The sequence below is a fragment of the Microbacterium sp. AK031 genome (genome assembly GCF_024807145.1).
Taxonomy (GTDB): domain Bacteria; phylum Actinomycetota; class Actinomycetes; order Actinomycetales; family Microbacteriaceae; genus Microbacterium.
Map to the genome: position 1 here is coordinate 1 of NZ_JANUCA010000007.1, position 215,835 is coordinate 215,835.

General features: G+C 66.6%; 217 protein-coding genes, 1 tRNA gene, 3 pseudogenes and 1 riboswitch. Of the genes and pseudogenes, 89 read left to right on the forward strand and 132 right to left on the reverse strand.

Features of this window, described 5'->3' with window-relative positions:
* Positions 1 to 191 precede the first annotated feature (191 nt).
* Entirely contained in the window at positions 192 to 746 is a 555-nt protein-coding gene (locus HDC95_RS12880; RefSeq protein ID WP_259063967.1) for a MarR family winged helix-turn-helix transcriptional regulator, read from the reverse strand.
* A gap of 87 nt (positions 747 to 833) precedes the next feature.
* On the opposite strand from HDC95_RS12880, the gene HDC95_RS12885 reads away from it, so the two are divergent.
* Complete coding sequence (locus HDC95_RS12885; RefSeq protein ID WP_259063968.1) at positions 834 to 1,553, forward strand: MarR family winged helix-turn-helix transcriptional regulator; 720 nt, start codon at positions 834 to 836, stop codon at positions 1,551 to 1,553.
* A 56-nt stretch (positions 1,554 to 1,609) separates the two neighbouring features.
* On the opposite strand, the gene HDC95_RS12890 is transcribed toward HDC95_RS12885, so the two are convergent.
* Positions 1,610 to 2,041 (reverse strand): PRC-barrel domain-containing protein, encoded by a 432-nt coding sequence (locus tag HDC95_RS12890; protein WP_259063969.1) that lies wholly within the window; start codon positions 2,039 to 2,041, stop codon positions 1,610 to 1,612.
* A 148-nt stretch (positions 2,042 to 2,189) separates the two neighbouring features.
* On the reverse strand, positions 2,190 to 2,843 hold the full coding sequence (locus tag HDC95_RS12895) for a TetR family transcriptional regulator C-terminal domain-containing protein (RefSeq protein WP_259063970.1): 654 nt from the start codon (positions 2,841 to 2,843) through the stop codon (positions 2,190 to 2,192).
* A 91-nt stretch (positions 2,844 to 2,934) separates the two neighbouring features.
* Between HDC95_RS12895 and HDC95_RS12900 the strand changes: the two genes are divergently transcribed.
* A complete protein-coding gene (locus tag HDC95_RS12900; RefSeq protein ID WP_259063973.1) occupies positions 2,935 to 3,837 on the forward strand; it encodes an alpha/beta fold hydrolase in 903 nt (300 codons plus the stop codon).
* Here HDC95_RS12900 and HDC95_RS12905 read toward each other — a convergent pair.
* From HDC95_RS12905 to HDC95_RS12920, 4 genes are all read right to left on the reverse strand, one after another.
* Positions 3,816 to 4,481: a hypothetical protein gene (locus HDC95_RS12905; protein ID WP_259063974.1), complete on the reverse strand. Its 666-nt coding sequence runs from the start codon at positions 4,479 to 4,481 to the stop codon at positions 3,816 to 3,818. The two genes, HDC95_RS12900 and HDC95_RS12905, sit on opposite strands and share 22 nt — an antisense overlap.
* 60 nt (positions 4,482 to 4,541) lie before the next feature.
* The gene (dcd, locus tag HDC95_RS12910; RefSeq protein ID WP_259063975.1) at positions 4,542 to 5,147 is read right to left on the reverse strand and encodes a dCTP deaminase; all 606 of its coding nucleotides are present in this window, start codon (positions 5,145 to 5,147) and stop codon (positions 4,542 to 4,544) included.
* An 89-nt stretch (positions 5,148 to 5,236) separates the two neighbouring features.
* Positions 5,237 to 6,274, reverse strand: coding sequence for a zinc-dependent alcohol dehydrogenase family protein (locus tag HDC95_RS12915; protein WP_396652709.1), 1,038 nt, complete (start codon positions 6,272 to 6,274; stop codon positions 5,237 to 5,239).
* Positions 6,275 to 6,327: 53 nt separating this feature from the next.
* Entirely contained in the window at positions 6,328 to 7,005 is a 678-nt protein-coding gene (locus tag HDC95_RS12920; RefSeq protein ID WP_259063977.1) for a GAP family protein, read from the reverse strand.
* Between the two features lie 124 nt (positions 7,006 to 7,129).
* On the opposite strand from HDC95_RS12920, the gene HDC95_RS12925 reads away from it, so the two are divergent.
* A tRNA-Gly gene (locus HDC95_RS12925) sits at positions 7,130 to 7,200 on the forward strand.
* Between the two features lie 151 nt (positions 7,201 to 7,351).
* On the opposite strand, the gene HDC95_RS12930 is transcribed toward HDC95_RS12925, so the two are convergent.
* On the reverse strand, positions 7,352 to 7,663 hold the full coding sequence (locus HDC95_RS12930; RefSeq protein ID WP_259063978.1) for a hypothetical protein: 312 nt from the start codon (positions 7,661 to 7,663) through the stop codon (positions 7,352 to 7,354).
* Between the two features lie 151 nt (positions 7,664 to 7,814).
* Between HDC95_RS12930 and HDC95_RS12935 the strand changes: the two genes are divergently transcribed.
* Entirely contained in the window at positions 7,815 to 9,242 is a 1,428-nt protein-coding gene (locus tag HDC95_RS12935) for an MFS transporter (RefSeq protein WP_259063979.1), read from the forward strand.
* 59 nt (positions 9,243 to 9,301) lie between these two features.
* Here HDC95_RS12935 and HDC95_RS12940 read toward each other — a convergent pair whose 3' ends face one another.
* A complete protein-coding gene (locus HDC95_RS12940; protein WP_259063980.1) occupies positions 9,302 to 10,081 on the reverse strand; it encodes an alpha/beta fold hydrolase in 780 nt (259 codons plus the stop codon).
* A 126-nt stretch (positions 10,082 to 10,207) separates the two neighbouring features.
* On the opposite strand from HDC95_RS12940, the gene HDC95_RS12945 reads away from it, so the two are divergent.
* The gene (locus HDC95_RS12945) at positions 10,208 to 11,086 is read left to right on the forward strand and encodes an SMP-30/gluconolactonase/LRE family protein (protein ID WP_259063981.1); all 879 of its coding nucleotides are present in this window, start codon (positions 10,208 to 10,210) and stop codon (positions 11,084 to 11,086) included.
* Between the two features lie 63 nt (positions 11,087 to 11,149).
* Here HDC95_RS12945 and HDC95_RS12950 read toward each other — a convergent pair whose 3' ends face one another.
* Positions 11,150 to 12,754, reverse strand: a complete 1,605-nt coding sequence (locus tag HDC95_RS12950; protein WP_259063982.1) for a molybdopterin-dependent oxidoreductase — start codon at positions 12,752 to 12,754, stop codon at positions 11,150 to 11,152.
* Between the two features lie 174 nt (positions 12,755 to 12,928).
* Here HDC95_RS12950 and HDC95_RS12955 point away from each other — a divergent pair, with 174 nt between their 5' ends.
* From HDC95_RS12955 to HDC95_RS12980, 6 genes are all read left to right on the forward strand, one after another.
* Positions 12,929 to 14,122: a MalY/PatB family protein gene (locus HDC95_RS12955; protein WP_259063984.1), complete on the forward strand. Its 1,194-nt coding sequence runs from the start codon at positions 12,929 to 12,931 to the stop codon at positions 14,120 to 14,122.
* A 43-nt stretch (positions 14,123 to 14,165) separates the two neighbouring features.
* On the forward strand, positions 14,166 to 15,257 hold the full coding sequence (locus tag HDC95_RS12960) for a sorbosone dehydrogenase family protein (protein WP_259063985.1): 1,092 nt from the start codon (positions 14,166 to 14,168) through the stop codon (positions 15,255 to 15,257).
* Positions 15,258 to 15,367: 110 nt separating this feature from the next.
* A complete protein-coding gene (locus HDC95_RS12965) occupies positions 15,368 to 16,294 on the forward strand; it encodes an ABC transporter ATP-binding protein (protein ID WP_259063986.1) in 927 nt (308 codons plus the stop codon).
* Entirely contained in the window at positions 16,291 to 17,103 is an 813-nt protein-coding gene (locus HDC95_RS12970; protein WP_259063987.1) for an ABC transporter permease, read from the forward strand. Before HDC95_RS12965 ends, HDC95_RS12970 begins: the two co-directional genes overlap by 4 nt.
* A 70-nt stretch (positions 17,104 to 17,173) precedes the next feature.
* Positions 17,174 to 18,466: a sensor histidine kinase gene (locus HDC95_RS12975; protein WP_259063988.1), complete on the forward strand. Its 1,293-nt coding sequence runs from the start codon at positions 17,174 to 17,176 to the stop codon at positions 18,464 to 18,466.
* A complete protein-coding gene (locus HDC95_RS12980) occupies positions 18,463 to 19,116 on the forward strand; it encodes a response regulator transcription factor (RefSeq protein ID WP_259063989.1) in 654 nt (217 codons plus the stop codon). Before HDC95_RS12975 ends, HDC95_RS12980 begins: the two co-directional genes overlap by 4 nt.
* Before the next feature lie 165 nt (positions 19,117 to 19,281).
* Here the strand turns inward: HDC95_RS12980 and HDC95_RS12985 are convergent, their stop codons facing one another.
* From HDC95_RS12985 to HDC95_RS13010, 6 genes are all read right to left on the reverse strand, one after another.
* The gene (locus HDC95_RS12985; RefSeq protein ID WP_259063990.1) at positions 19,282 to 20,448 is read right to left on the reverse strand and encodes a thiolase family protein; all 1,167 of its coding nucleotides are present in this window, start codon (positions 20,446 to 20,448) and stop codon (positions 19,282 to 19,284) included.
* Positions 20,449 to 20,513: 65 nt separating this feature from the next.
* Entirely contained in the window at positions 20,514 to 20,879 is a 366-nt protein-coding gene (locus tag HDC95_RS12990) for a DUF72 domain-containing protein (RefSeq protein WP_259063991.1), read from the reverse strand.
* 89 nt (positions 20,880 to 20,968) lie between these two features.
* Positions 20,969 to 21,520, reverse strand: coding sequence for a Dps family protein (locus HDC95_RS12995; protein WP_396652710.1), 552 nt, complete (start codon positions 21,518 to 21,520; stop codon positions 20,969 to 20,971).
* Between the two features lie 81 nt (positions 21,521 to 21,601).
* Entirely contained in the window at positions 21,602 to 24,166 is a 2,565-nt protein-coding gene (locus tag HDC95_RS13000) for a glycosyl hydrolase 2 galactose-binding domain-containing protein (protein WP_259063993.1), read from the reverse strand.
* The gene (locus HDC95_RS13005) at positions 24,163 to 25,002 is read right to left on the reverse strand and encodes a tryptophan-rich sensory protein (protein ID WP_259063994.1); all 840 of its coding nucleotides are present in this window, start codon (positions 25,000 to 25,002) and stop codon (positions 24,163 to 24,165) included. The genes HDC95_RS13000 and HDC95_RS13005 overlap by 4 nt, the downstream gene beginning before the upstream one ends.
* Before the next feature lie 31 nt (positions 25,003 to 25,033).
* Positions 25,034 to 26,317, reverse strand: coding sequence for a serine hydrolase (locus HDC95_RS13010; protein WP_259063996.1), 1,284 nt, complete (start codon positions 26,315 to 26,317; stop codon positions 25,034 to 25,036).
* 99 nt (positions 26,318 to 26,416) lie between these two features.
* Here HDC95_RS13010 and HDC95_RS13015 point away from each other — a divergent pair, with 99 nt between their 5' ends.
* Both HDC95_RS13015 and HDC95_RS13020 read left to right on the forward strand, forming a co-directional pair.
* Positions 26,417 to 26,731 carry a DUF2470 domain-containing protein gene (locus HDC95_RS13015; protein WP_259063997.1) on the forward strand — a complete coding sequence of 105 codons (315 nt, stop codon included), beginning with the start codon at positions 26,417 to 26,419 and terminating at the stop codon, positions 26,729 to 26,731.
* Between the two features lie 46 nt (positions 26,732 to 26,777).
* Entirely contained in the window at positions 26,778 to 27,425 is a 648-nt protein-coding gene (locus HDC95_RS13020; RefSeq protein WP_259063998.1) for a heme oxygenase (biliverdin-producing), read from the forward strand.
* On the opposite strand, the gene HDC95_RS13025 is transcribed toward HDC95_RS13020, so the two are convergent.
* A complete protein-coding gene (locus tag HDC95_RS13025; RefSeq protein WP_396652706.1) occupies positions 27,422 to 28,813 on the reverse strand; it encodes an ATP-dependent RecD-like DNA helicase in 1,392 nt (463 codons plus the stop codon). The two genes, HDC95_RS13020 and HDC95_RS13025, sit on opposite strands and share 4 nt — an antisense overlap.
* Before the next feature lie 72 nt (positions 28,814 to 28,885).
* Between HDC95_RS13025 and HDC95_RS13030 the strand changes: the two genes are divergently transcribed.
* Positions 28,886 to 29,944 (forward strand): hypothetical protein, encoded by a 1,059-nt coding sequence (locus HDC95_RS13030; RefSeq protein ID WP_259064000.1) that lies wholly within the window; start codon positions 28,886 to 28,888, stop codon positions 29,942 to 29,944.
* A gap of 4 nt (positions 29,945 to 29,948) precedes the next feature.
* Here HDC95_RS13030 and HDC95_RS13035 read toward each other — a convergent pair whose 3' ends face one another.
* The 18 genes and pseudogenes from HDC95_RS13035 to HDC95_RS13120 form a co-directional block, all read right to left on the reverse strand.
* Complete coding sequence (locus HDC95_RS13035) at positions 29,949 to 31,952, reverse strand: bifunctional copper resistance protein CopD/cytochrome c oxidase assembly protein (RefSeq protein WP_259064001.1); 2,004 nt, start codon at positions 31,950 to 31,952, stop codon at positions 29,949 to 29,951.
* Between the two features lie 164 nt (positions 31,953 to 32,116).
* A complete protein-coding gene (locus HDC95_RS13040; protein ID WP_033105720.1) occupies positions 32,117 to 32,404 on the reverse strand; it encodes an HU family DNA-binding protein in 288 nt (95 codons plus the stop codon).
* 271 nt (positions 32,405 to 32,675) lie between these two features.
* A complete protein-coding gene (rpsN, locus tag HDC95_RS13045) occupies positions 32,676 to 32,981 on the reverse strand; it encodes a 30S ribosomal protein S14 (protein ID WP_259064002.1) in 306 nt (101 codons plus the stop codon).
* Between the two features lie 2 nt (positions 32,982 to 32,983).
* A complete protein-coding gene (rpmG, locus tag HDC95_RS13050; protein ID WP_036280872.1) occupies positions 32,984 to 33,154 on the reverse strand; it encodes a 50S ribosomal protein L33 in 171 nt (56 codons plus the stop codon).
* Complete coding sequence (rpmB, locus tag HDC95_RS13055; protein WP_206475596.1) at positions 33,154 to 33,390, reverse strand: 50S ribosomal protein L28; 237 nt, start codon at positions 33,388 to 33,390, stop codon at positions 33,154 to 33,156. The genes rpmG and rpmB overlap by 1 nt, the downstream gene beginning before the upstream one ends.
* A gap of 166 nt (positions 33,391 to 33,556) precedes the next feature.
* Positions 33,557 to 34,428 (reverse strand): annotated as a pseudogene (locus HDC95_RS13060) (pyridoxal-dependent decarboxylase).
* Between the two features lie 10 nt (positions 34,429 to 34,438).
* On the reverse strand, positions 34,439 to 35,089 hold the full coding sequence (locus HDC95_RS13065; protein WP_259064005.1) for a DNA-3-methyladenine glycosylase: 651 nt from the start codon (positions 35,087 to 35,089) through the stop codon (positions 34,439 to 34,441).
* Positions 35,090 to 35,092: 3 nt separating this feature from the next.
* Positions 35,093 to 36,763 carry a hypothetical protein gene (locus tag HDC95_RS13070; RefSeq protein WP_259064006.1) on the reverse strand — a complete coding sequence of 557 codons (1,671 nt, stop codon included), beginning with the start codon at positions 36,761 to 36,763 and terminating at the stop codon, positions 35,093 to 35,095.
* A complete protein-coding gene (locus HDC95_RS13075) occupies positions 36,753 to 37,550 on the reverse strand; it encodes a TIGR03943 family putative permease subunit (RefSeq protein WP_259064007.1) in 798 nt (265 codons plus the stop codon). Before HDC95_RS13075 ends, HDC95_RS13070 begins: the two co-directional genes overlap by 11 nt.
* Complete coding sequence (locus HDC95_RS13080) at positions 37,543 to 38,586, reverse strand: permease (RefSeq protein ID WP_396652707.1); 1,044 nt, start codon at positions 38,584 to 38,586, stop codon at positions 37,543 to 37,545. The genes HDC95_RS13075 and HDC95_RS13080 overlap by 8 nt, the downstream gene beginning before the upstream one ends.
* Positions 38,583 to 39,002, reverse strand: a complete 420-nt coding sequence (locus HDC95_RS13085; RefSeq protein ID WP_259064008.1) for a Fur family transcriptional regulator — start codon at positions 39,000 to 39,002, stop codon at positions 38,583 to 38,585. The genes HDC95_RS13080 and HDC95_RS13085 overlap by 4 nt, the downstream gene beginning before the upstream one ends.
* Positions 39,003 to 39,011: 9 nt before the next feature.
* Positions 39,012 to 39,893, reverse strand: coding sequence for a metal ABC transporter permease (locus HDC95_RS13090; RefSeq protein ID WP_396652711.1), 882 nt, complete (start codon positions 39,891 to 39,893; stop codon positions 39,012 to 39,014).
* Positions 39,893 to 40,687: a metal ABC transporter ATP-binding protein gene (locus HDC95_RS13095; protein WP_259064010.1), complete on the reverse strand. Its 795-nt coding sequence runs from the start codon at positions 40,685 to 40,687 to the stop codon at positions 39,893 to 39,895. Before HDC95_RS13095 ends, HDC95_RS13090 begins: the two co-directional genes overlap by 1 nt.
* Positions 40,688 to 40,746: 59 nt before the next feature.
* Positions 40,747 to 41,799: a metal ABC transporter solute-binding protein, Zn/Mn family gene (locus tag HDC95_RS13100; RefSeq protein ID WP_259064011.1), complete on the reverse strand. Its 1,053-nt coding sequence runs from the start codon at positions 41,797 to 41,799 to the stop codon at positions 40,747 to 40,749.
* A gap of 200 nt (positions 41,800 to 41,999) precedes the next feature.
* On the reverse strand, positions 42,000 to 43,703 hold the full coding sequence (locus tag HDC95_RS13105; protein ID WP_259064012.1) for a glycoside hydrolase family 13 protein: 1,704 nt from the start codon (positions 43,701 to 43,703) through the stop codon (positions 42,000 to 42,002).
* Between the two features lie 67 nt (positions 43,704 to 43,770).
* Complete coding sequence (locus tag HDC95_RS13110; RefSeq protein WP_259064013.1) at positions 43,771 to 44,652, reverse strand: carbohydrate ABC transporter permease; 882 nt, start codon at positions 44,650 to 44,652, stop codon at positions 43,771 to 43,773.
* Positions 44,652 to 45,545, reverse strand: coding sequence for a carbohydrate ABC transporter permease (locus HDC95_RS13115; protein WP_259064198.1), 894 nt, complete (start codon positions 45,543 to 45,545; stop codon positions 44,652 to 44,654). The genes HDC95_RS13110 and HDC95_RS13115 overlap by 1 nt, the downstream gene beginning before the upstream one ends.
* Before the next feature lie 59 nt (positions 45,546 to 45,604).
* Complete coding sequence (locus HDC95_RS13120; protein ID WP_396652708.1) at positions 45,605 to 46,930, reverse strand: ABC transporter substrate-binding protein; 1,326 nt, start codon at positions 46,928 to 46,930, stop codon at positions 45,605 to 45,607.
* A 102-nt stretch (positions 46,931 to 47,032) separates the two neighbouring features.
* Between HDC95_RS13120 and HDC95_RS13125 the strand changes: the two genes are divergently transcribed.
* Complete coding sequence (locus tag HDC95_RS13125) at positions 47,033 to 48,253, forward strand: ROK family protein (protein ID WP_259064014.1); 1,221 nt, start codon at positions 47,033 to 47,035, stop codon at positions 48,251 to 48,253.
* 13 nt (positions 48,254 to 48,266) lie between these two features.
* Here HDC95_RS13125 and HDC95_RS13130 read toward each other — a convergent pair whose 3' ends face one another.
* The 5 genes from HDC95_RS13130 to HDC95_RS13150 form a co-directional block, all read right to left on the reverse strand.
* A complete protein-coding gene (locus HDC95_RS13130; protein WP_259064016.1) occupies positions 48,267 to 48,458 on the reverse strand; it encodes a hypothetical protein in 192 nt (63 codons plus the stop codon).
* Between the two features lie 41 nt (positions 48,459 to 48,499).
* A complete protein-coding gene (locus tag HDC95_RS13135; RefSeq protein ID WP_259064017.1) occupies positions 48,500 to 49,846 on the reverse strand; it encodes a dihydrolipoamide acetyltransferase family protein in 1,347 nt (448 codons plus the stop codon).
* Positions 49,847 to 49,972: 126 nt separating this feature from the next.
* A complete protein-coding gene (locus HDC95_RS13140) occupies positions 49,973 to 50,953 on the reverse strand; it encodes an alpha-ketoacid dehydrogenase subunit beta (RefSeq protein WP_259064018.1) in 981 nt (326 codons plus the stop codon).
* Positions 50,950 to 52,110, reverse strand: a complete 1,161-nt coding sequence (locus HDC95_RS13145; protein WP_259064019.1) for a thiamine pyrophosphate-dependent dehydrogenase E1 component subunit alpha — start codon at positions 52,108 to 52,110, stop codon at positions 50,950 to 50,952. Before HDC95_RS13145 ends, HDC95_RS13140 begins: the two co-directional genes overlap by 4 nt.
* Before the next feature lie 85 nt (positions 52,111 to 52,195).
* Positions 52,196 to 53,263 carry a histidinol-phosphate transaminase gene (locus tag HDC95_RS13150; RefSeq protein WP_259064020.1) on the reverse strand — a complete coding sequence of 356 codons (1,068 nt, stop codon included), beginning with the start codon at positions 53,261 to 53,263 and terminating at the stop codon, positions 52,196 to 52,198.
* A gap of 109 nt (positions 53,264 to 53,372) precedes the next feature.
* Between HDC95_RS13150 and HDC95_RS13155 the strand changes: the two genes are divergently transcribed.
* Positions 53,373 to 53,774, forward strand: coding sequence for a phage holin family protein (locus HDC95_RS13155; protein WP_259064021.1), 402 nt, complete (start codon positions 53,373 to 53,375; stop codon positions 53,772 to 53,774).
* Between the two features lie 56 nt (positions 53,775 to 53,830).
* On the opposite strand, the gene HDC95_RS13160 is transcribed toward HDC95_RS13155, so the two are convergent.
* Genes HDC95_RS13160 through HDC95_RS13170 form a run of 3 tightly spaced genes read right to left on the reverse strand, consistent with a single transcriptional unit; the run spans position 53,831 to position 55,547 of the window.
* Entirely contained in the window at positions 53,831 to 55,117 is a 1,287-nt protein-coding gene (locus tag HDC95_RS13160; RefSeq protein ID WP_259064022.1) for a hypothetical protein, read from the reverse strand.
* A complete protein-coding gene (locus tag HDC95_RS13165) occupies positions 55,114 to 55,377 on the reverse strand; it encodes a hypothetical protein (protein WP_259064023.1) in 264 nt (87 codons plus the stop codon). The genes HDC95_RS13160 and HDC95_RS13165 overlap by 4 nt, the downstream gene beginning before the upstream one ends.
* Positions 55,371 to 55,547, reverse strand: a complete 177-nt coding sequence (locus HDC95_RS13170; protein WP_259064208.1) for a hypothetical protein — start codon at positions 55,545 to 55,547, stop codon at positions 55,371 to 55,373. The genes HDC95_RS13165 and HDC95_RS13170 overlap by 7 nt, the downstream gene beginning before the upstream one ends.
* A 56-nt stretch (positions 55,548 to 55,603) precedes the next feature.
* Here HDC95_RS13170 and HDC95_RS13175 point away from each other — a divergent pair, with 56 nt between their 5' ends.
* Together HDC95_RS13175 and purB are read left to right on the forward strand one after the other, a co-directional pair.
* Positions 55,604 to 56,068: a low molecular weight phosphotyrosine protein phosphatase gene (locus HDC95_RS13175; RefSeq protein WP_396652712.1), complete on the forward strand. Its 465-nt coding sequence runs from the start codon at positions 55,604 to 55,606 to the stop codon at positions 56,066 to 56,068.
* Positions 56,069 to 56,093: 25 nt separating this feature from the next.
* Positions 56,094 to 57,476 carry an adenylosuccinate lyase gene (gene purB / locus HDC95_RS13180; protein WP_259064200.1) on the forward strand — a complete coding sequence of 461 codons (1,383 nt, stop codon included), beginning with the start codon at positions 56,094 to 56,096 and terminating at the stop codon, positions 57,474 to 57,476.
* 21 nt (positions 57,477 to 57,497) lie between these two features.
* Here purB and HDC95_RS13185 read toward each other — a convergent pair whose 3' ends face one another.
* Both HDC95_RS13185 and HDC95_RS13190 read right to left on the reverse strand, forming a co-directional pair.
* Entirely contained in the window at positions 57,498 to 57,872 is a 375-nt protein-coding gene (locus tag HDC95_RS13185) for a hypothetical protein (RefSeq protein ID WP_259064025.1), read from the reverse strand.
* Positions 57,869 to 58,528 carry an acyl-CoA synthetase gene (locus tag HDC95_RS13190; protein WP_259064026.1) on the reverse strand — a complete coding sequence of 220 codons (660 nt, stop codon included), beginning with the start codon at positions 58,526 to 58,528 and terminating at the stop codon, positions 57,869 to 57,871. The genes HDC95_RS13185 and HDC95_RS13190 overlap by 4 nt, the downstream gene beginning before the upstream one ends.
* 261 nt (positions 58,529 to 58,789) lie before the next feature.
* Here HDC95_RS13190 and HDC95_RS13195 point away from each other — a divergent pair, with 261 nt between their 5' ends.
* Genes HDC95_RS13195 through HDC95_RS13215 form a run of 5 tightly spaced genes read left to right on the forward strand, consistent with a single transcriptional unit; the run spans position 58,790 to position 64,781 of the window.
* Positions 58,790 to 59,905: a LacI family DNA-binding transcriptional regulator gene (locus HDC95_RS13195; RefSeq protein ID WP_259064027.1), complete on the forward strand. Its 1,116-nt coding sequence runs from the start codon at positions 58,790 to 58,792 to the stop codon at positions 59,903 to 59,905.
* Positions 59,892 to 61,517, forward strand: a complete 1,626-nt coding sequence (locus HDC95_RS13200) for an FAD-dependent oxidoreductase (protein WP_259064028.1) — start codon at positions 59,892 to 59,894, stop codon at positions 61,515 to 61,517. The genes HDC95_RS13195 and HDC95_RS13200 overlap by 14 nt, the downstream gene beginning before the upstream one ends.
* Positions 61,518 to 61,564: 47 nt before the next feature.
* Entirely contained in the window at positions 61,565 to 62,872 is a 1,308-nt protein-coding gene (locus HDC95_RS13205; protein WP_259064029.1) for a sugar ABC transporter substrate-binding protein, read from the forward strand.
* Positions 62,873 to 62,878: 6 nt separating this feature from the next.
* Positions 62,879 to 63,853, forward strand: a complete 975-nt coding sequence (locus HDC95_RS13210; protein ID WP_259064030.1) for a carbohydrate ABC transporter permease — start codon at positions 62,879 to 62,881, stop codon at positions 63,851 to 63,853.
* Positions 63,843 to 64,781, forward strand: coding sequence for a carbohydrate ABC transporter permease (locus HDC95_RS13215; RefSeq protein ID WP_259064031.1), 939 nt, complete (start codon positions 63,843 to 63,845; stop codon positions 64,779 to 64,781). Before HDC95_RS13210 ends, HDC95_RS13215 begins: the two co-directional genes overlap by 11 nt.
* Positions 64,782 to 64,895: 114 nt before the next feature.
* Here the strand turns inward: HDC95_RS13215 and HDC95_RS13220 are convergent, their stop codons facing one another.
* From HDC95_RS13220 to HDC95_RS13235, 4 genes are all read right to left on the reverse strand, one after another.
* Complete coding sequence (locus HDC95_RS13220; protein WP_259064032.1) at positions 64,896 to 65,528, reverse strand: DUF6226 family protein; 633 nt, start codon at positions 65,526 to 65,528, stop codon at positions 64,896 to 64,898.
* 4 nt (positions 65,529 to 65,532) lie between these two features.
* Positions 65,533 to 66,375 carry a sulfurtransferase gene (locus HDC95_RS13225; protein ID WP_259064033.1) on the reverse strand — a complete coding sequence of 281 codons (843 nt, stop codon included), beginning with the start codon at positions 66,373 to 66,375 and terminating at the stop codon, positions 65,533 to 65,535.
* 55 nt (positions 66,376 to 66,430) lie between these two features.
* Complete coding sequence (locus HDC95_RS13230; RefSeq protein WP_259064034.1) at positions 66,431 to 68,263, reverse strand: DUF1349 domain-containing protein; 1,833 nt, start codon at positions 68,261 to 68,263, stop codon at positions 66,431 to 66,433.
* A gap of 182 nt (positions 68,264 to 68,445) precedes the next feature.
* The gene (locus tag HDC95_RS13235; RefSeq protein WP_259064035.1) at positions 68,446 to 68,910 is read right to left on the reverse strand and encodes a hypothetical protein; all 465 of its coding nucleotides are present in this window, start codon (positions 68,908 to 68,910) and stop codon (positions 68,446 to 68,448) included.
* Between HDC95_RS13235 and HDC95_RS13240 the strand changes: the two genes are divergently transcribed.
* Complete coding sequence (locus HDC95_RS13240) at positions 68,909 to 69,226, forward strand: nuclear transport factor 2 family protein (RefSeq protein ID WP_259064036.1); 318 nt, start codon at positions 68,909 to 68,911, stop codon at positions 69,224 to 69,226. The genes HDC95_RS13235 and HDC95_RS13240 overlap by 2 nt on opposite strands.
* A 126-nt stretch (positions 69,227 to 69,352) precedes the next feature.
* On the opposite strand, the gene HDC95_RS13245 is transcribed toward HDC95_RS13240, so the two are convergent.
* Positions 69,353 to 70,756 (reverse strand): cell division initiation protein, encoded by a 1,404-nt coding sequence (locus tag HDC95_RS13245; RefSeq protein WP_259064037.1) that lies wholly within the window; start codon positions 70,754 to 70,756, stop codon positions 69,353 to 69,355.
* 243 nt (positions 70,757 to 70,999) lie between these two features.
* On the opposite strand from HDC95_RS13245, the gene HDC95_RS13250 reads away from it, so the two are divergent.
* From HDC95_RS13250 to HDC95_RS13260, 3 genes are all read left to right on the forward strand, one after another.
* Positions 71,000 to 71,971, forward strand: a complete 972-nt coding sequence (locus tag HDC95_RS13250) for an acetylxylan esterase (protein WP_259064038.1) — start codon at positions 71,000 to 71,002, stop codon at positions 71,969 to 71,971.
* 159 nt (positions 71,972 to 72,130) lie between these two features.
* The gene (locus tag HDC95_RS13255; protein WP_259064039.1) at positions 72,131 to 72,493 is read left to right on the forward strand and encodes a helix-turn-helix domain-containing protein; all 363 of its coding nucleotides are present in this window, start codon (positions 72,131 to 72,133) and stop codon (positions 72,491 to 72,493) included.
* A gap of 76 nt (positions 72,494 to 72,569) precedes the next feature.
* Positions 72,570 to 73,031 (forward strand): hypothetical protein, encoded by a 462-nt coding sequence (locus HDC95_RS13260; RefSeq protein WP_259064040.1) that lies wholly within the window; start codon positions 72,570 to 72,572, stop codon positions 73,029 to 73,031.
* Here the strand turns inward: HDC95_RS13260 and HDC95_RS13265 are convergent.
* Positions 73,028 to 73,630 (reverse strand): ClpP family protease, encoded by a 603-nt coding sequence (locus HDC95_RS13265; RefSeq protein WP_259064041.1) that lies wholly within the window; start codon positions 73,628 to 73,630, stop codon positions 73,028 to 73,030. The genes HDC95_RS13260 and HDC95_RS13265 overlap by 4 nt on opposite strands.
* Positions 73,627 to 74,271, reverse strand: coding sequence for a ClpP family protease (locus HDC95_RS13270; protein ID WP_259064042.1), 645 nt, complete (start codon positions 74,269 to 74,271; stop codon positions 73,627 to 73,629). The genes HDC95_RS13265 and HDC95_RS13270 overlap by 4 nt, the downstream gene beginning before the upstream one ends.
* A gap of 117 nt (positions 74,272 to 74,388) precedes the next feature.
* Between HDC95_RS13270 and HDC95_RS13275 the strand changes: the two genes are divergently transcribed.
* The 4 genes from HDC95_RS13275 (at position 74,389) to HDC95_RS13290 (ending at position 77,567) form a co-directional block, all read left to right on the forward strand.
* Positions 74,389 to 74,856, forward strand: coding sequence for an acyl-CoA thioesterase (locus tag HDC95_RS13275; protein ID WP_259064044.1), 468 nt, complete (start codon positions 74,389 to 74,391; stop codon positions 74,854 to 74,856).
* Between the two features lie 175 nt (positions 74,857 to 75,031).
* Positions 75,032 to 75,961 carry a metal ABC transporter substrate-binding protein gene (locus HDC95_RS13280; protein WP_259064046.1) on the forward strand — a complete coding sequence of 310 codons (930 nt, stop codon included), beginning with the start codon at positions 75,032 to 75,034 and terminating at the stop codon, positions 75,959 to 75,961.
* A complete protein-coding gene (locus HDC95_RS13285) occupies positions 75,958 to 76,698 on the forward strand; it encodes a metal ABC transporter ATP-binding protein (protein WP_259064047.1) in 741 nt (246 codons plus the stop codon). Before HDC95_RS13280 ends, HDC95_RS13285 begins: the two co-directional genes overlap by 4 nt.
* The gene (locus HDC95_RS13290) at positions 76,695 to 77,567 is read left to right on the forward strand and encodes a metal ABC transporter permease (RefSeq protein ID WP_259064049.1); all 873 of its coding nucleotides are present in this window, start codon (positions 76,695 to 76,697) and stop codon (positions 77,565 to 77,567) included. Before HDC95_RS13285 ends, HDC95_RS13290 begins: the two co-directional genes overlap by 4 nt.
* Here HDC95_RS13290 and HDC95_RS13295 read toward each other — a convergent pair.
* The gene (locus HDC95_RS13295; protein WP_259064051.1) at positions 77,491 to 78,705 is read right to left on the reverse strand and encodes a PLP-dependent aspartate aminotransferase family protein; all 1,215 of its coding nucleotides are present in this window, start codon (positions 78,703 to 78,705) and stop codon (positions 77,491 to 77,493) included. The two genes, HDC95_RS13290 and HDC95_RS13295, sit on opposite strands and share 77 nt — an antisense overlap.
* A 112-nt stretch (positions 78,706 to 78,817) precedes the next feature.
* On the opposite strand from HDC95_RS13295, the gene HDC95_RS13300 reads away from it, so the two are divergent.
* A complete protein-coding gene (locus HDC95_RS13300; RefSeq protein ID WP_259064052.1) occupies positions 78,818 to 79,282 on the forward strand; it encodes an Lrp/AsnC family transcriptional regulator in 465 nt (154 codons plus the stop codon).
* A gap of 4 nt (positions 79,283 to 79,286) precedes the next feature.
* Here HDC95_RS13300 and HDC95_RS13305 read toward each other — a convergent pair whose 3' ends face one another.
* From HDC95_RS13305 to idi, 12 genes are all read right to left on the reverse strand, one after another.
* On the reverse strand, positions 79,287 to 80,759 hold the full coding sequence (locus HDC95_RS13305) for an MATE family efflux transporter (RefSeq protein WP_259064053.1): 1,473 nt from the start codon (positions 80,757 to 80,759) through the stop codon (positions 79,287 to 79,289).
* 195 nt (positions 80,760 to 80,954) lie between these two features.
* Positions 80,955 to 81,341, reverse strand: a complete 387-nt coding sequence (locus HDC95_RS13310; protein ID WP_259064054.1) for a hypothetical protein — start codon at positions 81,339 to 81,341, stop codon at positions 80,955 to 80,957.
* Between the two features lie 139 nt (positions 81,342 to 81,480).
* Entirely contained in the window at positions 81,481 to 82,740 is a 1,260-nt protein-coding gene (locus tag HDC95_RS13315) for a ferrochelatase (protein WP_259064055.1), read from the reverse strand.
* Positions 82,737 to 83,237 (reverse strand): pyrimidine dimer DNA glycosylase/endonuclease V, encoded by a 501-nt coding sequence (locus tag HDC95_RS13320; RefSeq protein ID WP_259064056.1) that lies wholly within the window; start codon positions 83,235 to 83,237, stop codon positions 82,737 to 82,739. The genes HDC95_RS13315 and HDC95_RS13320 overlap by 4 nt, the downstream gene beginning before the upstream one ends.
* Positions 83,234 to 84,706 (reverse strand): SDR family oxidoreductase, encoded by a 1,473-nt coding sequence (locus tag HDC95_RS13325; RefSeq protein ID WP_259064057.1) that lies wholly within the window; start codon positions 84,704 to 84,706, stop codon positions 83,234 to 83,236. Before HDC95_RS13325 ends, HDC95_RS13320 begins: the two co-directional genes overlap by 4 nt.
* On the reverse strand, positions 84,703 to 85,593 hold the full coding sequence (locus HDC95_RS13330; RefSeq protein WP_259064058.1) for a prenyltransferase: 891 nt from the start codon (positions 85,591 to 85,593) through the stop codon (positions 84,703 to 84,705). The genes HDC95_RS13325 and HDC95_RS13330 overlap by 4 nt, the downstream gene beginning before the upstream one ends.
* The gene (locus HDC95_RS13335; RefSeq protein ID WP_259064059.1) at positions 85,586 to 85,966 is read right to left on the reverse strand and encodes a lycopene cyclase domain-containing protein; all 381 of its coding nucleotides are present in this window, start codon (positions 85,964 to 85,966) and stop codon (positions 85,586 to 85,588) included. Before HDC95_RS13335 ends, HDC95_RS13330 begins: the two co-directional genes overlap by 8 nt.
* On the reverse strand, positions 85,963 to 86,295 hold the full coding sequence (locus HDC95_RS13340; protein WP_259064060.1) for a lycopene cyclase domain-containing protein: 333 nt from the start codon (positions 86,293 to 86,295) through the stop codon (positions 85,963 to 85,965). Before HDC95_RS13340 ends, HDC95_RS13335 begins: the two co-directional genes overlap by 4 nt.
* Positions 86,292 to 87,851 carry a phytoene desaturase family protein gene (gene crtI, locus HDC95_RS13345; RefSeq protein ID WP_259064062.1) on the reverse strand — a complete coding sequence of 520 codons (1,560 nt, stop codon included), beginning with the start codon at positions 87,849 to 87,851 and terminating at the stop codon, positions 86,292 to 86,294. Before crtI ends, HDC95_RS13340 begins: the two co-directional genes overlap by 4 nt.
* On the reverse strand, positions 87,848 to 88,729 hold the full coding sequence (locus HDC95_RS13350) for a phytoene/squalene synthase family protein (RefSeq protein ID WP_259064063.1): 882 nt from the start codon (positions 88,727 to 88,729) through the stop codon (positions 87,848 to 87,850). Before HDC95_RS13350 ends, crtI begins: the two co-directional genes overlap by 4 nt.
* On the reverse strand, positions 88,726 to 89,787 hold the full coding sequence (locus HDC95_RS13355; protein WP_259064064.1) for a polyprenyl synthetase family protein: 1,062 nt from the start codon (positions 89,785 to 89,787) through the stop codon (positions 88,726 to 88,728). The genes HDC95_RS13350 and HDC95_RS13355 overlap by 4 nt, the downstream gene beginning before the upstream one ends.
* On the reverse strand, positions 89,780 to 90,334 hold the full coding sequence (gene idi / locus HDC95_RS13360) for an isopentenyl-diphosphate Delta-isomerase (protein ID WP_259064201.1): 555 nt from the start codon (positions 90,332 to 90,334) through the stop codon (positions 89,780 to 89,782). The genes HDC95_RS13355 and idi overlap by 8 nt, the downstream gene beginning before the upstream one ends.
* Before the next feature lie 71 nt (positions 90,335 to 90,405).
* On the opposite strand from idi, the gene HDC95_RS13365 reads away from it, so the two are divergent.
* The 8 genes from HDC95_RS13365 to HDC95_RS13400 all read left to right on the forward strand — a co-directional run bounded on the left by HDC95_RS13365 (position 90,406) and on the right by HDC95_RS13400 (position 98,187).
* Entirely contained in the window at positions 90,406 to 90,954 is a 549-nt protein-coding gene (locus HDC95_RS13365) for a MarR family winged helix-turn-helix transcriptional regulator (protein WP_259064065.1), read from the forward strand.
* Positions 90,955 to 90,998: 44 nt separating this feature from the next.
* A complete protein-coding gene (locus tag HDC95_RS13370) occupies positions 90,999 to 91,805 on the forward strand; it encodes an alpha/beta fold hydrolase (protein ID WP_259064066.1) in 807 nt (268 codons plus the stop codon).
* A 52-nt stretch (positions 91,806 to 91,857) separates the two neighbouring features.
* On the forward strand, positions 91,858 to 92,907 hold the full coding sequence (locus tag HDC95_RS13375; RefSeq protein ID WP_259064067.1) for an NAD(P)-dependent alcohol dehydrogenase: 1,050 nt from the start codon (positions 91,858 to 91,860) through the stop codon (positions 92,905 to 92,907).
* Between the two features lie 238 nt (positions 92,908 to 93,145).
* A complete protein-coding gene (locus tag HDC95_RS13380) occupies positions 93,146 to 94,177 on the forward strand; it encodes a LacI family DNA-binding transcriptional regulator (protein WP_259064068.1) in 1,032 nt (343 codons plus the stop codon).
* Positions 94,174 to 95,442: an extracellular solute-binding protein gene (locus HDC95_RS13385; protein ID WP_259064069.1), complete on the forward strand. Its 1,269-nt coding sequence runs from the start codon at positions 94,174 to 94,176 to the stop codon at positions 95,440 to 95,442. The genes HDC95_RS13380 and HDC95_RS13385 overlap by 4 nt, the downstream gene beginning before the upstream one ends.
* A 4-nt stretch (positions 95,443 to 95,446) precedes the next feature.
* Entirely contained in the window at positions 95,447 to 96,343 is an 897-nt protein-coding gene (locus HDC95_RS13390) for a carbohydrate ABC transporter permease (protein WP_259064070.1), read from the forward strand.
* Positions 96,340 to 97,182 carry a carbohydrate ABC transporter permease gene (locus HDC95_RS13395; RefSeq protein WP_259064071.1) on the forward strand — a complete coding sequence of 281 codons (843 nt, stop codon included), beginning with the start codon at positions 96,340 to 96,342 and terminating at the stop codon, positions 97,180 to 97,182. Before HDC95_RS13390 ends, HDC95_RS13395 begins: the two co-directional genes overlap by 4 nt.
* Positions 97,183 to 97,212: 30 nt before the next feature.
* Positions 97,213 to 98,187, forward strand: a complete 975-nt coding sequence (locus HDC95_RS13400) for a glycoside hydrolase family 130 protein (RefSeq protein WP_259064073.1) — start codon at positions 97,213 to 97,215, stop codon at positions 98,185 to 98,187.
* Positions 98,188 to 98,196: 9 nt separating this feature from the next.
* On the opposite strand, the gene msrA is transcribed toward HDC95_RS13400, so the two are convergent.
* Positions 98,197 to 98,742, reverse strand: a complete 546-nt coding sequence (gene msrA / locus HDC95_RS13405) for a peptide-methionine (S)-S-oxide reductase MsrA (RefSeq protein WP_259064075.1) — start codon at positions 98,740 to 98,742, stop codon at positions 98,197 to 98,199.
* A gap of 147 nt (positions 98,743 to 98,889) precedes the next feature.
* Here msrA and HDC95_RS13410 point away from each other — a divergent pair, with 147 nt between their 5' ends.
* Positions 98,890 to 99,807, forward strand: coding sequence for a DUF808 domain-containing protein (locus tag HDC95_RS13410; protein WP_259064077.1), 918 nt, complete (start codon positions 98,890 to 98,892; stop codon positions 99,805 to 99,807).
* Positions 99,808 to 99,810: 3 nt separating this feature from the next.
* Here the strand turns inward: HDC95_RS13410 and HDC95_RS13415 are convergent, their stop codons facing one another.
* Positions 99,811 to 100,413, reverse strand: coding sequence for a protein-L-isoaspartate O-methyltransferase (locus HDC95_RS13415; RefSeq protein ID WP_259064079.1), 603 nt, complete (start codon positions 100,411 to 100,413; stop codon positions 99,811 to 99,813).
* 149 nt (positions 100,414 to 100,562) lie between these two features.
* On the opposite strand from HDC95_RS13415, the gene HDC95_RS13420 reads away from it, so the two are divergent.
* The 5 genes from HDC95_RS13420 to HDC95_RS13440 all read left to right on the forward strand — a co-directional run bounded on the left by HDC95_RS13420 (position 100,563) and on the right by HDC95_RS13440 (position 104,706).
* The gene (locus HDC95_RS13420) at positions 100,563 to 100,991 is read left to right on the forward strand and encodes a hypothetical protein (RefSeq protein ID WP_259064080.1); all 429 of its coding nucleotides are present in this window, start codon (positions 100,563 to 100,565) and stop codon (positions 100,989 to 100,991) included.
* Positions 100,991 to 102,142 carry an HNH endonuclease signature motif containing protein gene (locus HDC95_RS13425; protein ID WP_259064081.1) on the forward strand — a complete coding sequence of 384 codons (1,152 nt, stop codon included), beginning with the start codon at positions 100,991 to 100,993 and terminating at the stop codon, positions 102,140 to 102,142. Before HDC95_RS13420 ends, HDC95_RS13425 begins: the two co-directional genes overlap by 1 nt.
* Positions 102,130 to 102,861: a haloacid dehalogenase type II gene (locus HDC95_RS13430; protein ID WP_259064082.1), complete on the forward strand. Its 732-nt coding sequence runs from the start codon at positions 102,130 to 102,132 to the stop codon at positions 102,859 to 102,861. Before HDC95_RS13425 ends, HDC95_RS13430 begins: the two co-directional genes overlap by 13 nt.
* Positions 102,862 to 102,878: 17 nt before the next feature.
* Positions 102,879 to 103,007: riboswitch (FMN riboswitch) on the forward strand.
* A gap of 71 nt (positions 103,008 to 103,078) precedes the next feature.
* Positions 103,079 to 103,795, forward strand: a complete 717-nt coding sequence (gene pnuC, locus HDC95_RS13435; RefSeq protein ID WP_259064083.1) for a nicotinamide riboside transporter PnuC — start codon at positions 103,079 to 103,081, stop codon at positions 103,793 to 103,795.
* Positions 103,795 to 104,706 carry a J domain-containing protein gene (locus HDC95_RS13440; RefSeq protein WP_259064202.1) on the forward strand — a complete coding sequence of 304 codons (912 nt, stop codon included), beginning with the start codon at positions 103,795 to 103,797 and terminating at the stop codon, positions 104,704 to 104,706. Before pnuC ends, HDC95_RS13440 begins: the two co-directional genes overlap by 1 nt.
* Before the next feature lie 36 nt (positions 104,707 to 104,742).
* Here the strand turns inward: HDC95_RS13440 and pucL are convergent, their stop codons facing one another.
* The 9 genes and pseudogenes from pucL to HDC95_RS13485 all read right to left on the reverse strand — a co-directional run bounded on the left by pucL (position 104,743) and on the right by HDC95_RS13485 (position 113,192).
* On the reverse strand, positions 104,743 to 105,693 hold the full coding sequence (gene pucL / locus HDC95_RS13445) for a factor-independent urate hydroxylase (protein WP_259064084.1): 951 nt from the start codon (positions 105,691 to 105,693) through the stop codon (positions 104,743 to 104,745).
* A gap of 4 nt (positions 105,694 to 105,697) precedes the next feature.
* A complete protein-coding gene (gene uraH, locus HDC95_RS13450) occupies positions 105,698 to 106,042 on the reverse strand; it encodes a hydroxyisourate hydrolase (RefSeq protein WP_259064085.1) in 345 nt (114 codons plus the stop codon).
* Entirely contained in the window at positions 106,039 to 106,536 is a 498-nt protein-coding gene (uraD, locus tag HDC95_RS13455) for a 2-oxo-4-hydroxy-4-carboxy-5-ureidoimidazoline decarboxylase (RefSeq protein ID WP_259064086.1), read from the reverse strand. The genes uraH and uraD overlap by 4 nt, the downstream gene beginning before the upstream one ends.
* 30 nt (positions 106,537 to 106,566) lie before the next feature.
* The gene (bcp, locus tag HDC95_RS13460) at positions 106,567 to 107,043 is read right to left on the reverse strand and encodes a thioredoxin-dependent thiol peroxidase (RefSeq protein ID WP_259064088.1); all 477 of its coding nucleotides are present in this window, start codon (positions 107,041 to 107,043) and stop codon (positions 106,567 to 106,569) included.
* Positions 107,040 to 108,428, reverse strand: a complete 1,389-nt coding sequence (gene allB / locus HDC95_RS13465; protein WP_259064203.1) for an allantoinase AllB — start codon at positions 108,426 to 108,428, stop codon at positions 107,040 to 107,042. The genes bcp and allB overlap by 4 nt, the downstream gene beginning before the upstream one ends.
* 78 nt (positions 108,429 to 108,506) lie before the next feature.
* Positions 108,507 to 109,631 (reverse strand): annotated as a pseudogene (locus HDC95_RS13470) (glycerate kinase); the annotation flags it as partial.
* A 1-nt stretch (position 109,632) separates the two neighbouring features.
* The gene (gene gcl, locus HDC95_RS13475) at positions 109,633 to 111,429 is read right to left on the reverse strand and encodes a glyoxylate carboligase (protein WP_259064090.1); all 1,797 of its coding nucleotides are present in this window, start codon (positions 111,427 to 111,429) and stop codon (positions 109,633 to 109,635) included.
* A 29-nt stretch (positions 111,430 to 111,458) separates the two neighbouring features.
* Complete coding sequence (locus HDC95_RS13480) at positions 111,459 to 112,337, reverse strand: 2-hydroxy-3-oxopropionate reductase (RefSeq protein ID WP_259064093.1); 879 nt, start codon at positions 112,335 to 112,337, stop codon at positions 111,459 to 111,461.
* Positions 112,338 to 112,388: 51 nt separating this feature from the next.
* Positions 112,389 to 113,192: a hydroxypyruvate isomerase family protein gene (locus tag HDC95_RS13485; protein WP_259064094.1), complete on the reverse strand. Its 804-nt coding sequence runs from the start codon at positions 113,190 to 113,192 to the stop codon at positions 112,389 to 112,391.
* A gap of 301 nt (positions 113,193 to 113,493) precedes the next feature.
* On the opposite strand from HDC95_RS13485, the gene HDC95_RS13490 reads away from it, so the two are divergent.
* The gene (locus HDC95_RS13490; RefSeq protein ID WP_259064096.1) at positions 113,494 to 114,462 is read left to right on the forward strand and encodes an endonuclease domain-containing protein; all 969 of its coding nucleotides are present in this window, start codon (positions 113,494 to 113,496) and stop codon (positions 114,460 to 114,462) included.
* Between the two features lie 74 nt (positions 114,463 to 114,536).
* Here the strand turns inward: HDC95_RS13490 and HDC95_RS13495 are convergent, their stop codons facing one another.
* The 3 genes from HDC95_RS13495 to aceB are packed head-to-tail and all read right to left on the reverse strand — an operon-like array spanning position 114,537 to position 118,285.
* Complete coding sequence (locus HDC95_RS13495) at positions 114,537 to 115,376, reverse strand: bifunctional allantoicase/(S)-ureidoglycine aminohydrolase (protein WP_259064098.1); 840 nt, start codon at positions 115,374 to 115,376, stop codon at positions 114,537 to 114,539.
* 24 nt (positions 115,377 to 115,400) lie between these two features.
* A complete protein-coding gene (locus tag HDC95_RS13500) occupies positions 115,401 to 116,669 on the reverse strand; it encodes an HpcH/HpaI aldolase/citrate lyase family protein (protein ID WP_259064099.1) in 1,269 nt (422 codons plus the stop codon).
* A complete protein-coding gene (aceB, locus tag HDC95_RS13505) occupies positions 116,666 to 118,285 on the reverse strand; it encodes a malate synthase A (RefSeq protein WP_259064100.1) in 1,620 nt (539 codons plus the stop codon). The genes HDC95_RS13500 and aceB overlap by 4 nt, the downstream gene beginning before the upstream one ends.
* A 163-nt stretch (positions 118,286 to 118,448) precedes the next feature.
* Between aceB and HDC95_RS13510 the strand changes: the two genes are divergently transcribed.
* Positions 118,449 to 119,204, forward strand: a complete 756-nt coding sequence (locus tag HDC95_RS13510; RefSeq protein ID WP_259064101.1) for an IclR family transcriptional regulator — start codon at positions 118,449 to 118,451, stop codon at positions 119,202 to 119,204.
* A gap of 40 nt (positions 119,205 to 119,244) precedes the next feature.
* Here HDC95_RS13510 and HDC95_RS16925 read toward each other — a convergent pair whose 3' ends face one another.
* Both HDC95_RS16925 and HDC95_RS16930 read right to left on the reverse strand, forming a co-directional pair.
* Positions 119,245 to 119,475, reverse strand: coding sequence for a substrate-binding domain-containing protein (locus HDC95_RS16925; protein ID WP_396652713.1), 231 nt, complete (start codon positions 119,473 to 119,475; stop codon positions 119,245 to 119,247).
* A complete protein-coding gene (locus HDC95_RS16930) occupies positions 119,423 to 119,734 on the reverse strand; it encodes a hypothetical protein (protein ID WP_396652714.1) in 312 nt (103 codons plus the stop codon). The genes HDC95_RS16925 and HDC95_RS16930 overlap by 53 nt, the downstream gene beginning before the upstream one ends.
* Between HDC95_RS16930 and HDC95_RS13525 the strand changes: the two genes are divergently transcribed.
* The 6 genes from HDC95_RS13525 to HDC95_RS13550 all read left to right on the forward strand — a co-directional run bounded on the left by HDC95_RS13525 (position 119,733) and on the right by HDC95_RS13550 (position 126,934).
* Positions 119,733 to 119,864, forward strand: a complete 132-nt coding sequence (locus HDC95_RS13525; RefSeq protein ID WP_259064209.1) for a hypothetical protein — start codon at positions 119,733 to 119,735, stop codon at positions 119,862 to 119,864. The two genes, HDC95_RS16930 and HDC95_RS13525, sit on opposite strands and share 2 nt — an antisense overlap.
* 81 nt (positions 119,865 to 119,945) lie before the next feature.
* Positions 119,946 to 121,172 (forward strand): D-mannonate dehydratase ManD, encoded by a 1,227-nt coding sequence (gene manD, locus HDC95_RS13530; protein WP_259064102.1) that lies wholly within the window; start codon positions 119,946 to 119,948, stop codon positions 121,170 to 121,172.
* 223 nt (positions 121,173 to 121,395) lie between these two features.
* Positions 121,396 to 122,865 carry a xanthine dehydrogenase small subunit gene (locus tag HDC95_RS13535; RefSeq protein WP_259064103.1) on the forward strand — a complete coding sequence of 490 codons (1,470 nt, stop codon included), beginning with the start codon at positions 121,396 to 121,398 and terminating at the stop codon, positions 122,863 to 122,865.
* Positions 122,862 to 125,243 (forward strand): xanthine dehydrogenase molybdopterin binding subunit, encoded by a 2,382-nt coding sequence (gene xdhB, locus HDC95_RS13540; protein WP_259064104.1) that lies wholly within the window; start codon positions 122,862 to 122,864, stop codon positions 125,241 to 125,243. Before HDC95_RS13535 ends, xdhB begins: the two co-directional genes overlap by 4 nt.
* A 12-nt stretch (positions 125,244 to 125,255) precedes the next feature.
* Complete coding sequence (gene xdhC / locus HDC95_RS13545) at positions 125,256 to 126,173, forward strand: xanthine dehydrogenase accessory protein XdhC (RefSeq protein WP_259064105.1); 918 nt, start codon at positions 125,256 to 125,258, stop codon at positions 126,171 to 126,173.
* Positions 126,170 to 126,934: an SDR family oxidoreductase gene (locus HDC95_RS13550; protein WP_259064106.1), complete on the forward strand. Its 765-nt coding sequence runs from the start codon at positions 126,170 to 126,172 to the stop codon at positions 126,932 to 126,934. The genes xdhC and HDC95_RS13550 overlap by 4 nt, the downstream gene beginning before the upstream one ends.
* A gap of 626 nt (positions 126,935 to 127,560) precedes the next feature.
* Here the strand turns inward: HDC95_RS13550 and HDC95_RS13555 are convergent.
* Both HDC95_RS13555 and HDC95_RS13560 read right to left on the reverse strand, forming a co-directional pair.
* The gene (locus HDC95_RS13555) at positions 127,561 to 129,072 is read right to left on the reverse strand and encodes an NCS2 family permease (RefSeq protein ID WP_396652715.1); all 1,512 of its coding nucleotides are present in this window, start codon (positions 129,070 to 129,072) and stop codon (positions 127,561 to 127,563) included.
* A gap of 35 nt (positions 129,073 to 129,107) precedes the next feature.
* On the reverse strand, positions 129,108 to 129,638 hold the full coding sequence (locus tag HDC95_RS13560) for a nucleoside deaminase (protein WP_259064108.1): 531 nt from the start codon (positions 129,636 to 129,638) through the stop codon (positions 129,108 to 129,110).
* 233 nt (positions 129,639 to 129,871) lie between these two features.
* Here HDC95_RS13560 and HDC95_RS13565 point away from each other — a divergent pair, with 233 nt between their 5' ends.
* From HDC95_RS13565 to moaA, 5 genes are read left to right on the forward strand one after another with little or no spacing between them, the layout of a single operon-like run.
* Positions 129,872 to 130,276 carry a molybdopterin-binding protein gene (locus tag HDC95_RS13565; protein WP_259064110.1) on the forward strand — a complete coding sequence of 135 codons (405 nt, stop codon included), beginning with the start codon at positions 129,872 to 129,874 and terminating at the stop codon, positions 130,274 to 130,276.
* A complete protein-coding gene (modA, locus tag HDC95_RS13570; protein WP_259064111.1) occupies positions 130,273 to 131,070 on the forward strand; it encodes a molybdate ABC transporter substrate-binding protein in 798 nt (265 codons plus the stop codon). The genes HDC95_RS13565 and modA overlap by 4 nt, the downstream gene beginning before the upstream one ends.
* 2 nt (positions 131,071 to 131,072) lie before the next feature.
* A complete protein-coding gene (locus HDC95_RS13575) occupies positions 131,073 to 131,906 on the forward strand; it encodes an ABC transporter permease (protein ID WP_259064205.1) in 834 nt (277 codons plus the stop codon).
* Complete coding sequence (locus tag HDC95_RS13580; protein ID WP_259064112.1) at positions 131,903 to 133,039, forward strand: sulfate/molybdate ABC transporter ATP-binding protein; 1,137 nt, start codon at positions 131,903 to 131,905, stop codon at positions 133,037 to 133,039. Before HDC95_RS13575 ends, HDC95_RS13580 begins: the two co-directional genes overlap by 4 nt.
* 35 nt (positions 133,040 to 133,074) lie before the next feature.
* Positions 133,075 to 134,169 carry a GTP 3',8-cyclase MoaA gene (gene moaA / locus HDC95_RS13585; protein ID WP_259064114.1) on the forward strand — a complete coding sequence of 365 codons (1,095 nt, stop codon included), beginning with the start codon at positions 133,075 to 133,077 and terminating at the stop codon, positions 134,167 to 134,169.
* A gap of 28 nt (positions 134,170 to 134,197) precedes the next feature.
* Here the strand turns inward: moaA and HDC95_RS13590 are convergent, their stop codons facing one another.
* Both HDC95_RS13590 and HDC95_RS13595 read right to left on the reverse strand, forming a co-directional pair.
* A complete protein-coding gene (locus HDC95_RS13590; RefSeq protein WP_259064115.1) occupies positions 134,198 to 134,611 on the reverse strand; it encodes a molybdenum cofactor biosynthesis protein MoaE in 414 nt (137 codons plus the stop codon).
* The gene (locus HDC95_RS13595) at positions 134,608 to 135,801 is read right to left on the reverse strand and encodes a ThiF family adenylyltransferase (protein ID WP_259064116.1); all 1,194 of its coding nucleotides are present in this window, start codon (positions 135,799 to 135,801) and stop codon (positions 134,608 to 134,610) included. The genes HDC95_RS13590 and HDC95_RS13595 overlap by 4 nt, the downstream gene beginning before the upstream one ends.
* Before the next feature lie 91 nt (positions 135,802 to 135,892).
* On the opposite strand from HDC95_RS13595, the gene HDC95_RS13600 reads away from it, so the two are divergent.
* The 5 genes from HDC95_RS13600 (at position 135,893) to HDC95_RS13620 (ending at position 139,162) form a co-directional block, all read left to right on the forward strand.
* Positions 135,893 to 136,141, forward strand: a complete 249-nt coding sequence (locus HDC95_RS13600) for a MoaD/ThiS family protein (RefSeq protein WP_259064117.1) — start codon at positions 135,893 to 135,895, stop codon at positions 136,139 to 136,141.
* A gap of 7 nt (positions 136,142 to 136,148) precedes the next feature.
* Positions 136,149 to 137,432, forward strand: a complete 1,284-nt coding sequence (gene glp / locus HDC95_RS13605; protein ID WP_259064118.1) for a gephyrin-like molybdotransferase Glp — start codon at positions 136,149 to 136,151, stop codon at positions 137,430 to 137,432.
* Positions 137,425 to 137,895, forward strand: coding sequence for a cyclic pyranopterin monophosphate synthase MoaC (moaC, locus tag HDC95_RS13610; RefSeq protein ID WP_259064119.1), 471 nt, complete (start codon positions 137,425 to 137,427; stop codon positions 137,893 to 137,895). Before glp ends, moaC begins: the two co-directional genes overlap by 8 nt.
* A complete protein-coding gene (locus HDC95_RS13615; protein WP_259064120.1) occupies positions 137,892 to 138,371 on the forward strand; it encodes a molybdenum cofactor biosynthesis protein B in 480 nt (159 codons plus the stop codon). The genes moaC and HDC95_RS13615 overlap by 4 nt, the downstream gene beginning before the upstream one ends.
* A 155-nt stretch (positions 138,372 to 138,526) precedes the next feature.
* Positions 138,527 to 139,162, forward strand: coding sequence for a hypothetical protein (locus HDC95_RS13620; RefSeq protein ID WP_259064121.1), 636 nt, complete (start codon positions 138,527 to 138,529; stop codon positions 139,160 to 139,162).
* On the opposite strand, the gene HDC95_RS13625 is transcribed toward HDC95_RS13620, so the two are convergent.
* Positions 139,159 to 139,659 (reverse strand): helix-turn-helix domain-containing protein, encoded by a 501-nt coding sequence (locus HDC95_RS13625; protein WP_259064122.1) that lies wholly within the window; start codon positions 139,657 to 139,659, stop codon positions 139,159 to 139,161. The genes HDC95_RS13620 and HDC95_RS13625 overlap by 4 nt on opposite strands.
* A 91-nt stretch (positions 139,660 to 139,750) precedes the next feature.
* On the opposite strand from HDC95_RS13625, the gene HDC95_RS13630 reads away from it, so the two are divergent.
* Complete coding sequence (locus HDC95_RS13630; protein WP_259064123.1) at positions 139,751 to 140,347, forward strand: dihydrofolate reductase family protein; 597 nt, start codon at positions 139,751 to 139,753, stop codon at positions 140,345 to 140,347.
* A gap of 3 nt (positions 140,348 to 140,350) precedes the next feature.
* The gene (locus HDC95_RS13635; RefSeq protein WP_259064124.1) at positions 140,351 to 140,920 is read left to right on the forward strand and encodes a dihydrofolate reductase family protein; all 570 of its coding nucleotides are present in this window, start codon (positions 140,351 to 140,353) and stop codon (positions 140,918 to 140,920) included.
* Here HDC95_RS13635 and HDC95_RS13640 read toward each other — a convergent pair whose 3' ends face one another.
* Positions 140,921 to 142,297 carry a reverse transcriptase family protein gene (locus HDC95_RS13640; protein WP_259064125.1) on the reverse strand — a complete coding sequence of 459 codons (1,377 nt, stop codon included), beginning with the start codon at positions 142,295 to 142,297 and terminating at the stop codon, positions 140,921 to 140,923.
* Positions 142,298 to 142,588: 291 nt separating this feature from the next.
* Here HDC95_RS13640 and HDC95_RS13645 point away from each other — a divergent pair, with 291 nt between their 5' ends.
* A complete protein-coding gene (locus tag HDC95_RS13645) occupies positions 142,589 to 142,816 on the forward strand; it encodes an RNA-binding S4 domain-containing protein (protein WP_259064126.1) in 228 nt (75 codons plus the stop codon).
* A gap of 17 nt (positions 142,817 to 142,833) precedes the next feature.
* Here HDC95_RS13645 and HDC95_RS13650 read toward each other — a convergent pair whose 3' ends face one another.
* The 3 genes from HDC95_RS13650 to HDC95_RS13660 form a co-directional block, all read right to left on the reverse strand.
* Positions 142,834 to 143,187, reverse strand: a complete 354-nt coding sequence (locus tag HDC95_RS13650; protein WP_259064127.1) for a bifunctional 2-polyprenyl-6-hydroxyphenol methylase/3-demethylubiquinol 3-O-methyltransferase UbiG — start codon at positions 143,185 to 143,187, stop codon at positions 142,834 to 142,836.
* 33 nt (positions 143,188 to 143,220) lie between these two features.
* Positions 143,221 to 143,556 carry a hypothetical protein gene (locus tag HDC95_RS13655; protein ID WP_259064128.1) on the reverse strand — a complete coding sequence of 112 codons (336 nt, stop codon included), beginning with the start codon at positions 143,554 to 143,556 and terminating at the stop codon, positions 143,221 to 143,223.
* A gap of 62 nt (positions 143,557 to 143,618) precedes the next feature.
* Positions 143,619 to 144,524: an RNA polymerase sigma-70 factor gene (locus tag HDC95_RS13660; RefSeq protein WP_259064129.1), complete on the reverse strand. Its 906-nt coding sequence runs from the start codon at positions 144,522 to 144,524 to the stop codon at positions 143,619 to 143,621.
* A 174-nt stretch (positions 144,525 to 144,698) separates the two neighbouring features.
* Here HDC95_RS13660 and HDC95_RS13665 point away from each other — a divergent pair, with 174 nt between their 5' ends.
* Both HDC95_RS13665 and HDC95_RS13670 read left to right on the forward strand, forming a co-directional pair.
* Positions 144,699 to 145,493: an SDR family oxidoreductase gene (locus HDC95_RS13665; RefSeq protein ID WP_259064130.1), complete on the forward strand. Its 795-nt coding sequence runs from the start codon at positions 144,699 to 144,701 to the stop codon at positions 145,491 to 145,493.
* Between the two features lie 45 nt (positions 145,494 to 145,538).
* Positions 145,539 to 146,294 carry an SDR family oxidoreductase gene (locus HDC95_RS13670; protein ID WP_259064131.1) on the forward strand — a complete coding sequence of 252 codons (756 nt, stop codon included), beginning with the start codon at positions 145,539 to 145,541 and terminating at the stop codon, positions 146,292 to 146,294.
* A gap of 83 nt (positions 146,295 to 146,377) precedes the next feature.
* Here HDC95_RS13670 and HDC95_RS13675 read toward each other — a convergent pair whose 3' ends face one another.
* From HDC95_RS13675 to HDC95_RS13685, 3 genes are read right to left on the reverse strand one after another with little or no spacing between them, the layout of a single operon-like run.
* Positions 146,378 to 147,187 carry a hypothetical protein gene (locus tag HDC95_RS13675; RefSeq protein WP_259064132.1) on the reverse strand — a complete coding sequence of 270 codons (810 nt, stop codon included), beginning with the start codon at positions 147,185 to 147,187 and terminating at the stop codon, positions 146,378 to 146,380.
* A gap of 39 nt (positions 147,188 to 147,226) precedes the next feature.
* Positions 147,227 to 148,798, reverse strand: coding sequence for a D-alanyl-D-alanine carboxypeptidase/D-alanyl-D-alanine-endopeptidase (dacB, locus tag HDC95_RS13680; protein WP_259064133.1), 1,572 nt, complete (start codon positions 148,796 to 148,798; stop codon positions 147,227 to 147,229).
* A complete protein-coding gene (locus HDC95_RS13685; RefSeq protein WP_259064134.1) occupies positions 148,795 to 149,946 on the reverse strand; it encodes a serine hydrolase in 1,152 nt (383 codons plus the stop codon). The genes dacB and HDC95_RS13685 overlap by 4 nt, the downstream gene beginning before the upstream one ends.
* Before the next feature lie 214 nt (positions 149,947 to 150,160).
* On the opposite strand from HDC95_RS13685, the gene HDC95_RS13690 reads away from it, so the two are divergent.
* Positions 150,161 to 151,912, forward strand: coding sequence for a histidine kinase (locus HDC95_RS13690; protein WP_259064135.1), 1,752 nt, complete (start codon positions 150,161 to 150,163; stop codon positions 151,910 to 151,912).
* Complete coding sequence (locus HDC95_RS13695; RefSeq protein WP_259064136.1) at positions 151,903 to 152,553, forward strand: response regulator transcription factor; 651 nt, start codon at positions 151,903 to 151,905, stop codon at positions 152,551 to 152,553. The genes HDC95_RS13690 and HDC95_RS13695 overlap by 10 nt, the downstream gene beginning before the upstream one ends.
* Here HDC95_RS13695 and HDC95_RS13700 read toward each other — a convergent pair.
* From HDC95_RS13700 to HDC95_RS13710, 3 genes are all read right to left on the reverse strand, one after another.
* The gene (locus tag HDC95_RS13700; RefSeq protein WP_259064137.1) at positions 152,528 to 153,976 is read right to left on the reverse strand and encodes a hypothetical protein; all 1,449 of its coding nucleotides are present in this window, start codon (positions 153,974 to 153,976) and stop codon (positions 152,528 to 152,530) included. The genes HDC95_RS13695 and HDC95_RS13700 overlap by 26 nt on opposite strands.
* A 470-nt stretch (positions 153,977 to 154,446) precedes the next feature.
* Entirely contained in the window at positions 154,447 to 155,199 is a 753-nt protein-coding gene (locus HDC95_RS13705) for a cation diffusion facilitator family transporter (protein WP_259064138.1), read from the reverse strand.
* Positions 155,196 to 155,534 (reverse strand): helix-turn-helix transcriptional regulator, encoded by a 339-nt coding sequence (locus tag HDC95_RS13710; RefSeq protein WP_259064140.1) that lies wholly within the window; start codon positions 155,532 to 155,534, stop codon positions 155,196 to 155,198. The genes HDC95_RS13705 and HDC95_RS13710 overlap by 4 nt, the downstream gene beginning before the upstream one ends.
* 71 nt (positions 155,535 to 155,605) lie before the next feature.
* Here HDC95_RS13710 and HDC95_RS13715 point away from each other — a divergent pair, with 71 nt between their 5' ends.
* Entirely contained in the window at positions 155,606 to 156,469 is an 864-nt protein-coding gene (locus HDC95_RS13715; protein WP_259064142.1) for a sugar nucleotide-binding protein, read from the forward strand.
* On the opposite strand, the gene HDC95_RS13720 is transcribed toward HDC95_RS13715, so the two are convergent.
* The gene (locus tag HDC95_RS13720) at positions 156,462 to 156,836 is read right to left on the reverse strand and encodes a MarR family winged helix-turn-helix transcriptional regulator (RefSeq protein WP_259064144.1); all 375 of its coding nucleotides are present in this window, start codon (positions 156,834 to 156,836) and stop codon (positions 156,462 to 156,464) included. The two genes, HDC95_RS13715 and HDC95_RS13720, sit on opposite strands and share 8 nt — an antisense overlap.
* Before the next feature lie 77 nt (positions 156,837 to 156,913).
* Between HDC95_RS13720 and HDC95_RS13725 the strand changes: the two genes are divergently transcribed.
* Entirely contained in the window at positions 156,914 to 157,444 is a 531-nt protein-coding gene (locus HDC95_RS13725) for an NADP oxidoreductase (protein ID WP_310503259.1), read from the forward strand.
* A 476-nt stretch (positions 157,445 to 157,920) separates the two neighbouring features.
* Here HDC95_RS13725 and HDC95_RS13730 read toward each other — a convergent pair whose 3' ends face one another.
* The 5 genes from HDC95_RS13730 to HDC95_RS13750 form a co-directional block, all read right to left on the reverse strand.
* On the reverse strand, positions 157,921 to 159,942 hold the full coding sequence (locus HDC95_RS13730; RefSeq protein ID WP_259064145.1) for an alginate lyase family protein: 2,022 nt from the start codon (positions 159,940 to 159,942) through the stop codon (positions 157,921 to 157,923).
* 44 nt (positions 159,943 to 159,986) lie between these two features.
* Positions 159,987 to 162,236 (reverse strand): FAD-dependent oxidoreductase, encoded by a 2,250-nt coding sequence (locus HDC95_RS13735; protein WP_259064146.1) that lies wholly within the window; start codon positions 162,234 to 162,236, stop codon positions 159,987 to 159,989.
* Positions 162,237 to 162,308: 72 nt separating this feature from the next.
* On the reverse strand, positions 162,309 to 163,595 hold the full coding sequence (locus tag HDC95_RS13740) for an extracellular solute-binding protein (protein WP_259064147.1): 1,287 nt from the start codon (positions 163,593 to 163,595) through the stop codon (positions 162,309 to 162,311).
* Between the two features lie 57 nt (positions 163,596 to 163,652).
* Positions 163,653 to 164,549, reverse strand: coding sequence for a carbohydrate ABC transporter permease (locus HDC95_RS13745; RefSeq protein ID WP_259064148.1), 897 nt, complete (start codon positions 164,547 to 164,549; stop codon positions 163,653 to 163,655).
* Complete coding sequence (locus HDC95_RS13750) at positions 164,546 to 165,481, reverse strand: carbohydrate ABC transporter permease (protein ID WP_259064149.1); 936 nt, start codon at positions 165,479 to 165,481, stop codon at positions 164,546 to 164,548. Before HDC95_RS13750 ends, HDC95_RS13745 begins: the two co-directional genes overlap by 4 nt.
* Positions 165,482 to 165,648: 167 nt before the next feature.
* Between HDC95_RS13750 and HDC95_RS13755 the strand changes: the two genes are divergently transcribed.
* Positions 165,649 to 166,422 (forward strand): IclR family transcriptional regulator, encoded by a 774-nt coding sequence (locus tag HDC95_RS13755; RefSeq protein WP_259064150.1) that lies wholly within the window; start codon positions 165,649 to 165,651, stop codon positions 166,420 to 166,422.
* 38 nt (positions 166,423 to 166,460) lie between these two features.
* On the opposite strand, the gene dnaB is transcribed toward HDC95_RS13755, so the two are convergent.
* Positions 166,461 to 169,091: a replicative DNA helicase gene (gene dnaB, locus HDC95_RS13760; RefSeq protein WP_310503260.1), complete on the reverse strand. Its 2,631-nt coding sequence runs from the start codon at positions 169,089 to 169,091 to the stop codon at positions 166,461 to 166,463.
* Positions 169,092 to 169,559: 468 nt separating this feature from the next.
* On the opposite strand from dnaB, the gene HDC95_RS13765 reads away from it, so the two are divergent.
* Together HDC95_RS13765 and HDC95_RS13770 are read left to right on the forward strand one after the other, a co-directional pair.
* Positions 169,560 to 170,558 carry a hypothetical protein gene (locus HDC95_RS13765; protein ID WP_259064152.1) on the forward strand — a complete coding sequence of 333 codons (999 nt, stop codon included), beginning with the start codon at positions 169,560 to 169,562 and terminating at the stop codon, positions 170,556 to 170,558.
* Positions 170,559 to 170,660: 102 nt separating this feature from the next.
* A complete protein-coding gene (locus HDC95_RS13770) occupies positions 170,661 to 172,082 on the forward strand; it encodes a chaplin family protein (RefSeq protein WP_259064153.1) in 1,422 nt (473 codons plus the stop codon).
* Between the two features lie 169 nt (positions 172,083 to 172,251).
* Here HDC95_RS13770 and rplI read toward each other — a convergent pair whose 3' ends face one another.
* The 4 genes from rplI to rpsF all read right to left on the reverse strand — a co-directional run bounded on the left by rplI (position 172,252) and on the right by rpsF (position 173,912).
* A complete protein-coding gene (gene rplI / locus HDC95_RS13775; RefSeq protein ID WP_259064155.1) occupies positions 172,252 to 172,704 on the reverse strand; it encodes a 50S ribosomal protein L9 in 453 nt (150 codons plus the stop codon).
* A gap of 11 nt (positions 172,705 to 172,715) precedes the next feature.
* Positions 172,716 to 172,970, reverse strand: a complete 255-nt coding sequence (rpsR, locus tag HDC95_RS13780) for a 30S ribosomal protein S18 (protein ID WP_017829850.1) — start codon at positions 172,968 to 172,970, stop codon at positions 172,716 to 172,718.
* A 61-nt stretch (positions 172,971 to 173,031) separates the two neighbouring features.
* Positions 173,032 to 173,538: a single-stranded DNA-binding protein gene (locus HDC95_RS13785; protein WP_259064159.1), complete on the reverse strand. Its 507-nt coding sequence runs from the start codon at positions 173,536 to 173,538 to the stop codon at positions 173,032 to 173,034.
* 5 nt (positions 173,539 to 173,543) lie between these two features.
* Entirely contained in the window at positions 173,544 to 173,912 is a 369-nt protein-coding gene (rpsF, locus tag HDC95_RS13790) for a 30S ribosomal protein S6 (protein WP_259064160.1), read from the reverse strand.
* A 197-nt stretch (positions 173,913 to 174,109) separates the two neighbouring features.
* Here rpsF and HDC95_RS13795 point away from each other — a divergent pair, with 197 nt between their 5' ends.
* Positions 174,110 to 175,072 carry a hypothetical protein gene (locus tag HDC95_RS13795; RefSeq protein ID WP_259064161.1) on the forward strand — a complete coding sequence of 321 codons (963 nt, stop codon included), beginning with the start codon at positions 174,110 to 174,112 and terminating at the stop codon, positions 175,070 to 175,072.
* A gap of 131 nt (positions 175,073 to 175,203) precedes the next feature.
* Here the strand turns inward: HDC95_RS13795 and HDC95_RS13800 are convergent, their stop codons facing one another.
* The 5 genes from HDC95_RS13800 to HDC95_RS13820 all read right to left on the reverse strand — a co-directional run bounded on the left by HDC95_RS13800 (position 175,204) and on the right by HDC95_RS13820 (position 181,136).
* Positions 175,204 to 176,601, reverse strand: a complete 1,398-nt coding sequence (locus tag HDC95_RS13800) for a DUF6716 putative glycosyltransferase (RefSeq protein WP_259064162.1) — start codon at positions 176,599 to 176,601, stop codon at positions 175,204 to 175,206.
* Complete coding sequence (locus tag HDC95_RS13805) at positions 176,598 to 177,476, reverse strand: N-acetylneuraminate synthase family protein (protein WP_259064163.1); 879 nt, start codon at positions 177,474 to 177,476, stop codon at positions 176,598 to 176,600. The genes HDC95_RS13800 and HDC95_RS13805 overlap by 4 nt, the downstream gene beginning before the upstream one ends.
* Before the next feature lie 71 nt (positions 177,477 to 177,547).
* A complete protein-coding gene (locus tag HDC95_RS13810) occupies positions 177,548 to 178,741 on the reverse strand; it encodes an acylneuraminate cytidylyltransferase (RefSeq protein WP_259064164.1) in 1,194 nt (397 codons plus the stop codon).
* A complete protein-coding gene (locus tag HDC95_RS13815; protein ID WP_259064165.1) occupies positions 178,738 to 180,159 on the reverse strand; it encodes an alpha-2,8-polysialyltransferase family protein in 1,422 nt (473 codons plus the stop codon). Before HDC95_RS13815 ends, HDC95_RS13810 begins: the two co-directional genes overlap by 4 nt.
* Positions 180,156 to 181,136, reverse strand: a complete 981-nt coding sequence (locus HDC95_RS13820) for a glycosyltransferase family 2 protein (protein ID WP_259064166.1) — start codon at positions 181,134 to 181,136, stop codon at positions 180,156 to 180,158. The genes HDC95_RS13815 and HDC95_RS13820 overlap by 4 nt, the downstream gene beginning before the upstream one ends.
* Positions 181,137 to 181,495: 359 nt before the next feature.
* On the opposite strand from HDC95_RS13820, the gene HDC95_RS13825 reads away from it, so the two are divergent.
* Positions 181,496 to 182,632 (forward strand): DUF3137 domain-containing protein, encoded by a 1,137-nt coding sequence (locus tag HDC95_RS13825; protein ID WP_259064206.1) that lies wholly within the window; start codon positions 181,496 to 181,498, stop codon positions 182,630 to 182,632.
* 7 nt (positions 182,633 to 182,639) lie between these two features.
* On the opposite strand, the gene HDC95_RS13830 is transcribed toward HDC95_RS13825, so the two are convergent.
* Positions 182,640 to 183,365 carry an SDR family oxidoreductase gene (locus HDC95_RS13830; protein ID WP_259064167.1) on the reverse strand — a complete coding sequence of 242 codons (726 nt, stop codon included), beginning with the start codon at positions 183,363 to 183,365 and terminating at the stop codon, positions 182,640 to 182,642.
* Between the two features lie 132 nt (positions 183,366 to 183,497).
* Here HDC95_RS13830 and HDC95_RS13835 point away from each other — a divergent pair, with 132 nt between their 5' ends.
* The 4 genes from HDC95_RS13835 to HDC95_RS13850 all read left to right on the forward strand — a co-directional run bounded on the left by HDC95_RS13835 (position 183,498) and on the right by HDC95_RS13850 (position 186,501).
* Positions 183,498 to 183,899 carry a MerR family transcriptional regulator gene (locus tag HDC95_RS13835; protein ID WP_259064168.1) on the forward strand — a complete coding sequence of 134 codons (402 nt, stop codon included), beginning with the start codon at positions 183,498 to 183,500 and terminating at the stop codon, positions 183,897 to 183,899.
* A 117-nt stretch (positions 183,900 to 184,016) separates the two neighbouring features.
* The gene (locus HDC95_RS13840; protein ID WP_259064169.1) at positions 184,017 to 184,367 is read left to right on the forward strand and encodes a PadR family transcriptional regulator; all 351 of its coding nucleotides are present in this window, start codon (positions 184,017 to 184,019) and stop codon (positions 184,365 to 184,367) included.
* The gene (locus HDC95_RS13845; protein ID WP_259064170.1) at positions 184,367 to 185,410 is read left to right on the forward strand and encodes a hypothetical protein; all 1,044 of its coding nucleotides are present in this window, start codon (positions 184,367 to 184,369) and stop codon (positions 185,408 to 185,410) included. The genes HDC95_RS13840 and HDC95_RS13845 overlap by 1 nt, the downstream gene beginning before the upstream one ends.
* 236 nt (positions 185,411 to 185,646) lie before the next feature.
* Positions 185,647 to 186,501, forward strand: coding sequence for a formylglycine-generating enzyme family protein (locus tag HDC95_RS13850; RefSeq protein WP_259064171.1), 855 nt, complete (start codon positions 185,647 to 185,649; stop codon positions 186,499 to 186,501).
* A gap of 23 nt (positions 186,502 to 186,524) precedes the next feature.
* Here the strand turns inward: HDC95_RS13850 and HDC95_RS13855 are convergent, their stop codons facing one another.
* The 12 genes from HDC95_RS13855 to HDC95_RS13910 form a co-directional block, all read right to left on the reverse strand.
* A complete protein-coding gene (locus HDC95_RS13855; protein ID WP_259064172.1) occupies positions 186,525 to 188,819 on the reverse strand; it encodes a family 43 glycosylhydrolase in 2,295 nt (764 codons plus the stop codon).
* Positions 188,820 to 188,823: 4 nt separating this feature from the next.
* Positions 188,824 to 190,647 carry a glycoside hydrolase family 2 protein gene (locus tag HDC95_RS13860; protein ID WP_259064173.1) on the reverse strand — a complete coding sequence of 608 codons (1,824 nt, stop codon included), beginning with the start codon at positions 190,645 to 190,647 and terminating at the stop codon, positions 188,824 to 188,826.
* A 25-nt stretch (positions 190,648 to 190,672) separates the two neighbouring features.
* Positions 190,673 to 192,115: a sulfatase-like hydrolase/transferase gene (locus tag HDC95_RS13865; RefSeq protein ID WP_259064174.1), complete on the reverse strand. Its 1,443-nt coding sequence runs from the start codon at positions 192,113 to 192,115 to the stop codon at positions 190,673 to 190,675.
* Positions 192,105 to 193,784 (reverse strand): alpha-L-arabinofuranosidase C-terminal domain-containing protein, encoded by a 1,680-nt coding sequence (locus HDC95_RS13870; RefSeq protein ID WP_259064176.1) that lies wholly within the window; start codon positions 193,782 to 193,784, stop codon positions 192,105 to 192,107. Before HDC95_RS13870 ends, HDC95_RS13865 begins: the two co-directional genes overlap by 11 nt.
* Positions 193,781 to 194,683 carry a carbohydrate ABC transporter permease gene (locus tag HDC95_RS13875; protein WP_259064177.1) on the reverse strand — a complete coding sequence of 301 codons (903 nt, stop codon included), beginning with the start codon at positions 194,681 to 194,683 and terminating at the stop codon, positions 193,781 to 193,783. Before HDC95_RS13875 ends, HDC95_RS13870 begins: the two co-directional genes overlap by 4 nt.
* A complete protein-coding gene (locus HDC95_RS13880) occupies positions 194,680 to 195,642 on the reverse strand; it encodes a carbohydrate ABC transporter permease (RefSeq protein WP_259064178.1) in 963 nt (320 codons plus the stop codon). Before HDC95_RS13880 ends, HDC95_RS13875 begins: the two co-directional genes overlap by 4 nt.
* Before the next feature lie 4 nt (positions 195,643 to 195,646).
* Positions 195,647 to 197,152: an ABC transporter substrate-binding protein gene (locus tag HDC95_RS13885; RefSeq protein WP_259064179.1), complete on the reverse strand. Its 1,506-nt coding sequence runs from the start codon at positions 197,150 to 197,152 to the stop codon at positions 195,647 to 195,649.
* 22 nt (positions 197,153 to 197,174) lie between these two features.
* Entirely contained in the window at positions 197,175 to 198,659 is a 1,485-nt protein-coding gene (locus tag HDC95_RS13890) for a sulfatase-like hydrolase/transferase (protein ID WP_259064180.1), read from the reverse strand.
* Positions 198,656 to 199,747, reverse strand: coding sequence for an ROK family protein (locus tag HDC95_RS13895; RefSeq protein ID WP_259064181.1), 1,092 nt, complete (start codon positions 199,745 to 199,747; stop codon positions 198,656 to 198,658). The genes HDC95_RS13890 and HDC95_RS13895 overlap by 4 nt, the downstream gene beginning before the upstream one ends.
* 265 nt (positions 199,748 to 200,012) lie before the next feature.
* The gene (locus HDC95_RS13900; RefSeq protein WP_259064182.1) at positions 200,013 to 201,440 is read right to left on the reverse strand and encodes a CCA tRNA nucleotidyltransferase; all 1,428 of its coding nucleotides are present in this window, start codon (positions 201,438 to 201,440) and stop codon (positions 200,013 to 200,015) included.
* A gap of 39 nt (positions 201,441 to 201,479) precedes the next feature.
* A complete protein-coding gene (locus tag HDC95_RS13905; protein ID WP_259064183.1) occupies positions 201,480 to 202,118 on the reverse strand; it encodes a TetR/AcrR family transcriptional regulator in 639 nt (212 codons plus the stop codon).
* A 66-nt stretch (positions 202,119 to 202,184) separates the two neighbouring features.
* Complete coding sequence (locus HDC95_RS13910) at positions 202,185 to 202,367, reverse strand: hypothetical protein (RefSeq protein ID WP_259064184.1); 183 nt, start codon at positions 202,365 to 202,367, stop codon at positions 202,185 to 202,187.
* Between HDC95_RS13910 and HDC95_RS13915 the strand changes: the two genes are divergently transcribed.
* Positions 202,293 to 202,880 (forward strand): hypothetical protein, encoded by a 588-nt coding sequence (locus HDC95_RS13915; RefSeq protein ID WP_259064207.1) that lies wholly within the window; start codon positions 202,293 to 202,295, stop codon positions 202,878 to 202,880. The two genes, HDC95_RS13910 and HDC95_RS13915, sit on opposite strands and share 75 nt — an antisense overlap.
* On the opposite strand, the pseudogene HDC95_RS13920 reads toward HDC95_RS13915, so the two are convergent.
* Positions 202,784 to 203,299: pseudogene (locus HDC95_RS13920) on the reverse strand (GPP34 family phosphoprotein); the annotation flags it as partial. The gene HDC95_RS13915 and the pseudogene HDC95_RS13920 sit on opposite strands and share 97 nt — an antisense overlap.
* Between HDC95_RS13920 and HDC95_RS13925 the strand changes: the two are divergent.
* Together HDC95_RS13925 and HDC95_RS13930 are read left to right on the forward strand one after the other, a co-directional pair.
* Positions 203,253 to 203,543: a hypothetical protein gene (locus HDC95_RS13925; RefSeq protein WP_259064210.1), complete on the forward strand. Its 291-nt coding sequence runs from the start codon at positions 203,253 to 203,255 to the stop codon at positions 203,541 to 203,543. The pseudogene HDC95_RS13920 and the gene HDC95_RS13925 sit on opposite strands and share 47 nt — an antisense overlap.
* A gap of 49 nt (positions 203,544 to 203,592) precedes the next feature.
* Positions 203,593 to 204,066: an ASCH domain-containing protein gene (locus HDC95_RS13930; protein ID WP_259064186.1), complete on the forward strand. Its 474-nt coding sequence runs from the start codon at positions 203,593 to 203,595 to the stop codon at positions 204,064 to 204,066.
* Here HDC95_RS13930 and HDC95_RS13935 read toward each other — a convergent pair.
* Both HDC95_RS13935 and HDC95_RS13940 read right to left on the reverse strand, forming a co-directional pair.
* Positions 204,063 to 205,115, reverse strand: a complete 1,053-nt coding sequence (locus tag HDC95_RS13935; RefSeq protein ID WP_259064187.1) for an LLM class flavin-dependent oxidoreductase — start codon at positions 205,113 to 205,115, stop codon at positions 204,063 to 204,065. The genes HDC95_RS13930 and HDC95_RS13935 overlap by 4 nt on opposite strands.
* A gap of 48 nt (positions 205,116 to 205,163) precedes the next feature.
* Positions 205,164 to 206,696, reverse strand: coding sequence for a methyltransferase (locus HDC95_RS13940; RefSeq protein WP_259064188.1), 1,533 nt, complete (start codon positions 206,694 to 206,696; stop codon positions 205,164 to 205,166).
* 98 nt (positions 206,697 to 206,794) lie between these two features.
* Between HDC95_RS13940 and HDC95_RS13945 the strand changes: the two genes are divergently transcribed.
* The 3 genes from HDC95_RS13945 to trxA all read left to right on the forward strand — a co-directional run bounded on the left by HDC95_RS13945 (position 206,795) and on the right by trxA (position 210,351).
* Positions 206,795 to 208,918 (forward strand): DUF6049 family protein, encoded by a 2,124-nt coding sequence (locus HDC95_RS13945; protein ID WP_259064189.1) that lies wholly within the window; start codon positions 206,795 to 206,797, stop codon positions 208,916 to 208,918.
* A 69-nt stretch (positions 208,919 to 208,987) separates the two neighbouring features.
* Positions 208,988 to 209,911 (forward strand): thioredoxin-disulfide reductase, encoded by a 924-nt coding sequence (gene trxB, locus HDC95_RS13950; RefSeq protein ID WP_259064190.1) that lies wholly within the window; start codon positions 208,988 to 208,990, stop codon positions 209,909 to 209,911.
* Positions 209,912 to 210,027: 116 nt separating this feature from the next.
* The gene (gene trxA, locus HDC95_RS13955) at positions 210,028 to 210,351 is read left to right on the forward strand and encodes a thioredoxin (RefSeq protein ID WP_033105602.1); all 324 of its coding nucleotides are present in this window, start codon (positions 210,028 to 210,030) and stop codon (positions 210,349 to 210,351) included.
* A 58-nt stretch (positions 210,352 to 210,409) separates the two neighbouring features.
* Here trxA and HDC95_RS13960 read toward each other — a convergent pair whose 3' ends face one another.
* The 4 genes from HDC95_RS13960 to HDC95_RS13975 all read right to left on the reverse strand — a co-directional run bounded on the left by HDC95_RS13960 (position 210,410) and on the right by HDC95_RS13975 (position 214,166).
* Positions 210,410 to 210,745 carry a tryptophan synthase subunit alpha gene (locus HDC95_RS13960; RefSeq protein WP_188435300.1) on the reverse strand — a complete coding sequence of 112 codons (336 nt, stop codon included), beginning with the start codon at positions 210,743 to 210,745 and terminating at the stop codon, positions 210,410 to 210,412.
* 9 nt (positions 210,746 to 210,754) lie between these two features.
* Positions 210,755 to 212,197, reverse strand: coding sequence for a sugar porter family MFS transporter (locus HDC95_RS13965; RefSeq protein WP_259064192.1), 1,443 nt, complete (start codon positions 212,195 to 212,197; stop codon positions 210,755 to 210,757).
* A gap of 68 nt (positions 212,198 to 212,265) precedes the next feature.
* Entirely contained in the window at positions 212,266 to 213,243 is a 978-nt protein-coding gene (locus tag HDC95_RS13970; RefSeq protein WP_259064193.1) for a ParB/RepB/Spo0J family partition protein, read from the reverse strand.
* Positions 213,243 to 214,166: a ParA family protein gene (locus tag HDC95_RS13975; protein WP_259064195.1), complete on the reverse strand. Its 924-nt coding sequence runs from the start codon at positions 214,164 to 214,166 to the stop codon at positions 213,243 to 213,245. The genes HDC95_RS13970 and HDC95_RS13975 overlap by 1 nt, the downstream gene beginning before the upstream one ends.
* Before the next feature lie 932 nt (positions 214,167 to 215,098).
* Here HDC95_RS13975 and HDC95_RS13980 point away from each other — a divergent pair.
* A partial coding sequence (locus tag HDC95_RS13980) for an IS256 family transposase (RefSeq protein WP_259064196.1) occupies positions 215,099 to 215,835 on the forward strand: 737 nt, incomplete at its 3' end.

Genomic DNA, 215,835 nt, shown 5'->3' on the forward strand with positions numbered 1-215,835 from the left:
GCCGGCGCACACAAGATCAACGAACGCGGCACGAGTACCAGGCGGAAACAACTTGACCATGAAACGCTCCTTCAATCAGAGCGTTGCTCCCACCATATGAATCTGCCCCCGGCGTTGCTCCCACCACTTGACATTGCCCGCCGAGAGACCGGCACTTTCCTCCTTTCAAAGCCTCGGATGCCGTGTGAAGCTCAACTCCCCCAGTTGTCGGCGAGCTTGCTCAGCAGGCGGGCGAGTTCTCGCGCCTCTTCGTCGGTGAAGGGCTCGAGCGCGCGCGCCAGCACCTCGCGCCGCTCCCCGCGCATGCCGCGGGCGATCTTGCGTCCGGCTTCCGTGAGCGCGATGCGCGTGCGACGCGCGTCGTCGGGGTCGGCCTCGCGCTGCACGAGGCCGCGCTGCACTGCTTGCTGCACGAGTCGTGAGGCGCGCGGCTGATCGACGCCGACCGCCTCGCCGAGTGCGCTGACGCTGAGCGGCTCGGATGCTGCGGCCAGCGCCTCCAGCATCCGCATCCAGGCGGGTCCTCCCAGACGCCCGCCCGGTCCGCCAGCCCATGGCGGAGGCACGATTCCGCGGTGGCCATGGGGATGTTCTCCGTGTCCTGGGCCATGACCGTGGTGATCTCCGATGAAGTCACCGCGCACCCCGTGCGGGCCGCCACGCCCGGGTCCGTGCGGTCGCCGCCCGCGCAGGCGCGAGAGAGCCTGCGCGATGATCTCGGCCGGATCCGGATTGTCAGTGCTCACGCATCCGATTTTACATGCATATTGACATGCACTTACATTGCATGTCACACTACATATACATGCATAGTTACAAGCAAAGGATTCCCCATGAACACCATCAACACAGATGAGACTTCCCGCCCGTTCGGATTCTGGCTCAAGGCCGTCGATCGCCTCATGGCGGCTGAATTCGCCTCCGCCTTCGAATCCGAGGGCATCACGCGCCGGGAGTGGCGCCTCCTGAACATCGTCGACGGCTCAGTTCCGGCGGGCCGCCCGAAGAGCGATCACCCGCTGCCCGCCCACAAGCTGGCCCGACTGATCGAACTCGGCTGGGTGACAGATGCCGATGGCACCTGGACCCTGACCGACGACGGCCGCGCCGCCAAGGAGCGCCTCGGCGGCATCGTCGACGGCATCCGCGCGAAGGTCACCGATGCGGTTCCCGCCGAAGACCTCGCCACCACCATGGCCACGCTCGAGCGGCTGGCCCGCACGTTCGGCTGGGACGAGGAGACGCCGCTCCCCCGTGGACGCGGGCGTCGCGGCTTCGGCGATCACGGCTTCGGACATCGCAGCTTCGGACCGCGCGGCTCCGGTCGCCGCGGGCATGGATTCAGGCATCCGTCACAGCGCTTCGACCACGAAGGGTATGAGAGGCACGACGGGCACGGCGCACCCGGCACGAGCGAGCGCGAGGACTGCCACCACGGCGGACCGCACGGCCACCGCGGAGGACACGCGCGTGCTCGTTTCGCACATTTCGCGCAGGGCGCCTACGAGCGCGGCTTCGACGCCGGGTTCACCCGCGGTCGTGACGACCGCTGAGCTCCTGCCGCGAAAGGAGTGCAGGGCGGATGCTTCGGCATCCGCCCTGCGTCGAGTCAGGCTCCGGTGGGTCGGTAATAGGGATAGTCGGGGTAGCTGTAGCCGCCTCCCCAGAACGGGGCGAACCCGTAGTAGCCGAAGACATCGCCGTAGGTGTCGCGCTCGTGGATGAGGGCGGGGTCATACGCCGGCGCACCGGCGACATGCTCGCGGGTCTGATCCAGCCGCACTTCGTCGGCGGTGACGGAGGTGATCGCGTCGACCGGAATGAAGGTCGTGTCCTGCCCGATCCCCAGGAATCCTCCTGAGGCGACCTCGATGAGGCGTACCTTGCGTTCGTTCTCGTCGATGAGGAGCGCCTTCACCTTGCCGAGATCGGCGCCGTCCTTGTCCTTGACATCGCGTCCACGGATGTCATCGTCCGGGTTGGCCACCGTTTCGTCGGTATCGCCGAGTCTGACGAGTGCGTCAGTGCCTGGTGTTTCCATGCTGGTTCTCCTTTGCTCCGTCGGGTGCTCTCTCCACGGTAAGCACGTCGCCGCCGACCTTCTCCCCCCTAGCCAAACGCCTGTCGGAGATGTAGAGAGACGCCCTGACAGCGCACCCCGCGAATGCTTCGGCATCCGCCATCGTCGTCTAGCTGTCGAGCGCGACGACCAGATCCGACGGAGCCCCGGCCGCGATGAGCCGCTCCGTCATCGCCGCCGCGGCGAGCGTGTACGGACGATCGTCGCGCATGAGCAATGAGCGCGAGTTCGCCTCTTCATACAGCGCGATCAGATGGAACGCGAGGAGCTCGGCGCCCGCCTCGTCGACGGTCAGCTCATCCGCTTCGATGGCGTGTGCGATCTGCGCGTCGATGTAGGCATACCAGGCAGAGGTCGCGGATCGGATGGCGTCACTGACCTCGCCCGGCTTGGAATCGACATCGGCCGCCGTCGCGGCGAAGAAACAGCCACCGGGGAAGACTCGATCGCGGGAGTAGATCAGCGCGTGGCGCAGTAATGCGACGAGGCGCGACAGTCCGCGGGGCTCGTCGCGAGCGGGGACGATGATCCGATCGACGAAGATCTCCCTGGCCGCAGCGACCGTGGCGAGCTGCAACCGCTCTTTGCTGCCGAACAATGTGGCGATGCTGCTCTTGCTGCGACCGGAAGACCCGGCCAGTCGCCCGATCGTCAGCCCGTCGAGCCCTTCCACCGAGGCAAGGTCGGTCGCGCTGGACAAGACGACCCGTCGCGTGGCATCGCCGCGAGCACGCCGTCCGTCCTGAATCACTTTCTGCGCCACCCCTTTAGTGTACGCACGATCGTTCGTATACTCTACATACGATCGTACGTATTCATTGGCGCAGGAACTCATCGACCAGGAACGAGGAATCATGTCTGCTTCCGTCACCGCCCTCCGTCGCAGCATCCGCATCTCCGCTGCTCTCTCGCCCACGATCGCGGCGCGACTCGCGCTCAGTGCGTTCTTCCGCCCCGGCCCGAAGATGGCCGTTCATGAGCGGGACTCGGCCACCGATCTCGCCGGACACCGCGAGTTTCTGCGATTGCGCGGTCACGATGTCGCCACCTATCGGTGGGGTGCCGGCGAGCGCACCGTGCTGCTGCTCCACGGCTGGCAAGGACGCGCCTCGCAGCTTGCGCCGTTGGTCCGCGAACTGGTCGCGTCGGGATATCGGGTGGTGTCGTTCGACGCGCCCGCACACGGCGCCTCGGACGGTCGCCGCGCCGACATCACCGATTGGCTCGACGTCACATCACGGCTGTCGCACCGCTACGGCGGATTCGATGCGATCGTCGGGCACTGCTTCGGCGGCCTCGCAGCCTTGGCCGCAGCACGGGATGACGCTGAGGCCCGATCGGTCGCAGTCATCGCCGCCGCAGCGAGTCCCGCGGCCTTTCTGCACGAGTTCAGCGCGATGTTCGGGCTCGACGACTCGACGCGTACGGAGTTCGAGCGGCTCTTCTACGCGCGGCTGGGCGAGACGCCGGCCACCGCGATCGCGCACTACGACGCGGTGGCTCGCCCGCTTCCGAACACGACGGAATTGCTGGTCGCCCACGACCGCGAGGACCGACGGATGCCGGATGCCGACGCGCTTCGTCTTCATGAGGCGCACCGCGGGCGATCGAGGCTCATCCGTACGACCGGTCTCGGGCACACCAGGCTGATCTCAGACGACGCCGTGCTCGACGCGGTAATCGCGATCGTGACCGGCGGCGTTGACGCCGTCGACGCTCTGGATGCTGAACCCGCTCAGATCGGCAGTGCGAGATAGGACGACATCGATTGCGCGACAGACACCGCCTCGGAGGACGACTGCGCAGACGGCGCATTGCCGACGAGGAACCCGATCAGGACGATGGCGCCGATGAGCAGGATCGCCAGTATGGCGAAGATCGTGATCGTCCAACCGCGGTAGCTGTGACCTTCCGTGCCGCCCGCAGCCGGGCTCACGTAGTTCCGGCTCGCTTCGTCGCGAGCAGTCGCGGCGCGTGAAGCGGCAGCGCGTGACTCAGCTTTCTGCGCAGCGGTCGGCGGCACCACCTCCTGCTTGTGGGCGGATGCCGAGGTCCATGTGTCGTCGGGCGCCCAGGTGGTGCGCTTTCGGAGCGCGGGTGCGTCCGCTGCATCCGTCGTGGCGTTCTCGGACGGCGCCGGCGGGATGACTGGCTCCGCGCTGGGAGCCGGTGGCACCGCGCCGAACTTGGGAGGCGGTGGCACCTCGAAGTTCTCGATGGCCGCTTCGGCATCGGGAATCGCGACCGTCTCCGGTGCCGGGACAGCGAATGGCTCTACCCCCGCTTCAGTGGGAGGAACAGGCGCCGGCGGAGGCACGAACGGTTCACCACCCGATACGGGCGCATCGGTCGTGGCATCCTCGTCGGGATCTTGCGGTCCTTCTGTGTTTTCGCCGCTCACGCTCTCGATACTACGTGTGCGTCGGTGATCTGCACCGGGTCAGTCGGCGATCTGCGTGACTCAGCCGCCGAGCGACCCCAGGTCGGTGTTACCGACGTCAGTGCGGTGGAAGTTCTGGAACGAGCGGGATGCCGTCGGTCCGCGCTGCCCCTGATAGCGGTTGCCGTATGGGCCGGAGCCGTAGGGGTTCTCGGCGGGAGAGGTCAGGCGGAAGAAGCAGAGCTGCCCGATCTTCATGCCCGGCCAGAGCTTGATCGGCAGTGTCGCGACATTCGCGAGCTCGAGCGTGACGTGTCCGGTGAAGCCCGGATCGATGAAGCCCGCCGTGGAGTGAGTGATGAGGCCGAGTCGTCCGAGCGACGACTTTCCCTCGAGACGCGCGGCGATGTCGTCGGCGAGGCTGACCTGTTCGAAGGTGGCACCGAGGGCGAATTCACCGGGATGCAGAATGAACGGCTCATCGGGCTTGACCTCGATGAGGCGAGTGAGCTCGGGCTGATCTTCGGCCGGGTCGATGAACGGGTACTTGTGGTTGTCGAACAGCCGGAAGTACCTGTCGAGGCGCACGTCGATGCTGGACGGCTGGATCATCTCCGGCTCGTGCGGAGCCAGGCCGATGCGGCCGGAGGCGAGTTCTGCTCTGATGTCGCGGTCGCTGAGAAGCACGGGTACAGCCTAGTCAACGCACAATCTCGTCAACGCGCGATGGCGCGCCGACTGAGCCCGATCGATGGCCGGGCGTTGCGCGCCCGGCTTCAGCTCACCCGGGCGACGACCATACCCGGCGCAGCCTGCGAACCGTCCATTGCGACGAGGGCGTCGGCGGCGCCCTGCAGATCCACGACGTCGCCGATCAGTCGTTCCGGATGCAGCCTGCCGTCACGGACCAGATCCAGCAACGCCGGATAGTCGACGGCCGGCATGCCGTGCGAGCCGAGCACACGGAGCTCCCAGGCGATCACGCGACCCCACGGGAGCGGGGCCTCCGCGTTCTCGCCGAGCATGAGGCCGACCTGAACGTGCGTGCCTCTGCGGCGCAGGCTCCGGATCGCCGCATGCGCAGTCGCCGGCGAGCCGATCGCGTCCACGGTCACGTGTGCGCCGCCCGCCGTCGCGTGCACGACGGCATCGGCAGGGTCTGATTCCACAGCGTTCACGGTGTGCACGCCACCGAGGGCGCGGGCACGCTCCAGCGCAGCCTCAGAGACGTCGACGGCGGTGACTCGCGCCCCGAGCGCCGTCGCGATCATCACGGTGGAGAGCCCGACACCGCCGCAGCCGAACACCGCCAGTTCAGTGCCCTCTCCGACCTCGCCGTGCGCAGTCACGGCGCGGAATGCCGTCGCAAAACGGCATCCGAGGGACGCCGCGGCGAGCGCGTCGACGCTCTCGGGAAGCGCGACGAGATTGACGTCGGCGGCTCTGACGACGACATACTCCGCAAAGGAGCCCGCATGGGTGAAGCCCGGTTGCGTCTGATCCGGGCAGACGTGCGCGTTGCCGGCGAGACACCAGCTGCATTTCCCGCATCCGTTGACGAACGGGGCCGTCACGCGATCGCCCTGCCCGAAACGCCGAACGCCCGAACCGACCGCCGCGACAACGCCGGCGAACTCGTGACCGGGGATGTGCGGCAACCGCACCGGATCGTGCCCGCGCCAGGCGTGCCAGTCCGAGCGGCAGACGCCTGTCGCCTCGACGCGCACGAGTGCACCGTCGGGCGGGCACTGCGGAACCGGGACCTCACGGACCAGAGGCCGCTCACCGGAGGCGGAGTAGACGACCGCACGCATGTCAGAGGGAAGCATGGTCTCATTCTCGCCTTTGACCACGACCTCGCCTTTGACTACGGCCAGATGATGCCGATGCCCTTGCCCAGCGTCACGAACCCGAGCACGACGAACAGCACACCCATGATCGTGTGGTTCTCGCGGGTGAGCCACGTGTGCAGGGATTCGAGCGGCACGCGCAGACGCTTCGCCGCGAACACGTAGGCGATCACGGGAACCATGACAGTGGATGCCGCGATGAGCGCGAAGACGCCTGTCACGACGACGAGCGCACCGAAGCCGAGGTCTGAAGTGCCGAGGTCGACGCCGACGCTCGTACTCAGGATCACGTTCTTCGGATTCACGACCGAGAGGAACAGCCCGAGGCGGATGCCGCCGCCGAAGTTCAGGGAATCGACCTTCTTCATCCAGCCAGGGAGTTCCGGCGTCTCGTCTCCGTGGGGACGCTTACGCCACTGCTTCACGGCGAGCAGCAGCAGAAGCGCACCGAGCGCGAGCTTGAGGATTCCCGCCCAGACGCTCGGCGCAGAATCGCTGCGTTCCGGAAGGACGGTCGAGATGGCCGTCAAGACCACGATCACCGCGAGGATGCCGACTCCCCACCCGAGCAGGAAGCCGACGCTGCTCGTGCGAGCCCGAGGACTCAGCAGCGTGAGGATCACCACAATGATCGGCAGCGGGCTGATCGCGATGCCGATCGCGAACGGAAGGAGCTCGCCGATGACCGTGCCCATGCAGACCTCTGTTCTCCTCCACGAACGCAGAAGTCAGTCTCCAGCATGGCCTGTCGCGACGGGCTTTGGCCATCCATGCGAGTCCAGGTAGGCTTGCCTTCACCTGTTCTTCATGGGCAGGTACGGGACTGTAGTTCAATGGTAGAACTTCTGCTTCCCAAGCAGATAGCGCGGGTTCGATTCCCGTCAGTCCCTCGGTGTGATGTCTCAGAGCATCGTGAACGACTGAACCGCCGGTATACGGGGGTTCAGTCGTTTTTGCGTTGGTAGTTGTTGCGGATTTGAGGGTGAGTTCGACGATGAGTTCGCCGGCGGCCAGGTCCGCGAGAGCCTGTCAGATGGTTTGTCAAGAACAGACGACAGGGGTGACGCAGCAGGCGTTGGTCGGCGCTGTGGTCACTCGGATGGTGCCCAATGCTCTCCACCACCGCCGAATGCTGACGCTCCACCCGCGCAGCGGAGCCGCCTCCAGCGGAGCCCCGCCCATCATGCGCATTCGCTCCCGTGCTACCCGCTCATATTCCAACTGACGCGTGCGTTCGAGCTCCATCCGCTTGTGGAACTGAAAAGCGAACTCCGGATCCATCGTTGACTCCCCATCTCGGATCTGCAGGATTGACACATCGATGATTATCGATACGTCGATCTTGCTCATCATATTGACGTTCGTCAATGGGGCGAACGGGAAACTATGAAATCCTTATTGACCTCAAGTGGACTTGAGGTATTAGCGTGACGGACGGTAGCCGAAGACCGGCGCCGCGGAGGCACGGTCCTCCGCCTCTCTGATGCCACGAAGGACCGCCCGCATGACGCAGACCGCCCCACAAGACACCGCACCGACTGGCACCTGGCGCGAGCTGCTCGGCAGCCGCTACGCGCCCATCGCGTCTGTTCTTGCCGGCGGGGTATTGCTCGAGGCGAGCAACGTGTATCTGACGACTAGCCTCCTCCCGACGATCGTCGGAGAGATCGGAGGCGCAGAGTTCTACGCCTGGACGATGATGACGTTCCTGCTGGCGTCTGTGGTCAGCGCGATGCTGGTGAGCAGAATTCTCACCCAGCAGGGTGCCGTGCGAGCGTATCTGCTCGCTCTCGGGCTCTTCGCGCTGGGATCACTGCTGTGCGCGGCAAGCCCGTGGATGTCAGCGCTGCTCTTCGGGCGAGCAGTGCAGGGGCTCGGCGGCGGGCTGCTCGCCGGGCTCGGCTACGCACTCCTCCAGCGCGCCCTTCCCGAGCGGCTCTGGGCACGCGGTGCAGCACTGGTGTCAGCGATGTGGGGGGTCGGCAACATCGTCGGGCCTGTCGTCGGCGGTGTGTTCGCGCAGTTGGATGCATGGCGCGGTGTGTTCGTCGGTCTCGCCGTAGTCTCCGGGTTGATCGGCATCGTTGTCGTCCGCTCTCTCCCGCGCACCGCCAGGGCCCGCTCGAGCGCGTCGGTGCCATGGGCGTCGCTCTTGCTCCTCGCGGGCGGCGTCGCGTCGGTAGGCATCGCGAGCGTCGTTCCCACCGGACTCGCCACCGGTGTTTCACTGGCCGTCGGCATCGTACTCGTCGCGTGGTTCCTCCGCCATGAACGTCGCGGCCACAACGGAATCCTCCCCAAGGTCACTTTCGCCCGCGGTTCTTCACTTCGCTGGGTGTACCTGACAGTCGCTGTGCTCGCGTTCGCCATCGGCACGGAGGCATTCATCCCGCTGTTCGGACAGGAGATCGGTGGCCTGATGCCCTTCATCGCCGCGCTCCTCGGGGCGGCGTTCTCGCTCGGATGGTCCGTGACTCAGATCTTCACCGCGAACGCGTCCGGCATCAGATCGCGTCGCGGGCTCATCACCGTCGGGCCCCTGGTCGTGGGCCTGGGCCTCGCCGCATACGGGATACTCCAGCACGAGGGCCCGTCCACGACGGTCATCGTCCTGTGGTTCCTCACGCTGTTTGCCGCCGGCGCGGGGATCGGGCTCGGTTTCCCTCATCTGACCGTCGCCGCGCTCGGAAGCACCAATGGTGAAGAGGAAGGCGCCAAGGCTGCCGCTGCGGTCAACACCGTCTTGCTCATCGCGAGCGCATTCAGCGCAGCTCTCGCGGGACTAATCGTGAACCTCGCCGCGCCGGATCTGGTCGCCTCCGCAAGACTGTTGATGCTCGTCTTCGCCGGCGTCACCGTTCTCGGCATGTTCGCCGCTCGGGGCGCGGCCTCGGGCATCGGCCGCTCGTCCACCGACTCGATCTCCGACTGACCGAAAAGAGCACCGTGACCACGGAGGTCAGGTCGCGGTGCTCCCGGACCGTCTACCAATCACCCAGTGATCCGCGCCGCCACGATCCGTGCGCTCGCCTCAGGATCCATCCGGTGCCCCACCGACTCCGACACCTGCAACAGCTCGGCATCCGGCATCAGTTCCGCGAGGCGGTATGCCGCGTTCGTCAGGATCGGCATCGTCTCCACGCCGCACAGGATGGTCACCGGCATCCGCACTTCGAGCATCTCGCGGGACGGCGTCGACGCGCGCCTGGTCAACAAGGTGTCGTAGATCGTCGAGCGGCCGAGCCGTGCGATCTGGGCGAAAGCGGGCGAAGCGCGGAACTGCTCGATGAACGGCTCCGGCAGTCCGACGGCCTCCCGCTGGAACAGGACGACGGCTTCTTCAGGATGCCCATCGTCGACCAGCACCTGAAGACGGTCTTCGAGATCTGCCGCAGGCTCACCCTCACCGAAGCGGAACGGCGGCTCGGAGAGGAACAAACGCGACATCGGCACGCCCTGACCTGCCGCGAACAGCGCGAGGACCGCCCCCGACGAGTGGCCGATCACAGCAGTGTCAGGTCCGGATGCCGCGACGATCGCGGCAAGATCCTCCACCTCACGCTCCGGCGCTGCGGGGGTGTTGTCACCGCTGTCCCCACGGGCACGCCGGTCGTAGGTGATCGCACGCAGCCCAGCGTCGGCGAACGCACGCGCGATCTCCGCGGCATCCCGCGCGGTCGACAATGCGCCATTGATGATGACGACGGCCGGACCTGCACCGACCTCGTGCATGGCGATGAGTGTTCCGTCTGCAGACGCGATGAGCTCCATCGCTCAAGGCAACACCCGCGCCACGAGCGCGTCAAGTCACGTAGTTTTAGCATGCGCGAGCACCGGACGCCGTCCCCACCCTCGGCCCGCGCGCCGCAGACACCGAATCGAAACAGGAGAGCGTCGATGACGACTGAAACGGACCTGCTCCCCCACGGCTCAGCCGTCGAACGACTCGCCACCGGCGCGACCTGGGCGGAGGGGCCGCTCTGGATCCCCGACGAAGGGGTCCTGCGGTGGAGCGACATCCCGGGTAACCGCATCATGCGTTGGGACGCGGCGACCTCCGATGTGAGCGTTCATCGCAGCGACGTGGAATTCACGAACGGCCGGATGCTGGACCGTGACGGCAGCGTCGTTCAGTGCTCGCACGGCCGGCGACGGCTGGAGCGGGAGATGCCCGACGGGGCAGTCACCGAGATCGTCAGCCACTGGGGTGAGCACCAGCTGAACTCGCCGAATGACGTGGCACTCGCACCGGACGGCTCATACTGGTTCACCGACCCCGACTACGGCATCACTCAGCCGCGCGAGGGTCATCCAGGCATCCGCGAGTACGGCGCCTGTCATGTCTTCCGATGGTCGGATGCCGACGGGCTCACATCCGTGATCGATGACATGGACCGCCCGAACGGGATCGCGTTCTCGCCCGACGGCGGCACCGTCTACGTGACCGACACGGCGACGGCGGCGGGTGACGGCCCAGGTCACTGGATCCGCGCCTACGACGTTCACGGATCTGAGGCGAGCGGTGGCCGATTACTCGCCACGATAGACGAGGGCGTGCCCGACGGCATCGCCGTCGATGTCGAAGGTCGCGTGTGGTCGTCCGCTGGTGACGGCATCCACGTCTTCTCACCGGAGGGCGCGGAACTGCTTTTCATCCCGGTCTCGGAGGTGGTCGCGAACCTCTGCTTCGGTGGCCCCGACGGAACTGACCTCTTCATCACCGCCACGACCAGCCTCTATCGCATCCGCACTTCGACGCGGGAAGCCCGGTTCTGACCCTGCTGATAGCGACCCCTATGCGGCGAGCGCACGCGGGCGACGCCCGACGCCCGACGCACGTCAGGTCACGCGGATGAGCGAACGCTGCCAGCCCGATGAGCCGTTCGGCGCGATCGGCGCGCGCTCCTCGATCTGGAGATCGCCGTTCTTGTTGACGGCGCGAACCGCGACGTAGTGCGTGCCCGGAGTCGCATCCCACTCCATGAACCACTGCACCCAGGTGTCGTCGTTGATGGGTGTGGACAATGTCGCCGGCATCCACTCGCCCTCATCGATGCGCACCTCGACACGCTCGATGCCGACCGACTGAGCCCAGGCCACGCCCGCGATCGGGATGCGCCCGGCCGGCACAGCTTCACCGATGCTCGGGGTGTCCAGGCGGGACGAGAACTTGATCGGCGCCTCGGCGCTGTATCCCCGAGGCGTCCAGTAGGCCTCATCCTGAGCGAAGGTCGTCACCTTGAGTTCGGTGAGCCACTTCGTCGCCGACACGTAGCCGTACAGGCCGGGAACGACCATCCGCACCGGGAAGCCGTGTTCGAGCGGCAGCGGCTCTCCGTTCATCCCGACCGCGAGGATCGCGTCGAGCTCGTCATCCACGAGTGCCGCGAGCGGCGTGCTCGCGGTATATCCGTCGATGCTGCGGGACAGCACCATGTCGGCGCCGGACTTGGCCCCGGCCTTGCGCAGCACATCGCGCAGCGGCACACCGAGCCACATCGCATTGCCCACGAGCTCCCCGCCGACCTCGTTCGATACGCACGTCAGGGTGATCGCGTACTCGTCGACCCCCATGTCGAGGATGTCCTGGAAGCTCAGTTCAACTCGCTGATCGACCATGCCGTCGATGACCAGGCGCCAGCTCTCGGGGTCGATCGTTGGCACGGTGAGCGCGGTATCGACCCGGTAGAAGTCCGCGTTCGGGGTGAAGAGCTCGCTCAGCCCAGGAACATCGAGCTCTGCGCCCGCCGGCACGGTCACCGTGGTGCGCGGCGCCGGAAGCTTGAGTGCCTTGCGGATCGTCTCGACCGATGCCACCGCCATGCTCACGGTGCGGGACGTGATGCCGACGATGATGGCGGATGCTCCGGCGACTGCCGCCAGGACGAAGAACCGTCTCCGGTCGAGCCCGACGCGCGGCTCGTCGACTGCAGCTGGGACCCGCGACTCATCGTCGGCGTCTTCGCGATCCCGTTCCCGGACAGCCGACGCCCGCCATGCTCGCAGACGCCGAACGAGGAGGAGCAGCAGGAACGAGCCGACGACCGTGCCGAGAATCGGCGGCAGGACGGCGAGCGGCGTCACGCCTGCGCGGGTCACGATCGCCGCCGTCGAAAGCCCGCCTGCGACGACCAGCGCGATCACTCCGAGTGGAGGACGCACCAGTTGCAGAACACCGGCGATCGCCGAGGCGATGACCACGGCCAGGCCGAGGCCGGCCAGCAGAACGATCTTGTCGTACTCGCCGAAGGTGGCGATCGCGAGCTCCTTGAAGGGCTGGGGCACGATGTCGATCACGAACCCGCCCACCGCGAGGATGGGGCTGGCCGCACGCGCGAAGATCAGCGCGAACAGCTCAGCGGTGGCGAGGAAGACCGCTCCGCCGATCACGCCGGCGAGCGCTGCCCACGCGATGAATCGTCTGCCAAAGCTGCGTTTTGCCACGGTCTCCTCCAACTCCACCTGTGAAGGTGTGCTCGCACGTTGTTCGGAGCCGGGAAGTAATCGGATGCTTCTGCCCCTGGCCGTCCCCGCACATCAGATCCTGGTTACGCTTGAAAGCGGAGCGGCACAGCCATCGGTCCCGTTCTCCAGGCTCCTATCGAGAGGACGGCGCGGATGTCACCCCAGGACTTCGACGCGATCACGGAAGTCGACCTGCGCCAGGCCGGCAGCATGAAATGGACCATGTTCCCCGACATGATCGGCGCCTTCGTCGCTGAGTTGGACTTCGGCGTCGCCCCCGCCGTGAAGGATGCCGTGAACGAGGCCATGGAGCGCGGGCTGACCGGCTACCTGCCTTCGCGTCTCGCCGACGAGCTCGCGCAGGCGACAGCCGCCTGGTATGCGGATTCCTATGGCTGGGATGTGCCGGCTGAGCGCGTGCATCATGTTCCCGACGTCATCGCGGCGTTCGAGTTCGCGATCGAGCAGTTCACCAGCCCCGGTGCCGCCGTCATCGTCCCGACGCCCGCGTACATGCCGTTCCTGATGGTGCCGCAGATGCATGGCCGCCGGGTCATCGAGGTGCCGAGCATCGAGGTCGACGGCCGCTGGCAGATCGACCACGATGCGGTGACCGCCGCCTTCGCGGACGGCGGCGAGCTGTTCGTCCTTTGCAATCCGCACAATCCGCTCGGCACGGTCTCCACCCGCGAAGAGCTCGAGCGCGTCGCCGACACTGTCGCCGCTGCCGGAGGGCGAGTCTTCTCCGACGAGATCCATGCCCCGCTCGTGTACTCCCCCGCCCGGCACATCCCCTACGCCTCGATCTCCGAAACGGCGGCCGGTCACACGATCACCGCGGCGTCCGCCTCCAAAGCCTGGAACCTCGCTGGCCTCAAGTGCGCGCAGATCATCCTGTCCAATGACGAGGATGCGCTGCTGTGGGAGAGCACCGGCAATTGGGTCGGCCACGGCACATCGACGATCGGCGCGGTTGCCAACGTCGGCGCCTACACCGGCGGCGCTGGCTGGCTGCGGGAGGTCGTCGAGTACCTCGACGGCAACCGCCGGCTGCTCGCCGAACTCGCCGCAGAGCACCTTCCTGGCGTGCGGATGACGACACCGGAGGGCACGTACATCGCCATGCTGGACTTCCGCGCGACCGGTCTCACGGGCGATCTCGGCACCTGGTTCCGCGAGAACGCCGGCGTCGCAATGACCGACGGAGCGGCCTGCGGCGTATCCGCCGTCGGCTTCACCCGCTTCGTCTTCGCGATGCCCCGCCCGTTGATGGTGGAAGCGGTCACGCGGATCGCGGCGGCGCTGTCAGATCGCGCAGCGCTGACATCAGCCGGTTCCGCGCGCTGACCGAAACGCTGAGAGACACCGGCAGAGACGAAGGGCGACCCGCATGACGAAGAAACGCCTCATGAGCCTGATCCCTCTGCTCCTCGCTGCCGCCACGCTCACAGCCTGCACCGGCGCCGACGACGCCGCGACACCGACGCCGTCCGAGATCCCGACCGCATCCGAGACTCCGCCGGTATCCGAGAGCCCGACACCATCCGTCATCGCCGCCGGACTCGACGTCCCGTGGTCCGTGGCGTTTCATGACCCGACTGCGCTGGTGAGCGAGCGGGATTCCGCGCGGATCCTCGAGCTCGACGGCGCGGGAGGCGCTCGTGAGATCGCGGTGATCGAGGGCGTCGCGCCAGGTGGAGAGGGCGGGCTGCTCGGCATCGCCGTTCACGATGATCTTCTGTACGCGTACTACACCGCCGGCGACGAGAATCGCATCGATCGCTTCACACTGACCGGTGAGCCGGGCTCGTTGGGCATCGGCGCCGCCGAGCGAGTGTTCGACGGCATCCCGTCCGCGAGCAATCACAACGGCGGACGCATCGCCTTCGGCCCAGACGGCATGCTGTACGCCACAACGGGCGACGCCGGGAACGGGCAGGACGCGCAGGACCTCAAGAGCCCCGCAGGCAAGATCCTCCGTCTCACACCGGACGGCGGGATTCCGCGGGACAACCCGTTCCCCGACTCGCCCGTGTACAGCTATGGCCATCGCAACGCCCAGGGCATCACCTGGGATGCCGACGGCACCCTCTACGCCAGCGAGTTCGGACAGAACACCTGGGACGAGCTCAACGTTATCGAGCCAGGAGGCAACTACGGCTGGCCCGAGGTCGAGGGTATCGCGGAGCACGACGGCTTCACCGACCCTGTGCAGCAGTGGGCCCCTCAGGACGCCAGCCCGAGCGGCATCGTCGTCGCCGGAGACGTCATCCTCATCGCGAATCTGCGAGGAGCACGCCTTCGCGAGGTTCCGCTTGACGACCTCACGACCTCCACCGAGCATCTGGTCGCCGAGTACGGTCGCCTCCGCGACGTCGTCCTCGCCCCTGACGGATCGACGTGGGTCGTGACGAACAACACCGACGGCCGCGGCGATCCCGGACCGGACGACGATCGGATCATCAGGATCGCCGTCGACTGACCTCGCGCGACCACCTCATCTCTGAATGGGCCCGGGGTGCCACTTGACGACCAGCAGTCGGCACTGCAGGAGGACGCGGAGTCGATCCTCCTCCCCGTAGCGTCGAAGACATGATCACAGCAGAAGGCCTCACGAAGAGGTTCGGCGACAAGACCGCCGTGCAGGACGTCTCATTCACGGTGCAGCCGGGTACCGTCACCGGATTCCTCGGACCGAACGGTGCCGGCAAATCCACCACGATGCGCATGATCGTCGGCCTCGACAAGCCCACCTCGGGCCGGACGACGGTCAACGGCCAGGAGTACCGGCGCCTTCGCGCCCCACTCACCGAAGTCGGGGTGCTGCTCGACGCGAAGGCGGTGCACACCGGCCGCACCGCCAGGAACCACCTGCGCGCAATGGCAGCGACCCACGGCATCCCCACGTCACGCGTCGACGAGGTCATCGATCTCGCCGGGATCGGTTCCGTCGCCCGCAAGCGCGCAGGCAAGTTCTCGCTCGGGATGGGTCAGCGTCTCGGCATCGCCTCGGCGCTGCTCGGCGACCCGCACACCCTCATCCTCGACGAGCCCGTGAACGGCCTCGACCCCGAGGGCGTTCGGTGGGTGCGCCAGTTCGTCCGCTTCGCCGCCTCAGAGGGACGAACGGTGCTGCTGTCCAGCCACCTCATGAGCGAGATGGCGCAGACGGCAGATCACGTGATCGTCATGGGCCGCGGCCGCGTACTGGCGGATGCTCCGCTGAACCAGCTCGTCCGCTCCTGGACCGCCACCACGGTCAGGGTGCGGAGCCCCCGCGTGGCTGATCTGGCATCCGCCGTCGCCGCCGCCGATGTCGAGATCGTCAGTACGAGCCCCGATTCGCTCGAGATCGTCGGGCTCCCGGCATCCCGTATCGGCGACATCGCCGCCGACCGCGGCATCCCGCTGCACGAGCTCACGCCAAGCAACGGCTCACTCGAGGACGCCTATCTCGCGCTCACCGGCGAGTCGGTCGAATACCGCTCCGCCGAATATCCCGCAAAGGAACTCGCATGACCACCACAGCCGCACCGGCGATGCGCTCACAGACAACATCGCCGTACCGCCTCACGTTCGTCCACGCGCTGCGCAGCGAATGGATAAAGCTCTCGACCCTCCGCTCCACGTGGTGGTCGATCGGCATCGCCGCAGCACTGACGATCGGCATCGCCGTACTCGTCGCGGGGGCTGTGAACGTGCCCGGCTTCGAGCCCATCCAGGCGGTCGTGACGCCGTTCCAGTTCACGATGCTGCTCGCCGGCATCATCGGGGCCATCGCCGTGACCGGTGAGTATTCCACGGGAATGATCCGCTCCACGCTCGCTGCCGATCCTGTCCGCGGCTCGGTGCTCGCGGCCAAGGCGATCGTCGTCGCTCTGTTCCTCTTCGTCGCGTCGCTGGTGATCTTCACCCTCGCTGCGCTCGCCGTGATGCCGGTCTTCGCATCGAGGGACGTGGCGTTCCCGGGAGACGATCTGGCCGGTGCGCTCCTGCCGATCGTGGCAGCATCCGTCTCGATGTCCGTGTTCGCATTGATCGGCGTAGCCTTCGGGTTCCTCCTGCGTTCGGGAGCCGGCGCGATCGCGGCGACTGTCGGGCTCCTGTTCGTCCTCCCCATCATCGCGAGCATCTTCGCGATGCCGGTCGAAGGGTGGGAGTGGATCACCGATGTGAGCAATCACCTGCCGATGACGGCCGCGCAGAGCGCGATCCTCCCCCAGGACGACGCTGGCCTGTCTGCCGGTGAGGCGTATCTGACGCTCGCAGCGTGGGTAGCGGCCGGGATGGCATCGGCCTGGGCCGTGCTGCGGACCCGCGACGCGTGAGAACGCGGCGCCCATCGGTACGCGCGTGAGAACGCGACGCGAAGAGACATCGCCGCGTAGAGTCGAGGCCGTGTCGAACCAGCGCAGCCGCAGCGCCTCCCTCCTCGAGGAGGAGGAGCTGCGGCTGCCGCGTCCCCCTGGAATCATCCGTCGCTACTGGGCGCGGCATCCGGTCCTCGCCGACGTGCTGATAGCGATCATCTGTCTGCTCCTCTCCCTCACACCAGCCTCGATATCCACCAACTACCGCTCCACCCCCGGTGGAGGCCTGACCGTCGTCGACGGGCCGCCGCTCGTCGCCAACATCATCATCGGCGTCCTCGTCCTCGCCACCTGCGTACTGCTGCTGCGGCGACGCCAATGGCCGGTCGTCGTCTTCGTCGCCGCCTACGTCACGGCAGTCGCCTACCTGTTCCTCATCGAACCGGCCGGCGGACCGCTCCTGCTCGTCACGAGCTATTCGATCGCCGTGTACCGGTCCACCAGGGCCGCGTGGATAGGGATGGCGATCGGCATCGGCTCGCTGACCGTGCTCTCTCTCCTTCTCTACTTCACCGACACCATCACGCTGCAAGCCGCGCTCAACGGGATCTTCGGCCAGCTCACCCTCGCCTTGATCGGCACGCTCATCGGCGTGAACGTCGGAGGGCGCAAGCGCTACATCGAGGCTGTGATCGACAGATCACGACAGCTTCTCGTCGAACGCGACCAGCAGGCTCAGCTCGCGGCATCCGCAGAGCGCGCCCGCATCGCACGTGAGATGCACGACATCGTCTCGCACTCGCTGACCGTGATCGTCGCCCTGTCAGAGGGAGCCGCCGCCACCGATGATCAAGCACGCGCGAGGGATGCCTCAGCGGCCGCCGCCGCGACAGCCCGCGGCGCACTCACGGAGATGCGGTCGATGCTCGGAGTGCTGCGCGACAGCGCGGGCGACATCCCCCTCGCCCCGATGCAGTCGGCGGCGCCGCACGCCACCGTGGCCACCGCGAAGAATGCTGGCTACCCGGTCACTCTCACGACCGTCGGCGAGCCGAACGCCTCTGCATCCGTGGAGTTCGCAGTGGGCAGGATCGTGCAGGAGGGCGTCACCAACGCCATGCGCCATGCCCGCGGTGCGACGAGGATCGCCGTTCACATCGACTACGCGAGCGACCCGACCGTCATCGAGATCGACAACGACGGCGTCACCGGTGAGGTCGGTACGACAGGCTTCGGACTCCGCGGCCTCAGCGAGCGCGCCGCACATGTCAACGGCACGATCCGCTCCGGGCCGGTCGGCGACCACCGCTGGATGCTGCGCGCTGAACTGCCCGCGGCATCCGAATCGCCCATCTCCGATAGAGCAGAGGATGCCCAGTGACAGAGTCGATCCGCGTTCTTCTCGTCGACGATCAGGAGCTCATCCGGGTCGGCTTCCGGCTTGTGCTCGAAGCCGAACCCGACATGGTCGTCGCCGGTGAGGCCGCGGATGGCGACGAGGCGATCAGACGGGCGAGGGAGCTAAGGCCCGACGTCGTCCTGATGGACATCCGGATGCCGGGACTCGACGGCATCGCCGCGACCGAGGCGATCGTCTCGTCCATGCCCGGCACCCGCGTGCTCGTGCTCACCACATTCGATCTCGACGAGTACGCATTCGGTGCGATCCGTGCCGGAGCGAGCGGGTTCCTCCTCAAAGACGCCCAGCGGCACGAGATGACCTCGGCCGTGCGGTCCGTGCACCGCGGAGACGCCGCGCTGTCGCCGCGCATCACGCGCCGGCTGCTCGAGCATCTCGGTCCACGCCTGCCCTCGGTGGAGGATGCCTCAGATCCCACGGCCGCTCTCACGGAGCGGGAGCGCGACGTGTTCCGCACCATCGCCCGCGGGCTGACCAATGCGGAAATCGCTCAGGAACTGCATCTGAGCGAGTCGACCGTCAAGACTCACGTCGGGCGGGTGCTGATGAAGCTCGAGGCGCGAGATCGGATCCACGCCGTGATCCTCGCGCACCAGTACGGGATGAGCTGACGGCTCGCGCTAACACTCCAGCACGCCCCTCGCACATCGCATCGATCGTTGTCAGAAGGGTTTCCGGCCTTCCGACGCATCGGAACCCCGGAAAGTCTTCTTCCATCGATGGTCGCTGCCGGAGTCAGCCCGAATCCGGGCGTCGAACTCTGTCGAGGGAACGCCTCACCGCTCCAGCACCACGGCGAGGCCCTGCCCGACGCCGATGCAGATCGCGACGACGGCGACGCCTCCGCCGCGACGGCGCAGCTCGTGCGCCGCATGGCCGATGATCCGGCCGCCGGATGCTCCGAGCGGATGCCCTATCGCGAGCGCACCGCCGTGGATGTTCAGCTTCTCCGGGTCGAGGTCGGGCCAGCCGCGCAGACACGCGATCGACTGCGAGGCGAACGCTTCGTTGAGCTCGACGACGTCCACGTCGGCCCAGGTGCGGCCGGCCCGCGCGAGTGCCTTGTTCGCGGCCTCGATCGGCGCGATCGGGAAGTCGTCCGGATCGACGCCGTGCGCCCCGCGGCCGGTGATGCGGGCGAGCGGCTCGGCATCCACGGCGCCCTCGGCGCCGAGCAGCAGCGCAGACGCACCGTCATTTATCGACGACGAATTCCCGGCGGTGACGGTGCCGTCCTCGGCGAACAGCGGACGCAGCCCCGCGAGCTTCTCCACGGTGGATTCGTCGCGGATGCCCTCGTCGCGCGCGAGCTCGGCGCCGGGGACCTGCACGATCTCCTCCGTGTAGACGCCGTCGGCCCACGCCTTCGCCGCAAGTTCGTGCGAGCGCACCGCGAATGCGTCCTGCTCCTCGCGGCTGATTCCGGCGACGCGCGCCGCCTTCTCGGCCGCCTCACCGTTGGAGATCGTCCAGCGCGTCGGCAGCGCACGGTTCGTCATGCGCCAACCGATCGCACTGTTCCACATCGTCTGATTCCCGGACGCCGGATACGGCTTCGCCGGCTTCTCCACAACGAACGGCGCACGGCTCATCGACTCGACGCCGCCGGCCAGGATGATCTCGGCATCTCCCGACTCGATCGCCCGTGCGCCCTGGATGACCGCCTCGACGCTGGAGGCGCACAGTCGGTTCACCGTGGTGCCGGTGACGGTCGTCGGGAATCCGGCGAGCAACGCGCCCATCCTCGCGACGTTCCGGTTGTCCTCACCTGCCTGGTTCGCGTCGCCGAAGATGACGTCGTCGATACGTGCCGGGTCGAGCCCGGTGCGCTCGACAGTCGCGCGCATGACGATCGCCGCCAGATCGTCGGGACGGATGCCGGCGAGCGCCCCACCCGCACGCCCGAATGGAGTGCGTACTGCGTCGTAGATATGCGTGGTCACGTCGGTGGTCCTTCGGTGAGAGCCCGGCGGCGTTGCCAGGGGTACGCGATCATTCTCGCAGAGCGTCACCGCCCCGATGGCACCACGATCTGTAGAGCTCCTGCGCTCCGTGCAGGCGGACGTATACGAGGTCGGCGGTCGGCGGTCAGCGCATCAAAACGTGGAAACCGGCCGGCGGTGTCAGCGACGACCATCGCCACGTCGTGCTCGCGCAGCGTATCCCCGGCTCCCCGAAAGCTCTCGACTCTCGGCTCCAGTGCGTGACGGATCGGACGATCCTCGTCGATCTCCAGCCACGCTCTGCCACGTAGCCGATCATCGTGCCGCCTGGCCAGGTCCAGGGCAGCGCCCATCGAACGCGGCAGCAGCGCGAGGAACGCATCGAGCAGCTCCGGCTGGAACTCCTGACGCTCGGGAAGCTGCCACAGCACCGGCCCGGATAGAAGTCACCGCGCCATGCGGCGTACCGCCAACCGGATGTGCCCACTCGCACGACGCCGGACGCCACGGCGCACGCCGATCAGCCGCGCGCGGCGGGCTTCCGGTTCTCGGCGCTCATCATCCACGCGAACTGCTCGAGCTTCTCGATGATCGCGTGCAGGATGTCGGCGCTCGTCGGATCTGCCTCATCGACGTCATCGTGCACATCGCGCATGGTCCCCACGACCGCCTCGAGCCTGACCGTGATCAGGTCGACTGTCTTGCTCGTGTCGATCTCGCCCTGCGGGTACTCCGGCAACGTGGTCGTGGATGCGACGGTGTCGCTGCGCCCGTCCGGAATCGCGTGCAGCGCCCGCATCCTCTCCGCGATCGTGTCGCTGAACTCCCGCGCCGCTTCGATGATCTCGTCCAGTTGGAGGTGGGTGTCACGGAAGTTGCGACCGACTACATTCCAGTGCGCCTGCTTGCCCTGCAGGGAGAGCTCGATCAGATCGACCAGCACCGACTGCAGGTGTGCGCTCAACTCCTTGGGCGCGACGAACCCCTTCTCGGCGTTCTGACGACGGGTGCTCTTCTCGCCGCGTGCCGCACTCGCAGATTTCTTCGTGGTCGAGGTCTTCGTGGTTGCCATCATGACGGCGACGTTAGCCGCGCCCGCAGCCCCGTCCCAGGGGCTTGACAAGCCGAGCGAGCGTGGAGAAGCGCCGGCGCTTCACCCCACGAGCTGATTGCCCGAGCGTGCAACCTCCGGGCGCAGGACGTCAGCGACCGACAGGATGCCGCGCACGCCGCTGACGCGGAACGTCGCCTGCTCACCCGGCAGCAGCGTCACGAGCCCTCGATCCACGACAGCTCCCGGATCCAGTCGATCGACCAACAGGGTGAGATCGCGGACGAGCCCACCCGCCGTGATCGTCACATCGCACAGTCCGTCACCCACCATCGCCACCTCTGCCGACAGCGATGGATCCGTCAGAGCACTGTCACGCGGTTCGCCGAACCACCACACCCCTCTGGTGCCGAGCCCTTCTGCCAGGAGCATCTCCCGATCGGCTTCCGCCGCCGACGCGACGTCAACGGGGATCGCGATCCTGACCGTCGATCGTGCGTCGATGGAGACAGGAACGGATGCCTCGGCACGCTCTTGGCCGTCGAAGCCGACCCGGCGCAGAACGACATCGCCCTCCCACGCTTCGGCGCTGTCGTTCGACAGCACTGCGATGAGTCCGGCATCCGCCGGCTGCACGGCATCTTCCGGCTGTACGACATCGTCCAGTTGCACGTCATCTTCCGGCTGTATCGAAACGGTCCTGGGCGCGAAAGCGTTCTTCAGCCCGAAGTACAGCGGCTTCTCGCGTCCGTCCCCGTCGATCGCCGCCCACGACGTCACCGGCCAGCAGTCGTTGAGCTGCCACACGATGGCGCCCGCGTTGTGCGGAGCGAGCGAGCGGAACCACTCGAGCGCGCACGATACGGCGTTCGCCTGGTTGAGCTGCATGGCCCAGTGCCATGTCTCGATATCCTCCGGCACGCGATAGTGCGAGACGAGACCGCTGGTGAGCTTGGCGTTGCCGTCTGCCGCCTTCTGGTGGACGATCATGCCCGGCGATTCGGGCGTGAGCGGGTCGTCGCTGATCGCGCGGGTCAACGTGGTCCACGTCGGCGGACCCTGCCACCCGAACTCCGCGACGAAACGCGGCCTGTGATCGCGATACGTGGGCCAGTCGCGGCGGTTCCACTGCTCCCAGAGGTGCATCGATCCGTGCGTCTCGTCGTTCGGGTGCGGGCCGGTCTGCACTCCGTGTTCCCCCGCAGCGCCATCCCATCCGCCGCCGGGGCTGAACGGGCTGCCCGGCGCATAGGGCACGTGCGGCGCGAGTTCGGCGACCAGCGCGGGGAACAACTCGTAGTAGTAGTGCGCGCCCCAGCTCTTGCCATCGAGGGCGGTCTTCCAACCCCAGTCCTCGTAGCCCCAGGTGTTCTCGTTGTTGCCGGTGAGCAGTGCGAGCGATGCACGGTGTGCGAGACGGCTGATGTTCTCGCGCGCCTCGGCCTCGATCTCCGAACGCAGCGGCTCCTCCTCGGCATATGCGGCGCATGCGAACAGGAAGTCCTGCCAGACCAGAAGCCCCAGCTCATCGGCGAGGTCGTAGATGTCCTCCGACTCGTAGATGCCGCCACCCCAGACCCGGATGAGGTTCAGATTCGCATCCTTCGCCTGCTGCAGCCTGCTGCGGTAGCGGTCGCGGTCGACGCGGCTCGGAAACGCGTCATCCGGAATCCAGTTGACGCCCTTCACGTAGATCGGCTGGTCGTTCACGACGAGAGTGAACGGAGTGCCCGCGGCATCCGGCGTCGTGTCCCAGCGCAGGTCGCGGAAGCCGACCCTGCGGGATGCCGCATCCAGCAGGACGCCGTCCGCAGCGAGGGTGACGTCCACGTCGTACAGCACTGGCTCGCCGTACCCCGTCGGCCACCAGCGCTCGACAGCGTCGAACTGCACCTCGAGATCCGCAGAGTTCGCGCCGGCGGGCACTTCGATGCCCTCCACCGCGCGAGATCCGACCTGCACCGCGAGCGTCGCCGGCTGCGCGGACGTGCGCTCGATCTCGACGTGCACCTGCACACTGCCGCCGTTCCCCGCGACCTCGGCTCGCACGTCGACCCGCGCGAGCCTCGCATCCGACCATGACTCCAGCCGGATCTCGCGCCAGATCCCGCTCGTGTATGTCGCGATCCCCCAGTCCCAACCGAAGCTGCACGCCGACTTGCGGATCGCGTCGTACGGCAGCGGGTAGGGCCGTGGACGCACGCCGAGTGCGACGCTCTGGGCGTTCGCGTGCCGCACCGGGCTGCGGAACGCGACTGTCAGTTGGTTGTCTCCCGCGATCAGGATGCGGGTGACGTCGAAGCGGTACGAACGGTGCTGATTCGCGACTTCGGCGATCACCTCCCCGTTGAGAGTGATCGTCGCGACCGTGTCGAGCCCGTCGAAGACGAGGTCGTGCCGCGCAGATGCCGCCAGCACGTCATCCGAGAGGGAGATCGTCGTGCGATACGTCCAGTCGACCAGCCCGATCCATGCGAGCGCCGACTCGTTGTCGTCGAGATACGGGTCGGTGATGAGACCGGCACGCAGCAGATCGAGGTGCACCACGCCCGGCACTGTCGCGGGAATCGGATCCGTGCCGACCTGGGCGGGGCCGGATGCCGCGTGCACCTGCCATCCGGTCGTCAGCGGAGTACGGACGAGACGAGCGTGCGTGAAGGTGGTCACCGATCAACTGTCCCGTGCTGGACTGGGGAAAGTCCATCGTTCGCGCCCACGCGCCTCACGCGTGCACGGAAGCGCCACGCCGTGACGGCCAGCACGATCACGGCCAGCACCACTGCAGTCGCCGCGACGCCCGGCGCGGCCGGATCTCCTGACCAGCGTCCGACCGCGATCCACGCAAGCCCCCACGCCGTCGCCACGAACGGGGCCCACCGCCCACCGCGCCAGGCCGTGAACACGGCGATGAGGCCGACCACGATGAGCGTGATCACACCGGGAGTGCCCGGCGCCTCGGTCCATTCCGTCATCCCGATGGCTCCGAGCCAGGCCGCCAGGTTCGCGGCGGCCGCGACCGTCACCCACCCGAGGTACAGCCCGATCGTCCCGTCGACCAGCACGATCTCCGCTATCGTGCCGCGGCGCGGCCTGCGGCAGACGCGGACGAAGCTCACCAGCAGCACGCCGAGCAAGATCATGATGATCACGAACGACTCAGCGATACGCCACGCCTGCACGCACATGATCCACACGGCGTTCAGGAGTGCGGATGCCGCGACGCCGTATCCGACCGTGCGATGAAGCGGCTTCGCCGCCTGGGCGGGAACCAGCTGCCAGAGCGCGTACGCCACCAGACCCAGGTAGATGACAGACCAGATCGCGAACGCGCTACCGGCGGGAGCGAGCACCGTGGCATCCGCGGCGAACGCGCCGCCCGCGGCGTCCGGCATTGGCGTGCCGCCCAGAAGCCCAGAGCCGAAGACCGCGGCGACCACCGCCCCCGCGACGGTCAGGGCTACGACGATGCGGCGGACGCGATCAGACTTCTCCGTCTGGGGCATGCCCCCCACATTAGATGGGAGTCCGCGGTGACTACTCGGCTGCCGGCGGCGTGGCGCAGATGGCGTTGTCGGTGATGGCCTGGTGATACTGCTCGGCTGTGAAGGGCAGGCCGAACTCCGGCGCCGTCTCCCCGGCGGCTGGCGGCACCTTTGAAGCGATCGCAGCGAGCTCCCAGGCGAGATATGCGGCCGGTGAGCTGCCCGCAGTGGAGTTGTTCAGCACGACCGCCACCGTGAATCCGGTCGTCGGGTCGGAGTAGGCAGCGGTCGCATAGCCGGGCGTCCATCCGTGCTGGCCGACGAGCGGCCCGACCAGGAAGGCACCGCCGGTGGCCTGATACCAGGAAGGCGCACCTCCGTACGCGGGGAGCGGAGTCGAGAAGCGGCCGGGCTTTGCCCCCTCGTCGCGCAGACCCTGGCGCGCTATCGCCTGAACGTACCGGCCCAGGTCATCGATCGTCGAGACGACGCCGGAATCGGTGAATCCCGTGCTCGCGGACATTACCGTGATCTCAGAGCGCGCAGCGCAGTCGACCCCGCCCTCGATGGTGGGTAGATAGGTGCCGCTCAGCGCGATGTCACCGGGAGCGGCCGCCTTGGGGCCGGGGAGCGATGTGTCAGCGAGCTCCAGCGGAGTGGTCACGTATTCGGCTATGAGTTCGGAGGCGCTCTTGCCTGCAGCCCGCTCCAGCGCCAGCCCGAGCAGCAGGTAGCCGGCATCCGAGTCACGATACGTCGTGTGCGGAGTCACCGGATCCTGGCCGAGCCCGAACGACGCCAGCTCCAACGCCGGCCACACCCGTTCCGGCGTGTTGAACCACATGCCCTTCACTGTCGCCTCTGATGAACCGATACCACTGGTGCCGTTGCAGAGGTCGAGCAGCGTGATGTCCTCGAGGTGCGCGACGCCGGAGACGTACTCTGGAACTGAGGCGTCGAGTTCGACCACGTCGTCATCCACGAGGCCGTACAGGACATCGCAGGTCATCATCCGTGTGACGTCAGCGATGCGGAAGGTCATGTCTGTCGTGATCTCGGACTGATCTTCGACCGACTGCGTGCCGAGGCCGGTGACCCAGGTACCGCTCCATGGCACCCACACCCCGACGATCGCGCCCGTCGCGCCGGTCGTGACCATCGCGTTCTCGACAGCCGCCTGCAGCTGCGCTGTGGTCTCATCCGGCAGGGCGGCATCGACCTGCTCTGGTGGCGTGTAGGAGAAGGAATCCTCTGCGGCGCAGCCGGTGAGGACGAGCGCGAGCGCAGCGGCGCCTGCGGCGGCGGCACGCCAGCGGCGCGACGAGAGATGATGCATGAGGGTGGCTCCCGGATGATTTGTGTTCCCGAGTCTAAAGCGCACATCCCGAAAGACATCATCCGCGACCGCCGCTCGCGGGAGACGTACAGTGATCACGTGCCCCACTCCTTCGAATCCGACGTCGTCGCCGCCATCCTCCACCACATGAACGACGACCACGCCGACGACAACCTGCTCATCGCGCGCGCCTTCGCCACAGCATCCGATCTTGAGATCACGCACGCCGCGATGACCGATCTCGACGGCGATGGCGGCGTCTGGCAGATCACACGCGCCGGCCTTCCGGAGGAGCTGCGCGTTCCGTGGCCGGGCGGCGAGATCTCCGAGCGACCGGCAGTGCGCCGCGAGGTCGTGGCGCTGTACGACGCCGCGTGCGAGAGGCTGGGCATCGAGCCGCGGCCGCACGCCTGAGACATCCGCACTTCTCCTTAAGTTAGGATGCCCTTACACTGAGGGCATGGCTGAAATCCTCTCCTTCTCCGCTGCTCTGCGCGAGCGCTCCGCCGGCTCCCACTCACGCAGCGAGCACGCCGGGTTCATGTCCGACCTGCTCAAGGGCGAGGGGTCGCGTGAGGACTACATCGCCCTCGTCGCACAGCACTACTTCATCTACGAAGCCCTCGAAGGCGTCGGCGAGCGCATGCGCAAGGAGCCGGTGGCTGCGGTGTTCATCAGCGATAAGCTGACCCGCCTTCCCGCCCTCGAGGCGGATCTCGAGTTCCTCATCGGGCCTGACTGGCGAAGCACCATCACCCCGCTGCCGACGACGCAGCGCTACGTCGACCGCATCAACGAAGTCGGATCGACGTGGGTGGGCGGTTTCGTCGCACACCACTACACCCGCTACCTCGGCGACCTCTCCGGCGGCATCTTCATCGGACGCGTCATGCAGCGCCGGTTCGGCTTCGAGACCAACGGTGTCGGCTTCTACCTGTTCGACGACATCGCCGACCCCAACGCATTCAAGGACGTCTACCGCGAACAGCTGGATGCCGCGCCCTGGGACGACGCGGAGCGCGAGCGCGTGATCGACGAGGTTCTGCTGGCATACCAGTTCAACACCGACCTGTTCCTCGACCTCGATCGGATGCGGGCTGCCGCCTAGGCCTTCACCTCGGGCGTCGACGCCCTCTCCCACGCTTCGCGCATGAAGCGGCGCACGTCCTCATCGACCCTGATGTCGCTGGGACGCAGCGGCCGGGAGAGATAGAGACCGTCCAGCGAAGTCAAGCGCGAGAGCGCCACATAGGTCTGCCCCGGCGCGAACGCCCCTCCGCCGAGGTCGACGATCGCCCGGTCGTAGGTCTTGCCCTGCGACTTGTGGATCGTGACGGCCCACGCCAGCCGCAGCGGGAACTGCAGGAACTCCGCGATCACATCGCGGCTGAGCGTCTTGGTGTTCTGATCGTAGGAGTACCGGAACCTCTCCCACACCGCAGGCTCGACGTCCACATCTTCACCGTCGATCTCCACTCGCACCGAACCGCCGAGGATGCGCTTCACCGTGCCGATCGTGCCGTTGACCCAGCGTGGAGGCTCGCCCGTCATCGAGACGTCGTTGCGCAGGAACATCACCTGGGCGCCGATCTTGAGCTTGAGCTCTGAGTCTGCGGGATATGACGCATCCCCGCGCCCGAAGTCGCCGTTTATCTCCGCCCGTGCGGTCTGCTCCTTGCCCGGCAGAGCCGCGAGATGGCGGCGGTTGATGTTGTTGACGATGTCGTTGCGCGTCGCGAGCGTGATCATCGGCACCTCGCCGGGCTCGGGTTCGGGAGGCGTGCGCGCGCCCTGTGCGTTCAGGATGCCGGCGATCTCCGCCGTCACCCGCCCGTAACGCACCGCGTTCAGCATCGCCTTGAAGCCGTCATCCGCCTGCCGATGGATCTGCACCAGCTCGCGCACGTGCAATTCGGCCCCGTGCCTGCCGAGATCGATGAGTCCATCCGACTCGCCCATCGTCGCGCCCGCCCACACCTTCGCGTCGAAGAACCAGAACGACCGGTAGTGATCCTGCACATAGCGAAGCTCATCGCCGCGAGGAGGCACCGGCGCCAACTGATACGGGTCGCCGAACATCACCACCTGCACGCCGCCGAACGGCTCAGCGCGTCGCCCCCTGGCCTGACGCAGGGCCCGATCCATGCCGTCCATCAGGTCGGCGTTCACCATCGAGACCTCATCGATCACGAGCGTGTCTATCGCGTTGAGGATGCGGCGGGTGGCGTCGTTCTGCTCGATCTCGCTCTCGGCGATGAGGCCGATCGGAAGGCGGAACAGCGAGTGGATCGTCTGCCCCTCGACGTTGAGCGCCGCGACCCCGGTCGGCGCGCAGATCGCGATCTGCTTCTCGGTGTTCCACGCGAAGTACTGCAGCAACGTCGATTTGCCCGTGCCGGCGCGGCCCGTGATGAAGACATGCTCCCTGGTGTCCTCGATGAGGCGGAACAGCTCCTGCTGCTCGGTGGACAGGGCGGGAAGAGACACGACTCTCATGGTACGTCCCCGCTCGGCATCACGGTCCACGGCGCTCGGCACTGTCTCAGGCCGCTCTCCTAGACTGACGCCATGGATCGCCCTCAGCCGACGTCGCCGCGGCGTCGACGCCTCTGGGTCGATCTCACGACGCTCGCCGTCGTCGGCGTCCTGCTCCTCGGCGCGATCGGTGCCGGAGGTACTGCGCTGTACAAGGAGTACTACGGTCCCGGCGCCTTCGTGACGCGATACCTCGATCTGCTGGCCTCCGGTCGCGCCGCCGATGCGCTGCGGGTTCCGGGCGTAGCCATCGACCGCGCGACCCTCGCGGATGCAGCGATCGAGTCGACGGCGTCCGAGGCGCTGCTGCGCCAGGCGGCACTCGCCCCCCTCAGCGAGATCGACGTCGTCAAGGAGGTGACCGTCGACGGGGTCACCTCGGTGACCGTGTCCTATGTCGCAGGTTCTCATCCCGGCACGAGCACCTTCGAGGTGAAGCAGGACGGCTGGGTCGGCGTGACCCCCGACTGGCGATTCGCCCGCACACCTCTGGCCGCGATCTCACTCAATGTGCTCGGCGCCGACCAGTTCGCGGTCAACGGCTTCGAGATCGATCGACGCCAGGTGTCCTCCGCCGGGGTGGAGGCCTCCCCGACCGACCCTGTGTCGATGCTGGTGTTCACGCCCGGTCTGTACTCGGTGACCGTCGACACGGCGATCTCCACGTCCCCCGGGGTCAGCATCCTCGCCGACTCCCCGCTCATCCAAACCCCTGTCGACATTCAGACGGCGCCGACCGAGGAGTTCCTCGAGGTCGTGCAGACACGCGTCGAGGAGTTCCTCACGGAGTGCACGACCCAGCAGGTGCTGCAGCCGACGGCCTGCCCGTTCGGGCTCGAGGTGCAGAACCGCATCGAGAATCTGCCGATCTGGTCGATCGCCCAGCAGCCGAAGGTCACAGTCGAACCGGACGGTGCGCACTGGATGATCCCCGCGACCGAGGCCGTCGCGCACATCGAGGTCGACATCCGCTCGCTCTTCGACGGCTCGATCGAACACGTGTCAGAGGATGTCCCCTTCAGGGTGAACGGCACGATCGCGATCCTCCCGGACGGCTCGGCGTCCATCCGCGTCGGATCCGCGGGAGCGTGAGCCCTCAGCCCTCTCGCGCCGCCTGACGGGCGTCTCGCTCGGCGAGGGCGGCGAGCTGGGCGTTGTACTCCTCGAGCTCCGCGTCGCCGGTGCGGTCGGCGTGGCGGTCGCCTCGTCGCTGCACCTTGGTGTCATCGCGGCTCCACTGGATCGCCACGGTGATCGCGACGATCAGAGTGGGAATCTCGCCGATCGACCAGGCGATGCCGCCGCCGAGGTACTGGTCCTCCATCGGCGTCGGACCCCAGGTGCGCCCCATCGAGCCGAACCACTCGGCGACCATGAGCCCCTCCTGCATCATGATCGCGATTCCGAAGAACGCGTGCATCGCCATGACCGCGATCAGGGTGATCAGCCGACCCGGATATGGCAGCCGGTACGGCACCGGGTCGATGCCGACCAGGCTCATGACGAACAGGTAGCCGGAGATCAGGAAGTGGATGACCATCCACTCGTGCCCGAGATGCTCGTACATCGACCATCGCACGAGGTCGGTGAAGTAGAAGGCCCATAGCGATCCGATGAAGATGCCGGCCGCGACGAACGGGTGGGTGACGACACGGGAGAACGGGGAATGCACCGCCCACATGATCCACTCCCGCCCGCCGCGGGTGCCGTCATCGCGCTTGTGGATCGCGCGCAGCGCTAGGGTGATCGGGGCTCCGGAGACCAGCAGCAGGGGGATCGCCATCGTGAGCATCATGTGCCCGAGCATGTGGACGCTGAAGAGATAATCCTGGTACAGGTTGATCGGGCCGCAGGTCACCCAGACGAGCATGATCAGCCCGAGCACCCAGAACGCCGTGCGGTGGATCGGCCAGCGGTCGCCGCGGCTGTGCATGCGCCAGACGCCCGCGAGGTAGAAGAACAGTCCGAGGGCTGCCCCCATCGCCCAGAGGATGTCGATGTCCCAGCCCGTGAACCACATGTCGAGCGTGAACTCGGGCGGCAGCGGGGAGTCGGTGAGCAGCTCGGCCGGCGTCTTCAGGATCGCGGCGGTCTCTCCGGTCGGCGGAGGCGTGCGCGCCAGCGCCGCGGCGGCTCCCGACGCCAGCCCCATCAGGGCGACTTCGCAGAGCACCAGCATCCAGAACCAGCGCGAAGCGTTCTCGCCACCCAGCCGTGGGATAAGGCGCGCGCGGTACCAGGCGCCGAGCAGGCCCATGCCGCCGAGCAGCACGGCCTTGGCGATGATGATGAGGCCGTAAGGGGTCCAGAGTCCGTCCCAGCCGCCGAGGCCGACGGTCGAGCGCATGATGCCGGACACGGCGACGACGAAGAACGCGGCGATCGCGAGGCTCGAGTAGCGACGAACGAGGGCCGTCTGGTCGATGTCATGCCCGCGCAGGACGACCAGCAGGATGAGACCACCCAGCCAGACGGCGGCGCCGACCGTGTGCAGCAGGATCGAATTGACGGCTATGACGTGACCGGCGAGCTCGCCGGAGTGGCCCTGGTTCGCCATCGGGAGCAGGGATGCCGCGGCGATGCCCGCAGTGATGAGAGTGGGCGTCCAGCTGCGCCAAGCGAAGGCGAGGATCGTGACCAGTGCGCCCATGATGGTCGTGATCAGCCAGGCCTGGCCGAGAGGCAGCGTGAGCAGGAAGCGTCCGAGCTGCTCGCCGAACTGCTGCTCGAGACTGAGCTGCACGTTGAAGGCGCCAAGGAAGGTCAGGAACGCGGTCGCGGCGGAGGACACGGTGAACACGGCTGCGCCGATGGATGCCGTGTCCAGCGCCGTCTCGAACGGCTTCTCTCCCGCCCGAAGGGCGAACAGCGCCAGCACCATCGAGCCGATCATGACGGCTGCGCTGATGTTGTTCACCATTCGCGCAGCCGGCAGTCCCCAGCGCACGAAGGGCCCCGCATCGCCGATCAGCAGCGGTGCCGCTCCCCCGCCGAACTGCAGGGCGACCACGAGGGCGACGACAGCAGCCACGGCGAGGATCACGAGACCGGCCGCACGGTACGCCGACGCACGTGCGGTGCGCAGGCCGGGAGAAGTCACCCTTCCAGCCTAAGCGCGCACGGCGTAGCGAAAGCACGGTCCTCTCAGCATCACTCCGCGCAGCCGCCCCGCACAGCCCGCCGCCACCATAGCGCGAAGGCCGCCCCCATCAAAGCGCGAAGGCCGCCCCCATCATGCGGGGGCGGCCTTCGAGAGGAGCGGTCTTACTTGACGGCTGCCTTGAGCTTGGAACCAGCGGTCACCTTGACGCGCTTGCCGGCCGGGATCTTGATCTCGGCGCCGGTCTGCGGGTTGCGGCCCGTGCGAGCTGCGGTGTCGACCTGCTCGAACGAGATCCAGCCCGGGATCGAGACCTTGCTGCCCTTGGCGACAGCGTCGGAGACGGTGCCGAAGAGTGCGTCGAGGACACCGGAGACGGTGGCCTGGCTCTGGCCAGTGGCGCTTGCGATGCTCGCGACGAGCTCGGTCTTGGTGATGGACTTGTCAGCCATGTCATCCTCCAGCGACAAAGTGTCGCATCGTTATGGTTCGGGAGGCGGATGCCGCCCGCTGGTCGAGTGACCGCCTCGAATGTATCAACCACTGCCCACATTTCCGCGTCATTTCGCGGGTTTTGGGGTTTTCATAGGCGTGTCGCACCACTTTCGTCACTCCAGTCACAGATTTCGCTTGTCTTCCCCGCATCTTCCACGCAGAGTCGACCCACCCGGGATACGCAGAAGGGGCGAGGATCCGAAGATCCTCGCCCCTTGAAAGCGTTGCCTACCAGCTCGACTTGGTGATGCCGGGCAGTTCGCCACGGTGTGCCATGTCGCGGAAGCGCACACGCGAGATGCCGAACTTCGTCAGCATGCCACGGGGGCGGCCGTCGATGGCGTCACGCGAACGCACGCGCACCGGCGATGCGTTGCGCGGCAGCTTCTGCAGGCCGAGACGAGCAGCCTCGCGGGCCTCGTCGGTCGCGGTCGGGTCGACCAGGGTCTTCTTCAGCTCGGCACGACGGGCAGCGTAGCGCTCGACGACGACCTTGCGCTGCTCGTTGCGAGCGATCTTGCTCTTCTTCGCCATGTTTAGCGCTCCTCGCGGAAATCGACGTGCTTGCGGACGACCGGGTCGTACTTCTTCAGCACGAGACGGTCGGGGGTGTTGCGACGGTTCTTCTTGGTCACGTACGTGAACCCGGTGCCTGCCGTCGAACGCAGCTTGATGATCGGACGGATGTCCTGGGACTTCTTAGCCATTAGAGCTTCACACCCTTCGCCTTGAGGTCCTTGACGACGTTCTCGATGCCGCGGACGTCGATCACCTTGATGCCCTTGGCGGACACGTTCAACGTGATCTTACGGCCGAGCGACGGCACGAAATAGGTCTTCTTCTGCACGTTCGGGTCGAAGCGACGCTTCGTCCGGCGGTGCGAGTGCGAGATGTTGTGACCGAAGCCGGGAACAGCTCCTGTCACCTGGCACACTGCTGCCATGTGATTACTCCTTCATTACCGTGAGACCGGACGGCCTCACCCAAGATCCCTTGTCTGCGCGCCGCACCTCTTCGACGCTTCGACAAGCTCGGCGATCGGAAGAGGGAGACAGCACACGAACTACGCACAGGAGTGTGCGCAGACAAGGAGAGAGTCTAGCACGGGCTCAGTGATGAAATGCGCTGCCGTCATCGCGCTGCGGCATCGGGCTCTGCAGCGCGTCCAGGTGAGCGACCTCGCGGTCGATATCGGCGAGCAGCTCCGCCGCAAGATCGCGGCTCAATCCGTTTCGCACCACGATGCGCTGCACGGTGACATCGGCGAAGCCGTCCGGCATGGGATAGGCAGGCACCAGTGTTGATCGACTGCACCCGTTCGACGCGGAAGACCCAGAGCAGGTCGGGCTGCAGGAACGGTGCGATCATCGCGCCGGACGCACCGTCGACGTGGATCGGGATGTCGAGCCCGGTCTTGTGCTGGATGTCATCGAGCGCCGCGGCGATCTGCGCGACCGGCTCGTACACGCCGGTGTAGGTGACGCCCATGATGGCGACCACGCCGATCGTGTTCTCGTCGACGTACGAGTCGAGGTCATGACCGTCGAGGGTGAGATGGCCCTCGCTGAGCGCGTCTGGCGTGCTGCCATCGACGCTTGAGGGCGAGTCCGGCGAGCATGCTCGCCTCCGACGATCCTGTGGTCGATGTGCCGATCGCCGTGTCGGCATCCGGCGCGTTCCACAGCTCCGCCAGCATCCGTCTGCACCGTGCCTCGATGGCCGCGGTCTCCGGATACTCGTCCTTGTCCACGATGTTCTCGTCGAAGGCGTCGGCGTACAGCTCGCGTGACTCGTCCTCCATCCAGGTCGTGACGAAGGTCGCGAGGTTGAGTCGCGCGTTGCCGTCGAGCGAGATCTCATCACGGATGATCTGCCGCGCGGTACTCGGCAGGGATTCGTGTTCGGGGATGGAGGTGCGTGATGCGACGGTCGATTCGCCGGCGCGCCTGAAAGTCGGTACGGCTTCGCTGTCATTCCACATGAGGCTCACCCTAACCAGTCGGTGCGGCGCCGCGTCCCCATCTGAACGCCGACACCGTGGAGTCACCCTCGATCCAGAACCTCCAGGGGAACGCATGCGTCCCGGCGACACCCGCGACCCCGACGCGCGGCCCTGTCGCGACGCGATCGACGGGGCGCGCCAACCACAGTTCGGCGCTGGCGTCGTGCAGCATTGCTCCCGTGATGGCGTCGATTCCGTCATGGAGCGGATGCCGAAGGCCGGACACCTGCCCGAATCGACCAGGACCGCGGGCGAGGTCGCGTCCGGTCCTGCCGGATCGCTGGATCGCGGCATCCGTACCCTCCACGACGGACCCGGCGCGCAGCAGCACTCCACCTGCGATTCCATCGGGCGCGCACACGACGTTGACGCAGGAATGGATGCCGTGGCTCAGATACACGTAGAGATGCCCCGGCTCGCCCCACATCGTGGCGTTGCGCGCGGTCCTGCCCATGCGCGCGTGGGATCCGGGGTCTGCCAGCTCGCCGGTGCCGCGGCCGTGATACGCCTCGACCTCCGTGATCCGCAGCCGCACCTCGTGCCCGCCCACGACGGTGCGCAGCTCACCACCGAGCAGTCGCGGCGCGACCTCGAGCGGCAGGGCCTCAAGGTCGATGCGGGTCGCGCGGCGGAGCGTCATGGCTCAGAACCGCGGCGCCATCTGGCACCACGATGCGTCGAAGCCGGTGAGCACGACCATCTCCTCGCCTGAGCGCAGGTCGATCAGATGCGTCTGCAGCGTGCGCGGAAGCGGCACGAGCATGTCGTCGTAGCGGTTCTCCACCAGGTTCGGCGCCACTGTCACCGCGACATACTGTCCGCTCGGCGACGGGCACGCCTGCAGGATCGCGTTTCCGGAGTCGACGTCGAACAGCGAGGTCGCCTCGCCGTCGTCATCGACCCTGATGATCGCCTGCCCCGTCGGGAGGCCGTTCTCATCCCGCGAGACGACGTGTCGCAGCGTGCCGCCCGGATACGGGGCGATCGTCGTCGCCGGGCCGAAGTCTGGTTCGGATGCCGCGAGCGGAGTCTCCGAGCCGTCGGCGAGGTTCAGCTCCACGGTCGCGCCGTCGGCACGCTGCACGATGGCCGTGTAGGTGCCCCGTGAGATGCCGAGCAGTCTCATGGCGATGCCCATGTTCTGCGCGCCCTCGTCACCGGATCGGTCATCGAGCGAGAGCGTGCTCGCGAAGTCGATGAACAGCACCGCGGCCGAATCCGGCACGAACTGCCACTCGGCGACGCTCGCCTCGGCATCGCCGACCTCGATGATGTGCGGCTCATCGTCGCCGCTGAGCGACTGGGTCACGAGCACGCTCGCGCGCCCGGTGTCCTCGGTGAGCTCTCGGTCGGAGTAGGTGTAGCCGACGAGCCCGCCGCGCTCGGAGACCTGCACTGAACTGACGTACCCGTCACCGGGCAGGGTCAGTTCGCGGACGTTCTCGCCGTCGTGGTCCATCACGAGGATCCGCGATCCGTCCTCGTCTTCGACCGCGACGACGAGCCGGGTCGATGTCGAGCGATAGTCGTTGATGCGCGGATGCGTGAACACCGGCACCGCGTTCTCGCCTCCGAGATCGGTGCGGAAGATCGAGTCGTCCTCGTCGGAGCGGTTGAGCAGGAAGATCTTGGCGGCCGGCGTCGTGAACGCGGTCGAGAGGTCGGATGCCGGTCCCCCTCCGACGCCGGTGACGCCGTCGACTCTGACCGTGTACTCGGTCGCGTCATCGAGGGGGACGGTGAAGCGGATGCCGATGCTGCGGCCCGCTGCATCCACCGTGAACGGCACTGCGGGATCGACTGTGACCTGCGACTCGTCGATCTCCTGCAGCGACTGATTGGCGGTGAGGATGACGCGGCTTCCCGAGACGTCGATGGCCTCTGCCGTGTCGACCTGCACCTGGCTGACACGGGGCCCCTGGAAGAGGCTGACCGCGCCGAGCGCGCCGACCACGACCACGAGCACGGCGACCACCGCGAGGATCGTGTAGAGGAAGCGGCGATCGGGGCTTCCTTTCGGCTGCGGGTCGTCCTGCGACCCACGAGGGTCGGCCCGCGAGGGCTCGGCCTGCGGGGGCTCGGCTTGCGGGGACTCTTGCTGCTGGGCTTTCTGATGCGCGTCGTTGAGCGGAGCCTGCGAAGCCGTCGATGACGAAACGGGCTGAACGATCGCGGGGAGTCGAAGCCACTCCCCCTCCGGCGCAACAGGGACGGAGGGAACAGCTGCCTCCGCAGCCTCCCGCTCCGCGGCCTCGCGGGCGGCGCGTGCCTCCGCACGGGTCTGAGGAACTTCGGGCCGATCCTCAGTACTCATAGGGATCCCCGGGCTCGTCGATCGCGACCACCGAGGTCGGGACGACGCGAAGTGACCCGTCGCCGTCGGCGGTGACCGTGCCGGTGACTTCGATCCACTGCCCTGTGCTGTACTGCCCCTCGCCGTTCTCGCTGGCGTCGACACTCACCGGAACCGCAGCCGGCTGAGCGTCGATCACGCAGTGGGTGATGATCATGCGGGTGAGGTTCACGGCATCCGCATCTTCACCCGGCGTGACGAAGCCGGTCAGCGTGACGGTGGATCCGTCGTACGCCTCCGGGCGGGTGGCCGTGGCGAAGACGCTCGACCACTCCCCGACCCCGAAGGTCGTGGTGTCGGCGACGCCGAGAGTCGGGGTGTCGGAGCCTGCGAAGAGGGTGCCGGCCGCATCCGCTCGCGACATCGCGAGCTCGACGGACAACGACGCGGGCGGCAGCACGAGACCGGCGATGACAACGCCGCTCGCGATGACTCCGGCAGAGACGACGCCGGCGACCTTGAGCGTGCGCTGAGGGGATGTCGGGGCATCCGCATCCGCATCGGCATGCCCATGATCATGGCCATGATCCGCTTCTGCGCCCAGCGGAAGCGTGCATGACCAGATCGCGCCGGCGAGCACGACCACGGCCCCTGCACACGCGAACCAGATCGACTCAGGGCTGATGTAGAGCGTGAGCTGACCGGCGACGCCCAGGCTGAGCGTCACGATCGAGACCGCCACGGCTAGACCGAGGCCGAGCCAGCGCGTCGCGAGGGCACGCCAGCGGGGGCGGGACTGCTCAGCCAAGTACGTTCACCCCGATCCCGATCGCGAAGGCGCTCATCACGACGACGGCGACGACTCCTGCGAGAGTGCGGGTCGTGAAGGTCGTGCGCAGCAGCGCGAGCATCTTGATGTCGACCAGCGGCCCGACCAGCAGGAACGCGATCAGAGCGCCCGATGAGAACGTCGACGCGAATGACAGCGCGAAGAATGCGTCGACGTTCGAGCAGATCGCCACCGTCATCGCCAGCGCCATCATCGCGACGATGGAGAGCACGGGGTTCGATCCGATCGCGAGGAGCATGTCGCGCGGAACGAGCACCTGCACGGCGCCGGCGAGCGCAGAGCCGATCACGAGTGCGGGCATGACCGCGCGCAGCTCGATCAGGAACTGCGTGAGGCTGCGACGCGTCGGCGTGCCGTGCTCGTGCTGCACGCGCTCGCACGTGGCGGTGAACTGCTGGGTGAGCAGGGCGTCAGGCGAGGGGTGCTTGCTGTAGATCCAGCCGATCAGGTTCGCGATCAGGTAGCCGCCGACGAGTCGGGCGACCAGGATGCCGCCGTCCCACCCGAACGCGGCATGCGTGGTGATGATGACGATCGGATTCACGATGGGCGCGGCGATCAGGAAGGTCATCGCCTCCGCCGGCGCCAATCCGCGCATCATCAGACCGCGGGCGAAGGGCACGTTGCCGCACTCGCACACCGGGATCAGCATCCCGAGCAGCGACAGCACGGCACGACGTGCCCATCCCCGCGTCGGCAGCCAACGCTGGATGAGATCCGGCGGCAGCCACACCTGCACCACGATCGACAGCACGACGCCGAGCACGACGAACGGCAGCGCCTCGATGAGCACGCTCAGTGCGAGCGTGAGACCGTCCTGCGCGCGGCTGGGCAGCGACGCCTGGAACAGTGACGGTGCGAATCTGTCGATCAGGAACAGTGCCGCGATGATGACGACGCCGATGACGACGCCGATCCACGGCGAGCGTGGTGCGCGCGGTGTGCGACCGGATCCTGCGGCCGTCGACGCGCGCGGTGGGCTGATGATGCTCACGCGGACGCGGATCCCTCAGCCGCTGCGCGCCTGCTCGCGCACGGTGTGCACAGTCCGAAGATGTCGACGACGTGCTCTGCCTCGCTGAAGCCGTGCAGCGCAGCGGTGCGCTGCGCCCAGGACTCGACATCCTTCGCCTCGATCTCGACGGTCAGCCCGCAGGATCGGCAGATCAGATGGTGATGGTGGCCCTCGGTCGAGCACGCGCGATAGAGGGCTTCACCCTCGGGGCTCTGCAGCGAATCGGCGTCGCCTGCGGTCGCCAAGCCGGACAGTGTGCGGTAGACGGTGGCGAGGCCGATGCCGGTGTTCTCCTCACGGAGCGTGGCGTGCAGGGTCTGCGCGCTCACGAAACCGCGCGCATCCGCAAGCGCTTCGCGCACTCGCTCACGCTGCCAGGTATTGCGCTGAGCCATACCGAGAGTCTAGGCCGCGGCGCTTATCAAGGGCTGAGAGCGGCGCTTCACTCGTGCGCGCGAGCGCTGCACCAGCCAGCATCCCGCATAGATGAGGAACGAGATCGTCGTGATGTACGGGCTGACCGGCAGGGTGCCGGCAAGCGCGAGCAGGATGCCGCCGACCGCCGAGACGAAGCCGAACAGGGCCGCGAGCAGGGGCACCGTCAGCGGACCGGCGGCCACGCGCATGGCTGCGGCGGCCGGCGTCACCAGCAGCGCCATGACCAGCAGCGCGCCGATGATGTGCACGCTGACGGCGACGATGAGCCCGAGCAGAACCATGAACGCCAGGCTGAGCGCCCTGGTCGGGATGCCGCGGGCGGAGGCTGCGACGTTGTCGAGCGAGTCGAACCGCAGCGGGTTCCACATCACCAGCAGCCCGATCAGCACGAAGGCGCTGATGCCGATCAACCAGCCGAGGTCGGGGCTGGACACTGAGACGATCTGGCCCGTCAGCAGGCTGAAGCGGTTCGCGCTTCGCCCGTCATAGAGGGACAGGAACAGGATGCCGAGGCCGAGGCCGAACGGCATCAGCACACCCACGATGGAATTACGATCGCGCGCCTTGGAACCGAGGATGCCGATCAGGATCGCAGCGACCACGGCTCCGCCGAGGGATCCGGCCACGACGCTGCCGCCGAACAGCAGGGCCGCAGCGGCACCGGCGAACGACAGCTCGCTCACACCGTGCACGGCGAAGGCGAGGTCGCGCTGCATGACGAAGACGCCGATCAGGCCGCCGACGATGCCGAGCACGGCTCCGGCGATGATCGAGTTCGCGAGAAGGGCGACGAGCGCGCCGTAGTCCTGGAATGAGAAGACGTCTCCCCAGTCGATGAAGGGCACCATCATGCGACTTCTCCTGCGTCGTGGTCGTGATGCGGCTCGGCGTCCGGCACTCCGACGACGACGAGGCGGTCACCGGCACGGAGCACGAAGACCGGGGTGCCGTACAGATCGGTGAGCACACGACTCTGCAGCACCTCGTCGGGGGTGCCGAGCACGAAGCGTCCGCCGGCGATGTAGAGGATGCGGTCGACTCTGCCGAGGATCGGGTTGATGTCGTGCGTCACGAACAGCACGGCGGCATCGCGGTCTCGACGCTGTCGGTCGATGATGTCGGTGATGCCGAGCTGATTGGCGAGGTCGAGATTCGACAGCGGTTCGTCGCAGAGCAGGAGGGTCGGTGCGTCAGCGAGGGCCTGGCCGACCCGCAGCCGCTGCTGCTCCCCGCCGGAGAGCAGACCGACGCGGCGGTCGGCGAAATGCGAGGCGCCGACACCTTCGAGCAGCGCATCCACCCGCGCGCGATCCCCACGGCGCGGGATGGGCAGCCCGAATCGAGTGCCGTTGACGCCGAGCGCGACCACGTCGCGTGCGCGCATGCTCGTGTCGGGAGGAAGGGGGCGCTGCTGGGGGATGTAGCCGATGCGAGGATTACCGCGGCGCACGGGGTGACCTGCGACGCGGATGCTGCCGGCGCTCAGCGGCTGGAGGCCGAGGATCGCCCGCATGAGCGTGGTCTTGCCGGAGCCCGACGGCCCGAGCACGGCGATGAACTCACCGGGCTCGACCGTGAGATCGAGTCCGGACCAGAGCTCACGGTGTCCGCGATGAAGCGCCGCACCACTGATCTCGAGCACGGACGCTGACCCGTCCGGCCCCTGAACCTGTCGAAGGGTCGCGCCGGATTCCCCCGCACTCACTGCTGGAGTGCGGCGGCGAGGTCCTGGATCGCATCGCGCATCCACTCAGAGTACGACGATCCTTCCTCGAGCAGCTCCGTGAACGCCACGACGGGGACGCCAGCGGCCTCCGCCGCTGCTTCGACACGCTGGGTCTCGGAACCACCGGTCTGTGCGTTCGTGAGCAGCGCCTTCACCTGGCCGCTGTCGATGACGTCGAGAGCGGCCAGCAGCGTCGCAGGTGCGACGTCGGTGCCCTCTTCGACAGCCTCAGCGAATCCCTCCGGCGTCACATCGGTGAGACCTGCGGCCGCGGCGATGTAACCGGGGAGGGGCTCGGTGAGGAAGACGGATGCGCCGCCGGCCTCGGTGCCGAGCGTCTCGAGCTCGGCTTCGAAGCCCTCGAGGTCGCTGACGATCTCGGCTGCCGCGGCCGTGAAGTCGGCTTCGCCCTCGGGGTCGATCTCACTGAACTCCGCCGCGATGCCCTCGACGACGTGGATCATCGTGTGCGGGTCGAACCAGATGTGCTCGTTGAAGCCCTCGATGTGGTCGTGACCCTCGGGGCCTTCTTCTTCGGCGTGGCCGTGGCCTTCTTCTTCGGCGTGGTCGTGACCCTCTTCCGCGGCGTGGTCGTGAGCTTCCTCTTCAGCGTGCTCGTCTTCAGCGTGCTCGTGAGAATCAGCATCCTTGTGACCCTCGTTGCCGGGGTAGTCGTGCGAGAACTCGGCCGCGGTAAGCACGTGCACGTCGGAGTCGCCGATCAGGGTGTCGATGAACGAGTCGTACCCGCCGCCGTTCTCGATGACGAGCTCGGCATCCTGCACCGTGAGGCGGTCGCGGGCGGATGCCTCATACGAGTGCGGGTCCTGCGAAGCGGACGTGATGATCGACGTCACCTCGACGCGATCGCCGCCGATCTGCTCGGCGATCGCGCCGTAGACGTTGGTGCTGGCGACGATCTGGATCACATCCTTGCCACCGCTCTCGGATGCGGCGGTGGCGGAGCATCCGGTCAGGACGAGTGCGGACACAGATGCGACAGCGAGAGCGAGGACGGGCTTCTTCATGCCGTCGATTCTACACGCTAATGATAACCATTCTCACCGCGTGGTTTGTGGAGGTGCGGCGGACTGCCACAGCGGGAAAGCGGAGACGACGCTCGGCGCGTCGCGGCGCGTCATCGCTCGACACGCCGCGACACAGACAAACCGTCCCCGTTTCCCGAGGCGAACGCCCGCCCGAGGGAACGCTCCTTCGCGGACGATGCTCAGCCGAGCAGATGGTTCGGCGCGATCCACGCGGTGGCTTCGCCCGACAGGAACTGCCCGTCGAGGGCGAGGTTCGAGAGCACGACGGACGCGGCATCCATTCCCAGATCGAACGGTTCGTCGCCGAAGTTCGTCACGATCTGCCAGCCGTTCGGCCTCGAGAAACGCAGTACGTCAGCGCGTCCGGTGTCGATCCAGGCGAGCGCCTCCCCTGTCTGCAGCAGATGCCGCAGGCGGAGGGCCTCGCGGTAGAGGGACAGCGTCGATGACGGATCGTCCGCCTCGACGTCGACGGCGTACTCGGCGAACCACGCCGGCTGCGGCAGATGCGAACCGTCGGAGCCGAATCCGAACGAAGAGCCGGATGCCGTCCACGGCAGCGGCACGCGGCATCCGTCACGCCCGAGACCGTCGAACGCGCCACCTCGGAAGAACGCCGGATCCTGACGTTGCTCGGCCGTTATCGCCGCGACCTCGTGAAGCCCCAGCTCCTCGCCCTGGTAGAGGTAGGTGCTGCCCGGGAGCCCCAGTAGGAGCAGCGTCGCCGCGTTCGCCCGGCGAGCGCCGCGGCCTCGATCCAACTGGTCCTCCGGCCCCCCTGCCGCGATCCACTCGACGCCCTGTTTGACCGGACGTCCGGCAAGCGGTGCAAGCCCATAGCGGGTGGCGTGCCGGGTGACGTCGTGATTGGAGAGCACCCACGTGCTCGAAGATCCCGTCACCCTGGCCTGCTCGAGGTTGTCGGCGATGATGCTGCGGAACTGGGCGGCCTCGAAGTCTGCGACCAGAAGGTCGAAGTTGAACGCCTGGCCGAGGCCCTCCGCCGAGGCGTACTTCGCGCGACGCTCGGGCGTCGCGACCCACGCCTCGGCGACGGCCGTGCGCGGCGGGTCGTACTCGTTGAAGACACGGCGCCACTCGGCGTAGATGTCGTGCACCTCGTCGCGGTCGATCAGCGGGTGACTGCCAGAGGAGTGGTCGATCAGCTCAAGGTCGGCACGAGAGGGCAGCGGTTCGGTGAGGTCCTTGGTGAGCATGTGCGCGACGTCGATGCGGAAGCCGTCTACACCGCGGGCGGACCAGAAGCGCAACGTCTTCAGGAAGTCGGCGCGCACCTCAGGATGATCCCAGTTCAGGTCGGGCTGCTCGATGGCGAAGCTGTGGAGGTACCACTGCCCGTCCTCGACGCGCTCCCACGCGGAACCGCCGAACGCCGCTCCCCAATCGGTGGGTGGCTCGGACCCGTCCGGCCCTGCCCCCTCGCGGAAGATGTACCGCTCGCGCGCCTCCGAGCCGCGTCCCGCGGCGAGCGCCTCCTGGAACCACTCGTGCAGATCCGAGGTGTGGTTCGGAACGATGTCCACGACGACGCGGATGCCGCGTTCGTGCAGCGCTGCGACCATCGCGTCGAAATCGTCCAGGGTGCCGAGCCGCGGGTCGACGTCGCGGTAGTCGGCGACGTCGTAGCCGCCGTCGGCGAGCGCAGACGGATAGAACGGACTCAGCCAGACCGCGTCGATGCCCAGTGCCGCGAGATAGTCGGCCCGGGAGACGATGCCGGGGATGTCACCGAGCCCGTCTCCGTTCGCGTCGGCGAAGCTGCGCGGATAGATCTGGTACACGGCGGCCTGACGCCACCACGCCGCCGCCTTGTCGTCTTCCGTCGTGTCGTCGCGGGTCTCGGTGAGAGGCGCATCGGTCATGAGGGGGTGTTGCTCCTTCTGTCTTTCGGTGCCCTTCGACGGGCTCGGGGATCGGGGGCTTCGGCGCTCAGCCCTTGACGGCGCCCTGCGTGACGCCCTCCATGACGAAGCGCTGCGTGAACAGGTACGCCAGGATCGCAGGGGCCATCGCCATCAGATATGAGGCGAACGACACGTTGTAGTTGTTACTGAACTGAGTCTGGAACAGGTTCTGCCGCACCGGCAACGTCTGCAGAGCAGGGTCGGCGATGATGAGCGACGGCATCATGAAATCGTTCCAGGCGTAGAGGAAGGCGAAGATGCCGACGGTCGCGCTCATCGGGGCGAGCAGCGGGAAGATCAGGTGCCAGAACGTCTGCCAGGTCGTCGCGCCGTCGATGCGGGCGCTCTCCTCGAGCTCGAGCGGAATGGATCGCAGGAAGGCCGTGAACAGCAGCACGCTGAAGCTGAGCTGGAACATCGTCGCAAGGATGATCACACCCAGCGGGTTGTCGAGCCCGACGCGTCCGGTGAGCTGGATCTGCGGCAGTGCCACCACCGGGAACGGGATGAACATCGCCGCCAGCAGGTAGAAGAACGAGTACCGGAACAGCCGGCGATCCCAGTTGCGCACTATCGCGTACGAGGCGAAGGCGGCGAGCAGGATCGTCGCGATCACGGTGCCGGCGGTCACCAGCAGCGAGATCGCCGCACCGATGGGGAACTTGGTGAGGTTCCACGCCTCGATGAACCCGTCGACACTGAACGGTGCAGGCAGCGAGAAGGCATTGCCGTCGACCGCCTGCCCGGTGGTCTTGAACGCCATCGCGATCGTGACGTAGAGCGGCAGGAGCACCGTCACCGCACACAGGATCAGGATGATCGTGCCCGACCAGTTCACGCGTTCCATCCGGACGCGTGGCTTCCGGCCCGACGTGGGGATCGTGGTGAGTGTCTGCGTCGTCGACATCACAGTGCATTCCTTCCACGGGTCAGCGAGAGCTGAAGCAGGGAGATGAGCACGGCGACGATGAAGAAGATCGTCGCGTTGGCCATCTGATAGGCGTAATCGCCGCTGTTGAAGCCCGTGATGATCGTCATCGCGACGCTGCGGGTCGAGGTTCCCGGGCCGCCGTTCGTGAGGCCGACGATGATGTCGTAGGCGTTCAGGAAGCCCTTGAATCCGAGGATCACGTTGATCACCACATATCCAGCGACGAGCGGGATCGTGATCCGGGTGAGCTGCTGGGTCTTGCTCGCACCGTCGATGCTCGCCGCCTCGTACACCTCGTTCGGCACCGAGAGCAGACCCGCGATATAGATCAGCAGCGCGCCTGGCACCGCCTGCCATGCGGTCACGATGACGATGGCCACCCAGGCGAGATCCGGATTGGCCAACAGGCTCGTCTCGAGCCACGGGATGCCGGCGGCAGCTCCAGCGGCAGGAATCGAGTTCGAGAACAGGAAGTTGAAGACGTACGCGATGATGATGCCCGAGATCACCATCGGGATCACGAAGATCGTGCGCAGGCCCGTCTTGAATCGGATGCGCGAGGTGAGGCCTACCGCGAGCAGGAACGCGATGACGTTCACGACGATCACGGTGGCGATCGAGAACCCGAACGTGAACAGATAGCTCTGCAGGATCGCGGGGTCGCTGAACAGCGCGATGTAGTTGGTCACCCCGTTGAAGCTCCACTCGCCGATGCCGATCGAGTCGGTGAAGCTGAAGAAGATGCCCATCACAGCGGGAAGTGTGATCGCGAGGGTGAAGAGCACGAGCGTCGGAAGCAGGAACAGGTAGTAGATCGGCTCGACCCGTCGGGTGTGCCGACGGAGCTTGCGTCCCTGCCCTGTGACGATGGAGGTCGTGTCCGTCGTCGGGCTGTTCGGCCGCGTGGCGCTCGCGGGTGCGGTGGTGCTCACGGTGCGGACTCCTCTGTCTCGCCGGCTGCCGCATCGTCTGTGGTGGGGATCGGCGCGCGGAAGGCGATGCGTGCCCAATCCGCGTCCATGGTGCGGAGCGTCGAGGCGGTCGAGGCTCCCAGCACCATCGCCTGTGCGTAGTTCATCACCGGGATCGTCTTGGGCACGAGCACCGAGGGTCCGTGATAGATCTGCCCGTCCTCGTAGTAGTCGATCATCCCCTCGATCCGCGGATCGTCCGGTGCCGGAGCGTCCTTGGTCGGGGTGAAGCCGAGCTGCGACGCGTTGTACTCCTCGATGTTCTCGGGGAGGTACAGGTACTCGAGGAAGTCACGCGCGGCTTCCTGGTGCCGCGATCCCTCAGGGATCATCGCGCCGAGGTCCATGTTCACGCGCACGCCGAGGTCGGCCGGGTCGTCGGTCATGGGCAGCGGGAAGGTGCCGAGTTCGAGGTCGGGTGCGGTCTTCGCGATCTCGCTGAACGCCCACGGCCCCTGCATGTACATCGCCGCCTCGCCCTTGCTGAAGGCGAGATTGCCGTCGCCGTAGCCTCGGCTCGCCGCATCCTCGTTCGTGTAGTCGTCCGCCAGCTGCATCATCTGCTCCATGGGCTCGGCGAAGTCCTTCTCGAATGAGACCTCGGAGTCGGGGCCGACCGCGGCGCCTTCGACGGCCATCGCATCGAAGAAGTCGATCGTGTCGAGAGAGCCGCCGATCGCGTAGTCGTACCAGCCCTGACCGACGGTCCAGTCGTCCTTGAACGTCGCGTAGAAGGGGTCGATCCCGGCTTCTTTCAGCTGCTCGCACACGGCGATCAGCTCGTCCCACGTCTGCGGCACCTCCAGCCCTTCGGCCTCGAAGATCTCCTTGTTGTAGATGACGGAGGCCGCCATCACCGAGTAGGGCAGGGCACTCGTGCGCCCCTCGCACGATCCGTACTGCTCCATGAGCGGCTGCAGATCGTCGCGAATACTGGCCGCCGCATCCGTCTCGGAGAGATCGGTGAGGGCGCATCGCTGCACGAAGCGTGCGATCTCGTAGTTGTAGTTGCCCAGGATGAGATCGGGCGGGTTCCCCCGCACGAAGCTGGCCGAGATGACGTCCGGCCCCGATGTGTCGATCTCGACGTGCACGTCGTCCTGAGACGAGTTGTACTCGGCGACGAGCTCGGTCATGAACGGGATCGCCTCGCGCTTGTTGAAGGTGAAGCGGATCGTCTCCGCCCCCGAGCCCGCAGCGCAGCTCGTGAGAGCCGCGCCGGCCATCGCGAGGCCAAGGCCTCCCGCGACCATCCGTACCGCGCGTATTCGTTTCTCAGACACCGTCGTCCTTCCACTCGCGTAGATACGCCTACTAAATCTAGTGGTCAAATCTACTCTGTCGAGAGGTACTCTCTCATTAGGGCAATAGGAAGGTCAAGGGGTGTGACAGAAGTCTCGACGGGTCTCGGCACCGGACGCGCAAGCGTCGGCGCCGTCCTCGACTTCGCGTGGGACGCGGGGCAGTTCACCGCCACCGACGTCATGGCAGCCACGTCGCTCACCCGATCGACCGCCATCGACGCGATCGACACACTGCTCGGCGCCGACGTCCTGCGCGAGCTCCCCAACGCTCGAGCCGCAGGCAGTTACCGCTCAGGACGTCCAGCCAGGCGTTTCGCCCTCTCCGCCGACCTCGGCGTCGTCGTCGGGATCGACGCGGGCGACACGCACCTCGCCGTGACCATCGCCGATCCACTCGACCGCACGCTCGTGCATCACCGGGTGGAGATCTCTTCGGACCAGTCGGCCGACGAGCGCAGGGCCACGATCCTTGAGCGGCTGCGTGCGGCGCTCGACGAGGCCGGCATCCCCCGAGACCGCGTGCTCGCGCTCTGCGCCGGCGTCGCCGCCCCCGTCGATCGCAAGGGCATCTCGCCGCCGCATCCCGATGGATTCTGGGAGCGCACGAATCCAGGCCTCGCGGAGGCGCTGCGCGACTGGGCTCCCGTGGTGGAGATAAAGAACGACGCCCAGCTCGCCGCAATCGCCGAGGGCGCTGTCGGAGCGGCGATCGGATGCCGCGACTACGTCGCCCTACTCGCCAGCGAACGCTTCGGCGGCGGCGTGGTCGTCGACGGACACGTGCTGCACGGCGCGCACGGCGGCGTCGGCGAGGGCATCATGTTCGATCACATCGTCGGCGTCGGTTCGGCCTTCGGCCTGCGATACGCCGTGCAGGATCAGGTTCGCGCCGCGGTCCAGAACCGCGAGATCGCGGTCGACAGCGCACTCGGCCGCCTGGTCGACAGACGTCACATCGACCCACGCCTCGTTCTGACGCTCGCGGCGTCGGGAGACACGGATGCCGTGCTCATCACCGACCGCGTCGGCGCGACGGTCGCGCGAATCGTCGGAGTGCTCGGCAGCATGTACGACCCATCCCGCGTGATCGTGTGCGGCGCGGTCGCCGAGAGCATCGAGCCCGTGCTCGCCGCAGCCCGGCGCATCCTCCCCGATGAGCTTCACCTGCCGGCGCCGGAGATCCTCGCATCAGCTCTGGGAGCCGAGGTCGTGTCCGTCGGAGCCATCGCGACCGCGCGCCGCGCGGCCCGCGAGCGGACGGTGCCTCGGCTCGCAGAGCGGCGACTCAGCGCGCGCCCGTAGCGACGACTGCCCGTCACTCCGAGGCAGCTCGCAAGTCGAAACGGTAGGCGATCCCGTCGCTCTCGCGTTGCTGCCCCGCGATGAACCACTCCTGCCCCTCCGGAGCTGGATGCTCCGCCGCGTAGGCAGCGAGTATCTGCTCTTCTACAGAGGACTGGGCCTGTCGCCCCACCCACGCGTTGAGGTCATCGGTAAAGTTCGACATCAGTGGACACTGCTCCCTTGGTCTTTCAACGAGGCCTCACGTCAGTCGACGAGCAGCGCCGGTTCCTCCAGGATGCTCGCGACGTCGGCGATGAAGCGGCTCATGCCGTCGCCGTCGATCACGCGGTGGTCGAACGACCCTGCCACCGTGGTGACGTAGCGCGGGCGCACCTCTCCGTCGACGACCCACGGCTTCTGACTGATGGTGCCCATCGCCACGATGCCGGCCTCGCCGGGGTTGATGATCGGGGTTCCGGCATCCATCCCGAACACGCCGATGTTGGTGATCGTGATCGTGCCGCCCTGCTGATCAGCAGGCGGAGTCTTGCCCTCGCGCGCGGTCAGGGTGAGCCGGTTGAGAGCGCGGGCGAGCTCGCGCATGTTGAGGTCCTGCGCGTCCTTGATGTTCGGCACGAGGAGTCCGCGCGGAGTGGCCGCGGCGATGCCGAGGTTGACGTAGTGGCGCACCGCGATCTCGGCGCCGCCCTCGGCCTCGACCCAGGCCGCGTTGACCATCGGGTTGCGGCGCACGGCCCAGATCACGGCACGCGCGACGATGAGCAGCGGCGACACCTTGATGTCGGCGTAGTCCGGTGAGGTCTTCAGGCGCTTGACCAGTTCCATCGTGCGCGTCGCGTCGACCTCTTTCCACACCGTGACGTGCGGGGCGGTGTACGCGCTCTGCACCATGGCAGAGGCGCTCACCTTGCGCACGCCCTTGACGGGGATCGACTCGGTGCGGGCATCCGAATCGTGACCAGCGGATGCCGGCGCGGCAGCGACCCCTCGGGCGAGGCCGACAGGGGCGCTCTTCGGTGCGGGCACCGTTTCCTCGCGCACCGCGCCCCACTCCGGAGTCTCGATGTTGCGGAACACGCTCGCCTGCGAAGCCTGCTTCACCACGTCGTCGCGGGTGACCTCGCCGTCGGCTCCCGTCGGGGTGACCGAGGAGAGGTCGACGCCGAGATCGCGGGCGAGCCCCCGGATCGGAGGCTTCGCGATGACGCCGACCGACGAACGGACCGGGCGCGCGGCAGGCCGCGTGCGACGCGAAGTCGCACCTGCGCCGGTGCCGTAGCCCACCAGGACCGAGCCGCCGGCCTCATCCGCCGCGGGAGCGGCTGCCGGTGTCGCGGCAGCGGGCACAGCATCCGACACGAAACTGATGATCGGGGTGCCGACCTCGACGGTCGTGCCCTCGCCGACCAGCAGATCGCCGACGACGCCGGCGTACGGCGACGGCAGCTCGACGAGTGACTTGGCCGTCTCGATCTCGCAGATCACGTCGTTGATCGCGACGTGATCACCAGGGGCGACCTTCCACGTGACGATCTCGGCCTCGGTCAGGCCCTCGCCCACATCGGGGAGGGTGAAGTTCTGCGTGCTCATTGCGAGTCCTTTCGACGGACGGCTCCTGCATAACTCCGGAGGATTTCTACCGATCGCCGGTTTCGGCGCGCGCTTGCGGCCCTTTCAGCGAGTTTCTCCGGAGTTGTGCGCATGAATCAGCGGGGATCAGTAGGCCAGTGACCGGTCGACGGCCTCGAGGATGCGGTCGGCATCCGGGAGGAACGTGCCCTCGAGCTTGGCGGGCGGGAACGGGGCGTCGTACCCCGACACCCGAAGCACCGGAGCCTCGAGTGCGTAGAACGCGCGCTCCATGACGGTGGCGGCGATCTCGCCGCCGAGGCTGTTGAAGCTCGGCGCCTCCTGCGCGTAGACCATGTGACCGGTCTTGCGCACCGAGTCGAGGATCGGCCCGTAGTCGACCGGCGACAGCGACCGAACGTCGATGACCTCGCAGCTCGTCCCCTCGCTCTCGGCGAGCGCAGCGGCCTGCAGCAGGGTCGTGACCATGGCGCCGTGGCCGACCAGGGTGACATCCGTGCCGGTGCGCACCACGCGTGACGAGTGGAGAGGGGCGGCGGACAGCTCGAGATCGACCTCGCCCTTCTGCCAGTACTTGCTCTTCGGCTCCAGGAAGATGATGGGGTCGTTGGAGACGATCGCTTCCTGGATCATCCAGTACGCATCATTCGGCGTCGACGGCGAGACGACCCTCAGCCCTGGAGTGTGCGCGAAGTAGGTCTCCGGGCTCTCCTGGTGATGCTCGACGGCGCCGATGTGGCCGCCGTAGGGGATGCGGATCACGATGGGCATCGACACCGCGCCCTCGTGCCGATTGGTGATCTTCGCCAGCTGAGTCGTGATCTGGTCGAACGCGGGGAACACGAAGCCGTCGAACTGGATCTCGCAGACGGGACGGAATCCGCCCATCGCGAGACCGATCGCGGTGCCGACGATTCCCGACTCGGCGAGCGGGGTGTCCAGTACCCGCTTCTCACCGAAGTCGCGCTGCAGGTGCTCGGTGATGCGGAACACTCCGCCGAGCTTTCCGATGTCCTCGCCCATCATCAGGACGCGCGGGTCGTCCTCCATCGCCTTGCGCAGGCCGGCGTTGAGGGCCTTGCTGAACGGCATCGTCTCGAGCGTCATGCGCGCTCCCCTCCAGTCTGCGTCGAGGCGTTCTGCGTCGGCTGTTCGAAAGAGGCCTCGTACTGCTCGCGCCACGCGCGCTGCTCGTCCATCAGCGGATGCGGCTCGCTGTACACGTGGTCGAAGATCTTGTTCGCACGGGGCGGTTCGAGAGCGAGGGTGCGGACACGGAGGTCTTCGGCGGCATCAGCCCCCTCGGCATCCACCTCGTCGAAGAAGGAGCCGGCAGCCCCACGCCCCTCGAGGAAGGCGCGCATGCGCGTGATCGGGTCGCGCAGCCGCCACGACTCCTCCTCGTCGCTCGTGCGGTACTTCGTAGGATCATCGCTCGTGGTGTGCGCACCAAGGCGATAGGTCTCGGCCTCGATCGCGCGCGGGCCCTTGCCTGCGCGCGCGGCATCCAGCGCAACGCGCGAGACGGCGTAGCTCGCGAGCACGTCGTTGCCGTCGACGCGGATGCTGTCGATGCCATAGCCCGCGCTGCGCTGCGCGAACGGGACGCGGGTCTGCGTCGACACTGGGACGGAGATCGCCCATTGGTTGTTCTGGAGGAAGAAGACGGTCGGGGTCTGGTAGCTGGCGGCGAAGACCATCGCTTCATGCACATCGCCCTGGCTCGAGGCGCCGTCGCCGTAGTACACGATCACCGCTTCGTCGCGCTCCGGGTCGCCCGTCCCTGAGCGGTCGCCGAAGTTGAGGCCCATGGCGTAGCCGGTCGCGTGCAGTACCTGCGAGCCGAGCACCAGCGTGTACAGCCGGGTGTTGCCGTTGGCAGGATCGGTCGGATCCCAGCCGCCGTGCGAGATGCCGCGCATCAGCTTGATGATGCCGATCGGATCGACGCCGCGGATACGAGCGACGGCGTGCTCGCGATACGAGGGGAACAGCGTGTCCTGCGCACGCGCGGCGCGCGCGGATCCGACCTGTGCCGCTTCCTGTCCGCGGCTCGGCGGCCAGAGCGCCAGCTGCCCCTGGCGCTGCAGGTTCGTGGCTTGATTGTCGATGGCGCGGATGACGACCATGTCGCGGTAGAACTGCTCGAGCTCTGCATCACTGATCGCTTCGATCAGTGGCAGGTACTGCTCGGCGGCAGGGCTGGGCGTGAAGCGGCCATCCGCCTCGAGGACGCGGACGAGATCAGTCTCTGACGAGGTCACGGTCCTACGCTAACCGAGCCGGCATGCCCGGTCACGTATACCTAGGACACCCTCGTTTCTGCCCGGAGTCCGGAGAAACCGCAGGTCACCGCACAGTGGAGGCGACGTGGAGCACCCGGTCGATCGAGGCCTCCTCGCCGACGGAGACGCGGATGCCGTCACCGGAGAACGGCCTCACGATGATGTCGGCGGCCACGAAAGCCGCGGCAACCTCGTCGGTGCGTTCGCCGGTGGGCAGCCACACGAAGTTGGCCTGGCTGTCCGGAACATCCCAGCCCTGTGCGCGCAGTCCATCCAGCAGACGCGTCCGCCGCTCGACGATCACCGCGACCCGGTCGAGGAGCTCGGCTTCTGCGTCGAGGCTCGCGATCGCGGCTGTCTCGGCAGCGGCCGTGACGGACAGTGGGATGCCGGTGGCCCTGGCCGCATCGAGCACCCTTGCCTGACCGATCGCATAGCCGACGCGGAGTCCGGCGAGTCCGTATGCCTTGGAGAAGGTGCGCAGCACGACGACGTTCGGATGCCGCTCGAACACGCGCTCGGCGAGACCGTCGACCGCATCCTCCGCGGTGACGAACTCGGCGTACGCCTCATCGAGGATGACCAGCACGTCGGCGGGCACCTTGGCGACGAACGCGGCGAACTCGTCGCTGGTGATGATCGGGCCCGTGGGATTGTTCGGGGTGCACAGCAGGATCGCGCGGGTGTGCTCGGTCACTGCATCCGCCATCGCGTCGAGGTCGTGACGCGCGTCGGCGGTCAGTGGCACCTGTACGCCGGTCGCTCCGGCGACGAGAGGCAGACCGGGGTACGCCTCGAAGGAGCGCCAGGCGTAGACGACCTCATCGCCGACGGATGCCGCTGCCTGCACCAGCTGGTACAGGATCGCGACGCTGCCGCTGGCGACGTGCACCTGGTCGAGCTCGACGCCGTAGCCGGCGGCGAGGCGTTCGCGCAGGCGGGTGGCGGTGGCGTCCGGGTAGCGGTTGATCGGCGTGGTGTGAGCGAGAGCCTCGAGCACCGACGGCAGGGGCTCGAACGGGTTCTCGTTGCTGGAGAGCTTGAAGGCATCCGGGCCCGCCTGCTTGCCCTGCCGGTACGGCGCGAGTGCGGCGATCTCTGGACGGATGCGGGGAAGGATCGGCTCGGTCACGAGGTCAGTCTACGAGTGGCGGTCGCGCAGAGCTGTCCCGAGCTCTCCGAAACCGTCAGCACGCGCATCCGGTGACAACCGCCACCCGTCGTGCGAGACTGAATCCACCATGCGTTTCATCATCCGAGTCGTCATCAACGCGTTCGCCCTGTGGGTCGTCACGCTGATCCCTGTGCTGCAGGTCGACATCACGGCGTTCCCTCCCGGCGAGACCCTGCAGCTCGTGCTCACCCTGCTCGCGGTCGGGGCGATCTTCGCACTGGTCAACACGATCATCGGCACGGTCATCAAGATCGTCGCGTTCCCGCTCTACATCCTCACGCTCGGGCTCATCGGCTTGATCATCAACGGGTTCCTGCTGTGGCTGACAGCGTGGATCACCTCCGGATTCGGCTGGGGCCTCACGGTCGGCAGCTTCTGGTGGGGCGTGCTCGCGGCGATCATCATCTCGATCATCAATGCGGTTTTCGGCGGCATCCTCCGCCCGCAGCGGAAGCAGCGCCGCGACTGATCGGGGCCCCTGTGATCCGCGCCCTGTGATCGGCACCCGCCTGTTCACAGCGCGCGTCATTCCCGCCGAGCGACATACTCCGTCGATTCGATCGCCACGGCCTCGTCGAGTTCTCTTGCCTTGTCGAGCCACGCCTCCAGTCGCACGTCGCCGGACGCGTCGACCATCTCCGCGGTCTCGGTATAGCCCTCCATCATGTGCGATGGGAACAGCACATCGAAAGGATCGCCGTCTCTGGTCACGACGAGGCTGTCCGGCGAGCCGGTGCCTCCTGGCGATCCACCACCGGCGAGACTGCTGACCGCATCATCCGTGTGCCGGAGCTCGATCAGCAGCTGGTCTTCTCCGACCGTCGGATGCACCGGGCTGCCAGCGGTGACCTGCACCGTCACGTCGAACTCACTCTGCGATGACAGGTACGCGGCGTTCATGGCCGACTGCGAGTGGGCATACACGTGCACCTCATCGCCGGCCTGGGCACCCGCCGTCTCCAAGGCCGCGACCGTAGCGGCGTACGACGCCGATTCCTGCCCGGTGTACAACTCGAGGTTCGACGTCATGTCGAAGGGCTCCTTCGGATCGACGCTCATCTGCGTTCCCTTGGCATAGAGCACGAACCGGTTCGAGCCGCTCGGCATGGTGTACCTCTCGACCTTGAGTTGCGCATCGGGTGCAGTCGGGAATCGTCTGAGCGCCTCAGCCAGGCTCGTCGGCGGAGCGATCTGCGTACCCGTCTTCACCGGCGTGACCGATACCGGCCCGCCACTCCCGGACAGCGTCGCGTTCGGTGCAAGCCTGCCGGTGCCGGTTGCCGCAACCCTCGCCGCCAGGGCCAACGCCGCGCCCAGATAGAGGGGGGACCCTCCCGTCAGCGCGGAAGGCCCCAGATAGAGCTGCTCGCTGAGTCCTTCGAACCTCTTGTCCCTCCACCCCGCAAGCAGCCACTGCTCCATCTCGTTCACCCGCGGATCGGACGCCTCGAGCTGCGCGATGCGCGCATCGATGGCGAACGCCTGCGCGGTGTCGTGGATCGCCGATGCGGCCAGCTGCGCACGCAGTTCGACGAGTTCGTAGACGTCTGCCATCAGCAGCGTGTTGGCGGATGCGGTCTGACACTCCTCATGCAGCACGTCGGCGCGGTCCCCACTGGCCCAGAGCGCCACGGTGTCGACCTGAGCGCTGAGGTTCGGCGTGCCGACTATGAAGCTGTGGGCGGTGCGGATCGCGGTGGCGGCATCCGCAAACCTCGGCGCCGCTCTGCCCATCGCGGTGGCGACCGCTCGCAGCGCTTCAGGGTCGACGGCGATCGCGCCGCCATGAGTGATGTCGAGACCGTCGCTCATGATCGGCCCGCAGCGTCGAGTTCCCACAGCCGGTTGCCGAGCACGCCGACCTCGATCGTGGTGCGATCCTTCAGCTCGATGATGAGCGCGTGCAGGGCGCGCACACCGTCTGCCTGCCAGTCGCTCGCCTCCACGAGCGGAAGCAGTCCCGCTCCGGCATCCTCCAGAGCGGCGATCGCCTCATTGACTGCGCGTTGCGCCGAGAACCACTTCCAGAGGGCTTCCGAGCTCCACGACTCGTCCGCGATGATGTTCAGCATGTGCCAAGGATGCCTCGCGCCGCGGCCCCGTCGGCCGGCCTGAAGCGCGAACCGTGCAGAGCCGCCCCGACCGCGAAGACGTGCAGGAAGAGTTCGGCGACAGCGCGCGCGAAGAGAGCACTGCGACTGTGCAGGAAGGATGCCGACAGGCAGAATGGGACGCGTGACATCGCCCGAGCCCTTCCGCGTCATCTTCGTGTGCACGGGCAACATCTGCCGCTCTCCCATGGCGGAGGTGGTGTTCCGCGACCTCGCGGAGCGCCAAGGGCTCAGTTCGCGGGTCGCCTCGAGCAGCGCCAGCACCGGTGAATGGCACGTGGGAGAACGCGCCGACATCCGGACCATCGAGGCTCTCGAACGCCGCGGATACGACGGGTCCCGTCATCGTGCGAAGCCGTTCACCGCGGCATCCTTCGCCGACAACGACCTCGTCGTCGCTCTGGATCGCACGCACGAGCGCATCCTGCGGGAGTGGGCCCGCGACGAGGACCAGGAGGGCAAGGTCACGCTGCTGCTGTCATTCGACCGCGATGCCGAGAACCTGGACGTACCGGATCCGTACTACGCCGAGGCGACGATGTTCGACGCCGTGCTGGCTATGATTGAGACCGCGACCCGAGGCCTGTTCCGTCAGCTCGAACCCGCGCTGCGTTCCAGCCGCACGACGTCCCGCACGATGCCCCAGAACTGAATGGGGCCCGATCAGGAGGACTCCCCTGACTTCCCCGAACTCCTTCCCCGTCCAGCCGCTGAGCCCCCTCGACGGGCGCTATCGCCCGGCCGTCGCTCCTCTCGGCGAGTACCTCTCCGAGGCCGGATTGAACCGTGCGCGGGTAGAGGCCGAGGTGGAGTGGCTGATCGCTCTGACCGATCACTCGCTGTTCGGCACGTCGCCGCTGGCGGATGCTGACAAGGAGCGCCTGCGCGGCCTCTACCGCGATTTCGGGCAGAACGAGATCGACTGGCTCGCCGAGAAGGAGGCCGTCACCCGTCACGACGTGAAGGCCGTCGAGTATCTCGTGCGCGACCGCCTTCAGACGCTGGGCCTCGATTCGATCGCAGAGCTGACGCACTTCGCGTGCACCAGTGAGGACATCAACTCGGTCTCGTACGCGCTCACCGTGAAGCGCGCCGTCGAGGACGTGTGGCTGCCGGCGTTCGACGGACTGATCGCGAAGCTCCGCGACCTGTCGGTCGAGCACGCGGATGCTGCGATGCTCTCCCGCACGCACGGCCAGCCCGCCACGCCTTCGACGATGGGCAAGGAGCTCGCCGTCTTCGCGTGGCGCCTCGAGCGCGTGCGCACGCAGATCGCCGGCTCTGACTTCCTCGCGAAGTTCTCCGGTGCGACCGGCACCTGGTCGGCGCACCTCGCCGCGGATCCGGATGCCGACTGGCCGGCGATCGCCCGTGAGTACGTCGAGGGCCTCGGCCTCGGCTTCAACACGCTCACCACCCAGATCGAGTCGCACGACTGGCAGGTCGAGCTCTACGACCGGGTGCGTCACGCCGGCGGCATCCTGCACAATCTGGCCACCGACATCTGGACCTACATCTCGATCGGCTACTTCACGCAGATCCCGGTCGCCGGAGCCACCGGCTCGTCGACGATGCCGCACAAGATCAACCCGATCCGCTTCGAGAACGCCGAGGCGAATCTCGAGCTGTCGGCCGCGCTCCTCGGCTCGCTGTCGCAGACTCTGGTCACCTCGCGTCTGCAGCGCGACCTCACAGACTCGACCACGCAGCGCAACATCGGCGTCGCGTTCGGGCACTCACTGCTCGCTCTCGACAACCTGCGTCGCGGGTTGAACGAGATCTCGCTCGCGCGGGATGTGCTGCTCGCCGATCTCGACGTGAACTGGGAGGTTCTCGCCGAGGCGATCCAGACGGTGATCCGCGCCGAGGTCGTCGCCGGCCGTTCCACGATCAGCGACCCGTACGCGCTGCTGAAGGAACTGACCCGGGGTCACCGCGTCGGGGCAGCGGAGCTGGCATCCTTCGTCGAAGGGCTGGAGATCGGGGATGCTGCGAAGCAGCGCCTGCTCGCTCTCACGCCCGCGACGTACATCGGCATCGCGGAGCGCCTCGCGAAGTAGGCCGCGCAAGGATGCCGCGGCTCAGGACTTCGAGGAGTCCGAGTCGCTCGGGTTCGAGGAGTCGCTCGGGTTCGAGGCCTCGTCGTCAGGCTCTTCGTCGTACAGAACCGGGCGCTCGAGCGTCTTGTCCTGGTACTCGCGAGGATCGACGGCGAGGATCAGCATCGACATGATCAGCAGCGTCACGATGAACGCGCCACCGCCGATGACCAGGCCCAGAGCGACGGGCGTGAGGCCCTGGTAGTTGCCGTTGGCGATCGAATCGTTGACACGCGACGTGAACGCACCGGTCGAGACCAATGTGACGACGGCAGCGAAGATGCCGCAGACGAGCGCGATCCCGAGAAGGTGCAGCGGACGCAGCAGCTCTCGACGATTGGTCTTCTTATCGCTCACGGGGCTCCTCCACTCTCGACCGAGGCGCTCGTGGCGTCATCGGTTTCGGCATCCTTCGTCTCGGCATCCTTCGCATCCGAACGATTCGGTGAGAATCCGGCGATCGCGAGGAACACGGCGACGATGGCGGTGTAGCCGCCGACCATCCCGACAGCGAGGATGATCCCGGTGAGCGTCAGTGCCCCCGCGCCGTCGACCGAGTACTGCAGCGAGTATCCGGCGGGGATGATGAGCAGGACCACCGCGAGCAGGAGACCGAGGGCGCCGACCGTGATGGCGTCCTTCGCGGCCGGATCCGTACGGCGGGCGCGGAGCCCGGCGATGAGTTCCACGAGGCCGGTCGCCGCAGCCCAGATGATGACGACGACGAAGAACACCGCGTCGGTGCGCCAGGTCGGGACCCCGCTGACGATCGCGGTGAGCAGGTCGATGACGCCGAGAAGGATGAGCGGCCAGCGCGATCCCGCAGGAACGGCGAGCCAGGCGCCGAGCAGGAAGATGAATCCGCTCGCGGCGACGAAACCACCGAACACGGCGAACCCGACTGCCGCGGAGTGATCTGAGGAGAAGGTGATCATGAGCGCCGACGCCGCCGCGAAGAGCGCGCGCAGCAGTTGGATGTTGCGCACGGTGAATGTGCGAGCTGGGGCAGACATGACGATTCCTCGGTCTTCCGGGGTGGTGTGTCCAGTCTACGCGTGGGCGAGGAGCCGACGTGCCCGACCAGATGCCGCTGCGATCGCATCGAGGACCGTCCGCCGATAATGCGGATTTGCAGACGCGGGTGCTGACGTCGCGGACGAACACAATGCGCTAATAATGCGCATTATTCAATTGACCGTTCGCGCCGCGGAGCGACAGACTGCTGTCTCGTCACCATGCCGTCTTCAGGCTGGACGTCAGATCGAGGAGGATCGATGCCGCGTCACCGCTTCACACAGGCCGATGTCGCCGCGATGGCCGGCGTCAGCCAGTCGACGGTCAGTTTCGTCCTGAATGCGAACGCACCGGCCGGCGTCCGGATCTCCGACGAGACCCGCGAGCGCGTGCTCGATGCCATCCGCATCACGGGCTACTCGGCGAATCCGGTCGCGCAGCGCCTCGCAGGAGGGCGAAACCAGATCCTCGGCGTCTTCACGTACGAGGCGACATTTCCTCGCGGTGGCCGCGATTTCTACGGCGCTTTCCTCATCGGCATCGAGCACGCGGCCGAGCAACTCGGCGTCGACATGCTGCTCTTCACCTCAGCCCGCGTCGTCGACGGTCGGCGTCAGCTCGCCCGCGACGGATGGCAGCGCCTGGGCATCGCCGACGGTTGCCTCCTACTCGGACAGCATGAGGATCGCGGCGAGCTGCAGCATCTTCTCGATACGAAGTATCCGTTCGTGTTCATCGGAAAGCGCGTCAGCGAAGGCCGCCTGCTCCCGTACGTCGGCGCCGACTACCTCACTGCGACCTCTCGTCAGGTGGAGCGACTCATCGCGAACGGTCACACCCGCATCGGATACGCGGGCCCCCAGTCGAGTGATCAGCCCACGCTCGATCGCGTCGAGGGATACCGGCAGGCCATGCGCGCTCACGGGCTTCCACTGCGCTTCGTCGACGTCCATGACGTGTCAGGTGCCGCAGAGGAGATCGCTGAACGGCGTCTCACCTCGATCCTCGTCGCACCGGAGAACTACCCGGAGGAGCTCGCAGACGAACTCGAATCCCGTGGGCTGCGGATGCCGGCCGATGTGTCGATGCTGCTTCTCGGCCAGCCGCACCATCCGCGCCACGGCGGTCGCACCTGGTCAGGGTTCGCTGTCCCGCGTGAAGAGATGGGCGCCCGCGCTCTCGTGCTGCTGTCGCGGATCGTCGACCAGGAATCGCCCACTCCACGCTCTCCAGAGGGGCGGATGCCGAATGCACCCGTTCTGGACGAATCCGATTACCACCAGATGCTCGACTGCCCCGACATCGACGGCGCTTCGCTCGCCGCTGCCCCGGCCACCGCCCGCAACACCGAAGGAACCATTCGTGACCACGCGTGAACAGACCACCGACATCCTCATCGTCGGAGCAGGCCTCGGCGGTATCGCCGCCGCGCTCGCTGCCGCCGACCGTGGAGCGAACGTCGTCCTGACCGAGGAGTTCCCGTGGATCGGCGGGCAGCTGACCTCACAGGCGGTGCCGCCGGATGAGCACCCCTGGGTCGAGGAGTTCGGCATCACCGCCCGCTTTCGCGCACTGCGCGACGGCATCCGCGATGTCTATCGTCGTCGGTACCCGCTCATCGACGACGCCCATGCGAAGGCCGAACTGAACCCGGGCGCAGGCTGGGTGTCGAAGCTGTGCCATGAGCCGCGCATCGCGGTCGGCGTGCTGGAGGAGATGCTCGCCCCGCACCGCTCAGCCGGACGGATCACACTGCTCGAGCGGCGCCGGCCCGTCTCCGCGACGACCGACGGCGACCGCGTCACCTCCGTCACCCTCAGCTCCGAGGTCGGAGAGGAAGACGTGACGGTGCATGCGTCCTACGTGGTCGACGCGACCGAGACCGGCGAGCTTCTGCCGCTCACCGGCACCGAGTACGTGACGGGGTTCGAGTCGAGAGCCGAGACCGGAGAGCCCAGCGCTCCCGAGATCGCTCAGCCCGACAACGTGCAGGCGCTGAGCGTGTGCTTCGCCGTCGAGCATGTGGACGGCGACCACACGATCGAGCGCCCGGAGCGCTACGACTTCTGGCGCCAGTACACCCCATCCGCATGGCAGGGCCACCCGCTCCTCTCCTGGACGGCACCCAACCCCCGCACACTCGAGATCGACACCCGCGCCTTCAGCCCGAACCCGGGCGATGACGCACTCGCCGTCGACGCCGACCAGTCGAAGAACGCCGGCGATCAGAACCTCTGGTTCTTCCGTCGCATCGCCGCCCGCGACCTGTTCACGCCCGGGTTCTACGAGAGCGACATCTCACTGGTCAACTGGCCGAGCATCGACTACTTCCTCGAGCACGTGCTCGACGTTCCTCGCGAGACGGAGCTCGAGCGCTACGATGACGCGCGGCAGCTGAGCCTGTCGATGCTGTACTGGATGCAGACCGAGGCGCCTCGGGCGGACGGCGGAACAGGCTTCCCCGGTCTCAGGCTCCGACCCGACGTGATGGGCTCGACCGACGGGCTCGCCCAGGCACCCTACCATCGTGAATCCCGTCGCATCCGAGCACTCACGACGATCACCGAGAACGACGTGTCGTACGCGATCCGCGGCGACGAGGGCGCGACCCGCTACGAGGAGTCGGTCGGAGTCGGGATGTACCGGATCGACCTGCACCCCTCCACCGGCGGAGACACCTACATCGATGTAGCTTCCACGCCGTTCGAGATCCCGCTCGGCGCGCTCATCCCGCAGCGCGTGACCAACCTCCTGGCGGCGAACAAGAACATCGGCACGACGCACATCACCAACGGCTGCTACCGGCTGCACCCGGTGGAGTGGAACATCGGTGAGGCCGCCGGACATCTCGCCGCGTTCTGCGTCGCGAACGGCACCGCCCCGCACACCGTGCACTCCGACACCGCTTACCGCGAGGCCTATCAGGGCGAGCTCGACGCCACGGGCGTCGAGCGGCACTGGCCGGAGGGCCGCGTCCACGCGTACTGAGACCTGCAGCACCACCCGAACACACGATTCACAGAATGGAGAGACACATGAGTCACCCGCAATCACGTAGACGTGCACACCTCGCGGTCGGCGCCGGCATCGCAGCCGTCGCCCTCACCCTCGCCGGATGCAGCGGCGGAGGAACCGCCGAGACCGAAACGCCGGACGAACCGGTCGAACTTCGCATGACCGTCTGGACGGCCGACGAGACGCAGCTCGCGCTGTTCCAGGAGATCGCCGACGAGTACGTCGCCGAGAACCCTGACCTGGTCTCGAGCGTGACGTTCGAGCCGATCCCGTTCGATGCGTACACGACGACCCTGACGACGCAGCTCGCCGGCGGCAACGCCCCGGACCTGGGCTGGATCCTCGAGAGCTACGCACCCGAGTTCGTGCAGAGCGGCGCGCTGGTCGACATCGCACCGACGCTGCAGGAGGCCGAAGGGTACGAGTACGACGACCTGCTGGACTCGTCGCTCGCGCTCTGGCAGCAGGACGACGGGCTCTTCGCGTATCCGTTCTCGAACAGCCCGTTCGCGATGTTCGTCAACACCGACCAGCTCGCAGCGGCAGGTCAGCCGAATCCCGCTGATCTCGTCGCATCCGGAGACTGGACCTTCGACACCGCCCGCGACATGTCGGCCGCAGCGGCCGCCGCCTCGGGGAAGCAGGGACTCGTCGTCCGTGACTTCGACTACAAGGCCTGGGAGGTGCTGGGCTCGGTGTGGAACGGATGGGGAGCGGCACCGTGGAGCGAGGACGGCACGCAGTGCACGTTCACCGAACCTGAGATGGTCGACGCCATGACGTGGATCCACGACGCCGTGTTCAGGGATTCCGCGATGCCGGGGCCCGGTGTCACCGCTGACTTCTTCGCCGGCGACGCGGCGATGACGATCACTCAGATCAGTCGCGCATCCGCGCTCGACGACTCGTTCGCGTGGGACATCCTGCCGCTTCCGGCCGGCCCAGAGGGCCAGCAGAACGTCATCGGCCAGGCCGGCATCGGCGTCTTCGCGAATGCGAAGCACCCCACGATCGCGGCGGACTTCCTCGCGTACTTCACCGACCCGGAGAACGCCGAGAAGCTCGCGACGTACTTCCCGCCGCCGCGTGAATCGCTGCTCAACGCCGAGACGCTGGGTGCTGCCAACCCCAAGCTCAGTGAAGAGCAGTTGCAGGCGGTCGTCGTCGACGGCATCCAGGACGCGGTCACCAAGCCGACGCACGCCAGCTTCGCGAAGCTGCAGGACACCGTGCGGGCAGAGCTCGACGCGCTGTGGACGGCGGATGCCGATGTCCAGGCCGTTCTCGAAGACACCTGCGGCGCCATCTCACCGCTGCTGGAGGGCTGATACCGCATGACCACCACTGCCGCCAGCGACGCGGCTCAGACCACGGAGCGGAGGGGACGCGCAGGGCGTCCTCCCCGCCCCGCGGGTATGCGCGGCCGCCGAGCGGCCGCCACCCGCGGCGACTGGATCGTCGGCTACACGATGGTCGCGCCGGCCGTGCTCGGCGCGCTCGCCTTCGTGATCGCGCCGCTCATCGCCGTGTTCTGGTTCTCGCTTCATGACTGGAACGTCCTGGCGAACACGTTCGTCTTCTCCGGAACGGAGAACTACGAGCGGATGCTGAGCGATCAGGGTCTGCATGACTCTCTGCTCGCCAGCGTGTGGTTCTCGATCGGTTTGGTCGCGCTGAACATCACGCTCGCGCTGTTCTTGGCCGTGCTGCTCAATCAGAAGCTGCCTGGGACGACCACGTTCCGAACGTTCTTCTTCTCTCCGGTCGTGGTCTCGCTGGTGGCCTGGACCATCGTGTGGAGCTTCCTGCTGCAGGCCGACGGGGGAATCAACGGCTTCCTCTCGCTCGTCGGCGTCGACGGTCCGAACTGGCTGCGAAACGACTTCACGGCGATGGTCTCCGTGATCATCGTGCAGGTCTTCAAGAACGTCGGCATGAACATGATCCTGTTCCTCGCGGCGCTCCAAGGAGTGCCGGAGGAGATCATGGAGGCCGCGCGCATCGACGGCGCGGGGGCCTGGCGCCGGTTCCGCGCAATCACCCTGCCGATGATCAGCCCGACGATCCTGCTGGTCTCGATCCTGACGATCGTCGGATCGCTCGAGGTCTTCGCGCAGATCGCCGTCCTCACCGGCGGCGGACCGGGCAACTCCACCACGGTGCTCGTCTACTACCTGTACCAGCAGGCGTTCCGCTTCAACGACTTCGGCTACGCCAGCGGCATCTCCGTGCTGCTGTTCATGATCGTGCTGGTTCTCACCCTCATCCAATGGCAGACGCGAAAGAGGTGGGTCTTCAATGAGAACTGACGCTCCCCTGGCCGATGTCGATCCGATCGACACGACGACCGTGGTGACCGGATCGACCACCCCTGCGCGCCGTGTACGCGCCGGCAGTTCACGCGTGAAGCGGCGGTGGGTCTCGATCGGTCTCGTCGTACTGCTCGCAGTCATCAGCATCCCGTTCATCTTCCCCACCTGGTGGATGGCGACTTCGAGCCTGAAGCCGATGAGCGAGATCCTGCGCAAGGTCCCGACGCTCTGGCCGGAGAATCCGAGCTTCGACGCGTACGGCGAGGTGTTCCGTCTGCAACCGTTCGCGCAACAGTACTGGAACAGTCTCTACATCGCGGTGATCGTGACCGTTGGGACACTGCTGGTCGCGGCGATGGCCGGCTACGCGTTCGCGCGCATCCGCTTCCCCGGCGCCAACGCGCTGTTCCTGGTGGTGCTGGTCGGTCTTCTGGTTCCGAGCGAGGTGACGATCGTGCCGCTGTTCCGGCTGGTCAACGGCATGGGCCTGATCGATACGCACTGGCCGCTCATCGTGATCCCGATCTTCGGAGCACCCGCCGTGCTGTCGGTCTTCATCATGCGTCAGTTCTTCCTCGGGCTGCCCACCGAGCTGGAGGAGGCAGGGCGCATGGACGGCCTCGGCCGCTGGGGGATCTTCTGGCGGATCGCGTTCCCGCTGTCACGTCCCGCGTTGGGGGCGGTCGCGATCTTCACGTTCCTGAAGTCGTGGAACCTCTACCTCGAGCCGATCGTGTATCTGTCGAGCAAGGACATGTTCACGCTGCCTCAGGCTCTGACGCAGTACGTCGACGCGTATGGCGGGCCGATGTGGAATGTGCAGCTGGCTGCGACGACGCTGACCGTCGTTCCCGTGCTGCTGGTGTTCCTGTTCGCTCAGAAGCAGTTCGTGCAGGGCCTGGCGCACACCGGGTTGAAGGGTTAGCGCTTCGGCGGACACTTCGCTTGGAAGAAGAGTTTCACGGCTTCCCGCCGCTCGGAACCCGTGAAACTCTTCTTCCATCGCGTTTGGCGGAAGGCTTCACCCTCCCGGTGCCTGTCACCGGAGCCTGGGCCAGGCGGTCCAGGCTCCGTCGATCTCCGTGAGTGCGCCGGACGCAGCATCCAACCGCGCTCGCGGCACATCTTGGCTCTGTCCCGAACTGCTCCGAGATCCGTCCGCGTCTGAGAGACGGTACGCCTCTCCCTGCCGGCCTGCGCGCTCCTCGTAGCCGCCCTCCACTACCGTCTGCACATCCCATTCCATGGAATCCGCCACCCGCTCCCAGGTTTCATCGCACGCGTCGCAGCCGCACACCGGGTAGAGGAAGTCGTGCAGCAAACCCGCGTGCACGAGGATGGAGGGGAACGAGGTGAAGACGAACGTCAGCGGTGCCGCCGTGGAATCGTCCGGCGTGATCCTGACGGCGCGGATCACATCGTCGCGATCGTGCATGAGGTCGGATGCCAGTGCGAGGTCGTCTTCGACCGTCACCGCGTACTCGCTCGCGAGCGCGTCGATCAGAGCCTGGGCGACCTGATGCAGCGGACGGAACCGCTCCACGTTCGACAACACTGAATAGCTGTCGCTCGGAGGCGAATCCGGCCCCCACCGGTCGCCATATGCGATCACCGCGCCGTCGTCATCGCGGAACACCTCGGGCTCGATGCCCGGTCTGCGATACGAATCCACTCGGTTACTCCGCGGTGGCGACAGCGCGACCTGGTGTGTTCGACCACTGACTCCAGGAGCCGTGGAAGATCTTCGCATCGATGCCCGCTTCGGCGAGCACAAGCGCGGTGTGCGCTGCGGTGATGCCCGAGCCGCAATAGGTCGCGACCGGGGTGCCGTCGTCGATGCCGGCATCCGCGAAATTCTTCTTGAGCGCCTCGAGGTCGAGCAGCGTGCCGTCGCCCGCGACGTGCTTCCCCGTCGGCAGGTTGACCGCTCCGGGAATGTGTCCGGCGATCGGATCGAGTGGCTCAGTCTCGCCGCGGAAGCGCTCCGGCGCACGCACATCGAGCAGCACACCGGATGCCGGGAACGCCGCCGCCTCGTCGATCGTGAGGCTGTCCGCCGAGACGTCCGCGAGAGTAACCGTCCCCGGCGAGTACTCCACGGAACCACTCTCGACATCGCCGCCGGCATCCTTCCACGCCTGCCAGCCGCCGTCGAGAACCCGCACATCGAGGCCACCTTGGCGCAGCAGCCACCACGCGCGTGCCGCGGGCAGCCCGCCGGCATCGTCATAGGTGACGACCACGTCACCGTCGTTCAGACCCCACCGACGCGCAGCATCCTGCACCTGCGCGGTCGAGGGAAGCGGATGCCGCCCCTCATCGGGCTGGCCGTGCCGGGTCAGCTCGCTCTCGAGATCGGCGAACACCGCTCCAGGGATGTGCCCCTGATGGTATTCCTCCCGGCCGTCCGGCTGGGAGCGTCCGTCTGGAACGCTCAGACGCCAGCGCACATCGACGACGCGCACGGCCTCGTCGCGTATCAGCTCGGCCAGCTCATTCACACTCACCATGTGGGACATGATCCCAGGCTACGACGACGCGGGGTCGTCACCGGCGCTCACCTGGTGGCTCCCGTCAGTTCGGGAGTGCCTCGGCGCCATTCCCGTGGCCGTTCCCAGGACCGTGACCGTTCCCAGGACCGTGACCGTTCCCAGGACCGTGACCGTTCCCAGGACCGTGGCCGTTCCCAGGACCGTGACCGTTCCCAGGACCACTCCCCGCACCATTTCCGGGATCGGTGCCGTCCTCACAGGCGGCCAGTTCATCCTCGCTCGGCGTGAACCGCAGCCAGTCGAATCGCGCCTCGGTATCGGGAGCGGTCGTGGCACCGCGGAACGCGGATACTCCGACGCCGGTGGCCGCGAGCACATCCGACTCGATCGGCTGGCCGATGCGAACGAACTTCTGGCCATCGGCGGACAGCGAAGCGGTGATCCACTCGCCGTTGCTGCTCATGCGCAGCCACACGGTGCCGCCGATATCCGCCGGAGGAAAGACGCTGTCCTCCCACGTCCAGGTGTCGAAGCGATCCTTGCCGTTGTTCTTCCAGGTGAAGTCGAACCGCTGCCCCTGCTGCGCATACGACCACACGAGCTTGGCGTTGTTCGCATCGTCGCGATACAGCACGAGCCCAGCCTGCTGGTACTTGGCCACCGGCGCGTAGTCCAGTTCAGTCGTGACCTCCCACGCGCCATCCGGAACGGGCAGTTGCGGAATGGTCGCACCGCCTATCGACGTGGTCGGCGACGACATCACCAGATCGCCGTCCTCGATGCGCAGGCGATCCTCGCCGTCGCGGACGACACTCCATGCCTCGCCCAGAGCGTCATCGTCGAATTCGTCGGAACCCTCGCCCGTGCACAGTGCGTACATCGGGTCCTCGGAATGGGTGTTGAGCGGATCCCTCGTGCCTTCGGGATCGAGCACCGCGTGGGCGATGGTCGTGCCGCTGCGTCCGCCGATCTCGAAGATCATGTGGGTGACGCCATCCTCTTCCACGATCTGCGGCGAAGATGTGCGCCCTTCCTCCGGCGGGAACGGGCTCGGGATGTACAGCGGCATCGGATCGCCAACGCTGCGAAGGTTCTCGTCGAGCTTCTTCGCGAAGATGGTACCGGCGCTCGATCCGTAGAGAACGTACTGCGTGCCGTTCCACTCCCAGATCTCGGGTCCGGCGACGTTCGTCCCCTCGACAGCTGTCGGTTCGACCACCCACCCCGGCTGCGCCTCCCAGTTGATCAGGTCGTGCGAGTAGGCGAGCCCGATGCGTCGCACGTTCGAGGTGTCGTTGACCATGAAGAACATCGCGTGCTCCCACCCGTTCTCCGGGAATGGGTTGGCGAAGATGCGGTTGTACGAGGTCTCGGTGGCGTTCTGACCGAACTGCTCGGTCGTCATCACGACGCCGCCGTAGTCGAAGTGCACGCCATCCTCCGACGTGGCATACCGGTCAGTGGAGTTCTCGCCGTGGAAGTAGAGGAACACCTGTCCGGTGCCTTCGTTCCACACGGCATCCGGTGCAGAGACGTGCGAGACGTCGTAGATGCCATCCCAGACATTCGACACGATCGGACTGCCCTCGTAGTGGGTCCATGGCCCGTCGAGCGAATCGGCGTACATGAGGTTGATGCCGCCGGGCGCATCATGCGGCGCGAAGTAGACGTACCACTCGCCGAGCGGGTTCTCGAGATACTCCCCCGCATGGAACACCGACGGGAAGATGAACTCGTCGCCCGGGTTCCAAGTCTCGTCCGTGAACCGATCGATGATCGGACCCTGGGTGGTGAAGACCGGAAGTTCTTCTTCTGACGCGGCGGATGCCGCGGTCGACGCCGCTCCTGCGATCAGCGCGGTGGCGACGAGCGTCAGCGAGACCGCTGCCGCAGCTATTCTACTTCGAATGGCCATGGACTGCTCCTCTCGGTGCCTTCATCGGCACCGCTCAGGCAAGGCACCCGCCTTGCTCACAGCGCCTGATCGTACTCACGCCCACCCGTCGCAGTCACGGCCATAATGCGCATCATTTGGCGGTGCGCAGCATTATCCGGATGCCGACGGCGTCGGGCACGGCGAGCGGAGACGCTGCGTCTCTACGCCCGTTTGAGTGCGGCCGCAGTCGCGGTGTCGGCCGGATAGAACGCCTCGATGTGGAGATCATCGACCGTGACGTCCACTGCGGAGACGACGGACGCGGCGAAGCTGAACAAGGACAGCTCTTGGTGGCCGACGCTCAGCCGCAGCGGCACGACGACATCACGCGACGCGGCCCCCTCCGCGTCCGGGCCTGGGTAATGGCCCGCCTCATCGAGCAGCTCATCCAGTCGCGGGTCAGCGGTGCGCTCGAATCGATGCCTCACCTGGCCGAGCAGGAACGACCTCCACTGCCCGAGGTTGCGAATGCGCGGTGCCAATCCGTCCGGATGCAGCGACAGCCGGACGGCATTCACCGGCGGTTCGAGCAGGTGATCAGCACATCCGACGAGCAGTAGATCGGTGGCGGCGTTGCGATCCACCACGTTCCACCAACGATCGAGCACGAGGGCGGGATGGGGCATGTGGGCGTCGAGGAGCACGCGGAACGCGTCGGCGATCGCGTGCAGTTCAGGAGATCGAAGGTACGTCGACCCGCTGGCAGAAGTCAGCGGACGTGAGGGCATCGGCGGCGTCATCGAGGCTGTCCGCGAGCAGTTCCCCGGATTCGTGTTCGGCCTGGTCTCCGGACCGGACACTCACCACTCACAGGCACGTTTCCAATGGGGACTCGGCCCTGCCGGAGAGGATCCGCTCATCGTCGGGTTCGACGTGATCACCGTGGACGAGGACGGACGCATCCGCACCGTGGTCGGCTTCCTCGACAAGGTGCCTGCCTGAGCCACGCCCCGCGCGGACGCGGTGGAAGGAGGAAAGTGTCGGTCCCGATCGAAGGGAACCGGCACTTTCCTCCTTTGAAGCACTGGACGCGACGGGCGTCAGAGACTGTTCGGACTCGGGGACGAATCAGGCCTTGGCGTCGTCCTCGTCGTCATCCTCGGAGTCTGCGTCTTCTTCGTCGGCGTCGTCTTCCTCGATGCCAGGCGCCAGCTCGATGATCTCGTCGCCCTCTTCGAGCACGTCCACGTCATCCGCGTCTTCCGTGTCGCCGTCGTCCGCGGCATCCGATCCGAGCACACCGTCGGGGCGGATGAGCTCGCGCACCTCGGCCATGAAGCTGTTCAGCTGCTGCTGCTGCCAGCGCAGCTGGCGTGTGCGGTCCTCGGCGTCGCGCAGCACCTCCGTGGTGTGGCCGGTGACCGTGCTGACGATCTTCTGAGCCTTCACACGTGCGCGCTCCAGCGTCTCGCGGGCGCGCACCTGGGCATCGGCCTCGATGGCCTGAGCCTGCGAGCGCATCAGGCGCTCGTAGTCATCGGCCTTCGCCGAGATGCGCTTGGAGTGCTCGAGGGATGCCGCGACCTGCTCGTTCGCGTCGGTAGTGATGCGCTCCGCGTGGGCGACGGCCTGGTTGTGCAGCAGCAGGAACTCCTGCTGCGCGTCGTCCTGTCGGCGAGTCAGGGTCTCTTCGAACTCCAGCACGCGAGCGTTCATCTCGCGCACCTCGCGCTCGGCATCCGCCCGCTGCTGGCTGGTCTCGCGGGTGACCATCGAGCGCAGCGCCGCGGAGCCCTTCTCCGCCTCGGTGCGAACCGTCGCGGCCTCCTGCTCGGCCTGGATGACCTTCTCGGCCGCGTGCGCGGCCTCGCGCTGGATCGTCGCTTCGTGTGCGGTGTACTCGGTATCGATCCGCAGACGCACCTGATCGGCGTCGTGCTGAGCCTGCGCGGTGATGCGGTCGACCTCTGCGGCCAGCTCGGCCCGACGCGACTCCGCCTCTTCGCGAGCGGCCTCCAGCAGACGCTCGGCCTGCACGGCCGCGTTCTGGATCAGGACCGTTGCCTGCTCCTCGGCGACGCGCAGCACGGCCTCGAACTGCAGGCGCGAGCCCTCGGTGTCGGCACCCGTCTTGGGGGCGTCTACGAGCTCGCTCGTCAGCGTCGCGACCTGCTGCTCGGCGTCGTCGGCCTGCGCACGGGCGGCGGCGAGATCGGCCTCCAGCGCTGCGATGCGGTCGTCGTTCTGCGCCTCGAGCTCGGCGATGCGGGCGTCGCGCTCGGCGAGCGCGGACTCGACCTCGGAGCGTGCGGACTCGACGTCGCGGCTCACACCCGCCCGCGCCTCGGCGAGCTCGGCGTCGACCCGCTGCACCTGCATCCGCAGGCCCGCGAGCGCAGCATCCACCTCGCCGCGGTCGTACCCGCGGAAGCCGATCGTGAAATTACCCTGTTCCCTGGGCTGTCCCTGCGCGAGCTGGTCGAAGAAGTCGGCCCCGTGCTCGTCGACGTTGTTCTCGGCGGAGTTGCTCACAGGGAATGCCTTTCTGGAGGTGCTCACCGAGCGGCCCTCACGATGCACAGCATCATCTAGAGAAGGTGACGGTTTGCAGAAATGGGGGGAGGTTCGAGCTGCGAACTCGATACTCAGCCTAATGAGTTCGCCAGCCTTGCGGAACCGTCGGATTGCCCTGCGTGCGTTCACGTTGGTGCGCCGTCGCAGCATCGGCCATCCGCACGGATAAACTGCCGCCGACCCCGAGAGAAGGATTCCGCAATGCCGCGTTTCGATCTGCCGCTGGAGGAGCTCCGCTCCTATCGCCCCGACGTCGCGGAGCCCGCAGACTTCGACGATTTCTGGCAGCAGACGCTTGAGGAATCACGCGCGGCGGCGCAGCCGATCCAGCTGCGACGCATCGACTCCCCCTTGCAGTCAGTCGAGGTCTACGACGTGACCTTCAGCGGATTCGGCGGTGACCCTGTGGGCGGATGGCTGCTGCTTCCCGCCGACACCGATGAGCCACTGCCCGCGGTGGTGGAGTTCAACGGCTACGGCGGCGGCCGCGGTCTGCCGCACGAACGTCTGGGATGGGCCTCGTCCGGTTACGCGCACTTTTTCATGGACACCCGCGGGCAGGGAAGCGCGTGGGGAACCGGCGGCGTGACCGCCGACCCGCACGGCTCGGGCCCGGCGTCCCCCGGGTTCATGACCCGGGGAATCGAGGACCCTGGCAGCTACTACTACCGCCGTGTCTACACCGACGCCGTGCTCGCGATCGACGCCATCCGCTCGCTCGATCGCGTCGACGCGGCGCGCGTGGCCGTATGCGGCGGAAGTCAGGGCGGCGGGATCGCGATCGCCGCCGCCGGTCTCTCCGCAGGGCTCATCGCGGCGATGCCCGACGTGCCGTTCCTGTGCCAGTTCGAGCGCGCCGTGGGCCTGACCGGCCGCGATCCCTACAACGAGATCGTCCGGTATCTGTCGATCCATCGCGGCACGGAGGATCGCGTGTTCGAGACCTTGTCGTACTTCGACGGCGTGAACCTCGCGCGGCGCGCGACCGCCCCCGCCCTCTTCTCGGTCGCGCTGATGGATCCGGTGTGCCCACCGTCGACGGTCTTCGCCGCGCGGAACAACTGGGGTGGAGTCGCGGAGATCGCCGAGTACGCCTTCAACGAGCATGAGGGCGGACAGGGCGTGCAGTGGCAGAAGCAGGCAGCATTCCTGGCCGAGCAGCTCGCGGGCTGACCGCCGCACTTCGGGCCGACACTTGTCAGTCGAAATCACACCTGTCAGTCGAAACCCAGGGATCTCGACTGACAGGTGTGATCCGGGCTGACAAGTGTGCGTGTTCTGCTCTGAGCAGAACGGCGGTGACACCGGCGCGCAGCGGAGTTACCGTGAACCATGGCCGAGATCGTCCCGTTCACCCGTACGCCTCATCCACCGCGCCGACCGCGTCCGCAGACCGACCCGGAGCCTCTCTGGCGTCATCTGCTCGGTGACCAGCTCCGGCGCCGCCGACATGAGCGCGAAGAGACCCTCACGGAGACCGCCGACAAGGCCGGCGTCTCACCGCAGTACCTCTCCGAGGTCGAGCGCGGACTGAAGGAACCGTCCAGCGAGATGATCGCCGCGATCGCCGGCGCCCTCGACACGACGCTCATCGAACTCGCCAGCAGCGTCGCCGATGAGTTGCGCATGGCCTCGGCACCGGCATCCGCTGCGGTGTCTGCCGGCAGCCGTGGCGCGTTCGCCCTCGCAGCCTGACACTCGTTCTCCCCGCCATCGCTCGTCCGCCCTGCGGAGGGATGGCCGCGACCCGGAAGCACCTCACGATTGAGGCATGACACCTCCGGACACCGCCACAGCCTCCCCCTCCTCTGACCGCTCCGTCGGGCGTCGTGACGGCGCGCCCGTCCGACCCGACCGGCTCACGGTCTCGGCCGCGATCGCGCTGCTGACGATCTCGGCGCTTCACACCGTGGTCTTCGCCCTGCACCCGTGGTGGGGCGCCTGGATGGCGGGGCCGTTCCGAACCGCTCAGCTGCCGGTGGAAGCGGCAGTCCAGTTCTGGGGACTGCCCGGCGGCTTCGTCGTTCCCGGCGTGCTGCTCGCGCTCCTCGTCCTGCGGGTCGGCAGACGCGGCGACACCGTGCCGCTGTACATCGCGCTCACCCTCGGCATCTGGGCTCTCGTGTGCATATGGATGGTGGGCCCGAGCGGATTCGTGCTGCTGCTGGTCCCGGTCGTGCTGTTGCTCATCGCGGCCCTCAGGGCACGGCGCCGTGCAGAGCATCGGGGCTAGCCCGAGCTCTGCACTCGCTCCCCCAGCACGCGGTCGATCAGCCCGTACTCGAGCGCGGCGGATGCTGTGAACACCCGATCCCGGTCGGTGTCGGCGCGCAGCGCCTCGACGGTGCGGCCGGTGTGACGGGCGAGCACGGCCTCCATGTCGGCGCGCACTCTGACCACCTCGTCCGCGGCGAGGATGAGGTCGGGGATAGCTCCGCGCGACTGCCCGGCGGGCTGATGCAGCACGACGCGCGCGTGCTCGAGCGCCGCGCGCTGCTCCGGCGCACCGGCGGCGGCAAGGAGGGCCGCGGGCCCGATCGCCTGGCCGACGACCGTCGTCGCGATGCTCGGGCGGATGTGCTGCATCGTGTCGTAGATCGCGAGCGCCGCACCCGGATCGCCGCCTTCGCTGTTGATGTAGAACTGGATGCCGGCGTCCGGGCTGTCGGCATCCAGATGCAGTAGCTGCGCGATCAGCGCGTTCGCGACCCCGGCGTCGATCCCTGTGCCGAGGTAGATCACGCGCTCCGCGAGCAGGTGCGAGTAGACGTCCATGACGCGCTCACCCCGCGGATGCTGCGCGATGACGTTCGGGATCGTGTAGCTGCTCATGACTTCTCTCCTTCGTGCGCGGATGCCGCGGCATCCGTCCCCAATCCGACCCGCGCGCGGCGGTGCGGCATGACCTCGAAGGTCGACGAGACGATCGCGTCGATGAATCCGTACTCCTCTGCCTGCGCTGTCGTGTACCAGCGGTCGTGCAGCGAGTCCTCGAAGATGCGCTCGGCGGGCTGACCGGTGTCATCGGAGATCAGGCCCAGCACGGTGTCGCGCATCTGTCTCAGGTCGTCGGCCTGCACCTCGATCTCCACCGCGGAGCCGCCGATACCTGCCGAGCCCTGGTGCATGAGGATGCGCGCGTGCGGCAGCGCGCGACGCTTGCCCTTCGTTCCGGCGGAGAGCAGGAATTGCCCCGCGCTGGCAGCGGTCCCGAGCGCGAGGGTGGCCACATCGTTCGGGATGAGGTGCATGATGTCGCGGATCGCCAGCATCGACGGCACCGAGCCGCCGGGCGAATGGATCCACAGGGCGATGTCGGCGACCGGATCCTCGGCCGACAGCGTCAGCAGCTGCGTCATCAGCAGCGTGCCGTTGTCGTCGTCGAGGGCGCCGTCGAGCACCAGGATGCGATCGTGGAACAGCGCGCGCCTGGCCTCGGGGCCGAACCGCGGAATGGGGGTCTCTTCACTCATGACTTCAGCCTGCGCGGCCGCGGCGGAGCAGGCGCGGAAATCTGCTCACGGCGGCTCTGCTCAGGGCGGAACTGTCCCCGTAACATCGACGAATCATGCGCCTCCTACGCTCGGGACATGGCAGAGGCATGGCAACCGCACGACGACGGCATCAACTTCCACACCCGAAAATGGGTCAGGCCGGAAGACCTCAACGCGAACGGATCACTGTTCGGCGGGAGTCTGCTGAAGTGGATCGACGAAGAAGCTGCGATCTACGCCATCGTGCAGCTCGGCAACTACCGCGTGGTGACCAAGCTCATCTCGGAGATCAATTTCGAAGCATCCGCTCTGCAGGGCGACCTGATCGAGATGGGTCTGACCGCGACCCACTTCGGTCGCACCTCGCTGACGATGCGCGCAGTCGTGCGCAACATGATCACTCGCAAGCGCATCCTGACGATTGAGAAGATCGTCTTCATCAGTCTCGACGAAGACGGGCATCCGACGCCGCACGGATACTCGTCCATCACGTACAACCGCGACCGGATGCCGCATGAGCACCCCGACACCGGGACGATCAGGCTCAGGCTCCCCTCGGCCTGACCCCTACCGCCCTACGGGGCACCTGCACGACTCGGGTACATCTGCACGACCATTCTCGGCACACGGTCGTGCAACTGTGCCGTCGTCGTGCAGGTGTGCCATGGAACGGGCTTCGTCTTGGCGGATCGAGGCAACGTCGGTTGTTTTCGGTGTACCTAAAAGGTAGGTTTTCGGTGTGCCTAAAAATTCTCGCGCTGCCGCGGTGATCGTCCTCGCAGGCCTGGTCGCGAGTGCCGTCGCGCTCTCCGGATGCACAGGACCGGATGCCGTCACCGACGACGAGCGGCCGGTCGTGCTGACCACCTTCACCGTGCTCGCCGACATCGCCGAGAACGTCGCGGGCGACCACCTGCGCATCGAATCGATCACGAAGGCGGGCGCAGAGATCCACGGCTACGAGCCGACGCCCGGCGACGTGCGCAAAGCGGCAGACGCCGATCTGATCCTCGACAACGGACTGAACCTCGAGGTGTGGTTCGCCCAATTCGTCGACTCCGTCGAGGTTCCGCACGTGGTCGTATCGGAAGACGTCGACCCGATCGACATCGCCGAAGACGCATACGCCGGCAAGCCCAACCCGCACGCATGGATGAGCCCGGCCAACGTGCAGTTGTACGTCGACACCATGGCCGCGGCGTTCAGCGATCTCGACCCCGGGCACGCCGATGAGTTCGCCGCGAACGCCCAGGCGTACAAGGCCGAGCTTCAGCAGGTGCAGGACGGCCTGGTCGCCGATCTCGCCGTCCTTCCCGACAACGAACGCGCGCTCGTCACCTGCGAGGGCGCGTTCTCGTACCTGGCGAGGGATGCCGGTCTCACTGAGGCGTACATCTGGGCCGTGAACGCCGAGCAGCAGGCGACGCCGCGGCAGATCGTCGCCACCATCGAGTTCGTGGAGGCCAACGACGTGCCGGCGGTGTTCTGCGAATCGACCGTGTCCGACAAGGCGATGCAGCAAGTGGTCGAAGCGACAGGGACGAGCTTCGGCGGCACGCTCTACGTCGACTCGCTGTCCGAGGCCGACGGACCGGTGCCCACGTATCTCGACCTCATCCGACACGACGCCGATCTGATCGTCGAAGGCCTGACGGGGAACGGATCATGAGCGCGATCGACGTCAGCGGTCTCACCGTGCGGTATGGCGATGTGCTCGCGCTCGACGACGTCTCGCTCTCAGTCGAGTCGGGACGCGTCACAGGGCTGATCGGCATGAACGGGTCGGGCAAGTCGACCCTTTTCAAGACGATCATCGGCCTCGTTCGACCGACCGCGGGTCAGGTGCGACTGGAGGGAGCGGATCCGGGATCCGCCCGACGGCGCGGGCTGATCGGTTATGTGCCGCAGAGCGAAGACGTCGACTGGACCTTCCCTGTCTCGGTGCGCGATGTCGTGATGATGGGTCGCTACGGCCACCAGGGCGTGCTGCGGCGAGCGCGCGCCGCGGACAAGGATGCGGTCGGCGAGGCGCTGGAACGCGTGGAGCTCACAGACCTCGCGGACCGGCAGATCGGGCAGCTCTCCGGCGGGCAGCGCAAGCGCGCGTTCGTCGCCCGCGGCATCGCCCAGGGTGCCGGCATCCTGCTTCTCGATGAGCCGTTCGCAGGAGTCGACAAGCGCAGCGAGGCGACGATCGTGAGGCTGCTGCGTGAGCTCGCGGCATCCGGCTGCACGGTGCTCGTCTCGACGCACGACCTGCATGCCCTCCCCTCTCTCGCGGACGAGGCCGTGCTGCTGCTGCGCCGGGTGCTCTTCCACGGCTCGGTGGACGAGGCGCTCGAGCCCGGCAATCTCGCTCGCGCGTTCGGGCTCGAGAGCGATGCCGACCAGGAGGAGACGCCATGATCTTGGACTGGATCCTCGAGCCGCTGCAGTACGACTTCATGGTGCGGGCGCTCATCACGACGGCCATCGCGGCGGTCGTGTGCGCCGTGCTCTCGTGCTGGCTGGTGCTGGTGGGCTGGTCGCTGATGGGCGACGCCGTCTCGCACGCGGTGCTGCCCGGTGTCGTGCTCGCCTACATCTTCGGGGCACCGTTCGCGTTGGGCGCCCTGGTCTTCGGTCTTCTCGCCGTCGGACTGATCGGACTCATCCGCGGCACGAGCAGGGTCAAGGAGGATGCCGCGATCGGCATCGTCTTCACGACGCTGTTCGCGCTCGGGCTCGTGCTGATCTCGGTCACCCCGAGTCAGACCGATCTCAACCACATCATCTTCGGGAACATCCTCGGGGTATCCGCCGGCGACCTCGTGCAGATCGCGATCCTCGCTGTCATCGCGTTCGGCGTGCTGATCGTCAAGCGCCGCGACCTCACCCTGTACGCATTCGACCCGACCCACGCGTTCGCGATCGGGCTCTCGCCCCGCCTGCTCGGAGCCCTGCTGCTCGGTGTCCTCGCGCTGACCGCGGTCGTCGCGCTGCAGGTGGTCGGCGTCGTGCTGGTGGTGGCGATGCTGATCATCCCGGGCGCGACCGCGTATCTGCTGACGGATCGCTTCGGACGGATGCTCGTGATCGCACCCGTCATGTCGGCGCTGTGCAGCGTGATCGGGATCTATCTCAGCTACTGGATCGACGCGGCATCCGGCGGTCTCGTGGTCGTCGTGCAGGGTTGCGTCTTCGCCCTGGTGTACCTGTTCAGCCCGCACCAGGGCGTGATCGGGAAGCGGCTGCGGAGGCGGAAACTGGCAACGCCTGCTCGAGGTCGGCGATGAGGTCGCCGACGTTCTCCAGTCCGATCGACAGCCGCAGCACATCGGCATCCGGACGAGCGTCGGCCGGAACCGGACGGTGCGTGAGGGCCGCCGGATGCTGGATGAGCGAGTCCACACCGCCCAGTGACACGGCGTGCGTGAACAGCTTCACCGACGACACGACGGCGCTCGCTGCCGCGTACCCGCCGCTCATCCGCATCGCGATCATCGCTCCGGTACCGCGCATCTGACGCTCGAGAATCCCCTGGGGGTCGCCGTCGAGTCCGGGGAAGGACACCTCGTCGATCTCGGGCCGGTCGATCAGCCACTGCACGATCTGTTGGGCGTTCAGCTGCTGCTGGCGCATCCTGACCGGCAGCGTGGTGAGTCCGCGGTGCAGCAGATATGCGCCGAGCGGATGCAGCAGCCCGCCGGTCACCGCGCGCACACGTCGCAGCGCCTCGGCGGTCTGCTCGCTGCACGCCACTGCACCGGCGATCACGTCGCCGTGCCCGCCGAGGTACTTGGTCGCGCTGTGCAACGACATCGCGGCACCGTGGTCGAGCGGGTTCTGCAGCAGCGGCGTTGCGAAAGTGTTGTCGACCACCACCGGCACCTCGCCTGCCGCGGCGACGATATCGGCGATGGCGACGAGCTCGAGCGTGGGGTTTGCGGGAGTCTCCACGACGACGAGCCCGGTGTCCTCCCTCATCATTGACCGCACCTCCGACGGGTGGCAATAGGTGGTATCGGTGCCGAGAAGTCCGGAGCCGAGCAGGTGATCGGTGCCGCCGTAGAGCGGTCGCACCGCCACGACGTGCGGCTTTCCCATTGCGCTCGTGTGGGCGAGGATCACCGCGGTCATCACCGCCATGCCCGATGAGAAGGCGACAGCGGCTTCGGCGTGCTCCATCTCGGCGAGGGCGTCTTCGAAGCGCGCGACGGTCGGATTCCACAGCCGCGCGTAGACCATGCTGCCGTCGGCGGGCGGCCGACCACCCGTCGCCATGGCCTCATACGAGTCGCCGCCGCGTTCGATGTCAGGAAGAGGATTCGTGGTCGACAGATCGATCGGCAGCGCATGCACGCCGAGATCGGCGAGGTCGGCTCTGCCGCTGTGCACGGCGACCGTGTCGGGATGCAGATGCTGGTCAGTCATGCTTCCACGTTGCCGGAATCCCAATCCAAGTGGGAGAATTCGACAGCATCCGCCGAAGAATCGGCATAATTCGCATTCTTCGGCAAATGCGCGCGGTGAGGAGGGACTGATATTGGCGAAAGCGCAACTCGACGAAGTCGATCTGGAGATCCTCGCGGCGCTCAGCGCCCGCGCAGATCTCACCAACAAGGCGCTCGCGCTGCAGCTGGGGCTGGCCGAGTCCACCTGTGCGCATCGGGTGCGCAGCCTGCGTGATCGCGGGGTCATCCGCGACACCCGGGTCAGGCTCGATGCCGCAGCCCTCGGCTATCCGCTGGAGGCCATCATCAAGGTGCGCCTGGCGAATCACACCGGCGAGAAGGTGAACACTCTCTTCGACGCGCTCGTCGCGACGCCGCGCGTGCTGCAGGTGTTCCACGTCGCCGGCGTCGACGACTTCCTCGTGCACGTCGCAGTGGGAGATGCCGCGGCCCTCCGCGATATCGTGCTGGAGCACATCACGGTGCATCCGGTCGTGCGCGGCACCGAGACCCAATTGGTCTTCGAGCTGCGCGACGGCCGGGGCGTGCTCGGATAGCCCCTCAGCGCCGCAGCAGATTCTTCCATCGCCGCTGGACGATGATCGGCACGGGCTGGGTGACGACGGCATCCACGGTCAGCGAGCTGTTGTCGGGCCCGACGAGTGCGATCGGCGTGGTGTGCGTCGGCTCGAGCGGGTTCACGGGCATCTTCGCCAGAGCGCGGTGTGCGCGCACGTAGGCGGGGATGAGGATCACGACCGCGCCGACCCAGGCCAGCGGGTTGCTCGCCGCGACTCCGCCGAAGCCGAACAGCGCGCCGAGCACGACGGCGGCGCCGACACGCATGAACAGTTCCACAACGCCGGTGATCGTCGGGATCATCGCCTGTCCGAGCCCCTGCAGGGCGCCGCGCAGCACGAACAGCACGCCCAGCAGTGCGTACGTCGCGCCATTGATGATGAGCATGAGGTGCGCGAGCTCGACGACCTCGTCCGACCCCTCGCCGACGAACAGCCGCACCAGGTGAGTTCCGAACGCGATGAGCACGACGCCGAGCACGACCGAGGCGATGAGCGCCATCCACGTCGCCTGCTTCACACCGGCACGGATGCGGTCTGGCCGCCGCCCGCCGAAGTTCTGTGCCACGTACATCGACACGGCGAGCCCGAGCGAGGCGAGCAGCGCGGTGGCGAGGCTGTCGACGCGGCTCGCGGTCGTGTACGCGGCGACAGCTTCCGCTCCGAGCATGTTCAGGGCCACCTGCACGATCAGCGTTCCGATCGCGATGATCGACGCCTGGAACCCCATGGGCAGACCCAGCCGCAGGTGGTCCGCGATGTCGTCGCGCGTGACCTTCCAGTCCGCGCGCCGCACGTGCAGCAGCGGCATCCGGCGCCTGACGAACTCGAGGCACAGCAGCACCGAGACCGCCTGCGAGACCACGGTCGCCAGCGCGGCCCCTGCGACACCCCAGCCGATGGGACCGACGAGCAGGATGACGAGCACGACGTTCAACGCGCAGGCGATCGTGAGGAAGACCAGCGGGGTCTTGGAGTCGCCGATCGCGCGGATGATCGCGGAGAGGTAGTTGAAGAACATCGTCGCGCCAGCGCCGAGGAAGCTCACCTGCGTGAACAGCGTGGCCTCGGCGAGCAGCTCGGGCGGCGTCTGCATGAGCACGAGCACCGGTTCGGCGAGCAGTGGTCCGCCGATCGTGATCAGGATGCTGGCTGCCGCCGAGAGCAGCGTGCCGGTCGCGACCGAACGCCGAACGGCCGCGTCGTCCTTCGCGCCGAATGCCTGCGCCGTGGGGATCGCGAAGCCGCTCGTCATGCCCCAGGCGAAACCGAGCAACAGGAACAGCAGGCTTCCGGTCGCGCCGACGGCGGCGAGCGAGTTCACGCCGAGCTCGCGGCCGACGACGATCGTGTCGACGACCTGATAGAGCTGCTGCACGACGTTGCCGATGAGCAGCGGAACGGAGAACGCCAGGATGACGCGCCAGGGGCGGCCCGTGGTGAGGGAGGTGGCCATGCGGAGAAGAACTTCCGGAACGCGGGGCGGATGGGGATCGGATGCCGAGATCCGGCGAAGCGTCCAGTTTATCGAATCGATTCGGCATGGGAAGCCCTTCGGGGAAGATGTGCCGAATCGCCGGGTCGAACTGCGGGCACGCGAAGCCGAGCGCGTCACCGCAGGAGATGCCGCAGGGCAGCACCTCGACCGCGACTACCGCTGAGCGAGGACCGTGCCGAGGTTCGCGCCGCCGAGCGCCTCGGTGCGACGCGGACGGGCAGTCGCCACAGGAGCCGGCCCGACGCTCACCGGCTCGGAGCGGGCGGGTCGCCTGTTCAGCGCTGCGCGCACGAGTCCTCCGATAACGAGCGCCGCGACCAACGCTCCGCCTGCGGCGGCGGTCGGGATCCACTGACCCGAGAAGCCCGCAGCGACACTCAGCATCATGCCGACGATCCACACCGCGGTCGCTCCGCCGCACAGGCCCGCCGCTCCGCGCGCAAGGGCGACTGCGGCCACGATCGCGCAGAGCACGGCGATGCCCGCTCCGGTGAGTCCGACGGGCAGGAAGAACGCTGCCAGCTCACGTAACGCACTCATTGACGACATATCGTCCAAACCCCCCGGTTCAGCCTCCGTGCATCCAAAGATACGGAGCTTCCGCGGCGTCCGCATCCATCTCAAGGATGATGTTACTCAATCGGTCATCTGGCGTCACCCGGTCGTGCGTCAGTCGAGGTCAGGGCTGCAGTCCCGCGATCGCCGGCGAGAATCCGAGCCGCTTGTTCGCGCAGCATCCGGGGCGACAGACGTCGAACCAGGGCCCCAGCGATGTCGCATTCGCGCGCTGCCCGACGGGGCGCCCTGAGACTCTTTCCTGCACCAGGTCGACGAGCGCGCCGACGAACGCCGGATGCGTGCCCGGTGTCGGCGTTCGAAGACTCCACAGGCCCAGACGCGCCGCGGTCTCGGTCGCCTCAGTGTCGAGATCCCAGATGACCTCCATGTGGTCGCTCACGAACCCGAGCGGCACGATCAGCACGGCGCTGCGGTGTTCGAGCGACTCGAGCGCGTCGTTGATGTCCGGCTCGAGCCAGGGCTGCGAAGGAGGGCCGGACCGTGACTGGTAGACGAGCTGCCACGAGACCCCCGGCGCCGCGGTGGCCATGACCTCCTCCGCGACGGCGAGGTGCTGCGCCGCGTATCCTCCGCCATCGGCGTCGGCGAACAGGCCCGCTCCCGACAGCTCCGCGTCCTGTGTGGGAATGCTGTGCGTGGCGAACAGCACCTCGATCCTCGACGCGTCATGCCCCGCCTGCGTCGCCGCGGCGATCCCATCCCGCACCCCTTCGATGAAGGGCTGGATGAAGCCGGGGTGCGAGAAGAACTGCCTGACCTTGTCGATCTGCATGATCCCCTGCGTGCCGCTCGCCTCCAAGGCATCCGCCCAGTCCTCCCGGTACTGCCGGCACGACGAGTAAGACGAGTACGCGCTGGTCGGGATCGCGATCATCCGGCGGATGCCGTCGTTCGCCGCGCTCGCCAGCGCCTCGTCGAGATATGGAGCCCAATTGCGGTTTCCCCAGTAGACCGGCAGGTCCAGCCCCGCTTCGGCAAGCGCCGACTTCAGCGCCTGTCGAAGAAGTCGGTTCTGGTCATTGATCGGACTCACTCCGCCGAACCGACGGTAATGGTGCGCGACCTCTTCCAGCCGCTCGTCGGGGATGCCTCGGCCTCTCGTCACGTTGCGGAGGAAGGGCAGTACGTCCTCCTGTCCCTCCGGGCCGCCGAAGCCCGAGAGCAGAATGGCGTCATAGGCGACCGGTTCGACGACGTGCTCCGGTCCGGACTGCGCCGCCGGCGTGGCAGAGGGCACTTTCGCACCCTGTTCGAGATGCACTCCCGACGCCTTCGGAGGCTTGATCTCGCGGCGGCCGGATGCTGCGGGCACGCTCGCCCCGGCGGAAGCGTCGTACTGCTGCTCTGGTTCGGTGCTCATTTTCCTGTCTCCTGTTGACCTGTGCTGCTGCGACCTGTGCTTCTGCGGTCGTGTGCGACCTCGGCCGCCGCGACCTTCTCCCACTCGGCGATCGGACCGCTGACGACAGTGAAGCTCGGATGCGGATCGGGAGCAATCAGTTCGCGCCATCGCTCCCGGACGGTCGGACTTCGGCGCTCGAGCTTCGCCAGAAGATGTTGCCACTCATAGACGAGTTGGGCGTCGTTCACGATCAGTGACCGCCCGTACCCGGTCGTGCGGATCTTTTCCCGTGCGAAGCGGTACCCGCGCGCATCCGCCTCGTCGACGATCGCGCCGAGGTAGTCACCGATCGCCGCACGCGGATCTTCGGTCTCCTGGAACCTTCGCAGCTGCGGATGACGCGAGTATCCCCTGCCCGGCTCGGCGATCACGGCCTGGGCGAGCAGGCCTTCACGCCAGCACGCCGTCAGCGCCTGACGATCGAAGTACTTCGGATGCACCGACCAGAGCCTCATGCCGGATCCACCGATGTGCGCTCGGCTTCGCGCATGATGCTCGCTGCCATGCCGTTGAAGATCACGCCGTGGAACGGCAGCAGCATCGCCCAGTACAGCCGGCCCGTCAGCCCCTTCGGGAAGTACACGGCCCGCTGGCGGTAGAGGCTCCCGCCGTCCGCCGACTCGACACCGAGTTCGAGCCACCCTCGCCCCGGCATCCTCATCTCCGCTCGCAGCCGAAGCGTGCGCCCGTGCTCGACCGCCTCCACACGCCAGACATCGATCACGTCACCGGTATGCAGACGATTCGGATGCCGGCGACCCCGCCGCATCCCGACGCCGCCGACGAGCCGATCGATCCAGCCGCGCGCGGCCCACGCCAGCGGGAAGGAGTACCAGCCCTTCTCGCCGCCGATCGACTCGATCACGTCCCAGACGGCCGCAGTGGAGGCGGCGGTTCGCCGCTCGCGCAGGTCGGTGAAGACGGTGTGTCCTGCCCAGTCCGGGTCACTCGGGAGAGGGTCGCTCGGAGCACCGGGCACTGTGGCGCTCTGCCAGCTGGTCTCGACCTCGCCCTCTTCCTCGCGCTTGAGAGCGAGCCGCACGGCGACCCGGTACGGCAGAAGCCCGCCCTCGGGCGGCTCGATGTGATCGTCGATGTCATGCTCGCTCATGACGCAGTCGTTCTGCAGCGAGGCGATGATCGGCACCGCGATCTGGCGCGGAACGGGGCTCACCAGGCTCACCCATTGCGAGGCGAGCCACGGTGTGAGCACGGGCAGCGCGGCGATGCCGCGCTGCGGCAGCCCCGCCTCGACCGCGTACCCGTTCATCATCTGGCCGTAGCGGAGGATGTCGGGCCCGCCGATGTCGAAGGTCCGATTGAGTCCGCCAGGCAGCGACACGGCGCGCACCAGGTAGCGCAGCACGTCTCTGATGGCGATCGGCTGCACATGGTTGCGCACCCAGCGCGGCGCCGGCATGTACGGCAGCACCTCGGTGAGGTGGCGGATCATCTCGAACGAGGCCGACCCTGAGCCGATCACGATTCCGGCCTGGAAGACGATGGCCGGCACCCCACCGTCCAGGAAGGTCTGTCCGACCCCAGCCCTCGACGAGAGATGCTTCGACAGTGGGGCGCCGTCGGGGTGCAGACCGCCGAGGTAGACGATCCTGCCCACCTTCGCGGCGGCGGCCACCTCGGCGAACTGCTCGGCGTCGCGCTTCTCGGCATCCACGAAATCGCGGCCGGCGCTCATCGAGTGCACCAGGTAGAACGCCACATCCACCCCATTGGTCGCGCGGCGGATGGCGACGGCATCCGAGAAGTCGCCCTTGAAGATCGTGACCTCCTGCCGCCACGGCACATCGCGCAGCTTCCAGGGCGAGCGCACGAACACGCTCACCTCGTGACCGGCGGCCAGGAGCTGGGGAACGAGGCGACCGCCGATGTAACCGGTCGCCCCCGTGACGAGCACTCTGGTCATGCGAACAGTCCTCTCGTCGTGCAGAGAATGAGCAGCAGGGTGATCGCGAACCCCACGGCGTAGTTGATGAACAGGAAGCGGCGCCAGGCGCGGTTGACGTCGCCGGAGTGCAAATCGTCCACACGCAGATAGGGCGATGCACTGAGCAGATACGGCAGCGCAGCGAGCGCTGCGAGGTTCGCCGGCCACGGCGCGAGGAGCATGAGCAGACCCGCGACGGCCCACAGCAGAACCGCGAACCACACGGTCTTCGATGCTCCGAGCACCGTCGCGATCGATCCGATTCCGGCCTCGCGATCGGGCACGATGTCCTGCACGGCGCCGAATGCATGGCTCGCCATCCCCCAGCAGAAGAACGCGACCATGGTGACGCCGATCGGCGGCGTGAGAGCCGTGCCGGCGAGCGCCATCGCGTACAGCGCCGGCGTCACGAAGTGCGTGCTGGACGTGATCGAGTCGAGAAACGGGATCTCCTTGAAGCGCAGGCCGCGCACGGAGTAGGCGACGACGGCGAACAGGCTCACGCCGAGCACCGCCCACGAGACCGGCCGGTGCGCACCGAGGATCAGCAGAGCGATCACGAAGGGCGCGGCGAGCAGCCCCGATACGAGCAGGGTGATGCGGTGCAGCCGAGGCGGCAGCTTCGCCCCTTCCGCTCCGCCCTTGCGGGGATTGGCGAGGTCGGACTCGTAGTCGAAGACGTCGTTGATGCCGTACATCGCCAGGTTGTACGGCACGAGGAAGAACAGTGTGCCCACCACCAGCGCGACGTCCACGCGTCCGGTCGTGAGCAGGTAGACGGCGGCAAAGGGGTACGCCGTGTTGATCCAGCTCAGCGGGCGCGAGGCGGTGAGCAGCGTGCGGCTCGTCGCAAGGATCTCAGACATCGCGATCCTCGTCTCGAGGGTCGGCGCCGCGTTCGCCGGCGCCGCTCTCGATGTCGCCTCCGTCGTGACCGCCGCCGAGCATCTGCCAAGCTCCGCTGAACAGCAGGGCACCCGCGATCGGGTACATCAGATCCTCGATCGGTATGAGTCCGAGGCGCACGCCCGAGATGTGATCGGCGCCGTAGTCGAAGAACCCGGCCGCCATCATCACGTTGTCGAAGATGACGGTGAGGATGATGAGGGATGCCGTGGCCACCGCCCAGGCGGACAAGTACGGCCCGAGCGCACCGCGGCGACGAGCGTGCAGGGCACCGAGGCCGAACGCGATGAGGGCGATCGCGATGAAGGGCAGCGACATCAGCAGGTACGTCATCGACTCCTCCGCTTCGAGCGATGGCGCCGCACGTGCCGCCATCCGCCGAGCAGCACCAGCGTGAGGTAGCCGAGGAAGACGAGGAAGAGCATCTCCTCGAGCGGGAACTGCGGGAAGAGCAGGATGCCGGTCGCCCAGCCCGAGTCGACGTGACGGAACACGCCGAGGCTGATCCCGACCGCGTCCCACGCGAAGAAGAATGCGACGCCGATGAGTAGCGCGATCGCAGCGACCAGCGGCTTGCGCGCGAAGACCAGCCGGAAGCGCACATCGAGCAGGATGACGCACCCGAGGCTCACCAGCAGCGCGGCCGCGTATACGAGGTTCACGATTCCTCCAGCGGCCCTGGCGAATGGTCGCCCCTGACGTGCTTGAGCACGAGCTCGGCGCTGATGAGACACATGGGCAGGCCCACCCCCGGCACCGACGTCGCGCCCGTGTAATAGAGACCGTCGACTCTGCGTGACCGCGTCACTCCGCGGAAGAACGCGCTCTGGGCGAGTGTGTGTGCAGGCCCGAGGGCGCTGCCGCGGAAGGTGTTGAACTCCGAGGCGAAGTCGGCTGGCCCGAACGTGCGCTGCACGACGATGCGCGATTTCAGGTCGGGGACGCCCGCCCACGTGCTGATCTGAGCGATGGCCTGATCCGCGATCAGGCGCACGAGCTCATCACCGGAGTCGTCCACGCCACCGCGACCGATCTTCGTGTCGGCCGGGAGCGGTACGAGCACGAAGAGGTTTTCGTGGCCGACCGGCGCCACGTCGTCATCGGTGGCGCTCGGCTTGCACACGTACAGCGATGGCGCCTGAGGGATGCGGGTCGGCGATCCGAAGATCGCGTCGAAGTTGTCATGCCAGTCGTTCGAGAAGAACAGCGTGTGGTGGCGGAGCTGCGGCAGTTCCCCCCGCACGCCGAGCATGACGAGCACGGCGCTGGGCCCGGATACCTGTGCATCCCAGCGTTTCTCCGCGTACGACCGGTCTTCGGGTTCGAGCAGAACAGTCTCAGTGTGATGCTCATCGATCGCCGAGACGACGAGGTCGGCATAGAGCCGCTGCGCCTCGCCGTTGCGAGTGAACGCGACCGAGCGCACCGCGCCGTCCGCGCTGGAGATGGCCTGCACATCGCAGTCGGAGAGGAGTTCGACGCGGTTCTCGCGCGCGATGTCGACGAGTGAGGTGACGAACGCGCGGAAACCGCCGCGCGGGTACTTCACTCCGTCGACGAGGTCCATGTGGCTCATGAGGTGATACAGCGCCGGAGCAGCGAACGGTGATGTGCCGAGGAAGACGGCCGGATACGCGAGGATCTGCCGTAGACGCGGATCCTGGAAACGACGTGCGGCGAACGACCACAGGGACCGGAGCAGCAATGGCAGCACCGCAGGTGCAGAAGCCAGCACGGCTCCGGAGGTGAAGTCCCGCCAGGATGAGAACGGATTATACAAGAAGGAGCGCACCGCTGCACGGTAGGTCTTCGTGGCGGATGCGAGGTATTCGCTGATGCGCTCTCCCGCCCCACGCTCGCGACTCTCGAAGAGAGCGACGACGGCACGCTCCCCCGCCGGTACGTCGATGGCCCCCTCAGGCTCGTCTCCCCTGGGTTGACCGTAGATGCGGTAGCCGGGCTGCAGCGGTACGAGGTCGAGTTGCTCCGAGGCGGCGGTGCCCATCATCCGGTAGAAGTGCTCGAACACCTCAGGCATGAGGTACCACGACGGACCGGTGTCGAAGGTGAAGCCGTCCTTCTCCCACACTCCGGCGCGGCCGCCGAACACGCCGTTCTTCTCGAGGACCGTCACCTCGTGCCCGTCGCGCGCGAGCAGGCATGCCGTGGCCAGGCCGCTCACGCCGCCGCCGACGACGATGACCCGCCTGCCGCTCACGGCCGCGCCTTCATCGCCAGCGCGCGCATCAGGATACGCGCCTTGACGTAGTCGGGCACGCGAACCCTGGTGGTCATCAGCACAGACGCTGGGGCCGCATCGAGGCGGTCGGTGAGCTCGCCGAACATCGCCCTCGCGGCCCAGACCGCTGGTCGGCACGCGGGATCGAGGAGCGGGATGGCTCCGTCGGCCACGCGGAGATCTTGCCGGATGGATGCGATGGCCTCAGTCTTGGCCTCATCTGTGAGCGCCGGCGCCGGACTCGTCGGAGCCGCCGCCGCAAGGTAGGTGCGCCCGAGGTCGTCGTGGTCGCCGGAGAAGTCGCGCAGGAAGTTGACCTTCTGAAACGCCGCCCCGAGGCGCCGAGCGCCCTCCTGAAGTCGTTCACGTTCGCTGTGTTCGCGGACGATCCCGGCCTCGAACACGGCAACGCACATGAGGCCGACGACCTCGGCGGATCCGTGGATGTACTCGTCGAGCTGGGCTTGGTCGAACACGACCGAGTCGAGATCTCGGCGCATCGAGGCGAAGAAGGGGCCGCACAGCTCAATCCCGATCCCGTGCGCACGCGCGGTCACCGCGAAGGCGTGCACGACGAGGTTCGTGCTGAAGCCCCGCCTCAGTGCTCGCTCCGTCTCGGCTTCTAGGTCGTCCAGCATCGCCGCTCGGGTCTCGCGGTCGACGCCTGCAGCCTCAGCTGGTCCGTCGACCAATTCGTCGGCGATGCGCACGAGAGCGTAGATCCGGGCGATGTGATCCCGCATCGATCCGGGGAGGAGACGGCTCGCCCAGCCGAAAGACGTTGAATAGCGACGGATGACGACGCGCGCGCTGGCGTTCGCGGTCGCGGTGTAGAGCGGGAGATCGGTCGAGTTCATGAGGTCCGGGCACTGCAGCTAGAAACCAGGTCGGTCAGCAGTTCGCCCATTTTCTCGGGCAGCTGCGACTCACCGATCAACCTGTGCACCTCGTCGCGGCGTTCCGAGATCAGCGACTCTACGAACAGCAACGCACCTGATTCCTCGATGACGCGCCGAAGGCTCTCACCCTCGGACGCGCTCATCTCATCGTCGCCGAAATACGGTGCGACAGTGGCCCAGGCCGCGTCCGAACGCGCATAGGAGACGAGAAGGGTCTCCTTCCCCTCGCGCAGATCACTGAAGGTGGACTTCCCTGTCTCGCGTTCGTCGCCGAACACTCCGAGAACATCGTCGCGAAGCTGGTAGATCACACCGATGCGGCGCGCGATCACCGCCAGTTCCTCGAGAAGGTCCGATGGCGCACCGGCGAGAACGGCAGCGAGGGTGAGAGGCGCCTGGAACGAATATGCGGCGGTCTTCTGGTCGACCATGGCCAGCACGTCATCCGCCGACGCGGATTCCAGATGCAGGCTCAGCCATACGTCATGGTGTTCGCCCGCTGCGCTCTCGAAGACCGTCTGGTCGAAGATGTCGAGCGCAGCCTGCCGTCGCCTGTCGTCCACGTCGAGCCGGGCGAGCACGGAATGGGCGAGCGTGAGCATGAGGTCGCCGGCCAGCAGAGAGGACGATTCTCCCCACGCGTGCGCCGCTCGCCTGGGTGCGCCGCGCAGCAGCGCCTCGGACGCGAATCGTCCCGTGATGTTCATCTCGCCGCGTCGGACCAGATCCCGGTCGATCACGTCGTCGTGGATCACGAGTGCGACATGCAGCAGTTCGATCGCGCAGGCGGCGTCGACAGCCACGCGCTCATCGGTGCCACCGAGCGCCGTGTGCGCACCCAGCAGAAGTCTCGGACGCACCTTCTTGCCGCCCAGCGCCATGCGCTCGAGTGCATCCCACAGTTGCGCGTACGGCGCGGAGAACGCCAGAGAGCGTCCCCTCCGGTGAGCCAGGATCTCGGTGAGCCTCGCGTCGAACACGGCGGTGACATCGACTCCGATCTCGGGATCACGCATGCTCGCCCTCCCCGACGAATCGGCGTTGGGCGTCGGCGGCAAGATGCGGGAGAACCTGCGGGAGATGCTCCACCAGCCAAGGGCTGAAGGCCCAGGGCGCTGTGCCGGTCGCCAGCGCGAGTTCGGATGCCGTCGTCCATTGCGCTTCGGCGACCTCATCCGGATTCGGAGAAAGAGAGGATACGGCCCTGGCGATGAAGACCGGGCAGTGCTCGTTCTCCTGGATGCCGGAGGCGTCGCGCGCCACGTAGCCGAAGTCGGGGACCACGCACTCGATCATGTCGACAGCGAGGCCGAGCTCGAACGCGGCGCGACGTCGGACGGCCTTCTCCAGACTTTCATCCGGAGCCGGATGGCCGCAGAACGAGTTCGTCCACACCCCCGGCCAGGTCTGCTTAGTGAGCGCGCGCCTCGTGACGAGGACTCGACCATCGGCGTCGACGACATGGCACGAGAACGCCAGGTGCCGAGGCGTCGCGGATCCGTGCGTCGTCGCCTTGCTCTGTGTACCGATCGGGGTGCCCGCATCGTCGACCAGAACGACCATCTCCACCGCGTCACCTCATTTTATTAGCTAAGCGAGAGTTCAACTTATCATAGGAAATGTATGCTGAGATAGTGCCAGATCCGAAGCGCGACGTCCCTGAGGACGCCGTCATGCGCTACTTCTCCCGTGATTCAGATCTGGTCGACCGTTCGGATCTGACAGAGGCCGACATCGACCAGTGCGTCAGAGTCATGGAGGCCCTGCGTGGATGGCAGGAGGCCGCACGCACTCTTTCCGAGGCTTCGAAGCGGTACATGAAACTCAACGAGAGCGACATGCGTGCGATCCGGATGATCATCAGGGCCCAGCAGCAGGGCCGGGTCGTCACTCCGAAGGACATCGCCAATGAGGTGGGCATCTCCAGTGCGTCGACGACGAAACTCGTCGATCGGCTCGTCGCCGGAGGTCACCTCGTGCGATCGCAGCATCCGAGCGACCGTCGCACGGTCTGCATCGAGGTCACCGAATCGACCCGAATCTCCGCCCATGAGACCATCGGGCGCCAGCACGCACGTCGGTTCGCCGCCGCAGCGACGATGCCGCCGGCCGATCGCGAAGCGGTGATCCGCTTCCTGACGGCGCTCAGCGCGGCCGACGAGCCTCAGGGCGCGCTCGCCTGATTCGCGCCTGAGCCCCGGCGAGGCGCCGGTGCCATGATGGAACAGTGGCTGCTCCTCTTGCTGAACTGACCCGGATGCCGAACCCGCAGCTCGTGTATGCCGCCGACGGCACACGACTCGCGACCTACACGTGGGGCGACATCGACGCCCCGGTCGTCGTCATCGTGCACGGCTTCGCCTCCAATGCACGCGACAACTGGGTGCTCACGGGATGGGTGCGCGAGCTCACGGGCGCCGGGTATCGCGTGCTGGCCGTCGACCAGCGCGGCCACGGGGCCAGCGACAAGCCGCACGACGCCGCGGCATACGCAATCCGCACGCTCGCGACCGACGTGGAGACGATCATGGACGTCTATCTCGTCGAAGAGGCGTTCTACGTCGGATATTCGCTCGGCGCCAGGGTCGGGTGGGAGGTCGTGCGCGATCTTCCCCAGCGGATCGGCCGCGCAGTGCTCGGCGGCGTTCCGGACGGCATCCCTCTCGAGCGCCTCGACATCGACCAGGTGCGCGCGTATGTCGACAGCGGTACCGAGGTGCAGGATCAGACCACCAAGAACTACATCGCACTGACCGAGCGCGTCTCCGGCAACGATCTGAACTCGCTCCTGGCGCTGGCAGAGGGGATGCGCTTGACGAGGACGGTCGACCCCGATCCGTCGAACGCACCCACCGGCCCGATCCTGTTCGCCACCGGATCGAAGGATGCCATCATCGAGGGCTCGCGAGCGCTGGCGGATGCTGCGCCGCAGGGCCGGTTCTTCGAGATCCCCGACCGGAATCACTTCAACGCGCCGGGGTCCCGCGCGTTCAAGCACGCCGCGCTGGAGTTCCTCGCCGAGGGCCAGGGCTGACCTCGACGCTCCGCGTTGGCCTCTGCCTCAGCATCCGGTCTACGCTCGGATCATGACCACCGTGATCCCCGCCATCGTCGCGCCCTCCGCCACTGATCCCCTCGTCCTCGGCACGATCGAGCGCCGCGATGTCGGCGCGAAAGACGTGCGCATCGACATCCGCTGGGCAGGAATCTGCCACTCAGACATCCACACCGTGCAGGGCGACTGGGGCCCGCAGCACTACCCGCTGACAGTGGGACACGAGATCGCCGGCATCGTCGCAGAGGTCGGCTCCGAGGTCACGAAGTTCGCGGTCGGCGACCGCGTGGGTGTCGGATGCCTGGTGAACTCCTGCGGCGAGTGCGAGAACTGCGCGGCCGGCAGCGAGCAGCACTGCCTGAGGGGCGCGATCGGCACGTACGGTGCGAGCGACGTCGACGGCACGATCACGCAGGGCGGGTACTCCACCGGCGTCGTCGTCACCGAGGACTTCGTGCTGCGCGTGCCCGAGGCGATCCCGTACGAGAAGGCTGCTCCCCTGCTGTGCGCGGGAATCACCACCTACTCGCCGCTGCGGCACTGGAACGCCGGCCCTGGCAAGCGAGTCGCCGTGGTGGGCCTCGGCGGTCTCGGCCACATGGCCGTCAAGATCGCGCACGCCATGGGTGCTGAGGTCACCGTGCTGTCCCGCTCACTGAGCAAGAAGGACGACGCGCTCGCTCTCGGCGCCGACCACTATTTCGCCACCGAGGACCCCGAGACCTTCCGGTCGTTGCGCTCGAGCTTCGATCTGATCATCAACTCCGTCTCGGCAGCGATCGACATCGACGCGTATCTGAAGCTGCTGGCGATGGACGGCACGCTCGTGAACGTCGGTGCTCCCGCCGAGCCAATGCCCGTGAGCGTCGGCACGCTAATCGGCGGTCGTCGCTCGTTCGCCGGGTCGAACATCGGCGGCATCGCCGAGACGCAGGAGATGCTCGACTTCTGCGCAGAGCACGGCATCGCACCCGACATCGAGATCGCCTCGGCCGATCAGATCAACGAGGCCTGGGCTCGGGTGCTGGCATCCGATGTGCGCTACCGATTCGTGATCGACATCGAGACGCTGACCGCCTGACCTCCTTCTGAGGCCCTCTGGGGCGCGAGGTCCGCGAGACCTCTGAATCGTCGCGCCACCGCAGTCGACGCGTTCCGGCGCATCCATCGACGACCGTCGGCATCCGTCGAGCCTGTTGACACTCCTCGTCAAACCGGTTTACACTTTCGTCAAACCGGTTCACGTGCGCACCGGTTCACGTGCGCGGTTCACGTGCGCATAGTCGCGAGTGCTCCGGCGACCGCTACGAGGAGGTGGCATGACCCGTACGACGATCGCCGACGTCGCCCGCGAGGCCGGCGTCACGAAAGCGACGGTCTCGCACGCTCTCAGCGGCAACCGCCCGATCTCGAACGAGACCCGGAACAAGGTGCTCGCCGCGGCGGAGCGCCTCAACTGGGTGCCGAGTCAAAGCGCGAGAGCACTGGCGACCCGTCGAGCCAACGCGATCGCAGTGGTTCTGGCCCGCGACCCTGAGGTCATCGCCAATGACTCGTTCTTCCCTGCGTTCATCGCCGGCGTCGAATCCGTGCTCGCCCCGACCGAGACGGCGCTCATCCTCCAGGTCGTTCCCGACCGTGCGGCAGAAGAACGTGCCTATCGCGCACTCAGCCGCGGTCGGGCGGACGGGGCGCTCCTGCTCGACCTCCGCACGGGCGACTGGCGTGTCCCGCTGCTCGACGACCTCAATCTGCCGACCGTGCTGGTCGGCGCCTACGACCAGCACACCCGATTCTCGTGCGTCCGTACCGACGACACCGCCCCAGTGCGTGAGATCGTCGCCAAGCTCCGTGCCGACGGACACAAGCGCATTGCCCATGTCTCCGGCCCGCTCGACTACGTGCACTCGAAGGCTCGCGCGGAGGCGTATGTCGATGCCATAGGCGGCGAAGAACTGCTCCGCGAAGGCGACTTCACCGCTGCGAGCGGCCGCACGCTCACCGCCGAGCTGCTCGCCTTGCCCGAGCGCCCGTCCGCCATCCTCTACTCGAACGACACCATGGCGATCGCCGGGCTGTCGTACGCCCGCTCGCAGGGCCTCTCGATCCCGCGTGACCTCGCGATCTCAGGATTCGACGACGATCACCTGTCCGCCCACCTCTCGCCGGCGTTGACCAGTGTCTCGTCCGATCCAGCCGCGCGCGGCCGCGCGGCTGCACGCCTCCTGCGAGAGGGCATCCTGGGCGCGGAGCCTCGCACCGAGACCGTCGACTGCAACGTCGTGCACTTCCGCGAGAGCACCGCACCTGCCATACCCGCACCACCCGAAGTGTCAAGGAGGACACCATGAAGAAGACACGCGCAACAGCGGTGATCGCCGCCGTCGCACTCGTCGCCACCGGATGTTCGTCCGGGGGCGGAGGCGGCGGAGAGGGCGCCGCCGAAGGCACCGGCCCCATCGACGTCTGGTTGTCCAACAACGAGCAGGAGGTCGCGTGGGGCACCGCCGTCGTCGAGGCCTGGAACGCAGAGCACCCCGACGAGAAGGTCACAGCGCAGGAGATCCCGGCAGGTTCGTCCTCTGAGGAGGCCATCACCGCGGCGATCACCGCCGGCACCGCCCCATGCCTCGTCTACAACGTCGCCCCGGCTGCCGTCTCCGGCTGGGTCAAGCAGGGCGGGCTCGTCGATCTCAGCTCTATCGAGGGCGGCAGCGACTACATCACCGAGCGGGGCGGCGAGGTCGACTCCTACGCGAGCGACGGCAGCTTCTATCAGCTGCCGTGGAAGTCGAACCCCGTCATGGTCATGTACAACAAGGCGCTTTTCGAGGCCGCGGGCATCGACCCAGAAGACCCGCAGATGAACACCTACGACGCGTTCCTCGAAGGGTCTCGCGCGATCGTCGACTCAGGGGTGCAGAGCGCCATCTGGCCGTCGCCGACCAGCGAGTTCTTCCAGCCGTGGTTCGACTTCTACCCGCTGTACCTCGCCGAGACCGACGGCACGATGCTCGTCGAGGATGGCAAGGCAACCTTCGATTCGGATGCCGGACGCACCGTCGCCGAGTTCTGGGCGACGTTCTACGAGGAGAAGCTCTCACCGAACGAGGCATCCACCGACGACGCGATGTCGGCCGGGACCACGGCGATGCAGCTCGCGGGCCCGTGGGCGATTCCGTCATACGCCGAGACCGTCGACGTGGGCTTCATGCCGGTGCCGACCAGTGACGGGCGCGACAACCCGGTCACGTTCGCCGACTCGAAGAGCGTCTCGATGTTCACCGCGTGCGAGAACCAGGCCACCGCATGGGAGTTCCTCGAGTTCTCGACGAGCGTCGACAGCGACGGGCAACTCCTCGAGCTCACCGGGCAGATGCCGATGCGCACCGACCTCACGGACACCTACGCCGACTACTTCGAAGCGAACCCGAACTACGTGGCTTTCGCCGAGCAGGCCGAGTCGACGGCTGACGTGCCCAGCATCCCGAACTCGGTGGAGGCGTGGCAGGCGTTCCGCGACGAGTACTCGGCAGCCGTGATCTTCGGAAAGAACTCGATCGACGACTTCCTGAAGAACGCTGCGGCGAAGATCGACGACCTCGTCGCCGAGTGATCTCATGACCGACAAACGACGGCTGCGCACCCGATGGCTGGGTGCGCAGCCGATCGGCGGCCTCTTCGCGCTGCCGTACTTCGTGTTCGTGATCGCGATCTTCGCGTACCCCCTCGCGTTCGCGGTGTACATCGCGTTCCACGACTACTTCTTCACCGCGCCTGGTGTGGAAGTAGACCGTCCGTTCGTCGGCTTCGACAACTTCGCCACGGTGCTCACCGATCCACGGGTGCTCGACTCCTTCCGCAACACCCTGATCTTCCTGGTCATCAACGTGCCGCTGACGGCAGTGCTCTCGCTCGTGCTCGCGGCCGCACTGAACACCGGCATCCGCTGGGTGGCCGCCTATCGCGTCGCGTTCTACGTGCCCTACCTGACGGCGAGCGTCTCGCTCGTCGGCGTCTGGATGCTGTTGTTCTCGGGCAACGGACTGATCAACACGATCCTCGGCCCACTCGCCCCCAACCCGTCCTGGCTCGTGAACAGCGCGCTGGCGATGCCGATGATCGCGCTCTACGTGACGTGGAAGCAACTGGGCTTCTACATCCTGCTGTATCTCGCCGCCCTCCAGAACGTGCCGAAGGAGCTCTACGAATCGGCGGAGACCGACGGCGCGGGCACCTTCAAACGCTTCCTGCACGTGACGGTTCCCGGAGTGCGCAACGCCACGATGCTCGTACTGATCCTGTCGATCATCACCGGCGCCAACCTGTTCACCGAGCCTTACCTGCTGACCAACGGCGGCGGTCCGGACGGAGCATCGTCCACACCCGTCCTGCTCATCTACCAGCTGGGCATCCAGCAGCAGAACCCCGACACAGCGGCCGCGATCGGCATGATCCTCGTGATCCTGGTCGGGATGCTGTCGCTGGCCGCCAACCGCGCGACGAGGGAGAGATGATGAAACGCACTCGCAAGGCTCCGCGGATCCTGAGCGTCATCCTGCTCACGATCGCGGCCATCGCCTTCGCCTTCCCGTTCTACTTCATGCTGGTCGGCGCGTTTCAGGAGAGCCCGACGAACTCTCCGGACGAGCTCTTCCCGACCGGCGGGTGGACCGTCGACAACTTCGTCGCGATCGATTCGCGGATCGACCTGGCGGGCTCGCTGCTGAACTCGTTGATCTTCACAGCAGGAGTGCTGCTCGGCACTGTGGTGTTCGGCCTCTTGGCCGGATACGCGATCGCGCGGCTCGACTTCCGCGGCCGAGGAGTGATCTGGGTGCTGATGCTGCTCGTCCAGATGGTGCCGTTCCAGCTGCTGATGATCCCGCTGTACGTGCAGATCACCCGCAGCTACGGCCTGGGGGATTCGTACCTCGGAATGATCCTGCCGTTCCTCATCAACACCACGGCGGTGTTCATCTTCGTGCAGTTCTTCAAGGCGCTGCCGGTGGAGATCTTCGAGGCGGCGCGCATCGACGGTGCGGGAGAGATCCGTCTGCTGACGTCCGTGGCGATTCCCCTCATCCGCCCCGTGCTGGTGACCGTGGTCCTCGTCACGTTCATCGGCCCGTGGAACGAGTTCCTCTGGCCCTTCCTCATCACGAAGGACGCGACCCTGCAACCGCTCGCCGTCTCCTTGGCGAACTACATCTCCAACGTCGCGCAGTCCACTGCCAACCCGAACGGGGCGATCCTCGCCGGCGCAACGGCGCTCGCGTTCCCCGTCGTGATCCTGTTCATCGTCTTCCAGCGCTTCTTCAGAGCCACCGATCTCGGCGCAGCCGTCAAAGGTTGATCAAACGCCGGCTAGCCAGAAAGGGCATCCATGTTCACCGGAGCCACGTTCCCCCTCGGCCCCTTCACCCCGTTCGAGGGCAACCCCATCCTGCGACCCCGCGGCGACAGCTGGGAATCGGCCAACCTCTACAACCCGGCTGCGCTCGTCGACGGCGACGAGGTCGTGCTGCTCTACCGTGCGCACGCCGACGACATCGTCTCGCACATCGGTATGGCCCGGTCGCGCGACGGCGTGAACTTCACGCGTGAGGATGCACCTATCCTCTCCCCGTCCGAGGACTACGAGCGCTTCGGATGCGAGGATCCTCGGATCGCGCTGATCGACGGCACCTACTACCTCACTTACACCGGATGGGACCGCCACAGCGCGCAGCTGTGCCTCGCGACCTCACCGGATCTGCGCACCTGGACCAAGCACGGGCCCCTGTTCGAGGACTTCGACACGTTCAAGACGATGGATCCGCGAGGCTTCAATTGGTCGAAAGCCGGCGTGATCGTCCCGGTGCAGATGCACGGCAAGTGGTGGATGTACTTCGGCGAGGGGGCGATCTACTGGGCGACCAGCGACGACCTGATCCACTGGACGCCGGGCACAGCCGACACCGATCCGATGTACTCCCCGACTCCCGGCACGTGGGATGAGGCGCTCGTCGAGATCGGCACCTCGCCCGTGCTGGCCGACAACGGCCTGCTGGTCTTCCTCACCAACGGTGCGACGCGTGTGGTCAACGACGACGGTTCAGTCGACGTCGATTACCGGTGCGGCCAGATCGCAATCGACCCGGACGAGCCGACGAGGGTCATCGCCCGTCTGCAGGAGCCCTGGCTTCGCCCGCAGACGTTCGAGGACACCAACGGTCTCGTCTCGAACGTGACGTTCGTCGAGGGACTGGTGAAGTTCCAGGAGAAGTGGTTCGCGTACTACGGCCAGTCCGACACGACCCTGGCCGTCGCCATCCACGACCCGGCTCAGCCGTGGGGGCGCTCATTGCGCACCGCGTGAGGCGGATGGTCAGGCGGTCGAGGCCTCTTCGCGCTTCGGCAGCACCCATCCCGCTCGGGGGAAGTGGCAGGTGTACCCGTTCGGGTAGGTGATCAGGTAGTCCTGGTGCTCAGGTTCGGCCTCCCAGAAGGGGCCTTCCGGCTCGATCGTCGTGACCGCCTTGGCCGGCCACAGGCCGGACGCGTCGACGTCGGCGATGGTGTCACGAGCGATCTGCTCCTGCTCGGGGCTCAGCGGGAAGATCGCCGAACGGTAGCTCGTTCCGATGTCGTTGCCCTGGCGGTTCAGCGTCGAGGGGTCGTGGATCTGGAAGAAGAACGCCAGGATGTCACGATACGTCGTCTTAGTGGGGTCGAACACGACCTCCAGCGCTTCAGCGTGACCGGGGTGGTTACGGTAGGTCGCGTTGGCGTTCTCGCCGCCGGTGTAGCCGACCCTGGTGTCGAGCACGCCGGGCTGGCGACGGACGAGGTCTTCCATGCCCCAGAAACATCCGCCGGCGAGGATGGCCGTCTCAGTGCCGGGGGTGCGGGTGATGGTTCCATTGTCAGTCATAGTGCTTCTCCTCTGTCAGGGATAAGAACAGTCTCGCCCTTGACGGCATTCCACACGACATCGACGTCGCGAGGAGACGGCTTCGCGGCATCCGATTTCACTCGGTGCCAGTAATGTTGCTTTCCTGCCACTCACACAGGGGGACGCATGTCGGTTGGTCTGCTCGCGGTCGTCGATGACATTCTGAGCGCCGCGTTGAAGGCGTCTGCGAAGTCGGCGGGAGTGGTGATCGACGATGCCGCTGTCACTCCTCAGTACGTGCAGGGCATCTCGCCGGCACGCGAACTGCCGGTGGTCTGGAAGATCACGCTCGGCTCACTCGCCAACAAGTTCCTGATCATCATCCCGATCGCGCTGCTGCTGACCGCGTTCGCGCCGTGGGTGCTGCCGTTCCTCCTCATCATCGGCGGCACGTACCTCTGTTTCGAGGGCGCGGAGAAGGTGCTGGAGTGGTTCGGGTTCCATCACGGTCACGCCGACGAGGGCGCGCGCAACGAGAACAAGCTCGTCTGGGGTGCCATCCGCACCGACCTCATCCTGTCGACCGAGATCATGCTCATCTCGCTCGCGAATCTCGAGGCCGGGCTCAGCATCTGGATGACGCTCGCGATCCTCGCCGTCATCGCGCTGATGATGACCGTCATCGTGTACGGCGCGGTCGCACTTCTCGTCAAGATCGATGACATCGGTCTGAAGATGGCGAAGAATCCCTCGCGTCGCGTGCGTCATACCGGCACCCGGATCGTGCGATCGATGCCGGCGGTGTTCCGCGTCATCAGCGTCGTCGGAACCGTCGCCATGCTCTGGGTCGGTGGGCACCTGCTGCTCGCGAACCTAGGCGAGGTGGGACTGGTCTTCTTCAGCGACGTGCTGCACGGCATCCACGACTTCCTCGCGCCCGCCGGCGCGGTGATCGCGTGGATCGGCGAGACGTTCGTCTCGGCCGTGGCAGGGCTCGTCGTGGGACTTGTGATCGTCGGAGCGGTGCTGCTGATCGGACGGGTGCTGGGCAAGGAGCCGAGCTTCCACGAGGGCGAGGAATCGCCGGCGACGGTGTCGGCGTAGAGTTCAGTCTCCCTCGCCATCCTCAAGAGGAACGAAACTGTAGATCCCGGCATCCTCTCGCCTGTGCGCGACGCCGTCGCGCATATCGACGACGGTCATCAGGCCCGCGACCGGCACGACCATGCACCCGCCCTCTGCGAGCTGCGCTTCCAGGCGCACCGGTATGCTCGTCGCCTGCGCGGACACCAGGATCCGATCGAACGGCGCCTCCTCAGGCAGACCCAGAACGCCGGGGATGGCTTCCCGGATCTCGGCGCGAGCCCTTGTCTCTGCGAGTCGCTCGCGCCCGTAGCTCACCAGTTGAGGGACCAGTTCGACGCCGATGACGGTGCCTTCCTCTCCGGCCAGAGTGCTCAGAATGGCGGTCGTCCATCCTGAACCGCTTCCCACATCGAGCACGCGGTCGCCCGGTTGAACATCGAGCAGGGCCAGCATCCTGGCAACCGTCGACGGTTGCGAGTTCGTCGCGTTCCAGCCGATCATCACCGGGTGGTCGGCGTCCGCCAGATGGCGCACATCGGGAGGCAGGAAGTTCTCCCGCGAGTTCGCCGACATCGCGGCTCGCACGCGGGCACGCGTGGTGGGATCCACCCCGATTCCGGCCATGCTCCGACGGTACGCCGGAGGATGCTGGAGCACCAGATTGCGTCCCCGCTCTTCCTCCACAGGCATGTGGTCTCGCGTGGTTGTGCACAGGTTGTGAATAGCCTCTGATCGGGGGTTTGAATGTCGGTGGCCCCGGGTTGAATGGGGGTATGGGATCACTGGCGCAGGAGTTGGAGGACGTCGATCGGTTGTTGGCCGAGGCGATGGGCTCCGCTGACATCGCGCGTGCGGATGAGAGTGTTCTGCTGGATGTGGTCCGGGTGTTGGGGTCGGTGCAGCGGCGCCTGGATGGGGCGGTCGTAGCGGTCATGGAGCGGATCGTGGAGCGGGATCAGTGCGAGCGTGACGGCAGGTTGTCGACGCGCGCGGGATGCCGGGACGCCGCCGAGCTGCTGCGGCGCACGCTCCTCGCGGACGGACCTGCCTCCCGCCGGTATGTGACGGCGGCAGGGGCGATGCACCGCGAGGTCGACATCACCTCGGGAGCGCCGCTGCCGGGGAAGTTCCCGGAACTTGCGGCAGCGCTGGCGGACGGGTGTTGTCCGTGGGCGGGTTCCTGGCATGTACGGTCCCGCTGATGAAAGCAGCACGGATCGGTGTCACCGATCGTCTGGCGGCGGATGCGGTGCTGGCACGGTTCGCGGCCGGACGGCCGCTGGACGGCTCGGTCTCTGCGGAAGTAGCCCCGGCGCCGACAACGGACGAACTCGCGGCGTTGGCGGCGCATATCATGGCGCGGTTGGATCCGGACGGGGCGGAGACGTCGGATCGGGCGGGCAAGCGCAGACGGCATTTCACGATCGGGAAGCTGCGGGACGGGTCCGTGCCGGTGCGAGGGGAGCTGCTGCCGGAGGTGGCGGCGCAGTTGCAGAAGCTCATCGACAGCCTGTTGAACCCCAAGGCCGAAGACAACGGCAGCGGGAGTACGGTGCGGTTCCGGCCCTCCGACGACACCGGCGACGGCGAACGCAGCTCCGAGTACGGTGCCGAGGAGGTATCAGACCGAGCGGACGGGCTCGAACCCCACAAAGCCAAAGCACCTCCGGCACAGGCGGCAGACTTGCGCACGCACGCACAGAAACGGCACGACGCGTTCGCGACCGTGCTCATGGTCGCCGCGGCATCTGGCGGCATGCCCACATTGGGTGGTGCGGCGCCGACACTGGTGGTCTCGGTCACCGCGGAAGACTTCGCCAACAGGACCGGGCGGGCGAGAGTCGAAGGTGCCGGGTATGACGTGCCGGTCGGGGCGGCCGATCACGCCGGGTGTGCGGGAGGGGTTCATCGGGTGCTGTTCGATCAGAAGGGCGCGATCGTCGCGATCGGCACCACTGCACGGCTGTTCAACGCGACCCAGCGGCGGGCGATCGTGCTCAGAGACCGCGAATGCCTCATCCCTGGGTGCAGTGTGCCCGCGGAATGGTGCGAGATCCACCGCGTCACCGAGCACGCCCGCGGCGGGCCGACCCATACCAGCAACGGGGTGCCGTTGTGCTGGCACCACCACCGCACCCTCGACGAAGGCATCTGGCACATCCGGATGCGCGACGGGCTCCCCGAGATCCGAGGTCCCCGATGGTGGGACCCCTACGCAAATGGCGATCCCCTCACCACGACTACCGAGCCATCGACCACGCCCTCGACACCGAACATGAGCGAGAACGCGCACGAAAACCCGCGTGGAACACCTGGTGATGGCGCGCTGTTGATCCTGAAATGCCGCAACTGAACGACATCGAAGTCATCGTGTTCGACGTGCTGGGAACCCTTGTCGACGAGCCGGAGGGCCAGCGATCAGCGATCCGCGAAGCATTTCCTCAAGCTGACCCCCGCCAGGTGCAATCTCTGACGGAGAGTTGGCAACGCTACGTCAGAGATCAGCAGGCCGAGATCGCCGAAGGTCGCCGCGCGTACGTCGATTCGGAAATGCTCGACGCGGAGGCCGCGACAGCCGTGTTCGACGAGGCTGCAGGTCTCGGACTTCCCGCAGCACACGATGGCGCTGCCGATCTGGCGGATCCAGCGCCCGACCCCGGAGCCCGCCTCGCAACCGCGAGCAGGCGCCTACCGCCCTGGCCGGATTCCGTCGCCGAACTCGAACGCATCGCCGCGCGCCTCCCCGTACTCGCGCTCTCCAACGCGGGTCCGACGACGCTCCTTCACCTCTCCGCGCACACCGGCCTGCGTTGGCATCAAGCCGTGACCGCCCACTCGATGTCTGCGTACAAGCCGGCGCCGTCGCTCTACCGGCGAGCAGTGCGGGTCGCCGACCGCCCACCCGAACGAATACTCATGGTCGCCGCGCACGCGTGGGATCTGCGCGCAGCGCAGAATGCCGGCATGCGCACCTGCTACGTCGACCGACCGGTGGGCGACCCACAAACGGCATCCGACCACTTCGACATGACCGTCGCCGGGCTGAACGAGATCCTCCCTGGCCTCGGGTAATGTTCCGGATGAACACGCACGTGCTCCGGGGTCGGTGAAATTCCGAACCGGCGGTCATAGTCCGCGACCCGCGGCTCCTCGGAGCTTCGGTTGAACCGGTGGAACTCCGGTACCGACAGTCAAAGTCTGGATGGGAGAAGCACAGCTGACTGGCACGCCCGAACGCGTGTGAGCGACCAGCATCCTCCTCGGCAGCATCGATGCCGAATGGAGAACGATGGAAATCCTGCGCTGGCTGGTCGACGCCTTCAACTCGCAATGGGCGCTGCCCGGCGGGCAGAGCCTGCTCATCCGCGAAGTCGTCGGTAACGTCTTCGGCCTCGCCAGCGCACTCGGTGGCATGCGTCGCAAAGTCTGGGCATGGCCCGTCGGCATCGTCGGCAACCTTCTGCTGCTGACGGTGTTCCTCGGATCCATCCTCAACCCCGACCATTCGCTGCCGAACCTGCTCGGCCAGGCCGGCCGCCAGGTCATGTTCATCGCCGTCGCGATCTACGGCTGGATCCGCTGGCGCCAGGCGAAAGCAGACGGCGGGCAGCTGACACCCCGCTGGGCGCCGAACAGCGCGCGTGTCGGCCTCGTGCTCGCGCTGGTCCTCGGCACGATCGCCCTGACTCCACTTTTCCGCGTGCTCGGCTCCTACGAGCCGGTCTGGGCGGATGCCTGGACCTTCGTCGGCTCATTGCTCGCGACCTACGGAATGGCGAAGGGCTGGACCGAATTCTGGCTGATCTGGATCGCCGTCGATGTCGTCGGTGTGCCCCTGCTGTTCAGCTCCGGCTACTACGCGACCGGTTTCATGTACGTCTTCTACGGCGTCTTCACCGCCATCGGTTTCGTGGTCTGGTGGCGGGCGCACGCGAACGCGAAACCGAAGATCGAAACGATCATGCCGGATCCACGAGTGGTGAAGACCAGCGAGAATGGTAGGTGATGTTCGACAGCCCGCTCTCCGCCTCCGCGTACGACGTGCTCGGCGTCGACCCCACTGCCACTGAAGAAGAGCTGCGGCGTGCGTTCCGGCTGAGACTGCGTCAGACGCATCCGGATGCCGGTGGCGACGCCGCCGCGTTCATCCAGGTGCAGCGCGCCTGGGACCTGGTCGGCACTGCGGAGGCGCGTACGGACTACGACCGCGGCCATGGCTTCACCGACGAGGTGAGCTGGAACGGGTGGCAGGCGCCTCCCGCTCAAACCGACACCCGCCCGAAGGCGCGCTCCTACGGACACCCCGGTGGGTGGCGCCGCGAACGCTACCTGTCGCTGATCCGGGAATGGGCCGGTCACGGGGTCGAAGTGCCCGACCCCTACGACCCGGCACTCGTGCGATCCGCACCGCACGAACTGCGACGCATGCTCGCAGACGCCCTCGCCGAAGAGGAGACGGCGCGCACCGTCTCAGACCTCGGCATGGGCTTCACCGTGTGGCACGACGTCGCCACCGGCCGGGATGCCGACGACAAGCTCGACCATGTCATCCTCAGCCCGTCCGGCCTTTACGGCATGCTGTCAGAGGATTTCGGTGAGATCGTGCGATTCCGCCGAGGCGAGATCATCGGCAGGGCCGTCGAAGGCGCGCCCGTCGCCCGGCTCCTTGCCCGCATGCGCGTGGTCGCCCGTTCGGCCCGCGTGCGCTTCGGCGGCGCCATCGTCGTGCTGCCCGATGACGACCTCGACCAGGCGATCACGCCGCTGGGGAAGGTGCGCGGCGTCCCGGTGGTCGTCGTGCGCCGCAGCACTCTGCGCACCGTGCTGCGCCAGGGCGTGCCTGGCGCGCGCGACATCGGCGGCAACGAGCTGTTCGATGTGCGCACGCGCCTGCAGCACGCCGTGCGATTCGTCTGAACGCGGGGACCACACCCACGACGTTCAAGTCTTGCCTCAGCAGAAGGAGCTGACCGCCTCCCACGCCGACGGAACCTCGGCCTGCCCGTCACGCGTCACAGCCGCTTCGATCAGGCCATATGAGCGATCGGAGGCGAAGAACACCTCATTGGGATTGTCGAGTCCGTACGGCTCGAGGTCGACGACGAAGTGATGTTTGTTGGGCATCGAGAAGCGGATCTCCGCGATCTCGGGGTGCGCCTCCAGCACCGCACGACCCATCTCGAACAGCGTCGCCTGCAGCGCCGCCGAATACCGCCTGGTGAACTCCTCGAGCAGGATGCGCTTCACATCCGCGTAGATCCCGTTGAAGTCCAGGTCTCTGGATCCGGCGTCCGGCGCATAGCGCCAGCGCGCCGAGACATCCGTCGCCAGAATGCGATCCGTGGTCTCCTTCAGCGACGTGTAGCGATTTTTCGGGAAGCCGACGAATCCGGACTGCGTGGTCTTGAGTACCGTCAGCCCCTTCAGCCCGGCGATGATGTGCCGCTCTGGCCCCTCGGCGACGACGACGGCCGTGCGTGTCTCCTGCCCCGTGCGGACGAAGGAGTGGTCGTGCTCCTCACCGTCGACTTTGATCCGATCCCAGGCATAGCTCTCGGCGAGCCAGCGACCGCCCTCGACCCAGTCGAACTCGCTCGTGAAGTGATCCGAGAGCCGCAGCAGAAACGTTTCGGGCGAACCGATCCCCTCACGCGCGAAGCAGAAGACGGTGTTCTTCTGGGTGTCGGTCGCGACGACGTGGCCGTTGTCACCGTCCAGATGCGCGGCCTGGAAGTCGCCGCGCAGCTGCGAGGTGACGTTGAGGTCCTCGATCGAGTGCCGGTCGCCCTCTTTGGTGACCTTGACGACACGGACCTCGGCCTTGCCGTACTGATTGGGGCCGAGGACGATGCCGCCGTTCGGGGTCTCTGCGTCGGTCTGGGTGTGGGTCATGATGTCGGTCATCGTTCTAACTTCCTCGGTAGGTCGAATATGCGAAGGGGCTCAGCAGCAACGGCACGTGATAGTGACGCTGCTCGTCATCGACGACGAACGTGAGCACGACTTCGGGATAGAAGGTGGGAGTACCGGTGCGGGCGAAGTACCCACCGGTGTCGAAGTGGAGCCGGTAGGTGCCGGCGGGCAGCGCCTCGGGCCCGAGCTGCTTCGCCCGGCCGTCAGCATCCGTGACGGCCTCGGCGAGCAGCATCCATTCGCCGTCCCGAAGAGCGGAGAGCACCACCGTGATGCCAGGAGCCGGCAGCCCCTGAACGGCATCGAGCACGTGAGTAGTGATATGCGACACAGCAGTCATGCGGTGATCGTTCCTCTCAGTCGGAGCAGTGCGATCTCTCGCAGCTGCCCGGCGATGATCCGCTCTTCCGAGTCGGGGTCGTGCTGCAGCCGTTCTCGCAGGCTCGACAGGATCTCTGCCGCGGAGCGTCCGGCGGCGCGGATCAGGAAGACCCGGCCGAAGCGCTCCTCGTATGCGAGGTTGCCGTCGCGAAGCGCCCGCTGCACCTCGGCATCAGACGGGTCGACCCCGGCCTGCTCTGAGCGCGACAGCGTCGCCTCTCTGCTGTCCCCTCCCGCGCGCTCGCCGATCCGGGGATGGTGAGCGAGCGCCGATTCGATCTCCTCGGTCGTGAACGGATCGGCGGCCCGAGCCGCCTCCGTCACAAGGGAGTCCACCGACTCGAAGGGACGGCGATCGACGATGTCTTCACACCATCGCGTCACATCGATACACGGCCGGAGCGCGGTGACAGCGTCGCCCCGCTCCGCCAGATTGAACTGCTCAAGCAACATTGCTTGATCTCTTTCTCTTGGGTTGTTCGGTCATTTCAGCAAGGCATCCCTGAGGCGGGCGATGTGGCCCTCCGCCTTGACGTTGTACTCCACGGACGAGATGACGCCATCGGCGTCGACCACCACCGTCGTGCGGATCAGACCGTCGAACGTGCGACCGTTGACCGTCTTCTGCCCCCACGCGCCCCATTCCCTCGCCACAGCGGAATCCTCATCGGAGAGCAGCGGAAAGCTCAACTGCTCCGCCTCCGCGAACTCCGCGAGCCTCGACACCGGATCGGGCGAGATCCCGAGCACGGCGTAGCCGGCGCCCTGGAACGATCCGAGATTGTCACGGAAGTCGCACGCCTCGGTGGTGCAGCCCGGCGTGAACGCCGCGGGATAGAAGTACACGATCACGGGCGTGCCGCGCAGCTCGGACAGAGTGCGCTGCTGTCCGGATGCATCCGTGAGCGTGAAGTCCGGAGCGGTCTGGCCGACCTCGAGCTCTTCAGATGAGTTGATCATGCGGTTTCTCCATTCTCGATGTGCTCAGCAGTTCCCCGTCGCAGCAGCCGCCCTCGAGGCGCGTCGCTCTCGACCGGCGCGCCCGCCAGGAAGGTCGTTCGCACGATACCCGTGAGCTCCTGCCCGTCATAGGGGGTGATCGGATGCCGGTGCGAGAGCCGTTTCGCATCGACGGTGAACGTCTCGTCCGGGGCGAAGATGGCGAAATCCGCCGCGCCGCCCTCGACGATGCGGCCCTTGTCCACGAGACCGACCCTGGCGGCCGGCTTCTCCGACATGAGCGACACGATCTGCTCGAGCGAGAAGCCGCGCTGGCGCGCGTGCGTCCACACGAGCGAGAGCCCCAACTGCAGCGACGCGATGCCTCCCCAGGCCAGCGAGAAGTCGCCGTCGCCAGCGAACTTCATCTCGGGTGTGGACGGCGAATGATCGGAGACGATGTAGTCGATCGTTCCCTCGGTAAGCCCGCGCCACAGTTCGTCGCGGTTTCCTTCCTCCCGAATGGGCGGGCAGCATTTGAAGGCGGTGCTCCCCTCGGGGATGTCTTCGGCGGCGAGAGTCAAATAGTGGGGGCAGGTCTCGACAGTCAGGTCGACGCCGTCGGCGCGCGCGGCGGCGATGCGGCCGAGGGAGTCGCCGTTGGACAGGTGCAGGATGTGAGCGCGCACACCGGTGTCGGCTGCGCCCTGGATCACCTCGGCGATCGCGGCATCCTCTGCGGAACGCGGCCGTGAGGCGAGGAACGGCGCATACTCGCGGCTGCCCGGCTGCACCGATTCCTCGATGATGTGCGCGTCCTCGGCGTGCACGACCAGCAACGAGTCCAGCCCCGCCAGCACTTCCATCGCCTCGCGCATCTCCGCGACCGACACATCGGGGAACTCCTCCACGCCGGAAGGGAGCAGGAAGCACTTGAATCCGTAGACGCCCTCGTCGTGCAGCGCGACGAGCTCGGCGATGTTGCCGGGGATCACACCGCCCCAGAATCCGACGTCGATGAAGACCCGCCCCTCGGCGACGGCCCGCTTCTCGTCGAGCGCTGCGACTGAGACGGTGGGAGGGATGCTGTTGAGCGGCATGTCCACGATCGTCGTGACCCCACCCACCGCGGCGGCCCTGGTGGCGGACTCGAAGCCCTCCCACTCGGTGCGCCCCGGCTCGTTGACGTGCACGTGCGTGTCGACCAGACCGGGCAGCAGGACCTCATCGGCGACGAGTTCGACGACCTGATCGGCGTCGAGGCCGGTTCCGGCAGCGGCGATCTCGGCGATGCGACCATCGCGCACTCCGACTTCGGCTGCCGCGAAGGCGCCGTCGATGAGGGCACGACCCCGCAGGACGAGGTCGTAGCGCTGTGCCGGGGCATGGGTCGCGGAAGCCGGCACTTCGTGATCGGCGGTCGCCGGAACCGAACCGACGTGACCCGCTGTCGACGGAGCCCGAGTTTCCTGAGCGATCTCCTCAGCGATCTCGCGCACCAGATCCTCGGCGAGCTGTTCGAGCAGCGCTCCGGCCTCGGCCATGCTGCGCTCGCCGTCGGGTTCGAGCTCAGACAGCGCGCGGGCACCGGCGAACCCGGCATCCGCGATCGCCTCGGCCGACAGCGTCGTCCGCCCGCACACGGCATACACCGGCAGACCGGCAGCGGCAGCGGCCCGCGCGACGCCCACCGGGGTCTTGCCCATCAGGCTCTGCTCGTCGAGGCTGCCCTCGCCCGTGATCACGGCATCCGCGCCCTGCAGCCTCGAGGCGAGGTTCGTCACCTCGAGCACGACATCCACGCCCGCACGCCGAGTCGCGCCGAGCGCGATCGCAGCGAATCCCACCCCACCGGCAGCACCCGCGCCCTCGCGAGATGCGGCTTCGGCAGCCGGCACCGTGAGCGCGTCGCCTGCGCCCAGCACTTCGACGAGTCGGGCAAGACCGGCTTCCAGCGTCGCGACGTCTTCAGCGGTCGCGCCCTTCTGCGGTCCGAACACCTCTGCGGCGCCGATCGGACCGGTGAGTGGATTGTCCACGTCGCTCGCGAGGATGATCTCGGCGTCTGCCAGCCGCGCATCCAGTGCGCTGAGATCCACAGAAGCGAGGCGCACCAGAGCGGCGCCACCGAGCGGCAGCTCTTCGCCCTCGCCGTCGAGGAAGCGCGCCCCGAGCCCCTGCAGGAGCCCTGCCCCACCATCGGTCGAGGCGCTGCCGCCGATTCCGAGCACGATGCGTCGGCATCCGGCATCCAGAGCCGCCCGCACGAGCTGACCGGTGCCGAGACTCGTCGCCCCAAGTGGGTCCTTGCGCCCTTCCGGCAGCAGGTCGAGACCGGAAGCACGCGCCATCTCGACGACCGCCTCGGTGCGGCGCACCGCGAACTCCGCCTCGATCAGGGCGCCGGTGGGACCGGCGACGAACACCGGCCGCGAGGAGAAGCCGGCTGCGAGCACGGCATCCAGAGTCCCCTCGCCACCGTCGGCGACGGGAACCGTCACGACCTCGATCGTCGGGTCGGCGCGACGCGCTCCCGAGGCGACCCTTTCAGCCACTTCCGGAGCCGTCAGCGACCCCTTGAACTTGTCGGGCGCGATGACCAGACGCATCTCAGACCTTCGCGAGGGAGACGATCGCGGTCGGAGCATCCTCCGGTGTCACGGCGAGCTCGCCGAACTCGTTCACATTGTCGAGTTCGGTGCCCATCGGGATGTTCGTCACACGCTCGAGGATCGCTTCGACCACGACGGGAACCCGGTACTGCTCGATGAGTGACTGCGCCTCGGCGAATGCCGCAGCGAGGTCTTCGGGGCGCTCGACACGGATCGCCCGGCATCCGAGTCCCTCTGCGACCTTGACATGGTCCACACCATAGCCGTTCGCAGTGCTGCCCTCCACGTGCGGGGAGTTGATGTTCTCGAACGCCAACGACACCTCGAAGTCCATCTCGAAGCCGCGCTGGGCCTGGCGGATCAGGCCGAGGTAGCTGTTGTTCACGACGACGTGGATGTAGGGCAATTTGTGCTGCGCCCCGACGGCGAGCTCCTCGATCATGAACTGGAAGTCGTAGTCGCCTGACAGCGCGACCACGGTCTCACCCGGCTTGCCGCGCACGACGCCGAGGGCCGCAGGCCCCGTCCAGCCCAGCGGACCCGCCTGCGCAGCGTTGATCCACTTGCGCGGGCCGAAGACGTGCAGCAGCTGCGCGCCGGCGATCTGCGAGAGCCCGATCGTCGTGACGTACGTGGTGTCCTTGCCGAAGGCGAGGTTCATCTCCTCGTATACGCGCTGCGGCTTCATCGGCACGTCGTCATAGTGCGTCTTGCGTTGCAGCGTGGCCTTGCGCTCGCGGCTCTCATCGGCCCAGGCGGAGTAGTCGGGCAAAGTGCCTGACATGCTGCGCTCCCGCGCGACCTCGAGGAACGCGTCGAGAGCGGCGCCGGCATCCGACACGATCCCGAAGTCCGGCGCGAAGACGCGACCGATCTGCGTCGGCTCGATGTCGACGTGCACGAACGTGCGGCCCTCGGTGTACTTGTCGACACTTCCGGTGTGGCGGTTCGCCCAGCGGTTGCCGATGCCGATCACGAAGTCCGAGGCCAGCAGCGTCGCATTGCCGTAGCGATGCGAAGTCTGCAGCCCCGCCATCCCTGCATTCAGTTCGTGATCGTCGGGGATCGTGCCCCAGCCCATCAGGGTCGGGATGACCGGGATGCCGAGCGCCTCTGCGAACTCGACGAGTTGGGCGGATGCGCCGGCGTTGATGATTCCGCCACCGGCGACGATGACGGGACGCGCGCTCGCGGTCAGCATGTCGATCGCCTTCTCGGCCTGGCGGCGCGACGCCGCGGGCTTCGCGATCGGCAGCGGCTCGTAAGCGTCGATGTCGAACTCGATCTCGGTCTGCTGCACGTCGATCGGGAGGTCGATGAGAACCGGTCCCGGCCGTCCTTCGCGCATCAGCTGGAACGCCTTCTGGAAGGCGCCGGGCACCTGCGCGCCCTCCATCACAGTCATCGCCATCTTCGTCAAAGGCTTCGCGATGGTCTCGATGTCGACCGCCTGGAAGTCCTCCTTGTGCAGCTTGGCGACGGGCGCCTGGCCGGTGATGCACAGGATCGGCAGCGAATCGGCCCAGGCCGCGTACAGCCCCGTGATCATGTCGGTGCCTGCGGGGCCCGAGGTGCCGATGCAGACGCCGATGTTTCCGTCGGCGGCGCGGGTGTAGCCGTCGGCCATGTGCGCTGCGCCCTCGACGTGGCGGGCGAGGGTGTGGCGGATGCCGCCGTTGGTTCGCATCGCGGAGTAGAACGGGTTGATGGCGGCCCCTGGCAGGCCGAACGCCTCGATGGCGCCCTCCTTCACCAGGATGGCCACGGCGGCATCTGCCGCACGCATGCGAGTCATTTCGTGCTCCTAGCTCTGGTTTTCGGGGTTCACTCGCGACCGGCGAAGGCCGCCGTCAGCTTGAACAGCCCGGAGTGATCGAGGCCGGAGTCGCCCTGCTGGACGGCGGAGCCGACGAGCTGGGCGACGTGGGCGCCGAGCGGAATCGTGATGCCGGCCTGTCGTGCGGCGGCGGTGATGATGCCCATGTCCTTGTTGTGGAGGGCGAGTCGGAAGCCGGGGGCGAAGTCGCGATCGAGCATCTTCTGGCCCTTCTGGTCGAGCACCTTGGAGCCGGCGAGGCCGCCGCCGAGCACCTTGAGGGCGGCATCGGTGTCGACGCCGAAGGCCTCGAGGAAGATGATCGCCTCGGCCAGCGCCTGGATGTTCACGGCGACGATCAGCTGGTTCGCGGCCTTCACGGTCTGTCCGGCGCCGGCGGGGCCGACGTGCACGATCGTCTTGCCGACCGACTGGAGGATTTCGTGCGCGGCGGCGAAGTCGTCATCCGTTCCGCCGACCATGATCGACAGCGCTGCGTCGATCGCGCCCTGCTCGCCACCTGAGACGGGGGCGTCGACGGCGCGGAGGCCGGCGGCGATCGCCTCGTCCGCGAGCTCCTTGGCGACATCGGGACGGATGCTGGAGGCATCGATCCACAGCGCGCCCTTCTTGGCGTGCGTGAAGATGCCCTCTTCGCCACGGACGGCGGCGACGACATCAGGGGAATCCGGCACCATCGTGATGATGACGTCGGCGCCCTTCACTGCGTCGGCGATACCGTTCGCGCCCTGGCCGCCGACGGCGACGAGTTCGTCGATGCGGTCCTGGCTGAGGTTGTAGCCGGTGACGGAATGCCCGGCGGCGAGGAGGTTCTTCGCCATGGGGAGGCCCATGATGCCGAGGCCGATGACTGCGATGTTGCTCATGATGATTCCTTCGTGTGGTGCGGCGGCGATGCCGCAAGGTATGGGTCGTTTTCAGCGCGTTTCGCCGACGGCCTCGGCCGCCCACGCGAATGCGGTCTCGATCGGCGCTTTGTACTCGAGGCCGATGTAGCCGGAGTAGCCGAGGTCACGGCTACGTGCGATCCAGGTGTCGATGGGGAGCGATCCGGTTCCGGGTGCGCCGCGGCCGGGTGCGTCGGCGATCTGGATGTGGCCGAACGATGCGGCGTTCTCTTCGATGACCTGCGGCACATCGTCGCCGTTCACGGCGAGGTGGTAGAAGTCGGCGAGCAGGGCGAGGTTGCGCGCACCGGTCGAGGTGCGCACGTGGTCGATGACGTCCAGCGCATCAGCGGCCGTGCGCAGCGGGTAGCGCTCGGCGCCGCTGACCGGTTCGACCAGAACGGTGCCGCCGATGGCAGCGACCGCCTCGGCCGCAGCCGCGAGGTTCTCGATCGCCACCGCATCCTGAGCGGCAGGATCGACGCCGTCGATGCGGTTGCCGTACAGGGCGTTGAATCCTCTGGTTCCCAATGCGCGGCCGATGCCGACGACGACGGCCAGGTTGTCGCGGAACTCCTTGCCGCGGGCGGGCCAGGAGACGAGGCCGCGGTCTCCGTTCGGCATATCGCCGGCGTTGAAGTTCAGACCGGTCAGCTGAACACCGGCGTCGTGGATGGCGGCGATGAACGCGTCGACCTCGTGGTCGAGCGGAACGGAGGTGGAGAAGGGCCACCAGAACTCGACCGCGTCGAACCCGGCAGCCTTCGCTGCGGCCGGGCGCTCGAGCAGCGGGAGTTCGGTGAGAAGGATCGAGCAGTTCACCGTGTACGTCATTTCGACTCCTTCGTCGTGTGTGGTTGTTTCCGGATTATGGAAGCTATCTTCTGCTAGATGAAAGTCTAGGACGCGGAGAGTGGGCTGTCAATGGTCGCCGTCACGTTCGCTCGCCGTCACGGACAGCGGAGACGAGTTTCCCGGGTTCACGCGACGATTTACCCGGGAAACTCGTCTCCGCTGGCTCTTGGGCGGCGGGGCGGGCGGGACTTGGCCTGCACGCGGAGTCGGGAGCACGGGTTATCCCCCGGGGGTGGGAATCGGCGGATGCCGCGGCATCCGCGTGCGTCAGCATCGGCGGATGAAACACCGGATCCCGCTGCCGCAGCACCTGGGACATGCATTCTCGGTCAAGCGTGCCGAAGCCGCCGGCATCCGCCCTGGCCGGCACAGCACGCCCGACCTGCACCGTCCGTTCCGCGGCGTCCGTTCCGTCGAGAAGCCGAAGGCCTTCAATGACTTCGTGAACTGCTACGCGCCTCGGCTGAAGCCTGGCCATCGGTTCGGAGGCATCACTGCGGCGCGCGATTGGGGCCTGCCACTGCCCACGGCATGGACGATGACAGAACCGATCGACGTCGTCGCCCCGTCATCGGGGACCCCACCTAAGGCTCGCGGAGTGCGTGGGCACCGGCTCCGCGAAGATCGAGCCGAGACCCGCATCCTGAAGGGGCATCCCGTTGTCGATCCGGTCGCGGCGCTGTTCATGTGCGCGGGGAATCTCACGGTCACGCAGGCCGTCATCATGCTCGATGCGCTGCTGACGACAGCATCCAACTATCCAGAGTTGGGACCAGGCAGGCCGCTGAGCACACGTGACGAGATCACCCGTCGACTCGACGAATGGGGGCGGTTCCCTGGAAGCGGCACCATCCGCGCCTCGCTTCCGCTCGCCTGCGAGAGGGTCGAGTCACCGAAGGAGACCGAGACCCGCCTGCTGCTCGTCGACAGCGGGCTGCCCGAGCCGATCGTGCAGCACGAGGTCTGGGCTGACGGGCGAATGCTCGGCCGCTGCGACCTCGCCTATCCCGAGCTGAGGATCGCGTTCGAGTACGAGGGCGACGGCCACCGCACGGAGAAGGAGCAGTGGCGCAAGGACATCCAGCGCCAGCGGTACCTCGAAGGTGAGGGGTGGATCGTCATCCGTTTGACCCAGGCCGACCTTGACAAGCCGGAGATGCTCATCGCCAGCATCCGACGCGCCATGTCCGCACCCCGCTCTTCTCCGCCTGCCGCAGGCGAGAACAGTTTCCGGGGCTTTAGGGCATGAAGACCCCGGAAACTGTTCTTTGACCGCGGCTCGACGGGCGCGGCGACGAGCCGCGCTGCGGCGCGCGAGGCCCCTCAGCCCCAGGGGCGCGGATCCGCACCGCGGGTCAGCATCACCTGACGGTTGACGTCCTTGTAGAGCAGGTAGCGGAACGGCCCAGGTCCGCCCGCATAACAGGCCTGCGGGCAGAAAGCGCGCAGCCACATGAAGTCGCCGGCCTCGACCTCGACCCAGTCGTCGTTGAGCCGGTAGACGGCCTTGCCCTCGAGCACGAACAGGCCGTGCTCCATGACGTGCGTCTCTGCGAACGGGATCGACCCGCCCGGCTGGAAGGTCACGATGTTGACGTGCATGTCGTGCGAGAGATCATCCGGGTCGGCGAAGCGCGTGGTCGCCCATGCCCCGTCGGTGTCGGGCATCTCGCGAGGCTCGACATCCTGATCACGGGTGACGAACGACGCAGGCAACGCGATGCCCTCCACGCGCTCGTATGCCTTGCGGATCCAGTGGAACGATGTCGTCGCCGCTCCGTCGTTGGACAGCGACCACGTCTCGCCGGGGGAGAGGAACGCGTAGCCGCCTTCGGCGAGAATGTGCGCTTCCCCGGCGACAGTCACCGTCAACTCCCCTGAAGTGACGAAGATCACGCCTTCGACCCCCGCCTCAGGCTCTGGCTTCTCCGCCCCGCCGCCCGGCTGGATCTCGACGATGAGCTGCGAGAACGTCGTGGCGAATCCGGCGATCGGCCGGGCGATGATCCACGAGCGCGTCTTCGTGAAGCCCGGGAGGTTGCTCGTGACGATGTCGCGGAACACTCCCTTGGGGATGACGGTGTAGGCCTCTTTGACGATGGCGCGGTCCGTGAGCAGCGTGCTCTGATCCGGAAGGCCTCCGGCCGGCGTGTAGTAGCCCATGATTCTCCTCTGGTGTGTCTTGCGTCAACTGCGGGCGAGCGTGTTGTCGGCGAGCCGGGGATGCGCGAGCACGGTGAGTTCGTCGACCCGGATGCCGATATCTGCAGCCATCTCGGCTGCGTCGATGGCGCCGCACTGCACTCCACGGAGCACGAACCACGCGAGCGCTCGCGCAGTGGCCGGCTCGTCCATGACAGCACCCTCCTCCTGTGCGAGGTAGGCACGCAGCCGCGATGCCGCGTCCGGGTAGCCATTCCGGTAGAAGGCATATGTGGCCAAGTACCGCGTCGCCAGTTGATGCGGGTGGAGGTCCCATCCCTGGTAGAAGCCGCGCTCGAGCGAGCGCCGCACGAGTCGCGCATGCAGCGTCCATGCTTCGGTCGCGCGTTCGCCCACCGGCAGGATGTTCGTCGAGCCGTCGGAGAGACGGATGCCGGTACCGGCGACCGTGAGCTGCATGATCTCCTTCGCGAGATCGGCGGCGGGATGCTCCATCGACTGATACCCGGCGGCGATGCCGAGCGAGGCGCTGTAGTCGTAGGTGCCATAGTGCAGCCCCGAGATGCGGCCGGGTGCGACCACCGGCAGCTGCGCCAGCGGCGAGCGCCCGTCGGCGCCGAGCACGAGCTGCGGCGTCTCGACCTGCACCTCGAAGCGGATGCGACCGGCTTCCAGTCCGTGGGCGCGCTCGAGAGCGTCGACTGCGATGACCATCGCCTCGACCTGCGCGGTGGTCGTCACCTTCGGGAGCGTGAGCACCAGTCCGTCGGGCAGCGGGCCGGCATCGAGCAGCCCGCCGATGAACAGGTCGAGGGTACGAAGGCCGCGTGCGCGAGTCGGCTTCTCGAAGCATTTGAAGCGGATGCCGATGAAAGGGGGAGCCGACCCGGATGCCACGGCATCCGACACCTTCGATGCCGCAGTCACGACATCCGCGTCCTCCGTGTCGCCGCGATCTCCGTAGCCGTCCTCGAAATCCAGTCGCAGGTCTTCGATCGGCTCGGAGGCGAGCTTGTGGGCCACCCGCTCCGCCACGGGGCCGATGAGCGCGGCCTCGATGCCCACGTGCGTGGCGAGGCTCTCCATCCCTCCGGCTGCCTCGACGGCGGCGAGCGCCTGCGCACCCCACCGTGAGGCCAGATCCGGCGTGAACTGATCGGCGGGAATGTAGACGGTGTGCACCGGCTGGCGTGACCCGCTGTCACCGGGATAGGCGGCCTCCAGAAGCGAATCGGTCGCGGTGAGGTGCCGATCGATCTTCGCCAGGTCGGCGTCACTGAGTCCGGGGCTCATACGTCCACCTTGGCGGAGGTGCTGTCGATGAGCAGCTCGTATGCCGGAAGCGTGAGGAAGTCGACGTACTCGTCGTCGAGGCAGATCTGCGAGATCAGGCGAGCTGCCGGCTGGTAGAACTCCTCGAAGTCCGCGTCGCTGACGCCGGCGGCGATCTTCGCGACCTCCTCGGCCAACAACCGCTGGACGAGGTCGGCTGTGACCTGCTCACCGGTGTCGGCGAGGGTGGTGGCGCCCCGAAGCTGCTGCCAGATCTGCGAGCGCGAGATCTCAGCGGTCGCGGCATCCTCCATGAGGTTGTTGATCGCGACGGCGCCGTTGCCGGAGAGCCAGACCGCGGTGTAGGTGACTGCCACGGCGAGGTTGGTGCGCAGGCCGACCTCGGTCGCGTTTCCGGATGCTGACGCCACATCGAGCAGCTCGTCAGCCGTGACCGACACTTCAGGTCGTTGACGATCCAGCTGGTTGGGGCGCTCGCCGAGCACCTCGTCGAAGACCTCGCGGCAGATCGGGACGAGGTCGGGATGCGCGACCCACGAACCGTCGAAGCCGTCGCCGGCTTCACGGGCCTTGTCGGCGCGCACCTTGTCGAAGGCCGCCTTGGTGGCCTCCACGTCGTTGCGGTTGGGCACGAACGCGGCCATGCCGCCCATCGCGACGGCGCCGCGCCGGTGACAGGTCTTGACCAGCAGCTCGGTGTACGCGCGCATGAACGGCGCAGTCATCGCGACGTCTGCACGGTCGGGCAGGGCGAACGCCTCGCCCTGGTCGCGGAACACCTTGATCAGGCTGAACAGGTAGTCCCAGCGTCCGGCGTTGAGTCCCGAAGCGTGATCGCGCAGCTCATAGAGGATCTCGTCCATCTCGAACGCCGCGGGAATCGTCTCGATCAGCACCGTGGCGCGGATCGTCCCCTGGGGGATGCCGAGAGCAGCCTGAGCATGCACGAACACATCGTTCCACAGACGTGCTTCGCGGTGACTCTCGAGTTTCGGAAGGTAGTAGTACGGACCGTGCCCGTTGGCGATGAGCTGCCTGGCCGTGTGGAAGAAGTGCAGCCCGAAGTCGACGAGCGATGCGCTCGCGCGTTCACCGTCGATGAGCACATGGCTCTCGGAGAGGTGCCAGCCCCTGGGTCGGGTGACGACCGTAGGACGGTTCACGTCCGTGCGCAGGGCATAAGCCTTGCCAGCGGGCGATGTGTAGGCGAGCGTGCCGCGGGCTGCATCGCGGAGGTTCCTGATCCCCTCGACGACGTTCTCCCAGGTCGGGCTCGACGCGTCCTCCAGGTCGGCCAGCCAGACGCGGGCCTCGGAGTTCAGTGCGTTGATCGCCATCTTCGCCGGCGAGGCGGGCCCGGTGATCTCGACTCGACGGTCCTCGAGCGCCGACGGGGCGGAGGCGACCTGCCAGTCCGCCTGACGGATGTGCGCGGTCTCGGCCAGGAAGTCGAGTCGGCCGGTGCGGGCGACCTGCTCACGGCGCAACTGGCGCGCGAGGAGCAGTTCGCGACGCCTGGTGTCGAACTCACGGTGCAGGTCTTCCACGAAACGGAGCGCCTCGGCAGTGAGGATGTCATCCGCCGCATCGATGCGGGGCTGGATCTGAATGGTCATGCGACCCCTTCTGTCATGTGGATAATAACCTCCACAATACGGAAGTTTCAAGACCCGACGTGATTCACGGATGAGATAGCCTGAGCGGGAAGTCCTTTCCACCATGTGGATAAGTCTGTTGGTCCACCCTGTGGACGAGTGAGTGAAGTCGAGAGGTCGAGCAATGCCCGCATCAGCGTCAGACGGAGTGAAGTCCGTCACCCGAGTCTTCGACCTGCTCGAGCTCATCGCCGACGCAGGCGGCGATGTCACCCTCAGTGAGCTGTCGGCTTCCGCCGAGCTGCCGCTGCCGACCATCCATCGACTGCTGCGCACGCTCGTCTCACTCGGCTACGCTCGCCAGCTCGCGAACAGGCGCTACGCGCTCGGCCCGCGCCTGGTGCGCCTCGGCGAGGCAGCGAACCGCAAGTTCGGCCGGATCGCGATGCCGCAGCTCAAGGACCTCGTGGAACGCCTCGGTGAGACGTCCAACCTCGCCACGATCGACGGCGACCGCGTGATCTACGTGTCGCAGGCGCCGTCCCCGCACGCGATGCGCATGTTCACCGAGGTGGGCCGCCGCTCGTACCTGCACTCCACCGGCGTCGGCAAGGCGATCCTCGCGCAGATGAGCGATGACGCCGTCCGCGACATCATCTCCCGCACCGGGATGCCGCGTGACACCGAGCACTCGCTCGGAACGATCGACGCACTGCTGGCCGACCTCGCCCTGACGCGCGAGCGCGGCTATGCGATCGACGACGGCGAGCAGGAGATCGGTGTGCGCTGCTACGCGATGGCAGTGCCGGACATGCCAACTCTCACGGCGGTGTCCGTTTCCGGTCCGGTCGCCCGTGTCGACGAGGGATTCGCTGAGCGGGCGATCCCCGTACTGCGCGAGGTCGTAGCCGAGATCTCCGCGCTCTCCAGCGCGACCTGACGGATCGACCGCAGCTCCCCTTCCAGCGGCTGTGCTGCGCTCAGGCGGCGGCGACTGCGGTGGAGGCACGCACGATCAGCTGCGAGCCGAGCGTGATATCGTCCACGACCGTTCCGACGATCGCCTGCAGCAACACGTCGACCGCGAGGGCGCCGCTGCGGGCGATCGGCATCCGTACCGTGGTGAGCCCCGGCGTGACCGCACCTGCGAGGTCGATGTCATCGATGCCGACGATGCTGATGTCGGCAGGACACTTCCGGCCGAGTTCCAGTAGACCCGATTCGAGACCGAGAGCGACGAGGTCGTTGTAGGCGACGACGGCTGTGGCACCGCTCGCTGCGGCCGGCGGCGTACGCGATGTGAGTATGGCCGAGGGCAGCGAGATGCTCGATAGCCTGCGCCGGTCCGTGCTCCGAATCCATCAGCACACAGGGGGCGCCGTCGATCTGGCGATTCACGACGACGTACGGCGTGTCACCGACCAGCTCGAGCACCTCGGCGTCGGGCAGACACGGGGAGCACAGCAGCATGCCGTCGAGCCGACGGGCCTGCTCGATCTGCTCGCGCTCTCTGGTCTTCACACTGAGCGCGCTCGTCGCCTCGATCTGGATGCCCGAGGTCGCCGGCCGCGACCTGACGGACCCCCGCGACGCGATCTGATCGAACAGCTCACCGCGAGCTGGGGTGCGGACGCCCAACGTCCGCACCCCACACCCCGACCCGTACTTCCAGGAGAACGACATGACCATCGAGATCGCCGACGTCATCATCACCAGCCCAGGGCGCAACTTCGTCACGCTCAAGATCACGACCTCCGACGGCATCGTCGGCCTCGGTGACGCGACGCTCAACGGACGCGAACTCGCCGTCGCCTCGTATCTCTCCGACCACGTCGCCTCGATGCTCGTCGGCCGCGACGAGGACCGTATCGAGGACACCTGGCAGTACCTGTACCGCGGACCGTACTGGCGCCGCGGCCCGGTCACGATGGCCGCGATCGCCGCCGTCGACATGGCGCTGTGGGACATCAAGGCGAAGAAGGCGGGGATGCCCCTGTACCAGCTGCTCGGCGGCGCGAGCCGCGAAGGCGTTCGTGTCTACGCACACGCCTCGGGCACCGTCTACGCCGCCCTCAAGAACGCCATCGCCGGATACGAGGAGCTCGGCTTCACCGCGGTGCGCGTGCAGACCGGCGTACCAGGTCTCGGCCAGATCTACGGCGTCTCGGCCGCGGGACCCGGCGTGCGATATGACTACGAGCCTGCCAAGCGCTCTGGCGACCGCCCCGCCGAGGAGTCGTGGGACACCCGCAACTACCTCACTCACATGCCCGGGATCATCTCGCAGATCCGCGAGGACTTCGGCACGGACCTGCGCATCCTCCACGACGGACACCACCGGATGTCGCCCATCGAGGCCGCGCGCTTAGCGAAGGACATCGAGCCGTACGACCTCTTCTGGCTCGAGGACTGCACTCCGGGTGAGGACCAGACCGCGCTGCGTCTGGTGCGCCAGCACTCGACGACGCCTCTCGCGATCGGCGAGGTGTTCAACTCGGTCTTCGACTACCAGACCCTGATCACCGAGCGTCTGATCGACTACGTGCGCTCGGCGGTCACCCACACCGGCGGCATCACCGACATGAAGAAGCTGCTCGACTTCGCCGCGATCTTCGGCATCAAGTCCGGTATCCACGGGCCGACCGACATCTCGCCGGTGGGCATGGCTGCGGCCCTGCACCTCGACCTCGCGATCCACAACTTCGGCATCCAGGAGTACATGCCGCACAACGAGCAGACGCTTGAGGTGTTCCAGACCTCGTTCACGTTCGACCGAGGCTTCCTGCACCCCGGCGACCAGCCCGGTCTCGGCGTCGACCTCGATGAGGATGCCGCGGCCGGCTACGACTACACGAAGGCGTACCTGCCGGTGAACCGTCTGCTCGACGGCACCGTGCACGACTGGTGATCAGGAGCAGTCTCCTCACGGGGCATAGGCCACGCCGGCGTGTACTTGACCACGCTCGACGGTCGGCCTATCCTTTCCATGGAACAGAATAGTGTTTCCGAATACTGGAAACGGGACAATCTGTTTGGCCCCCACCCGGCATTGTCGGGCGCTTAGACTCGCATCATTGGATCCGGATCGGCGCCCGCACCTGCAGCATCGCCGGACCTGAGGAGATCTACCTATGGATGACATCGCGGTCAACGTCAACGGGAAGAGCCGCCCGCTCGCGGGTGCCCCTGCACACACCACTGCCTTGGACTGGTTACGCAGCACCGGACTCTCCGGCGCAAAAGAAGGCTGCGCCGAGGGAGAATGCGGGGCGTGCGCGGTCATGCTCGCGACGCCGACACCCGAAGGCGGCTCGGCGTGGACACCGGTGAACTCGTGCCTGGTGCCGGTCTATGCGCTGAACGGTCAGGAGATCGTCACTGCTGAAGGTCTCGGCAGCCCCGGTGCGCTGCATCCCGTGCAGGAGAAGCTCGCCGAGGCCGGCGGCTCGCAGTGCGGCTACTGCACCCCGGGGTTCGTCTGCAGCATGGCAGGCGAGTACTACCGGGACGGTCGCGAAGCGGTGGCAGAGGGTGCGGTCGACGACGGGTGCCCTGTGCACGACGCCGAACACGGCCCGAATGGGTTCGACCTTCATGCGCTGAGCGGAAATCTCTGCCGATGCACCGGCTACCGTCCGATCCGCGATGCCGCATACGCACTCGGCGCACCCGAGAGCGACGACCCCCTGCAGCAGCGCCTCGGCGCGCCCGCGCCCATCCCGGTCGCGACGGCGGCCACGGTCGACGACTCCCGCTTCATCCGCCGGGCATCCCTCGATGAGACCCTGCGTCTGCTCCGTGACGAACCGGATGCTCTCCTCGTCGCCGGATCCACGGACTGGGGCGTCGAGGTGAACATCCGCGGCTCACGCGCGCCTCTCGTCGTGGCGATCGAGCACCATGAAGAACTGCGCACGCTCGTCGTCGGCGACGATGAGATCGAGATCGGCGCCGCACTCGCCCTCTCAGAGATCGAGTCGCGCCTCGGCGGCGCGGTGCCGCTGCTCGCGCAGCTGTTCCCCCAGTTCGCCTCCCGCCTGATCCGCAACCGCGGAACCATCGGCGGCAACCTCGGCACCGGATCGCCGATCGGCGACACTCCCCCGGCTCTGCTGGCCCTGGGCGCCCGCGTGGTGCTGGCATCTGCAGACGGAGAGCGCGAAGTCGACCTGGCCGAGTACTTCACCGGGTACCGCCAGTCGGTCAGGCGTGCGGACGAACTGATCCGCGCCATCCGTATCCCTCTGCCGCTGGCGAAAGTGACCTCGTTCCAGAAGATCGCCAAGCGTCGCTTCGACGACATCTCGAGCGTCGCGGTCGCCTTCGCCCTCGATATCGAAGGTGGCTCCGTCGTGGCGGCGAAGATCGGGCTCGGCGGCGTGGCTGCCACTCCGCTGCGCGCCCGGGCAACCGAGGAGGCTCTTGTCGGGCAGCCCTGGACCATCGCCACCGTCCGCGCAGCATCCGAAGTCCTCGGCAGCGAGGGAACGCCGATGTCCGATCATCGCGCGAGCTCGGAGTATCGCGCGCTCATGCTCAACACCGCGCTGCTGAAGCTCTACAGCACTACCGTCCTCGACAACAAGGAGGTGTCGGCATGAGCGCTCTCGCCGACCGTCCGGCCAATCCCGTCGTGGGAATTCGCGCCCCGCATGAGAGCGCAGCCCTGCACGTGACGGGTGCCGCCATGTACACCGACGACCTCGCCGCGCACACCGCCGGTGTGCTCACGGCGTGGCCCGTCCAGTCCACCAACGCGCACGCGAAGGTCAGCATCGACGTCTCCGGAGCGTACGAGGTGCCAGGGGTCGTGCGCGTTCTCACCGCCGACGACGTCCCCGGTGTCAACGACGCAGGTATCAAGCACGACGAGCCGCTGTTCCCCGACGAGGCCATGTTCTACGGCCACGCCCTGGTCTGGGTGCTCGGCGAAACGCAGGAAGCCGCCCGGCTCGGCGCCGCCGCCGTCACCGTCGACTATGAGCCCCTGCCGTCACTGATCACGATCCAGGATGCAGTCGACGCCGACTCGTTCCAGGGCATTGCGCGCACGGTGCAGCGTGGGGACGCGGCATCCGCCCTGGCATCCTCGGCGCACGTCTTCGAAGGCGTGAGCGAGTTCGGCGGGCAGGAGCACTTCTACCTCGAGACGCAGGCATCGTTCGCCACGCTCGACTCAGAGGGCCAGTACTTCGTGCAGTGCTCGACGCAGCATCCGTCTGAGACGCAGGACATCGTCGCGCACGTGCTGAACATCCCCGCGAACCAGGTCACCGTGCAGTCGCTGCGCATGGGCGGCGCGTTCGGCGGCAAGGAGATGCAGTCTCACGGGTTCGCCGCGATCGCGGCGCTCGGCGCGAAGCTCACCGGACGTCCGGTGCGGCTGCGGCTGAATCGCACGCAGGACATCACGATGACCGGCAAGCGGCATCCGTTCCGAATCGAGTGGAAGGTCGGCTTCGACTCCGATGGCCTCCTTCAGGGACTGGATGCTGTGCTCACCTGCGACGGCGGATGGAGCCTCGACCTTTCCGAGCCCGTCCTCGGCCGGGCGCTCTGCCACCTCGACAACGCCTACTGGATCCCCAACGTGCACGCCCACGGGCGGATTGCGAAAACGAACAAGGCTTCGAACACGGCCTTCCGCGGTTTCGGCGGGCCGCAGGGCGTGTTCCTCATCGAAGACATCCTCGGCCGCTCCGCCGCTGCCATGGGTATCGACCCGATAGAGCTGCGCGAGAAGAACTTCTACCAGCAGGGTCAGTCGACCCCTTACGGCCAGCTCGTCAAGGATGCCGCCCGCACGGGCAAGATCTGGAACCAACTACGCGACGAGGCGAACGTCGACGAGCGCCGCGCCGAGATCGCAAAGTTCAACGCGAACAGCCCGCACGCCAAGCGGGCTCTGGCGATGACACCGGTCAAGTTCGGCATCTCGTTCAACTTCGCGGCCTTCAACCAGGCCGGCGCGCTCGTGCACGTCTACAAGGACGGCTCGGTGCTGATCAATCACGGCGGCACCGAGATGGGCCAGGGCCTGCACACCAAGATGCTGCAGGTCGCGGCCACGGCGCTCGGCCTCGAGCTGCACCAGGTGCGGCTCGCGCCCACGCGCACCGACAAGGTGCCGAACACGTCAGCGACCGCGGCGTCGTCAGGCGCCGACCTCAACGGCGGCGCGGTGAAGAACGCGTGCGAGCAGATCCGCGAGCGCATGGCGGATGTCGCCGCGCGCCTGCTGAACGTCGACGCGCGCGACGTTCGCTTCTCCGCCGGCCTGATCACCGGTCTCGGCAACACCGAGAAGGCGCTGACCTTCGGCGAGGTCGCCAACGCCGCCTACCTGCAGCGCGTGCAGTTGTTCGCGGCGGGCTATTACCGCACCGAGGGCCTGCACTGGAACCCCGAGATCATGCAGGGCTCTCCGTTCAAGTACTTCGCGTACGGATGTGCGGCGACCGAGGTCGAGGTCGATGAGTTCACCGGGGCGTACCGGGTGCGCCGAGTGGACATCGTCCACGATGTGGGTGATTCGCTCTCTCCCATGCTCGACGTCGGCCAGATCGAGGGCGCCTACGTGCAGGGCGTCGGCTGGCTGACGCTGGAGGAGCTGCGCTGGGACACCAGCGCCGGTCCGAATCGCGGACGTCTGCAGACCCAATCGGCGTCGACCTATAAGCTGCCGAGCTTCTCGGAGATGCCGGAAGAATTCAACGTACGGCTGTTCGAGGACGCCCGAGAGGACGGCGCGGTCTACGGCTCCAAAGCCGTGGGCGAGCCGCCGTTCATGCTCGCGTTCAGTGCGCGCGAGGCGATCCGTGAGGCCGTCGGCGCATTCGGACCGGAGGGTCAAATGGTCGAACTCGGCTCGCCCGCGACGCCGGAAGCCGTCTTCTGGGCGGTCCGTGCCGTGCAGCAGGCAGTTGCGGAGGCGACGCCCGCTCGTGCCGGTGCTCACGAACTCGCAGCCGTTCGCTGATCGGAACACGAGATGGACTGGCTCGATGCACTTCAGGATCTGCGCACGCGGCGCGTTCCTGCCGTCGTCGTGACCATGGCCCTCGTCCGCGGTCATGCGCCCCGCAACGGCGGCGCGAAGATGGTCGTCTCCCCCGATGGCGTGTTCGGCACGATCGGTGGCGGCAACCTCGAGGCGACGACGATCGATCGAGCCCGTGCGATGCTCGCATCCGGGTCGACAGAACCCGAACTGCTCACGCTCACGCTCAGCGACAAGGCGACGACGGAGTATGGCGTGCAGTGCTGCGGAGGAGAGGTCACGATGATGCTCGAGCCGATGCGGGTCGTCCCCGTCGTCGCGATCTTCGGGATCGGGCACGTCGGCCTGGAGCTCGCGCGCGTGCTCGCCCGGCACGAGATCGATCTGCATCTGATCGATTCCCGGCCCGAGATGCTCGCGCTCGCGCGCGTCGGCGAGCCGGGCCGCGACGGCGTCTTCGCGGATGCTGTCGCCAGGATCCACATCACGCACTCCCCCGTTCCCGAGGCGGCGCTCATGACCTTGCCGACCGACGCGCACGTGCTGGTGATGACGCACGACCATGTCGAGGATCTCGCCGTCGTCGATCAGTCGCTTCGCACAGGCGGCATCCGCTCCATCGGCCTGATCGGCTCGGCATCCAAGTGGGCGCGTTTCCGCAAGAAGCTCACCGAGCTCGGGCACGCCGAGGCGGATCTCGCGCGCGTCACGACGCCGATCGGCGTGCCGGAGGTGTCGGGAAAGCAGCCGGCCGTCATCGCCGTGAGCGTCGCGGCCCGCATCCTGCAGCTCATCGACGAGGCGGCGCCCGTCGTAGTGGAGAGCGCCAAGCACGCGGATGACGAACCTGATGCAGACGACCCGGATGCCGTGAACCACACGGGCGACGTCGATCGAGCGCACCGTTGACCGGCGCACCCGCCGCTTCGGCGATCGTCACCGGTGCCGGCAGCGGCATCGGCCGCGCGATCGCCCGAGCACTCCTCGATGCAGGCTTCGGCGTGACCCTGGCCGGTCGGCGCAGCGCGCCGGTGCAGGAGACAGCCGCGATCGACGGCATCCGTCACCCCGACGCCCTCATCGTCGAGACCGACATCACCGATCAGTCGCAGGTGGATCGACTTTTCGCACGCCATGTGGAGCGCTTCGGCCGACTGGACATGCTGGTGAACAACGCCGGCGTGTTCGGTCCTAACGCCGACGTCGGCGACCTCACGATCGCCGAGTGGGAGTCGACCCTCGCCGTCAATCTCACCGGCGCGGTGCTCTGCGCGGGAGCGGCCTTCCGGCAGATGAGCACCCAGTCGCCCGTCGGAGGGCGCATCATCAACAACGGGTCGATCTCAGCGCAGACGCCGCGCCCGCGTTCAGTGGCGTATACGACGACCAAGCACGCGATCGCGGGGCTGACGAAGTCCATCGAGCTCGATGGACGCGCTCACCGGATCACTGCGACCCAGCTCGACATCGGCAACGCCCGCACTGAGCTGATCGACCGGCTGGTCTCAGACGGCGCTCTGCAGGCCGATGGCTCACGTCGACCCGAGCCGACGATGGACGCCGGACACGTCGCCGACCTCATCGTTCAGCTCGCACGCACGCCGCTCGAGGTCAGCGTCCCTCAGCTGACCGTCACAGCGGCCGGCATGCCGTTCATCGGACGCGGGTGACTTCGTGACACCGGACGCCGGGCCACACCCGCCTAACCTGAAGAGGTGGACGCGATCATTGGCAAGATCACAGCGACACCTCTACAGTCTCGGCGTGGCTGGGGAGCAGCGGCGATACTTGCGCTGGCGGTTGCAGCCGTCATTCTCACTTGGGCCGTGGCAGTGCCGGTTGGGCCCGAAGTGTGCGCGTTGACTTACCCAGGGCCTCGGAACTGCTTCGCTGTCGATCGGATTTCGGCGGCGATCGTCTGGACAACGGTGCTGGGGCTACTGACTATTGCGCTACTGCTGGTGTTCATCCTCAGCCGCACTCGACGCCGGGCGGTGGTTGTCATAGGCATCGTGTTGGTGGGGGTGGCTTCAGCTGGTGCATATGTTGCGGTGGCTTGGATACCTGCGCTGGCATGACCGGTGCGCCTCGTTCTACGAAGTCGGCGCTGAGTCGTCGGGCACCGCCCCCCGGGTGACCAAGGCCGGTGAAGGGGCGCATTCGCGCCGTTTCGATCGCCAGCCACCCTTTCGGGCACGAGCGGGACACGATCGCAACAGATGGAAGAAGAGTTTCCGGGCTTCCGGTGCTCGCCGAGCCCGGAAACTCTTCTTCCATGCGCTGGGGCGCCGCGAACTCAGCCTCCGAGAAGCGCCTCGATCGGTCCGCGCACGAAGTAGAGCGTGAAGCCGGCGGCGACGATCCACATCAGCCAGTGCACCTTCTTCGCGCGCCCGGAGAGCGCGTTGATCAGCGCCCAGGAGATGAACCCGACGCCGATGCCGTTGGCGATCGAGTACGTGAGCGGCATGGTCACGATCGTGAGGAACACCGGCAGCGCGACCGCGAACTTGGTGAACTTGATCTCCTTGACCTGCGCCATCATCATCGCGCCCACGACGACCAGCGCCGCAGAGCCGACCTCGATCGGCACCACGAGCGTGAGAGGGGTGAAGAACATCGACAGCAGGAACAGCGCACCGACGACGACCGACGACAGACCCGTGCGCGCACCCTCGCCGATGCCGGCCGCGCTGTCCACGAAGACGGTGTTCGACGATGTCGAGGTCGCACCTCCGGCCACAGCGCCCAGTCCCTCGACGACGAAGGCCGAGCGCAGGCGGGGGAACGTGCCGTCCTTGTACGCAAGGCCCGAGTTCTTGGCGAGGCCGGTCATCGTGCCCATGGCGTCGAAGAAGTTCGAGAACACGAGCGTGAAGACCAGCATCGTCGCGGCGAGCGCGCCGATGCGCCCGAATGAACCGAACAGGTCGAACTGCCCGACCAGACCGAAGTCGGGGATCGTCACGAACGAGGTCGGCAGCTCCGGGATGGTCATGTGCCATCCGCCCGGATCTTCCGCGCTCGAACCGAGCTTGAGGAACGACTGCGCGACGATAGCGATGATCGTCGACGCGACGATGCCGATCAGGATGCCGCCCGGCACCTTGCGCGCCACGAGCACGCCGATCAGGATCAGGCCGATCAGGAAGATGAACGTCGGCACCGAGGTGATGGATCCGCCGTCGCCCAGCTGCACGGGCGGGCCACCGGGAGTGCGGCTGACGAACCCGGAGTCGACGAAGCCGATGAACGCGATGAACAGTCCGATGCCGACCGTGATGGCCGCTTTGAGAGCGTGGGGCACGGCGTTGAAGATCGCGGTTCGGATGCCGGTGGCTCCGAACAGCACGATGAGGAGGCCGTTGATCACGACGAGTCCCATGGCCTCCGGCCAGGTCACCTGACCGACGACGGCCACCGCGAGGAACGAGTTGATGCCGAGCCCTGCGGCGAGCGCGAACGGCAGACGGGCGACGACACCGAACAGGATCGTCATGACGCCGGCGGTGAGCCCGGTCGCCGCACCGATCTGCGCGCTCTGCAGCGCATTGCCGGCGACATCCTCCACACCACCGAGGATGAGCGGATTCAGGATCACGATGTACGCCATGGTCACGAATGTGACGACGCCTCCGCGGACCTCACGAGCGACGGTGGAGCCGCGCTGAGTGATCTCGAAGAACCTGTCGAGCGCGTTCTTGGGCTTCGCGTCGACGGTCGTCGTGGCCCCGGTGGGGAGCGGCGGACGCACCGGCGGTGGCGTGGCTTCGCCAGAATCGTCGCGCGTGGAAGTTGTTGAAGACATCATCGGCTCCAGTCAGTGGTTCGAGCAGTGGGTGATCAGTACTCGGTGCGAGTGGCCGTGTGCGTCCACTCGGTGAACGCGGCGACGCGCTGTGCCGGCGGGAGCGGCTCCTGCGCGACCGGCATGATAGCCCGGTCTTCCGCTCCTCCTTCGAAGTAGCGGTAGAAGACCGCGTCGTCGAAACCTGCGTCGGCCGCGTCGTTGCGATCGGCGGCGAAGTAGACCTTCTCGACCCGTGCCCACAGCGAGGTGGCGAGACACATCGGGCACGGCTCGCAGCTGGTGTATAGCACCGCGCCGGTCAGGTCGAAGGTGCCCAGAGCCTGACAGGCGTTCCGGATGGCGGTGACCTCGGCGTGGGCCGAAGGATCGAGATTGGCGGTGACGCGGTTGACGCCTTCGAACACCCGCCCGTCGGCCGACACGATGATGGCGCCGAACGGGCCGCCCTCATTGCGGACGTTCTCTGTCGCGAGTTCCACCGCACGGGCCAGGTACTCGGCCGGAGTCGGGGTGCCGCCTGCAGGTGACGGTGCAGTGGACGAGTTGATACCGATCGTGTCCATGGGGAGAGCTTCCTTGCGTCGGACGCTGATGCGACGAGGCCTCGCCGGGTGTCTTGCGTGGTCCTCGTCGATCCGCTGGCTTCTGGGTTCCTGCCGACCCGTTTCTTCGCGGGTCGCAGGGCTTTATGACACTAACAGCGAAACGACCTCTCGTCCACCTTTTTTGGAATGATTCTTCCGCTCTGCGGTATTTATGATTGTGCCGCCGCAAATGCGGGAGTAGTCTGCGTAATATGACGCATTTTCGGATAAGCGAAGCCGCCGCGCTCCTGGGTGTCAGTGACGACACGGTTCGCAGATGGTGTGCCGACGGCATCCTTTCGGTCTCTCTGGACGATTCCGGCCGGCAGGTGGTCGATGGTGTCGAACTCGCGGCACACGCCAAAGTGCTGGCGTTTGACGTCGCCGACGTCGGCGACGTCAAACGCAGCGCTCGCAATCGCTTCACAGGTCTGGTCACGAAAGTCGAGATCGACGGGCTCATGGCTCAGGTCGAGCTCCAGTGCGGCCCCAACCGAGTCGTGTCGCTGATGTCCTCCGAGGCTGCTCGAGAGCTGAAGCTCGACGTCGGATCCAAGGCCGTCGCAGTCGTCAAGGCCACCATGGTCATCCTCGAGACGGACAGGGACGCGGGATGATGCCCTCTCCCGACCGTCGGCACGCGGCCGCGATCGCGATGATCGTCGGCGCCATCGCTCTCGCAGGATGCACCGCGAACTCTGGCGGCGAACGAGAAGGTCGTTCAGGTGAGGGACCGAGCGGCGAGCTCACGATCTTCGCCGCCGCCTCGCTGTCCGGAGCGTTCGACGAGCTCGCGACGCAGTTCGAAGCGGAGCATCCGGATGTCGATGTCCTCCCGATCAGCTACGACGGCTCCTCAGTGCTCGCGACCCAGCTGATCGAGGGTGCTTCCGCCGACGTGTTCGCCTCCGCCGACGAGCGGAACATGACCGAGGTGGTCGACGCCGGGCTGACGGCCGGCGCCGAGCCGTTCGCGACGAACACCATGCAGATCGCCGTCGCCCCCGGCAACCCTGAGCGCATCGACGGCCTGACCTCTCTCGCACAAGACGAGCTCCTCGTCGTGATGTGCGCTCCCGAGGTTCCGTGCGGCACCGCGGCGCAGGCGCTGCTCGATACCGCCGGCGCCGAGGTGGCTCCGGCCAGCGAGGAGCAGAACGTGACGGCGGTGCTGGCGAAGGTGAAGTCCGGTGAAGCCGATGCGGGATTGGTCTACCGGACCGACATCGCCGCGGCCGGTGGCGCAGTCGACGCCGTCGACATCACCGACGCCGACCGCGCGACGAACGTGTACCCGCTTTCGGCGATGACGGATGCCGCGAACCCGGCGGCCGCGGAGGCCTTCGTGGCCTTCGTGCTCTCGGATGCCGGGCAAGCGGTCCTCCACGACTTCGGGTTCGAGGCACCATGAGCATGGCATCGGAGGCAGCGCCGCAGGCCAGAGCGACTGGGTCGGTGCTGCGGCGGATCCCCCCGTGGCTGGCAGTGCCCGCAGCGCTCGGCGCACTCGTTCTCGTGCTGCCGTTCATCGCTTTACTCTCGCGGCTGGACTGGGCGGGGGTGCCGGCCGCGATCACGTCGCCGGCGGCGCTGCAGGCGCTCACCCTGTCGCTGTCGACCGCGTCGATCGCAACCGTGGTGTGCGTGATACTCGGGGTGCCGCTGGCGCTCGTGATCGCGCGCAGCCCGCAGTGGCTCGCCGCGCTCCTTCGCACGCTGACGACGCTGCCGCTCGTGCTGCCTCCGCTCGTCGGCGGCATCGCGCTGCTCTCCCTGCTGGGGCGAAGCGGCATGTTCGGCGGCGCACTCGCTGCGGCCGGGATCCAGATCCCGTTCACGACCGTTGCCGTCGTGGTCGCTCAGGTCTTCGTCGCGCTGCCGTTCCTGGTGATCTCCGCCGAGGGTGCGCTGCGCACCGCGGGTACCGGCCATGAACTCGTCGCAGCGTCCCTGGGTGCCGGCAGATTCACCGTGTTCCGCCGGGTGACGCTTCCCTTGGTCGCGCCGGGGCTCGTGGCGGGCACGGTGCTCTGCTTCGCCCGCGCGCTCGGCGAGTTCGGCGCGACGGCGCTGTTCGCGGGCAACGCCCCTCGCGTCACCCGCACGATGCCGCTCGCGATCTACACCGCGTTCAACGGCGCCGGCGTGCAGGAGGACACCGCCATCGCGCTGTCGCTGATGCTCATCATGGTCGCTGTCGCGGTGCTGCTGCTGATGCGCGGCTGGCGAGCGGATGCGCTGCGATGAAGCTCGACGTCGATGTCCGTGCCCGAGTCGGGACGTTCATGCTCGAGGCGGCGATCACCGCCGCCGAGGGCGAGGTTCTCGCGATTCTCGGGCCCAACGGTTCTGGTAAATCGACCCTGCTCGGAGCGATCGCCGGACACCTCGATCACGTCGGCCGTCACGCCGAGGTCACCGGCCGGATCACCCTCGGCGGGCGGATGCTGGATCAGTCCGTTCCGCCCGAGCGCAGAAGAATCGGCCTGCTGGGCCAGCACACCACGCTGTTCCCTCATCTGACTGCCTTGGACAACGTGGCGTTCGGCCCACGCGCCCAGCGGATGCGGCGAGCGGACGCCGAAGAGCTCGCTCGGAGGCATCTCGCGGATGTCGGCCTCGGCGACCTCGGTGATCGACGGCCATCCCAGCTGTCCGGCGGGCAGCGTCAGCGCGTCGCTCTGGCCCGCGCATTGGCGGCGGCACCCGATGCGCTGTTACTGGACGAGCCGTTCGCCGCGCTCGACGCGCAGACCTCGGCCCAGGCCAGACGCCTGGTGTCGCAGCTGCGCGATCGAGTGAGCGTTCCGATGGTGCTGGTGACGCACGACCCCATGGATGCCGTCATGCTCGCGTCTCGCACCGTGGTGCTGCATGAGGGACGTGTCGTGCAGGAAGGCTCGACCAGGGATGTGCTCGGCCACCCGAACTCGCCGTTCGTGGCGGCCATCGCCGGCGTGAACCTCGTGTCGGGCATCGCGAGCAGCGAGGGGATTCTGCATACGGCGGGCGACGCCACGTCGACGACCGGAGCGACGATCGGGCCCAACCGCTGGATCGGGCACGGTGACCGGTTGGCACCGGGCGAAGCGGGCACCGCAGTCTTCTCCCCCGGCGCCGTACGGGTTCACCCTGGCGCGGCGCGAGCTTTCGAGAGTCTGCCCGCCTCGGATGACTCCGGCACTGCACCCAACATGTGGAGCGGCACTGTGGCGCACCTCGAGGCGATCCCCGGCGGAGTGCGTCTGTTCACCACCGAGCATCCTGACATCGCGGTCGACTGCTCCTCGATGGCCGCCGTCGACGCCGGCATCAGACCCGATGCGGTGCTCACGTTCTCGGTGCTCGAGCAGGACGTATCAGTGCGCCGTTCGCACTGAGCGGTGCTACCGTTGCCCACACGAAAGGGAAGGCGATGGCGATCATTCCGATTTCCGCACCAGAGCGGGCGACAGGGGCGTCGCGCCTGCCCTCGACCGGTGGGCTGGTCGACCGATTCGAACGCCCGATGCGCGATTTGCGGATCTCGGTGACCGACCGATGCAACTTCCGCTGCGTCTATTGCATGCCTCGCGCGGTATTCGGCCGCGACTATGCATTCCTCGATCGTGATGAACTGCTCAGCTTCGAGGAGATCGAGCGGATCGCGCGCGTGGCCGCAGCGCACGGCGTGCGAAAACTGCGGTTGACCGGCGGCGAGCCGCTCCTGCGCCGCGGGATCGAAGAGCTCATCGCTCGCCTCGCGGCACTGCGCACACCGGGCGGCGAGAAGCTCGAGATCGCCCTCACGACGAACGGCTCCGCGCTGACCGTGAAGGCGCAGGCACTCAAGGATGCCGGCCTCGGCCGCCTCACCGTCTCGATCGACTCGCTGAACGACGAACTCTTCCAGCAGATGAACGACGTGCGCTTCCCCGTCTCACGCGTGCTCGACGGCCTCGATGCCGCCCACGCGGTCGGGCTCGGCCCGATCAAGTTGAACATGGTCGTCAAGCGCGGCCTGAACGACGGCGAGATCGAGGCCATGGCGTCGCATTTCAAGGGCACTCCCTACACGCTGCGCTTCATCGAGTACATGGATGTCGGCACCTCCAACGGGTGGTCGCTCGATGAAGTGGTGCCATCGGCCGAGATCGTCGAGCGGATCAGCGCACAGCATCCGCTCGAGCCGATGGGCGCGACCGTGACGAGTGAGACCGCGCAACGCTGGCGTTACGCGGATGGCTCGGGCGAGATCGGCGTGATCTCGTCGGTGACCAACACCTTCTGCGGCACCTGCAACCGGGCTCGGATCTCCACAGAAGGCAAGCTCTTCACCTGCCTCTTCGCGACAGAGGGGCACGATCTTCGCGCGCTGCTGCGCGAAGGCGCCGACGACGAGCAACTCGCAGCAGCAATGGCGTCGATCTGGGGTGCTCGTGACGACCGGTACTCCGAGATCCGCTCGAGCCTCACACCAGAACTTCGCGCCTCCCGCCCGCGCGTCGAGATGAGTTACATCGGCGGCTGAGAGCCACCGATGCATCGGGCCCGTGGGCTCAGAGTCCGACCCACTCCGAGACGCCGTCGTCGTAGTGCTGCCGCTTCCAGATCGGAACGCCGCGCTTGATCTCCTCGACCACCAGTTCGCAGGCGCGGAAGGACTCCGCGCGATGACCACCGGATGCTGCGGCGTACAGGGCGATGTCGCCGATGCGCAGATCGCCGACACGATGAGCCGCTGCCACCAGCAGCCCGGTCTCCGCCCGTACGCGTTCGACGATCTCGGCCAGGAATCGCGCAGCATCCGGGTGCGCACGATAATCGAGCGAGCGCACCGACCGGCCTCCGTCGTGATCGCGCACGACCCCGCAGAAGGTGACGATCGCGCCGTGCGCGTCCGAGCCGACGGCGTCCCGCACGGCCGCCTCATCGATGGGCTGCTCGGAGATCAGGGCGAATGTCGTCGTCATGAGGACACCATCTCGGTCGGGGTGTTTTCGGGACTCGCAGCATCCTGCACCACGTCGCCGCCGACGGCGACGAAGGCCTGAATGCCACCGGAAAGATACGTCACGCGGAATCCACGCTCGGTCAATGTCCGCGCGGCTCGGCGAGAGCGCGGGTCGCGTTCGCAGTAGATGACGATCGGTGCGTCCTGCGCATCGTCGGGCGCGGCTTCGAGGCCCTCCCCCTCATCGAGGCGGCCCATCGGCAGCAGTTCTCCTCCGGGGATACGCCGTGCGCGGGCTTCGTGCGGTTCGCGGACGTCGATCAGCCGCACCGGCCTGCGCTCTCTCCTCCATTGCAGCAACTCAGCGGCAGATGTCGCCTCCACATCGTCGGCGGCCGAATCACTCGGAATCCCGCAGAACTGCTCGTAGTCGATGAGCTCGGTCACCGGTGCGCGCGCGTCATCAGCGGCGTAGGCGATCTCGCGGGTGCGAGAAGTGAGGGCATCGTAGAAGAGCACCCGGCCCAGCAGCGGCTCGCCGATCCCGACGACCAGCTTGACGACCTCGGTCGCCATGAGCGATCCGATCGCGGTGCACAGGCTCGGCAGCACGCCGCCCAGCTCGCACGAGAGCGTCTCGTCCGCCGGCGGCGGCGACGGGAACAGGTCGCGGAACGTCGGTCCGCGGTCGCGCCACGCGACTCCGACTTGCCCGTGGAAACGCAGGATGGACCCCCAGACGAGAGGCTTGCCCGCGAGTTCTGCCGCGTCGTTCGCGAGATAGCGGGTCGGGAAGTTGTCGCTGCCGTCGACGACGAGGTCGTATTGCTCGAGTATCGCCGAGAGATTCTGCGAGGTCAGTCGCTCGTGGTGGATGATCAGTTCGCGGTCAGAGTCGATCGCCCTCACGGTGTCGGCGAGGGAGTCGACCTTGGGACGACCGATATCTCCGACACCATGGCTGAGCTGGCGATGCAGGTTCGACAGCTCGACGACATCGTCGTCGGCGACGCCGATCGTGCCGATGCCGGAGCCTGCGAGAACGGGAACGATCGCGCTGCCGAGCCCACCGGCGCCTATGACGAGAACTCGCGCAGCGCCGAGTCGCCGTTGCGCGTCTTCGCCGAAGCCGGGCAGCATGAGCTGTCGGCTGTAACGGGTGATGCGCTCGGGCTCCAGCGCGGGGCCCGGCTCGACCAGCGGGATCATGGTGCAATAGTACGCGTCGAACTTCACTACGCGGCAGCGAGTTTCCACGATGTGAAGTTTTAATTCCACTCACTCGGCTAGAATGGACAGTATGGCAATCGTGACGGTGCGATACTTCGCTGCCGCCTCTGAGGCAGCAGGTCGCGAGCAGGAAGACCTCGATCTCGGCGAGGCTTCGACCCTCGGCGAGCTGCGCGAGGTTCTGGTGCACGCCTATGGCGAGCCGATGTCTCGCGTTCTCCGCTCCGGTTCGTTCCTGCTCGACGGTGTCGTGCGGCGTGATCTCGCGCACCCGGTGGGCGCGCAGGTCGACATCCTCCCGCCGTTCGCCGGAGGATGATCGAACGGTGAACGCATCCACTCCCGCTGAGCATGCCCACGCCGTCGCCGCCCTCCTCGCTCCTGTGCTCGACCGCCTCGTTGACGACGCACTCGCCGAGCTGATCACGCTCACCCCGGGCGCCGCGGCTGGCCGCGTGCTGTCTGTGGATGTGCACAGTCGCATCCAGGTGCCGCCGTTCACGAACTCGCAGATGGACGGGTACGCCGTGCGCGCCGCCGATCTGGAATCCGCGTCGACCGATACGCCGGTGCGGCTGGACATCGGCACGACCAGCGCCGCGGGCGACGCCGTGCATGGACACGTTCCCGGCACGGCATCGCCGGTGATGACCGGCGCGGCGATCCCCTCGGGGGCGGATGCCGTCGTGCCGATCGAGCTCGCCGATCCGCCCCGTTTCATGGGGATCGGCAAAGGGGCAGGGGTGCGCCCCGGAGACTCCACCGTTCGCTTCCACGCGCCGGTCGAGGTGGGCACATTCGTCCGAGAGGCGGGCGCCGACCTCGCAACGGGATCGACCATCCTGCCCGCCGGCACGCGGCTCGGGCCGGCGCAACTGGGCTCGCTGGCCTCCGCCGGAGTCACCGAGGTGCGGGTGCGTCGACGTGAGGTCGTGCTGCTGCTCTCCACGGGTCATGAGCTGCGCGCACCAGGCGACGAGCTCGAGCCCGGGCAGATCTACGATGCGAACACCGCGTCGCTCACGGCTGCGATGGAGGAATCCGGTGTGATCGTTCAGGTCGCGTTCGCACCGGACGACGCCTCGGCTGTGCTGGATGCGATCGCACAGCATCCCGATGCCGACCTGATCGTCACGACCGGCGGAGTCAGCGCCGGTGCCTTCGAGGTGGTGCGCGATGCTCTCGAACCGGCCGGCGTGCAGTTCGGGAAAGTGGCGATGCAGCCGGGCGGTCCGCAGGGACTCGGTGACGCGCGGGTGCCTTCGGGCGACGGCGAGCGCACGGTGCCGGTCATCGCCTTCCCTGGCAATCCGGTCTCCGCGCTGCTGTCGTTCGAGATGTTCCTGCGGCCGATCCTGCGCGGCGCCGCCGGACTTGATCCCTCGCGTCGGGTGCATCAGGCCCCTCTGGCCGAGGCGCTCAGCTCTCCGCCGGGAAAGCACCAGATCCGTCGCGGGAGGCTCCGCGAGGACGGTACCGTCGAGGTGGGAGCTCCCGGATCGCACCTGCTGCACGATTATGCGCGGGCGACGGTCCTGGTGCATGTTCCGATCGGCGTCGACACGCTCCCTGCGGGCGCTGAGGTCGAGGTATGGAGAATCGATGAGTGACCTGACGCACCTGCGTTCTGACGGCTCGGCACACATGGTCGACGTCACCGACAAGGCGGTCACGCGCCGCGAGGCGCGGGCACAGGCCGTGCTCGTGACGACCGAGGATGTCGTCGCGAAGATCGCCGACGGCTCGCTGCCCAAGGGTGAGGCACTCGGAACGGCGCGGCTGGCGGGCATCATGGGCGCGAAGCAGACGTCGAACCTGATTCCGCTGTGCCATCCACTGCCTCTGACCAAGCTCTCCGTCGACCTCGAACCGCAGGGCGATCGCGTGCGGATCGTCGCGACGGCTGTGACGAACGGCGTCACCGGCGTCGAGATGGAGGCGCTGACGGCAGCGAGCGTCGCCGCTCTCACGCTCTACGACATGATCAAGGCCGTCGACAACCGCGCCGTGATCACCGATGTGCTCGTGCTCGCAAAGTCGGGCGGCAAGAGCCGCGACTGGTCGCGGGAATGACCAGGCGTGCCGCGGTTCTCGTCGCCTCGACCCGCGCGGCAGCGGGCACGTACGAAGATCGCACCGGTCCGGTGATCACCGATTGGCTGCGCTCTCGAGGTTTCGAGGTGGTCGAGCCGGTCGTCGTTGCGGATGCCGTGATCGCCGATGCGCTCTCAGAGCAGCTCGCGCAGCATCCGGACCTGATTCTCACGACCGGCGGCACCGGCGTCTCGCCGGATGACCGCACGCCGGAGGCGACCAGAGCGCTACTGGACATGGAGTTGCCGGGTATCGCCGAGGAGGTGCGGCGGCGGGGAGCCGAGGTCACGCCGTCCGCCATTCTCAGCCGGGCGATCGCCGGTGTCGCCGGTCGCACGCTCGTGATGAACCTGCCCGGCTCCAGCGGTGGCGTGCGCGACGGGCTCGCCGTGCTGGGCGACGTGCTCGATCATCTGATCGACCAGATCTCCGGCGGAGACCACCCGGCGCACTGAGAGTCATGCGACGCGCAGTGTCGACGGGCCACTCGCCGCGCGTCGTCAACGGAAGACCGTGACGAATGTCATGCCGATAGAGGACTGTTGTGCACTTCTTCGCGCCGCAGGCCGCTTGTAGCGTCGATATCACTGACGTGAAACGGGGATGACGAATGTTGCGCAAGGCGAAGCCGGGAGACGATCACCCGCTGCAGCGCTACCGCTGGTGGCAGCTGTTCTCACGCTCACTGTTCCATCTGCGTCAGGACGGCATCGCCGGCGTATCGGAAATCTGGTCGGTCGACGTCCGCCATGGTGGCGACTCGAACGGAGAGGTACGGGCCCTGCTCTACCTCGACGGACGCAACCACTCACGCTCCAAGCTTCCCGCGGCGTTCCGCATCCCCGGTGGCACGATCGAAGTGGCCACCAGCAGCTACGGCCTCAAGCGCTGTCACTACGTCGCCGACGACGGGACGGTTCGGATGCTCGAACCTGACCCCGCCTCTGCCGAGGGGCGACGCGCGCGCCTCGATCACACCCGCCCGGCTTTGAGCCGCTCCATCGGCGTCGTGTCGTTCGTGGTGCTCGTGATCGCGCTCGTACTCGGTGTGCCGCAGATCATCGAGGACATCACACGGATCCCTCCCGTCGCCGACGCGGTCGGAACATTCATCAGCCCGTTCCACCTTCCGGCGTGGGCGAACATCTCGCTGGTCGTCGCGGGGCTCGTGGCGAGCACCGAGCGGACCCTTCGCATGCGCTACAACTGGATACTCGACGGCGGCCTGTTCGACGGTGACGATTAGGCGGCACCCGAGCGCTCGAGCTCCTCGAGATACGCGTCCGTGAGAGCACCCAGCACGCTCCCCGAGCCGTCGGTGCGCGGGATTCCCAGGTGCAGCTCTCTGAGTTCGTCCATGAATGCGTCCCAGAGTTCGGGGCCGCCGTTCTCGAGCAGTTCTGCCCGGATGGCGAGCTCGGGCGAGGCCGGAAGGTGGCGTCGCCCCCACGCGCCGAGCTGAGCGAACACGGGCACGAGCTGGATCGACGGCTCGGTGAGGCTGTAGATCACCTTCTGCTTGTGAGAGGGATCGGCCGCGCGCGACAGCATCCCCAGCTCGACGAGCCGCGCGAGCCGGTTCGCGAGGATGTTGCTGGCGATGTGCTCATCGGAGTTCGCCAGCAGTTCGCCGTAGTGCCGGCGATTGCCGAACATGATGTCTCGCAGCACGAGGAGCGACCACTTGTCGCCGAACACCTCAAGGGAGAGATTGATCGGGCATCCGGATCGGTGCGCATCCACTGGTGAATCCCTTCGTCAAACCACTTGCAATCTACCACCGGTTGTGGCTACGCTCAATCCGATTGCAGAACACAAGTGGTTAGGAGCCAGCATGTCGTTCGTGTTCAGTGACATCACGATCTCCATCGACGGATTCGCATCCGGGCTCGGCCAGACGGCCGAGAAACCATTCGGCGATAGTCCGGCACAAGAGCTGCACCGATGGATGTTCGAGGACGCCGAGGAGAACGCCGCCGAGATCAAGGCCGTCGCGGCCGCGGATGCATTCGTGATGGGACGCAACATGTTCGGTCCGGATCGCGGAGAGTTCGACCTGCATTGGATGGGGTGGTGGGGACCGAATCCGCCATATCACGGCCCAGTTTTCGTGCTCAGCCACCACAAGCGCGAGCCACTCGAGATGGAAGGCGGCACCACGTTCACCTTTGTCAACGACGGCATCGAGGCGGCTCTCGAGCAGGCGACAGCAGCGGCCGGCGCGGAAGGGCGGGTGTCGATCGCCGGTGGAGCGGCGACCGTCAATCAGTACCTCAAAACCGGATTGATCAACGAGCTGCGCACCCATATCGCACCGGTGATCCTCGGCGCTGGAGAGCGCCTCCTGCTCGACGTCCCCGCCCGGACGGTGAGTATCGCCTGCGCTCGGGGCTCGGCGCTCGCCACGCACATCAGCTATCGGATCGAGTGAGTCATGGGCAAAGTCGCATGGGGGTTCACCAGTTCGATCGACGGATTCATCGCCGGTCCCGGTCACGATATGAGTTGGCTGTCGGCGGGGGAGCCGATGGCCGAAGGCATGACGGCGAGCATGGCCGGCGAGGTGGCGGTGATCATTTCCGGCAGGGACGGCTACGACGCCGCGAAGGCTCAGCAGGACGAGCGCGACGAGATGACCTCCGAGGCGTACGGCGGCGCGTGGTCGGGAACCGAGTTCATCCTCACGCACCGGCCGGAGGAGATCGCGGATGACCCGACGATCACTCCGCTGAACTGCGACATCGTCGAGGCCGTCCGCCGCGCCCAGGAGATCGCGGGAGACAGGGATGTGCAGATCATCAGCGCGGACATCGCCCGTCAGGCTCTCGAGCACGATCTCATCGACGAGTTGCAGGTCTTCGTCGCTCCGGTGTTCCTTGGCGACGGCATCCGGATCTTCGACGTCCCCGGCGGGCGTCGCTACGACTGGGAGCTCGTCGAGATCTACGAGGGCGCGGAGCGGAGTTTCGGCAGGACATACCGGCCGAAGCGCGATGAACGATAGTCACCACCGGATACGCGCGAACTCCTGACGAAGTCTCCCGCCCCGCTGGGCGTTGAGGCTCTCGACCCACGAGATGCGACCCAGCAGATGCGCACGGAAGTCGTCGACCCTGCGGTGATTCTGCGTGTGAGGACCATGCACGACGCAGTTGTGGATCGTCGCCTTCAGCCGGTCGTAGTCGACCCGGGAGACGTTGACATGCTGATTGACGACGATGCCGGTGACGGTCTGCCTGACGCCCTGGCGCCTGACTCTCGTCTTCCTCGGGTTGGCCGAGTGACCTTCGTCCTCGATGATCCACCGCACGCCGCGGATGAAGGCATCCGGTCGCTTCGCGAATACACCGCTGCCGCTGAATGCGAGGTCGTCCGCGTAACGCGTGTAGGTCGCACCCGCTGCATCCGCCCATCCGGAGAGTCGCGAGTCGAGCCGCCGGATCGCGAGGTTCGCCAGCATCGGTGAAGAAGGCGCGCCCTGCGGCAGGTGACTCGCGGCCAGAGCGCGGCGCAGCGCGAAACGCTCATCCGGCGATCCTCCTGATGGCATCGCGGCAAGCACGCGCGGAGGGACGGCGTTGGTGCACAGCCCGGTGATCGTGTGCGCGACGGATTCCGAAAAGCCGGATTGACGAAGCGTCCCGTAGACACGTCCCGCCGTCACGCGCGCGAAGAATGTCGTGAGGTCGAGGGAGATGACCGCGTCCGATGCCACGTGTCGTGCCGCACCGGTCGCCGCGCTGCGACCGGGGATGAACCCGTGGGCGGCGTCATTGGCGGGGATGAGCGCCAGCAAGCTCGACAGCAGTGTGCGTTGGGCACGGCGCAGCCTCTGCTCGGGAACCTCCAGCAATCGCGGGACCCGCCCCGGCCTCGTCCGCCACTCGTATCGGTATTGGTGGAGAGGCCCGGGCCGTGCGCGCCGATTCCAGTGCTTCGTGTCGGCGAACCACTGCAGCTGGCCGATGTCCAGATCGAGCAGAGATGCGAGATCCGGGATGCCGTGGATGCTGGGGAGAACGCCCCCGACGTCGGGCGACGTCGAGGGTCTGACGACGTGATGGTGGATCCGCAGCGGAGACCGGCGCTCATCCGCCTTGCGCACCGCTTCACGGAAGTCCGGCGAGCGGAGGATCACTGACGTGAGCAGCCGCGGAGCGTCGGCAGGTGGGCGGACGAAAGCGCTCATCACCTCGCTGACGAGCGGCACGAGCCAGCGGCGGCGCGCGCCCATGGCGAAGGCGCCGGCGTCGATCAGCTGATTCTTCGTCCAGGGATCTGCCGCGAGAAACGCATCGGCGAGCGCAGCGGCGACGGCGGACGGCAGTGGATGCGGCTTCCGAGCGAGCACGCGCGTCGCGATCGTCACCGCATCCGTCATCAGAAGGCAGCCATCGGCCGGGCAGTGACCGGACCGTCGCGCAGCGTGCGATGACCTGCGGACGACTCGTCCATCAGTGCGGGCACCGGTCTGCGCGAAGCGCAGTGAGGTGCCTGCGGCGTTCGTTCCAGATCAAACTGCGTCCCCCGGGGTGACCCCGGAGAGAGCGGAACACATCGTGAACCACTCGCCTCGTCCGCAAGCCATCGCACGGCGCCACAATAGCAAGGAACACCGACATCGGGTGGGGCGGTCGGCATCCGATGTCGCGTAGACGGTTAGCATTCAGGAATGACGAACGCTGATCAGATCGACGACGTGCCCATCGGTGGCGACGTCATCCGCCTCGGGCAGTTCCTCAAGTTCTCCGGCCTGCTCGACTCCGGCGGCAACGCCAAAGAGGTCATCATCGACGGCTTCGTGAGCGTCAACGGCGAAGAGGAACGCCGCAGGGGCCGCCAGCTCCATGACGGCGATCTGGTCACGTTCGAGGGACGGACCGTTCGCGTTCGGCCGTGAGAGTACGGCCGGGTCCGTCAGGCCGGGGGCTTGTGCCAGACCACCAGATAGCGCCACATCGGCAGTCGAGACCAGGTGGCGCCGCCGAGCATTCTGGCAGTGCTGCGTTTGACGTCGGCGTACGTGTGAGGTGGCGGCCACACGATCGGGGCTGAGTGCTCCCAGATACCGTGGCGGCGCGTGTATCCGAGCACTGCGGCGTCGATGTCGATTCCGGTCACGTCGGGCACGCGCTCATGCAGGTCGGCGGCGAGCAGGCCGTTCCCGGTGCCGAAGTCGAGAGCGGTCCGCGCTCCCGCCGGCACCGCATCGAGAATGCGACGGTGATAGTGAATGTTGTTGTTCCACCGCACTGCCCGCGCATCCGTCATCCGTCCACCTTCGCACCTGGCTGCGATCCGCGCTCACCGCCGGTTCCAGTGCCGCAGCTTCTCCGGGTTGCAGACGACCCAGACGCTGGACAACTGTCCCGATCGCATCTCGGCAGTGACCGCTGCGACGACCGTTTCATCACGAGTGAGAGTGAACCCTGGAGTGCTGTTGATCGATGCCATCTCCACGGACGTCCCCGACGTCATCAATTCCAGCAATGCGGGTGCTGCGGCCGAGTGCCCTTCCAATGGCGTGGATGCCGTCGACACCAGTCCGCCGCTGTCGATGATCAGAACCACGTCCGAGTGAAGCACCGCGCGGATCGTGGCTCCGTCGGCCGAGATCATGGCGGCTGCCAGCCGCTCCATCGTGGCCTCGTCGGGCGCACTTCGACGTCTCCGGCGCGCCCACGCCGGGTACTGCCTCCGGATCATGCGCCTACCGCGGCGACGTGACGGAGCTTGGGCGGGCTCATCACCCAGAGAAGCTGAAGGATGCCGTCGCTCGAGGTCGTCACCGTCACCAGGGTTGTGATCTCTCCGCCCTCGGTGAGCGTCGCCGCCGGCTGCCCGTTCACCTGCACCCAGTCGATCGACTTGCCCGTCCAGAAATGGTGCGCGAAGGCGGCGACGAACTTCGCCACCCTCCCGCACCCGATCACCGGGATCCTGGCTGCGAGCTTCACGCCGTTGCCGTCCGAGTAGCTCACGACATCGGAGACGAAGAGGCTCTCCAGTTCTTGAGCGTCACCCTTCTGGGCTGCTGTGAGGAACGCCTCCAGCAGCCGACGCTGAGCGGCCGGCTCCACCGTCACGCGGCGAGTCGACTCCAGATGCGCGCGGGCCCTGCTGACGAGCTGCCTGGCACTGACGACGCTGGAGGAGATCACCTCGGCGATACGCGGATACGGGTAGTCGAAGGCCTCCCGCAGGATGTACGCCGCTCGCTCGGTCGGTGTCAGCTTCTCCAGTGTCAGCAGGATCGCGAACTGCAGCGCCTCGGCGCGCTCTGCCCCGAGGGCCGGGTCGTCTTCGGTGTTGACGGGCTCGGGGAGCCAAGGCCCGATGTACGTCTCCCGCTTGGCGTGAGCGGACTGCAGCACGTTGATCGAAAGCCTCGTCGTGATCGTCGCGAGGAATGCCGCCGGCTCGAGGACTTCCGTCCGGTCGGTGTTCTGCCACCGGATCCAGGTCTCCTGGACGATGTCCTCAGCGTCGGCAACGGTGCCCAGCATCCGGTACGCGATTCCGAACAGACGCCGTCGCTGCGCAGTGAAGACCGTCATCGCGTCGTCGAGGTCGCCGGTTCCGCCGTGTTCGTCGTTCGTCACTGTCACCTATCGCCTTCCCATCTCTCATGATCCATCCGCACGGCGTTTCTCGGAAGCTCTGACCGTGAATCCTCGCGATCTGTGACAGAGAAGGCCACGATGCTGTCACAGCTGATGAGGCTGTCCTGTCTATTGAGTACGGGGACTAGCCCGTGGCCAGCTGACATTCGAAGGAGCGACATGAGAATCACAGTCATCGGCGGAACCGGTCTGATCGGAACCAAGCTCGTCCGAGCTCTCCGATCTTCTGGTCACGAGATCGTCGTCGCCTCGCGTGCGACGGGCGTCAACTCCTACACGGGCGAAGGGCTGGAGGATGCTCTGGCCGGCACGGAGGTCGTGGTCGACGTCTCCAACTCGTCGTACACAGACGAGGACGCGGCCCGCGAGTTCTTCTACACCTCCACCATGAACCTGCTCAGCTACGGCGAATCAGCGGGTGTGCGCCACCACGTCGCACTGTCGGTGGTCGGCACCGATCGCCTGGCCCGCGCAGAAGGCGGGTACTTCATCGCCAAGGAGCAGCAGGAGCGCCTCATCTCGGCGTCACAGCGACCGTTCTCGCTCGTACACGCGACCCAGTTCTTCGAGTTCATCCGCAACATCACCGATCACGCCGTGCGCAGCGGCGTCGTGCGCGTCGCGGACGTGCTCATTCAGCCCATGGCCGCGGACGATGTCGCTGCCGCGGTCGCTCAGACAGCGCTTGCAGACCCGATCCACGGCACCGTGGAGTTCGGTGGACCGGAGGTCTTCAGCCTCGGCGAACTGGCCGTGCTCGATCTGCGGTACCGCCAGGAGGAACGTGATGTCGTACCCGACCCGCTCGGCACGTACTTCGGAGCACGCCTGTCTCATCGCGATCTGCTGCCAGAGGCCACGGCCACGATCGCGCCGACCCACTACCACGATTGGCGCATCCGGAGCGGGTCAGGTTCGGAGCCCGTCACACCTGACGGCGCACTCCGGTCTTAGCTGACGGATGCCACGAGGGCACCCTTCAATCGGAAAGGCATGGAAATGGCAAAGATCGTCGTCATAGGAGGCACCGGCCTCATCGGCTCAAAGGTCGTCGCGCAGCTGACCGAGCACGGACATGAGGCGGTGGCCGCATCACCCAACACGGGCGTCAACTCCCTCACCGGCGAAGGCCTCGCTGAGGCGCTCGCGGGGGCGAGCACGGTCGTGGACGTGTCGAACTCGCCGTCGTTCGCGCCGGAAGACGTGTTGGAGTTCTTCACCACCTCGACCCGCAACCTGCTCCAGGCTGAGGCGGCGGCCGGCGTCACCCACCACGTTGCTCTCACGATCGTCGGCACGAACCGGCCGCAGAACATCCCCTACTTCACGGCGAAGGTCGCGCAGGAGAAGCTCATCCGCGAATCCAGAATCGCCTACTCCCTCGTGCACGCAACGCAGTTCTTCGAGTTCGTCGGCAGCATCGCCGACATCTCGACTGAGGGTGACACGGTGCGCCTGCCAGGGGCGCTCATCCAGCCGATCGCGGCCGAGGATGTCGCCACCGCCGTAGTACGTGCAGCAGCCGGCGCCCCGCTCGGCGATGTCGAGATCGCAGGTCCCGAGGCGTTCGGGTTGGACGAGTTCGTCCGCCGTGGGCTGACCTTCCGAGGAGACTCCCGCACCGTCGTCCGCGACGACGACGCGCCGTACTACGGCGCCAAGATCGAGGAGCGCACGCTCATTCCGCTCGACGGCGCGCAGATCTTCGAAACCCGGCTGGAAGGGTGGCTGCCTCTCAACCCGCCGCGCAAGTAGCGCACCCGTCTGGTGGGTGCGCTGGTGGAAGGCGCACTCACCAAGGGCTGCGGTCAGCAGAATATGAGTCGGTCAGGCGTTCGTCACGTGCGCGCCGGCACGGTCTCCTCCTGAGCATCCTCCCGGCCGACCGTCAGGGCTCGACGCCATGTCGCGAGCAGCACCGGTGGGATCGCCAGCACAGAGGTGCCCGCGATGAACAGCGAAACGGCATCCGTCTCGAGGAAGCCCGGGATCGCGAAGTAGCCGAAGATCACGCAGGTCGACACGACGAGCACGAACGCCCGCGCCCACGTCGTGAGCAGCCCGCTCGTGTCGAGGGCCTCCGGCAGGACACGACGATAGAAGGCGACGAGCCCCCACAGGACGAGATAGCCCACGACAACGTAGGCCAGCCATGGAGAGGCACCCGTCGCCCAGATGAAGTGTCGGAAGTCGCCGTCCGCCGCAAAGGCACGGATCGGGATGTAGCACCACAGATTTGCGAGGTTGACGACGATGAGCCAGAACACGACCCAAGCGGCGAACGGCCTCGCCTTCACCCAAGCGGTCGTGGAGAGCTTCCGGAAGATCAAATACATCCCCCCGTTCGCCAGCAGAGGTCCGGAGAGCGCGACGATGGCGACCGCGAGAGTCCTACCGGCGTCCAATGCGCCGTGATAATCGACGTTCTCATCGATGTGCACGAGCAGCAGGATGTTGAGCAGGCCGACCCCACCCCAGTCGATCAGCCACGGATTCTCTTTGATTCCGAGAACCCAGGCCAGTATCGAGTGAGTGAACTCGTGCGGAAGCACGGCGATATAGTGCGTGAGGAGGAGCACCAGTGGAGTGCTTGCGAGCATGAGCCCTGCGCCGCGCGAAGTCCGCACTTGTGTCGTTTCGGTGGTCATCTCAAACTCTCTGAATCGGTGACCGCGGATGCTGGACGCTCAGTAGTGCTGCTGGATGCTTGCTGCGACCACCCCGACGTCGTCGTTCGCCGTGAACACACCGTCGATGTCGGGAGTGAATCCCTGGTTCATGATGATGATGAATGCCAGGTTTCGACCGCTCTTGGTCTCCATGACGCCGCCCAGAGCCTTGGTATTCAAGCGGAAGCGTCCGTTGAGCTCGTCGCCTCCCACCAGCGTTCCAGTCTTGGCGAACACGTGACCGGCAGCAGGGCTGTCAGCTTGCACCTCTGCGAGCGAGCCGTCGACCCCGAGGATCGGCATGGTCGCCTTCCACGCCTCGGCATCTGGCCGCTCCGCCATGATCGCCTGGGTCGCGACGGCATTCTCGGCAGTGACGAAGTTGCCGTTGAGACCCGAGCCGTCCACGAGTGACGCACCCTCGATGTCCAATCCCTCCTCTGCCCAGATTCGCCCGATCTCGCTGATGCCGGTACTGCAGTCATCCGCTCCAGCCTCGACCGCCAGAAGGCAGACGTAGGTCTGCGCACCACGGTTGTAGCTGATCTTCATGATGTACGTCGCCTGCTCGGCGAGCGGGAGAGACTCGAACTCCGCGACCGAGGGCAGCGCGTCCACAGCATCCGTGTCCGCAAGCGCCGATGTCGAGTTCGCGGCCACCGGGTCGCTGCTCACCGTCACACCGGCTCGGCCGAGGGCCTCGATGAAGGCCGTGCGAGCGAAGGTGGCCGGATCCTCCAGCGCGAACACCTTCAGCACTGGTTCGCTGTCAGCGGCGATGGTGCCGCCGATCGCGATCTGGCCGTGCTGCGAAGACTCCGGGTCGGAGATCGACGTGTCCTCACCAGCAGCGACGGTCTCGACCTCGCCGACGATGTGCCACGGGGCGACAGCCGGCGTCATCTCGACCGTCGCCGACTCGCCCGCCTCGCCCGGGGTGACCAGGACATCGATCAGGTTCTGGTTGACGACGATCGGCGTGATCGGCTCGCCCGCCAGTTCGCCCTGAAAGAGGCGGTCGTCGACGATGACGTCTCCTGTCACCGTGTCGATTCCCGACGCTCTGACCTGAGCGGCGAGGTCGTCGATGCCCGTCAGCGGGTCTTCGGTCGTGAGGGTTGCGCCGGGCAATGGGTTCGCATCGTTGTGGTCAAGATTCGTGTAGTCGACTGTGCCGTCTGGCTTGGTACGGCCGCCCAGCGTGATATCGCCTTTGCCGACGAGCACGAGGTCTCCCTCGAGGGTCGTCCCGGCGACATCGCCGGTACGTTTGACCGGTGTGACGATCTGATGGTCGGGTCCCCAGTTCAGCCACGCCGCACCGACACTGTACGTCTTGGTGAAGGACGCGGGCTCAGCCATCTTGTCGCCGTCGAGGTCGATGAGCATCTCTCCGGTGTCGAGATCGGACACCTGAATCATCCATCGAGCATTGTCGTACTGCGGCTGGTTCATGATCTCGAGCGCGGCTTCCGGGAGATCGGCCTCGTTCGCCGAGTGAGGAGTATCCGCCGTGCACGCTGTCGCCGTTGCGGCGATGACGACGAGTGCGAGGACACCCGCACCGAGTCGGAGGGCGTTGCCGTTCATCGTTCTGCTCCTGTCGTGAGAATCTGGGCCACCCGGCGGAACATCTGGTCGGCTGGGTGCGCTTTGGGTGTGACGTTCGATTCGTTCATGAACACCGCGATGGTCGCCCCGGAATCGGGGTGATGGAAGATGGCCGCGGTGAATCCGAGGCCTTCGCCGTTGTGTCCCCACCATCCGTCGGTCTCGCCGATACCGAGCGCGTAGATGCCATACGGTGGACCGGCCTCCAAGGGCGCACCCTCCTGGCGCTCTGACTGCGTCGCAGGATCCAGCAGGGCGCCCGTTGCGAGCGTCTGCCCCCAGACGCGGGCGTCGTCGAGGGTGGTGATCATGGATCCCGCCGGGCCGAAAATGGAGATGTTCCGCGGTTGCGGCGCGAGCGTTTCGCCGTCCGGTGCATACCCGACGGGATGAGGCTGCGTCCACTTCACGGCGTCCAAGATGTAGCGTGTGCCCTCCTGCCCGAGCGGCCCGAGGATGCGCTCGTCGAGGACATCGGCGAATTCCTCTCCGGTCACGTCCTCGATAACGGCGCCGAGCAGATTGGTGTTGGCGTTCGTGTAGATCTTCTCTGTGCCAGGGGCGAACTGCGCAGGCTTGTCGAGCATGAAGCCGTTCAGCTCGTCAAGGGTGAAGATCGTCTCGGGATCTTCGGTGAAGGCTGCGAGGAAGTCCTCGTTCGTGTAGTCCGCGTTGCCGCTGGACATGTCAGCGAGCTGGCGCAGGGTGATCTCGTCGCCTTCGGTGACGCCGTCGACGTACTGCCCGATGGTGTCGTCCAGGCTCACCTTGCCTTCGTCGACCAGTTGCAGCAGGAGAGTCACCGTGTAGGACTTCGTGACGCTGCGCATGGGCCACGTCATCTCGACGTCGACGGGCACACCGCTCTCGATGTCGGCCAGTCCGGACGCGGTCGTCCACGCGCCCTCGCCGGGGATCCACACGCCCGCCGCCGCCCCGGGCACCTCGTACTCGCTCATCGTCTCGTCGAGCGCCGCCTGCAATTGCGATTGCAGCGGCTCAGGCAGTTCCCCTTCCGGGGCGGCGGGTCGGAGGACTTCTGGAGGCGCCTCGCCTGGCGCGGTGGTGGGAGAGGGCGCACAGCCGGCGACGGCGACAAGACAGGCTGCGACAGCGGCCACGAGCATCGGGCGCCGTAATCGTACGTTCCGACGATCGTGATGATTCGACATCGTTCCTCCTGCTCGGTTCACCTGCGAAGCATGACGCACGGCTCAGGATCGACGATGGCAGAGCGGCGGTGCATTCGCTATGGATGTAGGTCGCCTATCGGCGCAGGGCTCGTACCGTGCGGGCGCGACACGCCAGAATGGGAAGACCTCGTCCGTCGGAAGGGTCTCGATGTCTGCAGCGCCCCGCGTCCAACCGTCCCTCTCACGGTCTCTCCATCGCGCTCTGCTCATCGTGGCGCTGATATCGGCGCTGCTGATGATCACGGTCATCGGCCTGATGCCGCTCGACGGACCTGCGGGCCTGCTGCTGGTGACGTTGCCGATCATCTTCGGGATCTACGTGGTCGCGGGGCTGATCGCATGGCTCCGTCGCCCCAGCAACGGGATCGGATTTCTCATCGTCCTCGCGGGCCTCATGGTCCTCATCGGAGGCGTCGCGAACACAGAGGTGCCCGTCCTTCTCGCGATCGGGGCAGTGGGGGCCACGCTCGCCCTCCCCGCGACCGTTCACCTTCTTCTCGCCTTCCCGACCGGACGGCTTCCCGACGGGCGGTCGCGCGCGATCGTGGTCGCGCTCTACGCCACCTCCCTCGTGCTCCAGATGCCGGAGTACCTCCTGGACCCTGAAGGTGCCTATCCGCCGTTCGCGGTCGCGGATGCACCGGAAATCGTCGCGCTGACCGGAACTGCACAGACCGTCGTGGCGACGGGGATCATGATCGTGGTGGCGTTCGTCCTCCTGGAGCGGCTTCGTCGGGCGGATGCTGTGCACCGTCGCGTGCTGGTCCCCCTGTTCACATATGGCATCTTCACGGTCCTGTTCCTGCCGCTCATCGCCATCGCCCTCGACCGGGTCTTCCACGTCGAACCGGCGGTGCGAGGGATGCTGCAGTTCACGGCGGTCGCCGGCATCCCGATCGCATTCGCGCTGGGTCTGCTGCGTGGCGGGTTCGCGCGAACGGGTGAGCTGGAAGAGCTCGGAACGTGGCTCGGCGCCGCCAACACATCGGGACAGCCACTCGTCTTCGCTCTCGCTCGCACGCTCGGTGATCCATCACTACGGTTGTACTTCTGGTCGGAGGAGCGTGGTGAGTTTCTCGATGCCGAAGGCCGGTCGGCACCTGAAGCAGTCCGCACGGATCCCCGGCGAGGGTGGCAGGAGATCACGCTCGACGACCGTGCGATCGGTGCGATCGAGTACGACGCCTCGCTGCTCACGGACAGCGAGCACGTGCACGCTGCGGGGCGGATCGTGGCGATCGCTCTCGAGCGCGAGCGTCTCACTGCTGACCTGCGGGCGAGCCGGCGTGCTCTCCTGCGCTCACGGGAGCGCATCGTCGAAGCGGCCGACCTTGAACGTCGCCGCATCGCACGCGACCTCCACGACGGACTGCAGGTGCAGCTGGTCCTGCTGGCGCTCGAGGCGCAGCAGATCGGCACCGCTCCCGCTCCTGCAGTTCGCGACCGCGCAACCCGACTCCGCGTCGACCTCGATGCCGCCGCCGCCGAAGTGCGCACACTCGTGCGCCACCTCGTTCCGGCGGCTCTCGTCGAGCGGGGACTGAGCGCGGCCGCCGAGGACCTCACCGATCGCATGCCGGTCTCGACAGTGTTCGAATCCGACGTGAGTGACACCAGGCTCAACAATCTCGTCGAAACGACCACGTATTTCGTCCTGGCCGAGACCCTCGCGAACGTCGTCAAGCATGCCAGCGCCACGAGTGTGCGGGTGCGTCTCATCCTCCACGATGGACGACTTCGTCTCGACGTCGAGGACGACGGAGTGGGCGGGGCGTCGATCGAGGCCGGTACTGGTCTTCGCGGCCTCGCCGACCGCGTGGAAGCCATCGGTGGAACCATCTCGCTCTCGAGCCCTCCGGGCCTCGGAACGAGAGTGTGGTCGGAGGTGCCATGCGCGTAGTCATCGCTGAGGACGAGGCATTGATCCGACGGGGTCTCGAGCTCGTTCTGGAAACAGGCGGGCACGAGGTCGTAGCCGCGGTCGGAGATGCTGAACAGATAACGGATGCTGTCGCACGCCATCGACCTGATCTGGTGGTGACCGACATCCGGATGCCCCCTACGCACACGGACGAAGGACTCGTCGCGGCGCTGCGCGTCCGGCGGGAGCACCCAGAGACCGCAGTGGTCGTGCTGTCGCAGCATGTGCAGCGCCGCTATGCGAAGGATCTCCTCGCCCGCGGCAGCGACCGCGTCGGTTACCTGCTCAAGCAGCGGATCGCCGATGTCGGCACTTTTCTCGCAGACCTCGAACGCGTCGCCGGAGGCGGCACTGCACTCGATCCCGATGTGATCGAGGTGATGGTCGGTCGGGCACGACATTCCGAGAGCGGCGTGAGCAGCCTCACCGCTCGCCAACGGGAGGTGCTCGCACTGGTGGCGGAGGGACGCAGCAATGCCAGCATCGCCGCAAAGCTCTTCCTCACGGAGAAGGCCGTCGTGCAGCACGTTTCGCGCATCTACAGCGCACTGGGGCTACCCCCCGACTCCGATACGCACCGCCGTGTTCACGCGGTCATCCTCTTCTTGAACCGGGATTGACGGCGCGTCGTGCTGCGAGGAATCTCTTCAAGAACAGCACTGCGCCCATCAGCACCGCGGCGATCGCGATCCATGTCGGTCCAGTCCAGTCGACGTCGGTGCCGGTCGCTGCCAACGCGCCGGACGCCTTCCCCTGCCCCATCGCGCCGTCAACGCCAGAGTGGGTCGGATCGATCGGAGCGGGCGTCGGCGGCGGCTCCGATCCGACTCCCCCGCCGGGTACTGCCACGACGTCGCGCGTGAAGGAGGACAGGTGTCCGATTCCCTTGTCGTCCGGGACAGTGAAGCTCCCGCCGGTCACCCGGTACCAGGTTCCGTCCACCTCGAACAGGAAGTCTCCTGCGATTTTGCGATAGGCCGGGGCGTATTCGAACCAACCTTCCTGATGTGCAGGAATCTTCATGGCTGCGACCCACTTCTCCGTGGTCTCGTCCGTGTGCTCGTAGCCGTACGCGACTTTGATCGACGCTTTGAAGATCTCGAGCACATTCACTTCGGCAGAAGCGGTGATGTCGAACGTGTGTGTTATCGAGCGCGCGGTGGCGTAGTAGAACGAGTAGTCCGCTTCCTCGGATCCGTTGTTCGCGTATGGTGCGCCAAGCACCTTGCCATGTTCGATGAGCGTCTCATCCGACGTCGGCACGAAGTAGCACGAGCCGGCACCCGGGTCGCTGCAGCCGGCCGCTATGTAGTCGCGCGCTCGAAGGGGTCCGAGCGTCTGGATGGAAGCGGCCTGCACTCGGAAGTCGACCCGATAGTCGGCGTTGCCGTCTACCTTGGTCGTCGCCATGTCACAGCTGTAGGGCGATGCGCTGACGACAAGGGCACCGGTGAGGGGATCGCCGTCGTAGATCGCGCAGTCGTAGTCCCAGTTGAACTCGACCCCGCGCCAGTTCGAGGCGTAGCCAGACACCCAGAACCTGGTCGGGACGCCGCCGTCGTAGATGCGGTATGAAAAGAGCCCCTCTGCGTTGGCGGTGGACTCACCGTTGCGGCGGAATGCTGCGAAGTTCAGCGTCGCGCCCGGCTCGATCGTCGCATACGGCTTCTGCTCACTGGGATCACTCGGATACCAGCGACCATCGACGACGAAACGCGTGCTCGGCGACTCGACGTGTCCGTCGCCCAGCATCACCGTGCCCTGCGGCATGATCGCGCCACGCGCCGCCGCCCAGTTCAACGAAGTGATCGTGAACGTTTCGGAGAACAACTGCCGGGGATGCTCGCCTGTCGTCTGTTCGTATCCTGGCGACCAGCATTGGTATGGAGACGCGTCCTCGCCCAGCGGCTGACTTCCCGCCGCCGGATCGCCGAGGTAGATCTGGCAGTCGCTCGCGTAGGTCGAGCCGCTTTCCTCGACGTACACGAACGCCTTGATCCAGTAGTCCGTCGTCCGGCCGAAGTCGACGATCCGAGCGTTCATCTCTGAAATCAGAGATCCGTGTATGGTCCCGAGTGACCACGTTGCCGATGAGGTCGTGCTGGCCGGCCCCGGTTCCACGTCGGGTCCAGGCGTAGCCGACCCGCCGTCCCTGGAAAAGTCGTACCGGATCGAGTGCAGTTCAAGGTTTCCCGCGATCCTCATTGTCGTCGTGGTGGCGATGTCCCCATCGACGGCAGCCAGAGCCGGTGAAGCGACGAGGACGCTCGCTGCCAAAATGCCGATTCCGATCATTCCGGCCACGACACGGTTGGTTCCTCGCCGGACGGCGCTCGAGATATCAGTCATACGCCCGACGTTAGGGACCTGGCAGCGCCCTTCGCGAGAGACTTGAGTCGTCAACCCAAGACTCTCGTGTTCAGGTATGAGTACGTCGCCGGGGCACTGTTCGCCGATCCGTTCCATGAGGAGTTCGGCACGTGGGTGTGGGGATACACACCTTACGGCGGCGGTCACTTCGGGGAGGTCGCCGCCGTGGCTGCGGCCGTCGGAGATGGCGACGACGGTGCGTTCTTCGACGCATGGGTCAGCGCAGGCGACCGATGCTCGAGAGGGTCGCCTCCCTCATCGAGGAGCATCCCGACCGAGGTCGCGCATGCGTCTCCGCGCCATGCTTCGACACCCTCGCGCACCGCGAACCCGGCGATGACGAGCCCCGCGATCGCATCGGCCCACCACCAGCCGAGGACGCTGTTGAGCACAAGACCGATGAGGACGGCAGCGGAGAGGTACGTGCAAAGAAGCGTCTGCTTGGAGTCGGCGATGGCGGTGGCGGACCCCAGCTCTTTTCCTGCACGCCGCTCGGCGCAGGAGAGGAACGGCATGATGACGACGCTCAGCGCGGTGATCGCGATTCCGACGGGCGAGTGCTCGACCTCGACGCGCACCAGCAACGCGAGGACCGAGCTCGCGCTCACGTAGATCGCCAGAGCGAAGAACGCGACGGCGATCACCCTCAAGGTGCCCTTCTCCCACCGCTCGGGGTCGCGGCGGGTGAACTGCCAGGCGACCGCGGCAGCCGAGAGCACTTCGATGGTCGAATCCAGCCCGAACCCGATCAACGCAGCCGATGAGGCGATCGTTCCCGCGGTGATCGCGACGACGGCCTCGATGAGGTTGTAGACGATCGTGGCGGTGACGATCCAGCGGATGCGCCGCTGCAGAATGTGTCTGCGGGCGTCGGCAGAGACGTTCGAGCCGCTCATGCGCAACCGCAGTTCTCGCCGGCGCAGCATCCGGGCTCGACGTGGAGCACGACGCGCAGCAGCTCATCCAGCGCGGGCGCCAGGTGTGCGTCCGCGAGCCGATACGAAGTGCGGCGCCCTTCTGGGACGGCCTCGACCAGACCGCATCCGCGCAGGCACGCGAGCTGATTGGACATCACCTGACGCGACACGCCCAGCGCGTCCGCGAGGTCGGATGGATACGCGGGCGATTCCCGCAGAGCGAGAAGCACACTGGCGCGGGTCTGGTCAGACAGGGCGTGACCGAGCCGTGCGAGCGCGGCGGTGTGCGTCACCGTGGCCGTCATGGTCATCATGGGGTCGACGATACAGGATTTTCTGAACAATAGGCATCGGCAGGCGTCCGTCGTGTGACAGATTGGAATCGATGACCTCTTCCGCTTCCACGATCCCCGCGCCACCCGCGCCACCCGCGCGCACCTTGCTCGTCGGCTTCGGCAAGCTCGGGCGGAGCCTCGCGCCGCGCCTCCTCGCCGACGGCGGCGACGTCATCGCGCTCCGTCGCAGCGACGATGACCTGCCGGAGGGCGTCGTCGGCATCCGCGCCGATCTCGCGGCGCCCCTGAAGGAGCAGCTGCCGACCGTCGACGCGATGGTCGTGACTCTGCCGCCACCCGGAGGCGTGGCCGGCTATCGCACCGCGCTGACGCACCTCGCGGATGCGCTGCCATCGGTTCCCGCGCGAACGGTCTTCGTGTCTTCGACGGGAGTCTTCGAAGACTCGGCATCCACGCATCCGATCACTGAACAGGACGAACCCACGCCGACCGGCGAACGCGCCCGAGGACTCTACGACGGCGAGCGCGCAGCGATCGAACTGTTCAGCGCGGTCATCGTGCGACCGGCCGGGATCTATGGTCCAGGTCGAGGATTCCTCTTGCGACAGGTGCGGGAGAACGCCGTCGTGAACCACCGTCGGCGCACGAACCGAATCCACGAACACGATCTCGTGCGAACGCTCGACGTTCTGCTCCGGATGCCGGAGCCACCGGCGCTCGTGCATGCAGTGGACGCGGCACCCGTCCCCCTCGGGGAGGTCGTCGAGTTCATCGCCCGCACGCTCGGCGTCGACGCGCCACGCGATGATCCTTCAGCCGGGCCTGTCGGACTGGTGCACGACGGCGCGCTGCTCCGATCGCTGCTGGGTCGGCTGCAGTACCCGACGTACGTCGAGGGGTACTCCGCGATGATCGCAGAGGCGACGCGCGCGGATGGCGGGCGGGTCAGCTGAGCCCGGAATCCGTACCCAGGTGACGGCGGAGCGCGGCGGAGATGTCGTCGAGGTGGGCGAGCTGCTGCGGGGTGAGAGCGTCGACGAACACCTCGCGCACGGCGCGCAGGTGCGGGACGGACCCGGCGCGGAAGATCTCCCGACCGGACTCCGTCGCCGTGACATCCACGCCGTGCACGTCGTCCGCACACGGGACGCGGCGGATCAGGTGGCGCTTCTCCATCCGGCCCAGATGATGCGAGAGCCGGCTGCGCTCCCAACCGATCAGCGCCGCCAGTTCCGCTGACCGCAGCGTGTACTGCCGCGCCTCCGTCAGAGCGAGCAGCACCTGGTAGTCCCCAGCCGACAGCGCCGACTCAGTCAGCATGCGACTGCCCAGGCGCGTGCGCAGCGACTGGGCAGTCTCGATGTAATCTCGCCAGGCGGATCGCGCTCACGATCGATGTGCTCGCACCCGGCGCGGCGGCGGTGCGCTCTGAGGTGGCCGCCCTCGAGGCCGATATCGTCGTGCTCGCACTGCCCCTGGGGAAGTACCGTCATGTACCTGTCGCGGAGCTTGAAGGCAAGCTCGTGGTGGATTCCATGAATTACTGGTGGGAGACGGATGGCATTCGCGACGATCTGAACGATCCGCGCACCTCGACGAGCGAGATCGTGCAGGAGTTCCTGCCGCGATCACGCGTCGTGAAGGCGCTGAACCATATGGGGTATCACGATCTCGAGGAAGAAGCCCGTCCGGCCGGAGCGGACGGCCGCAAGGCGATCGCGATCGCGGGCGACCGGGAGGCCGACGTCGCGCGTGTCTCAGAGTTCGTCGACGCGTTGGGGTTCGACGCGCTCATCGCCGGGCCCCTCGCCGCGGGTGCTCTGCTGGAGCCCGGTAGGCCCACGTTCGGGGCGGACCTTCCGATCGAGGAGTTGCACGCGCTCATCGAGTTGGCTGCCGCTGAAACGTCGCACACTCGCGCTACGTGACGGGGTCGGCCATCGAGAGTGGCAAGATCGATCCAGTCCTCCGCAGAGGCGCCAACGTGATGGTCACCAGCGCGAACCGCATCTAGTGCGCTGACTTACCGGTCGCGTTCGAGTTCGTCGTCCTCAGCCGTGACCTTTTTGCCCAACGGGCCTCGGATGGCGCCCGGCGGAACCTCTCCGTCACTCGACCCGAGGCCAGGAGCCCCGCTCTGTGGCAGTCAGTCGGATGCGCTGCGAGCGTGCTCGCGCTCGAGCTGCTCGGCATCGACTTCGCGCTCTCTGCTGTCACTACTCATGCGTCGCTCCTGCGTGCTGTGTGGGCGGTGGAACAGGGCGTTGACAGGGACGGCGGATGCTTGCATCGTGCGGCGAGCGGATGCGCGTCATCTGCGGCAACGGTGTTGAGCGAGCCCACCACACCCCGACGTGCGCCGCGGTGCAGCGCCCGTCGGGGTGCGGTCCTTCCACATGGCTCATCAGTTCAGATGGGCACGGCGCCTCCAGGAAACGACGATTCCGACTGCTCCGAGACCCATCGTCACAAGACCGACGGCGACCCACACGATGTAGTCCGGTCCGCCCGTGGCTGCTAGCGCGGCGGCCGAGATCGCGCGACCATCTTGGGATCCGGGGGTGAGCCCTGCTCCATCGCCGGGCTCGGGTGAGCCGCCATCGGGCGTCCCGGGCGACCCCGGCCCCTCTGGGTTTTCAGGCTCCGGATCAGTCTCACCTGGTCCCTCCTCAGCGCCGGGATCCGCCAGCCCACCATGCGTGAGACTCAGGTGCGGGATGGAATGGATGCTCGTCATCGCGCCCTCCTCGACGAGGATTGCGGCCACCGGGTCGGAGGGGAAGTGGTTCTGTGCGAGTTCGAAATAGCTCATGCTGTGTGCGATCACGCCACCCTCGCGAAGGTAATCCACCGTGCGCACGTTCGCCAGGTCCGCGACATCGCCAGTGAAGAACTCGAACGACTCCGGGTCGGCGACCCAGCCCGAGGCTGCGTCGACGGCGTCCGACAAACCGACGCCGTTGGCGTTGGCATACGAGAAGAGATCGATGTCGTGAGCGGCGAGCGTCTCGGCCACGAGGAACAGGGGCTGCAGCGAGAAGTGCGTGTACCAGATGCCGTAATCGCCGACTCCGTTGTTGCGCGTGATCTCCTCGGGGAGGTGTCCGTTCGGATCTATCTGATGCTCGAGCAGTTCCGTCGCCCGCTCGGCGGCGGCGGCGATCCCTGCGTCGTCGTTGAGATAGGAGGCACCGACGGTCGTGAGCTCCAGTGCCCAGCTGCCCCAGTTGTTCGTCCGATGCAGAATCGAACCTGCGACCGGGATCGCGGTCTCTTCGAGGAACCCCGCGAACGCCAGTTCGCCCTCGCTCGACCACACGGGTGAGCCGTTCAGAAGCTCCGCAGCGTAGACGAACGCGGGAAAGTGGTAGCTGAAGGCAAGCGCCGAGTCTTCGCTGGTGCGGACGCACTCGACAGTGTTCGTCCATGCGTCGAGGAACTCCGCCGCATGCTGCCCATAGGACGCATCTCCGGTGAGCCGATACGCCAGCGCGAGCTGATAGGCCGTGTTCGCGTCATTCTGCAGACCGTCCCGCGCCGCGCGATGAGCGTCAGGATCTTTGTAGAAGAAGGGAACGAAGTAGTTCTCCGGCGGCGCAGGCTCGCGCAGCATCCCCTTCGCCACATCCTCCATGAGCCGCTGGTATCCCGACGCCTGGGGCTCGGCCCCATCCTGAACGCGCGCAGAGACGGCGGCGATTCGCTCGTCGCTGTTCAGCACGTCACCGCGCTCACCTGACTCGCCCGGCTCGCCGGACCACACGATGCAATCTGCGGGAAGTGGCTCTGCCCGCTCGACGATGCCGTCGATCTCGACCGCGTCGATCGCCATCCGCAGGTCGCGATGCGCGGCGAAGGAGAAGCCGCCCTGATCGAATGTGTCATCGGAAACACTCAGCGTCGGCTCGGGGTCGTCGCCGATCGTGACGGCGAGGGAGCCGCCGTCCCGTTCCACCGTGAGTGTCACCCAGTCGAGACCGGGCAGCGCGGAGGTGGCAGCACGGTCGAGGTACGTCACGCCTCCGTCGCCCGCCGCCTCGATGACGCCGAGTTCGCCGTTGTTGCGCAGCAGCACCGTGTATCCCGATTCTGTGTAGTCGTCATCGAGTGCGTTTCGGTCGAATGTGAATCCGGCCCACGCGGTGTCGCCTCCGCCGTCGGTTCGGAAGGTGACAGTGGTCGTGCTCACATCATCGAGCGCATGGTCGGTCAGCGCGAGAATCGACCCGCGGGAGCTGCCCGGTGTCGTGACGCGGGCGACGCCGTCTGATGCTTCCCATGCCCCGGCGGCCTGGGTCCAACGCGGGGCGAGTGAGTCGAAATCATCTCTCAAGGCGGACTCGTTCTCAGCCGCGGCGGCCGGTGTGGCCAGCGCGACGAGCGCGACCGCGGCAACTGCCGCGAGCGAGGATCCCCATCGATTCATCGTTCGTTTTCCTTTCCTTCAGGTTTCTGTGAGCGGCGAGGAGGTCAGTAGACCCGGAAGGAGACGACCCTCGCCTGAGGCACGCCATTCGTCGCGAGCACCCTGAGTCGCACCGCATCGGCACGCACGTTCACGGTGTGCACCCGCTGTCGACGTCGATTCGCCTCCACCCGAGCGAGCTCGTTCCATTCGGAGCCGGAGCGCGCCTCGAGCACGTAATCTCGCACGAGTTCTGGGAAGACACGATCGGGCGTGCGGTGGTGATGCAATGTGTTGAGTTCGACATCGGTGTCGTCGTCGAATACGAGACGGATGCTGCGGACGTCCTGCGGTTCGTCCCACTCCAGCGTCAACGACCGCTGGTCGTCACCGGCTTGCGAGACCCACATGTTCGGCCCGCCGTAGAAGCGCTGATATCCGCCGACGGCCTTACGCTCGGAGTAGGCCTCGGTGCCCGGCGAAAGACGCAGGCGCGGCGTCGTGCCCCGCATCGGGATGGCCGGCCAGGCGATGACGCTCTCTGACTCCTCCACGAGGACATTCGCATCACCGTCCGCCTGCGGTCGGTGCGGAAGCGCGAGGACGCCCGGTACTTGCGCTTCGGAAAGAACGACGGAGACACCTTCGGCTGCCTCGAGCACGATCACGACGTTCTCGGGCTCGTGCGGCGTCCATTCGAGCGGAAGACGCACCCACTGCGGCTCATCCGACGCGGTCACAGCGACTTCGATCCGAGCGCGCTCGTCGATCGGCACCGCATTCTGCCGACGCCCCGTGGTCCACAGGCCGGCCCCGAGCGTCGCGTCCTTCGAAACCACGAGCAGCACCTCGAGGAAGTCGAGGCGAGGATCGACGGGAACGAGGATCCCCAGGTCCCTCCCGAGGGAGAAACGTGTCTGCGCAGCATCCGAGAACAGCTCGATCGGGTCGATCGTCCGAGCGACCGACGACGCGACGACGCGAGCGGAACGCGCCAGATCGTCCGGATCGGTATTGCGGATACCGAACACAGAGGCGTCCTGGCGCAGCACGAGCTGGCGCAACGCGTCGACGTGTCGCGTGGCGAGCTCACGCGGACGCACCCCCAGATCGAGCGCGAGCGATGCACCGGTGCCCGCGGCTTCGCCTCCGGCACCGCACGTCGCCATCACGCGCGTCGACCCGAAGGCGACGTGCGTCGCCGAGATGTCGCGTCCGGCGAGCAGCAGGTTCGCAATGTCGCGAGAGTAGTAGCTGCGGAAGGGGATGCCGTAGATGCCGTCCGAGTAGCGCTGGTGCGCTCCAGGACTGGTCGCGTACATTCCCTCGACCGGGTGCAGGTCGATCGACCAGCCGCCGAAGGCGACATCATCGTCATGGTCGACCTGATCGAGGAGGTCATTCTGAGTCAGAACGTGATCACCGAGGAAGCGGCGGTACTCACGCTTGCCGGGCAGTGCACCGACCCACTCGAGATCGAGATTCTCGGCGTCGAAGTCGCCCGAGTTCTTGATGTGGTCCCAGATGCCGAAGATCACCGATCGCAGTTCGTCGCGGATCAGCTCGTTGTCACTCACGGTGTCGAGGTGACCACCCCACTCGATCCACCAGTAGTGCGCTCCCGAATCACCGGAACGAAGGATGCGCGAGGTGGGGATGGGAGTCTTCGTGATGTCCTTCGCCGAGTCGGGTGCGACGAAATCGACGGGCCGGCCGAGATCCTTCGTGTAGAAGAGGATCGTCGAGCCGAGAAGCTCAGTATCGGCTTCTTCCGGTGCCCACGCTTCGTCGAACTCGTGGCGCGCTTCGCGTCCGATGCGGTACTCGGCACCTGCGAGGTGGCCGATGAGCCCATCGCCTGTGCAGTCGAGGAAGTAGGGACTGCGGAAGGTCGTCCAGATCTCCGAACCCATCGTCCACGCTCGAACCGATGTCACAAGACGTTCACCGTCGATCTCGGCTGTATCGATCTCCCGCACATCGGTGTTGAGGAACAGGGTGATGTTCTCCTCCGCTCGCACTGCGTCGAGCACCACCTCGTCCCAGATGATCGGGTTGCCTTCGGGGTTTCGGTACTGATTCTCGACGTAGAGCTCCCCGATCACGCCGCTCTCTCGCGCAAATCGCTGCACACCGTGCGCGGTGGCGCCGACCACCCAAACCCGCACCTCCGAGGACGAGTTGCCGCCGAGCACCGGACGATTTCCGATCAGCGCGACTCGCTTGCCGAGGCGCGCCGCGCTGACGGCCGCGCATACTCCGGCCAACCCTCCCCCCACCACGGTGATGTCGGCTTCGAACGTTTGAGTGCGCATGGATTTCCTTCGCGGGGCGTGGGGAGGAGCCCGCGCGCAATATCGCGCGCGGGCGGTCGGTCGTACGAGCGGTCAGAGCAGCTTGGTGATGGCGTCTCCGGCGGTCTTCATCGCATCCTTCGCCGAGCTCTGGCCGATCAGCACCGCCTGCACCTGTTCGGCGATCGCCGTCTCCATCTGCCCGTAGCCGGGGTACTTCCACAGCGGGCTCGCCTTTGCGGTGGACGTGATCGATGAGGTGAATGCTTCGACGAACGTGTTCGACGTGACCGCGCTCGACGCGAGCGCAGCATCTGTCGTGGGCGGAAGGCCGAGGGCGGTGAAGTACGCCTCGCTCTGCTTCTGATCGCTCGTGAGCCACTGAGCGAAGTCGGCAGCGGTCGATGCGCCGTCGCCGTCGACGACGACGACGAGGTGTCCCCACAGCACATGCTGCGGGGTGTCGCCGGCTGCGAGTGTCGGCCGTGCGACGGGAATCATCTTGTCGCCGAGACCCGAGTCGGGCGACTGGGCGACGACGGCCGACTTGCCGACAGGCGCGTCGTCGTAGAGCGCCGCGGCGCCCTGCGCGAATAGCGTGCGGGCGGCGGCACGATCGACGTCGGGTGCGATCAACCCCTCGTCGTACAGCTTTTTGTACCACGCGACCGCTTTGACAGATGCTTCATCTCCGATCGCGGCTCGATCGCCGTCGAGGATCGGCGAACCGAAGGTCTGCATCCAGACGATGATGTCCTTCAGCTGCGCTGCCTTCGTGCTCGCGGCATACGGAATGACCCCGATGCCCTTGAGCGCGCGGAGTCCTTCTTCGAATTCCTCGATCGTGCCGGGCGTGAGTGTAGCGCCGGCACGATCCATCAGCTCCTTGTTCCCGATCAGGCCCACAGCGCCGATGGTCCACGGCAGCGCGAGCTGCGCACCATCAAGGGTTCCCGCACCGAGCGCTGACTCGGTGTAGCCGCGATCGGAAGCGAATGCCGAGAGGTCGGTCAGCTTTCCCAGTGCGGCGAGCGCCGACAGCCACGCGACGTCGAGCTGAGCAGCTCCGGCGAACTGACCGCCGCGCACCTGCAGTGTCAGCTGGTTCAGGTAGTCGTTGTACGGATAGGCAGTGGTGTCGATCGTGATGCCTTCGCCCTGTGAGAACGAGTCGAGCGCGGCTTCGACCGTCGGCTTGGCCGCATCTTCCGACAGGCTCCACGATGCGAACGTGAAGTCGGTCGCCTTGCCGGCGCCTGGAGTCACGGCGCTTCCGCCCGACTGACCGGGCGCGCAGCCGGCGATGGCGAACAGGGCGGCGCCGCCGACGCCGAAGGCGGAGTAGCGCAGCAGTGAACGACGAGAGATTTCGGTGACCATGGATTCTCCTTCGAAGCGGATGGTTCGGATTGTTCGGACGAGTGGTGAGAGTGCGATTCAGCCCTTGACCGCGCCGGCGGTGATGCCGCCCACGAGGAAGCGTTGCAGAAGGATGAAGGCGATGCAGACCGGAACGGACACGATGAGCGATGCCGCCATCAACGCCGGCCATGACGTACTGGCCTCGGAGATGAATGTGTTGACGAGCCCCGGAGGGAGTGTCTGCCGGTCTGGCCCCGCAAGAGTGAGGGCGAAGATGAAGTCGTTCCATCCGCGCACGAAGGCGAAGAGTCCGGCCGCCACGAGCCCGGGTGCCGCCAGCGGCAGGATCACCGAGTGGAAGATGCGCCAAGGGCTCGCGCCGTCGATACGCGCGGCCTCGATGAGGTCATCGGGAAGGGCGTCGAAGAACCCCTTCAGCATCCAGACGCAGAGCGGAAGCGTGAACGTCGTGAACGAGAGGATCAGCGCGAGGTAGGTGTTCAGCAGGCCGAACTGGGCGAAGACGAGGTACAGCGTGACCAGCAGCAGCGCCTGGGGGAACATCTGACTCGACAGCACGAAGTACATGAGCGACTTGCGTCCGCCGAAGCGGTATTTCGAGAACGCGAACCCCATGTACATCGAGACGACCACCGAGAGCACCGCTGTGATCACCGAGACGATGATGCTGTTTCGCAGGTAGCCGAAGATCTCGGGGTTCCCGAAGACCGTCGCGTAGTGATCGAAGGTGATCTCGCTGGGGAGAAGACTCGGAGGGAACTGGAAGACCAGGTGATCCGGTGTGAGTGAGGTCCTCAGCAGCCAGTAGGCCGGTGCGAATCCGAAGAATGCGATCACGGCGAGCGTGATCCACATCCCCCAGCGCACACGGCCTCGGCGGCGGCGACGCTTCGGCGTCGGCGTTGATTCCGCTTCGACCACGTGGACGGGGGCGGGTGCGATCGTGCTCATCTGCGCACTCCTTCCTCGTCGCGCTCGGAGAGCCAGACGTAGACCACGACGAGCACGGTGAGCAGGATCATCCAGAGGAGACCCAGTGCGCCCGCATGACCGAGGTCATAGCCCTTGAAGGCGGCGTCGTACACCTCGGTCGCGAAGGTGCTCGTCGTTCCGGCCGGGCCTCCGCCTGTGAGCACGAAGATCGTGTCGAAATGCTGGAAGTTCCAGATGAACTCGAGCAGGATGACGAGGGCTGCCACGCCGCGGATATGCGGCCATGTCACAGCGAAGAATCGTCGGACGCTGTTCGCCCCGTCCATCTCGGCAGCCTCGTGGAGCTCACCAGGCACGGTCTGAAGCCCCGCGAGAAGCATGACCATGATCCACGGGAACGTGTTCCACGTCTTGGCGACGATCAGCGCCGTGCGCGCGGTGTCAGTCTGGAAGAGCCACGCGATCGGGCTGTCGATCGCGCCAAGACTCATCAGGATACCGTTGAGTACGCCATAGTTCGCATCGAAGATCCACATCCAGAGGAAAGAGACGACAACTCCGGGGATGAGCCAGGGGATGAGGAAGGCGCCACGCAGAAGACGGGATCCCGGGAACCGCTGGTTCAGCACGAGTGCGAGTGCGAGGCCGATGAGGAACGGGAAGCCGGTCGCGCCGACGGTGAAGATCAACGTCTGTCCGACGAGGCGGGGGAAGTCGTCCGTGAGCACAGCCGCGATGTTGTCAAAGCCCACGAACTCCATGCCCGGGTAGAGCAGGTTCTCATCGAAGAACGCCGACACCAGCGAACGGATAAGGGGGTAGAGGACGATCGCGCACAGGAGGACCACTCCTGGCAGCAGCAGGAATGCGAGGAATGTACGTTCGCCGAGGCGGGCGCCGAGAGTGCGCCGCTTACTCAGCGCGGCATCCACGGTGGATGAGGTCATCATCGTCCTTCTTCATCTCAAACAGAGGGCTTCGTTTTTCGGCGCCGTGTCAGTAAGGCGACATCGGCTCGTGATCAGAGTGCACGAACTTCTCATCTTGTGCAACTGCTATGCAGTATGTGCATAATAGTCCCGGATCGGTCCAGTTCCCCGACTGAGAGGCGGAGGCCATGGTTACGGAAAAAGGTGCAAACCAGAGCGTCGAGAAGGCGATGGCAGTGCTGGAGACGTTCGCAGGCGGTGAGCCGATGCGTGTCAATGACGTTGCTCGGGCAGCGGGGATCGGGCAATCGACCGCGTCCCGACTGCTCGCGACTCTCGAGTCGGGCGGTTTCGTCGAGCGCGATGCGCAGACTTCGCTGTTCTTCCTCGGTTCAGAGCTGATGACTCTCGCCGGCGTTGCGATCAATCAGAGCAACGTGCACCGCGCTGGACGCCAGATCGCACAGAACCTCGCCGGGCAGCTCGGCCTCGGGGTCAACATCGCGCTGCTGCGCGGCGCCGAGCTTGTGTATCTCGCCAACTTCGAGGGACCGCTGTCGCCGAAGTCCCACACTCTCATGGGCCAGCGGGTGCCTCTGCACGCAACGAGCATCGGCAAGTCCACGCTCATCGGCTCGACCCGCGAAACGCGCCAACGGCTCATGCCGCATCTGACTGGATTCACGAACGCGACGATCACCTCGCACGACGCACTCGACCGGGAGGTCGCACTGATCTCGCGCCGCGGCTACGGCACCGAGGCGGAGGAGTTCGTTCTCGGCCGCGCCTCGGTCGCCGCGCCGATCCTCGACCAGTTCGGTAAGATCGTCGCCTCAATCTCGATCTCAGGACCGCTCACGACGATCGATCTCGCCTCGCGCGAAGCCGAGCTCGCGCGGATCGTGATCGAGACGGCTGATCGCATCAGTTCCGGCCTGGGTTACCACGGCCCGATGGCGTGATCTCACTCAAGCCGACGAGCGTGACCCACGGCTCATCATCAGTTGAAGTCCCCGCCAGGAGCCATGTCCGCGAACCGCGAGTAGTGGCCCTGGAAGGCGACGTTGATCGTCGCGGTCGGGCCGTTACGGTGCTTGGCCACGATGAGGTCGGCCTCGCCGGGGCGGACGTCCTTGTCGTACACGGAGTCGCGGTGCAGCAGTATCACCATGTCGGCATCCTGCTCGATCGAGCCCGACTCACGCAGGTCGCTGATCTGCGGCTTCTTGTCCTGACGAGCCTCAGACCCACGGTTCAGCTGCGACAGCGCGATGACCGGAACCTGCAGCTCCTTCGCCAGCAGTTTCAGCGCACGCGAGAACTCCGAGACTTCCTGCTGACGTGACTCGACGCGCTTGCCGCTCGTCATCAGCTGCAGGTAGTCGATCACGACCATGCGCAGACCCGAGCGCTGCTTGAGGCGACGGCATTTCGCGCGGATCTCGACCAGGGTCATGTTGGGGCTGTCGTCGATGTACAGCGGGGCGTCGTTGATGCGGCCACGAGTCGCAGCGACCGTGGTCCAGTCGCGCGGGTCGAGCGTTCCCTTGCGCATGTGCTGCAACGGGATCGCCCCTTCTGCGCTGAGCAGACGCATCGCGATCTCGCTCTTGCCCATCTCGAGCGAGAAGAAGATCGCGGGCTGGTTGTGACCGATCGCCGCGGCGCGTGCGAAGTCGAGCGCAAGCGTCGAGTTGTGTGTGGGGACCATCGACTCACCTGCGAGATACAGGTGCTCCGCATTGTCCACCTGGACACACCGCACCGGGACGCTCTCGATCGGTCGGATCGCCTTGACGTACCGGCGGCCGATCCGTGCCTCGCTCACCGGACGCTCCTGCGCATGCAACTGTCGCTTGCGCTCGAATCGGAAGACATCATCGACCGTTGAGAAGTTCAGGATGTAGCACGTCGAGGAGGCCTCGGTGCGGCCGTTGACTCGCTTCGTCGTCCGCCCGCACTTGTATCCGAGACTTACGATCAGCTCGTACACGGAGTCAGCCAGGCGCTTGTTCGTCACCGCGAACTGGCACGAACCCACCCCGCGCACCACGGTGCCGTCGGTGTCCATCAGACCGGCGAGCAACGCACGGCGCTGAGCCGTCGAGGCGCGCAGATACATCGCAGGGATGTGCTTGTCGCGGAGAACTCCGATCCCACGCAGCAGCGCGGTGAACGACCCATGCTCGTGATAGCAGGCGGCGCAGCGCTGCGCTTCGCCGGAGAACGGCTCACCACATTCGGGGCAGGACAGCCGCTCGGGATGGGCGCCCTTGTTCTTCGGGCCGCAGGTACGACCGCACGTACGCACATGCGGGTGCCGTGCGATGAACTCCGTGCCGCACACCTCGCACTCGCGCACGAGCGTGGTCCGCGCCGGCAGCTTGACGGCGTAGAGCATCGCCCCTCGAGACTCGACCCGCAGCCCCTCCTGCTCGATGAATGAGGAGATCTCATCGGTCCCACTCGTCAGTCGCGCACCATCCGTGTGACCGTCACCGAGCCAGGCGCCCAGAGCGTACGGCGGGATCGGAAGTTCGGCATCGGCAGCGCACAACGGTGCCGCATTTGCGATCGAATGGTTGGCGCGTCGGTCCGCTCCGACCGTGAGCGTCTCGAGCATCTGCTCGGTGGTGACCGTCGCCGAGCCGCCCGCCGGCGACCGTCGCGTGGCACGGGTCTGGGTCACCCATTGATGCTCGGCGTCCGCGATGATCCGGGTTCCGTCCGAGAACTCCACCTCATAGCAGGGACGCCCGGTCATGACCTCCGTGGCTGCCACGACACGCGTCGGACGACCGTGCGCATCGTAGAGCTCATCACCTACCTGCACGTCGCCCATGGTGGTCCAGCCTGTCGGCGTGGGCAGTCGCGTGTCGAGCGCAAGCGCCTTGCCCATGGCCGGCCTCGCCGCCACCACGATCATCTGCCCGCCGTGCAGGCCGTTCGTGAGCTCATCGAGCTCCTTGAAGCCGGTCGGCACGCCCGTCATCGAGCCGTCGCGACCGCTGGCCGCCTCGATCTCTTCGAGCGCAGCATCCACGGCGACCGTCAGGGGGACGTAATCCTCCGCTGTCTCGGTGCCGGTGACGGCGTAGATCTCGGCTTGAGCGTTGTTGACGAGGTCGGTCGCATCGCCCTGCCCGTCGTACCCGAGCTGAACGATGCGCGTACCGGCGTCGACGAGGCGGCGCAGGATCGAACGCTCGGCTACGATGCCGGCGTAGTACCCGGCGTTCGCCGCGGTCGGGACGATCGAGGTCAGAGTGTGCAGGTAGTCGGCGCCGCCGGCGCGCCCCAGCTCGCCCGTCTTGATGAGCTCATCGGTGACGGCGACCACGTCGGTGGGCTCGCCGTGCGAGTACAGCGAGAGGATGGCCTCGAAGATCAGTTCATGCTTGGGGATGTAGAAGTCGGCGCCCTTGAGAGTCTCGATGACATCGGCCACAGCATCCTTCGACAGCAGCATGCCGCCCAGCGCACTCTGTTCGGCGAGGAGATCGTGCGGCGGCACACGCTCCGGCTTGCGCTGGCCTCCGAGTCGCTCCTCCGAGATGTCGGCAATCGACACGTTGCTCCCTTCGGTGCGCTTGTGGCTGGTGAGGCGTGGAGACCGAGTCCCGAGCGCCATACGACTACGGAGTGCTTCGCGGTCGTATTTTGAGCGAACCACGCACCACCGACATCTCGTCGCTCGTCCACGTTAGAAGCGCGTCACTCCGACTGCAATACAGCCTGTGGATAACTCTGTGGAGAGTGTGCGGAGAACTTCGCGGTGTCTGTGCAGAACCGATGTGGATAACCCTGTGATGCACAACGAATGAGCACTGGTTTATTGGCTTTGAGCTGGTCTTTACCGGTTCCCCAGCCTGTGGATGAGAATCTGTTTAAACGCACCGTTGAAGGTTGCGGCCGGGAGCGGCGCATGTGTACAACCTGGGGAGAAGTCAACCCCGGATATTCTCGGGCGCGTCTGCCTTCGTGTTGCTGACGAACGCGCTGGTCACGAGTCAATAACCCTGGACAGCCGCGTGCCGCCGGAGTATGTTCAAGCGCACGACGCACCCCGCGCCGCGAAGCAGGCCACTGGGAGAGGGGGATGAACGTGACCGTCGCCGTGTCCAGTCGGATACCGAGCGGAGTCGCGCTCGGCGCCCTCGGCGTGCTCGCATGGGTCACGCTCAGCATTCTCACCGGCGGCGATGCTGCGCATGGGGACGACGAGTCCGAATCGCCCCCGGGTCTGGTCACCTCCGTCGTCGATTCGACTCTTCAGTCGGCCACAGATCCGGTGGTCGCAGAGGTGACCCAGCCTGCGGTGAGCGACGCGGTCGTCCCGATCGTGCAGACGGTGATCGCTCCCGTCGTGCATGTCTCACCGCCCGTCGGTGACCTCGCAGCGGTCGCGTCCGACACCGTAACCGACGTCGTGGTCGACCCCGTCACCGATCAGTTGAGCGATTCGCCCGTCTCGCACGCCATCGCTCCCCTGGTGAACACAGTCGCCGATGTTCCTGTCGTCGGCGAACTGCTCGACGATACCGGCGCCACCGAGGCCGTGATCGACCTCGCCGACGCCGTCGACGCGACGACCGGCCGGATCGCAGAGACTCTCGACACCGCTGTGTCGCCCGTGACCGAGGCCCTGCACCCGGCACCATCTCCCGCCGCTCCTGATCAGTCGACTCCAGGTCAGAACGCCCCCGCCGCTTCACCCGTCGGAACGGAGCCGGTGGTGCTGCCGATCATGGATCCGTCCATCGAAGCGTCTCCGGCGCCGTCAACGCTCACGCCGCACCCGTATGCGGATCGCCTCCTCGACGAGTTCCGCGAAGCCGGCCATGGCACGTCGGCGCCCGCGACGATGGCAGGTGCGCGACCGCTCTCCGCGCCGCCTGGAGACGGGGCGCATGGGCCGCCGGGGCCCCCTGCCACCTCCTCGTCTGCCGCTGCCGGCAGCAGCACTGGCCTCTCAGCCGGCGCGCACGTCGAAAGCACCGAACGCGACGCGCTTCGCGCGTGGAAACAGACCCGAACCGCATCGGACGACGATCTTCCATCGTCCCCTCCCGCCGGCACCGACAACTCTCCTGACTGAACGGGGTCATGTCATCCCTCGCGGATGACAGACGCAGTGCTGCGCGCACATCGATCGCGCGCAATCATTCGACCCTTTATCTCAGTCAGGAGCTGAATCATCATGCGAACCATCATCACGCGCGCCCTCTGGGGCGTGCTGGTAGCCGGCGGGATCACCCTGCTCGGCGCCACCGCCGCGAACGCGGCAGAAACCGACGGAGAGGACGGCATCCTCTCCGGATCCCAGGCGGTCATTTCCGTCTCGGTGCCGGTGAACGTCGCCGGCAACGCCGTCTCCGTTCTCGGCACCTCCACCGTGGATGCACCGGCACCGGCACCCGAGCCCGAGCCGGCGCCGGCCCCAGAGCCGGCAGCGGCGGTCACGACGAGCGGCGCAGAGGGCATCGCGTCCGGCACTCAGGCCATCGTCGCCGTCGACGCTCCGGTGACGATCCAAGACAATGCGGTGAGCGTCCTCGGCTCATCCTCAATCGACACCCCTGCCGCCGATTCCCAGAGCGGCGATCCCCAGTCGCCGCCGAGTGCGGCTCCCCAGACCGATGCTCCGGAGGCAGGGGTGCCTTCCACCACCACATCGGGTGACGATTCGATCCTCGGCGGCACGCAGGCGCTGGTTCCAGTGGACGCGCCCGTCACGATCGTGGGAAACAGCATCTCAGTGCTCGGCGGCAGCGATGTCGGCCCGGCGACGTCGGCGGAACCCGGCGCGTCGGCAGACGAATCGTCGATGCCGACCGCGCCGGATGCCGTCACCGACGGGTCCGACTCGATCGCCGGCGGGACACAGGTGATCGCACCGGTCACCGCTCCGATCACTGTGACCGGCAATGCGGTCAGCGTGCTCGGCACCAGCGACGTGAGCGCGGCACCGCCGGCGTCTTCCGGGGCTGCGGCATCCGGATCACCTGGGACGGCAGAGACATCGGGCGAGTCGTCGATCCTGGGCGGCAGCCAGGTGGTCGCACCGGTCGTCGCGCCGATCTCGGTCGTGGGCAACGCCATCAGCGTGGCGGGGAAGAGTACCGTCACCGGAGATGGGGCAGCTGCCCCGACCGGCGTACCGGCGGGAGGTGACATCCTCACCTCGGGGCACGGCTCAGTGCTCGGCGGCACGCAGATCGTGGCGCCGATCAGCATCCCTCTCACGATCGGAGGGAACGCGATCTCGGTGATCGGGACGAGCACAGTCACCGATCCGGGACCGGGGACGACACCGACGGACCCGGGGACGGATCCAGGGACTGACCCGGGCACCGACCCCGGAACGGACCCAGGGACTGACCCCGGAACGGACCCAGGGACTGACCCGGGAACGGACCCCGGAACGGACGCCGGAACCGACCCCGGGACAGATCCGGGCATGACGCCGAACACCACTCCGAGCGCTCACGGCTCGACGGTCGCCGCATCCGGTGAACGACTCGCCACGACGGGAGGTGATGACGCCCGCTGGCCCGCTGCCGTGGCCGTTCTGCTGATGCTGCTCGGCGCAGGGCTTGCGCTCCGCCGGCGCATGGCCTGATCACCACACGCCCTACGGCGATGCCATCGCACGTCCGGCGGGTCGGCGGCCTCGGGAGGAGCCGTCGATCCGCCGGCGCGCGGCTTCGTTCAGCATCCGCTCGATCGTCCACATCGCGCAGAACGCCCCCTGTCCCGAAGGGCAGAGGGCGTTCGAGAGGTGCTGCGGACTACTTGGCCGCGACGACCTGAAGGGTGATGACGGCGACGACGTCTTCGTGCAGACGCACAGTCGCCTCGTGGTCACCGGTCGACTTGATCGGCGAGGTGATGGTCACCTTGCGCTTGTCGATCGTGCCGAGGCCGGCAGCCTCGACAGCGTTCGCGACGTGCTCGGTCTTGACCGATCCGAACAGACGTCCGGCGCCGCCGGCCTTGACGGCCAGACGGACCTTCGTGTCCTCGATCTTGTCCTTGAGCGCCACAGCCTCGTCGCGATCGTGGATCGCGCGCGACTTGCGTGCGGCCTGGATCGACTCGACCTGCTTTGCGCCGCCGCGGGTCCACGCCGTAGCGAGGCCCTGGGGGATGAGGTAGTTGCGGGCGTACCCGTTCTTGACCTCGATAACGTCACCGGCGCTTCCGAGCCCGGCGACCTCATTCGTGAGAATCAGCTTTGCCATATCGATACCCCTTAGCGGCCAGCGCCGGCGTAAGGCAGGAGCGCCATCTCGCGTGCGTTTTTGATCGCAGTGGCGATCAGACGCTGCTCCTGCACCGAGACACCGGTGATACGACGGGCGCGGATCTTGCCGCGCTCCGAGACGAACTTGCGAAGGGTTGCGACATCCTTGTAATCGATGACGCCGACCCGGATCGACTTCGCGGGAGCGGTGGGCTTGCCACCCTTCCGCGGCTTGCGGCGGTCGCCGCTCGACTTTCCAGCCATGGTTATTCCTTATTGATGAGCGGATGCCGTGCCTCTTGCGAGACTCGGATCCAGAAGTTGTTCAGAATGGGGTGTCGTCGCCGAAGCTGCCCGGAGTGCTCCAGGCATCTGCGCTGGTTGAAGAACCGGGGGTTGACCACGGCTCCTCCGACACCTGCTGCTGCTGCTGCGCGGGACGCTGTCCACCGCCACCGGCTCCGCCGGAAGCGGCACGGGTGACCTGTGCCGTCGCGTATCGCAGCGAAGGGCCGATCTCGTCGACCTCGAGCTCGATGGCCGTGCGGTTGTTACCCTCACGGTCCTGGTAGGAGCGCTGACGAAGACGGCCCTGCGCGACAACACGCATGCCCTTCGTCAGTGACCCAGCCACGTGCTCGGCGAACTCGCGCCACACGGACGCACGGAGGAACAGCGCATCGCCGTCCTTCCACTCGTTCGCCTGACGGTCGAAGGTTCGCGGCGTCGATGCGATGGTGAAGTTCGCCACCGGCAGCCCGTTCTGCGTGTAACGCAGCTCGGGGTCGGCCGTGAGGTTGCCCACCACGGTGATGACGGTTTCGCCGGCCATGAGCCTTAGGCCTTCGCTGCCTTGGCAGCCTTGCGAGCTGCCTTCTCCTCGGAGCGCTTGGCTTCGAAAGCGACCATCGCCTGAGCTTCTTCAGAACGAAGAACCTTGGTGCGCATGATCTGCTCGTTCAGGCCCAGCTGACGGTCGAGCTCCTTGGTGGCATCGCTCGTCGCGGTGAAGTTGACGACGGCGTAGATGCCCTCGTTCTTCTTCTGGATCTCGTATGCAAGACGGCGCTTGCCCCAGATGTCGACCTTGTCAATCGAGCCACCATCGTTGGTGATGACCTTCAGGAACTTGTCGAGCGTAGGGGCGACCTGGCGCTCGTCGATCTCGGGGGTCAGAATGACCATGAGTTCGTACTGGTGCGTCACTTACCCACCTCCTTCGGACTAGAACGGCTTCCGGGCATTTCCCGAAAGCAGGAGGGTGTGTGCACGTGCCCGCCCATGCGCGCAGGATGCACGCAGAAGACAGACAACCTGGACAGTCTAGCGGAGTTCCGGGCGTGTCGCGAACGGCATCAGTCGACCGATCCCCGCGGCACGATCCGGCAGGTACCGTGGACGCCATGGAGTGGATCGCGGACCCGACGGCGGCAGGCGGCTGGATCCGCGACCGCCTCGACGCCGACTGGTCGATGCACCACTTCGTGCCGCACGGCTCTCCGGCGTACGCGCGCATCTTCCATCCCACGGAGGTGCGGTCGCTGCCGGATCGACGTGTGCCGACGACGAATGAGTGGTCGCGGATGCCGGATGCCGAGCAGCAGCGCCTGGTGGAGATGCTCGTCGCCACGCCTGCCTCGTGGGCGGATGCCGCGGCGGCCTTCGGCACGACCATGCATGCGTTCGCGCAATGGCAGCGCCTCGTCCGAACGTCGAGCGACGGCGACTGGCACCCCAGCATCGCCCCCGACGGGAGGGAGTTCTCGTCACCGAACATGGGCTCCATCTCGCCCGAGCTGCTCGCTGCGATCGCCGGCCGCCTCATCGAACACACCACGACGCCGGATGCCGGATTCGTCGCCGTCTGGGAGGGCTGGGGCGGACTCGTCGGGGCATACGGCAGCACAGGTCGCGGCTTCATCGAGTTCACCGACGAGACGCCGAAGCCGATGCGGTGGCGCAGTCTCCGCGGGAGCTTCGAGATGCCGTTCCGCCAGGCGAAGTGGCAGCCGGGCATTCTCTCCGACGACATCTCCAAGGGGCCGCGGTTCGAACTGCCCGATCGTGATCACGTGCTCTTCTCGGCGGCGCCGACGATGTTCGCGGATCCGGAGTGGATCCTCGATGCGCCGTGGCGCGATCGTGAAGCCGAAAGTCACGGATTCTCGCCATCGGCACAGCATCCCAGCATCCTCTGGCCCGCAGACCGCGCCTGGGTGATGGCGAGCGAGATCGACTTCGACTCGACGATCGTCGCGGGTTCGGAAGAGCTGATCCGTGCGATCTGCACGGATCCCGCGATCGAGGCTCTGCTGGTACCCGAGGGCGCGTCGTTGCACTGGGACGCCGACGAGATCAACCGCTGACTCCCCGCAACCGCTGCTGACGCCGCAACCGCGCCACCCTCGAAACAGGTCGTGCGCGACGAAACAGGCCGTGGCACCACCTGTTTCGAGCGGCAAGGCCTGTTTCGGCGCGGGCTCGGACAGGCGCGGGCTCAGCGCCGCACGGGGTCCCGGTGCGGGGTCGGCTCGAGCGTGTAATCGGTCGTGGGGTCGGCCCAGGTGTCGGCGGTGGCGCGACCCCGGGCGCGGCGCATGCCGAGGATTCCCTGCACGAGCGGAGCGCCGACGCTGAGCGCGATGGCGCCCGCGAACGAGCGGTCCTCCGAGCCCAGCACGCTCTTGCGATGCCATGCCGCATGGAGCGCGCCGCCACGACCCGTCGGAACGACCTTCGCTTGCAGGCGTCCCTCGCGGCGCAGCGCGACGAGCTCTTCGACGCATCGCCACCAGTTGGTGTCGGACTCCGGCTGGAAGTAGTTGTCGCGCTGCCAGCCGGCGAGCGGATGCCGGAACCGGCGCCCGATGACCTCCTCGGCCCCACCCAGCAGCCCGCTGCCCGTGAATACCGTGTTCAGCAGCGTCTTGTGCACGCCGAACGTGTCGAGCGCGATGACGGGAACGTTCTGCGCGAGCGCCTCGATCGCCGCGGTGGAGCTGACGGTCACCAGCCCTTCGGCACGGGTCAGCGCCGTCGACATCGGCTCGTGGGAGAGGACCATGTTGCGTGGACGCGCCGCCAGCAGATCGGTGTAGGCATCGCGTTCGAAGTGCGCCTCGGCCTCGCCGGGCCGCGAGCGCAGCTTGACGACGACGCGCTTGGTCGGGTCCGCATCGGCTGCACTGTGCAGCATGTCGGCGATCTGCTCGCGCTCATGTCGCGCGGCCGGCACCAGTGCCTGAGCGGCGAACACGAGATCCGTGCCGCCGGGGCGGGCGAACGGAGCAGGAGCCAAGCGGCCGGCACGCGAGACACCACCCGCGACGGCACCGACCAGCTCGCGCTCCGCGACGCGAGCAGGTCCTGCAGTGACAGCATCCGGAGCCGTCCGCGCGAAAGGCAGCGTCGCCAGCGCGGTCGGCACCTGCATGCCGATGCGGCGGCCCAGTTCGGCGAAGGCCCGCTCCTCGCGGTGCGAGTGCACGACCATCAGGTCGCTCTCGCGTCGGTACTCGAGCGCGCCGCGCTGTGCGGGGATCGACATGCCGGGCAGTCCGCTCACCACGACCGGTCTGCGCGCCAGCCGGTCGATCTGGCGCGCCATCAGTCGCACGAACGGTCCCCGTCCGGAGAGCACGACGACGTCGGGCTGGTGGCCAGTCAGCCACCCGCGCACCTCGTCGAAGCCGAGACGGGTGACGTCGGCATCCGCGAAGCTCGTCCCCGCGAGGGCCGTACGCTCCTGTTCCGCACTGACGGTGAGCGGCGTGCGCACCAGCAGCATGTGGCGGCGGATGCCGGTGATGCCCGACAGCAGCGACGCCGACCATTTCACGAACGAGTCGGCATCCGCGATCGCGACGACGCGGAGTTCCAGCGTGCTGGTGATCATGCTCCTGCCGGAACGCGACGCAGCTTCGCCATCGGGGCCTGCTCGCCGGGGAAGACGCGCTTGACGCCGTCGCCGAGCGCGGTCTCGATCACCCGGATGTCGCGCACGAGGTGCGAGAGACCTGTCGGCTCGAGCGATGCGGCGTGATCGGAACCCCACATGGTGCGATCCAGCGTGATGTGCCGCTCGACGGCGACCGCGCCGAGTGCGACGGCCGCGAGCGAGATCTGCAGACCGCGCTCGTGCCCCGAGTAGCCGATCGGCACACCGGGGTAGCGGTCACGGAGCGTCGTGATGACGCGGAGGTTGGCCTCTTCCGGCTCCATCGGGTACGTCGACGTCGCGTGCATGAGCACGACCCGGTCGGTGCCGAGGGTCTCGAGCGCGCGATCGATCTGCTCGATGGTCGACATGCCCGATGAGAGGATGATGGGCTTGCCCGTCTCGCGCAGGGCGGTCAGCAGCTCGAGGTCGGTGACGCTGGCCGAGGCGACCTTGTGCGCGACGACGTTGAGCTTCTCGAGGAAGGCGACACTGGGCACATCCCACGGGGAAGCGAACCAGTCGAGTCCTCGCAGCGTAGCGTGGTCGCCGACCTCGACGTACTCGTCCTCGCCGAACTCGACGCGACGGCGATAGTCGAGGTAGGTCATCGTGCCCCACGGCGTCTCGCGAGGGACGTCGCGCATGTGCTCAGGCGTGGAGATCTCGGGGGTGCGCTTCTGGAACTTCACGGCATCCGCGCCGGCATCCGCCGCGACGTCGATGAGGCGCTTGGCGATGTCCACGTCACCGTTGTGGTTCAGGCCGATCTCAGCGATGACGTAGGCGGGTCGACCGCCCCCGATGACGCGTGATCCGATGCTGACAGTCATGGTGGTCCTCCAGTCGTCGTACCCCTCATTCCTGAGTACGCCGCGACTGTGAACACCGCGCGAATGAGGGGTTACCGGTGTCGGTCGGCTGTCAGAACGCGCTCGATGAGCTCGCGCACCGCGCCCTGTCCGCCCGACTTGTCGAGCACGACCCTGGCGGCAGCACGCACCTCCGGATGCGCGTTCGCGACGGCCACCGGCCACCCGACGATGCGCATGGCGGGCAGGTCGTTGACGTCGTTGCCGAGATAGGCGATGTCTGCAAGGGCGATGCCGTTCTCCACCGCCCATGCGGAGAGCGCCTCCTCCTTGTCGTCGATGCCGTGCCGCACCGCAACGCGAAGCTTGTCGGCCCTGGCCCGCACGACCTGATTGACCTCGGTGGAGAGGATGAGCATCGGGATGCCGGCGCGCCTGAGCCGCGCGACCCCCATGCCGTCCTCTCTGCTGACCCTCACCTGCTCACGCCCTTCGGCATCGACCAGAGCGGTGTCGTCCGTGTGCACACCGTCGAAGTCGGTGACGACGGCCTTCACGTCGATGCTCTCGGGCTGGTCCATGAGGGGGGCAAGAGCGGATGCCACGGCGGCATGCTGCTCGTCGTCGATCTCGACCGCGCTCAACTCCGGAACCTCGACGATCCCCACCCGGCCGAAGAAGCGGTGCCCTCCTCGGCGGAAGCCGTCGGCCCGGAACACGTAGAACGCGCCGGTCTCGAGGTAGTGCGGCTCGCGGTCCTGGCGGCGGGGGCGGCGGGCGGCATCGTGGTTGATCGCGGCTGCTGCCTGGTCGTCGTCGCGCCGCCACAGGAATCCATACGTCTCGTGCGCGGAGAACATGCTGTCGTATCGGCCCGAGCGCACCTCGTCGACGGCCGCGTCGATACGGTCACTGGGGATGAACGGCGACGTCGCCTGGATGAAGACGACGATCTCCACGGTCTCTCCTGCCGATTCGAGGGCATCGAGGGCGTGCAGCACGGCGCTCTCGGAGGAGGCGGTGTCCCCGGAGATCTCGTCCGGTCGACGGATGGCCCGTGCCCCGGCCGCGACACTGAGTTCTGCGATCTCGTCATCGTCGGTGGAGACGACGACGAGATCGACGTGTTCGGCAGCAGCGGCGGCTCGCACCGCACGCTGGATGAGCGGGACGCCTCCGATCCGTCGAAGGTTCTTGCGCGGCACGCCCTTCGACCCGCCGCGCGCGGGGATCACCGCGACAGTCAGGCCGCGTGCGCGCTGGTCATCATCGATGAGCTCGCTCATAGCCCGCGCGCCACCTTCCATACTCGTGCGGCGCGTCGACGCGCACCTCTGAGGGTCAACCGGATCTCCTCGGCCCTGCCCACTCCCCCCACCGACCGCAGTGCGCGACGCACGATCGGCTCGACAGGAGCGCCGGGGAGGCGGAGTTCGACGAGACGCCGGAGATCGAAGTAGCGATCCCTCTCGGCGGGATCGAATCGGTCGAGCAGTTCTTCCGCCCGCGGTCGCAGGTGCGCGGCGATCTTCGGCTGCATCGCATATCCCACGGCATCGATGAGCAACTGCAGTTGCGCCGGGTCGCGGTATCGGCCGTCAGTGCGGGTCAGCGCATCGACGATCGTGGCCGGTACGCGGTTGCTGTTCCCGTAGGGGGTGAGCCTGCGCAGCACGGTCTGCGTGCCGGACGACGCGATCGGGCGGTCGAACAGTGTCTGCACCGTGGGGAGGGCGGTCGAGAACCCGGCGACGACGCCGTCGACGTCTAGTCGCTCTGCGACGAGCTCAGCCGACTCGACGCCCCGGTACTCGACGAACTCCGCCCCGTGTGCCTCTGCGCGTTCCCGCACGGCGTCGGTGACCAGCGGAGGCGCAGACGGATGCGGCTTGAAGACGATGCGCCGCGGGTTCCACGCCGCGGCGCGATTGATCATGTCACCCTGCATGGCGATCTCCTCCGCGGCCGAGACCAGCCCCAGCGCGGACAGATACTGGCCGAGCACGAGCACGGTCGGCGTGCCGTCGGCGAGCGCGTCGAGCTGCGGGTCGGCGGCGGCGGTCTCCTGCAGCACCCTGCGGAACGCGGCCGGCGGTACCGGCATCCGCTGTGCGCCGTCATCGCGAGACCGAGCCTGCGGCATGAGACTTAGGCTGCCTGGCTCGGTCTCGCGCGGCAGGGTCGGTCTCGCACCGCCGAGCACGAGCGGCTCCACACCGGGCACGACGTCGGCGTAGACGACGCGGCCGACCCGTTCGACGACGGTGCGCGGCAGCTTCACGCGCATCGGCGAGTAGGTCATCAGGCCGTCGCCGATGATCGTGATGCGCGCGTTCGGAAACAGCGACAGCAGGGTGCGCGCCGGGGCGACCTGCGGGCTCTGCACGAACAGCTCCAGGTCGTCGTCGAGGTTCCAGGCACGCGAGAGAAGGCGCTTCAGGATGGGGAAGTCAGCCGCCACGGGATGCCAGGAACTCGGATGCAGCGGCGAGAGGATCTCGTCGAGCGGCTCGATGCGATCGAAGCGCGCACACAGCGACCGGAGGTTGGGCTGCTCGTGGATCGCGAGGCTCGTCTCCGGTATCCGTGCGGAGTTCACGGGCACGAGCACCCGCTCCTCACCCGCCTCGATGAGTCCCTCGTCGAGTGCGGCCGAAGCTGTGGTGAGTCCGTACGCGCTGTGCAGAATGAAGAGCTGGGTCATCTCGCGTGTCCCGCCTCACGCAGGGTCCGCGCGAGCACACGTCGCTTGGATCCTTCCAGCCGCCCTAGAGCGCGCGCGACGTCGGCGGGAGGAAGAGTGGCGAGCAGGTCGCGGATACTGCCGCGCATCTCGCGCCGCAGCGGGGGCGCCATGCGCCTGGACCGCACGAAGTGATGCGAACTCAGCGCGAGCCCCGTGCGCACCACCTTCGGCATGAAGCGCTGCGCCTCGGCATCCTGCTCCACGATCTCCACCACCTGCGCGAGCGCACGCGGAAAGTCGAGCTGGCGCCGGTCCCGCACCTGGGTGAGCGAAGTCGCGATGCCGCGCCGGTAGAGCATCGCCGGGGCATCGACGGCCGCGAATGACGACGCCTGCAGGTGCAGTCGCCAGATCCATGGCCGGTCCTCTGCGGTGAAGAGCCCTTCCGGGAAGGCGGCGAGCCCCTGGTCGATGATGCGCCGGTGGAAGATGCCGGCCCAGGCGTACGGGTAGTCGACCATCGTCGTGTCGTCGGACGGCAGGATCGCGTCGCGAGGGGATGCGACGACCCCGCGCCAGGCGAAGGGGGCCCGCACGGTCTTGCGCGCAGAGCCGGTGACGCGCACGTGGTCGGTGCGGAGGAAGTCGCATCCGAGTTCGCGCAGCCGTGCGGCGAGCACCTGCAGCCGGCGCGGCTGCATCCAGTCGTCACCGTCGATGAAGCAGAACGCGTCGCCTTCGACATGAGCGAGGCCCTGGTTGCGCGCACTCGCCAGCCCGACAGGTCGGGGGTTGACGAGCACCTCGGCGTGCGCGAAGCGTTCTGCGTAGCCGCGCATCTGATCGCCCGTGCCGTCGCTCGAGCCGTCATCCACCGCGACGAGCTTCAGCGCGGCCGGATCGTCGAACTGCCGCAGCAGCGTCTCAAGAGTCGTGCCGATGTAGGGCGCAGCATCCTTCGCGGGAAGGATGACGGTGACGAGCGGTGTGCGCACAGGTCTCCCGGTGGGTCGGTGGCGTCCGGAATGGTCGCACCCGCACCTTGCCGCCCGGTGGCGCCGCGGTGAACGGCGGGTATCTCTCGAACCGCCGGGCGAAACAGGACTTCCCGCGCGAGACAGGACGTGGCACGCCCTGTCTCGTACGACAAGACCTGTTTCGAGCGGAAGGCCCTCAGCGCGCGATCGGCGGCACGGTCGACCAGGACGCACGGTCTTCCGCGGTTGGTGCGGCGGGAATGCGGCCCTTGCCGTCTGACTCCGGGATCGCGGCGAGCAGCGTGTTCACCCCTCGATTATCGCGAGCGCATGTCGCCGCGTTTCCACGCGACCCGGGTTAGCGTAGGCGTGTGAGCATGCCCCCTCCGCAACCGCTGACCTTCGACGCCCGCGCCCTCACCGAGCCGGTCGATGCGAAAGCCGTGAGCGCGTTCGCCGCGGAGATGAAGGCTCGTCGCCGTGGATCGGTCCAGGCATCGACCGTGATCGCGATAGTGATCGCGATCATCGCCGTGCTCGTCATGGTGCCGATGATGTTCGTGCTCATGGTCACGCTGGCCACCGGCCGCGATTCCCTCATCGCCATGCTTCCGCTGCTGCTCATCGCGCTCGTGGCGCTCGGAATCGGGATCGCGGCGTGGTCGTCCGTTCGGCGTCGGCGCGTCGAGAGGTACCGGCTCAGTCGCTTCGCCGCGGCGAACCACATGACCTACGAGGATCAAGTCGACGACCCGCCGCTCCCCGGAATGATCTTCACTCTCGGCCGCTCGCGCAAGGCGGAGCAGCTCGTCCGCGGTCACTCACCCCGATTCGTGGAGTTCGGCAACTACCAGTACACGACGGGCTCGGGGAAGAACTCGACGACGCACAAGTGGGGCTACGTCGCCGTCAAGCTCGACGTGCCGCTGCCGAACATCGTGCTCGATGCCCTCGGCAACAATGCACTGTTCGGCACGAACCTGCCGGCGTCGTTCCACAAGGAGCAGCGGCTCTCTCTCGAGGGCGACTTCGACAAGTACTTCACCCTGTACTGCCCGGCCGGCTACGAGCAGGACGCCCTGTACCTGTTCACGCCCGACATCATGGCGCGCTTCATCGACAACGCCGCGCAGCTCGATATCGAGATCGTCGATGACTGGCTGTTCCTCTACACGAAGCGCGAGGCGTCGACGCTCGATCCGAACACCTGGGCGTGGCTGTTCGGCGCCGTCGGGGCCCTAATCACGAAGTTCGACCAGTGGGCGAGGTGGCGCGATGACCGCCTGCTCACAGAACAGGGTCGCACGTACTCGCACGCGCAGGCGGCGGCTCCTCCTCCTGGACATGCGCCGGCTGCGCCGTCTCTGCCGTTCGCCGCTCCGGTGGGGATGCTGACGCCGCCGCCCGGTGTCGCACAACAGGGGCGACGGCTGAAGCGCAGCGGGCGCTGGGTGCCGATCGTGATCGTGGCGGTCTTCGCGATCGGCTGGTTCTGGACCCGAACCCTGTCCTGATCGCCTGTCAGCTCGCGCCCAGCAGCTCGGTCATCCGTTCGTAGAACGGCGCAGGGTCGCCGGCCAGCGAGCGCTTCACCATCGCCGTCCAGTCGTCGACGATCACCTCGATCGATCCGGCATCCAGACCGTCCAGGGAAAGACGCGGCACGTCGCGAGGATCGATCTTCGGGCCGTCGAATCCCGCGGCGATGTCTGTGTCGGCCGCGCCGAGGAGAACACCTTGAACGAGCGTCCCCTGCGCGGCGAGCTCGAGTCGCACGCCGTTCGTCATGTTCCATTCCGCCGCCTTGGCTGCGGCGTACGACCCCGTGCCGGGGCTCGCGAACCAGGACAGTGCCGACAGCACGTTCACGATCGCGCCGCCGCCGTTCGCGGCGAGCACAGGGCTGAACTCGCGAATCACGTCGAGCGTGCCCCAGAAGTGCGTGTCCATCTCGCGCCGGATCTCTGCGAGGTCGCCCGTGACGAGCGCGGCACCCGTGGAGATGCCGGCATTGTTGACGAGGAGGGTCACGTCGTGCGCGATGGCGGACGCAGCGACGACCGACTCATGGTCGAGCAGGTCCAGGCGCAGAGGCACCACCCGGCTGTCGTCGAAGTCGATGCTCTCGGGCCGGCGGGCCGTCGCGTACACCTTGCTGACCCCGCGCTCGAGCAGTTCGAGCACGAATTCGCGGCCGATGCCGCGGTTGGCTCCGGTGGCGAGAGCGATCTGGTCGGCGATGTTCATGGATTCTCCGCTTTCTGAGTGGTCTTCTCGAGGTTCGGCGGGCCGTACCCGGCGCCGCGTCGACTACTCTAAAAGTTGACGTTGACGTCAAGGGCAAGTCGAGAATCGTTCGTTGATCACAGAGAGGCTTTCATGCGGATAGGCGACGTCGCACACCGCGCGGGAGTGAGCACCCGCGCCCTTCGTTACTACGAGGAGCAGGGCCTGCTCGACTCGGAGCGCACCCCGAGCGGCCAGCGCATCTATGCGGAGTCGGCCGTCGAGCGCGTGCAACTGATCCAGCAGTTCTTCACGGCAGGTCTGCCGAGCCGCACGATTCTGCAACTGCTGCCCTGCGTCGACAGCGGACAGGGGTCGCCCGAGGTCTTCGAGATGCTCGCAGCAGAGCGTGATCGCATCACCGCTGCCATGACCGACCTCGCTGCCACGCGCGACGCTCTCGACCGGATCGTCGATATCGCGAACAATCCGACGCCCGAGCACTGCCCCGCGCTGCGCGAACCGGCGTGGGCCCCATACGCCGACGCGGAGTAGCCACCGCCGGATCGCGTCAGGGCCCCCGCTTGAGTCCGACTCGTCGACCCGCCGATCTTGCGTTTCGCACACTACTACGCAGTGCGTGGTAGTGTGCGATGCATTGAAGGGGGTTCTGTGGATACGACGCAATTGCTCAAGGGCGTACTCGATGTGGCGGTGCTCGCCGTGCTTCGGCAGGAAGACGGCTACGGCTACGACATCGTCCGGCGTCTGCGCGACGCCGGACTCGGAGACGTCGGGGACGCTTCCGTCTACGGCACTCTTCGCCGCCTCTACGCCGCCGGTTCGCTGTCGAGCTACGTCGTGCCGTCAGAGGGCGGGCCCCACCGCAAGTACTACGCCATCAACGCGCAGGGCGTGAAGACGCTCGACGCGCAGTCGGCCAGCTGGGCCGAGTTCGCGGCCGCGATGAGTGATCTGCTCGAACCAGCACGTGCCGCATCCCGCACGATCGGAGAGAAGTGATGAACAGCATTGAGATCTCGCTCGACGAGCGCATCCGCACCTTCACCGATTCCGTGCGTGAGCACCTCGACGACCTCCCTGCAGACGAAGTCGACGACATCATCGTCGGGCTCACCGCCGACCTCGCCGAGCAGGCAGCCGACAGCGGAGGGACGCTGGAGCTCGGCGATCCGGCCGTCTACGCCGCCGAGCTGCGATCGGCTGCCGGTCTGCCTGACCGATCGGATGCCGTGAAGCGGGAATCCGTGCGCGCGCGAGTGTCCAGGCGCCTCGGCTACATCGCCGTCGGCATGCGTCGCAGCGCCTTCGGCGCGTGGCTGCTGGATCTGTTCGTCGCACTTCGTCCGGTGTGGTGGGTGCTGCGGGGCGTCGCGATCTACGGGGTCGCACATGCGCTGTTCGGGTCGCCATCATTCGGCGGCAGCGGATCGGTCATGCCGGACACTCTGTTCGGATGGCTCATCCTCCTCGCGATGATTCTCGTCAGCGTGCAGTGGGGACGTGACCGTTGGCTGCCCCGGAACGCGCTGCGTCACGTGCGCACCGTGGTCAGCGTGATCGCGGTGCTTGCGCTGCCGTTCGCTCTCTCTTCAGTCCTGATTCCGCGCGTCGAGTACGTCTCGGATGGCGGTTACGAGCAGCCGGGCCTGCTGCTGGATGGTGTGCAGGTCGGCAACGTCTTCGCATACGACGAGAACGGCGAGCTCATCGACCGTGTGCAGTTGTACACCGACCGTGGCACGCCGTTGAACCTGTACGGTGGCGGAGTCGACGATGTCGCTGACGACGGCTGGTACGGGTACATGCAAGACGAGGATGGGCGCGTTCGCGTACCGTTCGATGACGCGCGCGGGTCTGAAGTCTGGAATATCTACCCGTTCCAAGAAGGTCGGGTGGATCTGAACACAGGCAAGGTCCGCACCTCGACCGTCAAGGACGCCCCCGCACCCTTCCTCCGTGCGCCAGGACTCCTCACGCCGTCGCCGACACCGTCCCCGACCGACGCTCCGGTCGAAGAAGCCACACCCACTCCGGAGCCCTAGGCGGAAGCATCAGGTCAGCTGACGAGCGACCTCGGTGAACGGCTTGTCGTCGACCGGGCTGATGTTCTCGATCGGGTTGCGGACGACGCGTCTCGATAGACTCAAGAGCGACGGCTGACGATGCGGATGAGAGCGGGTGCGGCCCGTCGTGCTCCTGTGGGGCACCGGGGCGAGAGCAGTTCCTGACGATCCGCGCGGTCGCGCCCGCTGCTACCGGCGCACGCACCTCAGCGGCGATGCACTCCGTCGAGCAGGTCAACGTTCCGGCAGGGTCCTTCCTGATGGGCGACTCGTCTGGGGACCGCAACATCGGCGACGGTGAGACCCCGGTGCACGATGTTTCGCTCGCGTCGTTCACCATCGATGCCACGCCTGTCACGAACGACGCGTTCGCCGCATTCGTGGCTGCGACGGGGTACCGCACTGAGGCTGAACTGTTCGCGTTCTCTGCCGTTTTCCACCTCGCCGTCGCTGCTCCAGAAAGCGACATTCTCGGTCAGCCCCCGGGGACGCCATGGTGGTTCGGCATTCGCGGTGCGGATTGGTCACATCCGGGCGGGCGGGACTCGAACCTCGACGGGCTGGGCGATCATCCGGTCGTCCACGTGAGTTGGAACGATGCGCAGGCGTACTGCGCGTGGGCAGGACGCCGCCTCCCCACTGAAGCCGAGTGGGAGTATGCCGCACGCGGAGGGCTTCCCTCCGCCAAGTATCCGTGGGGCGATGCGGAGGTGGATGAGGGGCGATGGCGAGCCAACATCTGGCAGGGAAACTTCCCGCGCGAGAACTCCATGGATGATGGTTTTCTCACCACCGCCCCGGTCCGCAGCTTCGAACCCAACGGATACGGGCTGTGGCAGAGTGTCGGCAACGTGTGGGAGTGGTGTGCCGATTGGTATGACCCGAAGGCCTACGAAAGCTCGGCCCTGGTGAATCCGGTCGGACCGGCATCCGGAACATCTCGCGTGCTCCGCGGCGGCAGCTACCTGTGCCACATCTCCTACTGCAACCGCTATCGCAATTCTGCACGCTCGCAGAACAGTCCCGACTCGTCCATGGGCAATGCCGGTTTCCGAACCGTAGCCCTCTGACCCGGACCGCGGCGAACAATCGGTCAGCGATAGGTTCGGAACCAGTCGAATTGCGCGGAGATCGATGCGTTGTCAGGTTGCGCCGACAGCTGCGCCAGATCCTGTGCGACCAGACCGACCTTCGGCTGAGGTCCGGCCGGCAGGGTACGGGTGCCGTGCCATGTCCAGTGCTCCCCGTCTATGCTGAGGGCGGCACGGTAGAGGTGCTCTCCGTTGTCGGCTACCGTGTGCTGCAGCCGCAGCCACATCGTGTCACGGCTCGGTCCGAGAGCCGCGTGCCCGTATGCGACCGTGCCGGCGCTGGCCGTCTCCTTGGCGAATGCCGTGAAGCGACGTGACTCGCGGGTCGTATAGGCCAGCTCGACCCATTCATCGTCATCGGTGTAGGCGATCAAACCCGCCTGCGGCCACCCATAGGGGATGGATTCGCCGAACGGGATCGTCACCTTCGTCTCTGCCGTCCAAGTGCCCGCCGGCATGTCGCGCAGCAGCAGAGAGGGCAGGGTATCCGCCTGAGGACGCTGGTTGATCAGCGTCGAGCGCTGGATGTCGAAATCGAGTCCTCCGTCGTCAACCGTGGCTGCGGGTTCGCGCAGCCAACTCCACTCCTCGGCGAGCTCTCCCTCGAACTCGTCTGAGTGTGCGGAGTCGAGCGCACCGATCATCGGATCGGGCACCCTGTCGGTCTTCGGTGTGTAGAGGCGCGCGATCGTCACGTCGTCGAAGTCGGCGCCGATGCCCTTCGCCTGCAGAGCCACGTGGCCGGACCGCATGCCCTTCGGCACGCGAAGCGTGACCTCAGCGACCGGGTCGTACTGGCCCGACTCGGACACAGCGACCCGAAGGCTGCCGTCGGAGAGCACCATCTCGATCTCATGCCAGGTCTCATAGTTGAATCCCGCCGGCAACGGCGCAGTCGTGGTGCGATTGCCTTGCACCTTGACGGTGAGCTGTTCGGATTCTCGATCGATCGACGCCGTCAGGCTGTGCCTGCCCTGCGCCGGTATCGAGATGCCGGCCTCACCGCCTTCGCCGCTCGCCAGACGCACGAGCGTCCGCGCGCGCAGATCGCCGTCCACGACAGCAGTCGAGGTGAGCGGCGTTTCGGATTCTGTGTGTGCGTAACCGCCCGTGGATCCCTCGCTCTTCGACCATCCGTCCGCGCTCATCCATCCCGAGAGATCACCCTCGAAGGCCTCGCTGATGAATGCGTCGTTGTCCGGCCCCTCCGTAGGACCCGAAGGCATTCCCGCACCGCCGTTGCCGATCGGCCACCCATCGATCCAATCCAGTCGAGTCAGCGCGATACCGCGCGCGCTCTCCGTACCGGAGACATACGGATCGTGCCGGTCGATCGCATGACTGACGATCCAGTCCTGGCCCGAAAGATCGGTGGCTATCGCGTTGTGCCCGGTACTGACGAACTCGTTGCCGTTGGGTGCCAGTACCGGAGTGCCGCCGCCCTGAGGGCCATTCAGCGAGTGTCCGTCGCGGTCCAGGAACGGACCGGTGGGATCGGTGGATCGCCCGACCATGATCGGATAGCCGGATGCTGCGCCGGCGCAGCATCCGCCGATCACCGACAGGAACAGGTAGTAGAAGCCATCACGATTCACGACGTAGGGTGCCTCGTATCGGTGCGCGTCGGTCAGCTGCACCGGCTCGCCGTCGGTATGCAGGCCGTCGGCGGCAAGTTTCACGACCCGCACACCGCCCTGTACTGACCCGTAATACATGTAGCGCGTCCCATCAGGAGTGGTCAGCAACTCTGGATCGATGTTGTTGCGGATCTCCGTGACGCCAGGGCGCACCTCCCAGGTCTCGTTGCCCACCACGACCTCACCCGTGTCCGTCCAAGGTCCGGTCGGATGCTCTGCGGTCGCGGCAGCGATCGTGCGCCACGGCGTGCCGGGGGCCTGCACGACATATGAGTAGTAGAGAACGTAGCGGCCGTCGAGGTAGGCGATCTCCGGCGCCCAGAACTGCCTGTTCGCGCCGGATGGCTTGCCGTCGTACGTCGGTATCGTCTCCGGTGTGAAGACGGGGCCGACCCACTCCCAATCGATCAGATCAGCAGATCTACTGATCATCATGTTCTGCTTGGCGTCGCCTTCGTACCGTTTCCCGTTGGTGCCATAGGCATACCAGAAGCCATCGTGACCCCGGATGATCGTCGGATCAGCGAAGTTCTCGGTGAATCCGGCCGACACGGGGTTCGTATACGTGCTCACGGCATCATCCTCCTGGGCTGAGACGGCGCCCGGTGCGAGCAGGCCTACGAGCAGTACCAGTGCGCTCCCGAAGCTGACGATCTTCATGACATCACTCCCTTGCCTCGCGGCGTGCCGCGTCGATGGCCTCTGCGGGGACCGAGCGAGCAGGCCTCTGAAGGATGCGCCGGATCTCCTCGAACGGAACCTTCGGCTCGCGATCCGCGGTCAGCAGACCGTTCGTCTCCTGTTCCGTGTCGGTGAGCTGCGTCCAGCAGAACCCCGCGACTTCCGGGCTGTCGAGCACCGCATCGACGATGTCGCGCACGCGCTCGATCAGCGCATCCGCCGAGGCGACCGTCGCGTAGCCGTGCCAGGCTTCACCCTCGCCCGGCCTGAGACTGGTGCCGCCTATCTCAGTCAGCATGACCGGTTGCCCGCGGTGGACTGGATCGTCGAGGAGGGCCGTGCGGCGGGCCGGCGGTCGATCACTGAGAACCCGGGCGATGCCGTCCTGGTCGCCGTACCGTTCGCGGAACGAGTCGCCGGCAGGGGCGTAGTCGTGCAGGCCCCAGATGTCGCTCTCGGTGTGTTCCCACCCGTCATTCGAGATGACGGGTCGGTTCGTGTCCAGGGCTTTGGTGACGTGATACAGGGCCCGCGTGGCCGATCTCTGCTGCGCGACGGCCAGACCGTGCCAGACTCCCCAGCTCTCGTTGAAGGGCACCCACGTCACGATGCTCGGATGGCTCCGATCCCTCTCGATCATCTCGAGCCATTCGCGAGTGAGGTGCCCGAGCATCCGATTCGAGTACTCGTACGCGCTGGGCATCTCCCCCCACACGAACAGGCCGAGCCGGTCGCACCAGGCGAGAAAACGTGGATCCTCGATCTTCTGGTGGATTCGGACCCCGTCGAAGCCGAGTTCCTTCGCGAGCTCGACCTCCCGGCGCAGCGCGTCGGCGGACGGCGCCGCAAGATGCGACTCCGGCCAGTAATTCTGCGCGAGAACGAGGCGCAGGTAGCGCGGCTGGCCGTTGAGGAGGAAGCGGCCATCCTTGATGCCGACGCTGCGAAACCCCACGTACGACGCGACCGCGTCGACGGTGCTGGCGCTGTCTCGCACTTCTACGGTCGCATCCATCAACGTCGGGCGTTCGGGGCTCCACAGCAGACGTCCGAGTTCCATGTCGTGCCGGCCCGCCGGTAGCGATATCGACCAGTGATCGTTGCGTCGTGTCGTGCGGAATGTCTGGTGTGCGATCACTTCTTCACCGAGCGTCAGCCGCACGTGGATGTCGACAGGAGCCGCAGGCACCTGCGACAGCTCGATCTCGAATCCGACCGTGGCGGTCGGCACATCCGGAGTCCAGTGCACCGCCCGCACATGCACGTCCGGCACGACCTCGGCCCACACAGGCTGCCAGATCCCGGTGGTGCGGTGGTACCAGATCCCGTGCGGCTCTGCCTGCCAATCCTGCTTTCCCCGCGGCTGGGACGGGTCGTCCCGCTCATCCTCAGCGCGCACCACGATCGTCTGCGTTCCCTTCGGGACCAGGGCTTCCGTGACGTCGAGCGCGAACGGCGTATGCCCTCCCTCGTGATCCCCGACGAACAGACCGTTCACCCAGACGGAGGCACGGTAGTCGACTGCTCCGAAGTGGAGCACGAGCCGCTCCCCCTGGGCGGGAGTTCGATCCAGCGTCACCTCACGGCGGTACCACACCACATCCGGGCAGTCAGGATCGTGTATCCCGCTCAGCCGGCTCTCCGGTGGATACGGCACGGCGATCGTTCGGGTGAAGGGGGCGGCATCCTGATGCCAGCCGGCAGCGCGCCCCCGATCGTCGGCGTCGGAAGCAAACCCCCACGGGCCGGTCAGATCCTGCCATAGAGGGCGGACCAGCATCGGGCGCGGGTAATCGAGGTCAGTCACGTCGTGCCTCCAGGATGTCTTGGGCTCACCAGGCGGCGAGTCGGGGGTTGCTGCGATCTTCGGATGCCACAAGGACGTCGATGAGCTTCTCCTGCAGATCCGTCCGTACCTGTCGCCAGGAGTCGTCATCCCAGAGATTCTTCAATTCGTCCGGATCGGTCTCCAGGTCGTACAGCTCACCGGCGCGCGCTCGCCCGGAAGCAGGTGCTCCGTGGTGGACCACCAGCTTCCAGCGGTCATGTCGGAGCATCGTCACGTGCGCTGCCGGGTCATGAGGGTGGCCGCTGTCGCGGTACTGGCACAACGCCCAGTCCCGCCACTCGACGCCGTCACCGATGATGAGGCCTTCAAGACTCTCTCCCTGCATCGCCGCGGGCACATCCACGCCGGCCGCCTGCAGGAAAGTCGGTGCGAGATCAATCCACTGCACGAGTTCGCTGCGGCGGTCCCCTGGAGTCGCGACGCCAGGCCATCGGACGATGAGCGGTACGCGGACGGCGCAGTCGTACATGAACGGCCCCTTCAGCATGAGCTGGTGATCACCCAGCATCTCGCCGTGATCGCTGGTGAACACGACGACAGTGTTCTCAGCGAGCCCTTCGTCCGCGAGCACTTCGAGGATGCGCCCCACCTCGTCATCGACGAGGGAGACCATCGCGTAGTAGGCCTTGCGAATCTCGTGCAGTTCCTCCCCGCTGTATGAGGCATAGCCGCGGGCATGCCCGGCGTACGAGGCGAGTGACTCCTCGGACTGGATCGCCGGCTTGCTGTCCAGTTCTCCCTCATATGTGACGATCGATGGAAGCCTCACATCGTCGTAGCGACGCATGTACTCCTCCGGTGCGCCGAAGCCGTGGTGCGGGTCGAAGAAGTTCGCCACGAAGAAGAACGGCTTGTCCTTGACCCGATCCGACCGGAGGAAGTCGATCGTCTCCTCACCGATCCAGTGGCTGTAGTGCGCCTCGGTCGGAATGGTGTCGAACAGGCCACGATTGTCCATCACAGCCGTGAAAAGGCTCGGATGGCTGGCCTTCAGCCACCGGTGGTAGGAGTTCTCGGACGATCCGGGGTAAGGGTCGTGCGCCCAGCGGAACACTCGGAACCCGTCATCGAGGCGCGGCTCTGTACGGCCGTCGAACGCCGATCCGAGGTGGAATTTTCCCACCAGGCCGCAGTCGTACCCGGCGTCGGCGAGGTGCTTCGAGAACAGTTCCTTCTCCGCCGCCAGGTCGACGCCGTTGGCATGCAGCCCGTGCGTCGACACGTACTGTCCGGTCATCAGGCTCGCGCGCGACGGCGCGCAGACGGGGTTCTGCACGTAGCAGTTCTCGAACACCACGCCCTGGCCGGCGAGGCGGTCGAGGTTCGGAGTAGACACGGCGGGGTTCCCATAGGCTCCGGCCATGTCGAACCGCTGCTGGTCGGTGCTGATCAGCAGGATGTTCGGCCGCGATACGTCACCGTCCATGAAGGTCCATCGTCAGCACGGTCACCGAGTGCGGCGGCATCAGCCAGCCTCCATCGATCGCGTCGACCTGACCGAGGTCCCGGGTGCTGACCGCATCTGGCGCCGAGAGGCTGTTCGAATCCGTCACCGCGATGTCTGCGCCGATGCGGTGGATGCGTGCCGCTGGCGGCGTACGATCGGTTCGCCCGTCGAAGACGGGGCGGAACCGGATGGCCTCATCGCGATGCCGGTTGATGACGGCGATCCGAACTGTTCCGTCTTCTGCACGAGTCGCCGACACGTCGATGAACGGCACAGTCATGCTCGCGGTCTGCAGGCCTCCCGAGGGCACCCGGTTGTCGCCGAGAGGGACGGATGCGCTGCGAGATGGCCCGTCCACTTCCGCGTGGAGCACCGTGCGGCCGAGCTGCCGACCGTACAAGTGCCACACGTGATAGAGCGCCGACCCGAAGGCACCGCCTGGGCGTGCGACGACGATGCCGTTGGCGTTCACGAGGTTGACCGGGTTCGCCATCGTGACCGCCGTGTCATGTCCGACAGTGCGGTGGATCGCGTGCAGGACCCCGGCGCTGAACAGTGCGTCTCCCACGGTGCGTGGTGCGTAGCGGTTCACTCGGAGCGCGTTCGGCCAGCCGTCGACCTCGGGCGTCTCGCGCGGCGCGACGCCGCCGTCGTCTCCGCGCTGGGGCTCATCCCAGGCTGCGGGCTCGAGGTGCCGCATCGTCCACTCATCGAGAGCGATCTGGGGCGGTTTCGGCAGTCCGATCTCGTCGGACAGTGAGGTGATCAGATGCGAGTACGTGTTCATCCCCTGCTCGAAGTACAGGGACTGCGCCACGATGTTCTCGTAGTCGTCACCTGCCCAGAGCTCGGTGGTCGCGCCGTACAGATGCAATGACAGATAGTCGAAGTACTTCCCCGCCTGTTCGAGCGCGGCGCGGGTCCAGTTCTCCTGATCCCAGGGGATACCGACGCCGATGAGCTTCAGATCGCCGTCGACCAGGCGCATGAAGCGGGCATGCTCACGGGCAGCGAGCGCATATTCGTCTGCCGACCGATGTCCCATCTGCCACGGTCCGTACACCTCGTTCCCGATGCCCCAGTAGCGGACCTTCCAGGGCTCTTCCCGTCCATTGGTCCTGCGGTTCCGCGTCAGAGTGGTGTCATGGCGGGAGTTCGTGTACTCGACCCACCGCACGGCCTCATCCACGTCGCGGCAGGAGTGGACCAGATACGGTTCGGCGCCGGCGGCTTCGGTCCAGGCGAGGAACTCGTCGGTGCCGAAGCGGTTGCTCTCGGTGTCGCCCCAGGCGAGATCCAGCCGGGTCGGACGATCGTCGCGCGGTCCGATGCCCTCCTCCCACCGGTAGCCGGAGGTGAAGTTGCCACCCGGCCATCGAATGGGGCCCGGAGCGAGGTCGCGGACGAGGTCGAGGACATCCCGGCGGACGCCGCTGAGCAGGCCCGGTTCGCTGACCGCCCGAGGCGACCCCTCATCGAAGACGCCGCCTTCGATGTTGCCGAAGAACGCTGATTCGAGGAAGTGCCCGTAGACATCGTCGTCGATCCTCCCCACCGGTCGGGTCGTGTCGATGAACGCGAGTGCTTCACGTTGGTGGGCGTTGTCGGTGTGCATGCTGGGCAGCTCCATTCTCCGGGTTTCGGTCATTGCTTCACTGCTCCGGCGATGCTGTCCACGAACTTGCGTTGCAGGATGATGAACACGATGATGACGGGGATCATCGACAGCACCGCGGCCGCCGCCATCCCCGACCAGTCCTGTCCGTACTCTCCGACGAATACGGTCATGCCGATCGCCAAAGTGCGAAGGTTCGGCTCACTCAGGGTGAAGACCAGGGGCAGCAGATAGGTATTCCACGCGAACAGGAAGGTCAGGATCACGACTGTTGCCGTGATCGGCCATGCCATCGGCATCATCACTTGGAAGAATGTGCGGAACGGGCCGGCGCCATCGAGCTTCGCGCTCTCTTCGAGTTCCTTCGGAAGCCCGCGGAAGTAGCCCGCGTACAGGAGAGTGGCGGCGATCTGCCCACCGGCACCAAGACCGAGAATCACGCCGGCATGGGTGTTGAGGAGCCCCAGCTGATCGGTGAGCTGCGTGATCGGAATGATCGTGTAGCCCTCCGGCAGAAAGAAGGTTACGAGGAAGACGCCGATGAGCAGTTTCTTCCCTGGGAAGTCGAACCGGCCGAGTACGTACCCGGCGAGGGCGCTGCGAACGACGACCAGCACAATCGTGCCGGCGGTGATCAGCACGGTGTTCAGGAAGTAGGACGAGAACCCGGCTTCCGTCCAGGCTCGTGCGTAGTTCTCCCACACAGGCTCGTCGGGGAGCAGGTCGAGACCGTTTCCGAAGATCTCGGACGAGTCCTTCAACGAGGCGGATACGAGCCAGATGAAGGGGTAGATCCACACCAGCGACAAGACGAGCAGCCCCACGAACGTCAGGATCCGTCCCGGTCGCAGCGGGCGGCCTCGCCGCAATTTACGGAGTACAGATCGGTCGCTGCCCTGCGTCGTCACGGTTCGTGTGTCCAGAGCGCTCATGAACCGCTTCCCATCTGCTTGCGCGCCCACCGCACGCCGACCGCCTGGGCGACGGCGATGATCACGGTCAGCAGTCCGAAGAGCACAGCAGCCGCAGACGCATAGCCGAGCTGGGGAACCGTCGCTGCGAAGGCCGCACGGTAGATGAAGATCTCGATCACCTCGGATGAGAACGCGGGGCCTCCGCCTGTGAGCGTGTGCATCAGGTCGAAGACGTTGAGAGCGCTGACCGTGTCGATGAGGGTGATGATGACGAGGAACGGCACCAGTAGCGGCAGCGTGACGTGCCAGAACTCCTTGCGTCCGTTCGCTCCGTCGAGCATCGCGGCCTCGTGCACATCCTGTGGAACGGTCTGCAGCGCGGCGAGCCAGTAGATCATCGTTATGCCGAGCCACTTCCACACCCACACCGCGATGCCCGCGTACAGCGACGTTCCCGCGTTCGCGACGAAGTTCGTCGGGGTCTCGGTGATGCCGGCCCACACCAGCCCGAGGCTGATCGGTCCGTTCGCATCGAGCAGCAGCGTGAAGACGATGCCGATGATCGCCCCCGTCGTGACCACCGGTAGGAAGAACAGCGTGCGGAAGAAACCGGGGAATGGCGTCTTCTTGCTGTTCAGCCACAACGCGAGCAGCAAGGCCAGGCCGACGCGGGCTGGCACGGCGATCACGAGGAACAGCAGCGATTTCCCGAACGCGTTCCAGAACTGATCGTCCGTCAGCAACCGCTCGAAATTCTCGAATCCGACGAACTCGCCGGACATCGCGAACCCGGGCCAGTCGAGCAGCGCGTACCACCACGATGCCACCAGCGGATAGACCGTGTAGGCGCCATACCCGAGGAACGTGGGGAGCAGGAAGACATAGATCCACCAGTTCTGGCCGAAACGGGTCAGCCGCTTCGGTCGCGCCGTGCCCTTCTGCTTGGTGGGAGGGGGCGCAGATGCTGTGATCGTCATGAGGTCATCGCGCCGCGTACGCGGCCTGATCGTAGTCAGTGGCCGGATCCCAGTTCGAGAACACCCAGTCCTCGATGCTGACCTCGGCGCCGTCCTTCTTGACCGACTCGATCGCCCGGTCCCGTTCCGCGCTCATGGCATCGTTGAGCTTGGTCAGCTCACCCTTGATATCACCCGTGCTGCCGGTGAGGATCGCCTGAACGACCTCGCCCAGGTTCGGATGTATGTCCTGCATCTCCGCGGCCACCCGCCACGTCGACGGATTGCCGGCCTCGGGAACCGGGCTGATTCGAACGTCATCCGCCATGTAACCGATGTTGCGGGCATATGCTGGGTGCACGTCCGCTTCCGCGACGACGTCGAGCGCCGGTGGCTGATCCATCGCAGCCGCGAGCTGAAGCTGGAAATCGCGTGAGCTCATCTGCAGCAGCAGCTCCGCCGCCGGCTTCGCCTGGTGCGAATCCTTGTTCACCCAGAACACACCCGCGCCTGGGCCACGGTTGAGCATGGGCCGAGTGGGCTCAGCGGTCGGCACACGCCAGGCATCCACTCCTCGTTCTACGGCGTGGGGCTCGTCCACCATGAGGCCGCCGATGATCCACGGTCCCCACATGTAGATTCCAGCCTCACCTGCCGCCCAGCGCGCGCGCGCGTCTCGGGCGCCCATGGAGGGCGAAGACGGATGGACCACGCCATCTTTCTGCAGCGAGAGGAGGAACTCGATCGCGTCGACGAACCCCTGCGAGTTGAATGCGTAGTCGCCGGTCTTCCAGTCGATCGTTCCCGGCGCCCCCGCACTCTGGGCGAGATACGTGATCAACGCCGTGAGGTACGGCACTTCTTTCGTCGGGATCACGAGGCCGTGAACACCCGTCTTGTCGGTGATCTGCCGGGCAGTCGCGCGCATGTCGTCCCAGGTGGCCGGGCTCTGCGCCGGATCGACATCGGCCTGGCCCAGCAGTTCTGTGTTGACCCACGGCGTGGCTTCGTGGAAGCGCCCGGAGAAGAGCGGAACCGAGTACACCTCGCCGTCGAAACGATGGATGCCGTCGAACAGCTGATCGCCGATCTCGCTCCCTTCGAAGTCGGCGTGCGCGCCGATCGGCTGGAACCAGTCCTCGCTGACCAGAGCCGCGGACGCCGCACCGAGTCCTGCGAGGGAGTGCACGTCCGGCATCTGGTTGCTGCGGCGCGCGACCTGGATCGCCTGCGCCAGATCGGGGGCCTCCATCTGCCGGCGCTCGATCTCGATGCCGGCGTTGGACTTCATGTATGGCGCGAAGAGACTGGCCTCGAGCATCGTGGTCAACGGTCGGAACTGGTCCCACCACTGCAGTGTGCCGTCGTTGGTGGACGACTGCTGGGCGGACTGTCCGCCGCCGGTGCATGCCGCGAGAAGCAACGTCATACCGCCGACCCCCACGGCTCCGAGGAATCCGCGTCGGCTCAGCTCGATCGCCCTGCTGCGGGCGGCGACAACCCCGAAGGCATCGTGCTTGCTGCTGTTCATGATTGTTTCCTGTTCGTTCGGGTCAGGTCTGCACCTGGTCGAAGGAGCTGAGAGAGACGTCGTAGTCCTTCTCTCCGACCGGGTACATCGACGTCATCCAGTGGTAGAAGTTGTCGCCCCGGTCTCGCAGCTGCGTGTACAGCCGCTGCAACAGGGCATTTCGGATCGGTTCGAGTTCGGGGTGTGCGTATCTGTTGTGCAGTTCGTCCGGGTCATCGACGAGGTTGTAGAGCTCGTTCATGGACTCAGGATTGATCACGAGCTTGTAGCTTTCGGTGACGAGCATGCGCTGCGGGTAGGGGAAATGATGTCCGTGGAACTCGAGCACCAGGTCATCTCGCCACTGTGGATCCTCGCCGCGCACGACCGGAACGAGACTGGAGCCGTCCTCGGCCTGGGCGCTGTCGAGACCCGCGACATCGAGGATCGTCGCCGTGAAATCGATCAAGGTCGCGAAGTGATCGGTGACCTGTGGGTCGTGCCCGCCGGGAAGCCGGACGACACCGGGAACGCGATAGATGTCCTCGTACGCTGCCGGGCCCTTGTCGTGCAGGCGGTGAGCGCCGGTGAACTCACCGTGATCAGCGCCGAAGAAGACAGCGGAGTCGTCGTAGACTCCGAGTTCCTTCGCGACGTCTACGATGCGTCCGATCTGCTCGTCGATCAAGGTGACATATCCCCAGTAGGCGGCGATGAGCTTCTTGGAAGTCGCCACCGTGAGCGTGTCGAAAGTCCAATGCGCGGAGTAGTTCGCCTGGACGGGCGGCTTGTTGGCGAACGTCTCCGCGACAGACTTCGGCAACTCGATGTCCTCCGGGTCGTACATGTCGAAGTAGCGCGAGGGGATGTTGTACGGCAAGTGGGGCCCGAAGAAGTGCGTCGCGAGGAAGAAAGGCTTCCCCGACTTGTCGTGGTCTGCCGCATACTCACGGAGCAGCCCGATCGCGCGCTCTGCGAGGAAGTACTCGAACGTGGCCTCGACCGGCTGCTCCAGGCGAGCGGCCAGGAGGTTGCCGGGGCTGCCGTTCGGGAATGTGCCGCGGATCTCATCCGTGAGCGCATACGGAGGCAGATCGTGCTGGTCGAGGTAGGCCAGGTATTCGGAGTGGTCCACCGGGTTGTGCCAGCCGTGCATGGGGATGCCGTCGAAGCCGTAGTCGAGCTGAGTGCGGTTCAGCCCTACATGCCACTTGCCGATCAGGCCGACGTTGTAGTCCGCGTCGCGCAGCGCCGCGCTGAAGGTGAACTGGTCGTCGGCGAGTTCGTCGCGATATCCGACGTTGCGTTCGTAGTTGGCGAGTAGCTGATGCCGGAACGGAGCGGCTCCGGTGAGCAGGCTCGCGCGGGCAGGGGTGCAGATCGCGGTCGGGGTGTAGAACCTGCGAAAGGTCGTTCCCTGCCCGGCGATGGCGTCGAGAACAGGAGTCGAGACGATGTCGTTGCCGTAGCAGCCGAGTGTGTCGATGCGGTGCTGGTCGGTGAAGAAGAAGAGGATGTTCGATCTCATGCGGTGCGAGCCTCTTCCGAGCGCTTCGTGGCGGGGATGGCGAGCGGGATCGTGTGGTCACGCAGAACGAGCGCGACACCCCCCAAAGCACCGTCCAGGTTTCCCAGCTCGGCGAGGCGAATGCGCAACCCGTCTGCGCCCCCACCGTGCGCATGGCGCATGATCGACTGCCGCACCGTCCGCAGCAGGTGATCCCCCACTTGGATGAACGGCCCCCCGAGGACCACAGACGAGACATCGAGGACGCTGCAGGCGTTGGCCAGAACCAGTCCGATGCGCGCGCCGGCGTCGGCGACGACCGCGCGTGCGCGGGGTTCATCGCGATCCAGAGCGTCTCGCAGTGCGCCGACCGACTCCGCTCCCGCACGCGAGAACACTGTTCGCAACCCCACATACGCCTCAAGGCACCCTCGGTTCGTGCATCGACACACGGGACCGTTCGGATCGAGACAGACATGCCCGAACTCGCCGGCCGCACCTGTGGTTCCGAGGCGCGGCTCATCGTCGAGGATCAGAAGACCACCGACACCCTCCGACAGACGCACGTAGATCAGATCATTCACGTCTTGCCCCGCACCCCAGGAGAACTCGGCCAGTCCTGCCAGACGAGCGTTGTTCTCCGAGCGCACGGGCACCGAGTAACGGTCGATGAACTGCCGAGCGACCCCCGCGAGGACATCGGCTCGACCAGCGATCGCGCCGGGCACGCCGAATCCGATCGCGATCAGCGGCGCATGCGACGGGACTAGAGCATCGATGAATCGGATCGCCGTCGCGAGGCGCTGTGGCCACGGTTCCTCGCGATCGTGATCTCGCGTCTGCGAGCCGATGATCCGATGCGTCGCGTCTGTCGCGATCACGGTGACACGCGTGTGACTGAACTCGACGCCGACGATGACGCCGAAGTCGGGGTTCAGAGTGAGAAGCTCCGGAATGCGCCCCGCACGGCGGCTGGAGCCCGCGCCTTTTGAGCGTACGATCAGACCGGCACGGCGCAGGTCCCCCGTGATCTCAGAGATCGTCGCGCGCGACAGCTCAGTAGCGACGGCGAGTTGCGCTCGACTTGCGCTGCCTCGCACGCGCAGCACGTCCAGTACCTGCGCTTCGTGTTGCGCCCTGGGTGAGGGTCGAGAGGGCGATGTCGTCGTTGGCACTCCTTCAGTGTGAGAAGGGGCAACCATTGCGTCAATCTTCCGTTGCATATTCTGCCTAGTTCTCGACAGAACTTGACGGAACGGGTACTTCTGCGCCTTGCAGTACCAACGAAGATCCGCGAGACAGGGGTTTCCGCACGAGACGGGGGTTGCCACGGCCTGTTTCGCGCGACAAGTCCTGTTTCGAGGGGCGCAAGCCTCAACCCCGCGCGGACCACCACGCGCGCAGGCGCTGCTCCGCGACATCCGGTCCGAGCACGCCTTCGTCGAGGCGCAGGTCCAGCAGGAACTTGTAGGCCTCGCCGATCTCGCGTCCTGGACCGATCTCCAGGATCTTCTGGATCTGGTTGCCGTCGAGCTCGGGGCGCATCGCGTCGAGCTCCTCCTGCTCGCGCAGGTCGGCGATGCGCTTCTCGAGATCGTCGTAGGCACTGGCGAGGCGCGAGGCCTTGCGGCGGTTGCGCGTCGTGACATCCGCACGGGTGAGGATGTGCAGACGCTCCAGCAGATCGCCGGCGTCGCGCACGTAGCGGCGCACCGCGGCATCCGTCCAGGTGCCCTCCGCGTATCCGAAGAAGCGCAGGTGCAGTTCGATCAGGGTGGCGACGGCATCCGTCGTGTCACCGTCGAAGCGCAGGGCCTGCAGACGCTTGCGGGCCATGCGCGATCCGACCACGTCGTGGTGATGGAACGTGACGGCTCCACCCGGCTCGAGCTTGCGGGTGCGGGGCTTGCCGATGTCATGCAGCAGCGCGGCGATGCGCAGCGGCACATCGGGGGCGTCGCCGGGATGCCGGGAGTGCTCGAGCTCGATCGCCTGCGTCAGCACGGTGAGGGAGTGCTCGTAGACATCCTTGTGGTGGTGGTGCTCGTCGACTTCGAGGCGCAGCGCGCTGACCTCGGGCAGGAACTCCTCGATCAGCTCGGTGTCGACCAGAACCCGGATGCCGAGTGCGGGGTCATCGGTCTGCATCAGGCGCACCAGCTCACCCTGGATGCGCTCCGGGCTCACGATCTTCAGCGTCTCGCGAAGGCGGCCGATCGCCTCGAGAGTGGCCGCCTCGATCTCGAAGCCGAGCTGTGCGCTGAAGCGGGCGGCACGCAGCATCCGGAGCGGATCGTCGCCGAAGCTCACGTTCGGATCGGTCGGCGTGCGCAGGATGCCGGCAACCAGATCCTCCACGCCCCCGGTCGGGTCGATGAGCTTCACCGCCGGAACCTGCAGGGCCATCGCGTTGACCCGGAAGTCCCGGCGAGCAAGGTCGCCGTCGATCGTGTCGCCGAACTCGACGGTGGGCTTGCGGGTGACGCCGTCGTAGCTGTCGGCGCGGTAGCTGGTGATCTCGACCTGCTCGCCGCGGACCTTGGCGCCGATGGTGCCGAAGGCGCGGCCGATGTCCCACTGCGTGGACGAGATCGGTGTCACGATCTTCAGGATCTCGTCGGGCGAGGCGTTCGTCGTGAAGTCGAGGTCGTTCACCTCTCGCCCGAGCAGTGCATCACGCACCGGACCGCCGACGACAGCGAGCTCGAAGCCCGCGGCCTCGAAGGCGCGTGCGACCTCGGCGACGACGGGCCCTTCGGCCAGGGCAGCCAGACGAGTGAGTCCCTCGGCCATGTTGAGCATGGGTTCCAGAATACCGGGGTCGCAGTGGGCGGTTGCTCGTCAGGGTGCGAGGAGCCGATGCAGCAGTACGGCAGGGGCGGATGCTGCGACCGCGGCCCTTCCGCTCGCCTCTGCGCCCTGCCCGGTCAGCGCCCACTCGTCGATGGCGCGCAGTACGGCGAACGTCACCTCGACCTGCAGATCGAGCGGAAGGTCGTCGCGCACCTGCCCGCTCTCGCGCCCCGCGCGCAGCACCGCCTCCACCCATTCGCGCACAGCATCCAGTAGCTCGCCGCGCGCTCCGCCGGAGACAGCAGACGCGGCATCACCCGGCAGATAGAAGATACGACCCAGATACTGCAGCGCGGGCGATGCCGACAGCGTCGCGAATTCGCCCAGCATCGCATCGACGCGTCGCCAGAACGCCCGCGCCCCGAACTCGGCGGGCGCGGGAGGCGTCCACTGCGCGCGCACATCGGCGACCAGCATCCGCACGACGGCATCGAACAGCTCGCTCTTGGAGCCGACGAAATGGTAGAACGAGCTCTTGCTCATGCCCGCGTCGCGGATGATCCGGTTCAGCGACGCCGCCTCGTACCCGGCGCGGGCGAACTCCGCCACCGTCGCCTCGGCGAGCGCGGTTCGACGCTCAGGGGACAATGCTCTCGCGCCCTGTCCCCCGTCGCCGGCATCCGTCATGAGCACCATTATACTGGACCACCCGGTCCAAGAGGCGGAGAGTGTGGACCACCCGGTCCACGAATATCAGCGAAGGAGAACGCCGATGCTCACCGCCACCCCCTGCATGAGCAGATCGATGCGCAACGCGACGATCCCCTGCGCGTTCTCATCGTCGGCGCCGGTGTCGCAGGCATCACCCTTGCCGCTCTGCTGCGAAAGCAGGGGCTGCAGCCGGTCCTGATCGAGCGGATGACGGGGTTGGAGCATCCGGGCTACATGCTCGCGCTCATGCCGATGGTGGATCAGGCGCTGGAAGACATCGGCGTGCATGACGAGTATCTCGCCCGCAGCGCGCCCGCTCGCCCGATATGCCTTCCGCTCGCATCGCGGCAGGATGCTGCGCTCCGACGACCTCGGAGCTCTGCTCGCGATCCACGGCGACTACCGGGGAATCGAGCGCGGGGCGCTCATCGAGGTGCTGACGACGAACGGCTGCCCGGTGGCCTTCGATACAACGGTCGTCGGATTCAACCAGGGCGAGCGCCCCGAGGTGGCGTTCAGCACCGGCGAGCGCGCCTCGTTCGATCTGGTCGTCGCCGCCGACGGCATCCGTTCGCGCACACGCGATCTGCTCGACGTAGGCGACGCCTCGATCGTCGATGCAGAACCGGAAGCGAGCCGCTCGCTGAGACGAGCGCTGTGAGAGCCGCGATGTGCTCGCTGGGCACCGCTGCGTCGACCAGCACGGCGCGCATGTCCGACACGAGCTCTGAGCGTTGACCGGAACCGCCATCGACGAGCGACGTCGACGGGAACAGCCCGAGCACGCGCCGCTTCTGCCGACAGAGGTGACCCCGCTCGACGAGGCGATCCAGCACGGGCTCGCGCAGCGCCGGCCCGCTCGCCGCGAGCACCGTCTGGACGCCTCGGGGCTTGTGGCTGATGTAGTCCCACATCGGCCGGAGCAGTTCATCTTCGGGTGGTTCGCCGGCTGCATGGATGAGGGTGCCGCGGAATCCGGCATCCGCGATCGTGGCGTGACCGTGCTGGGCGAGATCGGTCAGCGCGCCGGCGGCGAGCACGTAGAAGAGGGTGTTCTCGCCCGCGATGGTGCCCGAGTCGGGCTGGAACAGCACGAGGAGAAGGTCCTCGGTGATCAGCGTGCGTGTGCGCTGGGAGTGGATGCTGTCGTCGGTCATGAGTCTCGTGGAACATGCCGAGCGCCGGATCCGTGCCTGGCTCGCGATCCTCGAGGACGAAGGGGTGCTGCCGCCCGGCGACAACGCCAGGAGGTCGGACTTCCTGCTCACGGTCGTGGACGGGCTGTCGATCGCGCGCGCACTGCCGCCGAGCGACCAGCGCCTCGAGGATGAGACCAAGAGGTTGGGATTCGCGGTCGATGCGGTCTTCGACGTCCCATCCCCCGTGCACCACGTGCCGTAGGGCGCGCTGTTCGGATTCCAGCGCGTTGAGGCGCAGGTAGGCTGACCGGATGACCGACCCTCTCGCCATCGAAGAGTTCTGGCGTGAATGCCGCACCGCCTTGCCCGGTCTGCCAGCGGCCGTTCCTGAAGCCTGGGCGTTCGGGGCCACCCCGGCGCATGCCGACAGCCTCTTGGCCCTTGTGCTCGACGGGACGAAAACCGCAACGGCATCATCCCTCTGGGACTACGAGCACTCACAGGAACCAGTGCCGGAAGCCGGCTTGCTGAACATAATTCTCGATGGATTCGGAGTGCCGTGTGCACTCCTGGAGACTGTTTCGGTCGAAGTTGTTCCCTTCAACGAAGTGGACGCGTCCCACGCCTTCGCGGAAGGAGAGGGCGACCGTAGTCTGTCGGATTGGCGCGGGACACATGAACGGTACTGGCGCGAGTATTCCGAGAATCCGCGAGGCTTCGAGCCCGACATGCCTGTCGTGTGCGAACGATTCAGGTTGATGTACGCCACGACCGGATCGCGCTAGATCGCGTACCCCTCGACGGGACCCTCCGTGTTGGGCTTCCACCCCAGCGCCGGTGCGACGTGTGTCGCGAACGACTCGAGCACGTGCAGGTTGTAGTCGACGCCGAGCTGATTCGGGATCGTGAGCATCAGGGTGTCTGCGGCCATCACGGCCTCATCGGCGAGAAGCTGCTCGATCAGCACGTTGGGCTCGGCAGCGTAGGTCTTGCCGAACGTCGAGCGGAATCCGTCGATGATCCCCACCTGGTCGCCGTTCTCGGCGCTGCGGAGGCCGAAGTAGGCGCGATCCATGTCGTTGACGAGCGGGAACACACTGCGGCTGACCGAAACGCGCGGCGTGCCGGTGTGACCGGCGGCCTTGTACGCGGCGCGGTACAGATCGATCTGCTCGCGCTGAAGTTCGTGGAACTGCGCGCCGGTCGCTTCTGTGAGAAGCGTCGAGCTCATCATGTTCAGTCCCTTGCGGCCGGTGTCCTGAGCCGTCGCTCGCGAGCCGGATCCCCACCAGATGTGATCGCGCAGCGTCTCCGAGCGCGGCTCGACCGCCAGGTACCGTCCCTCGCCGACCTGCTGCGGGTCGCCCTGCACGACGCCTGCGCCGTCGATCGCCTCGAGGAACAGGTCGAACTTGTCGCGGGCGAGATCGGCTCCGCGTGGATCTTCCGATCCGACGTAGCCGAACGCCTCATAGCCGCGCAGCGCGGTCTCAGGTGAACCACGGCTCACGCCGAGGGCGATGCGGCCACGTGCGATGAGGTCGAGGGCAGCTGCCTCTTCGGCGAACTGCAGCGGGTTCTCGTACCGCATGTCGATGACACCGGTGCCGACCTCGATGCGCTCGGTCTTCGCCGCCATCGCGGCGAGCAGCGGCATCGGAGACGCCGCCTGACGGGCGAAGTGATGCACGCGTACGTACGCGCCGTTGACGCCGAGCTGATCAGCGCCGACCGTCAGGTCGATCGTCTGGTGCAGCATGTCGCCGGCCGTGCGTGTGCCAGAGCCGGGCACGGGCGCGTAGTGCCCGAACGAGAGGAATCCGAAAGCCTTCATGTTTTCATGCAACCGAATGGATGCTGCGGGCATTCCCGACGCTGGGATCTAACCGGCGATGAGGAACCCATCCAGCACGAGCCGGCGGATGCGGGGTTCGAGGTCTTTCCACAGGTCGACGAGCGGCACCTCGAACAGATCCGCGAGCGCGGACACGATCTGAGTGACGCTGAGATCGCCGTCACAGGCGCCGACGAATCCGGCGAGCGCGGAATCCACAGCCACGGTGTGGCCGAAGCCGCCGCCCTGGCGCAGCTCGATCACGCTCGGGTCATCGTTTCCCGGCATGTAGTGCCGCGCCTCGGTCACATCCGCTGCGGTGATGAGCGTGTGCGGGATGCCGTCGGCCAAGGAGTCGTGCGCGGCGAGCCCGTCACGAAGCCCCCGACCCGGTGCGGAGAGCGGCTGCGACACTGTCTCGAACCGCCGTAGGCGCCCAGGTTCAAGATCGATCGGGCGCCGCAGCAGCACGTACCCGAACCCGATCGCCGTGACGCGGCGTTCAGCGAAGTCGTCGAGCCAGGCCTCCAGCATCCCGCCGAACGCGTCGTCACGAGGAGTGGTGCCGCCGTCGCGGATCCACAGTTCGGCGTATCCGAGCGGGGTAAGCTCTTCGCGCTGGATCACCCAGGCGTCGAGAGCAGGATCGATCCAGGACTCGAGGCGGGCGAGTCCGGAAGTGTCAGGACGCGACTCCCAGTTGCCGAGCAGCTGCGCGATGCCGCCTGGCGTGAGATGCCCCGGCACATCGTGCACGAACTGCTCAACCAGCGCGTCGCCGATCAGCCCGCCGTCGCGGTACTCGTATGCCGTGACCCCGTCGACGCGCGGAGTGATGACGAACGGCGGATTCGAGACGATCAGATCGAACGCCTCGTCCGCGACCGGTTCGAACATGCTGCCCTGCCGGAAGGTCACGTTGCTCACGCCGTTCAGACGCGCGTTGAGCTCGGCGAACGCCAGCGCCCGCGCCGAGATGTCGGTCGCGACGACCTCACCGGCGTGGCGAGAGACGAGAAGTGCCTGGATGCCGCATCCGGTGCCCAGGTCGAGCGCACGGCCGACCGACACCGGGACGATCAGCTCGGCGAGTGTTCGCGACGCACCGCCGACGCCGAGCACGTGGTCGGCGGGCAGCGCAGAACCGAGGGCGAGTTCGTCGAGGTCGCTGGCGATCCACCACTCGCCGATGCCGTCGGTATCCACGAACGACTGCGGACGGATGAGTGCAGACGGAGCGACATCCTCTTCATCAGCACCGTCCTCAGCGGCGATCGTGGCGAGTCCCAGACCGACCAGACCTTCCACGCCCAGTCGCGGCAGCGCAGTTGCGACCAGCTGCCGAGGTTGCGGCATCCCGAGCACGAAGAGGCGACCCAGCGTCGCGAGCGGTCCGACATCACGCGCGATCGCGCGCAGCAGGGGTTCGCGAACACCACGGCCGAGCGCGTCGTCGGCCTCTTCCCCCCACAAGCGCCTGAGCGGCTCGGAGCGGAAGTCGGCAGCATCCAGATCCGCCGCCAGCGCCGCGGCGAGAGACGGATCGGGGATGGGTGGGAGCGCGTCGGACACGGCCGTCACTCTACGCGCCTTCAGGGTTCCCTTACCGCACGCGCCTAGAATCGCAGGGTCACAACTCACGGGCTGACCGCCGCGGTGCCCGAGGAAGACCAGAGACGTTGATCACCCCCCGATTCGGCCGTCGTGTGCGCGCGCAGCGCCGTGCACGCGGTGCCGTGGTGTTCGCACTGGCCGCCGCACTCGTCGCCGCACCGCACCTGGTGTCGCCGCCACCCGCCTCTGCCGCGGCAGACGCACCGGAGGACGGCACAGTCGAGATCTCGCTCACGACCGGCGTGCACGGCGTTGCGCAGCCGGGTTCATCTCTGCTGACCACCGTCACGGTTGAGAACGGCACGGAGGAGGAGCTTTCCGCCGGCCGGGTCGAACTCGAGCTGAATCGCACGGCGCTCACTGACGGCGCCGCACTCACGGCGTGGCTCGATTCCGGAGAGACTCCGGGTGCCTTCGCCTCGCTCGGGACCGAGGAATCCGAGGCTGTCGCGGCATCCGAGACGTCCACGACCTCGGTGGTGACCCCGGTCGGCGTGCTCGGCGCGCTGCCTGCGGGGGTGTATCCGATCCGCGTCAATCTCACGGAGGATGCCGGATCTCCTGCGACCGCGCGAACCGCACAGAGCGTGCTGATCGTCGAGGACGCTGTACCTGCACAGGTGACGGTTCTCGTGCCCGTCACGGCGACACCGGCCGACGGCGGTCTGCTCACGGCCGAGGAGCTCACGGCACTGACCGCTCCGGACGGTGCTCTCACGGCGCAGCTCGATGGCGTCGCCGGCACTTCGGCGTCGCTCGCGGTCGATCCTCTGATCCCTGCCGCGATCCGCGCGCTCGGAACGGCCGCGCCGACCAGTGCGCTCGATTGGCTCGACCGGCTCGAGACGCTTCCCAACGATCGATTCTCGCTGCAACCCGGAGACGCGGATGCCACGACCCAGTCGCGCGCTGGTCTCCCGGCGATCCTGAATCCTCTGCCCCTCGGCTCCTACCTGGATCCGGCGAACTTTGCCGTCACGTCGACGCCGACGCCGGCTCCCACGTCTGCGTCGACGCCCACGCCGTCTCCGACACCGACGGATCCGGAGCTGCCCACCGACGCCGAGCTGATGGCCATCGAGCGTGAGTCGCCTGGTGTGCTCTGGCCGACGGCCGGCGTCGACACCGCTGACCTCACGAACTTCAACGAGTGGATGGAGACGGATGTCACGACGATCCTGCCGTCGACATCTCTCGCGGCGCCCGCCGGCGCTGTCGTCGACATCGACGGCAGCCGTGTGCTCGTGACGGATGCCGCCGCTTCCGCCGCCCTTTCTGACGCCGCAGCGGAGACGGATGACACCGCCCGCGAGCAGAACATCGCCGAAGGGCTCGCCCATCTCGCGCTCACGGGCCCCGCACCATCCTTGCTGGTCGGCCTCGACCGGAACGAAGCGCGCACGGCCGATGCCCTGCGGGAGACCATCCTCTCGGTATCGTCGATCGCCGATCCGACGGACTTCAGCACGTTGCGCACGGCGTCACCGCAGTCGGCGACTCTTCGCGTGCCGGAATCGGATGCCGCGGACTCATCCGAGCGCGCAGCAAAGCTGGAGACTCTCCTCGCCGATGAGTCGCGCCTCACGGCGTTCTCGTCGATTCTGGACGATCCGCTCGTGCTGCTCTCCCCCGAACGTCTTCGGCTGCTGCGGCTCCTCGGCGTCCGCGATGCCGAGGACTACGCCACGGGCGTGGACGCTCATCGCATAGCGACGATCACCACTCTCGACTCGGTGGGCGTGCAGGAGCCGAGTCCGATTCAACTCTTCACGTCGGCAGCGCCGCTGCCGGTGTGGGTGCGCAACGATCTTCCCTGGCCGGTCAACGTGCAGCTGACCGCCAAACCGTCCGACGCCAGGCTCGATGTCCAGCCGTCCACCGATGTCCCCGCCGGGGCTGCCAGCAACACCCGCGTCAAGGTGCCGGTGGAGGCACGCGTCGGCAGCGGATCGCTCACGGTCGACTTCTCGCTCAGCTCGCCGACAGGGGTGCAGATCGGCACGGATCAGACCGCGTCGGTCACGGTGCGCGCCGAATGGGAGAACATCGGACTCGGCATCCTGGGCGGCGTCATCGCGCTGCTGCTCGTGCTCGGCATCGTGCGCACCATCGTGCGGCGCCGCCGGGACAGTGCGGATGCCGGCACGGATGCCGCCGCGGCGGACGACTTCGCAGCATCCGGGGAATGACTCGCAGTTACCATTGGTTGAAGCAGTCGAGTGCTAATCAGCAGCTGCATATTCGAAGACAGGGAACACATGCGTCAGGTCATCATCATCGGTTCCGGTCCTGCGGGATTCACGGCGGCCATCTATGCGGCGCGCGCGAACCTGAAGCCGCTTCTCATCGCGAGTTCCGTCGAGGTCGGCGGCGAGCTGATGAACACCACGGAAGTCGAGAACTACCCCGGCTTCCCCGAAGGCATCCAGGGTCCTGAGCTCATGGCGAAGTTCCAGGAGCAGGCCGAGAGGTTCGGCACAGAGGTCGTCTACGACGATGTCACCGCCCTCGAACTCGACGGACCGGTCAAGAAGCTCACGCTCGGCAGCGGCACGACGCACGAGGCCACGGCGATCATCTACGCGACCGGTTCCGCGTACCGCAAGCTCGGCATCGAGGGCGAAGAGCGCCTCTCCGGCTACGGGGTCTCGTGGTGCGCGACCTGCGATGGCTTCTTCTTCCGCGAGAAGAACATCGCGGTCGTCGGTGGCGGCGACTCCGCGATGGAAGAGGCGACATTCCTCACCCGCTTCGCGGACAAGGTCTACGTCATCCACCGCAAGGACACCCTTCGCGCCTCGAAGATCATGCAAGAGCGCGCGTTCGCGAACGAGAAGATCGAGTTCATCTGGAACACCGAGGTCGAGGAGATCACCGGCGGCGACAGCGTCAATGGCGTGAAGCTGCGCAACACCGTCGATGGCACGGCCAGCGAACTCGCGCTCGACGGGCTCTTCGTCGCGATCGGCAACGACCCGCGCACCCACCTGATTCACGACAAGCTCGAACTCACCCCGGAAGGCACGATCTGGGTCGATGGTCGCTCTTCGCGCACCTCGGTTCCCGGAGTCTTCGCCGCGGGTGATGTCATCGACCCGACGTACCGTCAGGCCGTCACTGCCGCTGGCACCGGAACGATCGCCGCTCTCGATGCCGAGCACTATCTCGCTCGCGGATTTTGACGACGCCTCCGTGGAGTTCCCCGCGGCGGAGGCGGCAGCGATCATCGCCTGACGGGAACACTTTCCCCTCACGCGCTGTTGTAGCGGGTGAACCTCAACCCCCAAGGAGATATCTGATGACTGCCAAGGTAACGAGCCAGGCGACCTGGGATCAGGATGTGCTGCAGGCTGAAGGCCCCGTACTCGTAGACTTCTGGGCCGAGTGGTGTGGACCGTGTCGCATGGTCGCGCCGGTGCTCGACCAGATCCAGTCTGAGAACCCTGACAAGATCACGATCGTCAAGCTCAACGTCGACGAGAACCCCGAGTTGGCCATGAAGTACCAGATCACGTCGATCCCGGCGATGAAGGTCTTCCAGGGCGGCGAGGTCAAGACGACCATCATCGGCGCCAAGCCGAAGCCTGCACTCGAGAAGGATCTCGCCGCGTTCATCGGCTGATCAGCGTTTTCTTTGGCCCGCCCCTCCGCTCGGAGGGGCGGGTTTCTCTTTGTTCGAACTACGAAACGTCAGCGACCGTGGTGTCCCACTTGCGGTGACGCGTCTCGACGCCCAGCAGACGCCATACCGCCGGCGTCAGTTCCGGATACTCCAACGCTATCTGGCGCATCACGCGATAGTTGCGCGTCGCGTTCGGTCGCACGCCGTCATTGGCAGCGATGTTGTCGGCACGCAGCAGATACACCACGAGTTCATCCACGCTGGGAAGGTCTTCCATGAAGTCCCACGGGTCTTCGCCGCTGAGAAGGCGTTCCTGGATCAGCACAGCCAGCTCATCCGCGGCCTCGGCCCTGAGTACTTCGAGGCTGGCACGACGCGGAACGGCTTCTGACATGGTTCCAGCCTACGCGCGCTTGCTGCCGCCCCGGCGCGGAAGATTCACAACATCCGTCATCGTCTCGAGCTCTCTGCCCTTCGTCTCGGGCACCTGGTAGAACACGAAGAAGAACGAGACAACGGCGAAGAACGCGTAGAACCCGTAGGCGAACGTGAGTCCGATCTCCGCGAAGGCCGGGAACGTCGTCGAGATGAAGAAGTTCGCGATCCACTGTGCAGCGGCGGCGACCGCGAGTGCGCCCGCGCGGATGCTGTTCGGGAACATCTCGCCCAGCAGCACCCAGACCAGTGGACCCCACGTGGCACCGAAGAACACGACGAATCCGTTGGCGCAAATCAAGGCGATCAGTGACCATGGCTCAGGCAGTACGACGCTGCCGTCCTGCAGAGTGCCGAACGAGAACGCGACAGCCATCATCCCCAGCGTCACGGCCATGCCGATCGATCCGGTGAGCAGCATCGGACGTCGGCCGACCTTGTCGACGAGCAGGATCGCGACGATCGTGACGACGATGTTCGTGATCGAGGTGATGACCGATGTCATCAGAGCCTGGGATTCATCGAATCCCACCGAAAGCCACAGCGTCGTCGAATAGTAGAAGATCACGTTGATGCCGACGAACTGTTGGAAGACACTCAGCAGGATGCCGACCCAGACGATGGGTTTGAGTCCGAAGCGCTCCCCGCGCAGGTCGCTCAACGACTCCCGCTTCTCCGCATTCAGCGTGGAGCGGATCTCTTCGATCTTGACGTTCACATCGGTCTCGCCGGTGAAGTCGAACAGCACCTGAGATGCTTTATCGATCTGCCCGCGAGCCACCAGGAATCGGGGGGATTCCGGCAGGCGCAGCGCCATCACACCGTAGACGATGGCAGGGATCGCTTCGATCATGAACATCCAGCGCCAGGCGTCGATCCCGAACCACAGCACGTCTGCAGCGGAGCCGGCGATGTTCGCCAGGAGTGCGTTGGAGAGCAGAGCGGTGAAGATACCGGTCACGATTGCGAGCTGCTGCAGGGATCCGAGCCGTCCGCGCACCTTCGCCGGCGACACTTCCGCGATATACGCAGGAGCGATGACGGATGCCGCTCCCACGCCGATTCCGCCGATCACGCGCCAGACGATCAGGTCGACGACGCCGAAGGAAAAGCCCGAGCCGGCGGATGAGGCCAGGAACAGCAGCGCGGCGATTACCATCACGGGGATGCGGCCGAGCCTGTTCGCGAGGCTGCCTGCGAACCACGCTCCGACAGCGCAGCCCAGCAAGGCCGACGACACCGCGAAGCCCTTGAGAGCCGGTCCGAGATCGAATGATCCGGCAAGGGCGTCCACTGCTCCGTTGATGACCGCCGTGTCGAAGCCGAACAGGAACCCACCGAGTGCGGCAGCGATGCTGATTCCGACGACTCTGGCGCTGAAGCGGTTGACCGTGCTCTTCTTCTCTGACATGTGCTCTCCTCCGTCTGTGCTCACTCTAGGAGTACGGCCCGCTCCCCCGCGAGGGATCGGTTGTATCTTCAGGCTCCGTAGCCTTCTTCACCCAGCTCCGACAGGATGCGGTTGAGATCCTGAATCGAGGCGAATTCGATTGCTACCTGGCCTTTTCTTGCGCCAAGAGTGATCTTCACCCGGGTGTTCAGCCTGTCGCCGAGCTTTCCGGAGACCTCATCGAGATAGGCGCGACGCGCTCCCGGCTGCGGCTTCGGAGACTTCGTTCCGGCCGAAGGAACGGCCTTCGCCGCGTCCTCGGTGGCGCGTACGGAGAGGTCTTCGTTGACAACCTTGTCCGCGAGCTTCTGCATCGCCTCTGGACTGTCGAGGGAGAGCAGTGCTCGAGCGTGGCCCGCCGAGAGGACACCCGCCGCGACGCGCTGCTGCACTGGAACTGGAAGCCTGAGTAGCCGGATGGTGTTGCTGATCTGCGGACGCGAACGGCCGATGCGAGTCGCGAGCTCTTCCTGCGTGATGCCGAAGTCCTCGAGCAGCTGCTGGTAGGCGGATGCTTCTTCCAGTGGGTTCAGCTCGGAACGGTGCAGGTTCTCCAGCAGGGCGTCGCGCAGGAGGTTCTCGTCGGCTGTCTCACGGACGATCGCAGGGATCTCCTCGAGCCCGGCTTCGCGCGCCGCGCGCGTGCGGCGCTCCCCCATGATCAGTTCGTACTGGCCCTCGGTGTTCTTGCGAACGATCACCGGTTGGAGCACGCCGAACTCGCGCACGCTGTGGACCAGCTCGGCGAGATCGTCCTCATCGAAGTGCGTGCGCGGCTGCCGCGGGTTGGGGACGATCTGGTTGGGGTGTATGTGGACCAGGTGGATGCCCGGCACTGCAGCGAGATCGGGTACATCGACCGGCGACTCATCAGGGATGGTGATCGTCATGTCGGCGGCCGGGCGCAGCGAAGCACCAGGGAAGAACACGTCGACCGGGCGTTCCGCCTGATCTGCAGTAGGGATGAGTGCGCCGATTCCACGGCCCAATCCGGTGCGCTTGGCCATCAGTTCTCCTTGCTCTGCGTCTTCTGGGACGCGATCTCTACAGCGGCTTCTCGGTACGCGATCGCTCCGGCGGACGTTCCGTCGTAAGCGATCACCGTCTGGCCGAAACTCGGTGCCTCCGAGACTCGCACTGATCGCGGGATGACCGTGTCCAGTACCTGCTCGGGAAAGTGTGTGCGCACCTCGTCGGCGACCTGCTGCGCCAGACGGGTGCGCCCGTCGTACATGGTGAGGAGGATCGTCGAGAGGTGAAGTTCAGGGTTGAGATGCTTCTGGATCATCTGGATGCTGCCGAGCAGCTGGCTCAGACCCTCGAGCGCGTAGTACTCGCACTGGATGGGGATGAACACTTCGGACGCTGCAGTGAAGGCGTTGATCGTCAGTAGTCCGAGCGACGGTGGGCAATCGATGATCACAAAATCGACGGCGCTGTCGGCCAGGTACGCGATGAGCGCGTTACGCAACCGGTGCTCGCGCGCAACCTGTGCCACGAGCTCGATCTCGGCGCCCGCGAGATGGATGGTACTGGGGGCGCAGAACAGGTTCGGTGACTCGGGACTCTGTTGCACGATATCCGCGAGGGGAACATCGTCGATCAGGACGTCGTAGACGCTCGGCGTCTCTGCGTTGTGCGGTACGCCGAGCGCTGTGGAGGCATTCCCCTGCGGATCGAGGTCGATGACCAGCACTTTCGCGCCGAAGGTCGCCAGCGCAGATGCGATGTTGACGGCGGTGGTCGTCTTGCCGACCCCGCCCTTCTGGTTGGACACCGTGAGAACGCGCGTCCCCCCGTCGAACTGAACCGTCGTCGCCTCGAGTGCACGCCTGCGCGCACTCAGATCTGCGATTTCGCGTGCCAGTGGAGTGTCTACCCCGAAAGTATTGGTCGGTGCTGCCTTTTCAGACTGTTTCACGTGAAACATCCACTCCTTTCGGGACCGTCCTCCACTCTAATCGCTGGGGCGGACGTTTCCGACCTGAGCGCGCCCATCGGACTCGTGTGCCCGGGATGCGGACTCTCGCGCAAAGCGGTGCCTGCTCGCATCGCACGGACGCCGATGCCGTTTCGATCGGGATCCCGGTCCTAGATAGGCGAACTGCTCAGCGAACTTCTTCTTGGGCCCAGTCCTCCCACTGCACCGAGACCTGCGTCAACCAGACGACGTCTCCACAGGCAGAACGTCGTAGAAAAGGTCCCGGATGGTAGCGGCGACCGACTGCACGCGATGTTTCACGTGAAACATCACCCCGAACAGCCGCGGGCGACGCAGCCTCACAGTCGGTTCGATGCGTCGCCCGAAACGGAATTGCGCACAATCGTGCGGCACTCTGGTGCAGTCCAGCAATGCAGGTCACGCACTCCGTCGGTCGGGCGCTACACCTGAACCCCACCAGAAGCGCTCGCTCACCTGGAACGACAACTCGCTCTTCGTCCCGACACGGCATAAGTGGTGAGCTCACCTGCCGCGCGGGCCGGACGGCGCAGTGCTACCGAGCGAATGAGCATCCAGGTGCCGCGAAGCCGGCATCGTCCCTGATCCGCAAGCGCGCCGGCTCCCAGAGCCCACGCTTACCGCAAGGCTTCTTCGCGTGACCATCTCTTGACTTGCGAAATCTCAGCATCTTCGGTCGTATACCCGATCGAGCGAAGCCCGATGCGCGAACGAAGATGTTTCACGTGAAACATCATCCACCGCGAAGGACCCGGCATCCACGGATCACATACAGGTCGAGTTGAGTCCCGCATAGTGGTGTAGCGCACGGTGGTCCGGCACGTCGTTCACGACGTAGACGCGGTCACCGTGTGATCCTTCGAGAAAGCTCTCTACTTCTCACTCGAAAAGGAATCATCACGATGACCGCTCCTCATATTGTCGACCCTGCCGGCGTGCTTAGCGAAGCTCTATCGGACGCGTCGCCGGATTTGATGCGCAGCCTGCTGCAAACCATGATCAACGCGTTGCTGTCCGCGGACGCCGATGCTGTCGTCGGTGCCGAATGGGGCCAGCACAGTCCGGATCGCATTGCGCAGCGCAACGGCTACCGTCACCGGGATCTGGACACCCGTGTCGGGACGATCGATGTCGCTGTCCCGAAGCTGCGTCAGGGGACGTACTTCCCTGAGTGGTTGATGGAGCGCCGCAAGAGATCCGAGGCCGCGATGATCACCGTGATCGCGGACTGCTACCTCGCCGGCGTCTCCACCCGCCGGATGGACAAGCTCGTCAAGACTTTGGGGATCCACTCGTTGTCGAAGTCGCAGGTCTCCCGGATGGCCGCAGATCTCGACGAGCACGTCGACCAGTTCCGCCACCGGCCCCTGGGCGACGCCGGCCCGTTCACGTTCGTCGCCGCAGACGCGCTCACCATGAAGGTCCGTGAGGGCGGCCGCGTCATCAACGCCGTCGTCCTCGTCGCGACCGGGGTGAACGCGGACGGGCGACGCGAGGTCCTCGGCGTCCGCGTTGCCACATCGGAGACGGGCGCGGCCTGGAACAGCTTCTTCGCCGACCTCGTCGCCCGCGGCCTGACCGGTGTCCGCCTCGTCACCAGCGACGCCCACGCAGGCTTGGTGGAAGCGATCGCCGCGAA

Coding starts and splice junctions, on each gene's coding strand:
- HDC95_RS12885 (WP_259063968.1), top strand. CDS start 834: ATGAACACCATCAACACAGATGAGACTTCCCGCCCGTTCGGATTCTGG.
- HDC95_RS12890 (WP_259063969.1), bottom strand. CDS start 2,041: ATGGAAACACCAGGCACTGACGCACTCGTCAGACTCGGCGATACCGAC.
- HDC95_RS12900 (WP_259063973.1), top strand. CDS start 2,935: ATGTCTGCTTCCGTCACCGCCCTCCGTCGCAGCATCCGCATCTCCGCT.
- HDC95_RS12915 (WP_396652709.1), bottom strand. CDS start 6,274: ATGCGTGCGGTCGTCTACTCCGCCTCCGGTGAGCGGCCTCTGGTCCGT.
- HDC95_RS12920 (WP_259063977.1), bottom strand. CDS start 7,005: ATGGGCACGGTCATCGGCGAGCTCCTTCCGTTCGCGATCGGCATCGCG.
- HDC95_RS12930 (WP_259063978.1), bottom strand. CDS start 7,663: ATGATGAGCAAGATCGACGTATCGATAATCATCGATGTGTCAATCCTG.
- HDC95_RS12935 (WP_259063979.1), top strand. CDS start 7,815: ATGACGCAGACCGCCCCACAAGACACCGCACCGACTGGCACCTGGCGC.
- HDC95_RS12940 (WP_259063980.1), bottom strand. CDS start 10,081: ATGGAGCTCATCGCGTCTGCAGACGGAACACTCATCGCCATGCACGAG.
- HDC95_RS12945 (WP_259063981.1), top strand. CDS start 10,208: ATGACGACTGAAACGGACCTGCTCCCCCACGGCTCAGCCGTCGAACGA.
- HDC95_RS12955 (WP_259063984.1), top strand. CDS start 12,929: ATGTCACCCCAGGACTTCGACGCGATCACGGAAGTCGACCTGCGCCAG.
- HDC95_RS12960 (WP_259063985.1), top strand. CDS start 14,166: ATGACGAAGAAACGCCTCATGAGCCTGATCCCTCTGCTCCTCGCTGCC.
- HDC95_RS12965 (WP_259063986.1), top strand. CDS start 15,368: ATGATCACAGCAGAAGGCCTCACGAAGAGGTTCGGCGACAAGACCGCC.
- HDC95_RS12970 (WP_259063987.1), top strand. CDS start 16,291: ATGACCACCACAGCCGCACCGGCGATGCGCTCACAGACAACATCGCCG.
- HDC95_RS12995 (WP_396652710.1), bottom strand. CDS start 21,520: ATGGCAACCACGAAGACCTCGACCACGAAGAAATCTGCGAGTGCGGCA.
- HDC95_RS13005 (WP_259063994.1), bottom strand. CDS start 25,002: ATGCCCCAGACGGAGAAGTCTGATCGCGTCCGCCGCATCGTCGTAGCC.
- HDC95_RS13010 (WP_259063996.1), bottom strand. CDS start 26,317: ATGCATCATCTCTCGTCGCGCCGCTGGCGTGCCGCCGCCGCAGGCGCC.
- HDC95_RS13020 (WP_259063998.1), top strand. CDS start 26,778: ATGGCTGAAATCCTCTCCTTCTCCGCTGCTCTGCGCGAGCGCTCCGCC.
- HDC95_RS13025 (WP_396652706.1), bottom strand. CDS start 28,813: ATGAGAGTCGTGTCTCTTCCCGCCCTGTCCACCGAGCAGCAGGAGCTG.
- HDC95_RS13030 (WP_259064000.1), top strand. CDS start 28,886: ATGGATCGCCCTCAGCCGACGTCGCCGCGGCGTCGACGCCTCTGGGTC.
- HDC95_RS13040 (WP_033105720.1), bottom strand. CDS start 32,404: ATGGCTGACAAGTCCATCACCAAGACCGAGCTCGTCGCGAGCATCGCA.
- rpsN (WP_259064002.1), bottom strand. CDS start 32,981: ATGGCGAAGAAGAGCAAGATCGCTCGCAACGAGCAGCGCAAGGTCGTC.
- rpmG (WP_036280872.1), bottom strand. CDS start 33,154: ATGGCTAAGAAGTCCCAGGACATCCGTCCGATCATCAAGCTGCGTTCG.
- rpmB (WP_206475596.1), bottom strand. CDS start 33,390: ATGGCAGCAGTGTGCCAGGTGACAGGAGCTGTTCCCGGCTTCGGTCAC.
- HDC95_RS13065 (WP_259064005.1), bottom strand. CDS start 35,089: ATGACGCTCCGCCGCGCGACCCGCATCGACCTTGAGGCCCTGCCGCTC.
- HDC95_RS13070 (WP_259064006.1), bottom strand. CDS start 36,763: ATGAGTACTGAGGATCGGCCCGAAGTTCCTCAGACCCGTGCGGAGGCA.
- HDC95_RS13085 (WP_259064008.1), bottom strand. CDS start 39,002: ATGGCTCAGCGCAATACCTGGCAGCGTGAGCGAGTGCGCGAAGCGCTT.
- HDC95_RS13090 (WP_396652711.1), bottom strand. CDS start 39,893: ATGGTGCCCTTCATCGACTGGGGAGACGTCTTCTCATTCCAGGACTAC.
- HDC95_RS13100 (WP_259064011.1), bottom strand. CDS start 41,799: ATGAAGAAGCCCGTCCTCGCTCTCGCTGTCGCATCTGTGTCCGCACTC.
- HDC95_RS13105 (WP_259064012.1), bottom strand. CDS start 43,703: ATGACCGATGCGCCTCTCACCGAGACCCGCGACGACACGACGGAAGAC.
- HDC95_RS13110 (WP_259064013.1), bottom strand. CDS start 44,652: ATGTCGACGACGCAGACACTCACCACGATCCCCACGTCGGGCCGGAAG.
- HDC95_RS13130 (WP_259064016.1), bottom strand. CDS start 48,458: ATGTCGAACTTTACCGATGACCTCAACGCGTGGGTGGGGCGACAGGCC.
- HDC95_RS13135 (WP_259064017.1), bottom strand. CDS start 49,846: ATGAGCACGCAGAACTTCACCCTCCCCGATGTGGGCGAGGGCCTGACC.
- HDC95_RS13140 (WP_259064018.1), bottom strand. CDS start 50,953: ATGACGCTCGAGACGATGCCGTTCAGCAAGGCCCTCAACGCCGGCCTG.
- HDC95_RS13155 (WP_259064021.1), top strand. CDS start 53,373: ATGCGTTTCATCATCCGAGTCGTCATCAACGCGTTCGCCCTGTGGGTC.
- HDC95_RS13160 (WP_259064022.1), bottom strand. CDS start 55,117: ATGAGCGACGGTCTCGACATCACTCATGGCGGCGCGATCGCCGTCGAC.
- HDC95_RS13165 (WP_259064023.1), bottom strand. CDS start 55,377: ATGCTGAACATCATCGCGGACGAGTCGTGGAGCTCGGAAGCCCTCTGG.
- HDC95_RS13170 (WP_259064208.1), bottom strand. CDS start 55,547: ATGTCACGCGTCCCATTCTGCCTGTCGGCATCCTTCCTGCACAGTCGC.
- HDC95_RS13175 (WP_396652712.1), top strand. CDS start 55,604: ATGGCGGAGGTGGTGTTCCGCGACCTCGCGGAGCGCCAAGGGCTCAGT.
- HDC95_RS13190 (WP_259064026.1), bottom strand. CDS start 58,528: ATGTCTGCCCCAGCTCGCACATTCACCGTGCGCAACATCCAACTGCTG.
- HDC95_RS13195 (WP_259064027.1), top strand. CDS start 58,790: ATGCCGCGTCACCGCTTCACACAGGCCGATGTCGCCGCGATGGCCGGC.
- HDC95_RS13205 (WP_259064029.1), top strand. CDS start 61,565: ATGAGTCACCCGCAATCACGTAGACGTGCACACCTCGCGGTCGGCGCC.
- HDC95_RS13210 (WP_259064030.1), top strand. CDS start 62,879: ATGACCACCACTGCCGCCAGCGACGCGGCTCAGACCACGGAGCGGAGG.
- HDC95_RS13215 (WP_259064031.1), top strand. CDS start 63,843: ATGAGAACTGACGCTCCCCTGGCCGATGTCGATCCGATCGACACGACG.
- HDC95_RS13225 (WP_259064033.1), bottom strand. CDS start 66,375: ATGTCCCACATGGTGAGTGTGAATGAGCTGGCCGAGCTGATACGCGAC.
- HDC95_RS13230 (WP_259064034.1), bottom strand. CDS start 68,263: ATGGCCATTCGAAGTAGAATAGCTGCGGCAGCGGTCTCGCTGACGCTC.
- HDC95_RS13240 (WP_259064036.1), top strand. CDS start 68,909: ATGTGGGCGTCGAGGAGCACGCGGAACGCGTCGGCGATCGCGTGCAGT.
- HDC95_RS13235 (WP_259064035.1), bottom strand. CDS start 68,910: ATGCCCCATCCCGCCCTCGTGCTCGATCGTTGGTGGAACGTGGTGGAT.
- HDC95_RS13250 (WP_259064038.1), top strand. CDS start 71,000: ATGCCGCGTTTCGATCTGCCGCTGGAGGAGCTCCGCTCCTATCGCCCC.
- HDC95_RS13255 (WP_259064039.1), top strand. CDS start 72,131: ATGGCCGAGATCGTCCCGTTCACCCGTACGCCTCATCCACCGCGCCGA.
- HDC95_RS13260 (WP_259064040.1), top strand. CDS start 72,570: ATGACACCTCCGGACACCGCCACAGCCTCCCCCTCCTCTGACCGCTCC.
- HDC95_RS13265 (WP_259064041.1), bottom strand. CDS start 73,630: ATGAGCAGCTACACGATCCCGAACGTCATCGCGCAGCATCCGCGGGGT.
- HDC95_RS13270 (WP_259064042.1), bottom strand. CDS start 74,271: ATGAGTGAAGAGACCCCCATTCCGCGGTTCGGCCCCGAGGCCAGGCGC.
- HDC95_RS13275 (WP_259064044.1), top strand. CDS start 74,389: ATGGCAGAGGCATGGCAACCGCACGACGACGGCATCAACTTCCACACC.
- HDC95_RS13285 (WP_259064047.1), top strand. CDS start 75,958: ATGAGCGCGATCGACGTCAGCGGTCTCACCGTGCGGTATGGCGATGTG.
- HDC95_RS13290 (WP_259064049.1), top strand. CDS start 76,695: ATGATCTTGGACTGGATCCTCGAGCCGCTGCAGTACGACTTCATGGTG.
- HDC95_RS13295 (WP_259064051.1), bottom strand. CDS start 78,705: ATGACTGACCAGCATCTGCATCCCGACACGGTCGCCGTGCACAGCGGC.
- HDC95_RS13305 (WP_259064053.1), bottom strand. CDS start 80,759: ATGGCCACCTCCCTCACCACGGGCCGCCCCTGGCGCGTCATCCTGGCG.
- HDC95_RS13310 (WP_259064054.1), bottom strand. CDS start 81,341: ATGAGTGCGTTACGTGAGCTGGCAGCGTTCTTCCTGCCCGTCGGACTC.
- HDC95_RS13315 (WP_259064055.1), bottom strand. CDS start 82,740: ATGAGCACCGAACCAGAGCAGCAGTACGACGCTTCCGCCGGGGCGAGC.
- HDC95_RS13320 (WP_259064056.1), bottom strand. CDS start 83,237: ATGAGGCTCTGGTCGGTGCATCCGAAGTACTTCGATCGTCAGGCGCTG.
- HDC95_RS13325 (WP_259064057.1), bottom strand. CDS start 84,706: ATGACCAGAGTGCTCGTCACGGGGGCGACCGGTTACATCGGCGGTCGC.
- HDC95_RS13330 (WP_259064058.1), bottom strand. CDS start 85,593: ATGTCTGAGATCCTTGCGACGAGCCGCACGCTGCTCACCGCCTCGCGC.
- HDC95_RS13335 (WP_259064059.1), bottom strand. CDS start 85,966: ATGACGTACCTGCTGATGTCGCTGCCCTTCATCGCGATCGCCCTCATC.
- HDC95_RS13350 (WP_259064063.1), bottom strand. CDS start 88,729: ATGAACTCGACCGATCTCCCGCTCTACACCGCGACCGCGAACGCCAGC.
- HDC95_RS13355 (WP_259064064.1), bottom strand. CDS start 89,787: ATGCGTGATCCCGAGATCGGAGTCGATGTCACCGCCGTGTTCGACGCG.
- idi (WP_259064201.1), bottom strand. CDS start 90,334: ATGGTCGTTCTGGTCGACGATGCGGGCACCCCGATCGGTACACAGAGC.
- HDC95_RS13375 (WP_259064067.1), top strand. CDS start 91,858: ATGACCACCGTGATCCCCGCCATCGTCGCGCCCTCCGCCACTGATCCC.
- HDC95_RS13380 (WP_259064068.1), top strand. CDS start 93,146: ATGACCCGTACGACGATCGCCGACGTCGCCCGCGAGGCCGGCGTCACG.
- HDC95_RS13385 (WP_259064069.1), top strand. CDS start 94,174: ATGAAGAAGACACGCGCAACAGCGGTGATCGCCGCCGTCGCACTCGTC.
- HDC95_RS13390 (WP_259064070.1), top strand. CDS start 95,447: ATGACCGACAAACGACGGCTGCGCACCCGATGGCTGGGTGCGCAGCCG.
- HDC95_RS13395 (WP_259064071.1), top strand. CDS start 96,340: ATGATGAAACGCACTCGCAAGGCTCCGCGGATCCTGAGCGTCATCCTG.
- HDC95_RS13400 (WP_259064073.1), top strand. CDS start 97,213: ATGTTCACCGGAGCCACGTTCCCCCTCGGCCCCTTCACCCCGTTCGAG.
- msrA (WP_259064075.1), bottom strand. CDS start 98,742: ATGACTGACAATGGAACCATCACCCGCACCCCCGGCACTGAGACGGCC.
- HDC95_RS13410 (WP_259064077.1), top strand. CDS start 98,890: ATGTCGGTTGGTCTGCTCGCGGTCGTCGATGACATTCTGAGCGCCGCG.
- HDC95_RS13415 (WP_259064079.1), bottom strand. CDS start 100,413: ATGGCCGGAATCGGGGTGGATCCCACCACGCGTGCCCGCGTGCGAGCC.
- HDC95_RS13420 (WP_259064080.1), top strand. CDS start 100,563: ATGGGATCACTGGCGCAGGAGTTGGAGGACGTCGATCGGTTGTTGGCC.
- HDC95_RS13425 (WP_259064081.1), top strand. CDS start 100,991: ATGAAAGCAGCACGGATCGGTGTCACCGATCGTCTGGCGGCGGATGCG.
- HDC95_RS13430 (WP_259064082.1), top strand. CDS start 102,130: ATGCCGCAACTGAACGACATCGAAGTCATCGTGTTCGACGTGCTGGGA.
- pnuC (WP_259064083.1), top strand. CDS start 103,079: ATGGAAATCCTGCGCTGGCTGGTCGACGCCTTCAACTCGCAATGGGCG.
- HDC95_RS13440 (WP_259064202.1), top strand. CDS start 103,795: ATGTTCGACAGCCCGCTCTCCGCCTCCGCGTACGACGTGCTCGGCGTC.
- pucL (WP_259064084.1), bottom strand. CDS start 105,693: ATGACCGACATCATGACCCACACCCAGACCGACGCAGAGACCCCGAAC.
- uraH (WP_259064085.1), bottom strand. CDS start 106,042: ATGACTGCTGTGTCGCATATCACTACTCACGTGCTCGATGCCGTTCAG.
- uraD (WP_259064086.1), bottom strand. CDS start 106,536: ATGTTGCTTGAGCAGTTCAATCTGGCGGAGCGGGGCGACGCTGTCACC.
- bcp (WP_259064088.1), bottom strand. CDS start 107,043: ATGATCAACTCATCTGAAGAGCTCGAGGTCGGCCAGACCGCTCCGGAC.
- gcl (WP_259064090.1), bottom strand. CDS start 111,429: ATGACTCGCATGCGTGCGGCAGATGCCGCCGTGGCCATCCTGGTGAAG.
- HDC95_RS13480 (WP_259064093.1), bottom strand. CDS start 112,337: ATGAGCAACATCGCAGTCATCGGCCTCGGCATCATGGGCCTCCCCATG.
- HDC95_RS13485 (WP_259064094.1), bottom strand. CDS start 113,192: ATGACGTACACGGTGAACTGCTCGATCCTTCTCACCGAACTCCCGCTG.
- HDC95_RS13490 (WP_259064096.1), top strand. CDS start 113,494: ATGAAACACCGGATCCCGCTGCCGCAGCACCTGGGACATGCATTCTCG.
- HDC95_RS13495 (WP_259064098.1), bottom strand. CDS start 115,376: ATGGGCTACTACACGCCGGCCGGAGGCCTTCCGGATCAGAGCACGCTG.
- HDC95_RS13500 (WP_259064099.1), bottom strand. CDS start 116,669: ATGAGCCCCGGACTCAGTGACGCCGACCTGGCGAAGATCGATCGGCAC.
- aceB (WP_259064100.1), bottom strand. CDS start 118,285: ATGACCATTCAGATCCAGCCCCGCATCGATGCGGCGGATGACATCCTC.
- HDC95_RS13510 (WP_259064101.1), top strand. CDS start 118,449: ATGCCCGCATCAGCGTCAGACGGAGTGAAGTCCGTCACCCGAGTCTTC.
- HDC95_RS13525 (WP_259064209.1), top strand. CDS start 119,733: ATGCCGTCGAGCCGACGGGCCTGCTCGATCTGCTCGCGCTCTCTGGTC.
- HDC95_RS16930 (WP_396652714.1), bottom strand. CDS start 119,734: ATGCTGCTGTGCTCCCCGTGTCTGCCCGACGCCGAGGTGCTCGAGCTG.
- manD (WP_259064102.1), top strand. CDS start 119,946: ATGACCATCGAGATCGCCGACGTCATCATCACCAGCCCAGGGCGCAAC.
- HDC95_RS13535 (WP_259064103.1), top strand. CDS start 121,396: ATGGATGACATCGCGGTCAACGTCAACGGGAAGAGCCGCCCGCTCGCG.
- xdhB (WP_259064104.1), top strand. CDS start 122,862: ATGAGCGCTCTCGCCGACCGTCCGGCCAATCCCGTCGTGGGAATTCGC.
- xdhC (WP_259064105.1), top strand. CDS start 125,256: ATGGACTGGCTCGATGCACTTCAGGATCTGCGCACGCGGCGCGTTCCT.
- HDC95_RS13555 (WP_396652715.1), bottom strand. CDS start 129,072: ATGTCTTCAACAACTTCCACGCGCGACGATTCTGGCGAAGCCACGCCA.
- HDC95_RS13560 (WP_259064108.1), bottom strand. CDS start 129,638: ATGGACACGATCGGTATCAACTCGTCCACTGCACCGTCACCTGCAGGC.
- HDC95_RS13565 (WP_259064110.1), top strand. CDS start 129,872: ATGACGCATTTTCGGATAAGCGAAGCCGCCGCGCTCCTGGGTGTCAGT.
- modA (WP_259064111.1), top strand. CDS start 130,273: ATGATGCCCTCTCCCGACCGTCGGCACGCGGCCGCGATCGCGATGATC.
- HDC95_RS13575 (WP_259064205.1), top strand. CDS start 131,073: ATGGCATCGGAGGCAGCGCCGCAGGCCAGAGCGACTGGGTCGGTGCTG.
- HDC95_RS13580 (WP_259064112.1), top strand. CDS start 131,903: ATGAAGCTCGACGTCGATGTCCGTGCCCGAGTCGGGACGTTCATGCTC.
- moaA (WP_259064114.1), top strand. CDS start 133,075: ATGGCGATCATTCCGATTTCCGCACCAGAGCGGGCGACAGGGGCGTCG.
- HDC95_RS13590 (WP_259064115.1), bottom strand. CDS start 134,611: ATGACGACGACATTCGCCCTGATCTCCGAGCAGCCCATCGATGAGGCG.
- HDC95_RS13595 (WP_259064116.1), bottom strand. CDS start 135,801: ATGATCCCGCTGGTCGAGCCGGGCCCCGCGCTGGAGCCCGAGCGCATC.
- HDC95_RS13600 (WP_259064117.1), top strand. CDS start 135,893: ATGGCAATCGTGACGGTGCGATACTTCGCTGCCGCCTCTGAGGCAGCA.
- moaC (WP_259064119.1), top strand. CDS start 137,425: ATGAGTGACCTGACGCACCTGCGTTCTGACGGCTCGGCACACATGGTC.
- HDC95_RS13615 (WP_259064120.1), top strand. CDS start 137,892: ATGACCAGGCGTGCCGCGGTTCTCGTCGCCTCGACCCGCGCGGCAGCG.
- HDC95_RS13620 (WP_259064121.1), top strand. CDS start 138,527: ATGTTGCGCAAGGCGAAGCCGGGAGACGATCACCCGCTGCAGCGCTAC.
- HDC95_RS13630 (WP_259064123.1), top strand. CDS start 139,751: ATGTCGTTCGTGTTCAGTGACATCACGATCTCCATCGACGGATTCGCA.
- HDC95_RS13635 (WP_259064124.1), top strand. CDS start 140,351: ATGGGCAAAGTCGCATGGGGGTTCACCAGTTCGATCGACGGATTCATC.
- HDC95_RS13640 (WP_259064125.1), bottom strand. CDS start 142,297: ATGACGGATGCGGTGACGATCGCGACGCGCGTGCTCGCTCGGAAGCCG.
- HDC95_RS13645 (WP_259064126.1), top strand. CDS start 142,589: ATGACGAACGCTGATCAGATCGACGACGTGCCCATCGGTGGCGACGTC.
- HDC95_RS13650 (WP_259064127.1), bottom strand. CDS start 143,187: ATGACGGATGCGCGGGCAGTGCGGTGGAACAACAACATTCACTATCAC.
- HDC95_RS13655 (WP_259064128.1), bottom strand. CDS start 143,556: ATGGAGCGGCTGGCAGCCGCCATGATCTCGGCCGACGGAGCCACGATC.
- HDC95_RS13665 (WP_259064130.1), top strand. CDS start 144,699: ATGAGAATCACAGTCATCGGCGGAACCGGTCTGATCGGAACCAAGCTC.
- HDC95_RS13670 (WP_259064131.1), top strand. CDS start 145,539: ATGGCAAAGATCGTCGTCATAGGAGGCACCGGCCTCATCGGCTCAAAG.
- HDC95_RS13675 (WP_259064132.1), bottom strand. CDS start 147,187: ATGACCACCGAAACGACACAAGTGCGGACTTCGCGCGGCGCAGGGCTC.
- dacB (WP_259064133.1), bottom strand. CDS start 148,798: ATGAACGGCAACGCCCTCCGACTCGGTGCGGGTGTCCTCGCACTCGTC.
- HDC95_RS13685 (WP_259064134.1), bottom strand. CDS start 149,946: ATGCTCGTGGCCGCTGTCGCAGCCTGTCTTGTCGCCGTCGCCGGCTGT.
- HDC95_RS13690 (WP_259064135.1), top strand. CDS start 150,161: ATGTCTGCAGCGCCCCGCGTCCAACCGTCCCTCTCACGGTCTCTCCAT.
- HDC95_RS13695 (WP_259064136.1), top strand. CDS start 151,903: ATGCGCGTAGTCATCGCTGAGGACGAGGCATTGATCCGACGGGGTCTC.
- HDC95_RS13700 (WP_259064137.1), bottom strand. CDS start 153,976: ATGAACGCTCGGATCGTCGACTTCGGCCGGACGACGGACTACTGGATC.
- HDC95_RS13705 (WP_259064138.1), bottom strand. CDS start 155,199: ATGAGCGGCTCGAACGTCTCTGCCGACGCCCGCAGACACATTCTGCAG.
- HDC95_RS13710 (WP_259064140.1), bottom strand. CDS start 155,534: ATGATGACCATGACGGCCACGGTGACGCACACCGCCGCGCTCGCACGG.
- HDC95_RS13715 (WP_259064142.1), top strand. CDS start 155,606: ATGACCTCTTCCGCTTCCACGATCCCCGCGCCACCCGCGCCACCCGCG.
- HDC95_RS13720 (WP_259064144.1), bottom strand. CDS start 156,836: ATGCTGACTGAGTCGGCGCTGTCGGCTGGGGACTACCAGGTGCTGCTC.
- HDC95_RS13730 (WP_259064145.1), bottom strand. CDS start 159,942: ATGAATCGATGGGGATCCTCGCTCGCGGCAGTTGCCGCGGTCGCGCTC.
- HDC95_RS13735 (WP_259064146.1), bottom strand. CDS start 162,236: ATGCGCACTCAAACGTTCGAAGCCGACATCACCGTGGTGGGGGGAGGG.
- HDC95_RS13740 (WP_259064147.1), bottom strand. CDS start 163,595: ATGGTCACCGAAATCTCTCGTCGTTCACTGCTGCGCTACTCCGCCTTC.
- HDC95_RS13745 (WP_259064148.1), bottom strand. CDS start 164,549: ATGAGCACGATCGCACCCGCCCCCGTCCACGTGGTCGAAGCGGAATCA.
- HDC95_RS13750 (WP_259064149.1), bottom strand. CDS start 165,481: ATGATGACCTCATCCACCGTGGATGCCGCGCTGAGTAAGCGGCGCACT.
- HDC95_RS13755 (WP_259064150.1), top strand. CDS start 165,649: ATGGTTACGGAAAAAGGTGCAAACCAGAGCGTCGAGAAGGCGATGGCA.
- dnaB (WP_310503260.1), bottom strand. CDS start 169,091: ATGGCGCTCGGGACTCGGTCTCCACGCCTCACCAGCCACAAGCGCACC.
- HDC95_RS13765 (WP_259064152.1), top strand. CDS start 169,560: ATGAACGTGACCGTCGCCGTGTCCAGTCGGATACCGAGCGGAGTCGCG.
- HDC95_RS13770 (WP_259064153.1), top strand. CDS start 170,661: ATGCGAACCATCATCACGCGCGCCCTCTGGGGCGTGCTGGTAGCCGGC.
- rplI (WP_259064155.1), bottom strand. CDS start 172,704: ATGGCAAAGCTGATTCTCACGAATGAGGTCGCCGGGCTCGGAAGCGCC.
- rpsR (WP_017829850.1), bottom strand. CDS start 172,970: ATGGCTGGAAAGTCGAGCGGCGACCGCCGCAAGCCGCGGAAGGGTGGC.
- HDC95_RS13785 (WP_259064159.1), bottom strand. CDS start 173,538: ATGGCCGGCGAAACCGTCATCACCGTGGTGGGCAACCTCACGGCCGAC.
- HDC95_RS13795 (WP_259064161.1), top strand. CDS start 174,110: ATGGAGTGGATCGCGGACCCGACGGCGGCAGGCGGCTGGATCCGCGAC.
- HDC95_RS13800 (WP_259064162.1), bottom strand. CDS start 176,601: ATGATCACCAGCACGCTGGAACTCCGCGTCGTCGCGATCGCGGATGCC.
- HDC95_RS13805 (WP_259064163.1), bottom strand. CDS start 177,476: ATGACTGTCAGCATCGGATCACGCGTCATCGGGGGCGGTCGACCCGCC.
- HDC95_RS13810 (WP_259064164.1), bottom strand. CDS start 178,741: ATGAGCGAGCTCATCGATGATGACCAGCGCGCACGCGGCCTGACTGTC.
- HDC95_RS13815 (WP_259064165.1), bottom strand. CDS start 180,159: ATGACCCAGCTCTTCATTCTGCACAGCGCGTACGGACTCACCACAGCT.
- HDC95_RS13825 (WP_259064206.1), top strand. CDS start 181,496: ATGCCCCCTCCGCAACCGCTGACCTTCGACGCCCGCGCCCTCACCGAG.
- HDC95_RS13830 (WP_259064167.1), bottom strand. CDS start 183,365: ATGAACATCGCCGACCAGATCGCTCTCGCCACCGGAGCCAACCGCGGC.
- HDC95_RS13835 (WP_259064168.1), top strand. CDS start 183,498: ATGCGGATAGGCGACGTCGCACACCGCGCGGGAGTGAGCACCCGCGCC.
- HDC95_RS13845 (WP_259064170.1), top strand. CDS start 184,367: ATGAACAGCATTGAGATCTCGCTCGACGAGCGCATCCGCACCTTCACC.
- HDC95_RS13850 (WP_259064171.1), top strand. CDS start 185,647: ATGCACTCCGTCGAGCAGGTCAACGTTCCGGCAGGGTCCTTCCTGATG.
- HDC95_RS13855 (WP_259064172.1), bottom strand. CDS start 188,819: ATGAAGATCGTCAGCTTCGGGAGCGCACTGGTACTGCTCGTAGGCCTG.
- HDC95_RS13865 (WP_259064174.1), bottom strand. CDS start 192,115: ATGGACGGTGACGTATCGCGGCCGAACATCCTGCTGATCAGCACCGAC.
- HDC95_RS13870 (WP_259064176.1), bottom strand. CDS start 193,784: ATGACCGAAACCCGGAGAATGGAGCTGCCCAGCATGCACACCGACAAC.
- HDC95_RS13875 (WP_259064177.1), bottom strand. CDS start 194,683: ATGAGCGCTCTGGACACACGAACCGTGACGACGCAGGGCAGCGACCGA.
- HDC95_RS13880 (WP_259064178.1), bottom strand. CDS start 195,642: ATGACGATCACAGCATCTGCGCCCCCTCCCACCAAGCAGAAGGGCACG.
- HDC95_RS13885 (WP_259064179.1), bottom strand. CDS start 197,152: ATGAACAGCAGCAAGCACGATGCCTTCGGGGTTGTCGCCGCCCGCAGC.
- HDC95_RS13890 (WP_259064180.1), bottom strand. CDS start 198,659: ATGAGATCGAACATCCTCTTCTTCTTCACCGACCAGCACCGCATCGAC.
- HDC95_RS13900 (WP_259064182.1), bottom strand. CDS start 201,440: ATGCTCAACATGGCCGAGGGACTCACTCGTCTGGCTGCCCTGGCCGAA.
- HDC95_RS13905 (WP_259064183.1), bottom strand. CDS start 202,118: ATGACGGATGCCGGCGACGGGGGACAGGGCGCGAGAGCATTGTCCCCT.
- HDC95_RS13910 (WP_259064184.1), bottom strand. CDS start 202,367: ATGCTCCAACCCCGTCATCCGCTCGATCAGGACCGGCTGCAGCCCCTG.
- HDC95_RS13930 (WP_259064186.1), top strand. CDS start 203,593: ATGACCGACCCTCTCGCCATCGAAGAGTTCTGGCGTGAATGCCGCACC.
- HDC95_RS13935 (WP_259064187.1), bottom strand. CDS start 205,115: ATGAAGGCTTTCGGATTCCTCTCGTTCGGGCACTACGCGCCCGTGCCC.
- trxB (WP_259064190.1), top strand. CDS start 208,988: ATGCGTCAGGTCATCATCATCGGTTCCGGTCCTGCGGGATTCACGGCG.
- trxA (WP_033105602.1), top strand. CDS start 210,028: ATGACTGCCAAGGTAACGAGCCAGGCGACCTGGGATCAGGATGTGCTG.
- HDC95_RS13960 (WP_188435300.1), bottom strand. CDS start 210,745: ATGTCAGAAGCCGTTCCGCGTCGTGCCAGCCTCGAAGTACTCAGGGCC.
- HDC95_RS13965 (WP_259064192.1), bottom strand. CDS start 212,197: ATGTCAGAGAAGAAGAGCACGGTCAACCGCTTCAGCGCCAGAGTCGTC.
- HDC95_RS13970 (WP_259064193.1), bottom strand. CDS start 213,243: ATGGCCAAGCGCACCGGATTGGGCCGTGGAATCGGCGCACTCATCCCT.
- HDC95_RS13975 (WP_259064195.1), bottom strand. CDS start 214,166: ATGTTTCACGTGAAACAGTCTGAAAAGGCAGCACCGACCAATACTTTC.